We start from the raw sequence: 228,245 nt of genomic DNA, 5'->3' as shown, positions 1-228,245 counted from the left end.
ACCACCTGGGCCTGCGAACGAGCGTGACGTTCACAGGCGTACGCCGTGCACTGCGTGTGATTGTGTGAGCAGAACTGGCTAAAGTCCTTTCACTCGAACGTTTAGGCCAGGGTCCACCCCATGGAAGTACGGCTGTGACCTAGTCGACACCGAAGAATCAAAAAAAACTTTCCAGAAGGGGTTGTATCCGCCGCTGAGGTTTGCGAGTCTCTACGTGGCGATCGAGACGGCCCGCAACACCGGCCTCCACTGATCACCAGAATCCCTCTCCAGATCACAGGACCCACGCCAGGGAACCTGGCAGTCGGCCCTTCACTTGTTGAGGGATTCGTGAAAGCGTTCACATTCACAAGCAAACCCTGCACGTAATACCAAGGAGAGGTAGCAGCCATGGACTGGCGTCACAACGCCGTTTGCCGCGAGGAAGACCCCGAGCTCTTCTTCCCCATCGGCAACACCGGTCCTGCGCTGCTGCAGATCGAGGAAGCCAAGGCCGTCTGCCGTCGCTGCCCGGTAATGGAGCAGTGTCTGCAGTGGGCGCTCGAGTCCGGCCAGGACTCCGGCGTCTGGGGTGGTCTCAGCGAGGACGAGCGCCGTGCCATGAAGCGCCGCGCCGCCCGCAACCGGGCTCGTCAGGCCTCCGCCTGACAACCCACCCCTGCTGACAGCCTGAGCTTGGCGGCGCGTACAGCGAGTACGCATCTCCCGCCCCCGAGCCGCAGCGCGCAGTTCCCCCGATGCGCTTAGCAAAGCAGCAACGAGCATTGAGCCCCGGGCCACCAAGTGGCCCGGGCTCAATGCTGTTCAGGGGCTCTTTCGGCGGAGGGCCACCGGCCGTTTCCTACTTCTGTGACCGCACCGGGATGTCGAGGATCACGCGGGTACCGCGCTCCGGGGCCGGGACCATGTCGAAAGTGCCGCCCAACTCGCCTTCCACCAGGGTCCGTACGATCTGCAGGCCGAGGTTGCCCGCAGTGTGCGGATCGAATCCCTCCGGCAGGCCGACGCCGTCGTCCTGGACGGTGACCAGCAGCCGGGCCTCCTTGGTCGTGCCGCCGCGGATCGCCGACACCTCGACCGTGCCGGTGTCGCCCTCGCGGAAGCCGTGTTCCAGGGCGTTCTGCAGAACCTCGGTCAGCACCATCGACAACGGCGTGGCGACCTCGGCGTCGAGGATGCCGAAGCGACCGGTGCGCCGGCCGGTGACCTTCCCGGGGGAGATTTCCGCGACCATGGCCAGCACACGGTCGGCGATGTCGTCGAACTCGACCCGCTCGTCCAGGTTCTGAGAGAGCGTCTCGTGCACGATCGCAATCGACCCGACGCGTCGCACCGCTTCTTCGAGGGCCTCGCGGCCGCGGTCGGACTCGATGCGCCGGGCCTGGAGACGGAGCAGGGCCGCCACCGTCTGGAGGTTGTTCTTGACCCGGTGGTGGATCTCCCGGATCGTCGCGTCCTTGGTGATCAACTCGCGTTCGCGGCGACGGAGTTCGGTGACGTCGCGGAGCAGCACCAGCGAGCCGATGCGGGTGCCCTTGGGGCTTAGGGGGATCGCGCGGAACTGGATGACCCCGTCGCTGGCCTCGATCTCGAACTCGCGCGGCGCCCAGCCGCTGGCGACCTTGGCGAGTGCCTCGTCCACCGGGCCCCGGGTCGGGGCGAGTTCGGCGGTGGTCCTGCCCAGGTGCTGGCCGACGAGGTCGGAGGCGAGACCGAGACGGTGATAGGCGGAGAGGGCGTTCGGCGAGGCGTACTGGACGAGGGCGTCGGCGTCGAGCCGGATCAGTCCGTCGCCCACGCGGGGCGAGGCGTCCATGTCGAGCTGCTGGTTCGCGAACGGGAAGGAGCCGGCCGCGATCATCTGTGCGAGGTCGGAGGCACTCTGCAGATAGGTGAGTTCCAGGCGGCTCGGGGTACGCACGGTCAGGAGGTTGGTGTTGCGCGCGATGACGCCGAGGACGCGTCCCTCCCGCCGCACTGGGATCGACTCGACCCGGACGGGGACCTCTTCGCGCCACTCGGGGTCGCCCTCGCGCACGATGCGGCCCTCGTCGAGGGCGGCGTCCAGCATGGGGCGACGGCCGCGCGGGACGAGGTGGCCCACCATGTCGTCCTGGTACGAGGTCGGGCCGGTGTTGGGCCGCATCTGGGCGACCGAGACGTACCGGGTGCCGTCACTGGTGGGGACCCACAGGACCAGGTCGGCGAAGGAGAGGTCGGAGAGCAACTGCCACTCCGAGACCAGCAGGTGCAGCCACTCGAGATCGGTGTCGTCGAGTGCGGTGTGCTGGCGTACGAGTTCGTTCATGGAGGGCACGTGTGCGAGCGTACCCGGGGGTTTGCACCTCTGAAATGTTCGGATCCCGTACGGGCCCGGAAACACCCGCGGGCCGCGGCGCCTGAGAGGGACCCTCAACCCTCCCGGCACCGCAGCCCGGAGCAGCATCGGCCGTGGGGTGTGCGGTCCCGGTCGGCCGAAGGATGAGGACCCGGGGCAGTCAGGGCAGAGAGCCTCGGTTCCTCGGTCCGTCCTCCTGTGCGGGGAGGACGGAGGCTTGTACGCGCTGCGCAAGCGCCCTCGTATGCATTGTGGACTAGACCACTAGGGGGTGTCCATGCGTTGAAGGCTGTTCGTTGTTGTGCTGTCTCCCGCGAATCGGACGCAGTGACATCCACCACGCAGCCTAACCCGTGTGGGTTCCTGTGCGGGGCCAGACGGTCATGGCAATTTTCGCGACCGCCTCCAATTCCTCCCGGCTCGCCCCGTCCCGCGCCTGTTGTGACATGCCCTGGACCATCACTCCGACGTGACGGGCCAGGACGGCGGCGTCGGTGTCCGGAGGCAGGACGCCGGCGGCGACATCGGCCCTGATGCGGCACTCGAAGGCGGCGATGTTGGCATTGCGGCGGTCCCGCAGAGACTGCTCGACCTCGGCCTCCGAGCAGTTCGTGGCCGCGTGGACGACGAGACAGCCGTGCGGGTGGCCGGGTTCCGTGTACGCGGTGGCGGCCTCGCGCAGCGTGCGCTCGACGGCGGCCCGGGCGGTGGGTTCCTCGGCGAGGGCGCGGCCGGCGAACGAGCCGTGCCCCGTGCCGTACACGCGGACGGCCTCCTCGAAGAGGGAGCGCTTGTCGCCGAAGGCCGCGTAGAGACTCGGGGCGCCGATGCCCATGACGCGGGTGAGATCGGAGACGGACGTGGCCTCGTAGCCGTGCTCCCAGAAGGCCAGAAGGGCCTTCTCCAGCACGGTCTCACGATCGAAGGAGCGGGGGCGTCCGCGAGGTCTGCCCTTCTTCTGACTCCCCGCCGAGGCCTCCGCCCTCCGGGCGTCCGCGGTTGCGCGCCTCTCGGTCTTCGCTGTCGCGTCGTCGTTCACCATGGGGTGCATTTTATAGCGGGCACTAGAGAAAGGTCGGCGGGCTGTTGTACGGTCATTTCTGTAGCGGCCACTAGGGAAATGCGAAGGGGAGCCGGCATGGGCGTGCTCACGGGCAGGACGGCACTCGTCACGGGGGCGAGCAGGGGCATCGGGCGAGGCATCGCCGAGCGGCTGGGGCGCGACGGCGCGCGGGTCGGAGTGCACTACGGCAGGAGCGAGACGGCGGCGAAGGAGACGGTCTCGGCGATCGAGGCAGCGGGCGGCTCGGCGTTCATGATGGGCGTGGAGCTCGGAGTACCGGGCGACGCCGAGGCACTGTGGGAGGAGTTCGACCGGCACGCGGACGGGCTCGACATCCTGGTGAACAACGCGGGGATCGGGAAGACGCGACCGATCGGGGAACTGGACGAGCGGGAGTACGACCAGGTCTTCGCGGTCAATGTGAAGGCGCCGTTCTTCATTCTCAAGCACGGCATGAATCGACTGCGGGACGGCGGCCGGGTCGTCAACATTTCGTCGGGCCTGGCCCGGACGGCGGCGATGCCGGACCTTGTGGCGTACACGATGACGAAGGGCGCGCTGGACGTCCTCTCACGGGACCTGTCCAAGGTGCTGGGCCCTCGGGGCATCACGGTCAACTCGGTGGCGCCGGGGCTCATCGACACGGACAACACGGCCGAGCTGCTGCACGGAACGGCCGACGGCTGGGCGAAGGCCTCGGCGATATCGGCGCTGGGCGGCGTGGGTGAGCCCGCCGATGTCGCCGACGTGGTGGCGTTCCTGGCCTCGGACGGGGGCCGGTGGGTGACGGGGAGCTGGGTGGATGTGACGGGGGGTTCGCTCACGTAGACGCGGCCGGGATAGCGCGACGGTGGAGGACGGCCGGCGCCGCGAAGAGGCCGGACTCACGCGACGACGGCACCTGCGCCGGGCGGACGCCACGGCGATCAGGCCAAGGTCCCTCGGCACCCCTGAGTCCACCGTGGTTCAGCGCGTCTCGGTCACCTTCGCCAGCGCGCGAGGCGCGTCCGGGTCCTGGCCGCGGGCGATGGTGACCTCGTGGGCGAGAAGCTGGAGGGGGATGATCTCCAGGATCGGCTGGACCTCTTCGGCCACACCGTCCGTCGGCAGGACGAAGCCGGCCGTCGCCTGCTCGACCTGATGCCTGGGGCCGATGACGACCAGGTCGGCGCCGCGGCCGCGCAACCGGTCGAGGACGGGCTGGAGCGCTTCGCCGCCCTTGCCGTCGGTGACCACGGCGATGACCGGGGAGACGTTGTCGACCATCGCGAGCGGCCCGTGCAGCAGATCGGCGCCGGAGTAGGCGAGGGCGGGGATGTAGCTGGTCTCCATCAGCTTGAGGGCGGCCTCCTTGGCCGTGGGGTAGCCGTAGCCGCGCGAGGTGATCACCATGCGCTCGGCGAAGCGGTAGCGGGCGGCGAGGGTGCGCACCTCGTCCTGCCGGGCGAGCAGTTGCCCGGCGAGGTCCGGCAAGGCGTGCGCGGCCGCGCCGTCGCCGCCGCGAAGGCCCTCGACGAACAGGTAGAGCGCGAGGAGGGAGGCAGTGTAGGTCTTGGTCGCGGGGAGCGCCTTCTCCGGTCCGGCCATGATGTCGATGTGGTGCTCGGAGACGTCGGCGAGCGGTGAGTCGGGGTTGTTGGTGACGGCCAGGGTGATCGCGCCGGCCTCGCGGGCGGCCCGGGTCGAGGCCACCAGGTCCGGGGAGCCGCCGGACTGGCTGACGGTGACGACGAGGACGTCCGTGAGATCGGGTCGGGCGCCGTAGGCCGTGGTGGTGGACATCGAGGTGAGTCCGCAGGGCAGGCCGAGGCGGATCTCCAGAAGGTACTTGGCATAGAGGGCGGCGTTGTCGGACGTGCCGCGGGCGGTCAGCAGGACGAAGCGGGGTGCGCGGGCGGCGATCCGCTGAGCCACGTCCCGGACGGCGGGGGCACCGTCGGCCAGGATTCGGCGCAGGACGGCGGGCTGCTCCGCCATCTCCCGGGCCATGGTCCGGCCCGGGAGTGCGCCGAGGGGGTCCGGTGTGGCGGCGAATGTCATGGCGGGCTCCTTCCGTGGCGCGGGCGACTGCAGCTCCCATTCCACTCCCCCGGGCCGGAGAACGCCCTCGCGGGACCGGCACTGTTCACCGGGTCGAGGCCTGGTCGGCACAGTCGTGCCGCCCGCTCGGGAGCAAGGGCGTACACCCTGGGAGCGACGGCCCCGCTCTGTTAGATTGGTCTAAACCACATGACCCCTCAAGGGTCCAGTCCCAGTCGAGCCATTCCTCTCAGATCGGCAGGCCCAGCGTGGAAGTTGTCATCGTTCCGGACGCCAAGGCCGGCGGCGAGCTCATCGCCGAGGCCATGGCCCAGCTGCTCCGGCGCAAGCCCGACGCGCTGCTCGGCGTGGCGACGGGCTCGACGCCGCTGCCCGTGTACGAGGCGCTGGCGGCCAAGGTGCTCTCCGGTGCCGTGGACGTCGCGGGGGCGCGGATCGCGCAGCTCGACGAGTACGTGGGGCTGCCCGCCGACCATCCGGAGTCGTACCGCTCGGTGCTGCGACGTGAGGTGCTGGAGCCGCTCGGGATCGGGATGGGCCGGTTCACAGGCCCGGACGGCACCGCCGAGGACGTGCAGGGCGCGTGCGAGGCGTATGACAAGGCGCTGTCGGACGCCGGGGGTGTCGACCTTCAGCTGCTCGGGATCGGGACCGACGGGCACATAGGGTTCAACGAGCCGTGCTCGTCGCTGGCGTCGCGGACCCGGATCAAGACGCTGACCGAGCAGACCCGGATCGACAACGCGCGGTTCTTCGACGGCGACATCGACCAGGTGCCGCATCACGTGATCACGCAGGGCATCGGCACCATCCTGGAGGCCCGGCACCTGGTGCTGCTCGCCACCGGGGAGGGCAAGGCGGACGCGGTGGCGGCGACAGTGGAGGGGCCGGTGGCCGCGGTGTGCCCCGCGTCCGCGCTCCAGCTCCACCCGCACGCGACCGTCGTCGTGGACGAGGCCGCCGCGTCGAAGCTGAAGCACGCGGACTACTTCCGGCACACGTATGTCAACAAGCCGGAGTGGCAGGGGATATAGAGCCTGGCGTCGGACAGCGCCGCAGACGCGGGAGCCGACGAGTGCCGTCGGTTCCCTGCGGCCCCACCCCCTGCAGCCTGACTCCGCGCAGCCCGACCCCCTGCAGCCTGACTCACTGCCTCCCAGCTCCCTGCGGCCCCGACCCGAACGACAGGCCTATCGGCCGAGGGCCCCGGCCTCCAGTGCGTCGTCCTCGGCCGGCTCGTCCTGGGCGCGCAGGCCGGCCACCCACAGCGGCATCAGCCAGTGGACCACGAGGACGGCGACCAGCAGGGGCGCGGCGTAGGCCTTCGGAGCGTCGCCGGCGACGCCGCCCGTGGTCAGCAGGGCAGTCGCCGCCGCGGCCAGGAGCAGGGTCGTCATGCGGTGGGCGCGGGCCAGGACGCGGCTGCGTTCCGCCGACTGCCTCTCGTCCAGGACGGGTTCGCGCAGCTCCAGCAGGCCCCTGGTGGCACCGTTGATCACGCTGGTAGCGACCATCCAGGGGAGCAGCAGTACGGCCATGACGGCGATGGGCCACAGCGGCTCGCCTTCGGCGAGGAAGAAGTGGGTCATCAGTCCGCCGATGGCCACGGTGAGGGTGATGTGCGTGGCGACGGCCAGACGTCGGCGGGCCGCCGTGGCGTACCAGGCCTGGCCCCGGCGGTCGTTCATCAGCCGCAGCATGCTCCGGTCGTAGTGGGTCAGGCGTGTCGTCGTCATGGCTGGTTCCTCCCGTAGACCTCGTCCGTGAGCGGGCGGAACGGTTCGAGGGAGAACACGGCCTCGACCGGCAGACCGAAGAACTTCGAGATCTTCAGCGCCAGGTCGAGGCTCGGGTTGTACTGCCCTCGCTCGATGTAGCCGATGGTCTGGTAGTGGGCTCCCACCGCCTCGGCCAGGCTCTGGCGCGACACCTTCCGTTCGGCGCGCACCATGGCCAGCCTGTTGTGCACCTGCTCGCTCATGTATAAGAAGTACTACATTCGGAGGCAGTCCCACAACCCAGTGATCTCTACGATCCCGTGATCCCGGCGAGCCCGGTGATCACCTCGGCTGCCGCCCTGCCGCAGACGCGGGCCGCGCCATGGGTGGCGATGTGCAGGGCGCCGCGCGGGGCGGCCCGGGGGACGCCCATCTCGACCACGATGGTGTCGGGGCGGGCCGCCAGCAGGGTGTCGAGGGCCGAGGCCATCCAGGGGTGGCGGTGTTCGTCGCGGACGACGGCGACGATGCGGCGCGCGCCGGCAGCTTGAAGGGCCGCCCGTCCTGCGCTCGCCCCGCCCTTGCCGGCCTGGCCGTCCTTGCCGGTCTTGTCGGCCTCGGCGGAGAAGCTGCCGGTCACGGTGCCCGGCAGGAGGTGGATGAGTTCCGCGGCGACGCCCCACGGGGTCTCGTCGCCGACCGCGATGTTGGCGACGGGGGTGAGAGCGGCGACGTAGGGCGGTTCGGTGAGGGGCTTGAAGCTCTCCGGGCGCTCCAGGCCCGGGGCGACGGTCACCGTGAGGGCGCGGCGGGCGGCCCGCAGGCCGATCTCGTCGCCGGGTGTGATCTCGGGTGAGCAGCCGGCCGTGCCCGCCCAGCGGGCCAGTGCCCTGACCCGGTCGGCGGCGTCGGCGAGGCGTTCCTCCGGGAGTTCGCCCGCGCGTACCGCGGCGACCAGGGCGTCGCGCAGCCGCAGTACGGTCGCGTCGTCGGCCAGGCCGCCGCCCACGCAGATCGCGTCGGCGCCGGCGGCGACGGCGAGGACGCTGCCGCGTTCGATGCCGTACGTGCCGGCGATGGCCCGCATCTCCATGCCGTCGGTGACGATGAGGCCGTCGTAGCCGAGTTCGCCGCGCAGCAGGCCGGTCAGGATGCGCCGGGAGAGCGTGGCCGGGTGGTCGGGGTCCAGGGCCGGGACCAGGATGTGGGCGCTCATCACGGCCCGGGTGCCGGCGGCGATGGCCGCGCGGAACGGGGTCAGTTCGCGGTCGGCGAGCACGTCCGCGGGGACGTCGATGTGCGGGAGGGAGTGGTGCGAGTCGACGGCCGTGTCGCCGTGGCCGGGGAAGTGCTTGGTGCAGGCGGCGACTCCGGCGGACTGCAGGCCCGACACATAGGCCGCGGTGTGCCGTGCGGCCAGGTCGGTGTCGGCGCCGAAGGAGCGGACGCCGATCACCGGGTTGGACGGGTTGGAGTTCACGTCGGCGGAGGGGGCCCAGTTGAGGTTCACGCCACAGGCCGCGAGGCGGCGGCCCAGTTCGTGGGCGACGGCTCGCGTCAGCTCCACGTCGTCGACCGCGCCGAGCGCGTGGTTGCCCGGGAAGGAGGAGCCTGACCGCACTTCCAGGCGGGTCACGTCACCGCCTTCCTCGTCGATCGCGACCAGCACGTCGTCGCGCTCGGCCCGCAGCTGCGCGGTGAGCGCGGCCAGTTGGCCGGGCGAGGCGATGTTGCGGCCGAACAGGCCGACGGAGGCGAGGCCCTCACCGAGCCTGCGCAGCAGCCAGTCGGGGGCGGTGGTGCCGGTGAAGCCGGGCTGGAGAACCGTCAGGGCGTCACGCGTGAGCGTGTCGGCACCGCTGGCGAGTGTCGTCATCGGGTGGGGTCATCCCTTCACGGCGCCCGCGGTCAGGCCCGCGGCCATCTTGCGCTGGACTAGGAGGAAGAGGGCGACGATGGGCACGGCCATCATCGTGGCGCCGGCCATCATCGGGGCGTACTCGGTGCCGTGCTTGGTGGTGAAGTTGCCGAGCCAGACGGTCGCCGTCTGGTTCTTCTGGCTGAGCAGCATCAGGGCGTAGAGGTACTCGTTCCAGGCCTGGATGAAGCCGTAGACCGAGGTGGCGACCATGCCGGGGGCCAGGAGCGGGAAGACGACCCGGAGGAAGGCGCCGGTGCGGGAGCAGCCGTCGACCATGGCCGCCTCCTCCAGTTCCTTCGGGATGTTGACGATGAAGCCGCGCAGCGTCCACACCGTGAACGGGAGGACGAAGGTCAGGTACGTGATGATGAGGCCGGTCAGCCGGTCGTACTGGCCCAGGTCGTTGAGCAGCAGGAACACCGGGATGATCATGGCGACCAGCGGCACCATCTGGACCGCCAGGATGCCCACGATCACGATCTTCCGGCCGCGGAAGGCGAACCGGGAGATGGCGAGCGCGGCCAGCAGCCCGACGGCCATGCCGATGACGACGACCGCCAGCGACACCACCAGGCTGCGGCCCACCGGGCCCCAGAAGTCGGCGATGTCCAGCGCCCGGCCGAAGTTGGCGAAGGTGATGCCGGTGGGCAGCAGGCTCGGGTCCGGGTCGATGGCGTCCTTGGCGGGCTTGAACGCCGTGTTGAGCATCCAGTAGAGGGGGAATCCGGCGACGACGAAGACCAGGAGGCCGAGGAGGTTCCAGCCGAACCGCGACCTACCGCGACCGGCCGGCTTACGACCGGCTGGCTTGCCGCGGCCGGCTGACATCCGGCGGCCGGCTTCGGCGAGCGTGCTCATTCGACCTCTCCGATCTTCAGCATCTGCCGCATGTAGACGGCGACCACGCCGAGCAGCAGCAGGACGGTGATCAGCGCGATGGCCGAGCCCTGCGCGTAGTCGTTGACCACGAAGGCCCGGTCGTAGGAGTAGGTGTTGAGGACCTGGAATTCCGGCTCGGGGTGGCCGTTGCGCATGACGAACACCTGGGGGAAGACGCCCATGTCCCAGATGACCGACAGGGTCGTGAGCATCACGATGATCGGCTTGAGGACGGGCAGGGTGACGTAGCGGAAGACGCCCCAGGAGCCGGCGCCGTCCAGGCGGGCCGCCTCCTCCAGTTCCTTCGGGACCTGGGTGAGTCCGGCGCTGAGCGTGATCACCACGAACGGCACGGCTCCCCAGACCACCAGCAGCATGATCACGGCCAGACCCTGAGGCCCGCTGGCGAACCAGTTGTGGCCGATCATGTCGACGCCGGGCAGCTTGCTGAGCAGCGCGTTGAAGACGCCGTAGTCCGAGTCGAAGAGCCACTTGAAGACCGTGGTCGCCACGATGACGGGCATGCCCCAGCTCGCCACCAGCACGATGTTGATGAGCACCTTCAGCCAGCCGGAGACCCGCTGGAGCAGCAGGGCGAGCGCCATGCCGATCACCATCGTGAGGACGACGGCCCCGGTCGCGAAGACGATGGTGCGCAGGACGACGGCCCAGAACTCGCCGTCACCCAGCACCTTGGCGAAGTTGTCGAACCCGACCGACTCGGCCGGCTGGAAGCCCCACAGCTGGGACTGCCCGAACCTCTGGAAGGACAGGGTGACAAGACGGGCCAGCGGATAGCCCATGACCAGGGCGAGGATCAGCAGGCAGGGCGCGAGCAGCAGCCAGGGGGCCGTGGCCCCGCCCGACGGCCGCTTCGCCCGTGGCAGATCGTCGGCAGGGGGTGGCGGTGCCTGCCGCGGTGGCGGCACCTTGGCGGGGGTGGTGGTGTCTGCGGCACTCATCGCGTGCTCCTCGGCGCTCCCTCAGGTCTGGCGACGGCGGGGCTCCGCCCGGTGAGGGAGCCCCGCCCGTAGGTCACTTGGTGTTGATGACCTTGTCGATCGCGGCGTCCGCGTCCTTGGCGGCGGCCTCGACCGACTTCTTGCCGGTGCCGATGCTCTGCAGCATGGTCTGCAGGATCTGCGCCTTCTCGACCTGGCCCCAGCCGGGGGCCATCGGGACGAACCAGTTGGACTCGGCCGCGGTGGCGGGGACCGCCGTCGCCGGGTCGTTCTTCAGGGTCGCGAGGTCGGTCTTGTTGTTGGGCAGATTGCCCTTGGCCATCAGGCCCTTCTGCCCGGAGGAGCCGGTGTACGCGTTGATCCACTCGGCGGCGAGGTCCTGCGCGTCGGACTTCACCGGCACGGCGAGGTCGCTGCCGCCCAGGAAGACGGGCATGTTCTTGCCGGACGGGCCGGGCATCACGAAGTTCTCGAGGTTGCCCTTGAGCTTGCCGGTCTTGTCGTTCTTGGGGTCCTCGGCGGTCGCGCCCTCCCAGGCGGCGGCGAAGATCATGGCGGACTTGCCCTGGCCGTAGACGATGTAGCGGTCGGACTCGTCCTTGGTCTTGTCGCCGTGCATGTACGAGTCGACGACGTTCTTGAACCCCGTCAGGCCCTTGAGGGATTCGGGCGAGGAGAGAGAGGCCTTCCACTGGCCGCCCGACTCGGTGGCGATGGCGCCGCCGGCGTCGTAGACGTAGGACATGGCCGCGTACCAGTCGCGGGTCGGCTGGTACCAGGCGTTGAACTTGCCGCCCTCCTTCTTCTGGATCTTGTCCAGGGCGGTGGTCAGCTCCTTGTAGGTCTTCGGGGGCGTCTTCACACCGACCGAAGCCGCGATGTCCTTGCGCCAGTTGGCGACACGGCCGCCGGCGTAGTACGGGACGCCGTAGGTCTTGTCCTCATAGGTGACGGAGGCCTTGAGGCCGTCCAGCCAGGCGTCGGAGTTGTCGAACTTCGCCGGGTCCAGGGGGCGAAGGCGCCCTTGACCATGTAGCCGAGCATCTCGGTGTTGCCCATCTCGACCACGTCGGGGGCCTTGTCGGTGGCGAGGACGGCGTCGAGCTTGGCGTTCTTGTCGGGCCAGCCGTAGTACTCGTGGTTGATCTTAAGACCGGGGTGCTTCTTCTGCACCGCGGCGTCGGCGGCCTTCACCAGCTGCGGCCAGTTGTTCTGGGCGTCGACGGTGAGCCAGACGGTCAGCTCCTTGGCGTCCGCGCCGCCCTTGTCCGAACCACCGCCCTCGCCCCCGCACGCCGCGATGGAGACCATCATGCCCGCGATACCGATCGCGGATATCAGCTTGCGCTTCACGCCACCCTCCTCAGCTGGACCATTGGTGTAGACCAGTAGGGAGGAGCTTGACCCGGACCACGAGACCTGTCAAGAGGCCCGATAAGGCTCTGACCAGCCGTTATGCGACCTACATATGCAGGAACCTTTAAGTAATAAGCCAGCGAAATACCGACCGCACACGCCATACTTCAGGTAGACCACTGGACTTGGTGGACTAGACCAAAAGCGGCGCCGACGGTATACAGGTGGGATCGTGTCGGCGGACCGAGCCGGGAAGGCGGAGCATGAGCACCGACGTCAGCAGTGCGGAGAACGAGAACGGGGCGCCCGTCCGTACCGCACGCGTGCCCAAGTACTACCGCCTGAAGAAGCACCTGCTCGACATGACGGACACGCAGGCGCCCGGCACGCCGGTCCCGCCCGAGCGCACGCTGGCGGCGGAGTTCGACACCTCGCGCACCACTGTGCGCCAGGCGCTGCAGGAGCTGGTCGTCGAGGGCCGGCTGGAGCGCATCCAGGGCAAGGGCACGTTCGTCGCCAAGCCGAAGGTCTCCCAGGCGCTGCAACTGACCTCGTACACCGAGGACATGCGCGCGCAGGGCCTGGAACCCACCTCGCAGCTGCTGGACATCGGCTACATCACCGCCGACGACCGCCTCGCCGGCCTGCTCGACATCGCGCCCGGCGGACGCGTGCTGCGCATCGAGCGGCTGCGCATGGCCAACGGCGAGCCGATGGCCATCGAGACCACCCATCTGTCCGCCAAGCGCTTCCCCGCGCTGCGCCGGTCGCTGGTGAAGTACACGTCCCTGTACACCGCGCTCGCCGAGGTCTACGACGTCCATCTCGCGGAGGCCGAGGAGACCATCGAGACCTCGCTGGCCACCCCGCGCGAGGCCGGCCTGCTCGGCACGGACGTCGGCCTGCCGATGCTGATGCTGTCCCGGCACTCGCTGGACCGGGAGGGGCAGCCGGTCGAGTGGGTGCGGTCGGTGTACCGGGGGGACCGGTACAAGTTCGTGGCACGGCTGAAGCGGCCTGTCGAGTAGCGCACGCGGTGGACCGCTGGTGAGCCCCGGTTTCTATTGGGTACCGCATTGCAGACGGGGGTTCCGTTCCCGCCGCACCCTGACCTAGATTGCCTGCGCATTACACAGGTGATCACTGAGGGGACGGAGTCGCTTGATGTCGCAAGCCCCAGAAGCCAGCAGAGGGCCGGTGGTGACGCCGATGCGCGTCGTCATCGGCCTCTGCCTCATAGCGCCCTTCGTGGCCATGCTGTGGGTCGGCTCGTACGCGAAGACCGACCCGGCCTTCATCGGGATCCCGTTCTTCTACTGGTACCAGATGGCGTGGGTGCTCATCTCCACCGCGCTGACGATGACCGCCTACAAGCTGTGGCAGCGTGACCAGCGCGCCCGTAAGGAAGGTGCGCGGTGAAGGACGGCGTGAACGGCGTCGCGCTCGCCGTCTTCATCTTCTTCTTCCTGCTCGTCACGGCCATGGGCTTCCTGGCCTCGCGGTGGCGCAAGGCCGAGAACGAGAACAGCCTCGACGAGTGGGGTCTGGGCGGCCGGTCGTTCGGCACCTGGGTCACCTGGTTCCTGCTCGGCGGCGACCTGTACACGGCGTACACCTTCGTGGCCGTTCCGGCGGCGATCTACGCGGCGGGCGCGGCCGGTTTCTTCGCGGTGCCGTACACGATCCTGGTCTACCCGCTGATCTTCACCTTCCTCCCCCGCCTGTGGTCGGTGTCCCACAAGCACGGGTACGTGACGACGTCCGACTTCGTGCGCGGCCGCTTCGGTTCCAAGGGCCTGTCCCTGGCCGTGGCCGTCACCGGCATCCTCGCGACCATGCCGTACATCGCGCTCCAGCTCGTCGGCATCCAGGCCGTGCTGGACGTGATGGGCGTCGGCGGCGGCGAGGACACCAACTGGTTCATCAAGGACCTGCCGCTGCTGATCGCGTTCGGTGTGCTGGCGGCCTACACGTACTCCTCGGGCCTGCGTGCCCCGGCGCTGATCGCCTTCGTCAAGGACACTCTGATCTACATCGTCATCGCGGTGGCGATCATCTACATCCCGATCAAGCTGGGCGGTTTCGACGAGATCTTCGCCAAGGCGGGCGACGCGTACAGCCAGACCAACCCGGCGACGGGTGCGGCGCGCGGGGCGCTGGTGCCGCCGGAGGCGGGGCAGTGGACGTACGCCACGCTGGCGCTCGGCTCGGCGCTCGCGCTGTTCATGTACCCGCACTCGATCACGGCGACGCTGTCCTCGCGCAGCCGTGAGGTGATCCGCCGCAACACCACGATCCTGCCGTTGTACTCGTTGATGCTGGGCCTGCTCGCGCTGCTCGGCTTCATGGCGATCGCGGCCGGGATCAAGGTGCAGAACGGGCAGCTGGCGATTCCGCAGCTGTTCGAGACGATGTTCCCGGACTGGTTCGCGGGCGTGGCCTTCGCGGCGATCGGCATCGGAGCTCTCGTGCCGGCGGCCATCATGTCCATCGCGGCAGCGAACCTCTTCACCCGCAACATCTACAAGGACTTCATCAAGCCGGACGCCACGCCGGCGCAGGAGACCAAGGTCTCCAAGCTGGTCTCCCTGCTGGTGAAGGTGGGCGCGCTGGCCTTCGTCCTCACCATGGACAAGACCGTCGCCATCAACTTCCAGCTGCTCGGCGGCATCTGGATCCTGCAGACCTTCCCGGCCCTGGTCGGCGGCCTGTTCACCCGCTGGTTCCACCGCTGGGCGCTGCTCGCGGGCTGGGCGGTGGGCATGGTCTACGGCACGGCCGCCGCGTACGGGGTCGCCTCGCCGACGCAGAAGCACTTCGGCGGCTCCTCGAAGGAGATCCCCGGCATCGGTGAGATCGGCTACATCGGTCTCACGGCGTTCGTCCTGAACGTGGTGGTGACGGTGGTCCTCACCTTCGTCCTGAAGGCTCTGAAGGCCCCCGACGGCATCGACGAGACCAAGCCGGAGGACTACACGGCCGACGCGGGCGACCCGGGGGTCCAGGCGGAACTCCCGCCCGCCACCGCGGGCTCCGCCCACTAGAACCGACCGGGCACGTACATCCGCAGCGGGCCGCCGGTGATCAACCACACCGGCGGCCCGCTGTCGTACACACTCACGCCATGGACACCTTGATCCGGCGCGTGAAGCCCACCGAGTACGGCCCCCTCGGCGAGATGACGGCCCACGCCTATCTCGCCGACGGCCTCCTCGACTTCGGCGAGAGCGACGAGTACCTCCACGAACTGCGAGACGTCGCCGGACGGGCAGCCGCAGCCGACGTCCTGGTCGCCGTCGAGAACGACACCCTCCTCGGCGGCGTCACCTTCGTACCGTCCGGCGGCCCCATGGCCGACATAGCCGGCCCGGGAGAGGCCGAGATACGGATGCTCGCGGTCTCGCACGCCGCCCGCGGCCGCGGCACCGGCGAGGCCCTCGTAGGCGCCTGTGTCGACCGCGCACGGGCCACGCCCGGCTGCGTCCGCATCGTGCTGTCGACCCAGCGCACCATGCGCACAGCCCACCGCATCTACGAACGCCTGGGTTTCACCCGCACTCCCGAGCGCGACTGGAACCCGGTCCCGCACCTGGCGGACATCACTCTCCTCACCTACCAGTTGACGCTCTGAAACCAGCGCGACACAACATCTGGGGGTGCCACCGGAACCCGACACAAGATGTATGCTCGTGCTCGCTGTCGCCGCAGGGGAATCCGGTGCGAATCCGGAACTGTCCCGCAACGGTGTACCCATACGTGTTCGTACACGTATGGGCGTCAGTCCGAGGACCTGTCGACAGCGCGCACCGGCCGTCCGGCAGGTGCGCCCTGACGTCCGGGCCTCGTGGAATGGGCCGGTGGACGCGACGCCGTGTGCGCTCGTGTGCTGCCCCCTGCCCTGCGCGAGGCCCCTTGCCGAGCGAGGGAGAGCCCCACGTGACCATCGCGCCAGCCGAACCGGTCTCAGCTTCCGAAGAAGAGCACGACGGCCCCGGTGCCGCGCTGCTGCGGACCCTGACCGAGCTGACCGCCGATCTCCCCGACGCCGACCCCGGCCGGGTCGCCGCCGCCGCGTTGCGCGGCCGGTCCGCGCGGGCGGACGAGACGGAGCTGCGCGAGCTCGCGACGGAGTCGGCCGCCGGCCTCATCTCCGAGGACCCCGCCTACTCCCGGCTGGCCGCGCGGCTGCTGACGATCGGCATCCGCGCCGAGGCCGCCTCGCAGGGTGTCACCTCCTTCACCGAGTCCGTCGCGGTCGGCCACCGGGAGGGCCTGATCGCCGACCGGACCGCCGAGTTCGTGCGCCTGCACGCCGCCCGGCTGGACGCGCTGATCGACCGGGCCGCCGACGACCGCTTCGGCTATTTCGGCCTGCGGACCCTGCACAGCCGCTACCTGCTCCGCCACCCGATCACCCGCAAGGTCGTCGAGACGCCCCAGCACTTCATGCTGCGTGTCGCCGCCGGTCTCGCCGAGAACGACACGGCACAGTCCGTCGACGAGGTCGCCGCGCTCTACGGGCTCATGAGCCGCCTCGACTACCTCCCCTCCTCCCCCACCCTCTTCAACTCCGGCACCCGGCACCCCCAGATGTCGTCCTGCTACCTCCTCGACTCCCCCAAGGACGAGCTGGACTCGATCTACGACCGGTACCACCAGGTGGCGCGGCTGTCGAAGCACGCGGGCGGCATCGGACTGTCGTACTCCCGTATCCGTTCCCGCGGTTCGCTGATCCGGGGCACCAACGGCCACTCCAACGGCATCGTCCCGTTCCTGAAGACCCTCGACGCGTCGGTCGCCGCCGTGAACCAGGGCGGCCGCCGCAAGGGCGCGGCCGCGGTCTACCTGGAGACCTGGCACTCCGACATCGAGGAGTTCCTGGAACTGCGCGACAACACCGGCGAGGACGCCCGCCGTACCCACAACCTGAACCTCGCGCACTGGGTGCCGGACGAGTTCATGCGGCGGGTCAACGCCGACGGACAGTGGTCGCTGTTCTCCCCCTCGGACGTGCCCGAGCTGGTCGACCTGTTCGGCGAGGAGTTCGACGCCGCGTACCGGGCGGCCGAGGCGAAGGGCCTGGCGAAGAAGACCCTGCCGGCCCGTGAGCTGTACGGCCGCATGATGCGCGCCCTCGCGCAGACCGGCAACGGCTGGATGACCTTCAAGGACGCCTCTAACCGCACCGCCAACCAGACGGCCGAGCCGGGCCACGTCGTGCACTCCTCCAACCTCTGCACGGAGATCCTCGAGGTCACCGACGACGGGGAGACGGCGGTCTGCAACCTGGGCTCGGTCAACCTCGGCGCCTTCGTCGACCAGACCCGCGGGGACATCGACTGGGAGCGGCTGGACGAGACCGTCCGTACGGCCGTGACCTTCCTCGACCGGGTCGTGGACATCAACTTCTACCCGACCGAGCAGGCGGGCCGCTCCAACGCCCGCTGGCGTCCGGTCGGCCTCGGGGCCATGGGCCTGCAGGACGTCTTCTTCAAGCTGCGCCTGCCCTTCGACTCGCCCGAGGCCAAGGCGCTCTCCACCCGTATCGCCGAGCGCGTCATGCTCGCCTCGTACGAGGCCTCCGCCGACCTGGCCGAGCGCAACGGCGCGCTGCCGGCCTGGGAGAAGACCCGTACGGCCAGGGGCGTGCTGCACCCCGACCACTACGACGTGGAGCTGACCTGGCCCGAGCGCTGGGCGGCCCTGCGCGAGCGCATCGCCGCGACGGGCATGCGCAACTCCCTGCTCCTCGCCATCGCGCCCACGGCCACGATCGCCTCCATCGCGGGCGTGTACGAGTGCATCGAGCCGCAGGTGTCCAACCTGTTCAAGCGCGAGACGCTGTCCGGTGAGTTCCTCCAGGTCAACTCCTACCTGGTGGACGAGCTGAAGCGGCTCGGCGTGTGGGACGCCCGCAGCCGGGAGGCGCTGCGCGAGGCGAGTGGCTCGGTGCAGGACTTCGCCTGGATCCCCGCGGACGTACGGGCGCTCTACCGCACGGCGTGGGAGGTCCCGCAGCGCGGCCTGATCGACATGGCGGCGGCCAGGACGCCGTTCCTGGACCAGTCCCAGTCCCTGAACCTCTTCATGGAGACGCCGACCATCGGCAAGCTCTCCTCGATGTACGCGTACGCCTGGAAGGCCGGGCTGAAGACGACGTACTACCTGCGCTCGCGCCCGGCGACCCGCATCGCCCGCGCGGCACAGGCCGCCGTCCCCGCGCAGGCCACCACCCCGGACCCCGAAGCGGTCGCCTGCTCCCTGGAAAACCCCGAGTCCTGCGAAGCCTGCCAGTAATTCCCACCCGCCACCTGACCGCCACCCCTGGAGGACGGCGCTTCGCGCCGACTGCTATGACTCAGAATCTCCTCGACCCCGGCTTCGAGCTCACCCTGCGCCCCATGCGCTACCCGGACTTCTACGAGCGCTACCGGGACGCCATCAAGAACACCTGGACCGTGGAGGAGGTCGACCTCCACTCGGACGTCGCCGACCTCGCCAAGCTGACCCCGATGGAGCAGCACCTCATCGGCCGACTGGTGGCGTTCTTCGCGACGGGCGACTCGATCGTCGCGAACAACCTCGTGCTGACGCTGTACAAGCACATCAATTCCCCCGAGGCGCGGCTCTACCTGAGCCGGCAGCTCTTCGAGGAGGCCGTGCACGTCCAGTTCTATCTGACGCTGCTCGACACCTACCTCCCCGACCCGGAGGACCGCGCCGCCGCGTTCGACGCCGTCGAGAACATCCCGTCGATCCGTGAGAAGGCCGAGTTCTGCTTCAAGTGGATCGACTCGGTCGACAAGCTGGACCGTCTGGAGTCCAAGGCCGACCGCCGCAAGTTCCTGCTCAACCTGATCTGCTTCGCGGCGTGCATCGAGGGCCTGTTCTTCTACGGTGCCTTCGCCTACGTGTACTGGTTCCGCAGCCGGGGCCTGCTGCACGGCCTGGCCACGGGCACCAACTGGGTGTTCCGGGACGAGACGATGCACATGTCCTTCGCCTTCGAGGTGGTCGACACCGTCCGCAAGGAGGAGCCGGAGCTCTTCGACGACCAGCTCGAGCAGCAGGTCACGGACATGCTGCGGGAGGCCGTCGAGGCCGAGCTGCAGTTCGCGCGCGACCTGTGCGGTGACGGCCTCCCGGGCATGAACACCGAGTCGATGCGGCAGTACCTGGAGTGCGTCGCCGACCAGCGGCTCGCCCGGCTCGGCTTCGCTCCGGTGTACGGCTCCGAGAACCCCTTCTCCTTCATGGAGCTGCAGGGCGTTCAGGAGCTGACCAACTTCTTCGAGCGGCGCCCCTCGGCGTACCAGGTGGCGGTGGAGGGCACCGTCGACCTGGACGAGGACTTCTGAGCCCGCTCGCTCTCCCGGGCCTCCTGGGCCTCCCTGATCTGACGGTCGACGCGCCTGTCGCGCACGATGCCGATCACTGATGGGAGGACCAGGAGGACCAGCGTCCCCAGTACGAAGATCATTGCGATGAGTGTCTGTACCTGGTTCGTTTCCATGGACACCACTGTCGCGCCGATGACTCCTTACCGTCAGTGGCAGTACTGCCGTAGGCCCTCGAATTACTGCCACGGGCGAGGCACACTGGAGACATGCTCCAGAACGTGGCCGTCGCCCTGCTCGACGGCGTGAATCCCTTCGAACTGGGTGTGGTGTGCGAGGTCTTCGGCACCGACCGGAGCGACGAAGGCCTGCCGGTCTACGACTTCGCCGTCGCCTCGGCCGAGGGCCCGGTGCTGCGCATGAACTCGGGCCTCTCGCTCCAGGCCGAGCACGGCCTGGAGCGGCTGGAGACGGCCGATCTCATCGCCGTGCCGGCCGGGCACACCTACGCGTACCGGGACTTTCCCCCGGAGCTCCTGGACGCCCTGCGTCGCGCGGTCGACCGCGGTGCCCGGGTGCTGAGCGTGTGCTCCGGCGTCTTCGTGTTGGCCGCGGCCGGGCTGCTGGACGGCCGCCGCTGCGCCACGCACTGGAAACACGCGAAGGACCTCGCCCGGCAGTACCCGCGCGTGGTCGTCGAGCCGGACGTCCTCTACGTCGACGAGGACCCGGTGATCACCTCCGCCGGCACAGCCGCCGGCATCGACGCCTGCCTGCACCTGGTGCGCAAGGAGCAGGGCTCCGAGGTCGCCAACAAGATCGCCCGCAGGATGGTGGTACCGCCGCACCGTGACGGCGGCCAGGCCCAGTACATCGAGCGCCCGCTCCCCCACCCCGAGGGCGAGACGATCGGCGACGTACTGGCGTGGATGGAGCGCCATCTCGACGAGGAGGTCACCGTCGAGCAGCTCGCCGCCCACGCCCACATGTCCCCGCGCACCTTCGCCCGCCGCTTCCAGCAGGAGACGGGGACGACTCCCTACCGCTGGGTCCTGCGCCAGCGCGTGCTGCTGGCCCAGCGGCTTCTGGAGGCGACGGACGAGACGATGGACGCGATCGCCGGTCGAACGGGGTTCGGCAACGCGGCCACGCTGCGCCACCACTTCGTCCGGGCGGTCGGGACCACGCCGAACGCCTACCGGCGCACGTTCAGAGGCCCCGAAGCGGCCTGACCCACCTGCCGCTCACCTCGGCACCGGCCGCACCCGCAGGTCGTTCGGCCGGAGCGTGATGCCGACCCGCGTGGCGTCGTCCGAACCGGCCACCTGCTCGAACCGGTACTTCGTGGCCAGCGCCGCCGTGATCAGCGTCAGCTGGGCCATCGAGAAGTGATCGCTCGGGCACTTGCGGTTGCCCGTGCTGAACGGGCTCATGGCGTGCTTCGGGATGTCCTTGACCCGGTCCGGCAGCCACCGGTCGGGGTCGAACTCGAGGTTCCGCTCGTACGACTTCGCGTCGCGCTGGATCGCGTACGGGCTGTAGACGATGTCTGCCCCGGCCGGAATCCGGTATCCACCGAGTTCCGTGTCCCGTACCGCCCGGCGCGTCAGAATCCAGACGGCGGGGCGCAAACGCAGAGCCTCGACGACGACATTGTTGGTGTGCCTGAGCCCCCGGACGTCCTCGAATGCCACCGGCCTCCCACCGGTGACGGCTTCTACTTCGTCACGCACCCGGTCCGCCTGTTCAGGGTGTTCCGCAAGCATATGCAACAGCCACATGATCGTGGAGGCGACGGTTTCGCTGCCGGGAGTGAGGATCGCGACGACCTGATCATGGATCTCCTGTTCCCCGATGGGGTCACCATTCTCGTCCTTCGCCTCCAGCAATGCCGTCAGCAAATCGTCCGGCTTTTGACCGGATGCCCGGCGCTCGACGACGATCTCATCGACCAGAAGATGCAAATCGGCCAATGCCCGGTTGAATTCGCGGTTGGCGGGGAGCGGCAGTTTGTAGAGCGGCCCGAGCGGGACCACCATCCGCCGGTACATCCCGCGGAAGACGGTGGCGAGCGCGACGCACAGCCGCTCCGCCCGCTCGTCCATGGAGGCGCCGCGCAGCAGACAGCGGGCCGCGATGCGCACGGCCACCCGGAAGGACTCGGAGGTGCAGTCGACGGTCTCTCCCGCCGTCCAGCGCTCGGTCAGCGCGTGCGCCTCCTCCTCCATGATCGGCCCGTAACCGGGGATGGCGTCGAGCCGGAAGGCGGGCTGGATGGTGCGCCGCTGGCGCCGGTGCCGCGGCCCGTTCGCCGTGGCCACGCCCTCCTTGCCGAGCAGGCCCTCCAGGGACTCCCAGAGCGGCCCGGCGATGATGAAGTCGTTGCTCAGCGCCAGCGCGCCGGTGAGTTCGGGGGTGGTGACGGCGTACACGGTCTTCGGCCCGAGCTTCAGGCGGACCACGTCGCCGTGGTCGCGCAGCCGGGACATGAACGCCAGTGGGTCGCGCACGAGCTTCCAGCCATGGCCGAGGCCGGGGACACCGCCGCCCGCCCGGGGCGGCTCACGCAGATCCGGAGCCAGGGCTTCGGGTTGCACGGACTCGACGGTCATTTCTCACCTGCCGCTTCGTTGTTGACGTACGGGGGCGTGGACCGGTCGTCCCAGCTGTCGACCGTGTACCGGCCGGACTCGTGGTGGAACCAGTAGACGGAACTGAACCAGTTGCGCATATTGCTCAGGCAGGCCCGCACGGCGGCGCTCAGTTCTTTTCCCCGCACGGTGCCGTCGGCGAGGTCGTCGGCGAACCGCAATGCTTCATGCTCGACTTCGATGAATTCCGTGATGCAATTCTCGACACGGCTCCTGAGGTCCATGACAGCCTCTTCCAGAGTCAGCCCCTCATGGGTGATGAGACTGATTCCGAGATTGTGCACCTCGTCGCCCGCTATTTCCTTGGGAAGGGAGCACAGATCGTTGTACCAGGCCGCGAATTCCTGACTCAGCAGCGCCGCCCGCCGGTATGCCGGGTGTTTCCGGACAGGGTCGGGTATCTCGCACCCCGCGGCCGGCTCCAGTAGGTCCGTCCATATCCAGTGAGCGAAGGTGAGCCGGCGCAACCGGAGATACTCGTCGACCGTGGGCACGATTCCGTGGGTGCGGTTGTGGAACTCCCGGTCGTAGGCGTCGACCACCGCGTGGAAGTGCCGGGCGAACCGGAGGTTCCACGTCCTCGGCAGGAACGCGTACAGCCGCGACACACTGTCCGCGAACCCGGCGACCAGTGGGTCCTCGTGGTGCAGATGCGCCCCGGGGAAGTCGAGGGCCGTGTGGAGCCGGTCCCGCAGCCGCCGCCAGGCGATGGGACGGCCGTGCACGATGTCGCGGTCGTGCCGGTCGTCCCAGACGAAGAACCAGGCGCTGTAGTCGGCGATCGCCTGAAGGACCTCGTCGGAGGCACCGATGTAGTACCCCGCCATGAGGTCGGTGTAGCAAAGGCCGTCGGCATATTCCTCCACCTTGTCCGCGGGCATGAGCCGCTTTTCGAGCAGCCAGGCCCGGGTCTTCTCCTGGCACTTCGGCCAATACGGGTGGAGTTGCCGGGGAAACGCCGCCTCGATCACCGGTAGAGAGAGCGACGGTGGAACTGCGATGGTGGTAGGTGCCGATGTGGTGCCGTCTGGCAAAGCATGCACGAACTAACCCCTCTCAGCCGCCAGTTGGCGCGGGCGCCCCTCCCTTCGTGCCGGGCGTGCGCCGTTGCATACCCCGCTCATCCCATTCAGCACTACAACTGACCGTTCTGGGAACGCATTTGCTTCATTCACTACCCCACAGTGCCGGGATCCTCCCGGTGTGTGACTGGTGACGGATCACCAGGAGAGCAGAAGCGATCGAACGTGCGACGGACAGGCGAACGACACAGGCGAACGGCGTCTGTTCGGGACGGGATTCCCGAACAGACGCCGTTCGCCTGGTGCGTGTGAGGTCTCAGTCGTTCGCGACCACGGGGTAGCGGGGCTCGTTCTCGGCCATCTGCCGCAGCGCGTCCTTGCGCTCCCGCTTGGAGAGCCGGTCGATGTACAGGTAGCCGTAGAGGTGGTCGGTCTCGTGCTGCAAACACCGAGCGAAGTATCCGGTGCCGCGCACCTTGATCGGGTTGCCCTTCTCGTCCTGCCCGGTCACCTCGGCGTAGTCGGGCCGGGCGAGCGGCGCGTACGCGGTGGGCACCGACAGGCAGCCCTCGTTGCTGTCGTCCAGCCGGCGGTTCTCGGCGGGCAGTTCGACGAGCCTGGGGTTGCAGATCACACCGGTGTGGCGGGCACCCTCGTCGTCGGGGCAGTCGTAGATGAAGACCTTCAGGTCGACACCGATCTGGTTGGCGGCCAGGCCCACTCCCTCGGCGGTGCGCTGGCTGGCGAACATGTCCGCGACGAGCTGCTGGAACTCCTCGCCGAACTCGGTGACGTCCTTGCACTCCTTGTGCAGCACCGGGTTCCCGACCACCGTGATCGGCCGCGAGTTCCCCCGCTCCCGCCAGGCCGCCTCGCGCTCCTCGCAGTCCTCCGTGTCGATCACGTACCCCTCGTCATCGACGGGGAGCACGCCGGGCTGCTGATCGGTGTCCTGCTGAGCCATGACGTACGTACGCCTTCCTGCACAAAAAATGGGATGCGGATACAGACTACGCCGGTGTCGCACGCCATTCTTTTGCTTGGGGGCGGGGCTGTATCGATCTGCGGCTCCGCCGCGTGGGCGCGAACAACCACGACGGCGCCGCGGCCGACAAGACGGTCTCAGCAGACCTCTTCCAGATCCCGCCAGTCCCGAGAATCCGGACTGTCAGCCACCCACCCGTCCAGCAACCCTCGAACCAGCGAAGCCGGAGCGGCCAGCCCGCACTCCCGCTCCGGCACCCACAGCTGCCCGTCCGTCCGATGCCCCAGCGGCCCGGGATGCCCCGGCTCACTGTGATCATGCGGGTCGAGGTGCTCCCCGTCACCCTCGTCCGACGGCATCCGGGACTCGGAACACATCCGGCACAGCAACCGCACCGAGGAAGACCAGTCCTCCGCCGCGAACCCGGCGTCACCCGCCAGCTGCTCCAGCGCGTCCCGGTCGGACTCGGTCGCCGCCTCCAGCAGCACCACCCAGGTCGGCACCGGCGACGGCGCCCAGAGCTCGATCTCATCGAACACCGGGTACGTGTGCCCGGCGGCCGTGGTCCGCTCCCCGTGCGGCACCCCGTCGTGCAGGACGACCTCGCCCCAGCGCCGCCCCGACGACGGCAGCGGAATGGACAGCACCTCGATCCGCGCGGGATCCAGCCGCCGCCCCCACACGACCTCGGCCTCCCCCTCCGGGGACAGCCGCACGGCCGCGCTGCCGAGGTCCATGCCGACGGGCTCGCCGGCGGCGATGGCCGAACCCGGCATCCGCAGCCCATAGGCCTGCCAGGCGCGCCGGGCCAGCGGCCAGTCCTGGAGGGCGGTCGCGGCGATGCCGACGTTCCACCAGTCGGGCGCACCGGTGTCCCGGTCGAGCAGGGCCACGGCCCTCAGGCCCGCCGCCCGCGCCTGCTCCCAGTCGTGCCGGAACTTGTGCAGCAGGGCGAGGTTGAACCACGACTCGGACAACCAGGGCTCCAGGTCGGCGGCACGTGTCAACAGTGCGCCCGCGTCCTCGTACCTACCGTCGCCGATAAGTGTGAACGCCCGGTCTGTGGCCTGCCGCCAGGAGGCGGAGGGCCGGTGCCGTCCCTTGCCGAAGATCCTCACGATTCCCGCCTGCCAGTTCCGTGCGGTGGGCTGGCCGTAGCTGTGTTTCGAGCCCCCGGACACCTTCTCCTTCGCATCCAACCACGTACGGCCTCCGAGTCGCTCATTACCCATGGGTTACCCAGCCACGGGCAGAGTCAGACTGCTCCTTGCCAGTACCCGGGCCATTGATTCCACCACCTCCGGCGCGTACTTCCCGGCGGTGGCGAGCCGGAGTTCCTCCAGCGCCGTCAGCGGCCCGCCGGGCCCGCCTTCCCTGGACTTCTCCTCGTACGCGTTCACGGCCCGGACGATTCGCGCGGCGAGCGGCTGCTCGGCGTAGGGGTCGGCCTGCCGCTCCACGACCACGGCGACCGCCTCGTCGACCCCCGTCTGCCGTACGACGGCACCACCGAGCAGCGCGATCCGCCGCTGCTCCGCGGCGGGCAGGTCGGCGGTGGCGCCCGCCGGCACCGGGTCGACGAGGCTCAGCTGGCCGATGTCGTGCATGAGCGCGGCGTACTCCAGCACAGCCAGTTCGGGCTCGGTCAGGCCCAGGTCCCGCCCCACCGCCTGGCCGAGCGCGGCGACGCGCCGGGCGTGCCCGCAGGGGGTGCAGCCGGCGACCTCGGTGGCCCGCGCGAGGGAGGCGATGGTCTGCCCGTAGGTGGCCCGGACGGCGGCGTACCGCCGGAACGACATCTGGGCGAGCAGCAGCGGCACGGAGAAGACGGGCAGCGCCCACAGCCCGACCACGGCGACCGCGAGGGCCATCACCGCACCGGTCGCGATGACGGCGGACCCGATGCCGCACACGGCCCGCAGCTCGTCCCGCAGCACCGGGCCGAAGGGCCAGCCGGTGCGCGAGTGGGCCAGGGCGGCGGCGAGCACCGCGTCGCACAGCGCGGTCAGGCACAGCAGTGCGAGCAGCAGCAGCGCGTAGGCGGGTCCGCCCCAGTCGTCGAACATCCCCCGGTTGTACGGGGGCTGGAAGCACACGGCGACGAATCCGACGGTGAGCATGCGGCGCGCCAGGTGGTCGAGGGTGGGCCCCTGTCCGCGCGCTACGTGCGGCACGCTGCCGAGCAGCGAGGCGGCCAGTACGACGGCGACGACCTGGGAGAGGCCGTGGTGCGTGGCCCGCCCGCCGGCCTCCCCGAGCAGCGCGTACGACAGGGCCGCCGCTGCCCCGAGCGGGGCCGGTTCCCGGATCCGCGCGCCGTTGCGCCGGGTGAGCTCACCGACGGTGACGAGGACCCCGAAGGCGAGGGCGACGCGGCGTTCCTCGAGTCCGTTGTAGAGGGTGGCGGCGAGGGAGCCGGTAGCGAGGAGGGCGGCGCAGGCGTGGACAAGGGTGCGCAGGAGAGGCGCCCCGCACGCGCTCATCGGTGTGCTCCCGGCCGGCTGGAGACGGGTGTGCCGGGCGGGGGCACCCGGGGCGTGTGGGCGTCGTCGGCGGTCACCGCGGGATGCCAGCCCGCCCGCCGTACGGCCTCGACCAGGGCCGTGACCATCACGGGGTCGAAGTGGCTGCCCGCGCACCGCTCCAGTTCCTCCAGTGCCACCGCGACGGGGCGGGCCCTGCTGTAGCTGCGGGTGGAGGTCATGGCGTCGAAGGCGTCGGCGACGGCCACGACCCGTGCGGACTCCGGGATCTGACGGCCCACCAGTCCGTATGGATAGCCGCTGCCGTCCAGCCGTTCATGGTGGTGCAGTACGGCGGCGCGGGCCTCGCCGAGGAAGCCGATTCCGCGCACCATCTCGTGCCCGTACTCGGGGTGCAGTTCGATCACGCGCCGTTCCTCGGGGGTCAGCGGCCCGTTCTTCCTGAGCAGCCGGGTGGGCACGCCCAGCTTGCCGACGTCGTGCAGGATCCCGGCGAAGCGGAGCACCTCGACGCGCTCGTCGTCCATGCCCAGCTCGCGCGCGATCATCATGGAGGCCTGTCCGACGCGCTCGCTGTGCCCGCGCGTGTACCCGTCCTTGATGTCGACGGCCTGGACCAGTGCCCGGATGGTTGCCTGGTGGGCGGCCCGTTCCCGGTGGTACTGGGCGAACGCCCACCACGACACACACATCGGCAGCAGCACGAGCAGCGCGGCCACGGGACCGTACGGGCTGCGCCACAGGACGGCCATCATCAGCCCGGCGAGCCCGTGCACGGCGATCGGCGCGAGCGAGCGCGCCACCAGCCCCCGCCAGGCGCGCCGCACGGGCACCCGCTCGGCCGCAGCGAGGATCCCGCCGTCCAGCAGCGCGAGCACCAGGCAGAACGCCAGCACGGCGGCCCCGGCCGGCCCGAGCGCGTAGGGGACGTCGCCCGTGACGACCGCGTCCCGCCCGCCGAGCGCCCAGTGCACCCGGGCCGCGGCCCACACGCCGAGGACGAGCTGGGCGGCCCGCCAGATCCGCCGCAACGTAAAGGGCCGCTGCCCGACGGGCGCGAGCAGCGCGGCGGGCACGGCGACTAGGGCGGCGGCGGGCGCCGGAAGCAGGAAGGCGCCGGCGAGGAGCACGGGATAGAAGGTCCCGGCCGGGTGCGAGATGCCGACGAACCGGGACCGGGCGACGCGCTCGCACCCGGCGTACAGCGCGGCGAGCAGCGCGACGGCCCACCAGGGCGTACGGACGCCGGGCAGTGGGAGCAGACAGCACAGGGCGGCGACGACGACAGCGGCGACATACATCCGTGCCCGCGCCGAAACCGCTTCCATGAGCCCCTCCCGGCCATGTCCGTCAGGCCCGGAGCCTAGGACGGCAGTGGGGGGCTCCACGGGCCGAAAGCCCGTGGATTAGCACGTTCGAGTGACGCGTTCGAGAGTGACTTGAGGATGACTACCCCTGGAGAGGCGGGGTAGTTGAAAAGCGCAGGAGTGTCAGGATTCCTGCGGCGAGGCCGGCGAGGCCGTGACGTCCTGATCGGGGACCGCCTGGCCGGAACGGATCAGGTCGATCCGTCCCATGACCTTGGCCCGCAGGTCACCCGGCACGTCGTCATGCCCGCAGCAGCGCTTGACGAGCTTCTTCACAGCCTGCTCGAGCCCGTACTTCTCGAGGCAGGGCGAGCATTCCTCGAAGTGGTGCTCGAACTTCACGCAGTCCGAGTCCGGCATCTCACGGTCGAGGAACTCGTAGAGATGATCGAGGATTTCGCTGCAATCCGTCTCGTGCGGCTCTCCGCAGCTCATGACCCCGAGCCTTTCGCTTCGTTCGACTCTCCGGCGCCGGCCGGGACCATCCCACGGTCGCGGGCGTAGTCCTCCAGCATGCCGCGCAGCTGACGGCGGCCCCGGTGCAGCCGGGACATCACCGTACCGATGGGTGTCCCCATGATGTCGGCGATCTCCTTGTAGGCAAAGCCCTCCACGTCCGCGAGATACACGGCGATGCGGAACTCCTCGGGAATCGCCTGGAGTGCTTCCTTCACGTCCGAGTCGGGCAGGTGGTCGAGCGCCTGCGACTCCGCGGAGCGCAAGCCCGTCGACATGTGCGACTCGGCGCGGGCGAGCTGCCAGTCCTCGATCTCCTCGGCCGCGGAGCGCTGAGGTTCGCGCTGCTTCTTGCGGTACGAGTTGATGAAGGTGTTGGTGAGGATCCGGTACAGCCACGCCTTGAGGTTGGTGCCCTCGCGGAACTGGTGGAAGGACGCGTACGCCTTGGCGTACGTCTCCTGCACCAGGTCCTCGGCGTCGGCCGGGTTGCGCGTCATGCGCAGCCCCGCCGAGTACATCTGGTCGAGGAACTCGAGCGCGTCCCGCTCGAAGCGCGCACTGCGCTCCGCGGCCGTCTCCGCGCCCGTGCCGCCCTGGCCCTCGGGCTGCTCCGCCTGGCCGTGTTCGGTCCCTGCGTCGGTCCCAGTGACCGGACCCACCTCCTCGAGTGTTCTCGTGAGACCGAGACCGGTCTCACCCGAATCGGAGGATAGACGACGATCCGGTCCGCCCGCCGCCCGAACAGGGGCGGTCCTGGCCGCGTGCAGCACCGTCCACTCCAGGTCGGCGCGGCTGCTGCGGCTCGGGCAGATGGTCGAACCCATGCGGCGGACTTCCTCTCCTACGGCGTCTGTGCTGGTCTCCAGCACGTACGTCCCGCACAACAGTGCTCGCCGTCCCGGCATTCCCGGAGCTTCACCCGAGTGACCCGGTCCACTCCAGGACCGCGTCCGTGATGAGCTTCACGGCCTCGTCCTGCGAGATCTCCGCACGTTTGGGGACGGCGAAGCCGTGATCGCCGTACGGCACCTCGGCGAGTTCGTACGAGCCCGCGGGGAACTCCTCCGGCTTCCCGAAGGGGTCGTTCCCGCCCTGGACGACCAGGGTGGGCACCCCGGAACCGAGCAGTTCGCCGGCCCTGGACTTCTCCGGCTTCCCCGGTGGATGGAGGGGGAAGCTGAGGGCCAGGACAGCGTGCGCGCCCAGCTCGGTGGCGGTACGGCAGGCGACCCGGGCCCCGGCGCTGCGTCCGCCGGAGATCACCGGCAGGCCCGGCTCGGCCAGGGCGGGCCAGATGCCGCGCCAGCCGACGTCCAGGGTCTTGGGCGCGGGGGCCAGCTTCTTCCCGGCCACCCGCCAGGGCTGCTCCACACGGGCCACGGTCACGCCGTGCGCGGGCAGGACCTCGGCCAGGGCCTTCAGGTCGCGGGCCTCGATGCCGCCGCCCGCGCCGTGGCTGACGGCGAGCACGAGCCGCGCCTTCTTCGCCCGGTGCCAGGTGATGCGGGCGGTTCCGGCGTCGGTCTCGACGGTCTCGGTGGCCGTGCTGGTCGCTCTCGTCACATGCGTCACGTCAGAAGAGTGTGCCCTCTTCGGGTCCTTCCAGCTCCTTCAGCAGCTCCGGCCCGTTGTTGCGGACGTTGCTGACGGCCGTGGTGACCGGGTAGGCGCGCATCAGCCCGGCGGGCGGCGGGGCCAGCAGCTCGCGCAGGCCGTCGGGGTCCGTGCGGGACGGGTCCAGCCAGGCGTCCCAGCGGTCGGGCGTGAGCATCAGCGGCATCCGGGGGTGGATCTCGGCCAGGGCCCGGGGGCCGTCCGCCGGGGACACCGCCAGCGGGCTCGTCTCGGCCTCGGTGGTGATGACGGAGCACGTCACCCACCAGGACTGCGGATGGTCGTCGGGCAGCGTCCGGTCCCGCCAGAACTCGTACAGCCCGGCCATGGCGAAGACCGACCCGTCCGCCGGAGTCACGAAGTACGGCTGTTTGCGGGGCCGCTTCTTCTTCCCCTCGACCTCCAGCTCGCGCTCCTGCGTGCCGGTGACCCACTCGTAGTAGCCGTCGGCGGGCAGGACGCAGCGCCGGGAGGTGAAGGCACGGCGGAAGGACGGCTTCTCGTGGACGGTCTCCGCGCGGGCGTTGATCATCCGGGCGCCGCCCTCGGGGGTCTTCGACCAGGACGGGACGAGTCCCCACTTCAGCTTCCGCAGCTGCCGAACCGGCCGCGGGTCGTCCACGTCTTTCAGAGGGCGGTCGAGGACGGCGTAGACCTCTTTGGTGGGTGCCACGTTGTAGTCCGGCTCGAGGGTCTCCTCGGGCTCCCACTTCTCGATCTCAAAGATTCCTGCGAGATCCTCTGGCCTGCGACTCGCTGAATACCGTCCGCACATACGTGCCACACTGCCAGATTCCATCCGACCACAGGGAGCCAACGCCGCACATGGACAGCACCGCTACCGCCTCGCTCGCCTCCCTCTGGGACGAGGTCTCCGGCACGCAGCCCGACCCCGACCTGTGGGTGGTGATCGCGACTCTGGCCGCCGCGCTCGCCGTGGTGATCCCGCACGGCCTGTGGCGCGTCTCCCGCAACGCCATCACCATCGCCCACGAGGGCGGCCACGGGCTCGTGGCCCTGCTCACCGGCCGCACCCTCACCGGCATACGGCTGCACTCGGACACCAGCGGCCTGACCGTCAGCCGCGGCAAGCCGCACGGCATCGGCATGATCCTCACGGCCGCCGCCGGCTACACCGCACCGCCCCTGCTGGGCCTCGGCGGAGCGGCCCTGCTGGGCGCCGGCCACATCACGCTCCTGCTGTGGCTGGCCACCGCCCTGCTCCTGATCATGCTCGTGATGATCCGCAACGCGTACGGCGCCCTGACCATGATCGTCACCGGTGGCCTGTTCGTCCTGGTGTCCTGGCTGGCCGGCCCTCAGGTGCAGGCCGCGTTCGCGTACGTGGTGGTGTGGTTCCTGTTGCTGGGCGGGGTCCGCCCGGCCTTCGAACTCCAGGCGAAGCGGGCCCGGGGCGGGGCGGGCGACTCGGACGCGGACCAGTTGTCGCGGCTGACGCACGTACCGGCGGGGCTGTGGTTCTTCCTGTTCCACGCGGTGTCGCTGTGCTCGCTGATCGGGGGAGGGCGCTGGCTGCTCGGGCTATGACGTGCCCCGAGGGGGCGCGTTCATGGGGGGGCGCGGGACTGTGTCGATGTGCGGCTCCGCCGCGTGGGCGCGAACGGCCCCAACGGCGCCGCACCCGAACGACGGCCTACTTATAAAGTGGGGCCATGGCCCCGAACACCCAAGACACCGCCCTCTGGCCCGCCCCGCACGCGAGCGGAGCCGTCGACGCGACGGTCCACGTGCCCGGGTCCAAGTCCGTCACCAACCGCGCCCTGGTACTCGCCTCCCTCGCCTCCGAGCCCGGCTGGCTGCGCCGCCCGCTGCGTTCCCGCGACACCCTGCTGATGGCCGGTGCGCTGCGCGCGATGGGTATCGAGATCGAGGAGACGGTGTCGTCGAGCTCCTCCGTCGCGGGGGGCCCCGACGGCATCGGCGAGGCCTGGCGTGTGCTCCCCACGGGCCTGCGCGGACCGGCCACGGTCGACGTCGGCAACGCCGGCACGGTGATGCGGTTCCTGCCCCCGGTCGCCACGCTCGCCGACGGTCCCGTCCGGTTCGACGGCGACCCTCGCTCGTACGAGCGTCCCCTGAACGGAGTCATCGACGCGCTGCGCCAGCTCGGCGCCCGGATCGACGACGACGGCCGCGGCGCGCTGCCGATGACCGTGCACGGCAGCGGTGCCCTGGAGGGCGGCCAGGTCTCGATCGACGCGTCCTCCTCTTCGCAGTTCGTGAGCGCGCTGCTGCTGTCCGGGCCGCGCTTCAACCAGGGCGTCGAGGTCCGCCACACCGGCAGCACACTGCCCTCCATGCCGCACATCCGCATGACCGTCGACATGCTGCGCGCGGTCGGCGCTCAGGTGGACACGCCCGAGTCGGGCGGCGAGCCGAACGTCTGGCGGGTCACGCCGGGCGCCCTGCTCGGCCGGGACCTGGTCATCGAGCCGGACCTGTCCAACGCCCAGCCCTTCCTGGCGGCCGCGCTGGTGACCGGCGGCAAGGTCGTCGTCCCGGCCTGGCCGGCCCGCACCACCCAGCCCGGTGACCGGCTGCGCGAGATCTTCACCGAGATGGGCGGCTCCTGCGAACTGACCGAGTACGGACTCGCGTTCACCGGCACCGGCTCGGTCCATGGCATCGATGTCGACCTGAGCGAGGTCGGCGAGCTGACGCCGGGCATCGCGGCGGTCGCGGCCCTCGCCGACTCCCCCTCGACCCTGCGCGGAGTGGCCCATCTGCGGCTGCACGAGACGGACCGGCTGGCCGCGCTGACGAAGGAGATCAACGAGCTCGGCGGCGACGTGACGGAGACCGCCGACGGCCTGCACATCCGCCCGCGCCGGCTGCACGGCGGGATCTTCCACACGTACGACGACCACCGCATGGCCACGGCCGGCGCGATCATCGGACTCGCGGTCGAGGGAGTTGAGATCGAGAACGTGGCGACGACGGCCAAGACCCTGCCCGACTTCCCCGATCTGTGGACCGGGATGCTCGGGGCGTAGGACGCAGGGATCACGTCATGCGCCGCTACGGCAAGCACACCGACGAGGACGACATCCGCACCCGCCCCGGCCGCCGGAACACCCGGCCCCGGACGAACATCAGGCCCAAGCACGAGGACGCCGCCGAGGGCCTCGTCCTCACCGTCGACCGGGGCCGGCTCACCTGCCTCGTCGAGGACCATGTGGTGATGGCGATGAAGGCCCGCGAGCTGGGCCGCAAGGCCGCCGTGGTCGGCGACCGCGTGGCCCTCGTGGGCGACCTGTCCGGCAAGAAGGACACCCTCGCCCGGATCGTCCGCATCGAGGAGCGCACCTCCGTGCTGCGACGGACCGCGGACGACGACGATCCGTTCGAGCGCGTGGTCGTCGCCAACGCCGACCAGCTGGCCATCGTCACCGCCCTGGCCGACCCGGAGCCCCGCCCGCGCCTGATCGACCGCTGTCTGGTCGCGGCCTACGACGGTGGCCTGGAACCGCTGCTGGTGCTGACCAAGTCGGACCTGGCCCCGCCCGACAAGCTGCTGGAGCTGTACGGCGACCTCGACATCCCCTACGTCGTCACGAGCCGCGGGGAACTGGACAGCGGCGTCGCCGTCGCCCGGGTGCGGGAGCAGCTCGACGGCAAGATCACCGCGTTCGTCGGTCACTCCGGGGTCGGCAAGACGACCCTGGTCAACGCGCTGGTGCCGCAGGAGCGGCGGCGTACGACCGGGCATGTGAACGCGGTGACGGGCCGCGGCCGGCACACCACCACGTCCGCCCTGGCGCTGCCGCTGTCGGACGACGACGGCTGGGTGATCGACACCCCGGGCCTGCGGTCCTTCGGTCTGCACCACGTGGACCCCTCCCGGGTCATCCACGCCTTTCCCGACCTGGAGCCGGGCACCGAGGGCTGCCCGCGCGCGTGCAGCCACGACGAGCAGGACTGCGCGCTGGACGCGTGGGTGGCCGAGGGGCACGCGGACCCGGCGCGGCTGTACTCGCTGCGGCGGCTGCTGGCCACACGGGAGCGGAAGGAAGGCGACTGACCTCAGCGTTGTTTGTCGTGGCGCGTGGACGGTAAGTGCATAATCACTAGTCGCACCAAGCCGAATGCATGCGGTCACTGAACGTGGGACACGGGAGGAACGGCTCATGGCGTGGCTGCTGGTCATCGTGGCCGGGTTGCTGGAGACCGGCTTCGCCGTGTGTCTGAAGCTGTCACACGGCTTCACCCGGCTCTGGCCGACAGTCGCGTTCTGCGTCTTCGCCCTCGGCAGTTTCGGGCTGCTGACCCTGGCTCTGAGGAGACTCGACGTGGGCCCCGCGTACGCGGTGTGGACCGGGATCGGGGCGGCGGGCACGGCGATCTACGGCATGGTGTTCCTGGGCGACCTGGTGTCGACGCTGAAGCTGGTGTCGATCAGTCTCGTCATCGTCGGCGTGATCGGGCTGCAGTTGTCGGGTTCGGCGCACTGACGCCCTGTCACCCGGACTGCCGATGCAGGGCGCTGTGGACCAGGTCCGTGACGCCGCCCTCGCCGGGTGGCGCGGCCACACAGGACAGGGCGAGCCGGACGGCGAGTTCGCAGGAGCGGGCCAGGTCGGCGGTGTCGGACTTGGGCGTACCAGGTGCGGACAGGACGGTGACGGCCCGGTCGCGGATGAGGGTGACCAGGTCGCCGGGTGAGGGCAGCGGACCGTCGGCGCGGCGCTGGGCGGGTGCGGCGGTGGTGGACGGCACGGCCGAGAGGGTCGGCGAGGGCAGCCGTTCGCTCCAGCAGCCGGTGAGCATGGCGCGGACCAGGGCGTTCTCGCGGGCCGCCGACGTGGTCCACTCGGCGGTGGCGGTGAGGCGGTCGCGGAGGTCGCTGTGGCCGGCGAGCGCGCGGTCCACGCCGGCGAGGTACCCGTCGGCCTCTCTCCTCACGAGTGCCCGGGCGAGGCCGTCCTTGCTGCCGAACTCGTTGTACAGCGTCTGCCGCGACACTCCGGCCGCCAGGGCCACGTCCACCATCCGCACGGCGGACCACGACCGGCGCGCCAGCGCCGCGTAGGCGGCGTCCAACAGAGATTCCCGCGCTGCAGGCATCATTGCCTCCCCTTGGGGCCAGCGGCTCTGCGCCCAGGTTTGACGCGCCTGCAACCACTGTCAAGAGTCCACGGGGGCACACGGGGGCGCCTTTGAGCCGACCTGCGCGGGTCGGCTCGCCCCAGCTGCGGGCATCGTGCCGCCAAGGGCGGCACGGGTGGGCGCGGCGGCACCCCGCCGCGCCGGGTCGCGCACCCACCCGCCCCCAGCCCCCACGCCGAACACCCCGATGCCGCCAGGACACACACGCCCCCTGCCCCCACGCCGGGCCCCGCCGCACGCCGGGCGACCACAACGCCCCCACACCCCGGCACAAACCCCCTGTAGCCCCACCCCCACCTCGGCAGATAGGTTCGTTGCATGCCCGACTACCTCGACGATCTGCGTCTCGCCCACGTCCTCGCCGACGCCGCCGACGCCGCGACGACGGACCGGTTCAAGGCCCTCGACCTCAAGGTCGAGACCAAACCGGACATGACGCCGGTGAGCGAAGCGGACAAGGCCGCGGAGGAGCTCATCCGCGGCCAGCTCCAGCGCGCCCGCCCACGGGACGCGATCCTCGGCGAGGAGTACGGCGTCGAGGGCACCGGCCCCCGCCGCTGGGTCATCGACCCGATCGACGGCACCAAGAACTACGTACGCGGCGTCCCCGTCTGGGCCACCCTCATCTCTCTGATGGAGGCCGGCGAGGGCGGTTTCCAGCCCGTCGTCGGCGTCGTCTCCGCCCCTGCCCTGAGCCGCCGCTGGTGGGCCGCGAAGGGCCATGGCGCTTTCACCGGCCGCAGCCTCACCAAGGCCTCCCGCCTGAACGTCTCCCGCGTCAACAAGCTCGCCGACGCCTCCTTCGCGTACTCGTCGCTCAGCGGCTGGGAGGCGCAGGGCCGTCTGGACGGCTTCCTGGACCTCACCCGAGAGGTGTGGCGCACGCGCGCGTACGGCGACTTCTGGCCGTACATGATGGTCGCGGAAGGCGCCGTCGACATGTGCGCCGAGCCGGAGCTGTCGCTGTGGGACATGGCCGCCACCGCGATCATCGTCACGGAGGCCGGCGGCACCTTCACCGGACTCGACGCCCGCCCCGGCCCGCACAGCGGCGACGCGGCCGCGTCGAACGGTCTGCTGCACGACGAGTTGCTCGGATATCTCAACCAGCGCTACTGAGCGCGCCCCGCTGTTACCGAGCGCCCCCTTGTTGACTCTCCCTTTACCTGCCACCCTGAGAGTCCCCCATCTTGTGAACTTGTGAAACGCTGAACAAACGGCGGGTTCACTCCCAGGAGGTGGCTCCACCCATGCTCGTCCGAGACGCCATGACCACCGTCGTCCTCACCATCGGCCCGACCCACACCCTTCGCCAGGCCGCCGCATTGATGTCCGCGCGTCGGGTCGGGGCGGCCGTGGTCCACGACCCCGACGCCGGCGGCATCGGCATCCTCACCGAACGCGACGTCCTCAACTCCGTGGGCCGGGGCCAGGACCCGGACACGGAACTCGCCCACGCCCACACCACCACCGACGTCGTGTTCGCGGCTCCGGCCTGGACCCTGGAGGAGGCGGCACGGGCCATGGCGCACGGCGGTTTCCGCCACCTCATCGTGCTGGACGACGACGAGCCCGCCGGCATCGTCTCGGTCCGCGACATCATCCGCTGCTGGGTACCGGCTCGCCAGCAGGTACCCGCCTGACAGCCTCACAGTAGACAACGTCTAAAACGGGCTAGGTTCTAATTTCACACCTGTTCGGGACCTGGTCCGTTTTGCTGTTAGGCTGGTGGCTATGAGTGACCTTCTGGAACGGCTGCGCGGACGCGGATGGCGGATGACCGCGCAGCGGCGTGTCGTGGCCGAGGTCCTCGACGGCGAACACGTCCATCTGACGGCCGACGAGGTCCACGCCCGGGCCGTCGCCAAGCTGCCCGAGATCTCCCGGGCGACCGTCTACAACACGCTCGGCGAGCTCGTGTCCCTCGGCGAGGTGCTCGAGGTCTCCACCGATCAGCGCGCCAAGCGGTACGACCCGAACGCCCACCAGCCGCACCACCATCTGGTCTGCGCCCAGTGCGGCGCGATCCGGGACGTCCACCCCATCGGCAACCCGCTGGCGGACCTCCCCGACTCGGAGCGCTTCGGCTTCACGGTCTCCGACGTCGAGCTGACGTACCGCGGAGTCTGCCCGAACTGCGCGGCCGCCTAGCCCCGCTCTTCCCGACAAGCCCCGGCATCGATCGATGCCGGGGCTTGTCCGTTCGAGGAGACGATGAGTCGCAGCCCTGAACAAACACCTAGAGCCGCACAAACACCGAGGGCCGGAACCCTTTCGGATTCCGGCCCTCGGCCTTCAGTAGCGGGGACAGGATTTGAACCTGCGACCTCTGGGTTATGAGCCCAGCGAGCTACCGAGCTGCTCCACCCCGCGGCGATGAATGCAACGTTACGCGAACGCAGAGGCCGGATGCAAATCGCTTACGCGGCGGCGTCTCGCAGCCCGGTCCGGCTCTACGCCGACAGCTCCTGCCGCAACGCGTCCCGCAGCCGAGCCGCCCGCTCCGCGACGGACTCAGGCCCGAGAGACACCGCCCGGTCGGCCCATCGCTGCCCCTCCGCCAGCTCTCCCCGACGCGCGTAGACGAGGGCCAGCCGCAACGCCGCCCGCCCGTGCCCCGCATCGGCCGCCCGGGTCCACCACACCGCGGCCTCTGGCTCGCTGCCCTCCCGGGCCAGCAGCAGCCCCAGATTGAACGCGCCGTTGCGGGACCCGGCCTCGGCCGCCTCCCGGTACCACCGAGCCGCCTCGACGACGTCCCCCGGGCCGCGGCGTGCATGCCGACCCGCACCTGCGCCCGCCGGTGCCCCTGCGAGGCCGCCCGCTCGTACCACTCCTCGCACTCGCTCCGCTGGTGCACCGGCTCCCCGAGCTCATGCGCCGGCTCCGGCGGCCGACGCGCGTCGAGCACGGTCGCCAGCCGGTACGCGGCCTCGGCGCTCCCGCCCCCGGCCGCACACCGCAGGTGCCGTTCCGCCTCCTGGCCCTCACCGTCCCGCAGCAGCGCCATGCCGACCTGCAGCGCGGCCTCTGTGTGCCCCGCGGCGGCGGCCCGCTCGTACCAGCGCAGCGCGGCCTGCTCCTCGCCCCGTCCGGCATGGAGGATGCCCAGGTTGAAAGCGGCGTCCACGCTCCCGGCCTCCGCCGCCTTGGAGAACCACGGCTCCGCGCCCGTCTCGTCCCCGGCCCGCAGCAGCAGGATCGCCAGCGCGTTCGCGGCCTCCTGGTGCCCGGCGTAGGCCGCGCGCCGGTACCACTGCTCGGCGTGCGGGGTGCGCCCCTGTTCGACGCAGAGCAAACCGAGGTTGTACGCGCCGTTGACGTCGCCCGCGTCCATCGCGGCCCGGTACCACCGCTCGGCGGTCTGGGTCTCGCCCCGCTCGGCATGCAGCGCGCCCAGCGCGTTCGCCGCATTGCCGTCGCCGTCCTGAGCGGCGCGCAGCCACCACACGGCGGCGTTCTCGGTGTCGCCTGCGTCGCGCAGCAGGAACCCGAGCGCGCAAGCCGCCCGCGCCTCGCCCTCCTTGGCCGACGTCAGGTACCAGCGCCCGGCCTCCTTGAGCTCGCCGCGCTTCTCCAGGATCGTCCCGAGGTGCAGCGCGGCACGCCGGTGCCCGCGCGCGGCGGCCTGCCGGTACCACTGCTCGGCCTCGTCCGGCACGGACGCGCCATCGTCGTCGGCGTCCCGCGCCCCCTTGCGGTCCAGCGCCCGCGCCAGCCGGTACGCCGCCTCCCGATGCCCGCGCTCGGCCGCGGCCCGCATCCAGTGCTCGGCCCCGGCGTCGCCGCGATGCTCCAGCAGGTCGGCGAGGGCGTACGCGCCCAGGGTGTGGCCCTGTTCCGCGGACTGGCGCAGCCAGTACTCGGCGGCGGGTTCGTCGCCGCGCTCGCGGTGGTGCCGCCCAAGGGCGTGCGCGGCTGCCGTGGATCCGGCGACGGCGGCGATCCGCCACCATCCGGCGGCCTCGTCGGCGTATCCCCGCTGGTGGAGCAGGACTCCCAGGTTGTTGGCCGCGGCCCGGTCGCCCGCGGCGGTGGCGGCACGCAGATGAGGTTCGGCGCCGTCGAGATCACCACGGCGCAGCAGCATGGCCCCGAGGACACTCATCGCCTCTACCTCGCCGGTCTCGGCGGCGAGTCGCTGACGCAGCTCCTCGGCCGCCTCATCGGCGATTTCCCCGGTCTCGTCCGGGGTGTCGGTGTCCTCCCGGCTGGAAGGCTGCACAAAACGCCCTGTCTCGAACAGAGTTGCCTTGTCCCCCATAACGTCCATCGTCGCACCACCTGCAACCTGGGTACACCTGGTATACCGCAGCCATTGAGGTCACTACAGCGTTTTGTCGACATGCCCACAGAGAGACAAGTCAAACACAGATTGCCCAACTCCCCCCGGCGGCACGGCCGCAGCCCCCACCAGCACATGCGTTCACACATCACGAAGGCCCGGATTCCTTTGTGGAATCCGGGCCTTCGATGTCGCTCCGTCACTTGGACTTCGCGATTTCAGTAGCGGGGACAGGATTTGAACCTGCGACCTCTGGGTTATGAGCCCAGCGAGCTACCGAGCTGCTCCACCCCGCGCCGTTGTGTTCACAACCGTATCACGGCGCGGGTGGAGCATTTGACCAGGCCGGCGGCCTAACTGCTCGGCTTCGGACTCGGGCTGCCGCTCGGGTCGGCACTGGGGCTGCCGCTGGGCTTGCTCTCGCCGCCCCCGGCACCACCGGCCTTGTCCGCCGCGGCCTGCGCCTCCTCGGCGCGCTGCAGGGCGTCCTCCAGGTCCTTCTGCGCCTTGCCGTACGCCTCCCAGTCGTTGTCCTTCAGGGCGTCCTGGCCCTCGGTGAACGCCTTCTGGGCGTCTTCCAGAGCCTGCTTGACCGTCGGGTCCTCGGACGTGGGGGGTGGCGTCGTATCGCCGTCGGCCGGTGGCTCAGGCGTCGCACCCTCCGCTCCGAAGATCTTGTTCAGGGCCTCGTCGAGCGTGTTCTCGAAGGCCGTCTGGCCTCCGTAGGTGACCAGCACCTTGCGCAGCAGCGGGTACTTCAGTCCCCCGCCGCGTACGTAGACCGGCTCCACGTACAGCAGTCCTCCGTCGAGGGGCACCGTCAGCAGGTTGCCGTACTCGACCTCGGAGTCACCGCCTCTCAGGAGCCTGATGGACTCGGCGATGTCCTCTTGGGAGTTGAACTGGCTCTGGACCTGCTTGGGCCCGTTGACCGTGGTGTTGGTCGGCAGTTTCAGAATTCTGATCTTGCCGTAGTCGCTGGTGCCCGCCTCGGCGTCGACGGCCATGAACGCGCTGAGGTTGTCCCGGCCGTTGGGCGTGAGGGTCGTCGTCAGCGAGAACGCCTGTGCCTTCTGATCGGGCATCTTCATGCTCAGGTAGTACGGCGGCACCGCGCTGCCCGACCGGTTCGTCGGGTCGTCCGGCACCTGCCACACCTCGCTGCCGCTGAGGAACGTCGTCGCGTCCTTCACGTGGTAGCGCGTGAGCAGCTCCCGCTGGACCTTGAACAGGTCCTGGGGATAGCGCAGATGGTCCATCAGCGGCTTGGAGATCTCGCTCTTGGGCTTCACCGTGTCCGGGAATGCCTTCATCCAGGTCTTCAGGACCGGGTCCTTGGTGTCCCACTGGAAGAGCTTGACCTCGCCGGTGTACGCGTCGACGGTCGCCTTCACCGAGTTGCGGATGTAGTTGACCTGGTTCTGCTGGGCCACCACCGCACGGTTGTCGTTGGTGGCGGTCAGCGAGTCGGCGGTGGTGTCACCGAGGGTCGTACGCGAGGAGTACGGGTATCCGTTCGTCGTCGTGTACGCGTCGACGATCCACTGGATACGGCCGTCCACGACCGCCGGGTAGGCGTCGCCGTCGATGGTCAGCCAGGGGGCGACCGCCTCGACGCGCTCCTTGGGCGTGCGGTTGTACAGGACTCGCGAACCCTCGCCGATGGCGCCGGAGTAGAGGATCTGCGGTTCGCCGAACGCCACCGCGTACGCGGCCCGGTTGACCGGGTTGGAGAGATTGACCCCGCTGTCGCCCTTGTAGCTGGTGGTCTTCTCGCCGTTGTCGTCGGAGTAGTCGATCTCCTTCTGGGGACCGCCGACGATCGAGTACGTGGTGGTCTTCTCGCCGTAGTAGACCCGCTGCTCGTACGTACCGAGGTCGCCCTCGGAGGGCAGGTCGGACTCCGTGAAGTTGGGACGGCCCTGGGCGTCTGCGCTGGTGCCCTCGGCGGCGACCACTCCGTACCCGTGCGTGTAACGGAAGTGGTTGTTGATCCAGTTCTTCTTGGGGATGCCCGCGAGGTTCAGCTCACGCAGGCCGATGACCGTGTCCTGGTCCTTGCCGTCCTTGGAGTAACGGTCCACGTCCAGGTTGTTCGGGAACGCGTAGTAGTTCCTGATCTGCTGGAGCTGCTGGAACGTCGGCGAGACGATGTTCGGGTCCATGATCCGGATGCTCGCCGTGGAGTCGACGTCGTCGCGGAGCTTGGTCTTGTCCTCGGTCTTGCTGGTCCCCGTGTAGTCGGTGACCTTGGTGCCGTCGATGCCGTAGGCCTTGCGCGTCGCGTCGAGGTTCTTGTCGACGTACGGCGCTTCCTTGGCCTGCTCGTTCGGCTGGACCTGGAACTTCTGCACGATCGCCGGGTAGAGGCCGCCGATGAGGATCGCGGACAGCACCATCAGGCCGAAGCCGATCACGGGCAGCTGCCAGGTGCGCCGCCACAGGGTGGCGAAGAACAGCAGCGCACAGATGACGGCGATGCAGAACAGGATCGTCTTGGCCGGCAGGTAGGCGTTGGCGTCGACGTACCTCAGGCCCGTCCAGTTGTCGGTCGCCCTGAAGTCGCTGGACTTGACCGCGAGTCCGTACCGGTCGAGCCAGTACGCGACCGCCTTGAGGGCGACGAAGACGCCGATGAGCACCGACAGGTGCCCGGTGGCCGCCGCCGTGGCGCGCGCGCCGGGGCTGGTGACACGCAGCCCGCCGTACAGGTAGTGCGTGAGCGCGGCGGCGATCACGGAAAGGATCGCGGCGGCGAAGCCGAAGCCGAGCAGGAACCGGTACCAGGGCAGGTCGAAAGCGTAGAACGAGACGTCCAGCTTGAACTGCGGGTCCTTCTCACCGAACGGAACGCCGTTGACCCACATCAGCCAGGTCCGCCACTGACCGGACGCGGAGGCGCCGGCGATCAGGCCCACCAGGGCGGTGATCCCGAACAGCAGCCACTTCTTGTAGGGCGCGATGCCCATCCGGTAGCGGTCGAGGTTCTGCTGCTCCATCGACATGGCGCTCAGCGGTGGCCGCAGCCGGTGCGCCAGCCAGATGTTGACGCCGACGGCGACGGCCATGAGCAGGCCGAAGACGAAGAAGAGCCCGATCTTGGTCCACAGGGTCGTGGTGAAGACCGACGAGTAGTTCACCGACCGGTACCAGAGCCAGTCCGTCCAAAAGCCCGCGAACATGGTGAACGCCATGCCGAGAACGGCCAGGACGCCCAGCGTCATGAGCAGGGTGCGGACACGCCGGGACGGGCGGCCCACTCTCATCCGCGGCCCTGTCGGGCCTCCGCCGCGGTCCGGCATCTGGAAAGCCAAGGTGCGCACCTCGAAGTTCGCTGTTGATCCGTCAGGCCCGCGTCTTCACGGACCATGCGTGGCCCCCGGTGATCGTGGGCCCCCACCTATGCAACTTACTCACCGTTTACTCGGTTCCCGATTCCGGCCAGGAACGAGGCAGGATTGTGACCATGTCCAACACTCCCATGGCTGCGAACCCGCTCACCCAGGCCGTTCTCGAAATCGACGAGTACGTCTCGGGCCTCGGCTGGGACCAGCCCGCCCGCCTTTTCGCCCTCGTCGACACCGCACGGCTGCGGGCCGAACAGCCCTCGCTCGCCGACCGGCTCGGTCTCGGGGAGGAGTCGGAGAACTCCGGCCTCACCCCGATCGAGCAGGACGAGGTTCCAACGGGCAAGCCGCTCGACGAGTTCCTCGCCACCATCGCCTGGCCCGACGCGGTCGTCGGCTGTGCCCTCGCCGTGGAGCGTCTGATGCTGCCGCCGTCCGCGGAGGCCCAGGTTCCCAAGGGCCTGGGCGAGGCCGCGCTGACGAAGTGGGTGGCGGACCACCCGGACCGTCAGGAGGTCCGGATGACGGTCGCGGTCCTGCGCGACGGCGCCCGTGAGTCGGCCCTGCGCCTGCGCGAGAAGGACTCCGCCACGGAAGTCCTCACCGGCTCCGAACTGGTCCCGGGCCTGGCGGAGGCGCTGGCGGCGACGTTCGAGGAGGAGTAGAGCGGGAGCACCGCGGCGTGAGGGGGCTCGCCGGTCCCTTGGGGCCCTCGGGCCCCACCGGTCCCGCAGGCCCCCTCAGCCGCGCCGGTCGCCTTGCTCCGACCCGTCCTCGGCCCCGCGGACTCCTACTTGCCGCACTTCGGCAGGTCCGCCGTGTCGCCGCTGCGGAGGTCCTTGAGGGCGCCGAGGGCGTCCTGGATGGTGTCCACCTTGATGAGGGTGAGGCCCTCGGGGGTGTCCTTGACCGCGGCGGCGCAGTTGTCGGCGGGCGTCAGGAAGTACTGCGCGCCCTTGGCCCGGGCACCCACGGTCTTCATCTCGATGCCGCCGATCGGGCCGACCTTGCCGGCGTCGTCGATCGTGCCGGTGCCGGCCACGAACTTGCCGCCGGTCAGATCGCCCGGCGTGAGCTTGTCGTAGATGCCGAGCGCGAACATCAGCCCGGCGCTCGGCCCGCCGACATCGGCCAGCTTGATGTCGACGGTGAACGGGAACGTGTGGTCGGTCCCCGCGGAGATCCCCACGATGGCGCGCTTCTCGGCGGTGTCGTCCGAGGTCGTCGTGGTGATGGTGATGTCCTGCGTCTTCGTCGGCGTCCGCTTCTCCTTCTCCGCGGCGAGCTGCTCCTGGGCCGGCACGATCGTGAAACGGACGTCCTGGCCCGGCTTGTGCCGGGTGACGAGCTTCGCCACGTCGGCCGGCTCCTTGACCGCCGTGCCGTCGACTGCCTTGATCACATCCCCCGCGTGCAGCTTGTCCTCGGCCGGGGACCCCTTGACGACCGTCGAGACGATCACCCACGACTTCACCGGAACGTCGAGTTCCTTCAGGGCTGCGACCTTGGCGCTCTCCTGGGACTGGCTGAACTCCTCGGCGTTCTCCTGGGTCGACTGCTCCTCGGTCTTGCCGTCCGGGTAGAGCGTCTCGCGCGGCACGACCTTGTTGTCGTGGGCGAGCCAGCCGTAGACGGCTTCGACCAGGTTCATCCGGTAGTCGGCGCTCGTGACCCGGACCGTGGTCATGTTCAGGTGGCCACCGGCCGCGTACGTCTTGCGCCCGGAGATCTGCAGCACCGGCTCGCCGTCATGATCGCCGAGCGTGTTCACCGTCGGCCCCGGGGACATCTCCGCGTAAGGAACGGGGATGAACACTCCCGCGCACAGGAGCGCGATCAGCATCAGGGTGGAGGCGAGCATCGTCGCGGTGCGGCGTGGCATGACTCGACAGTACGGGACGGGCCTGTCAGCGCACCGTCAGGGCCGCCCGTCCGGGGCGGCCCTGTGCGCTATACCGTCTGTGACCTGCTGTTTCCTTGGCTTCAGCTACCCGGCCCGGGCTTCTCCATGGCCTCGCGAAAGCGGGCGTATCCGGTGAGCTCCGGGCCGTCGCCGCGCGACCTTCGAGTCCGGTTGGCCCAACTGCCCCAGAGCCCCGCGCCGATGGCAGCCACAAGCGGAATCAGCAACCAGGCGAGAGCCGCCATGCCGACCTCCAACCCCATTGAGCGTCCGCAACTGACTGATCAGCAGATTAACCATCCGCAGTGACAACGCTCACGCCAGGGGTGCGGTTACGCAACCGGAGGCGGTTCCGGGATCAGCAGGCACCGACCCACTCCTCGGTGCCGTCGGAGAACCTCTGGTGCTTCCAGATGGGCACTTCGTGCTTCAGGTCGTCGATCAGCTTCCGGCAGGCTTCGAAGGCCTCCCCCCGATGCGGACAGGAGACGGCGACGACCACCGCGAGGTCCCCGACCCGGAGACCCCCCACCCGGTGCACAGCCGCCAGCGCCCGCACGGGGAAGTCGGCGGCGACCTTCTCGGCGATCCGCCGCATCTCGGCCTCGGCACTGGGGTGGCAGGAGTATCCCAGCTCCGCGACATCGGCACCCCCGTCGTGGTTGCGCACAGTCCCCACGAAGAGCGCGGTGCCACCGGCCGCGTCGTCCCCGACCGCCCGGAACACCTCGTCCACGGAGAGGGCCCTGTCCCGAATCCCGATCAGCTTGATCGGGTCCTGCGCGGCCTGCTCACCGGGGTGATCGCTCGTGGATGCCATGCCTCCATCGTGCCGCACACGGCTGACAACACGGAATAGAGCCATCGACCGGCACGCGCGCGTACGCGTTGGAGTCTCCTACAGGGGCGTCTCTCAGATCCGCCGCCGGGCCTTCCGGGCCCGGCGAACCACCGCCGCCGCGCCCAGCAGCGCAACCGTCGCGCCCGCGGCGCCCGCGGCCGTCGCGTCCTTGCGGCCGAGGCGCCGCCCGGCCACCGTGTGCCGGCCGGAGACCTCCTCCAGGAGCTCCGCCAGCACCTCCTCATTGGTGTACTGCGGACGCCACCCGGAGTCGTGCAGCCGGCTCCCGCTCACCACCCAGGGGTACATCGTGTACGCCAGGTCCCCGGCCGGAGACGGCGTGAGCCCGATCCGGTGCAATCGGGCAGCCGCGCCCAGCGCGACCGCCGACGGCAGCTCCATCCGCCGGATGCCGCTGAGCTCCTCGACCTCTTCCTGTTCAAGCCACCCGTCGCAGCCGACGGCCAGTTCCCCTTCGACCTTCTCCAGGACGGCGTACTCGAGTGCGCTGCACAGGTCCTCGACATGGCAGAACTGCCAGGCGGGCCTGGACCCGGCGACGACGAGCAGTCGAGGAGACTCGAAGTACCTGGTCAGCGCGGTGTCCGTGCCTCCCACCAGTACGGCGGGCCGGACCACGGTGACATTGAGCCCCGGGTGCGCCCGAGGGGCCCGCCGCGCCAGCCGCTCGATCTCCAGCAGGTCGCCGACGCCCGTCGCCTCGGCCGTGGCCCGCAGCTCGGCGTCCTCGGACAACGGCAGCTCGTTGTCCGGCAGCGCCCCGTAGACCATCGCCGAGGTGCACAGCACGACCCGGTGCACACCGGCCGCGGCCGCCGCCGTCAGGACGGTCTGCGTCCCCCGTACGTTGTAGGCCGTCCGGGCGGCCGCGTCGGTCTCCAGATCGAGATCCAGCGCCAGGTGCACCACGACGTCGGCGCCGCGCAGCTTGTCCGCGATGGCCGGATCCCGTACGTCCAGGATGTGCCACTGCGCCGCCGCGCACTCGCCACGCCGCTCGTCGATGGCGACGACCTGCTTGACCTCGTCGGACGCGGCGAGCTGCTCGGTGAGCAGCGCTCCGATGCCGTACGCGGCACCGGTGACCGCGACGACGGGCCCGCGCGCCGCGGGACTCGCGGAACTGGTTGACTGGTTTCGCGCTGCGCGAACCTGCGGATCTGGGGAACTCACCGGGCGTCTCCAGCGGTTGTCTTCAGTACGAGCACGAGTGAAGCGTGCGTACCAGGTGGCATCCATCCTGCCGCAGGCCGTCACTCGGCGAAGCACCGAGGCCCGATCCGCCCCGAGGTGTCTACGCTGGGTGGTGATGTCGGGCAGCCGTGCCGCCGGAAAGAACCGGCGGCCCTACAAGCCGAGGAATCCCGTGAGTGACACCCCATTCGGATTCGGCCTTCCGCCGGAGGAGCCGGACGACGGCGACGAGGGCAAGAAGAAGGACCAGCAGAGCGGTGGTGGTCAGGGACCGGCCAATCCGTTCGGTTTCGGCGGCCTGCCAGGAGCCGGAGGCTTTGGCGGCGGCCCTGGTGACCCCGGTGCGGACAATCCGTTCGCTGCCATGTTCGGTTCCCTGAACCCCAACGACCTGGGCGCCGCGTTCCAGCAGCTGGGCCAGATGCTCTCCTACGAGGGCGGCCCGGTGAACTGGGACATGGCCAAGCAGATCGCCCGCCAGACGGTCTCCCAGGGCAGCCCTGACGGCACCAAGGACGCGAGCGTCGGCCCCGCCGACCACAAGGGCGTCGAGGAGGCCGTCCGCCTGGCCGACCTCTGGCTCGACGACGCCACGTCCCTGCCGTCCGGCGCCGCCTCCGCGGTGGCCTGGAGCCGCGCGGAGTGGGTCGAGGCGACCCTGCCCGCCTGGAAGGAGCTCGTCGACCCGGTCGCCGAGCGCGTGGGCACCGCCATGGGCGACGTCCTGCCGGAGGAGATGCAGGCCATGGCCGGCCCGCTGATCGGCATGATGCGCTCGATGGGCGGGGCCATGTTCGGCACGCAGATCGGGCAGGCCGTCGGCGTGCTCGCGGGCGAGGTCGTCGGCTCGTCCGACATCGGCCTGCCGCTCGGCCCGGCCGGCAAGGCCGCGCTGCTGCCGGTGAACGTCGAGACGTTCGGCAAGGACTTGAGCGTCCCTCAGGAGGAGGTGCGGCTGTATCTCGCCCTGCGCGAGGCCGCCCACCAGCGCCTCTTCGCGCACGTGCCGTGGCTGCGCTCGCATCTGTTCGGCGCGGTCGACGGCTACGCCCGCGGGATCAAGGTCGACACGGCCAAGCTGGAGGATGTGGTCGGCCAGTTCGACCCGCAGAACCCGGAGCAGCTGCAGGAGGCTCTCCAGCAGGGCATGTTCCAGCCGGAGGACACGCCGGAGCAGAAGGCCGCCCTGGCGCGTCTGGAGACGGCTCTGGCGCTCGTGGAGGGCTGGGTGGACGCGGTGGTCCATGCCGCCGCGAAGCCCCGTCTGTCGTCCGCCGACGCCCTGCGCGAGACGCTGCGCCGTCGCCGCGCCTCGGGCGGCCCGGCCGAGCAGACGTTCGCCACGCTGATCGGTCTGGAGCTGCGCCCGCGCCGCCTGCGCGACGCCTCCCGCCTGTGGGCCTCGCTCACGGACGCGCGCGGTGTCGACGGCCGGGACGGCCTGTGGGCCCACCCGGACATGCTGCCGACGGCGAGCGACCTGGACGACCCGGACGGCTTCGTGCACCGCGAGCAGATCGACTTCTCCGAGCTGGACAAGATGCTCGGCGAAGCGGCGGACAAGCCCGATCTGAAGAAGCCCGATCTCAAGAAGGACGAGTCCGAGGGCGAGGACAAGAACAAGGGCGACGACGCCGAGTGAGCCTGTACGACGACGCGGTCCTCGTGCTGAAGGAGTACGAGGACCAGCCGGATCTGCGCCAGGCCTACCTGGACCACTTGGCAGAGCATCCGGACGGCCTGTGGAAGCCGTGCCGGGCGGGTCACATCACGGCGAGCGCGCTGGTGATCGACCCTGAAGGCGGCCGGGTGCTGCTGACCCTGCACAGGAAGCTGCAGATGTGGCTCCAGATGGGCGGTCACTGCGAACCGAGCGACTCCTCCCTGGCGGGCACGGCCCTGCGGGAGGCGACGGAGGAGTCCGGCGTCTCGGGGCTGTCGCTGCTGCCCGGCGGCCCGGTCCGCCTCGACCGGCACCCGATCCCGCCACCGTGCCACTGCCACTTCGACGTCCAGTACGCGGTCGTGGCACCACCGGATGCCGCGCACGAGGTCAGCGACGAGTCCCTCGACGTGCGCTGGTTCGGGTACGACGAGGTCGCGGAGGTGGCCGACGAGTCGGTCGTACGCCTGCTGGAGGCCACGCGCGCGAGGCTCGCGGCCTGAGCGTGTGCAAGGGGCGACCGCTGTGGCGGCCGCCCCTTGCATTCGGTCCCGACGCGGGCTGGGCTCCCTCAAGGGGGCGCGGGGCTCGATCGATATGCGGCTCCGCCGCGTGGGCACGACCAGCCACACACGGCCTGCAGCCAAGAACCGGCCCGCAGCCCCCTGGAGCCCGCCGGCCGAACCCGCGGAGCGCTCAGCTCCAGACGTTGCCCTGGTTCTGCCCGCGTGCTCCCTGCTGGCCCATGCCGTACTGCGCGGACAGGCCCGAGCCGACCTGGGCGTTCTGCGGCGGCAGCAGCTCGCTGGGCTGGACGAGGGCGTAGCCGGTGCCCATGAAGCTCAGCTCCCAGCCCTCGCCGGTGTTACCGCGGCGCCGCCACACCCCGGAGGAGTGCGTCTGGGCCTGCATCTGCACACGCAGGCTCGTCGACCAGGCGACGATCGCGTCGGCGTCGCAGTTGACGTACTTGTCGGGGGTCACCTGCATCAGCAGCGGCATGCCCGAGGTCATCAGGGCGATCTTGCCCCGGCCAGTGATGTTGAGCTGGTACTTCCCGGAGCCGGAGATGCCGTAGAGGCTGTCGACGGCGATGACCTCGTGGTGCAGGGAGGAGTCCATCGCCAGCACATAGCTGCTGTCGACGGTGAGGCCGTCCTGCTCCACCTCCATGACGTGGACGTGCTGCTTGAGGTTGGCGAGGTAGACCGTGCCCTGCCCGTGGCAGCGCATCAGGTCGAGTCCCTCACCGGTGTGCGCACGCGCGCGTGACTGGTCGTTGCTCTGGTACTCGGCGTCGAACTCGACGAGGCCCTGGTAGGCGACCATGGTGCCCTTGCGGGCCAGGATGTCGTCGTGGCCCTCCAGGCCGACGCGCAGCATCTGCTTGTTCTGCAGACTCCAGCGGTCCTGGGTCTGCTGCTCGTTGTAGGCGAAAATCGGGCTCTGCATGACGTGTTGCTCCCCCTCAGCCCCGGACCCGGAGACGGTCGGTGCTGTCCTCGCTGGGCTGTACTACGACGATGCCCTGACCGGAGAAGGCCATCTGGTAGGCCTCGCCGCTGCCGCGGCCGATCAGCGACTGTGCCCTGAAGCTGCGCTTGCCCTTGACCTTGAGGTTCGGGGACCAGGCGACGAGCGCGTCGGGGTCGACGTACGTCTCGTCCTCGCCGCCTCCGCAGTCGACGACGATCGGCTTGCCCCGGGAGGTCAGCGCGACCCAGCCCTGCCCGGAGATCTTGGTGTTCCACAGGCCCTGCCCGGCGAACTTCGCCAGGCCCTTGACCCGCTCGACGCCCCAGGTGAGGTGGGCGTCGAAGGCGAGCAGGTTGGTGGCGTTGACGGAGATGCCGTCGCCGTTGAGGTTGATGACGACGACGTTGGCCCCGTAGTCGGAGAGGTAGAGCAGGCCGTCGCCGGAGCACTTCATCAGGGGCGCGCCCTCACCGGTCATCCAGTCCTTGGCGATCTGGCGCACGGCCGGCGGGTTGGGCTCGTACTGCACGAACCCTTCGTAGGCGGCCATCGACCCCACGCGCGCGAAGAGGTCGTTCCCGGTCTGCATGGCGACCTTCAGCATGTGGTTGCCGTGGTTCTCCATGCGGGCGGTGACGGGTGCGGGGGCGTGGCCCGCGAGCTGCTGTGTCATGACGGGCTCCCTCAGACCTCGTACGGCTGGACGACGATGAAGTTGCCGGGCGCTCCCCGGAACTGGAGGTTCACGCTCTCGCCGGTGTCACCGGGGTAGGCGTTGCGGCGCATCCGCACCTGGCTGGAGACGACGACCTGGGCGGCGGCGGACCAGGCGACCACGGCGTTGCAGTCGGCGAACGTGGTGGGCGTGACGGGCAGCACCACGGGCGTGCCGTGCGTCTTCACGACGATGGTGCCGCTCCCCTGGAACTGCATCGTGAACAGCGCGCCTCCGGGGATGCCGTGCCCCTCGATGCGGCGCACCTCGTAGGTGAGGCTCTCGTCGAACGCGAGGACGTTCTCGGCGGAGACGCACACGGCGTCGCCCTGGAGCTCGATGGGATGCAGCATGGTCGAGTTCTCGGCGAGGAACACCTGCCCCTGGCCGGTACAGCGCATCAGCTGCATCTCCTGGCCGGTCGCGTTGCCCACGATCCGGCCGGCGAAGCCGGCGCCCTTGTAGCTGAAGTCGACCTTGCCCTGGTAGAGCACCATGCTGCCCTGCCGGGCCAGCACGGGCTGTCCGCCGATGCCGAGGTCCACGCGGACGAGCTTCTTGTTCTGCTGCGTCCAGCGCTGTCCGGTGAGGGTCTCCTTGAACTGCTGGAGCGCGGCGGAGACACCGGCGCCCTGGGGAGCGGCGGCCTGCGGGGCAGCGCCCTGCTGCGGGGCACCGTAGGGGGCCTGTCCGAACGGCGGCTGCTGGCCGTAACCCGGGGGCGGGGTGGGCTGGCCGTAGCCGGGGGGCGGGGCCGGTGCCTGGGGTGCCTGGGGCTGGCCGTAGCCGGGAGGCAGCGGGGCCGTCTGGCCGGGTGCCTGGCCGTACGGCGGCGGCTGCTGGCCCGGCGGGCCGTAGGGCGCGGGCGCCGGGCCGGGGGTGGCACCGGGGCGCCGTCCGGTTGGGTGTTCATGGGCGCTGCGATGGTGGGGGCGCCGTGCACTGCGGGCGCCGGCCCGGGCGCCGGAGGCGGCGCGAAACCCTGCGCGGCGGGCTGGGGTGCGGGTGGCGGCGCGGGAGCGGGGGCGGGAGGCGCTGCCGGTGCCGGGGCAGGAGCCGGGGTCGAGGCCGGTTCCGGAGTGCTGGGGGCGCCGAACGCGGGCGGTGCGAAGCCCGGGACGGCGCCGGCCTGCGGCTGCTGCGGGGCGGGCTCGGGCGCTTCCTCCTCGGCCACCTCGCCGCCGAAGTTCTTCAGCAGCGCGTCGAGACCACCGTCGAAGCCCTGCCCGACTGCGGCGAACCGCCAGACGTCCTTGAGGTAGAAGTCGCCCAGCATCACGGCTCGTTCGGTGGAGAACTCCGAGCCGTTGAAGGAGTACCGGGCCACCTCCTCGCCGCCCGCGACGATACGGATGTACCCGGGGGCGATCTGCGACATCTGCCCGGCGCCGTCGATCGTCGCCGTGAAGGACAGCTTCTGGATCTGCGGCGGGATGCGGTCGAGCGTCACCCGGAAGGACTCCGTGTCGCCCGCCTGGGCGCCCAGGAGCTGAAGGGATTCCTCGGGGGACTTCGGCTGGTTGAAGAAGACGAAGTAACGGTCGTCCGAGAGCCGTTCGTCGGCGTCGAGGCCGAAGCAGCTGATGTCGAAGCTCAGTCCGGGGCCGGAGATCTGTACGCCTACGTACAGATCCGTGCCCGCGGTGAGGTCACTGATCCTGGCCTTGTGGCCGCGTTGGAATTCCCTGGCCATGCGTAACGACCGTCCCCCATCCAGAACGTGATTGCGTCGCGCCAGGCTAACGGCAAACTCTGACACCGGACGAAGTCGGTACAGACCCGGTACACAACCCGCGCGGGGCCGTATCGGCTGCTCGCTCGCGCAAAGCGGGCACTCACCCCGTGGTGCCTTCACCCCGCGCACCGGGCACATGCGGCAACCGCTCGGCGGCGACCACGCCTTCGAGGTAGCCCCGGGCCCGCTCCGTCCGCGGATAGGACTCCAGCAGCTCCCAGAAGCGGGGTCCGTGTCCGGGGACGAGGAGATGGGCGAGTTCGTGGACGAGTACGTAGTCGACCACGTACTCGGGCATGCCCTGCAGACGGTGCGACAGGCGGATGCTGCCCTCGGACGGGGTGCAGGATCCCCAGCGCGTGTTCTGGTTGGTCACCCAGCGCACCGAAGCGGGCCGGGCCCGCCCGCCGAAGTACTGGTCCGAAAGGCGCCGGGCCCGCTCGGCCAGCTCGGTGTCGCCGAGGGTCCGCTTGCTCTCCTGGGCGGCCAGCTTGTCGAGCATGACCGTCACCCAGCGCTGCTCCTCCGCCTCGGACATCCGGGCGGGGATGAGCACCACGGTGCGATCGCCCTCGCGGTACGCGGAGACCGTTCGGCGTCGGCGGGTGCTCCTGCGGACCTCGATCGCGCTCGCCCTCGAGCCGCTCGACGGCTGGCTCGTCGTGCTGCGCTGTGGCTTTCCGGCGCGGTGCAGTGGGTCGGCGGGCACGCCCCGACGTTACCCGCTGCACACGGGGAAGTCCCGGCTCCGGGACGGTTCGGTGCCGATGCCCCCACCGCCCGCCGGATTTGTACGACGAATACCCGCGCCTGTGGACAACTTTCGGCAGCCTGCGGCGGGTTTGGGCATGCTGGCTCTTGCCGGCGAAGCGATCGGCGGGTTCGGCCCAGGACGACCAGGGCCGGGACTGCGGCCAGTCTCGGGCTGCTCCCGCATTCGACCGGCTCACGGGGACGTTTTATGACATACGGGGGCCTGTCATGCATCCGATGGTGAAACCCGCGCTCAGGCGCGGCTGGCACGACCGCAACACGGTGCAGTTCGGGATGACGCCGGCGCATGCGATGACACTCGGCCCGATGGACCAGGCGACGGGCAGCTTCCTCGACCTGTTGAACGGCACACGGGGGCTGGAGCTGCTGCGCGAGGAGGGCCGCCGTATGGATCTGCCCGACGGTCATGTGGACGGGCTGGTGCGGCGGCTCGCGCGGGCCGGGCTGCTGGACGACGCGCGGGGCGGCGGACCGGCCGCCGACGCCCTGCGCCGGAAGAAGGAAGTCCTCGACCGGCTGCGCCCCGACCTGGCCGCTCTGTCTCTGACCACCTCCGCTCCCGGCGACGCGATCGGGCAGCTGGCCGCCCGGCGCGCGCAACGCGTCCAGGTGCGGGGTGCGGGCCGGGTCGGCGCCGTGCTGGCCTCGCTGCTGGCGGGAGCCGGAGTCGGCGAGGTCGACGTGCGCGATCTCGGACGGGTGGAGCCGTGGGACGTCGCGCCGGGCGGGCTGCCCGCCGATGCCGTCGGCGACCGCCGCGACGAGGCGGCCCGACGCGCCGCGCGCCGGGCGGCCCCGGACCGACCGCCACGCCCCTCGACAGCGCAGGCGCGTCCGGCGGAAGGCGATCCCGGTTTCTCGCTGGTGATCGTCGCCCCGCGGGACGATGTGGCCATGTACGCGCCGGACCCGTCCGCCGCCGAATCGCTGATGTCCGCCGGGACACCTCATCTGTACGCCGGTGTCGTGGAGGGGACCGGCATGGTCGGCCCTCTCGTCCTGCCCGGGGAGACCAGCTGCGCGGGTTGCCTGCACCACAGCCGCGCCGACCGGGATCCGACCTGGCCTCGCCTGGTCGCCCAGTGGCGCTCCGGCAGGCAGCGGCAGGTGCGGCCCTGCGATCTGGCCCTCGCCACGACCGTGGCCGGACTGGCGGCCGCCCACGCGCTCGCCTTCCTGGACGGCCGGGTTCCGTCGAGTGCGGGGGCACGCTGGGAAGTGTCCGTCCCCGGTCTCCACTGGCATGCTCGGCCGATCTGGACGCATCCGGCATGCCCGTGCGCTGCGGCGGAGAGAGGAAAGGGGGAGCGCCTCTCGGAGGAAGGGCAGTCACACGAGACAATGGCGGTGCAACGGCCGTCGGAGCAGTGCCGTGAGGCAGAGGCGGAGCGGCCGGCTGGGACTTGGAGGGCGCATGTCTGATCTTCCCCGGAAGGCGGTCACCCGGACCGCCAAGCTCGCCGCACTCCCGCTCGGCATCGCCGGGCGGGCGACCTGGGGATTCGGCAAGCGGATCGTCGGCGAGTCCGCGGAGCTAGTCGGCCGCGAGCTCCAACAGCGCACGGCGGAGCAGCTTTTCAAGGTGCTCGGCGAGCTCAAGGGCGGCGCGATGAAGTTCGGCCAGGCCCTGTCCGTCTTCGAGTCGGCCCTGCCCGAGGAGGTGGCCGGCCCGTACCGGGCGGCGCTGACGAAGCTCCAGGAGGCGGCGCCCCCGATGCCGACGCGCACCGTGCACGCGGTGCTCGAGGAGCGGCTCGGCGCGGGCTGGCAGGAGCTGTTCCTGGAGTTCGAGGACAAGCCCGCCGCGGCGGCCTCGATCGGCCAGGTGCACCGGGCGGTGTGGCACGACGGCCGTGAGGTGGCGGTCAAGGTGCAGTACCCGGGTGCCGGCGAGGCCCTGCTGTCCGATCTGAACCAGCTGAGCCGCTTCTCCCGCCTGCTTGGTCCGTTGATCCCCGGGATGGACATCAAGCCGCTGATCGCGGAGTTGAAGGACCGCGTCTCGGAGGAGCTGGACTACGACCTGGAGGCCCAGGCGCAGCAGGCCCACGCGGAGGAGTTCACGGACGACCCGGACGTCGTCGTACCGCAGGTGGTGCACCAGTCCGACCAGGTCCTGGTCACCGAGTGGATCGACGGCGTCCCGCTGTCGGAGATCATCTCGGACGGCACCCAGGAGCAGCGTGACCGTGCCGGTCAGCTCCTGGCCCGTTTCCTGTTCTCCGGCCCCGCCCGCACCGGCCTGCTGCACGCGGATCCTCACCCGGGCAACTTCCGGCTGCTGCCCGGCGGGCCGGAGGGCGAGGACGACTGGCGCCTGGGAGTCCTGGACTTCGGCACGGTCGACCGTCTTCCGGGTGGTCTGCCGGCCACCATCGGCGAGTCCCTGCGGATGACCCTCGACGGGGAGGCCGAGGCGGTCTACGAGTTGCTGTGCGCGGAGGGGTTCGTCAAGGAGACGATAGAGCTCGATCCCGAGGCGGTCCTTGACTATCTGCTTCCGATCATCGAGCCGGCTCAGGTCGAGGAGTTCACCTTCACCCGCGGCTGGATGCGCAGTCAGGCGGCCCGCGTCGCCGACCCCCGCTCCCCCGCCTACCAGCTCGGCAAGCAGCTCAACCTGCCCCCGGCCTACCTGCTGATCCACCGGGTGACCCTGAGCACGATCGGGGTGCTGTGCCAGCTGGGGGCGGCGGTGCGTCTGCGCGAGGAGTTGGAGGAGTGGCTGCCGGGGTTCGTCCCGGAGGACCCGGCGGACGGTGACGAGTCGGCAGCGGAGGCGTGAGCAACGGCCGGGTGCCACGGGTGATCCGTTGCCCGGGCACTACCACCAGTCCGAGTCGAGCCGCCCTTCGATCGACCTGAGGTTCTCCCGGGAGCAGGTCTCGCAGAAGTCCAGGCGAGCGCCGTGCTCCACGGAGAAGGTCCAGGTGAGTCGCGGGGCTTCGGCCGAGGTGCCGCAGCGGGCGCACACGAGGCGTTCCGGCTCCGCGGCGGAGCGGTCGTCGTCGTTTCCTCCGGGAGGACTGGTCACGCGCCGACGATATCTCCGTGCCCGGCGGCTTCGCGGACACAACGCACCGCGGGGGCCGGTCCGTTCGGCACGGACCGGCCCCCGCGGGGTGAGCTCGGCCTCCCGGTCCGGGAGGCCACCACTTCAGATGGAGCGTTTCAGCTGGGGTCGGTTACTGCATGACCGCCATGGCGAGCGCCCGGCGGGCACGCCGTGAGGCGCGCTCCGCCTTGCGCTGCATCCGGCGGGCGGCCACCACGCGCGCGGCCCGGCGGTCTCGCTCCGCCTCCTGCAGTCGCTCGTGCATATGTGCACGAGCCATGGCTTCTGGGATGAGTTGCATCTCTCGGGTCCTGTTCTGACGCGAGTCCTTCGCGCCACGTGGGGTGGAGTCTTGAGTCGCGGAGCCGGCGGGCTCTGGGGTGGACGGCTTCATCGGGGCCTGCTTCTGGGGGTCGTGCGTGAGAGGACGGTCGATCGTTCCTGGGGTGTTCATGCCGTGACCGGGTTCTTGCGCGGGCGGCCACGCGGCCGCTTCCGGGCGACGACGACACCCTGCACGAACAGCTCGCCACCCCAGACGCCCCAGGGCTCACGCCGCTCCTTCGCGCCGGCGAGGCAGGCCTCGACCAGCGGGCAGGTACGGCAGAGGGACTTGGCGTACTCGACGTCCGCGGGCGACTCGGCGAAGAAGACCTCCGGGTCGTAGGAGCGGCACGGGACGGGTACGCCGAGGTTCTCGATGGCGTCGTCGAGCGCGGTGAGCGCGGTGAGCGGGGTGAGCGGGGTGAGCGGGGTCAAGGCGGAGTCCTCCGTGGGGCCGGGCTCGGGGATCGTGTCGGAAGGCGGTACGGACGGGGCGTGCGCTTCGAGTTGCACGGTTCGTCTTCCTCGTCTGGTCGTTCCGGCCTGTTTGGCCGGGGGCGGCTGGTACCCGGTTCTTTTCTTGTCCCGAGGCTCCTTCGGTCCGTCGTCCCTGGTCAGGGACAAACAGAAGGGCCGCGGATCCCGGATGGGGTTCCGCGGCCCTGAAGGCGCCGGCCTGATCGAATCAGGCTGGATCACTCCAGGGTTCTGGCCCACGGAAGGCCCACATCTGGTGGTGCTGCGTCGTCTGCTTCCGGAATCCGGCACCGGTCGCCGCAAAGGCATAGGCACGCGCCTGCGCCTTTACTGCTGCTTCCAGCGCCTTGGTCGGTCGCTCATTGCGCTCACGGACGGGAAGGCCCGCGGGAGCAAGGAAGGAGGACGCCGGACGGACGGCACTAATGCCGGACAGACCGGTGCCCAGGTTCGAAACGCCGAGCATGCACGTGGAGACGGCCGAGCGATCGGTCATTTTCACGGTGCTGATGGAGCTGGTGTTGATGCTGATCACTGGACTCGCCTCCTCTCGGCGTCTCGGGGGACTGGGTGAACCAGTCCGCGGATATGCAAGTACAACACGGAATCAGGGCCTTCGAGAAGGCCGCTGCTCTCGTGCCTAAGAACCTATGGGGATTGCTGGGGCATGCGCAAACTATTTTTTCGACGAGTTGGTGTCAGTCCTGATCTGTGTCCCCTGCGGGGTACTGGCCTGCGCAGATGGCCAGGACATCGGCTCCGTAGCGGGTGAGCTTGCGCATCCCGACGCCCGGGATGCGCGCCAGCTCGTGCTCGTCGTCGGGCGCGGTCTCGGCGATCGCTACCAGTGTCCTGTCGGTGAAGACGCAGAAGGCGGGCTGACCACTGCTTCGTGCCTGTTCGGCGCGCCATTCGCGGAGCTGCTCGTAGAGGCCCTCGTTCATGTCGGAGGGGCAGTCGTCGCAGCGCATCAGCTTCATCTCGCCCGCGTCGGTCAGTGTGCGGCCGCAGACGCGGCAGCGGGCGGGGGTTCGCTGCGCTCTTCTCGGGGCGGAGCCCCTGGTTCCGGGGATTCCGCGCTCGATGCCGCCCGCTCCGCCGCCGGCTGCACGGCCCTTGGTGGCCGTGGAGCCGGGGCGCAGCCCGTCGAGGAAACGGCTGGGGCGGCGGTTGGGGCGGCCGCCGGGTGAGCGGGAGAGGGACCAGGAGACATGGAGGTGCTCCCGCGCGCGGGTGACGCCGACGTACAGCAGACGGCGCTCCTCCTCGATCTGTTCGTCGGTCTTCGCGTAGGTGATCGGCATCATGCCCTCGGCGACGCCGACCAGGAAGACGACGTCCCACTCCAGGCCCTTGGCCGAGTGCAGGGAGGCGAGGGTGACGCCCTGCACGGTCGGGGCGTGCTGGGCGTTCGCCCGTTCGTCGAGCTCGGCGACGAGGTCCGCCAGGGTGGCTCCGGGTTTGGCGGCGGTGAAGTCCTGGGCGAGGTTCACCAGGGCGGCCAGGGACTCCCAGCGCTCTCTCACGGCCCCGGAGCCGGCCGGTGGCTGCGGTGTCCAGCCTTCGCCCGACAGCACGGCGCGCACTTGCGAGGGCAGGTCGACGACGTCGTCCAGGAGGGAGTCGTTGCCGCCGAAGCGGGCCGCGCCGCGCAGGGCGACGCCCGCCTTACGCACCTCGGGGCGGTCGAAGAACCGCTCCGCGCCGCGCAGCTGGTAGGGCACCCCGGCGTCGGCGAGGGCCTGTTCGTAGGTCTCGGACTGCGCGTTCGTCCGGAACAGGATGGCGATCTCGGCGGCCGGGACCCCCGCGTCGACGAGCTCACGGATGCGGCGGGCCGCGCCCTCCGCCTCGGCGGGCTCGTCGGTGTACTCCGTGTAGGCAGGCTCGGGCCCCGGCGCACGTTGCGAGACGAGCTCCAGCCGGTGGTCGGCCGCCCGGCCCTTGGCCTGGGACAGCAGGCCGTTGGCGAGGTGGACGACCTGCGGCGTGGAGCGGTAGTCGCGGACCAGCTTCACGACGGTGGCGCCGGGGTGGCGGGTACGGAAATCGAGCAGATGGTCCGGGGTCGCCCCCGTGAACGAGTAAATCGTCTGGCTGGCGTCTCCGACCACACACAGGCTGTCCCGCTCACCGAGCCACAGTTCCAGCAGGCGCTGCTGGAGGGGGCTGACGTCCTGGTACTCGTCGACCACGAAGTGCTGGTACTGGGAGCGGACCTGTTCGGCGATGTCGTGCCGGTCCTGGAGGACGGCCACGGTCAGCAGCAGCACGTCCTCGAAGTCGATGACGGAGCGCTCGCGCTTGACGTCCTCGTAGGCGGCGTAGAGCTGGGCGATCTCCGCGGGATCGCGGGGGGCCTCCCGGCCGGACTTGGCGACGGTGGGCGCGTAGTCCGCGGGGACGGTCTGGGTGACCTTGGACCATTCGATCTCGGCGGTGACGTCCCGCAGCTCGCCCCGGTCGAGCCGGATGCGGCAAGCCGCGGCCGCGTCGGCGACGAGCTGGATCTTGCGGTCGACGAGCCGGGGCATGGAGCCGCCGATCGCTTTCGGCCAGAAGTACTGGAGCTGACGCAGGGCCGCCGAGTGGAAGGTGCGCGCCTGGACGCCTGCGGCACCGAGCTGGCGCAGCCGGCCGCGCATCTCTCCGGCGGCGCGGTTGGTGAAGGTGACGGCGAGCACGCTGGAGGGGTGGAGGACGCCTGCGCGCACCCCGTAGGCGATGCGGTGGGTGATCGCCCGGGTCTTGCCCGTGCCCGCGCCCGCCAGGACGCACACCGGACCGTGCAGGGCGGTGGCCACCTCGCGCTGCTCGGGGTCGAGCCCGTCGAGCACCGCGTCGGCCGAGTCCGGTACCTGCGGGAACAGGGTGGAGTGCGTTGCTGCTGTCACACAGCCATGCTGCCAGGTCGCGGGAGACGGCCGTGCCGGTTGTCCACAGGCGGGCCCCGATAGTCGTACTAATGCGGCAGGTGTCACGTCCGGAACGGTCCGGGCCCCGGGAATGGCGGCCCCCTCACGTACGTTCCACCTCTGCGACCACCCGCCCCGAGCCACCGAAGGAGCACAAGAGACATGCTGGGCACTGTGACGATGTACAGCACCACGTGGTGCGGCTACTGCCGCCGGCTGAAGAGCCAGATGGACCGCGAGGGCATCGCGTACACCGAGATCAACATCGAGCAGGACCCGGAATCCGCCGCGTTCGTGGAGAAGGCGAATGGCGGAAACCAGACGGTGCCCACCGTTCTGTTCCCGGACGGCTCCACCCTCACCAACCCGTCGCTGGCTCAGGTGAAGCAGAAGGTCGGCGCGTAGGCGCAGCCCGGTTGTGCGGGGAAGGCGGTTCCTGAGGCGGCTCGGGAACCGCCTTCTCCGTCTCTGCGGCCGGGGCGTGCACGCGGCTCACACGGGCGTCAGGCCACGCTCCTCATCGGCAGCGGCTTGCCGTACCAGAGCTCGATCAGGCGGGCCGCGATCGAGATGCCGTACGGCGGGAGCACCTCGCCGGACTCGAAGGCGGCGCGCAGGTCGTCGCGGGAGAACCAGCGGGCCTCGTGGATCTCGTCACCGTCGACCTCGATCTCGGTCGAGGTGGCGCGGGCCATGAAGCCCAGCATGAGGCTGGACGGGAAGGGCCAGGGCTGGCTGGCGACGTACTCGACCGGGCCGACGGTGATGCCGGCCTCCTCGTGGACCTCGCGGCGCACCGACTGCTCGATGGACTCGCCGGGCTCGACGAAGCCGGCGAGCGTCGAGAAGCGGCCCTCGGGCCAGTGGACCTGGCGGCCGAGCAGGATGCGGTCGTCCTCGTCGGTCACGGCCATGATCACGGCGGGGTCCGTGCGTGGGTAGTGCTCGGCGCCGCAGGCCTGGCAGCGGCGGATGTGGCCGGCCGCGGCGATGACGGTGCGCTCGCCGCAGCGCGAGCAGAATCGGTGCGTGCGCTGCCAGTTCTCCAGACCCACCGCGTGCACCATCAGGCCCACGTCACGGGCTGACAGGAGCAGGCCCGCCTCGCGCAGGCCCGCCGGGCGCGCGGACTGATCCATGCGCCCGGGCAGGGAGTCCTTCTGGAGGGCGAAGTAGCTGACGCCGTCCTCGTCGATGCCGAGGAAGTACCGGTGTGCCTCGGTGAGGGGGGCCTCGAAGGAGGGGGTCATGACGAGTTCGGTGTGCCCGTCCGCCGTCTCGTCGATGAGTACCTGGCCGCCGGAGACCACGAAACAGCGCGTCGAGGGGTGGCTCCACGCCGCCGCGAGCCAGGCCTCGTCGAGCCGGTGGTGCGCGGCCCTGTCGATGCCGCCCGGGGCGGTGAGCGAGATGGGTCGGTCGGCGTTCTGGTCGGTCCAGGTGGTCACTGGTGCTTCCAACTCCCCGGTGGAACGGTCGGGTTCGGCGGGCTGATCAGCGGGACGTGCGGTGGGGGGCGGCCGGGTCCGGCGGGGCTCGGGCGGTGCGGGGCGGCTCCTCCAGTGTGCCCCTCGCACGCGGCCGGTCCGGGCGGCCCGGGACGCTCAGGGCGCATCGCGCCAGTTCTCGGCGAGGTCGCCCCACAGGTACGCGGTGGTCTCGACGCCCTTGAGGAGCAGGTCGAGTTCGACTTTCTCGTTCGGGGCGTGCCAGCCGTCGGAGGGGACGGAGATGCCGAGGAACAGCACCGGAGCACCGAGGACGTCCTGGAGGTCCGCCGCCGGTCCGGAGCCTCCCTCGCGGGTGAAGCGGACGGGCTTCTCGAAGGCCCGGCCCATCGCGCGGGCGACCGACTGGAGGGCCGGGTGGTCCAGCGGGGTCAGGCACGGGCGCGTGGCCCCGCTGAACGTGATCTCGCAGCGGATACCTGCGGGCACCTGCTGTTCGGCCCAGGCGCGGACGGCCTTCTCCACGCGGTCGGGTTCCTGGCCCGCGACCAGCCGGAAGGACAGCTTCACCAGGGCGGAGGACGGGACGATCGTCTTGCTGCCGGGGCCCTGGTAGCCGCTGCCGATGCCGTTGACCTCCGCCGTGGGGCGGGCCCAGACGCGCTCCAGGGTGGTGTACCCGGCCTCCCCCTGGGTGGCGTGCGACTTGGCCGAGCGCAGCCACTGCGACTCGTCGAAGGGCAGTTCGGCGAGGAGTTCGCGCTCGCGGTCGGTGAGCTCGACCACGCCGTCGTAGAAGCCCGGGACCGCCACGCGCGCGTGCTCGTCGTGCAGGGCGGCGACCAGGCGGGCGGCGGCGGTCGCCGGGTTGGGCACCGCGCCGCCGAAGGAGCCTGAGTGGATGTCCTGGTCGGGGCCGTGCAGCCGTATCTCGCACTCGGCGAGGCCGCGCATGCCGGTGCAGACCGTGGGGGTGTCCTCGGACCACATGCCGGTGTCGGAGACGATCACGGCGTCGGCGGCGAGCCGCCCGGCGTGCTCCTCTACGAGGGCCCGGAAGTGGGGCGAGCCGGACTCCTCCTCGCCCTCGATCAGCAGCTTCAGATGCACGGCCGGGGTGGTGCGGCCGGTGGCGGCGAGGTGGGCGCGGACACCGAGGGTGTGGAAGAACACCTGGCCCTTGTCGTCGGCCGCCCCGCGCGCGTAGAGACGGTTCTCGCGGACGACGGGCTCGAAGGGGTCGCTGTCCCAGCCGTCCTCCCGGGCGGCGGGCTGCACGTCGTGGTGGCCGTAGACCAGCACCGTGGGTGCCTGCGGGTCGTCGGAGGGCCACTCGGCGAAGACGGCGGGGCGCCGGGGGTCTGCCAGACCTCGGCCGACGGGAACCCGGTCTCCTTCAGCTCGGCGGCGAGCCAGTCGGCGCTGCGTCGTACGTCGGGCGCGTGGTCCGGCTGGGCGGACACCGACGGGATGCGCAGCCACTCGGCGAGGTCGCCGAGGAAGGCGTCGCGATGCTGCTGGATGTACGTACGGACGACGCTGTCCGGGGTCTGGCTCATGGTCACGAGCCTATCGGCCCCCATTGGCGTCCTCGGAGTGCGGTTCCTCACCGGGGGGCTCCTCGCTCAGCAGCCGCTCCAGCGCCGCGCGGTCCGGCAGGTCGTCGGGACGGACGACCTCGCCGGTGCGTACGTACAGGAACGCGGCCGTGACGGATTCCGGGGGTACGCCCTGCTGCTCGGCCCAGGCGAGGCGGTAGACGGCGAGCTGGAGGGGGTCCGCGGTGCGTGAACGGTTGGTCTTCCAGTCGACGATCTCGTACGTCGCGCCCTCACCGTCGCCCTCCTTGTAGACGGCGTCGATGCGGCCCCGTACGACGCGGCCGGCGAGCGTGAGCTGGAAGGGGGTCTCCACCCGGTAGGGCGTGCGGTGCGCGTACTCGGTCTGCTGGAAGGCGTCCTTGAGGGCCTCCAGGTCCCGCTCGTCGGCGATCTCCGCTTCGCCACCGGGCAGCTCCTCCGGCTCCAGCAGGGGCAGCGTCAGCTCTTCGAAGCGGGCTTCGACCCAGGCGTGGAAGCGGGTGCCGCGACGGGCGGCGGGCTGGGGCGGGCGGGGCATGGGGCGGGCCAGCTCCTGGGCGAGGCCGTCCGGGTCGGCGGCCAGGAGCAGCAGCTGGGTGGCTGTGAGGGAGGTGGGCAGGGGGACCTCAGTGACGCTGTCGCGGGCGCGCAGGAGCTCGCCGGTGAGGGCGTCGAGGTCGCGGTCCCAGGAGGCGATGGTGCGGGCTTCCTCCGGGGTGAGGTGTGGGTGTGGGTGTGGGTGTGGGTGTGGGTGTGGGTCCTGAGGTTCCGGTGGCCCTGCCTGGTGGGGGACCGTGGGGCCGCCCGCCGGCCGGGGGGCTCCGTCCGCTGTCGCCCCTTCTGCTTCTGCTTCTGCTTCTGGTTCTGCTTCTGCTTCTGCGAAGGGGTCTTCGGCGAAGTCGAAGGGGTCCGGCCCGTCGTACGGGGGCTCGTCGTACGGAGGCTCGTCGTCCTCGGGGGGCGGGGGCCACTCCGGGTCGTCGAACGCGTCCGGGTCGTGCACGGCCGCGGGGTGCCCGTCCTCGTGGGACGCGAGGTCCTCCAGGTGGGCCAGGACCGTATCGGCGGCGGCGCGGCGGCGGGCCAGGGCCGCCTCGTCCAGGGGCAGGGGCCACACCTGGTCGGCGGTGGCCTCGTGCAGGGCCGGGTTCTCCTCGTCCTCGGCGGGCTCGTCCGCCCAGGCCTCGATCTCGCCGTACCCGGCCACGCAGTGCTCGTAGAGGTCCTTGAGGAACGCGGAGGGTCCGCGGCGCTTCTTCTGAGTGGGTCCCCACCAGTGGCCGGAGCCCAGGAGGAGGGAGCGGGGGCGGGTGAAGGTGACGTAGCCGAGGCGGAGTTCCTCGGTGTGCTGGTGGTCCTTCATGGCCTCGTGGAAGGCCTTGAGGCCCTTGGCGTCCCAGGAGGTGATGCCGGGAAGGGTGTCGGCGTCGCCCCGCAGTTCGTGGGGCAGGACCTTGCCCTGGGAGGTCCACTTCTCGCGGCCCTGGCTGCTGGGGAAGGTGCCGGTGACCAGGCCGGGGACGACCACGACGTCCCATTCCAGGCCCTTGGACTTGTGGGCGGTGAGCACCTTGACGGTGTTCTCGCCGCCGGGGAGGGCGTTGTCGAGGCCTTTCTCGTACTGGGCGGCGGTGCGCAGGAAGCCCAGGAAGGCGAGCAGGGTCGCCTCGTTGTCACCGGCTGCGAAGGAGGCGGCGACGTCCAGGAAGTTGGAGAGTGTCTCGCGGCGGCGCGCCGCCAGGGCGTGCGGGGACGCCGACAGCTCCACCTCCAGGCCGGTGACGGCGAGGACGCGGTGCAGGACGTCCATCAGCGGGTCGGACAGGGAGCGGCGCAGGTCGCGCAGTTCGGTGGCCAGGCGGGCGAAGCGCACGCGCGCGTCGGGCGAGAAGGGCAGCCGGTCGTCCTCGTCGCCGTCCAGCGGCGTCTCCAGGAAGGTGTCGAGGGCGTCCGCGAGGGAGATCACCTCGGCCGGGTCGACCCCTTCGACGGCCTCGGCGAGGCGGCGATCCGGGTCGTCGTCGCCCTCCACGCGCGCGTGGGTCACGAGGAGCCGGGCCCGCCGCCCCAGCAGGGCGAGGTCGCGCGGGCCGATGCGCCAGCGCGGGCCGGTCAGCAGGCGGACCAGGGAGGCGTTGGCGCCGGGGTCCTGGAGGACCTCGCACACGGCGACGAGGTCGGCGATCTCGGGCAGGTGCAGCAGCCCGGACAGGCCGACGACCTCGACCGGGATGTCCCGGGCCACCAGTGCGCCCTGGATCTCGGAGAAATCGGTCGCCGTGCGGCACAGGACCGCGATCTCGCCGGGTGCCGTCCCGGTCCGCACGAGATGGGCGACGGAGTCGGCGGCCCAGTCGATCTCCTCGGCGTGCGTGCGCAACAGGGCGCACCGCACGATGCCGTCGCGTTCGGCCCCGGGGGCGGGGCGGAGTGCCTCCACGCCCGCGTGCAGGGCACGCAGGGGCTCCGCGAGGCCGTTGGCGAGGTCGAGGAGGCGGCCGCCGCTGCGGCGGTTCTCGCTGAGCGCCTGGCGGGTCGCGGGGCGGCCGTCGGAGCGGGCGAAGTGCTCGGGGAAGTCGTCGAGGTTGGCGACGGAGGCGCCTCGCCAGCCGTAGATCGCCTGGCAGGGGTCGCCGACGGCGGTGACCGGGTGGCCGGTGCCCTCACCGAACAGGCCGGCCAGGAGGACACGTTGGGCGACCGACGTGTCCTGGTACTCGTCGAGCAGGACCACCCGGAACTCGTCGCGCAGGAGGCGGCCCACCTCGGGGATCCCGGCGAGCCGGGCCGACAGGGCGATCTGGTCGCCGAAGTCGAGCAGGTCCCGCTCGCGCTTGGCGGCCCGGTAGCGGTTCACCAGCTCGGCCAGTGCACGGCGCGCGGCAGCGGCTTCGGGGACCTTGCGCAGATCGGCGTTGCCGAGCTTGACGCCGCGCAGGGTCAGCAGCAGTTCGGCGTCGTACGCGCGCAGCGCCTCCGGGCGTACGAGGTGCTCGGCGAGTTCGGCGTCGAGGGCGAGGAGGTCACCGACCAGGTCCGGGAAGGAACGGGTCAGCGCCGGATAGGAGCCCGGGGCCTCGCGCAGGACGCGCGCGGCGAGCTGGAAGCGGGTGGCGTCGGCGAGCAGCCGGGAGGTCGGCTCAAGACCGATACGCAAGCCGTGGTCGGTCAGCAAACGCCCCGCGAAGGAGTGGTACGTGGAGATCACCGGCTCGCCCGGCGGGTTGTCCGGGTCGATGGCGTCGGGGTCGGTGACACCGGCCTTGACCAGTGCCTTGCGGACGCGCTCGGCGAGTTCGGCGGCGGCCTTGTTGGTGAAGGTGAGGCCGAGCACCTGCTCGGGGGCGACCTGGCCGGTGCCGACCAGCCACACCACGCGGGCGGCCATCACGGTCGTCTTGCCCGAGCCGGCACCGGCCACGATCACCTGCGGGGCGGGCGGCGCGGTGATGCAGGCCGTCTGCTCCGGGGTGAACGCGATGCCGAGGAGCTCTTTGAGCTGTTCGGGATCGGTGATACGCGCGGGCACAACGAAAGAGGCTAGTGGTGACCACTGACAGCGGCGGTCGGATCGGTCTCCGGGGAGGGCCCGGGGAGGCCCCGGGGAGGAGGAAGCCCAGGTCAGCACATGCGGTGCGATAGCTCACTCGACGACATGGCGGCCCTCTTGGCGCGCGCTGCACGAGGCCCGGAACGCGCAGTGCGTGCAGTGCTGCCCCGCGGTCGGAGTGAACCGCTCGTCGAGGACCTTCCCGGCGGCGGTGGCCAGCAGATCGCCGAGCCACTCCCCCTCCAGCGGTTCCTGGGCCTGCACCTTGGGCAGGGTCTCGCCGCCGTCGCGGCGGGCCGCGCCCTGCCGGAGATGGACGAGTTCGGCACCGCCCGGCTCGGGACGCACTCCGTCGAAGGCGTCGTCGACGGCGCCCTCGCGGACGGCCAGCTGGTAGACGGCGAGCTGCGGGTGGCGCTCCACCTCCTTGCCGGTGGGCGCCTGCTTGCCGGTCTTGAAGTCGACCACGTAGGCGCGGCCGTCACCGTCCGCCTCGACGCGGTCCATCTGGCCCCGGATGCGCACCTCGTAGTCGCCCGCTTCGAGGGTGACGTCGAAGTCGTGCTCGCTGGCGACCGGGGTACGCCCGGTGCGGTCCATGACGTGCCACCGCAGGAACCGTTCGAGCGCCACGCGCGCGTTGTCCTTCTCCTGGTCCGACTTCCAGGGCGCGTCGAAGGCGAGGGCGTTCCACACGGAGTCGAGGCGCTCCATGAGGACGGAGAGGTCGGCCGGGGTGTGCCCGGAGGCGACCTCGTCGGCGAGGACGTGCACGACGTTGCCGAAGCCCTGTGCGGCGGTCGCGGGCGCGTCGGCCTTCACCTCGCGGCCCAGGAACCACTGCAGGGCGCAGGTGTTGGCCAGCTGGTCGAGGGCGCTGCCGGAGAGCACGACGGGCTGGTCGCGATTGCGCAGCGGCACCTTGGACTCGGTCGGTTCGAACATGCCCCACCAGCGGTAGGGGTGTGCGGACGGCACCAGGGGGCGGCCGTCCTCGTCGGCGAGGGCTGCGAGCCGGGCCAGCCGGCGTGCGGCGGCTTCTCGGAGGGCATCGGAGACGCGCGGGTCGACAGTGGTGGCGCGCAGTTCGGCGACGAGTGCCGCCACGGACAGCGGGCGGCGCGGGCGTCCGGTGACGTCCTTGGGTTCGACGCCGAGTTCGGTGAGGAAGCGGGAGGGCTGGTCGCCGTCGTCCGCCGGGGCCTTGACCGCGGTGACGACCAGTCGTTCACGCGCGCGTGTGGCGGCCACATAGAACAGGCGGCGTTCCTCGGCGAGCAGCGCGCCGGGGGTGAGGGGTTCGGCGAGTCCGTCGCGCCCGATGCGGTCGGCCTCCAGGAGGGAGCCGCGGCGGCGCAGGTCGGGCCAGAGCCCCTCCTGGACGCCCGCGACGACCACGAGGCGCCACTGCAGGCCCTTGGAACGGTGCGCGGTCATCAGGCGGACGGCTTCGGGGCGTACGGCACGCCGCGTGAGGCTGTCGGCGGCGATGTCCTCGGCCTCGATCTCCTCCAGGAAGTTCAGCGTGCCCCGGCCGCCGGTGCGCTCCTCGGCTCGGGCAGCCGTCGCGAACAGCGCGCAGACCGCGTCCAGGTCGCGGTCCGCGTTGCGCCCGGCCGCGCCGCCCCGGCGGGCGGCCCGCTCCAGCCGCGCGGGCCACGGTGTGCCGTTCCACAGGTCCCACAGCGCCTCCTCGGCCGTACCGCCGCCCGCCAGGCGCTCGCGGGCCTTGCGGAGCAGCGCACCGAGGCGCTGGGCACCACGCGCGTACGCGGGGTCGTGCACGGCCAGCCGCTCCGGCTCGGCGAGCGCCCGCGCCAGAAGCACGTCGGAGGGCGGCGGCAGCGGGTTGCCCGCGGCCCGCTCCTCGTCCCGCAGGGCCCGGCCGAGGCGGCGCAGGTCGGCGGCGTCCATGCTCGCGAGCGGGGAGGTGAGCAGGGTGAGAGCGGTTTCGGTGTCCAGCCAGGAGGTGTCCGGCTCGGCGGACGGGCCGTCCTTGGAAGAGGCCTCCCCCTCGGGAGCCCCCGAGGCCTCCGCCACGGCGACCGCCCTGAGCGCCGTCAGCAGCGGCGCCACCGCCGGTTCGTGGCGCAGGGGTACGTCGTCGCCGTCGACGTCCACCGGGACGCCGGCCGCTGTGAGGGCACGGCGGACCATGGGGACGGTGCGGGAGCCGGCGCGCACCAGTACGGCCATCTCGCTCCACGGGACGCCGTCCTCCAGGTGGGCCCTGCGGAGGATGTCGGCGATGTTGTCCAGCTCCGTCCCGGAGGTGGGGTACGTGTACGCCTCGACCCGGCCGCCGTCCCTCGCGGGTGCGAGTTCGCGGTGGGCGCGCACCTTCTCGGCGGGCAGGCGGGTCAGCGGCATGCGCTGGGTCAGCAGCCGGGTGGCGGCCAGCAGACCGGCGCCGGAGCGGCGGGACGTGCGCAGCACCGCGACGGGGGCCGGTCGGCCGTCCGCGCGGGGGAACGCGTGCGGGAAGTCCAGGATGCCGTTCACGTCCGCCCCGCGGAACGTGTAGATCGACTGGTCGGGGTCACCGAAGGCGACAAGGGTCCGCCCACCGCCGGCCAGGGCGTGCAGAAGTCGTACCTGAGAGGGATCCGTGTCCTGGTACTCGTCGACGTAGACGGCGTCGTACCGGGCGGCGAGCCACGCGGCGACCTCGGGCCTGCGGGCGAGGAGCACCGCCCGATGGACGAGCTCCGCGTAGTCGATCACGCCCTGGAGGTCGAGCACGTCGAGGTACTCGGCGAGGAAGGCGGCCGCCGCGCGCCAGTCGGGGCGTCCCGTACCGCGGGCGAAGGCGTCCAGGGCGTCGGGACCGAGGCCCAGTTCACGGCTGCGGGCGAGGACGGCGCGGACCTCGTCGGCGAAACCGCGCGTGGTCAGGCAGGCGCGCAGCTCGTCCGGCCAGCGCACGTGCGCGAGGCCGCGCCGCTCCAGGTCCACCTGGCCCGCGAGCAACTCCCGCACGGAGACGTCCTGCTCGGGGCCGGACAGCAGCCGCATCGGCTCCACGAACAGGTCGCTGTCCTGGTGGGCACGGACCAGGGCGTAGCAGAACGAGTGGAAGGTGGTCGCCCGGGGAGCGCGGGCCGCCCCGGCCCTGGTGGCCATGCGGTCGCGCAGTTCGACGGCCGCCTTGCGGCTGAACGTGAGGACGAGGACGCGCTCGGGGTCCCCGCCCCGGGCGATGCGCTCGGTCACGGACTCGACGAGCGTGGTGGTCTTGCCGGTGCCCGGACCTGCGAGGACGAGCAGCGGGCCGGCCGCGTGGTCAACCACGGAGCGCTGCGCGGCGTCCAGAAGAGGGGGGTCCACCCGGGCAGGGGGGGTACGCACCAGTCGGTAAGCGCCACGGCTCCCCCGCCGCACCCGGGGGTGCGACAGGCCGCTGGTGGAGGAAGAGGAGCTCACGTGGTTCGCCGGTCCTGGTGGAAGTACTGGTGGGCGGGCCACCGCGCGTGGCGGGCGGTGACCGCGGGGTGACGGGGACACGCGCAGCCGACGCTACGCCGACAGGTGAGGCGGAAGCAGCGCTTCCTCTTCTTCCCGCCGGCCACTTGCGGCGCTCGCGCCACTCATGCCCCTCGCCTCACGAACGTACGTCATGGCACCGACGTGCCCCGATTCCCCCGTCCGGATCACGGGCCACACGGGAGGCCGCCCGATGGCGGAAGCTGTCAGGTGTGACCCTCCGCGCGTTCGCCGCCGTCCCACCGCGCCCGTCGCATGTCGATCCGCGGCAGGTGGCCCTCGGCGGCCCGGCTCGCCTCCTTCAGGGGCGTGCCCTCCGCGCGGTAGTGACCGAGCGCCCGCTGCTCGTGCCCCGGGAGCAGGACACCGTCCGCGCGAACGACCCGCCACCACGGCACGGCTCCCCCGTAGAGAGCCATCACACGGCCGACCTGCCGCGGGCCGCCCTCCTCGAGCCACTCGGCGACGTCCCCGTATGTCATGACACGGCCCGGCGGGATCAGTTCGGCGACGTCGAGAACCCGCTCGGCATACGCGGGCAGGGCTTCCCCGGGTTCCGCACGGGCGCCGTCGTCCCCCGTGCGGGTGTCCTGCGCGCCGTCGTCCTGCGGAAGGCTCTCCTCGCTCATCCGCCCCATCCTGCCCCACCCCACCGACAACGGGACCCGCGTACCCACGAGCGTTTCCCTCGCCCGGCGGGTCCGCGTCGGGCAGACTGTCCGCCCCCGCATGTGCACCCTGATGCCCCCGCGTATCGGTGCGGCATGCCACCATCGTGCGGGCGGTGACCGGTGATACGAGACCAAGAAGAGACGATGAAGCAGCAGGGTGCGCATTCGGAGGACACAGGGGGCACCCCTGACGCTTCGTCGCGCCCTGGCACTGCGGACGACCGCCCGAAGACGGCCGGCGAGAACGGCCCCGACGAGGTCGGCCCGAAAAAGGTCGGCCCGAAGGAGGTCGGCCCGAAGGAACGGCCGGTCGCCGAGGAGCCCGACATCGCGCACGTCGACGAGGTGGAGGGCGACGAACCGCTGCTCCCCGCGCGCGTGCACCGCCCGTCCGATCTGATGCGACTCCTGGTGGGCGTGCTCGCCGTGGCGGTGCTGATCGGCATCGCCGCGTTCGCGCACGGCACCACCTCGGGCCTCGAACAGGACATCAACAAGGGCACCGGGCAGGCACCCGATCTGCTCATCAAGATCGCGGGGCTGGCCTCCAGCATCGCGATCCTGCTGGTGCCGGTCGCCTTCGCCATCGAGCGGCTGATCAAACGGGACGGCCTCCGAATCGCCGACGGCGTGCTCGCCGCGGTCCTCGCGCACGGTGTGACACTCGCCACCGACCTCTGGGTCGCCCGGGCCGCCCCCGACTCGATCCAGGAGGCGCTCACCCAGCCCTCCCCGGGGACATCCACGCGCTGACCGATCCCGTGCACGGTTATCTGGCGCCGGTCATCGCCTACATGACCGCCGTCGGCATGTCACGCAGACCCAGGTGGCGCACGGTGCTGTGGGTCGTGCTGCTCCTCGACGCCTTCTCGATGCTCGTCACCGGGTACACGACCCCGTTCTCGATCATCCTGACCGTGCTGATCGGCTGGACCGTGGCGTACGGCACGCTCTACGCGGTCGGTTCGCCCAACGTCCGGCCCACCGGGCAGACCCTGATGGCCGGCCTGCGGACCGTCGGCTTCCGCCCGGTCAGCGCGTCACGCGAGGACACCTCGGACAACCCGGACACCGGCGACCGGGGTCGGCGCTACTTCGTCACGCTCGAGGACGGTCCGCCGCTGGACGTCACGGTGGTCGACCGGGAGCAGCAGGCCCAGGGATTCTTCTACCGTGCGTGGCGCAATCTGACCCTGCGCGGCTTCGCCACCCGCAGCAGCCTCCAGTCGCTGCGCCAGGCCCTGGAGCAGGAAGCGCTGCTGGCGTACGCGGCCATCGCGGCCGGCGCCAACGCGCCCAAGCTGATCGCCACCTCCGAGCTCGGCCCCGACGCGGTGATGCTCGTCTACGAGCACAGCGGCGCACACACCCTCGACTCGCTGCCGGACGAGGAGATCACCGACAATCTGCTGCGCGACACCTGGCACCAGGTGAAGGCCCTGCAGTCCCGGCGTATCGCGCACCGCAGGCTGGTGGGCGACGCGATCCTGGTGGATCGTTCCGGCACGGTGATCCTCACCGACCTGCGCGGCGGCGAGATCGCGGCCGGCGACCTGCTGCTGCGCATGGACATCTCCCAGCTGCTGGTGACCCTGGGCCTCCGGGTGGGCGCCGAGCGGGCGGTGGCCTCGGCGGTGGGCGTGCTCGGCCCGGACGCGGTGGCGGACTGTCTGCCGATGCTCCAGCCCATCGCGCTCAGCCGCTCCACGCGCGCGACGCTGCGCAGACTGGCCAGGGAGCGGGCACAGCGCGAGCGCGACGCGGTGCTGGAGGCGTCCCGGCTGGCCAAGCAGGCGCGCCTCGATGAGTCCTCGGACGAGGCCGCGCCGGTTCCCGAGAAGGCCGACAAGAAGACCGTACGGGCGGAGCAGCGGGCCGAGAAGCGGGCCATCGACGAGGCCGTGGAGGAGGCACGCGAGGAGGACCTGCTCACTCAGATCCGCCACGAGGTGCTGCTGATCAGGCCGCAGGCACCGGTCGAGCCGGCCCGGCTGGAGCGGGTACGGCCGCGCACGCTGATCAGTTTCATGGCCGGAGCGATCGGCGCGTACTTCCTGCTGACGCAGCTCACGCACATCGAGTTCGGGCCGCTCATCGCGAACGCCGAGTGGGGCTGGGTCGCCGCGGCGGTGCTGTTCTCGATGTGCAGTTACCTCGCGGCGGCGATGGCTCTGCTGGGGTTCGTGCCCGAGCGGGTGCCGTTTTTGCGGACCGTGGCGGCACAGGTCGCCGGCTCGTTCGTGAAGATCGTCGCCCCGGCGGCGGTGGGCGGGGTCGCCCTGAACACGCGCTTCCTGCAGCGCGCGGGAGTGCGGCCGGGGCTCGCGGTGGCGAGTGTGGGCGCGTCGCAGTTGTTCGGGCTCGGCTGCCACATCCTGATGCTGCTGGCCTTCGGCTATCTGACCGGGACCGAGAAGACGCCGTCGCTGTCGCCGTCCCGGACGGTCATCGCCGGTCTGCTGACGGTGGCGGTGCTCGTGCTCGTGGTGACCTCGGTGCCGTTCCTGCGGAAGTTCATCTCCACGCGCGTGCGGTCGCTGTTCGCGGGTGTCGTGCCGCGCATGCTGGACGTGTTGCAGCGGCCGCAGAAGCTGGTCACCGGCATCGGCGGCATGCTGCTGCTGACCGCCTGCTTCGTGATGTGCCTGGACGCGTCGATCCGCGCGTTCGGCGACGAGTCCACCTCGATCAGCCTCGCCAGCGTCGCCGTCGTCTTCCTCGCGGGCAACGCCCTGGGGTCCGCGGCTCCGACGCCGGGCGGTGTGGGCGCGGTCGAGGCGACCCTGACGGTCGGTCTGATCGCCGTCGGCCTCCCGAAGGAGGTCGCGGCACCGGCCGTGCTGCTGTTCCGCCTGCTGACGCTGTGGCTGCCCGTGCTGCCGGGCTGGCTGGCCTTCAACCACCTCACCCGCAAGCAGGCCCTCTGACGCCAGTGGCCGGCGGGCAGGGATCTCGGCACACGCATCGGCAACACCAGCCCCTCCTACCTCGTACGACACGCGTCCCGCGCGTGGGCGCCCGTGCCGCCGCAGGATGGAACCATGCCTTCGCTCCTCCGGCTGCGCGCCGTCGTCCTGACCGCCACCGCCGTGCTGCTGTCCACCGTGCTGGCGGGCTGCGGTGACGACGGCGCCAAGGGCGAGGACCTCACGCGGCAGGAGCTGAGCTGGAAGGCCTGCCCGGCGCCGGACGAGGCCCAGGGCGGAGGCACTCCGCCCTCTCCCCTGCCGGAAGACGGCGAGTGGCAGTGCGCCACCATGAAGGCGCCTCTCGACTGGGACGATCCCAAGGGCGACACGATCGGCATCGAGTTGATCCGCGTCCGGACCAGCGGCTCCGCGAGTGAACGCATCGGCTCGCTCATCTTCAACTTCGGCGGGCCCGGCGGCTCGGGCGTCACCGCGCTGCCCGGCTTCGCCGAGGACTACGAGACCCTGCGCACCCGCTATGACCTGGTCAGCTTCGACCCGCGCGGAGTCGGCCGCAGCGACCCCGTGATCTGCGAGAACGACCAGCAGCTCGACGCGTACTTCCAGCAGGACGGCACGCCCGACGACCCGGCCGAACGCACCGGGCTCCTGGACAGCACCAAGGAGTTCAACGACGCCTGCGAGGAGAACTCCGAGAAGGTCCTGCCACACGTGCGCACCACCGACGCGGCCCGCGACCTCGATCTGATGCGCCAGGTCCTCGGCGACGACAAGCTGCACTACTTCGGCATCTCCTACGGCACCGAACTCGGCGGCGTCTACGCGCACCTGTTCCCCGAACGGGTCGGTCGAGCCGTGTTCGACGCCGTCGTCGATCCCACGCAGAACCCCGAGCAGGGCTCGCTCGGACAGGCCAAGGGCTTCCAGCTCGCGCTCGACAACTTCGCCGAAGACTGCGTGTCCAAGACCGAGGAGTGCCCCATCGGCGACAGTGCCCAGGATGTGAAGGACCGTATCGCCACCCTGCTGGAGGACCTCGACCGCAAACCGATCAAGGGCGTCTTCCCCCGCGAGCTGACCCAGACCGCGGCGACCAGCGGCATCCTGCAGGCGCTGTACTCGCAGGACTTCTGGGAGTACCTCACGGAGGGCCTCCAGCAGGCGTACGACGGCGACGGCAGCATCCTGCTGCTGCTGTCCGACTCGAGCAACGGGCGCAGCGAGAACGGCGAGTACGACAACTCGTCCGCCGCCCACACCGCCATCAGCTGCTCGGACTCCAAGCCGCGCTACGACACCGCCTACGTGGAACGGAAGCTGCCCGAGTTCCGTGCCGCGTCCGCCCTGTTCGGCGACTCCATGGCGTGGGGCATGATCGGCTGCACCGACTGGGCCGTGGCGGGCGCCGCCGACCACCCGGACGTGAGCGCGCCGGGCTCGGCACCGATCCTGGTCGTCGGCAACACCGGCGACCCGGCCACCCCCTACGAAGGGGCCCGGAAGATGGTGGACGCGCTGGGCAAGGGCGTCGGCGTCGAGCTCACGTACCGGGGACAGGGGCACGGCGCCTACAACAGCAAGAACAAGTGTGTGCAGAGCACGGTGAACGGATATCTGCTGGACGGAAAGGTGCCGCAAGCGGGGACCGTCTGCGGCTGAGAACCTGAGAACAGCCACAGCCTCAGCAAAGCCGCAGGTCAGAAGGTTATCCACAGGCCGGAGCGGCTGGCGCGAGATCTGCCTACCATGGCCTGACCGCCATCCGCAGCACGGTGCGGACGGCCTGCGAGGGGGGACTGGGCGCATGTCGCGCTTCGTACGGTGGACCGCTGTGGCGGTCGCCTCGGCACTGCTCGCGGCGGGCTGCAGCGGCAGCTCGTCCGGCGACGACAAGGGCGGCGGGCTCTCCTGGGGCCGTTGCAAGCCCACCGCCGACGCCCCCGCACCGAGCAGCGACTGGCAGTGCGCGACGTTGAAGGTGCCGCTGGACTGGTCGAAGCCGGACGGCGAGACGATCGGACTGGCACTGATCCGCGCCAAGGCCCGCGGCGGCGACCGCGTCGGCTCGCTCCTGTTCAACTTCGGCGGCCCCGGCGCCTCGGGCCTGTCCATGATGCCGTCGTACGCCCCGACCGTCTCCAAGCTCCGCGAGCGGTACGACCTGGTGAGCTGGGACCCGCGCGGGGTGGGCGCCAGCGAGGGGGTGCGCTGCCGCGGCGACAAGGAGATCCAGGCCGCCGAGTCGGTGGACGTCACCCCCGACACACCGGCCGAGGAAAAGGCGTACTTCCAGGACGCCGCCGACTTCGGCAAGGGCTGCCGGAAGGACGCCGGAAAGCTCATGGCGCATGTCTCGACCGCCGACTCGGCCCGCGACATGGACCGCATCCGGGACGTCCTCGGCGACGACAGGATGCACTACTTCGGCATCTCGTACGGCACCGAACTGGGCGGCACCTATGCCCACTTGTTCCCGAAGAAGGTGGGGCGGATGACGCTGGACGCGGTCGTCGACCCCGGCGCCGACACCGTGGGCCACGCCCAGAACCAGGCCAGGGGCTTCCAACGCGCGTTGAACGGCTATCTCGAGTCCACGGGCCAGGACCCGCAAGAGGGCACGCGGAAGATCGCGGCCCTGCTGCGACGGATCGACGCCCGGCCCCTGCCGACGGCCACGCCCGGGCGGAAGCTCACGCAGACGCTCGCGGTCACCGGCCTCACCCTGCCGCTGTACAACAAGGAGAGCTGGCCGACCCTGACCAGCGCCCTCGACGCGGCCGAGCGAGGCGACGGCTCGGAGCTGCTCACCCTCGCCGACGGCTACAACGACCGCGCCCCTTCGGGGAACTACGGCACGACGACCCATTCACAACGGGTCATATCGTGCCTGGACGACAGGCAGCGGCCGACGGCGGCCCGGACGAAGGAGCTGCTGCCGCAGTTCGAGAAGATCTCCCCGGTCTTCGGCGCCTTCCTGGGCTGGGACACGGCCGGCTGGTGCCACGACTGGCCGGTGCCCGGACAGCACGACACCCCGGAGGTGAGCGCCCCAGGCGCGGCGCCGGTCCTGGTGGTCGGCAACACCGGCGACCCGGCAACCCCCTACGAGGGCGCCCGGAGGATGGCCGACGAGCTGGGCGAGGACGTCGGCGTGGTGCTCACCTGGCGGGGCCAGGGGCATGGCGCGTACGGCAGCGGGAGCGACTGTGTCGACTCGACGGTGAACGCGTATCTGCTGGACGGGTCGGTCCCGAAGGACGGCAAGACCTGCTCATGACGGCGGGGGCTTCGCGCACTCGTGGTGCCCGAAGCCCCCGCCGCTCGGAAAGGGAGGCCGGATACGGCTCAGTACACCGGCTTGTCCGGCTCGATCTGGTTGACCCAGCCGATCACGCCGCCGCCGACGTGGACCGCGTCCGAGAAGCCCGCGGACTTCAGGACCGCGAGGACTTCCGCACTGCGGACACCCGTCTTGCAGTGCAGGACGATCTTCTTGTCCTGCGGGAGGCTCTCCAGGGCGGTGCCCATGAGGAACTCGTTCTTCGGGATCAGCCGGGCGCCCGGGATGGAGACGATCTCGTACTCGTTCGGCTCGCGGACGTCGATGATGTCGATGCCCTCGCCGTCGTCGATCCACTCCTTGAGCTGCTTGGGAGTGATCGTGGAGTCGGCGGCCGCCGCCTGGGCCTCCTCGGAGACGACGCCGCAGAAGGCCTCGTAGTCGATGAGCTCGGTGACGGTCGGGTTCTCGCCGCAGACCGCGCAGTCCGGGTCCTTGCGGACCTTGACCTGGCGGTACTGCATCTCCAGGGCGTCGTAGATCATCAGCCGGCCGACCAGCGGGTCGCCGATACCGGCGAGCAGCTTGATGGCCTCGTTGACCTGGATGGAGCCGATGGACGCGCACAGCACGCCCAGGACGCCGCCCTCGGCGCAGGAGGGGACCATGCCGGGGGCGGGGGCTCCGGGTAGAGGCAGCGGTAGCAGGGGCCGTGCTCGGACCAGAAGACGGAGGCCTGGCCGTCGAAGCGGTAGATCGAACCCCAGACGTACGGCTTGTTCAGCAGCACGCAGGCGTCGTTGACCAGGTAGCGGGTCGCGAAGTTGTCCGTGCCGTCGACGATCAGGTCGTACTGGCTGAAGATGTCCATCACGTTGTCGGCCTCGAGCCGCTCCTCGTGAAGGATCACGTTCACGTACGGGTTGATACCGAGGACGGAGTCACGGGCGGACTCGGCCTTGGGGCGGCCGATGTCGGCCTGGCTGTGGATGATCTGGCGCTGCAGATTCGACTCGTCGACCTCGTCGAACTCCACGATGCCGAGGGTGCCGACGCCCGCGGCGGCCAGGTACATCAGCGCCGGCGAGCCCAGGCCGCCGGCGCCCACACACAGCACCTTGGCGTTCTTCAGCCGCTTCTGCCCGTCCATCCCGACGTCGGGGATGATCAGGTGGCGGGAGTACCTGCGGACCTCGTCTACGGTGAGCTCGGAAGCCGGCTCGACCAGGGGTGGCAGCGACACGGGGACTCCGTTGGTCGGTCAATCACTACGGTTGTTCTCCCCGTAACAGTGCCATGTGCTTTTTCATTCCGAGACACCTGTTCCGACACGCGAGACGATTTCGTCCCAGTAGCCGGGCATGGTCTCCCAGGGGTCGGCGTGTCCGCCGCAGTCCGTGCGGTCCGTGCGGTCGGTGAAGTAGATCGTCGCGGCGCCCTGCCAGCGCGCGATGCCCAGCGCCTCCCCCAGATGAGGGCGGGGCACTCCGTGGACGAAGTGACAGAAGCGCTCGGGCGAATGGTCGGCGGTCCACTCGGCCACCTGAGACCAGCGGTAGTCGCTCCACGGGCCGGAGAAGGTGACCAGCTGGTCGGCGAGTTCGGCGTACCCCGGGTGCGGGTGGATGCCGTGGCCGAGGACGATGTGGGCCGCGTCACGGATCACGCGGAGGGTGGCGACCGTGCGCCGCACCTCGGGCAGCCCGACGTGGTCCGCCGGGCAGCGCTCCAGGAGGAAGCCGTCGACCTGGTACCAGTCGACGAACCGGTGGGCGTCCGAGATCAGCTCTCCGAAGTTCCGGGTGCCGTACCGGGTGTCGAGGTGACCGAGGACCCGGATGCCCGCGTTGCGCAGCCGGCCGGCCGCCTCCAGGCAGTGCGGGTCGGGGCGGGCGCCGGGGCCGTCGGCGACGTTGAGGACGACCCAGTGCAGTGGGGTGCCGGGGCGGGTGAGTTCGCCCCACTCGGTGGGGGCGAGGAGGGGGTGCGCGTAGCCGGGGACGCCGACGCCGGGGCGGAGTTCCGTGCCGGAGGTGCGGGGCTGTGTGCTGGTCAGATGCGACATGCCGCCTCCATCCAGATGTCCGCGAGGGACTCCTCGAGGCCGATCCGGGGGCGCCAGCCGAGCCGGTCGCGTGCGGTGCGCACGTCGGCCTGCTGCCAACTACCGCAGCCGTCCGGGTACGGGTACGCGGCCTGGGGGGCGTGGTCCGAGTCCGGGCGGGGGTGGCCGATGGCCGTGCGCAGGGCGCCGGGCGGACCGTCGAGTTCGTGGAGGGCGCCGCCATATCCGGCCACGCGGGCGAGGACGGCGGCGGCGTCGCGCAGGCGCACGGCGCGGCCGGAGCCGATGTTGATGACCCCCTGCGCGGCGGAGAGCGAGGCGGCGTGGACGGCGCGGGCGACGTCCCGGACGTCGACGAAGTCGCGCTGCGCGCCCAGGCCGCCGAGTTTCAGCTCGCCGTCGCCGGACTGCATGGCGCGGCGCATGGCCTCTGCGAGACGCCCGAGCGGGGAGCCGGCGGGGGTGCCGGGTCCGGCCGGGGAGAAGACACGCAGGACGACGGCGTCCAGGCCGGAACCGAGGACCAGTTCGGTGGCGGCGAGTTTGCTGACACCGTACGGACCGCCGGGCCGGGGGACGGCGTCCTCGGCCGTGGAGGAGCCGGGCTGGCTGGGACCGTACTCCGCGCTGCACCCGATCTGCACCAGACGGGCGCCGCAGCCGCTGCGGCGCAGGGCCTCGCAGACGGTGGCCACGGCGACGGTGTTGTGGCGGGTGAGTTCGCGGGCACCGCCCCTGGTGGCGCCGGCGCAGTTGACGACGACGCCCGGGTGGACCGCGTCGAGGAAGCGGGTGAGGGCACCGGGGCTGCCGGAGGCGAGGTCGAAGCGGACGTCGGCGTCGTCGCCGCGACCGAGTGCGGTGAGCTGCACGGCGGGGTCGGCGAGCAGGCGGTCGGCGACGAAGCGCCCGATGTAGCCGTTGGCTCCGATCAGCAGGACTCTCATCGCGCGGCTCCTGGGGCGGCTGGGACTCCTGGGTGGGTGGTCATCGGGGTTCTCCTTGAAGGCGGGGCGGGGCGGGGCGGGGCGGGGCCGGGCGGACGGGACGGGGGCGGGTGCCTCCGGCGGTGGGCCGGTGTCTGTGGCGACGGGGTGACGGGGCATCCGGGGGCGAGGGCTCTTTCGGGAGTCGCTCTCCGACGGCTCTCGCTCCCGCAGCGGTCACCGTGTGGGGGACGGCGGTGCGTGGGCCGAGGCCCTGGTCAGCTTGCGCGTCGCGTGGACGAGGAGGGCCAGGGCCCCCGCTCCGCAGGCGAGGGTGGGGACGCTGCCGGCGCCCCAGAGGGTGACGAGGGTCTCCACGGGGATGCCCAGGAAGCCGAGACCGGGGAGGCGGGCGGTGAAGACCGTGGCGAGGGCGGCCGCCTGGACCGTGGCCGTCGCGGTGAGCACCACGGCCGGGGCGTAGGGGAAGCCGTGGGTGGCGAGGAGGCGGGCGATGAAGAGGAGGGCGCCCAGAGCGAGGACCTCCGCGTAGCCCGCGGGCTCGCCGAGGGCTGCCGCGCAGAGGGCGAGCAGGCCCGCCAGGGCGCCCAGGAAGAGGACGACAGTGCCGAGCAGCAGCGGTCGTACGGCGGCGGCGAAGTCCTCGAGGCCTCGGCTTGCCGCGAGCCTGCGGCGGCCACGTGCGGTGAAGAGGTGGGCGGTCCAGGCCGCGGGCGCGCACGCCAGGGCGAGGGCCAGGACAGGGGCGGCGGTGAGGGGCCAGGGGCCGTCGGCCGTGCCGGTGGGCGGACCGTCGGGGCCGCCGGCGACGGCACTGTGGAGCAGGCCGTCGCCCAGGACGGAGTAGGCGACGAGCCAGGAGATCCAGAGGGCGCTTCCACGGGGGGCGGTGTGGTCGGTCCGGTTCAGGGGGCCTCGGCGGAGGGCCGCGCGGAGGGCCAGGCCCACGGCGAGGATGCCCGCTGCCACGGCGATCAGGCGCGTCCGGCCGTGGGTGAGGTGCGCTGCGGTCACGGCGCCGGCGCACAGCGCGCCCGGCAGGAGGGTCAGGAGGACCCAGTCGGCACGCGCCCGGGGGGCCGTGGGCGCCGGGGACACGGGCGCGTCCCCGTCCCGGGTGACTCGTGCGTACATCTCCTCGGCGAGCGAGAAGACGTCCCGGTGCCGGAAGCGGGCCGCGGTCCGCTCGGTGATGCCGTGCGCTTCCAGTCCCGCCGCGATCTCGAGGGGGTCCACCGCGCGTTCGCAGAGTTCCCGGTGACGGTGCATCAGCGCCTTCACGGGGTCGGCACCGCGGCGCGGGGAGGCCGACTCGCGGTCGGCGGCCGACCCTTGTGCGACGGACGGGCCGCAGCCGGCGGCCGGCCCCTGCGTCACAGACGGACCGCAGCCGGCGGCCGGTTCCCGCTTCCCGGACGGCCGGAGGTCGGCGGCCGGTTCCGGGGTCGGTGAGGCCGTGGCCGCGGGGCCGGGTGCCTTCTCCGAGGGGGCCTCCGACGCTCCCTGGCCGGCCGGGGTGCCGGGTCCGGCCGGTGTTCCAGGACGGTCCAGTTCGCCCAAGTCGTTCATCGCGCTCTCTCCGGGGCGGGGACGGGAGTGGTGGCTCGTACGGGGCTGCCTCCGGCCCAGCCGGGGACGCCGCGGGCGGCGAGGCCGGGTGTCGGGGCGGCCCAGCGGACCGGGACGCGGGCCTCGGCGGGCACCGCGAAGGGCAGCGGCTCCCCCGCCGCGTCGAGGACGACACGACGCACGGGAGCGCGCGAGACGATCTCCAGGTAAATGCTGTGAAATGCCTCGATGTTCTGCTCGGCCGTGAACAGTTCGAGGGCGCGGGCCCGAGCGGCTGCGCCCAGGCGCTCACGGCGCTCCGGGTCGCGCAGCAGCGCGACGCACGCTTCGGCGAGCGCGCGCGGGTTGCGCGGGGGCACGACCAGGCCGGTGCCACCGATGACCTCCAGGACCGCGCCCACGTCCGTCGACACCGTCGCGCGCCCGCAGAGCATGGCCTCGACCAGGCCGGTCGGGAAGCCCTCGACGACGCTGGACAGGACGGTCACGGCACCCGAGGCGTAGGCGTCGGCGAGGGCCGGGAGTTCCGGCCCGCCGACCTCCTCGAACGACACCGGGTTGTGGCCTGAGGTGTGCGGGCCCTCGGCCTCGTCGGGGAAGAGATGGGAGGCCAGCGCCCTGCAGTGGTCGAGATAGGCCGCGCCCTCGGTCCCGGCGGGGGCTCCGACGATGCGCAGGCGCGTCCCCGGCTCCTGCTTGCGGATCTCGGCGAAGGCGTGCAGCAGCGAGACCAGGTCCTTGGCGGGTTCGACGCGGCCGACCCAGACGAGCGCTCGCGGGTCGGCGCACTCCATGGACTCGCCCACCTCCGTGAAGGGCCGGGCGTCCATGCCGGGGTAGACCGTGCGGAGCTTCTCACGGTCGGCGCCGCAGCGCTCCTGCCAGCGGCGGGCGTGCGTGTTGCCGGCGATGACGACCTCGGCCTGTCCGTAGGCCTCGGCGGCGAGTCGGCCGTGGAAGGCCGCCAGCAGGGACCGTACGGCGGGCGGGGCGTCGGGCGTGGTGAGGTAGTGCGTCCGCAGGCGCACGCCGTACTCGGTCACCAGCAGGGGGAGACCGGTGAAGTGGCGGGCCAGCAGGCCCGGCAGGGCGGCCGGGCCGCCGGACGCGGCGTGGCAGAGGTCGACCGCGCCGAGTCCGTCGTCCTCGTACCAGTCGAGGGAGAGGGGGCGCAGCGCCCGTTCGAGGTGCGCGGCCACGGCGAGCAGATCCGGGACCCGGGCCTCACGCGCGGCGCGGTGGGCGCCCGGCGCACGACAGGCGCGTTCCAGCGCGCGTACGGCGGCCTCGGAGCGGAGAGCTCCGGCGAGGCCGCCCTCCTCTCGGGCGAGTTCGGCGAGCCCGTACAGAGCGTTGGCGAAACGGTCCGCCTCGGGGGTCGAGGCGCCCTCGGACGACGCCCCACACAGCACGGCGGCCAGTTCCCCGAAGCACTCGGTGAACCGCCGGCGCGCGCGGCGGCCCAGGACCACTCCGTCGTCCTCGGTCATCCACAGCGACGCGGTGCGCACCCTGCGGACGTTCGGCGGCAGCGGGGTCCAGCCCTCGTCCTCCTGGCGTTCACTGCGGCTGAGCGCGTAGACGTCGAACTCGTGCTGTGCGAGCCCGCGCACCAGCCGGTCGCACCAGAGCCTGGCGTCACCGCTCACATACGGATAGCCACCTTCCGTAAGCAGTCCGATGCGCACGTGTGCACCCCCGATCTCCCGTATGGGGAGCCGCCGTTGCCCGGCGGCTCGCAGCGGGACGAACGTATGCGGTCAAGGCGGTGGTGCGACGGACGGTTGTCCGTCGCACCACCAAAAGGGGTGAACGGTCGTAACTTTCTCGTGCGGGTCGCGTTCTGTCGCGCTAGGAGATCAAGCGGACACGGATCGTCATGCTGCGGCCAACTCCCGCCGCTCCGCCCGGCGTCGCGCGGCGGCCTCCGGGTCGAGCGCCGGTACGGCGGCCAGCAGCTGCCTGGTGTACGGCTCCTGCCGCGACCCGTACACCTCGGCGACGGGCCCTTCCTCGACGACGGCGCCCTCGCGCATCACCGCGACTCGGTCGCTGACCTGGCGTACGACGGCCAGGTCGTGCGCGATGAAGACCAGCGCGAGCCCGAGTTCGCGCTGCAACTCCCCCAGCAGCCCGACCACATGCGCCTGGGTGGTGACGTCGAGCGCCGAGACCGGCTCGTCGCAGACGATGACGCGCGGGTCGGCCGCGAGCGCCCGCGCGATCCCGATGCGCTGGCGCTGGCCGCCGCTGAACTCGTGCGGGTAGCGGTCGTGGTGCGCCGCTTCGAGCCCCACGCGCTCCAGCAGTTCCGCCACGCGCTCCCGAATGCGCCCCTTCTCGGACTCGCCGCGCGCCCGGAGCGGGTCGGCGATGGACTCGCCCACGCTGCGGCGGGGGTTGAGGGAGGAGACGGGGTCCTGGAAGACCATCTGCACCGCCGGGTTCACCCCGGTGTGCGCGCGGCCCTCGAACCTCAGCGATCCTGCCGTCGGCTCCAGCAGCCCGACGAGCATGCGCCCCAGGGTCGTCTTCCCGCTGCCGCTCTCGCCCACGACTCCGAGCGTCTCACCGCGCCGCAGGGTCAGCGACACCTCGTCCACGGCCGTGAACGCCCGCTTCCCGCGCCCGACCACGCGCTTCAGCCCGGTCGCCTCCAGCACGACCTCCTCGGGTGCCGGCGAGGCCTTTCGGGGCGCGTCCAGCCGTGGCACCGCGGCCAGCAGTTCCCGGGTGTACGGCTGGGCCGGCGTGCCCAGCACACCCGACACCGGGCCGTGCTCGACCGCCCGCCGTGCCGCATCACCAGGACCTCGTCGACGCTCTCGGCGGCGACGCCCACGTCGTGGGTGACGAGCAGCAGGCCCATGCCGGTCTCCTCGCGCAGCGTGTGCAGCAGGTCCAGGACCTGGGCCTGGACGGTGACATCGAGGGCGGTCGTCGGCTCGTCCGCGATCAGCAGGCGGGGCTCGCACGCGAGCGCCATGGCGATCAGGGCGCGCTGGCGCATGCCGCCGCTGAACTCGTGAGGCCGGGAACGGGACCGCCGGGCCGCGTCCGCGATGCCCACCCGGTCGAGGACCTCGACGGCACGCGCGCGTGCCGCCCGCCGGGACACGCGCGCGTGGGCGCGGTACACCTCGGCGATCTGGTCGCCGATCGCGTAGTACGGGTCGAGGGAGGACAGCGGATCCTGGAACACCATGGCGGCCTGGCCGCCGCGCAGCCGCCGCAGCTCCTCGTCGGAGGCCCGCCGCACGTCGGTGCCGGCCACCTCGACCGAGCCCCCGACCCGCGCTCCCGTGCCGCGGTGCAGGCCGAGCAGGGCGGACGCCACGGTCGGCTTGCCGGAGCCGGACTCGCCGACCAGGGCCAGGGCGGCGCCCTGTTCCAGGCGGAAGGAGAGTCCGTCGACGGCGCGCAGCTCGCCGAAGTCCACGCTCAGGTCGGTCACGTCGACCAGGCTCATGTCAGAACCACCCGTCGGTCGGCCACCGCGTACAGCACGTCGGCGACGGCGTTGGCGAGGACCACGAAGAAACCGATGACCAGGACCATGCCGACCACGACCGGCAGGTCGACGACCTTGACGGCATGGACGAGTTCCTGTCCGATGCCGGGCAGGCCGAAGAGCGTCTCGGTGAGCACCGCGCCGCCGATCGCCGACCCGACGTTGTTGGCGTTCAGCGCGATGACCGGCGCGAACGCGCCGCGCAATGCGTGCCGTCCGACGATCGACCGTTCGCCGACGCCGTACGCGCGGAAGGTGCGGATGTGGTCCTCGGCCAGCGTCTCCAGCATCGACGCCCGGGTCAGCCGGGCGAACGCGGCAGCCTCGATAAGGGCCAGTGACAGCCAGGGGAGCACCAGGTTCCACGCCCACTGTTCGGGGTCGTCGCCGAGGGCGACGTACTGCGGGAAGGGCAGCAACCGCAGCTCCCCGCAGACGACGATCATCAGGACCAGGCCGATGACGAAGACCGGGGTGGCCGTGCCGGCGAGGGTGATGCCGGTCAGCACCCGCTCGGAGAACCGGCCGCGCCGCCAGGCGGAGAGCACGCCGGTGCCGACACCGAGGAGCAGCCAGAGCACCATCGCGCCGGACACCAGGGACAGACTGACCGGAAGCTTTGCCCAGATCAGCTGCGTGACCTGCTGGTCGCTCTGGTACGACAGGCCGAGGCAGGGCGCGGAGCAGTGCTGCACGGACGTACCCGTCGAGTAGTCCTGGCCGGCGACGAGCCCTTGGAGGAAGTGCCAGTACCGCGCGTACAACGGGTCGTCCAGGTTCAGCTGCCGGGCGACCTGGTCCACCTGTTCCGGTGAGCAGCGCGGGCCGCAGGTGATCTGGGCGACGTTGCCGGGGGTGACTAGAAGACGACGTAGACGATCACCGAGACGGCGAGCAGGGTGACCGCGGCGCCGACGGCCCGGCGCAGGACGAAGCCGGTGAGACCGTTCATGCCGCACCTCCCCCGGCCGCCTGCGCGTCACACCCACGCTCCTCGGCCGCATGCGCGTCACACCCACGCTCCTCGGCCGCCTTCGACTCCCGCTTCCGCCCCGTCCCGATGCGCAGCCGTGAGGCCGCGCGCGGGTCGAGCGCGGTGCGGACCGGCCCCTGTGATGCCCGTCAATTCCCGGGGTAGGCCCAGGGGTTGGCACGGCATCGAATGCCGTCGTGGTTGAGGAACTTGGTCTGCTGCTGCATGACCGGGGCGAGGTCGCCGTCCTTGTCGCAGGTGACGTGGTTGTAGCCGAGTCGGTGCCCGACCTCGTGGTTGATCAGCATCTGCCGGTAGGCGTGGATCTTGTCGCCGTACGTCGGCGAACCCTGCGCCCACCGGTAGGCGTTGATCATCACGCGCTCGGTCGCGGCCGAGTCGCAGGAGACGTTGTCCACCGTGGTGTCCAGGCCGGACTTGGCGCACCAGTCGGCAGTCGTGCCGGGGCTGGCGAGAGTGATCACGAAGTCGGGGGTGCCGGAGTAGACGCGCTCGAAGGTGTGCGCGCCGTTGTGGGCCCAGCTGCGCTGGTCGTTGAGCGTCTTCTGCACGGCCTCGGCGAAGAGCTCGCCGTCCAGCCCGAGTCCCTGCTCCACGTCCACGCGGTAGGTGTGCTTCTGCCCCGTACCGGGCGCCTTCGCGATGCCGGGGACGGCGTCGAACTTCCCCGTGCCCTTGAGCTCGGCACCGAGCGGGTACGTCCTGGCCATCTTCTCGGCGTACGTGAGCGGCTTCGCGTCGGAGTCCGGGGCGGGGGCCTGCCCGCCACTGTGGGGCGCGGAGTCCCGGAGGTCGCGGGCCTGGTCGGTGGCGGACTGCGACTGCACGTCGGCACCGCCCTGGTCGTCGGCGACCTGGCCGGCGACGACCACGGCCAGCACGGTGGTGACGGCGGCGGCCGCGATGCCGGTGAAGGTGCGGCCCTTGCCGCCCTTGACCGGCGCGGGCGCGCCGGTGGGCTCCGCGTCGTCGCGGTCGTAGTCACGGTCATCGCCGTCGTCGCGGTCGCGGCCGTAGTCGCCGAAGGGGGTGTCGGCCGGAGTGCCCGCGCTCCAGTCCGTGACGGAGGCGTAGGCGTCCGCCGCGTGCGCGGAGGCGGCCGTACGGGGCGCGAAGGCGTCGGTCCCTTCGCCGAAGGCTTCGAGGTACTCCTGCCGCGGCCCGGGCACGGACGCACGCCGCTGCCGCGGTATGGGAGAGGTGCCCCGGCCGTTCTCCCTCAACTCACCCCAGCCGCCCCCGGCTTCCCGCTGCTCGGGATGGCCTCCACGGGCATAGGGGAAGCCGTGCGCCGGGGTGCCGTCGGGCAGCCGTGGCACACCGCGCCCCGGGGTGCCGTCCGGACGCCAACCGTCCGGCAGGTGCGGCATCCCGTACGGCGGCGTACCGGAACCCGGTGCGGGCCCGGAACCCGGTGCTGGCCGCGGCCCCGGTGTGCGGCGAGGGCCGGCGCCCTGCGGCGGCCGGCCGGCCTGCCCGGCACCGGGCGGTGCCGGGTAGCCTCCCCGGCCCGGGTCCGGCGCCTGGCTCTGCCCTGGTCTCTCTCCCTGCGTCGACCCGGCCCGGTCGTCCCGTACTGCGGTCACGTCCGCGGTGTCGCCCTTGGCGACCGCCCCGCGGCGGCTGTGGCGTCCCACTTCGCGCCTCAGCCCCCCATGCTCTCGTCGGTGCTTTCTCTGTCGACGGCGCCGCCCTGGGCCCGCCGTGCTCGCCGCGTCCCCAACTCCCCGGACCCTTCGAGAAGTTCACGAAACGCCAGGGCCACCGTCTCCGGGTACTCCATCATGGCCACGTGCCCGGCGTCCGGCAACGTCACCAGCCGCGAGTCACGAAAGGTCCGGGCCGCCTTCTGCGCCATGCGGAAGCCGACCAGTTGGTCACGGCCACCGTAGACGAGGAGGGTCGGCGCGAGAACGCGCTCGGCCTGGCGCCACAGCCCCTGCTGGCCGCCCAGCGTGTACGCGTTGACTATCCCGCGCGCGGACCGCGCCATCGCGTCCCAGAAGTACGGCAGCCGCAGCCGCCGCTCCATTTCCTGCACGGCGTTGCGGAAACCTTCCGGCGTCACCATGCCCGGATCCCCGTAACAGAGCGCCATCACGCCGCGGACCCGCTGCTCCGCCGTCCAGGCGCGGGTGAGCCGGGTGAAGAGCAGGGCGACACCGGGCACCGCCAGCAGCCCCGTGGGCACGGCGGAGCGCTGCACGCGGATTTCCGGCAGGGCAGGCGACACGAGCGTGAGCGTACGGACCAGATCGGGCCGTACCGCCGCGACACGGGTGGTGATGGCGCCACCGAGCGAGTTCCCGAACAGGTGCACGGGACCGCGCGCGGAGGCGTCGAGGTAGCGGATGACCGCGCGCGCGTGCCCCGTGACGGAGTAGTCGCCGTCGTCCGGTGGCGGGGAGTCGCCGAAACCCGGCAGGTCGACGGCCTCGCTGTCGACGACCCCCTCCAGCAGCGGCATCAGCGCCGACCAGTTCTGCGAGGAACCGCCGAGCCCGTGCACGTAGAGCGCGGGAGGCAGCCCTTCGCGCGCGGGCGGTCGCGAACGCACCGTCAGGGTGACCCCGGACAGCTCGACCGACCGCAGCCGCTCGCCCTCCGCGACCCTGACGCCCCCCACCTTCGGCAGCACATTGGCGGGCGGCACGAACGGCAGCTCGGTCGAAGACATGCGGCAATGTTACGAGACGATCACGCAGTGGCTCATGTGTTCGCCTGTGTTCGCCGTCACAAGAATCGGACAGGAGCAGTTCAGGGGGTGCGCACTGCGTCACACCCCGGACGCGGATCGCATAGCGTCCGGATCGGGTGTCTCCTAGGCTCGTACAGAGGGCACCCGCATGTGGCCCCTGCATCCTCAGGGACATTCGTAGGAAGGGAGCCCAGCATGGCCGTAGACCCCACCGACCCCGAGACATTCGAGGCCGAGGACGCGCCTCAGGCGCAGGAGTACGACGTCGAAGCCCCCGAGGTCGACGCGGCCGAGCAGCAGGCGGACCTCACACCGGACCGCGACGACCCGCTGACCGGCGTCGACCCGGACCGGGCCAACGAGGCCGACCTGGTGGAGCAGGCCCGGGTCGTCTCCCTCGACGAGGACGACTACCGGTGACGCTCCCCGCCGGGGGCGGCAAGCAGCGCTGTTGAACAGGAAAGAGGCTGCATTTTGCCCGCTCTGCCCCTGTTTGAAACCTTCGCAACCGCTTTCGCGACCGTCCGGTCCGTGAAATTCTGCGCTCTCACCGCGCACAGCACGGTTACCGAAAAGTACGATGGCGACGCGGCCAGATCCGCACGTGGACGACTATGGGAGGCGGCGTGACAGCCATCGAGCAGACAGAGGCGGTTCGCCCGCGGGGTACACGCCTGCCACGCCGTGCCCGACGGAACCAGCTCCTGGGAGCCGCCCAGGAGGTCTTCGTGGCCCAGGGCTATCACGCGGCGGCGATGGACGACATCGCCGAGCGCGCGGGCGTCAGCAAGCCGGTGCTCTACCAGCACTTCCCGGGCAAGCTCGACCTCTATCTCGCACTGCTCGACCAGCACTGCGAGTCGCTCATCCAGGCCGTGCGCCACGCGCTCGCCTCGACGACGGACAACAAGCAGCGCGTCCGGGCGACGATGGACGCCTACTTCGCGTACATCGAGGACGACGGCGGCGCCTTCCGCCTGGTCTTCGAGTCGGACCTGACGAACGAGCCCGCCGTGCGCGAGCGCGTCGACAAGGTCACCAACGAGTGCGCGGAAGCGATCTGCGACGTCATCGCCGAGGACACCGGCCTGTCGCGCGCGGAGTCGATGCTGCTCGCCTCGGGCCTGGGCGGCCTCGCCCAGGTCGTGGCGCGGTCCTGGCTGCACAGCGACCGCAGCGTGCCGCGCGACCAGGCGGTGCAGCTGCTGACCTCGCTGGCGTGGCGCGGCATCGCCGGCTTCCCGCTGCACGGGACCGACCACCACTGAGGACGCTTTGTTCCCGCCCGGTGTTCGCTCGTGGCGTTCTCGGGCGGGGACTGCGGGGTCCCCTCGCCGGGCTAATGTGTGCTGCGTACGGCGCGGAAGGTCGCGCACATCACTGACCGTCGGAGGGACATAGCCGTGGAGGTCAAGATCGGCGTGCAGCACGCACCCCGCGAGATCGTTCTGGAGAGCGGTCAGAGCCCCGAGGAGGTCGAGCGCGTCGTGGCCGAGGCACTGGCCGGAAAGTCGCAGCTGCTGAGCCTCGTGGACGAACACGGCCGCAAGATCCTGGTCCCGGCCGACCGTCTCGCATACGTCGAGATCGGCGAGCCGGCCCCGCGCAAGGTGGGCTTCGGCGCGCTGTAGGCGCGTGAGCGGGGCGGGACGGCCGATGGCCGTCCCGCCCCGCTCGCGTTCTCCGGGTCCCCGTGGGGCACCTGGGTTCCTCCACGGATGGAGCACAGAGCACGCACAGAATGGGATTGGATTCCGCAGGTCAGGGGTAAGACGGGCTACGACCGATTTGGGCAGGCCGGCCATGTGGGAGGGACCCCGACATGCTCCTGGAAGCGTTGAGCTCCGCGATCCTCGGCCTGGCTCTGGCCTGGGCGGCCACGCAACGCCTGTCGCACAGGCTCCCGGCTCGCCCCCTGGTCCTGTCGACCGGTGTCGCCGGAGCCCTCTTCGGAGCCTTCGTCATGCACAGCGCGCTGGAGGCCGGGCACCTGCTGCTGGTCCTGCTCGGCGCGGTGATCGTCTCAGTGGCCTCGCTGTCGCTGCTGCTGCGGCCGGCGGGGCGCCGCCTGCGCCGACGATCAGCCACGGCGTAGCCGGAGCCGTCAGGGGCGGCGGCCAACGCCCCTGAAAGGGGCGCGGGGAACCGCGCGACCAGCCACCGGCGGCCCGCAGCGTCCCCACAGCCCGCGGAAGCGCACACCGCGCTCATTCCGACAACCGCGATGCGGCCGCCCCCTGGCAGGAGCGCTACGCGGCCAGCCCCAGCGCGGCCATCCGCTTGGTGTGGGCCTCGGTGATCCGGGAGAACATCTTGCCGACCTCGGCCAGGTCGAAGCCGTCCGCGACGCCGCCCACCAGCATGGTCGACAACGCGTCCCGGTCGGCGACCACCCGCTGGGACTGCGACAGGGCCTCGCCCATCAGCCGCCGCGCCCACAGCGCGAGCCGCCCGCCCACCCGCGGATCGGCGTCGATGGCGGCACGCACCTTCTCCACGGCGAAGCCGCCGTGGCCGGTGTCGTCGAGCACGGCCAGCACCAGGTCACGGGAGTCGGAGTCCAGGCGGGCGGCCACCTCCCGGTAGAAGTCGCTGGCGATGGAGTCGCCGACGTACGCCTTGACGAGCCCCTCCAGCCAGTCCGAGGGGGCCGTCTGCTTGTGGAAGCCGTCGTAGGCGCCGACGAACGGCTCCATCGCCCGCGTCGGCTCCTCCCCGATCTCGGCGAGCCGGTCGCGCAGCCTCTCGAAGTGGTGGAACTCGGCCGACGCCATCTTCGCCAGCTCCGCCTTGTCCGCCAGCGTCGGCGCCAGCTTGGCGTCCTCCGCGAGCCTCTCGAACGCCGCCAGCTCCCCGTAGGCGAGCGCGCCGAGCAGGTCCACGACAGCGGCGCGGTACTGCGGGTCGGCAGCGGCCGTCGCCCAGTCCCGGGCGGCGACTCCGGTGTGTTCGGCCGGGGTGGCGGTGGTGTCCGAGGCGTTCTCAGGCTTGTCAGAGCTCGTCATGAAGCGCACAATAGCCCGCCCGTCGAGAGGCGTAAGGCCCTGGTCAATCACTGTGACAACGGCTACGTGACCAAATCGGCCATCGCATGTGCGGGATTCCGGGGTATGGTGGTAATGCGCCTGCTGGTACTTCGACGTACCTCGACGGGCCGCACGTATGAGGATGCCCGGTCGGTGGCCCGATCGGCTCCGACCCGACAGACCTCCGCGTCCGTATGGCACTGTGCGTACGGAGCCCGGAGGGACACCCTCAGCGGTACGAGCGCTAGAGCGTCGACAGTGGTCCCGTGCCCAACGGCACCGCCGCAAGGCCGCCGACGTCCCCGGCACGGTCCGTACACGACCCCCGCGCTCGCCTCGCACCGCCCCACACAGAAGAGGCAGCACCCTGACTACGACGTTCCGAGAGCTCGGAATCCTCCCCGAGACCGCCGAGGCCCTTGAGGCCGTCGGCATCACCACCCCCTTCCCCATCCAGGAGCTGACGCTGCCCGTGGCCCTCACGGGCACGGACGTCATCGGCCAGGCCAAGACCGGCACCGGCAAGACGCTGGGCTTCGGCCTCCCGCTCCTCGAGCGCGTCACCGTCCCCGCCGATGTCGAGGCCGGACGCGCCAAGCCCGAGGACCTCACCGACACCCCGCAGGCGCTCGTCGTCGTCCCCACGCGCGAGCTGTGCCAGCAGGTGACCAACGACCTCCTGACGGCCGGCAAGGCCCGTAACGTGCGCGTGACGGCGATCTACGGCGGCCGGGCCTACGAACCCCAGGTCGAGGCCCTGAAGAAGGGCGTCGATGTGGTCATCGGCACCCCGGGCCGGCTGCTCGACCTCGCCGGGCAGAAGAAGCTGAACCTGAAGCACGTCAAGTGCCTGGTCCTCGACGAGGCCGACGAGATGCTCGACCTGGGCTTCCTGCCCGACGTCGAGAAGATCATCAACATGCTGCCGGTCCGGCGCCAGACGATGCTGTTCTCGGCCACCATGCCGGGCGCGGTCATCGGCCTGGCCCGCCGCTACATGTCGCAGCCCACGCACATCCGCGCCACGGCGCCGGACGACGCGGGCGCGACGGTCGCGAACACGAAGCAGTACATCTACCGCGCGCACAACATGGACAAGCCCGAGATGGTCTCGCGCATCCTGCAGGCCGACGGCCGCGGGCTGGTGATGGTCTTCTGCCGGACGAAGCGGACGGCGGCGGATCTCGCCGACCAGCTCAAGCAGCGCGGCTTCGCCTCCGGTGCGGTCCACGGCGACCTCGGCCAGGGCGCCCGCGAGCAGGCCCTGCGCGCCTTCCGCAACGGCAAGGTGGACGTCCTCGTCTGCACCGACGTCGCCGCCCGCGGCATCGACGTCGAGGGCGTGACCCATGTCATCAACTACCAGTCTCCGGAAGAGGAGAAGACGTACCTGCACCGCATCGGCCGTACGGGCCGCGCGGGCGCGAAGGGTACGGCGATCACGCTCGTCGACTGGGACGACATCCCGCGCTGGCAGCTGATCAACAAGGCGCTGGATCTGGGCTTCAACGACCCGCCGGAGACGTACTCCACGTCCCCGCACCTCTTCTCCGACCTCGGCATCCCCGAGGGCACGAAGGGCGTCCTGCCGCGCTCGGAGCGCACGCGCGCCGGGCTGGACGCCGAGGAGCTGGAGGACCTGGGCGAGCCGGGCGGCCGGGCGCCGCGCGGCCGGGGTGGCCGGGGTGTCCGCGGCGGCCGGGACGAGTCCCGGCCGGCCGAGCGCGAGCGTTCCGAGCGCGAGCGTTCCGAGCGCACCCCGCGACGCCGCCGCCGTACGCGCGGCGGAGCGGCGCTGGGCTCGTCGCCGGAGTCCGCCGGCACCACCGCACCGGACACCACCGCCACGGGCGGCACCGCCGAGGCGGACGCCGTCACGGCTCCGCGCACCCCGCGCCGTCGCCGCCGCACCCGCGGTGGCAGCCCGGCCGAATCGGCGCCGGTCACGGCCGTCGAGTCCGCCCCGTCCGAGCGGGCGGCGAACGCCGTGGCGACGGCGGAGGGCACGAACACGGAGACGCCCGAGGCGGCGAAGCCGCGCCGGCGCCGTACGCGCCGGTCGGAGACGCCGGTGGTGGAGACCGAGGCCGCGGTGACGCCGTCGGCCACGGAGTCCGCAGCCGTCGTAGCCGATGCCCCGGTGACCGCGGAGCCGGAGACTTCCGGCACCAAGACGCGTCGGCGCACCCGTCAGAGCACGGCGACGTCCGCGGCCGAGGCTGCGGTCGACACGGCCGAGGGGACCGCCGAGTCCGTCGCGGAGCCGGTGGCGACGAAGCCGCGCCGCACGCGCAAGACCGCCGCCGCGGCTCCGGAGGGCGAAGCCGCCGAGGCCAAGCCGCGCCGCACCCGCAAGGCCGCCGCAGCGGCCGAAGCCGCCGTCGACACAGCCGAGGCCACCGAGGCCAAGCCGAGGCGTACGCGCAAGGCGACGGCAGCGGCGGAAGGTTCCGTCGACACGGCCGAGGCGACCGAGGCGAAGCCGCGCCGCACGCGCAAGACCGCCGCCGCGGCTCCGGAGGGCGAAGCCACCGAGGCCAAGCCGCGCCGCACCCGCAAGGCCGCCGCAGCGGCCGAAGCCGCCGTCGACACAGCCGAGGCCACCGAGGCCAAGCCGAGGCGTACGCGCAAGGCGACGGCAGTGGCGGAAGGTTCCGTCGACACGGCCGAGGCGACCGAGGCGAAGCCGCGCCGCACGCGGAAGGCCGCCGCAGCGGCCGAAGCCGCCGCCGACACAGCCGAGGGCACGGAGGCCAAGCCGCGCCGCCGCACCCGCAAGGCAGCCGCCGAAGCGGTCGAGGCAGCCGAAACCGTCACCGCCGGGATCCCGGCCCAGACGGCCCAGGAGCCCGACGCCGTCGAGGCCGTCGCGACCAAGCCGCGCCGTACCCGCAAGGCGGCGCCCAAGGCCGAGGCGGGCGTCGACACGGCCGAGGCGACCGAGGCGAAGCCGCGCCGGACCCGGAAGACGGCCGCCGTGGCTCCGGAGGGCGAAGCCGCCGAGGCCAAGCCGCGCCGGACCCGGAAGACCGCCGCAGCGGCCGAAGCCGCCGCCGACACAGCCGAGGGCACGGAGGCCAAGCCGCGCCGCCGCACCCGCAAGGCAGCCGCCGAAGCGGTCGAGGCAGCCGAGACCGTCACCGCCGGGATCCCGGCCCAGACGGCCCAGGAGCCCGACGCCGCCGAAGCCAAGCCGCGCCGGACCCGGAAGACGGCCGCCACGGCCTCCGCCGAGGGCGCGGCCGAGGCGAAGCCCAAGGCCCGCCGCACCCGTAAGGCCACGGCCACCGCGGAGCCCACGGAGGGCTGACACCTTCCGCCCGACGGCCCGGTCCCACCCAGGTGGGGCCGGGCCGTCGGCGTTCACGGGTCGCAAGCCTCCCACCGGAGAGCGCACCCCACCCGCTACCCTCACCCCGTGAGCAGGCAAGCCACCTTCACCCCGCCCCCGGGCGCCCGCGCCTACCCCCTGCGCACGGCCCGCGGTGAGTTCGCCGTCGTCGACTCGTCGCCGAAGGCGGGTGCGCGGATCAGGGGAGTTGTCCTGATGCTGCCCGGATTCACCGGGAGCAAGGAGGACTTCAGCCTGCTGCACGAGCCGCTCGGAGAGCGCGGCTACCGGCTCGTCGCCGTGGACGGACGAGGGCAGCACGAGTCGGACGGGCCGGTCGCCGACGAGTCCGCCTACACCCAGCGGGAACTGGCCCGGGACGTGCTCGCGCAGGCCGAGGCGGCCGGCGTTCCCGTGCACCTCGTCGGGCACTCGTTCGGCGGGCAGATCGCCCGTGCGGCCGTGCTGCTCGACCACACCCCCTTCCTCTCCCTCACCCTGGTCTCGTCCGGTCCGGCGGAGATCTCCGTCTCCCAGCAGCAGCGCGTGAAGCTGCTGCGGGACGCGCTCGCCGTCATGTCGATGGAGGAGGTGTGGGAGGCCATCCAGGCCATGGGGCCGCCGGAGGAGGTCGGCGGGCCCGCGCGCGGCATCGGTGACCAGGAGCAGTTGCGCCGACGCTGGCTGGGCAACAAGCCCGCGCAACTGCGCGCGACCGGACACCAGTTGTGCACCGAGCCGGACCGCATCAGCGAACTCGCCGCCGTGCCACTGCCGTTCCACGTCCTGTCGGGCGCGCACGACGACACCTGGCCGGTGGCGATCCTCGACGACATGGCCCTGCGGCTGAACGCGCACCGCACGGTCATCACGGGAGCCGAGCACTCCCCCAACGTCGACCGGCCCCTGCCGATGGCCGTCGCCCTCGCCGACTTCTGGGACGGCACCGAGCGGAACAGCGACCGGGGGGCTAGTACTGCGCCCGCAGATGCTCCCAGAACCCGTCCCGCAGGGCGCGACGCAGGTCGGCCTGCCCGCGCAGCGAGTACTGCAACAGGCCCTCCGCCTCCACGAGCAGGTCCTGGTCGACCGAGCCGGGCAGATAGGGGTGGCCGTGCAGCAGTTCCCCCAGCGTGTCCCGGCCGCGTGCCGCCAGCCATTTCGCCGCGATCTGGGCCCCCACGAAGCGGACGTCCTCGCGGGTCGGCCGGCCCGTGGTCGCCTCGTAGGCGGCGGCCGTGCGGCGGGAGACGTACGGCTTGAAGAAGTCGAGGTCGAGCGTGCGCTGGCTGTCGACCTCCCACAGCAGGGGCTCCGCCTGGTTGCGGCCCTCCGGTGCCTCGATGCCCCACAGGTGCACGCGGGCGCCGTAGCCCTGCGCCGCCTCCACCGCCGACACCAGGTCCTCGTCGCCGCCGAGCAGTGCCGCGTCGCTGATGGCGCGGTGCCGGGCGAGTGATTCCAGGTCGGAGCGGATGAGCGAGTCGACGCCCTTCTGCTGGTTGTTGGCGTTCAGGTTACCGAGGCGCACCTTCACGTCCGGCAGCTCCGCGATGGTCTGCTGCTCCGCCGTGTGGATGCGGCGGCGGGCACCGTCGTACCAGTAGACCCGCAGCAGCCTGCTGTCCGCGAAGATCGTCCGGGCCTTGTCGATGAGCGCGTCGATCAGGCCCTCGGCGTCCAGGTCGAAGGCGCGGCGGTCCTCCGTGCCGGCGACGAGCCGTCCCGCGGCGGCGTAGAGGTACCCGGCATCGACGAAGATCGCATGGGTCGAGGGTGTCTTCGCCACCTCGGCGAGCATGCGCTGGAGCAGCTCGTTGGTGCGGTCGATGCGGGCGCTCAGCTCCGCGAGGTCGTCGTTCATCACTTCCATTGTCCTGGCGGTCACGCTGCGAACACAACTGATCCCGGTCGGTCCTGTAACGACACTCTTACGGCTCAGTAATTAGCCGTTCGAAAAATTTCCTTAGCGTAGGGAATGTTTGAACCATGCAGTCCTGTTGACTCATACGGAACACCGGGCACCGAAGCCTCGTGGGCCGCCACACCGAGTAGTTCTCCTCAGGAGGATGACCAGACGAAGGGAGAAGCCCTTGCGCTTCGAAATCATGCACCTCGACGATGTCGACGGCACGCCCGTGGACACGACTGTCGTGGACGCCGCCTCCGTCAACCGGATCGTTCAGCAGGCCGCCGCCACCGGGCAGCGCCTCTGGATCCGCCCGGCCGGGACCTCGGCCTCATAACGCGCGCAGCTCTCCCCCACTTCGAAAGCCCCCGCCCGGCATTGGCCGCGCGGGGGCTTTCGCTGTTGCGGACCGCCGCGGACCGGGGCGTACTGGCCGAAGGGGCCCAGCGAGAGCGAACAGGACGGTGGGACACATGTCCGTGACGGGCCGGACCAACGGGGAGCTGCACAAACAGGCCACGGATGAGGCCGCGCGGCGGTACGAGGACTCCGCCGCGGAGCGTGAGCGGGTCGAGGGCCGGCTGGCGGCCGGCGTGCGGTTCCCGGACACCCCGGACGCGCTCGCCGTCCGCGCCGACCGGATCCTCGAGCGGGGCGGTCTGTCGCCCTCGGCGGTCGTGGCGGACATCCACGGCGAGGCCATGGACCTGCCCGACGCCAACGAGCGCATCATCGACCTGTCCAACGAGCTCCAGGCCTGGAGCTTTCTGCCCCGAGGGGTCAGGGCCGGGGCCTCGGTCGCCCGGATCACCCTGCGCCGCGACGGCCGTGAGCTTCCGCACGGCACCGGCTTCCTGGTGTCGCCGCGGCTGATGATGACCAACCACCACGTGCTGCCCGACGAGGGCTTCGCCCGCCGGTGCTTCGCCGAGTTCAACGCCCAGGTCACGGTCGACAACGTCCCCGACACCTCTGTCCGCATGGAGCTCGACCCCGGGGCCTTCTTCGCCGCGGACAGACGCCTGGACTTCGCCCTGGTCGCGGTCACCCCCGCCCAGGACGGCCGGGCGCCGGGCGAGATCTTCGGCTGGAACCGGCTCAGCGTGCAGCTCGGCAAGCTGGTGCTGGGCGAGAAGGTGAACATCATCGGCCACCCGGACGGGCGCCTCAAGGAGATCGTTCTGCGCGACAACGCGGTACTGGTACGGCTCGACGACTTCGTCCACTACCGAACCGACACGCGCCCCGGCAACTCCGGCTCCCCCGTCTTCAACGACCAGTGGGAGGTCGTGGCCCTGCACCACAGCGGCGTGCCGAAGAAGGACGACCAGGGCCGCGTCCTGCGCAAGGACGGGCAGCCCTGGCGCGAGGGAGACGGCGACGACGCGATCGAGTGGGTCGCCAACGAGGGCGTCCGCATCAGCTCGGTCCTCAAGCACCTGGCCCGGCTGGACCTCGCCCCCGGGCCCCGCGCCCTGCTGACCGAGATGGGCCCGGACTCGGGCCTGGGCCAGAGCACGGCCCCGCTCCCTTCGCCGGCGGTGCCCGGCGTCACGCCCCCGCCGGCCTCCCTCACTCCGGCAGCGGAGAGCGGGACGGATGCCCACCGGCCCAAGGCCGGGCGCCCGGCCCGGAGCACCGCCTTCGGCGGCCGCCGCCACCTGGTCTTCCTGCACGGCAGGGACCAGCACGGCAAGGATCCCCACGACCTGCGCGTGGTGTGGACAGCGGGCCTGAACCGGGGACTCACCCTCGCGTCCCTGCCTCCGGTCGACCCCGAGGACGTGTGGTTCCCGTTCTACGGCACGAGACTCCACAACCTCGTGAGCGGCAGGGAGAGCACGGCCGGGGCCATCGGCCTGGACGAGGTGAGCGCCGCCGCTGCCGCCGAGGTCTTCGCCGCGGAATCGCCCACCGGCTCCTACGAGCGACTGCTCTACGAGGCGGCCGCCCGGGCCGGCATGCCCCAGGACGGCCCCGCGGCCACGGAGGGCTTCGGAGCGGGCCTGGTCGGGGCACTGCACCGGCCGCTCAGCTGGCTGGCCGCACGGTCCGACCTGGACGAGTGGACCATCGCCACATTCCTGCGGGACGTCGACCGGTACCTCGGCGACGGCGCCGTACGCCGGTCCGTGCTGGACAGCGTCATGGAGACCATGCCCACCACCGGCGAACTGGTGCTGGTCACACACAGCCTGGGCACGGTCGTCGGCCTGGACCTGCTGACCCGGCTCCCGGACGGCCTCGACCCGGTCCTGCTCATCACGGCGGGCAGCCCGCTCGGCCTGGACGGCGTCAACGAACGGCTCCTCGCCCACGGCCCGCACCGGCCGCCCCGGGTGCGTGACTGGGTCAACGTCTGGTGCCCCACGGACGGGGTGGCGATCGGCTGTCCCCTGGAGGACGAACGCTGGGGCAAGCTCACCCAGCTCGCCGTCTCCAACGGCCGCGACCGTGCGCACAACATCGACGAGTACCTCGCCCACGCGGGAGCGGCGGGCGCGATCGGCTCGGTGCTCGGCCGGAGCTGACGCGCCCCGTCAGCTCCGCTCGGTGCTCGGCCAGAGCTGACGCACCCCGTCAGCTCCCCTGGATCACCTGTGTGACGCCGTTGATGATCTGCTGTACGGCGATCGCGGAGAGCATCATGCCCGCGAGCCGTGTCACCAGGACCACACCGCCGTCCTTGATGATCCGGATGATCACCAGCGAGTAACGCATCACCAGCCACAGCACGACATGGATGGCGAGGATCGCCGCCCACACGGAAACCTGCGCGGCGACGCCGTGCGCCTTCTGCACGGCGAGGATGACCGACACGATCGCTCCCGGCCCGGCCAGCAGCGGCATGCCCAGCGGCACGAGGGCGACGTTGACGTCCTTGGTCTGCTTCGGCTCGTCGGTCTTCCCGGTGAGCAGATCGAGCGCGATGAGCAGAAGCAGCAGCCCGCCCGCGATCATCAACGCGGGCACGGAGACATGCAGGTAGTCGAGGATCTGGTGCCCGAGCAGCCCGAACACCGTGATCACACCGCCGGCGACACAGACGGCCTGAAAAGCCATCCGCTTCTGCACCTTGGCGGGCCGGCCGGCGGTGAGCGCGAGGAAGATCGGGGTGATCCCCGGGGGATCCATGATGACGAAGAGGGTCAGGAAGAGGGAGCCGAAAACGGCGAGTTCGAACATGGGTGTGATGGCCTTGCGGGGTTGAGGGAACGCGGCACCACCGGCAGCGCAGGGTGCCCGAAAAGGATCTGGAGGACGGAAACCTCAGACGGCTCCGCCGGCCCCCGGCACGGGAAACGCCCCGAAGGCCCGCCGGGTGATCTCCCCGTACACCTCGGGATCCGTCGTGTACTCCCCGAGCACACATGTCTTCCGGCTGCCGTGATAGTCCGAGGACCCGGTCACCAGGAGCCCCAGCTCCTTCGCCAGCCCCCGCAGTCGCGCCCGCGTATCCGCGTCATGCTCCATGTGATCGACCTCGACGCCGTCCAGCCCGGCCGCGGCCATCTCGGCGATCGCGGACTCCGGCACCGTACGCCCCGCTTGCTCGCCCCGGGATGCGCGAACACCGCGACCCCGCCCGCGCCCTTGACCAGCCGGATCGCCTCGAAGGGATCGGTCTCGTGCTTCTCGACGTAGGCCCGGCCGCCATCGGCCAGCCAGTCCGGGCTGAAGGCGTCGTTCACGGTCGGCACGACACCCAGCTCGACGAGCGCGGTCGCCACATGCGGACGCCCGACGGACCCGTCCCCGGCGATCCGCGCCACCTGCTCCCAGGTCACGGGCACGCCCAGCGCCTGCAGCTTGGCGATCATGCCCTGGGCCCGGGGCACCCGGTCGTCCCGGACCAGCTCACGCTCGGCGAGCAGCGCCGGCTCCTCGGCGTCGAAGAGGTAGGCGAGCATGTGCATGCTGACGCCGTCGAGCCGGCAGGAGAGCTCGGCCCCGGTGACCAGCGTCAGCCCCTCGGGCAGCGCGGCGATCGCCTCGGCGTGCCCGCGGGTGGTGTCGTGATCGGTGAGCGCGACGACGTCCAGCCCGGCCGCGGCAGCCTTCCGCACCAGCTCGGCCGGCGTGTCCGTGCCATCGGAAGCGGTGGAGTGGGTGTGCAGATCGATACGCACGACACGAACTCCAGACACTGACGGGACGAACAGGGCTGCTCAAGGATAACCGGATTTTCGACGTCCGATGTCACACCCGAACCGGGTCAGCGCCCTTTACAAGCGGGACGGCCCTACGGCTGGAGCAAGCGCGGGGACAACGCCCCGCACGGCACCAACTCCACCTCCGCCCCCGCATCCCGCACATCCGCCAGCACCAGCTCGTCGTACATCAACAACCCCGACTGCTCAGGCCAGACCACCGCCCACAACCACATCCCGAGCGCCTCACCGGCGAAAACGGCCCGGTCGCCCGGCGCTCCGGAGACATGCCACAGCGGCGTCGGCCGCCCCGCGGCGAGCACCTTCGCGTGAGCCGGCTTGCCGACATCCATGGACGGCCCCGGGTCCGGACCGTCGATGCCCGCGTACCGCGCACCGAGGCCGACGCCCAACTCCTCGGCCACCAGGATCAGCTCGCCCATCCCGCCGAGCGGCCCGGGCCCCGTACAGGCCACGGCCGTGGCGCGGCCACCCGTGCGGTCGTCCCCCGCGCAGGCCACACCCGTGAACAGCCAGCCGACCGGCAGCGGCCAGGGCATCCACACCGGCACCTGGGTCCGGTGCACCACGACGTTGAGGGCGTCGACGCTCGGCGGTATCACGGGCTGCACCGGATGGACGGTGCCGTGCACATCGCACTGCCAGGAGTCGGAGAAGAGGCCGGGAGCCCTGACCCGGCCACCGCACTTCGGGCAACTGGGTTCGCCCCTCATAGGGCCCCACGGTCCTACCCCCGCCCCGCCGCGTCAAGGACGATCACCCAACCGGACGGAACCCTTCACCCCCACACTAGATGCAGCTTGCATTATTTAGCATGGCTAACTTAGTGTGTGTATATACCAACTACCTCGACTCGGGACAGGGAGCAAGCAATGGACCCCTTCGACGCCGGAGCGGACGCAGGAACGGGCGGCCTCCTCAAGCAGCCCAAGTCCGTATGGGCGACCGCCGGAGCGTCGGTCGTCGCCTTCATGGGCATCGGACTCGTCGACCCGATCCTGCCGTCCATCGCCTCAGGCCTGAACGCCTCCGCCAGCCAGGTCTCCCTGCTGTTCACCTCGTACTTCCTCATCACCGCGATCGCGATGCTGGTCACCGGCTTCGTCTCCAGCCGCATCGGCGGCAAGAAGACCCTGCTGCTCGGCCTCGCCCTGGTCGTGGTCTTCGCGGGACTGTCGGGCACCTCCGGATCCGTCGGCGAACTGGTCGGATTCCGGGCCGGCTGGGGACTCGGCAACGCGTTGTTCGTCTCGACGGCCCTCGCGGTCATCGTCGGAGCGGCGGCGGGCGGCAGCGCGGCGGCGATCCTGCTGTACGAGTCGGCCCTCGGCCTCGGCATGGCCTGCGGCCCGCTGCTGGGCGCCCTGCTCGGTGATGCCAGCTGGCGCTACCCGTTCTTCGGTACGGCCTTCCTGATGGCCGTCGGCTTCCTGTGCATCGCGGTGTTCCTGCGGGAGCAGCCGAAGCCGGCCCGCAAGACCTCGCTCCTGGACCCCATCAAGGCCCTCGGCCACGGCGGCCTCGCCTCCGCCGCGGTCTCGGCGTTCTTCTACAACTACACGTTCTTCACCGTGCTGGCCTTCACCCCGTTCGTGCTGGACATGAGCCCGTACCGCTCGGGTGCGGTGTTCTTCGCCTGGGGTGTGCTGCTCGCCGTGTTCTCGGTGATCGTGGCACCGCGCCTGCAGAAGCGGTTCGGTTCGCTGAAGGTGCTCGGCGGTTCACTGGTGCTGCTCGCGGCCGACGTACTCGTGCTCGGCTACGGCGACCACACCACGGCCGTCGTCTGCACGATCCTGTCCGGTGCCTTCATCGGCGTGAACAACACCGTCTACACCGAGCTGGCACTCGGCGTCTCGGACGCGCCCCGGCCGGTGGCGAGCGCGGGCTACAACTTCGTGCGCTGGTTCGCGGCGGCAGCCGCCCCGTTCTTCGCACCGAAGATCGAGGAGTGGACCGATCTCCACATCCCCTTCGTGGTCGCGGCGGTCACCGCGGTCCTGGGCGCAATCGTGGTCGTCGTACGCCGCGAGGCCCTCACCCACGAGGCCGAGGAGCTGGAGCCGAAGCACGCGACCGAGGACAGCGTCACCGTCTTCGCCGGCTGAGCCAACTGACGCTTTCCGGCCAAGGGTTGGTGAGGTTCCTCACTCAGCCTCACTCCAGCGGGACGGACTTCCGGGACGGATCCCGGAGGTCCGTCCCCTGGTTCAGCCACCGCTCCTGGAGTGCCTGCGCGCCGTGCACCCGCTTCCAGGCGGCCTCGTTCGGGGTCATCGGCAGCAGCGGCAGGAACCGTACGGGGTCGAGGGGTTCGTCGAGCTCCAGGTCCTCGACCAGGCCGCCCGGTTCGGCGACCAGGACCGAGGTGAAGGGGGCGCCGGGCCACAGCGGTTCGCCGACGTCCAGGGAGGCGCCGGGGGCCACGATCAGGCCCTCCACCTGCGGAGACGCGGCGAGGATGGCGAGCGGACGGAGCACCTTGTCCGTCTCGGCGAGCCCCGCGCGGACCGACAGGACCAGCTCCGCGCGCGGCCCCTTGACCGGGTCGGCGAGCGCCGCCGTGGGATCCGTCATGGGCTGCGCGGACATGCCGAGCGTGGCGTAGCGGGCGATGTCGCCCTCCTGGAAGCGCAGCACCTCGATGCGGTCCGTGCCGAGGAACGTCACTGCCGCGCGCGCGTCCGGTTCGCCCAGTGCGGTACGCAACCGGGCCTCGACCAGAGGAAGAACATCAGCCATGAGGCGAGCATAGAACTCGTCAGTAGCGGGCAAAGGAGCACCTTGACAGTTTCGTCGGCTGCTACTCTTGCCCGGTGGTTCGGGGCAACACGCAGATGGGTCCCCCAGGCTCTTAAAGCACTGAGGGAGTCGCGTTCAAGCCCCGACGCCGATGGAACTCCCTTACGAGGGACCGGCCGGAGGAGGTGGGGCTGCAATGGATCGAAGTCGACCGTGCAGTAGCACCACGCTCTCCCGCCGCTGATGTAGCTGCTCTGTCTCTCTGGCCGGCTGCCACCTCTCGCACTCGCTTCACCGCGGAAGAGCGCTTCGTTTCGTTTTTCCTGATCTGCCTCAGTAGCTGAATCAGTGACGAAGCTCGCCACCGCGACGGTGCGGTGCTCCCCGCTTTGTGGACGTGCCAAACATCAGCAGTCACTACGTCCTCATTCCGGGTAGTTCCACCCGTCGCCGCCGGCGCCTTTCGTTGCCCTCCCGCGAAGGAGCCCGCCATGTCGATGATTCGCGACCTGCGCGCCGTGGTCCGTCCGTCCCGCGTCTCGCTGCGCAAGGACAGTGGCACGTACGACGCCACCCGCAGCCCGGCGACGGCCACCGCCGTCGTCGACTGCGCCATCTACCGGGACGGCCGCCGCATCGAGACCGGGACCCCGCTGACCCCGCACGAGGCGGTGCGCCTGGTGCGCCGCGACGGGGGCTTCGTGTGGATCGGCCTGCACGAGCCGACCGAGGCCGAATTCTCCGGCATCGCCAGTGAGTTCGGGCTTCACCCGCTGGCCGTGGAGGACGCCGTCCAGGCCCACCAGCGGCCCAAGCTGGAGCGCTACGACGACTCGCTCTTCACGGTCTTCAAGACCATCCACTACGTCGAGCACGACCAGCTCGACGCCAACAGCGAGGTCGTGGAGTCCGGCGAGGTCATGTGCTTCACCGGACGGGACTTCTTCATCACCGTCCGGCACGGCGGCCAGGGCTCCCTGCGGGCCCTGAGGCACCGCCTCCAGGACGACCCCGAGCTGCTGGCCAAGGGCCCCTCCGCGGTGCTGCACGCCATCGCCGACCACGTCGTCGACGGCTACATCGCGGTCGCCGACGCGGTACAGGACGACATCGACGAGGTGGAGACCGAGGTGTTCTCCCCGGGGCGCAAGGGCTCGCCGCGCGGTTCGGACGCCGGCCGGATCTACCAACTCAAGCGCGAGGTGCTGGAGTTCAAGCGTGCCGTGTCGCCGCTGCTGCGGCCCATGCAGCTGCTGAGCGAGCGGCCGATGCGGCTGATCGACCCGGACATCCAGAAGTACTTCCGGGACGTCGCCGACCACCTGGCACGGGTCCAGGAGCAGGTCCTCGGCTTCGACGAGCTGCTCAACTCCATCCTCCAGGCCAACCTCGCGCAGGCGTCCGTGGCGCAGAACGAGGACATGCGGAAGATCACCTCGTGGGCCGCGATCGTGGCCGTGCCGACGATGGTGTGCGGGGTGTACGGCATGAACTTCGACTACATGCCGGAGACGCACTGGAAGTACGGCTACCCGGTGATCATGAGCATCACCGTGACCATCTGCCTGGGCATCCACCGCACCCTGAAGCGGAACGGGTGGTTGTGAGCGGCCTGGATAGGCTGGGACCCATGACAAGCGAGCTGCTCGGCCAGGCCCTCGTCGAGGAGGCCACCAAGAAGTCCGGCCTCGTCTGGGTCCAGGGCCCCGACGGCCCGGCGCGTGCGCTCTGGCACGTGTGGCACGAGGGTGCCGCGTGCCTGATCGGCGACGGGCCGGGCGAGCAGCCGCTGCCGGGGCTCGCCGACGGCGCCGAGGCCCGGGTGACGGTCCGCAGCAAGGACAAGGGAGGCCGGCTGGTCTCCTGGACGGCGCGGGTCACCGAGCTCGCGCCGGGCTCCGAGGCGTGGGACGCGACGGTCGCCGAGCTCAAGGGCAAGCGGCTGAACGCGCCCGACGGCGAGGCCATGACGGGCCGCTGGGCCCGCGAGTGCCGGGTGCTGCGCCTGGTACCGACCGGGGCGACGGCGCCGCTGCCCGAGGGCTCCCTGTCCGAGCCGCCCCTGCCGTCACCGGCGATCACCCGCCGGCCGGTTCCGGCGGGCCTGCCCCGCCTGCTGCTGAAGAAGCGCAAACGTTCCTAACGGCCGGACGCGCGCAGCCGCGCCGTCGCTACGACGTCGGCAGCTGCCGGCCGTAGTCCACCGTCTCGTTCCTCTCCGGCTCCCTGAGGGAGAAGTCCTCTCCCCAGGCGGAGAACGTGAGGGTGCCCGCGCCGCCGGCCCGCTCCAGGCGCAGCGGATACGGCGTGCCCTCGAGGGAGACCTCCAGGGCGCCGCCGGAGCCCTTGTCGCCGGTGATGCGGATGGTGCGGACGCCCGCCTGCTCCTCGTGGCCGTCCGTCGCGAGTGTGCCGTGCAGGGTCAGCAGACCGTCGAGGAGGACACCCTTGTCCGTGAAACCGCTGAACTTCTTGTACGCCGGGTCGCCCTGCGGCACCTTCACGAACTTGCCGCCGAGCTTGGACGCAGCGGCCGCGTCCCCCTCGCCCTTCCCGCCCTGGCCGTCGCCGTGACTCCAGAACTCGGCGTCGGCCTTGACGAAGAGCTGCTCGCCGACGCGCAGCACCTGGAAGGTCGTCCCCTCGGTGGTGACCGATCCCTCGCCGCCGTCGTCCTTCAGCCGCATGTCGAGCGCGTACGTCTTCTCGCCGCTGACGACACTGCCGTGCACCCGGACCGCCCCGGCGGACTCGGCGGCCGTACGGGTCTTGGTCTGGATCTTCCCGGCGGGCAGTCTGCCGACCCCGTTGGTGCCCTCGTCGGGATCCTCCGCGCAGCCGGTGAGCACCGTCCCCGTCACGAGCAGCGCGCACATCGCGCTCGCGAGTACGGCACTACGGCTTCGGCCGTGGCGAATCGGAGTCACAGGTGGAGCTGCCTCTCTGCGGGGAGACCTGAACGGCGTACCGCAGGGTACCGGGCACGTGCGGGCAGGTCGGAGCCAGTCCGTCCGGACCGCCCGCCGACGCACCGCCGATCGGGACGGGCTAGCCTGAAGCCCACCCGAGCGGGCAATTCGGAACAGACGGATACACAGGCAGGCACAGCGACAGGCACCAGGAAACACCCCGCACGAAAAGGAGCCGCGGCCATGGCAGCGGGCGCCCCCCGGATCTTCGTATCGCACCTCTCCGGTGTCGCCGTCTTCGACCCCGCAGGTGACCAGGTGGGGCGGGTACGCGATCTGGTCGTCATGCTGCGGATGGGGCAGCGGCCGCCGAGGCTGCTGGGCCTCGTCGTCGAACTCGCCACCCGCCGCCGCATCTTCCTGCCCATGACCCGGGTCACCGCCATCCAGTCGGGCCAGGTCATCACCACCGGAGTGCTCAACGTCCGGCGCTTCGAGCAGCGTCCCACCGAGCGGCTGGTCTTCGGGGAGCTGCTGGACCGGCGCGTGACGCTCACCGAGACCGGCGAGGACGTCACCGTCCTCGATCTGTCGGTACATCAGCTGCCGGCCCGCCGGGAGTGGGAGATCGACCGGGTCTTCGTCCGCAAGGGCAGAAAGGGCAGCGCCTTCCGGCGGGCCAAGGGCGAGGCGCTCACCGTCGAGTGGACCGCCGTCACCGGCTTCTCCCTGGAGGAGCAGGGGCAGGGCGCGGAGAACCTCCTCGCCACGTTCGAGCAGCTGCGCGCCGCCGACCTGGCCAACGTCCTGCACCACCTCTCCCCCAAGCGCCGGGCCGAGGTCGCCGCCGCCCTCGACGACGACCGGCTCGCCGACGTGCTGGAGGAGCTCCCGGAGGACGACCAGATCGAGATCCTCGGCAAGCTGAAGGAGGAGCGCGCCGCCGACGTCCTGGAGGCCATGGACCCGGACGACGCGGCCGACCTGCTGGGCGAGCTGCCGACGGACGAGCAGGAGCGGCTGCTGAGCCTGATGCAGCCCGGCGACGCGGCCGACATGCGGCGCCTGATGTCGTACGAGGAGCGCACGGCGGGCGGTCTGATGACCACCGAGCCGATCGTGCTGCGCCCGGACGCCTCCGTCGCCGACGCCCTCGCCCGCATCCGCGAGCCCGACCTCTCCCCCGCCCTCGCCGCCCAGGTCTACGTCTGCCGGCCCCCGGACGAGACACCGACCGGCAAGTACCTGGGCACGGTCCATTTCCAGCGCCTGCTGCGCGAGCCACCGCCCTCGCTGGTCAGCTCGATCCTGGACAGCGACCTGCAACCGCTCGACCCCGAGGCGGACCTGCCCGCCATCGCCGGGTTCTTCGCCACGTACGACATGGTCGCGGCGCCCGTGGTCGACGAGGCGGGGGCGCTGCTGGGCGCGGTGACCGTGGACGACGTCCTCGACCACATGCTGCCCGAGGACTGGCGGGAGACGGAGTTCCATCTGGACGAGGAGGTGCCGACCGATGGTTCCTGAGCGCGAGACCCCGCGCGAGCGCACGCCGGCCGGCGCCACGGCAGCGAGCCGGCCGCGCGCGACCCGGCTCGACCAGCCCGGCGTGCCCAAGCACCGGTTCCTGCCCGAATACGACCCCGAGGCCTTCGGGCGGATGTCGGAACGCATCGCGCGCTTCCTCGGCACGGGGCGGTTCCTGGTCTGGATGACGGCCGCCATCGTCCTGTGGGTGGCCTGGAACAGCCTCGCCCCGCGCGACCTGCGCTTCGACGAGTACCCGTTCATCTTCCTGACCCTGATGCTGTCGCTCCAGGCCTCCTACGCCGCTCCGCTGATCCTGCTCGCGCAGAACCGGCAGGACGACCGCGACCGGGTCAATCTGGAGCAGGACCGCAAGCAGAACGAGCGGTCGATCGCGGACACCGAGTACCTGACCCGCGAGATCGCCGCCCTGCGGATCGGCCTGGGCGAGGTCGCCACCCGCGACTGGATCCGCTCGGAGTTCCAGGACACGATCAAGGAGATGGAGGAACGGCAGAACGGCCACCGTCACGACCCCGTCGTGTTCCAGGCGGAACGGCCACGGGGACGTGACGCAGACGACCGCTGACAGGCTTTCCTACGCACCGGTACAGCGCCGTACCATCGTCCTATGGCTACGGAAGACGCGGTGCGCGAGGCACTGGCGACGGTGAACGACCCCGAGATCCACAAGCCCATCACCGAACTCGGGATGGTCAAGTCGGTCGAGATCGGCGCGGACGGGGCGGTCGCGGTCACCGTGTACCTCACGGTCTCGGGCTGTCCGATGCGGGAGACGATCACGCAGCGCGTGACTGACGCGGTCTCCGGCGTCGAGGGCGTCACCCGCGTCGACGTCACGCTCGACGTGATGAGCGACGAGCAGCGCAAGGAGCTGGCGAACGCCCTGCGCGGCGGCCAGACCGAGCGTGAGGTGCCCTTCGCCAAGCCCGGCAGCCTCACCCGCGTCTACGCGGTCGCCTCCGGCAAGGGCGGCGTGGGCAAGTCTTCGGTGACGGTGAACCTGGCGGCGGCCATGGCGGCCGACGGCCTCAAGGTCGGTGTCGTGGACGCCGACATCTACGGCCACTCCGTGCCGCGCATGCTGGGCGCCGACGGCCGTCCCACCCAGGTCGAGAACATGATCATGCCGCCGTCGGCGAACGGCGTGAAGGTCATCTCCATCGGCATGTTCACCCCGGGCAACGCCCCGGTCGTCTGGCGCGGCCCGATGCTGCACCGCGCGCTGCAGCAGTTTCTCGCGGACGTCTACTGGGGCGACCTGGACGTCCTCCTCCTGGACCTGCCGCCCGGCACCGGCGACATCGCGATCTCCGTCGCCCAGCTCGTCCCGAACGCCGAGATCCTGGTCGTCACGACCCCGCAGCAGGCGGCGGCCGAGGTCGCAGAGCGCGCGGGCTCCATCGCCGTACAGACCCACCAGAAGATCGTCGGCGTCGTCGAGAACATGTCCGGCCTGCCTTGCCCGCACTGCGACGAGATGGTCGACGTCTTCGGCACGGGCGGCGGCCAGGTGGTGGCCGACGGCCTGACCCGCACGACCGGCGCCAACGTCCCGGTCCTCGGCAACATCCCCATCGACGTCCGCCTCCGCGAGGGCGGCGACGACGGCAGGCCGGTCGTCCTGACGGACCCGGACTCCCCGGCGGGGTCCGCGCTGCGGGCCATCGCAGGGAAGCTGGGCGGCCGGCAGCGGGGCCTGTCGGGCCTGTCCCTGGGGATCACTCCGAGGAACAAGTTCTAGATCGAGACGCCACCGGGGACGGCGCCCTGAAGGGGCGCGGGGAACTGCGCGCGCAACCACATCGCACCCGCAGCCGCCACGAGACCTGAGGCCCCACGACGAGGGGGCGCCGAAACAACCGGCGCCCCTTTGATCAGGCGTAAGCGGCGATGTCCTTGACCACGGCGAAGCCGAGCCCATACGCACTCATGCCTCTGCCGTACGCCCCGACATGCACCCCGACCGAGGTGGACCCGGCCAGCACCCACCCGAACTCCGACTCCCGGTAATGGAACGTCGTCGGCACACCGTCGACCGGCAACGACAACGTCGACCAGTCGGCCCCGTCGAGGTCGTCCGCCAGCACCCACGCCGTCTCCGTCTGCTGCTCCAGCCAGTCGTCCCGCAGGGAGTGGTCCATCTGTCCGGGCCACGTGGAGGACAGCAGCCCCACACCCGCGAGCCACGCCGCGGAGGAGACCGACGTGGCCTCCAGCAGCCCCGTACCGTCCGCGGTGCGCCGCGAGGGATGCGCCGCGACGGTGACCACGACCGCGAACTTCTCCTTGGCCTCCTGATCACCCCCGGCCACGAACTCGTTGCGCACCTTGGGCTCGTCTCCGTGCCCGACCGACCCGTGTTCCACGGCCCCGTCGGCCGTCGTACCGACCTGCATCAGCCAGCGCGGCCCAGTGAAGGCCTCGTCGAGGCCGTACCACGGGAAGGGCGCGCGCAGGTAGCCGTCGACGTTACGCCGGGCGGAGGGGACCTGTTGTCCGTCCTCCGCGGCCGGCGCCTGCGCGACTCCTGGACTCGTCGTCTCCATGTGCCCGGACGCCTCCTCGCTCTAGTCGGACCGGAACGGCCCGCCCCCCTTCGGGCGTACTCTTCCGGTCCGCACAACAACTCGGCAGCATAGCCACACCGCTGCGAGCAGCAGGGAAAGCGCCCGGCGCATGGGCCGCACGGGGGCCTTGTTCAGGCCGTACTCAGCCCGACCGGAGTATGAAACGCGTCACGCGAGCCGGGAGCGTACGCCCCCGGTGTGTCGCTCGGGCGCGTCGCTCAGGTGGCGTCCGCGTCGAAGGGCGGACGGTCGTCCCGGTCGGGCGTCTCGGGCTTCTTCGTCATGTCGATACGGCCACCGGCCGAGCCGGAGGACGACGAGGACGACGTGTCGGAGTCACGGCTGTGGACGGCGTCGGTGACCTCGGCCATCTCCTTCTTCAGGTCGAAGCCGTTGCGGATCTCCTTGAGCCCCAGGTCCTCGTTGTCCAGCTGCTTGCGGATGAACGCCTTGGGGTTGAGATCCTCGAACTCGAAGTCCTTGAACTCCGGGCCGAGTTCCTCCCGGATGTCGTGCTTGGCGCTCTCCGAGAACTCGCGGATCTTCCGGATCGTGCGGGTCACGTCCTGGATGACCTTGGGGAGCTTGTCCGGACCGAAGACGAGCACGGCGAGGACGATGAGCGTCACCAGCTCGAGTGGTCCTATGTCATTGAACACCTGAAGCTCCTAGCGATGTCCTCGGTCCTCGGCCCTCGGTGGTCGGCCCTCGGTGGTCGGTGCGGGTCCTGCCGTGGTCCGGGCCGGATCCACGGTACCCGGCGATCCTGTCCGACCGGTACTGTCCCGAGACCTCCGAGTGCGGGGAGTGGGAGCGCTTTCCGAATTGTTTGCCTTGTTGGTCCCTGTGCGTCCCGGACATCACGTCTCAGCTGCCGCCGGAGGAGCCGAGGACGAGTGAGACCGTCCGTTCCTTGCCACCGCGCTCCAGCGTCAGCTCCAGCCGGTCGCCGGGACGGTGGGCCCTGGTCTTGACGATCAGTTCCTCGCCCGAGTGGACCCGCTGACCGTCGACCGTGGTGATGACGTCGCCCGCCTTGATCCCGGCCTTGGCACCCGGTCCGCCCGCGGTGACCGGCGGGCCGCCCTCGCTGCCCTCGGCGGCAACCCGGGCGCCGTCACCCGTGTAGTCCATGTCCAGGGTGATGCCGATCACCGGGTGGGTCGCCTTCCCGGTGTTGATCAGCTCCTCGGCCACGCGTTTTCCCTGGTTGACGGGTATGGCGAAGCCGAGGCCTATGGAGCCGGACTGTCCGCCGTCCGGTTCGGAGCCGCTGTCCGCCGAGCGGATGGCCGAGTTGATGCCGATGACCCGGCCCCGGGAGTCGAGCAGGGGCCCACCGGAGTTGCCGGGGTTGATGGGCGCGTCGGTCTGGAGCGCGTCGACGTACGACACGTCGCTGCCGTCGCCCTTCTCGCCGCCCGCCGTGATGGGCCGCTGCTTGGCGCTGATGATGCCGGAGGTGACGGTGCCGGCCAGGTCGAAGGGCGCGCCGATGGCCACGACCGGGTCGCCGACCTGCATGTTGTCCGAGTTGCCGAGGGGCAGCGGGGTGAGGCCACGTACGCCCTTCACCCGCACCACGGCGAGGTCATAGCCGCTGTCCCGGCCGACGAGCTCGGCCTGGGCGGTCTCCCCGCTGTTGAAGGTCACGGTGATCTCGCCGCTGGATCCGGCAGGCCGCACGACGTGGTTGTTGGTGAGGATGTGCCCGCGGGCGTCGATCACGAAGCCGGTGCCCGTGCCCTGTTCGCCGGAGCCCTTCACATGCAGGGTGACCACGCTGGGCAGGGCCCGCTGGGCGATCCCGGCCACGCTGTCGGAGTCCCGCCCTGCGGACTCCTTCCCGGCCTGCGGCAGCTCGACGGACCCGATGCCCCCGTTCCGCTCCAGATACGTCCCTACGACGCCGCCGATCCCCCGGACACCAGCGCCAGCACCACGGCGGCACCCGCCAGCACCTTCTTGCCCCGCCTGCGCCGTTGTTCCGTACTGGGCACACCGGCCCCGGTCTGCTGGAGAGGCCCGGCGGCCGCGGGAGCCGCCCAGGGGTCGTAACGCTGCCAGGGGTCGGGAGCAGGCGCCGGTGCCGGTGCAGGCACCGGTGCTTGTCCTTGCGCCGGTGCCGGGATGCTGGGGGTGGCTGCCGTCTCCGCCGGCGGGACGGGTGCGCCAGGTATGGACGGCTGGGGCGTCCGGCTCGGTATCGCCGTGCCGTGCGTCGGCGTCGCCACCGGGTGCTGCACGGGCGGCGCGGGCGCCCAGGGGCCCGGTTCGCCGTAGGGCGGGGTGCTGTACGGGTCGGGATCGTGCAGCGGCTTGGGCGCACCGCCGACCGGTACGGCGGGCTCCACGCCGGTGCCGGCGGGCTCCTCGGGACGCCTCAACTCGTAGTCACGCGCGTCCCCGTCCTGCCGCACGGCGGGCCGCGCCAGCTCGAAGTCACCGTCGGTGGCGGTGGCGGTGGCGGTGGCGGTGGCGGTGGCGGTGGCGGTGGCGGTGGCGGTGGCGACAGAATCCGCCGGGGCCGCCCCCTGCCCCTCCGGCCCCTCCAGCTCCTCCGGCTCCCCCGGCGCGTCCTGCGGCCGTGGACGGCTCCACCACTTCGCCTTCGTGGGCTTCCCCTCGTTCATGCTCTCCCCACAGCCGCGGCACGGCTCGACGCGGTGGCCGCGGTTCGTCGAATCGGCGCCCGGCCACACCTCGGCAGCGGGCGACAACCCCCGGATTCAATCAGGTTCGCCGCCCGGTGCGCAGTGGCCGGTCAGCGGTCCGTCCGCGAGGAGGCGGGAGGCGAGGGGGACGAGGCCGGATCCGGGAGGGGCACGGCGAGCAGGGGCGCCGCGGCCTCGGGGACCGCGGACCACGAGGTCAGGGCGGCCGGCGCGGCCGCCGCGAGCGGATGTATCCACGGGGACATGGCCACTGCACCGGCCACCACGGGGGCGGTCAGCGCGTGCACGGCGTGATGCCCTCCGGCAGGCGGCATTCCGGGCAGCAGCGGTGCGGACACCTCGGTCGGGGCGACCGGGGTCCGGCCGAGCATGCTCTGGCCGTGCCCCTGTCCGAGCAGGGGCGCCGCGCCCCGGCGCCGCTGGGATTCGGGCGTGGTCGTCGCGCCCGCCCCCTGCGTGCGCGTCGGTGTCACATTGCTTCCCGTGCCGGAGCCGCTGCGGGCTTCCGTGTCGCCAGGGGTGGCGGTGGTGACGCCGCCCAGGGCGATCGCGGCCAGGGACACTGCCCCGGCGGCCGCGAAAGCGAACCGCAGCCGCGAGGAGGATTTTTCGGTCTCGGGCCGGCCGACGTCATGGATCCGGAAACCCCGGCTTCCCGAAGGAAAACCTCGGTCATCGGTAAGGCCTCGGTTGTCGGAAGGCAGCACGGGGATGTGCGGCCGGGACGGGGCGTACCCGAACTCGAACCGCTCGCCGCGCTTCGCACCGAAGGCCCCGGACGATCCGAACCGTCCGGACATTCCCCCGGGCAGCCCGCCGCCACCCGGGCGCATACCGTCACCGTCCGGGTCGCCCCCCGCGGGTAGTCCCTGCAGGCGGGCCAGGAAACTCTCCGAGGGAGGCGGTGGTGCCACCTCCGCGAAGACGTTCTTCAGCCGGCGCTGCGCGTCCACCTCTGCCTTGCATCTCGGGCAGGTGGCCACATGCGCCAGTACGCGCTCCCGCGCGTCATGACCGAGCTCTCCGTCCACCAGGGCGGAGAGTCGGTCTCCCAGGTGCTGCTCTGCGAGGTGTCCCTCGGAAGACTCAGGACGTGATCCGCTCACGCGCTCGCGCCCCCTCCTCCCAGTGCGGGAACACGGGGCACAAAGGAACGGCGCTCGGCACGGGCCTGAGGGGAGCGGTGCGCGAGGGCCTTGCGCAGCTGGGAGCGGCCACGGTGGATCCGCGAGCGGACCGTGCCGAGCTTGACGCCCAGGGTCGCGGCGATCTCCTCGTAGGACAGTCCTTCGATGTCGCACAGGACGACCGCGGCGCGGAACTCGGGGGCCAGGGTGTCGAGGGCCTGCTGGACGTCCGCGTCGAAGTGGGCGTCGTTGAAGACCTGCTGCGGCGTGGGCTCCTTGCTGGGCAGCCGCTCGGCCGCGTCCTCGCCGAGCGCGTCGAAGCGGATGCGCTGCTTGCGGCGGACCATGTCCAGGAACAGGTTCGTCGTGATGCGGTGCAGCCAGCCCTCGAAGGTGCCCGGCGTGTAGGTCGACAGGGAGCGGAAGACGCGCACGAAGACCTCCTGTGTGAGGTCCTCGGCGTCGTGCTGGTTGCCGGTGAGGCGGTAGGCGAGCCGGTAGACCCGGCCGCTGTGCGTGCTGACGATCTCCTCCCAGGTGGGCGGAGTCCACGCCTGCCCGTCCGCGTCGGTGGAGAAGGTCGCGGTCTGGGCGAAGTCAGCGGCGTGGCTGTGGTCAGCAGTGTCGTTCACGGATGTCGGCCTGCCCGCTGATCCGAGGAAGCGCCGGAACACTCCTCCGCGATCCACAGGCGCAGCCGCACCTCCCCTGTCAGCTCTGGTGGTGTCCAGTGGAGCCCCTACCATAGCCACCTCGCCCGTTAGGACCGGATAAGCGGTTTTACGAGAATTTGATCTGGGCTGATACGCCTCGTACTGCTGCGACGGCACTTGCTCGGCGTCCTCGTCCACTGCCCGCCCCCCGTCCCGGCCCGCGCCGCTCGCTCATCCCTTTAAACGACCGGTCCCATCTGCGGGTTCCCGCACCCAACGGATACAGTCACGCCGAGGCATTCACGGGGACAGGAGAGGGTCATTACCGGCAACCGGCAGACGAGCTGGGCGTTCGCCGACGCCTATGTCGCCGAGGACGACGCGCTGCGCTGGGCCCGGGACCGGGCCCGTGACGCGGGGCTGCGCTCGGTGACGCCCGGCACGGGCTCCGCGCTGGGGCTGCTGGCCGCCTCCGTCGACGCGAAGGCCGTCGCTGAGATCGGGACCGGCTGCGGTGTCTCCGGGATCCACCTCCTGCACGGTATGCGGCCCGACGGTGTGCTGACGACCGTGGATCCCGAGCCGGAGCACCAGCAGTTCGCCCGCCAGGCCTTCCGCGCCTCCGGCTTCGCCAGCAACCGGGCCCGCTTCATCCCGGGCCGCGCCCTGGACGTGCTGCCCCGCCTCGCCGACTCCGGCTACGACCTCGTCTTCTGCGACGGCGACCGCCTCGAGGTCATGGACTACCTCGCTGAATCGTTGCGGCTGCTGCGCCCCGGTGGGCTCGTCGTCTTCGAGGGCGCCTTCGCCAACGGCCGGACGGTGGACTCCGGACCGCAGCCCACGGAGGTGCTGCGGCTGCGGGAGCTGCTGCGCACGGTGCGCGAGAGCCAGGAGCTGGTGCCGTCACTGCTGCCGGTGGGCGACGGACTGCTGTGCGCGGTGAAACGCTAGCCGGATCGCACGTTAGCGCAGCGGAAGCCGGGGCAGGCGAAAGTCATTGATGAGAAAACAACCGCCCCGGCACCACAAATGATGCCGGGGCAGCTGAAAGGGTTTGGTCGCTTGCGCGTCAGCCGACGACCTTCTTGAGGGCGTCGCCCAGCGCGTCGGCCTCGTCCGGGGTCAGCTCGACGACGAGCCGACCGCCGCCTTCGAGCGGAACGCGCATGACGATGCCCCGCCCCTCCTTGGTCACCTCGAGCGGGCCATCGCCCGTCCGCGGCTTCATGGCCGCCATGCTCGTTCCCCTTCCTGAAACCCAGCTCATCGTCAAAGCCGTCGGCCCCGAGAAGGGCACACGTGCGGCCCTGAGCAGGACTCGCGACACCGGCATCGAACACATTGCTTCCAAGCCATTATCCCGCATCTCAGGACCCGATGACCAACATCAGTAGGCATCGCTTGGGCAACGCACGCGAGCAAAACCACTCAATTCGGCGAAGTGACTGCGATACTCCGCCACCGCACACACATCCGCCGAACGAAAACGGGCGAGAATTCTTTGACGCAGGTCACACGTCCGGTGCGGTCACCTGTCGGCGATCTCCGTCATGCTGTCCTGCAGAACCGGGACCTACCGGCCGGTAGGTACCCGAGCGGCGACACGGAGGGGATACGCCATGGCCGACACCGTGCTCTACGAGGTGAGCGACGGGCTCGCGACGATCACGCTGAACCGCCCCGAGGCGATGAACGCGCTGAACGTGGAGGCCAAGGTCGCCCTGCGAGAGGCGGCCAGGTCCGCGGCGGACGACACCGCCGTGCGGGCGGTGCTGCTGACCGCCGCCGGTGACCGGGCGTTCTGCGTCGGGCAGGACCTCAAGGAACACATCGGGCTGCTGGTCGAGGACCGGGAGACCGGTTCGCGGCAGACCATGAACACGGTGCGGGAGCACTACAACCCGATCGTGCGGACGCTGGCCGAGACTGCGAAGCCGGTCGTCGCCGCCGTGAACGGGGTGGCGGCAGGGGCGGGCTTCGGCTTCGCGCTGGCGGCGGACTACCGGATCGTCGCGGACACGGCCGCGTTCAACACCTCGTTCGCCGGGGTGGCACTGACCGCAGACTCGGGCATCTCGTGGACACTGCCGCGGGTGATCGGTCCCGGGCGTGCTGCCGACCTGCTGCTCTTCCCGAGGAGCATCAGCGCGCAGGAGGCGTACGAGCTCGGCATCGCCAATCGCCTGGTGCCCGCCGGTGAGCTGCGCGCGGAGGCCGAGAAGGTGGCACGGGCACTGGCCGAGGGCCCGACGGTGGCGTACGCGGCGCTCAAGGAGGCGGTGGCCTACGGGCTGACGCACTCCCTGGCGGAGACCCTCGAGAAGGAGGACGAGCTGCAGACGCGGGCGGGGTCCTCCGAGGACCACGCGATCGCGGTGCAGGCCTTCGTCAACAAGGAGAAGCCGAAGTACCTGGGCCGCTGACCTGCGGCCAGGGCGTCAGGACCGACGAGCGACGCAGGTCTGCAGATGGTCGTCGACCAGTCCGCAGGCCTGCATCAGCGCATACGCCGTCGTCGGGCCGACGAAGCGCAGGCCCCGCTTCTTCAGCGCCTTGGACAGGGCCGTCGACTCAGGAGTGACGGCCGGGACGTCGGAGAGCGTCTCCGGGACCGGGCGGGTGCCCGGCTCGGGGGCGTGGGACCAGATCAGCTCGTCCAGGTCGCCCGGGGCCCACTCGGTCAGCACGCGCGCGTTGGCGAGCGTCGCGTCGATCTTGGCGCGGTTGCGGATGATGCCGGCGTCGGCCAGCAGGCGCTCGCGGTCCTCGTCGGTGAAGCCGGCCACCGAGGCGATCTTGAAGTCCGCGAAGGCGGCACGGAAGCCGGGGCGGCGGCGCAGGATCGTGATCCAGGACAGTCCGGACTGGAAGGCCTCCAGGCTGAGACGTTCGTAGAGGGCGTCGTCGCCGTGGACCGGGCGGCCCCACTCCTCGTCGTGGTAGGTCACGTACTCCGGGGCGGACAGGGCCCACGGGCAGCGCGGCGCGCCGTCCGGGCCGGGGAGGGCGGCACCGTCGCTCACGGCCGGTCCTCCTGTCGCGGACCGGGCTTGTCCATGGACACGTGGTTCTCCGCGGACGCGTGGTGCTCCGGGGACACCGGGCCGTGGGGGCGGCGGCCCGGGCGCCCGCCAGGGCCGATTCCAGGTCCGCGATACGGGCGTCGCGCTCGGCGAGCTCGGCGCCGAGGCGGCTGAGGGCGTCGTCCACGTCCCCCATGCGGTAGCCGCGGGCGGCGAGCGGGAAGCGGAGGCTCTCCACGTCCGCGCGGTCGACCGGGCGGTCCGGGGGCAGCGGGTCGCGGAGCTGCTCGGGGGCGGCCTCGGGCAGCGGGGCGTGCTCGCCGCCGCCCAGCACGGCCAGGGTCACCGCGCCGACCACGAGGACCAGTGCGACGACCAGGAACAGGAACATAACCATCGCGGGGCCCCCACGGTCAGGTGTCTCGGAGTCTTCGGAGACGGATGTTGTCAGGCTCCGATCGTGCCATGCGAGTCTGACAGTTAGGGTCGCAGGCGGCGGAAGACGGCGACGTACCAGGGAAGGTCACAGGGGATGCTCAGGCTGGGCAGGCGGGAATTCGAGCCGCGTGAGCCGGTGATCATGGCGATCGTGAACCGGACCCCGGACTCCTTCTACGACCGGGGCGCGACCTTCCTCGACGAGCCGGCCCTCGCGCGCGTGGAGCAGGCGGTGGCCGAGGGAGCCGCGATCATCGACATCGGCGGAGTCAAGGCCGGGCCGGGCGAGGAGGTCACGGCCGAGGAGGAGGCCCGGCGGACGGTCGGGTTCGTCGCCGAGGTGCGGCGGCGGTTCCCGGACGTGATCATCAGCGTGGACACCTGGCGGGCCGAGGTGGGCCAGGCCGTGTGCGAGGCCGGGGCCGACCTGCTGAACGACGCGTGGGGCGGGGTCGATCCGGGGCTCGCCGAGGTCGCCGCGCGGTACGGGGTGGGGTTGGTGTGCACGCACGCGGGCCGTGCGGAACCGCGGACGCGGCCGCACCGGATCGAGTACGACGATGTCGTGGCCGACATTCTGGACGTGACCGTCGGATTGGCGGAGCGGGCCGTGGCGCTGGGGGTGCCGAGGGAGTCGGTGCTGATCGATCCCGGGCACGACTTCGGGAAGAACACGCGGCACAGTCTGGAGGCGACTCGGCGGCTGGACGAGATGGTCGCCACGGGGTGGCCGGTGCTGGTGTCGCTGTCCAACAAGGACTTCGTGGGAGAGACGTTGGACCGGCCCGTGAAGGAGCGGGTCGTGGGGACGCTGGCGACGACGGCGGTGTCCGCGTGGCTGGGGGCGCAGGTGTACCGGGTGCACGAGGTCGCCGAGACGCGGCAGGTGGTGGACATGGTGGCGTCCATCGCCGGGCACCGGGCACCTGCCGTTGCCCGGCGTGGGCTGGCCTAGGACGTCGACCCGAGGTACCAGGGGCTTCGCCCCTGGACCCCCGGCCTACGCCTACCCGCCGAGCCGGACAAGAAGCCCAGCTCACCTGCCCGGAACCGGTCGGGCAGTAGGCCCGGCCCCGGCCCCGCGCTAGCGGCCCGCTTCCTTCGACACCAGGGCCACCGCCTCTTCCACGTCGTCCGTGACGTGGAAGAGGAGGAGGTCCTTGTCCGCGGCCTTGCCCTGGGCGATGACCGTCTTGCGGAGCCAGTCGACCAGGCCGCCCCAGTACTCGCTGCCGAAGAGGACGATCGGGAAACGGGTGACCTTCTGGGTCTGGACGAGGGTGAGGGCCTCGAAGAGTTCGTCGAGGGTGCCGAGGCCGCCGGGCAGGACCACGAAGCCCTGGGCGTACTTGACGAACATCATCTTCCGGACGAAGAAGTAGCGGAAGTTGAGGCCGATGTCGACGTAGGGGTTGAGCCCCTGCTCGAAGGGCAGTTCGATGCCCAGGCCGACCGAGATGCCCTTGGCCTCCAGGGCGCCCTTGTTGGCCGCCTCCATCGCGCCCGGGCCGCCGCCGGTGATGACTGCGAAGCCCGCGTCCACCAGGCCCCGGCCCAGCTGGACGCCCGCGTCGTACTCGGGGGAATCCGCCGGTGTCCGGGCCGATCCGAACACACTGATCGCGGGCGGGAGTTCGGCGAGCGTGCCGAAGCCCTCGATGAACTCCGACTGGATGCGCAGCACGCGCCAGGGGTCGGTGTGGACCCAGTCGGAGGGGGCTCGCTCGTCCAGCAGCCGCTGGTCGGTGGTGCTGGCCTGCACCTGGTCCCGCCGCTGGAGGACCGGGCCCAGGCGCTTCTCGTCCGGCGGCTGCTTCTTCCCCTCGGGGTTGCCGGTCGCCATGTGCGCTCCCTCCGTCGTGCCTGTCGTTCCACCTCAGCGTAGATCTACGCGGGTTACGAACGAGGGACGTGAGCATGTCCGCGATAAAGCGCCGTAAACACGAGGGCGCCCCGGACGGGATCAGGCCGTCAGCCAGCTTCGCAGGCGCTCCTCGCCCGCGAGGATCTTCGCGGTCTCCACGCGCTCGTCCCGCTTGTGGGCCAGGTGGGGGTTGCCCGGGCCGTAGTTGACCGCCGGGACGCCGAGCGCCGAGAAGCGGGAGACGTCCGTCCAGCCGTACTTCGGCATCGGGGTGCCGCCCACCGCCTCGATGAACGCCTTCGCCGCCGGGTGGGACAGGCCCGGCATCGCCGCGCCGCTGTGGTCGACGACCTTGAACTCCGCCACACCACAGTCCGCGAAGACCTCCCGGACGTGGGCGATCGCCTCCTCGGGCGTGCGGTCGGGCGCGTACCGGAAGTTGACGGTGACGACGCACTCGTCGGGGATCACGTTGCCGGCCACTCCCCCGCTGACCCCCACCGCGTTCAGGCCCTCGCGGTACTCCAGGCCGTCGATGACCGGCCAACGGGGTTCGTAGGAGGCCAGGCGGGCGAGAATCGGGGCGGCCGCGTGGATCGCGTTGGAGCCCATCCAGCCGCGCGCCGAGTGGGCCCGCTCGCCCGTGGTCTTCAGCGACACCCGCAGGGTGCCCTGGCAGCCGCCCTCGACCTGGCCGTCCGACGGCTCCAGGAGGACCGCGAAGTCGCCCTCCAGCCACTCGGGGTGCGTCTCGGAGACGTGCTTGAGGCCGTTCAGCTCCGCGGCGACCTCCTCGTTGTCGTAGAAGACGAAGGTCAGGTCGCGGTTGGGGGCCGGGACCGTCGCCGCGATGCGCAGCTGCACCGCGACACCGGACTTCATGTCGCAGGTGCCGCAGCCCCACAGGACGCCGTCCTCGTCGAGCCGGGAGGGGACGTTGTCCGCGATCGGGACGGTGTCGATGTGACCGGCCAGGATCACCCGCTCCGGGCGGCCCAGGTTCGTACGGGCCACGACGTTGTTGCCGTACCGGTCGACCGTCAGGTGGGGCAGCGCGCGCAGCGCGGTCTCGATCGCGTCCGCGAGCGGCTTCTCGGTGCCGCTCTCGGAGCGGAAGTCGACGAGCCGGGCGGTGAGCTCCGCGGCGTCCAGCGTGAGGTCAAGCGAGGTGTCGGCCATGCCGTCGACCCTAACGCGCCAGCCCCTGCACCCAGTCTCCCCACCGGGCACATGCGCATCCATACTCTCCAGTACCTTGTACCGCGTGCCAGAGCCGTCCTCCCCCAAGCGTCGTGGCCGCCTCTTCCGATGCGGATCCGCCTTCGTGACCCTCCTCGCGGTCGCCGGTTACCTCGTCGTGCAGTACATCACCGGAGGCACGGGCGAACCGGGCTGCAAAGTCGTCTCGGGCAAGGGCGACGGGGCGTCGTACGCGTTCTCGCCCGAGCAGGCCGTGAACGCGGCGACGATCACCGCCGTGGGTACCGGGCGCGGACTGCCGGAGCGCGCGGTGACCATCGCGCTCGCGACCGCGCTGCAGGAGTCGAGCCTGCGCAACATCAATCACGGCGACCGGGACTCGCTCGGCCTGTTCCAGCAGCGGCCCTCGCAGGGCTGGGGCACCCGGGAGGAGATCCTGGACCCGACGTACTCGGCCGGTGAGTTCTACGACCACCTGGTCAAGGTGCCCGGCTACACCCGGCTGCCCCTCACCGTCGCCGCGCAGCGCGTGCAGCGCAGCGGCTTCCCGCAGGCCTACGCCAAGCACGAGCCGGACGCCGCGCTGCTCGCCGCCGCCCTCACCGGCCAGTCCGCGGCCACGCTGACCTGCGAGGGCCGCCCGGGCGCGACCCGGGCGACGGGCCCGGACGGGGTGCGTACCGCGCTCGTGAGGGACTTCGGACGCGATGTGCTGGAGTCGGCCGGTGCCCAGGTGGGCGGCTCGTCGGCGGCCACCCCGACGCCGTCCCCGAGCGGCGCTACGGACGAGTCCGGCGGGCGGACGGTGACACTGCCGGTGACCGCCGACGCGGGTTCCGCGACCGGGCGGAGTCCGGAGCAGCACGGCTGGCAGCTCGCGCACTGGGCCGTGGCCAACGCCTCCGAGCTGCACATCGCGCGCGTGACGTACGCCGGGCGCGAGTGGGTCGCCGGGAACACCGCGAGCGAGTGGCGCGCTCCGGCGGCGAAGGGCACCGCAGGCGCGCAGCGGGACGTGGACGACGTCCGTATTGTCACGATGCGCTAGGTCGCGCACAGATCGCTCAGGGGTACGGGAACTCACCCCTGGGGATTACCCGCGCGACTCGGCCGCGACGGTGTGCGCAGGTTTTCGTGCCCTCACCCGGGAATCCGTGAAAACCCTTGGGCGTACAGGGCTGGAAGGATTCGGCGGAGTTTCCGGCGTGGGCCTTTTTGCCCGTTTGTCCGCAGCCGATTATGCGACGCATTACCAACTCTTTACGTTGCGACGCCGCAACCTTCCAGGGCTTCGAGCGGTAGTCACTGCGTCCGAGCCGGGGGCGGTCAACAGCCAGTCGATCAACTCCCGGAGCCGGTCGGACACTTCACGAACCTCACTGTTCTCTCCGTCGAAGGAGCACCATGTCCCTCCCCCTGACCCGCCGGATCGCCCGTGCCGCGCTCATTGTCGCTGCGGGAGCGGCTGCCGGGGTCGGTGCGGCCGGCTCCGCCAGTGCGGCCCCCGAGCTGCCGGCCAACCCGAACCTCGGCGGACTGACCGCCCTGGACGGGGCGAACGTCGGCAACACCGTCGACGGCGCGGCGACGGACGTCAGCAAGTCCGCCGGTGACACCGGCGGCAAGGCCGTCAAGAAGGCGGTGCCGGCCGCGGGCAAGCTCGGCGGCAAGACGGTCAAGAAGGCCACGCCCGTCGCGCAGAAGGCGGCCGGCGAAGCGGCGGGCTCCGCCGGGCAGCTCGTCGGCGAAGCCGCCGGTTCGGCGCAGGGCGGCCTGCCGACCGACTCCCTGACGAAGGGCGGCGTGCCGTCCGCGAAGACGCTGCCGGCGAAGGGCCTGCCGATCGGCTGACGCCGGGCACGGAACGTGGCGAAGGGGCCCAGGGAATTCCCTGGGCCCCTTCGCCACGTTCCGTTTCGCCGTGGTCCCCGCCTGCCGGACGCCGGCGGCCGTGGACGGCCCGCTGGGGCCTACAGACGCCGCACGGCCGCCGCGATCCGCTCGTCCGTCGCCGTCAGGGCCACGCGGACGAACTCCGCGCCGGCCGTGCCGTAGAAGTCGCCCGGGGCCACGAGGATGCCTCGTTCCGCGAGATGGGCGACCGTGTCCCAGCAGGATTCGCCCCGGGTGGCCCACAGGTAGAGGCTGGCCTCGCTGTGCTCGATGCGGAAGCCGTGGGACAGGAGGGCCTCGCGCAGGAGGGCTCGGCGGGACGCGTAGCGCTCGCGCTGGACGCGGACGTGGTCGTCGTCGCTCAGGGCCGCCACGACCGCCGCCTGCGTCGGCGCGGACGTCATCATGCCGCCGTGCTTGCGGATCTCCAGGAGGGGGCTCAGGACGGCCGGGTCGCCGGCCAGGAAGGCCGCGCGGTAACCCGCGAGGTTCGAGCGCTTGGAGAGGGAGTGGACGGACACGATGCCGTCGTACGAGCCGCCGTTGACGTCGGGGTGCAGCACCGAGACCGGCTCGGCCTCCCAGCCCAGCTCCAGGTAGCACTCGTCGGAGAAGAGCAGGATGCCGTGCTCACGGGCCCACGCCACGATCCGGGTGAGGTCCGCCTTCGACAGGACCTTGCCCGTGGGGTTCGACGGGGAGTTCAGCCAGAGGAGCTTCAGACCCTCGGGGTCCAGCTCCGTCGGGTCGTCGTAGACCTCGTACTCGGCGCGGGCCAGGCGGGCGCCCACCTCGTACGTCGGGTAGGCCAGGCGCGGGTAGGCCACCCGGTCGCCGGGGCCGAGACCCAGCTGGGTCGGGAGCCAGGCGACGAGTTCCTTGGAGCCGACGATCGGCAGGACGTGGCGGTGGGTGACCTCGCGGGCGCCGAGGCGGCGCTCGACCCAGCCGGTGATCGCGTCGCGCAGCTCGGGCGTGCCCCAGACGGTCGGGTAGCCCGGCGAGTCCGCCGCGTCGACCAGCGCCTTCTGGATCAGCTCGGGGACCGGGTCGACCGGGGTGCCGACGGACAGGTCCACGATGCCGTCCGGGTGGGCGGCGGCCGTGGCCTTGAACGGCGTCAGCTTGTCCCAGGGAAAAGCGGGGAGACGGTCGGAGACTGCGGACACGGTTTCTGGCTCACTTTCTGGTACGTACGAGCCGTCGTAGGGCAAACGCCTCGGCCCCGTACGGCGATCAGGGCGTGATCAGGCCGTACGGGACCGAGGCGGCGCGGTGTGCGGGCCGCTTGCGGTGGCTAGGCCTGCGGCGGCAGCGCGGCGATGAAGGGGTGGTCGCGCTCGATCAGCCCCAGCTTGCTGGCGCCGCCGGGCGAGCCGAGCTCGTCGAAGAACTCGACGTTCGCCTTGTAGTAGTCCTTCCACTCCTCCGGGGTGTCGTCCTCGTAGAAGATCGCCTCGACCGGGCAGACCGGCTCACAGGCACCACAGTCGACGCATTCGTCCGGGTGGATGTACAAGGACCGGGAGCCCTCGTAGATGCAGTCGACCGGGCACTCCTCGATGCACGCCTTGTCCTTGACGTCGACACAAGGCTGCGCGATGACGTAGGTCACGCTGTCGTTCCTCCTCGATAGGGCGCTGGCGGGCCTCCTCAGGCTCCGCCGCCTGGCGCGCGGGAGCGCGGCGTCGTCGATGCCCGCCCCTAGTATCTCCGTTCTTGGGCATGATCCGAACAGGAGGGGTGTACGGACCTGTGGAAATCTCAGCCGCCGGGCGTCTCGATGTGGCCATCACCGCTGCTGACGTGGGCAAACGGGTCTCCGTGCGGAGCTTGATCGAACACGCGGCACCGGGTGAGAAGTTCACCGACACGGTCGGCGTTCTCACATCATGGGACGAGGGTGTGTTGCTGATCACACGCAGGAGCGGCGAGAGCGTCCGCATCGCGGAATCCGCGCTGGTCGCGGGGAAGGTGGTGCCCGCCGCTCCGGCGCGCCGCCGTGGTCCGGCCGCCTCGTACGAGGAGCTGGCCCGGGTCGCCGCGCGGGCCTGGCGGCCCGTGGAGAGCGAGCGGCTCGGGGACTGGGAGCTGCGGGCCGCGTCCGGGTTCACGCGGCGGGCCAATTCGGTGCTGCCGCTCGGCGAGCCGGGCATGCCGCTCGACGAGGCACTCGGCGCCGCCCGGCGGTGGTACGGCGAGCGCGGGCTGCCCGCCTACGTCCAGACCGCGACCGGCGCCGAGGGCACACAGGAGCTGCTCTGTGCCGAGCTGGAGGCGCGGGGCTGGGTGCGGGAGGTGACCGCCGAGCTGTGGATCGGGCCGCTGGCGCCGGTGGCCGACCGTGCCGATCCGTCGGGCGTCCTGCTGTCCCGGGAGGCGGACGAGGCCTGGCTGGCCCGGTACCAGCGCAAGGGCGTGAGCGAGGTGGCGCTGCGAGTGCTGGGATCGGGGCCTTCGGTGTGGTTCGCGACCGTGCCGGGTGCCCCGGAGGGTGCCGCTCCAGCCGCCATCGGGCGGGGTGTGGTCGACGGGCGGTGGGCCGGGTTCGCCGCCGTCGAGGTCGATCCGGCGCTGCGGCGGCAGGGGCTGGGCACGGAAGTGATGGCGGCGCTGGCCCGGCAGGCCCTCGACGAGGGTGCGTCGGCCGCGTGGCTCCAGGTCGAGGCCGAGAACACGGGAGCGCGGGAGCTGTACGCCGGTATGGGCTTCTCGGCGCACCATGCCTACCACCACTACCGGGCGCCGGATTCCGGCGGCACCGGCCGGTAACCGATCGTCGTGAGAGGGCACGAGCCAGCTATGAGTCCCCCCTGTCCCCCGTCCCCGGAGCGCTCCGCCGAGCTGCGGCGGCGGTTCGCCGAAGAGGCCCGGTCCGAGCGGCCCGATCTGTCGACGCTGTGCCTGCTGGTGGGCGCGGAGGCGGACCGGGAGCTGGACGATGCCGGCCTGGACAGCGCGCAGGTCGAGCTGGACCGGCTGGCCGGACTGCTGCCGTACCGGCCCGGCGGGCCGCGGGCCTGGGCGGTCGCCCTGCGGGAGCTGCTCGGTGAGCGGATGGGTTTCGGCGGCAGCCCGGCCGACTACCAGCGGCTGGAGTCCTCACTGCTGCACGAGGTGCTGGTGCGGCGCAGGGGGCTGCCGATTCTGCTGTCCGTGGTGTGGATGGAGGTGGCCCGGCGGGCCGGGGCGCCGGTGTACGGGGTGGCTCTGCCGGGGCATTTCGTGGTCGGTTTCGGGCCTGACGAGGGGCAGGTGCTGGCCGATCCGTTCGACGGGGGGCGGGTGCTGACGGGGGCGGACGCGGAGGTGCTGGTCGCCGGGGCGACGGGGGCGGGTCTCGATCCGGCGATGTTGCGGCCGGCGGATCCGCTGGATGTGGTGCTGCGGATTCTGAACAACGTGCGGGCGTGGGCGGCGACTCGGCCGGAGCGGTCGGATGTCGCGCTGTGGGCGGTCGAGCTGTCGCTGCTGTTGCCTTCGCATCCGGCTCGGTTGCGCTACGAGCGGGCGCAGTTGCTGGTGCAGCGGGGGGAGTTCCTGGGCGGGGCCTCGGAGCTGGAGGCCTACGCGGAGGTGGTGGAGGCCGTGGACGAGGGGGCCGCCGAGCGGGTGCGGGGGGAGGCTTTCGCGGCTCGGGCGATGCTCAACTGACGCCTTCTCGCCGTGGGGCTTCGCGTTGATGCGGGTGCGGGTGCGGGTGCGTCGTGGCTGGTCGCGCCCACGCGGCGGAGCCGCATATCGATACAGCCCCGCACCCCTGAGCGGGCGATCTACAACCAGCCTTTTTCTCGTGCTGTTCGGACCGCTTCTGCTCGGTTTCTCACCGCGAGCTTCTGGATGGCTGTGCTGAGGTAGTTGCGGACCGTGCCCTGGGAGAGGTGCAGGGTGGCTGCCAGTTCGGCGTTGGTGGAGCCGTCCGCCGCTGCTCTGAGGACCTCTCGCTCCCGGTCCGTGAGGGGGTTGGCGCCGTCCGCCAGGGCCGCTGCCGCGAGGGTCGGGTCGATGACGCGTTCGCCGGTGAGGACCCTGCGGATCGCTTCGGCGAGCTGGGCGGCCGGGGCGTCCTTGACCAGGAAGGCGTCGGCGCCGGACTCCATGGCGCTGCGGAGGTAGCCGGGGCGGCCGAAGGTGGTGAGGATGACCAGCTTCACCGCCGGAAGCTCCTCGTGGAGGCGGGCCGCGGCCTCTATGCCCGTCGCGCCGGGCATCTCGATGTCCAGGAGGGCCACGTCGACGGCGTGTTCGCGGGCCGCTTCCAGGACCTCGTCGCCGCGGGCCACCTGGGCGACGACCTCGATGTCCGCCTCCAGGCCGAGCAGGGCGGCCAGGGCCTCGCGGACCATCGACTGGTCCTCGGCGAGGAGGACCTTGATCGTGCGGCTCATGCCGGGGATCCTACGTCCGCCGGGTCGGCCGTCGGCACGCGGGCGACCAGGCGGAAGCCGTGCTTGAGCGGGCCCGCCTCCAGGGTGCCGCCCGCCTTGGAGAGGCGTTCGGTCAGGCCCGTGATGCCGTTGCCGTGGACCGTGCCCGGGCCGCCGGAGCCGTTGTCCTCGACGGTGAGTTCGAGCACCGGGCCGTCTAGGGTCTGGCGGCGCAGCAGTTCGACCGTGCAGCGGCGGGCACCGCTGTGCCGTACGACGTTGGTGACCGCCTCGCGCAGGGCCCAGGCGAGGGCGGACTCGCTCTCCTCGGGGACGCCGGCGAGGCCGGGCGGCTCGGCGGGCAGGTCGGTGGTGACGCCGGCCGCGGTCAGGGCGACCCGGGCACCGGCGAGTTCGGCGCTCAGGCGGGGGCGTCGGTAGCCGGTGACGGCCTCGCGTACGTCCACGAGGGCCTGGCGGCTGACCTGCTCGATGTCGGCGACCTGCTGGGCCGCCTCGTCGGGCCGGCCGGGGAGCATCCGGCCGGCCAGCTCGCTCTTGAGGGTGATCAGGGAGAGGGAGTGGCCGAGCAGGTCGTGCAGGTCCCGGGCCAGGCGCAGGCGTTCCTCGTTGGCGGCGAGCTGGGCGACGGTGGCGCGGGCCTCGCGCAGGGCGACGGTCGTGCGGACGAGTTCGCGTACGCCGGTCATGGCGAAGCCGCCGAGCAGGGCCGGGATGAGGAGCCCGGCCAGGTAGGCCAGACCGTCGTGCGTCGCGAGTGCCACGGCGGTCAGCAGGGCGCACGTGGCCGGGATCGTCCAGCGGGCCATGCGCAGGGGCAGGGCCGCCCCGGACGCGATCGAGACGTACACGAACAGCACCAGCCACTCGCGGCCCAGGGTGAGGGCGAGGAGCGTGGACTGGGCCGCGAGGACCCCGAGCGAGCCGAGCACCAGGGCGTTGCGCTCGCCGCGGCCGGTGCGGAAGACCAGCAGCATGTACCAGGTGACGAACGCGGCCAGGCCGATCCAGCCGAGGATCGTCACGCCTGTGCTGTGGCCGCCGTGCAGCAGGTCGGTGACGGGCGCGCTCAGGTAGACCAGCCAGATGGCGGTCCACAGCGACTTCACCGCCCGCTGCCGGCGGTTCACCGGGCGCTGCCCGATACCGAACCCGACGCCGCTCACGCCTTCAGGGTGTCCTTCCGGTACAGCCAGGCCGCGCCGCCCGCGAACAGGGCGAACGACACCACGAGGACGACGAGGTCCTGGACGTGCGGGGCACGGCTCTGCTCGATGGCCTGCCCCAGGGCAGCGTACGCGTGCGTGGGCAGCCACTTCGCGATGTCCTGCAGCCAGTCCGGGAACGTCGTGGTCGGCATCCACAGGCCGCCCAGCATCGAGAGGCCGAAGTAGGTGATCATCGTGATCGGGCGGACCGCGTCCCCGGTGGCCAGATAGCCGATGGCGACGCCGAGCGCGGCGAAGACGAGGCTGCCGGCCCAGATCGCGCCTGTCAGGGCGAGCCACTGCCAGGCGTCCAGTCGTACGTCCTTCACGGCCGCAGCGATGACGAAGACGATGACGATGGACGGCAGGCTCACCACGGCGGCGCTCGCGGTCTTGGCGAGGACGTAGCCGCGGCCCGGCAGCGTGGTCAGGCGCAGTTGCCGCACCCAGCCGCCCTCGCGCTCCTTGGCGATGCGCTCGCTGTTGCCCATGAGGACGGCCGTGAGAGCGCCGAAGGAGGCCATGGAGACCATCATGTAGGTCGGGAGGGTCAGGCCGGTGCCGGGGACCTTGGTGGTGCTGTCGGCGTTGCCCGCGATGATCAGGAACAGCACCGACGGGTAGATCACGGAGAAGAACAGGAACTTGCGATTGCGCAGGGCGCGGGTGAGTTCCAGCTTGATCAGGCTGTTCACTTCGACTTCGCCTCCTCGGCGGCGGTGATCGCGACGAAGGCCTGCTCCAGGCCGAGCCCGGCGACTTCGAGATTGCGGGGGTAGACGCCGAGGCCGTACAGGGCGTGGACGGTCGCGTCGGCGTCGGTGGACTGGATGCGGACGGTCCGGCCGGAGACGGCCAGGGAGGTCAGGAACGGCAGGCCCCGCAGGGCTGCCTCGTCGACGGTGTCCGCCAGGTCGAAGGAGACGCGGCGGGCGCCCGCCCTGGCCTTGATCTCGGCGGCCGTGCCGTCGGCGAGGAGCCGGCCGCGGTGCAGCACCAGGACCCGGTCGGCGATGGCGTCGGCCTCTTCGAGGTAGTGGGTGGCGAAGAGGACGGTCCGGCCCTGGTCGGCCTGTTCGCGCATGGTGGCCCAGAAGGCCTGGCGGGTGGTGACGTCCATGCCGGTGGTGGGCTCGTCCAGGACGATGAGGTCGCTGTCGCCGGCGGTGGCGAGGGCGAAGCGGACGCGCTGGGCCTGGCCGCCGGAGAGCTTGTTGACCTTGCGGCCGACGATCTGCGCGATGCCCGCGCCGGACAGGACCTCGGAGGGCTCATACGGCTTCGGGTGCAGATCGCAGGCGAGCCGCACCAGTTCGGCGACCGTGACCTCGTCCATCAGCCCGCCGCTCTGCAGCATGGCGCCCACCCGCCCGGCGACGATGGCCTCCCGGGCGCCGGCGCCGAAGAGGCGGACCGTGCCGCTGTCGGGCTTCTTGAGGCCGAGGAGCAGATCGAGGGTGGTGGACTTGCCGGCGCCGTTGGGGCCGAGCAGCGCCACGGTCTCCCCCGGGCGCAGGTCCAGAGTCAGTCCGTCCACGGCCCGGACGGTGTCGTATGCCTTGCTCACCTGGTCGAACGCGACCACCGAGGCTGTCGTTGTCATACGGCCATGGTGGCTTCGGGGAGGTCGGCGGGGGCAGTGTCGGGCGTCCGGAGTGCCGGATGACAGATGTCATGCCGCGCGGGTGACGACGCCGAGCAGCCCCTGCCCGGTGAGGCAGGGGCTGCTCGTCAGTCCGGACCGTACGAGGTCAGTTCGGCTTGGTCTCGATGACTCCGACCCGCTCCGCCGGTGTCTTGCCCCTCAGGGCCTTGCGCAGGGCGGAGACGACGTCCTGCGGCAGAACGTCGCGCTTGCCGCTCGCGCCCTCGATCTGCACGCCCTCGAAGGTCGTGCCGTACGCCGCCTGGAGCGCCTTGAGGTTGTACGAGTCCACGAGCTTGCCGTCGACGGCCTTGAAGCTGAGGATCTTCGGCAGGGACACGGGGCCGAAGTCGATGCTGTGGGCCGCGTCGGTGCGAACGGTGGCGAGGTCGGACATCGCGGGCTGCGCGAATTCCTTCAGCATCCGGTCGACCTCGGCGTTCGAGACGGTCGGCTGCCGGGTCGTGGTCGGCAGGTTCACCGCGCCCGCCGCGCCGGTCTCCACCTGGGTGCGGTAGGCCTCCTCGATCGCCGCGGTCGACTTGGCGACGTCGATGCCCTTGCCCGTCTTGCCGTACACGGCGACGGCCTTGCCGCCCTGGAACTTGATGGTGCCGTCGGACGACGCGCCGGAGCCGCCCGCGGCGGTCTCCAGGGACGCGTGCAGTTTCTCCTCGTCGATCGGCATGACGGGAGTGACGACGCGGTGGTTGCCGAAGAGCGAGCCGATCACGGAGACCGGGTTGTAGTCGCTCTTCGCCGCCGCGTCGGCCGTGGCGTCCATGTCGAACTGGAGGCCCGCGTTGTCCGGGTCGAGGGACACGGCCTTGCCGCCCACCGACAGCTTCAGCGGCTTGCCCGCGTTGGCGTCGAAGGCCTCGTCGAGCTTCTTGACCGCGCCGTCGCGGGTGGTGCCGCCGATGTCGACGCCGAGGACGCTGGTGCCCTTCGGGACATCGGTGCGGTTCATCAGCAGACCGGCGCCGTAGAGGCCACCGGCGGCGACGACCACGCCGACCGCGAGCAGCACGAGCTTGTTGCGGCCCTTCTTCTTCGGCGCCTTCGAGGAGCTCGCCGGGAGCGGGGAGACCGGCTCGGGCAGCTTCGGGGCCCCGTGCGGCACCGGGCCCTCGCCGGGCGCGCCCGGGCCGAACGGGGAGGCAGCGCCGGACGACGGTACGACCGGGATGCCGCTGGTGACGGTGTGCCCGGAGACGTTGTCGTGGCGGGGGCCGAAGCCCTGGCCGTCCGGTTCGGGGGCCGGCTTCTGCGGGGTGAGGATGGCGGTGTCGTCGCTCATGCCGCCGCCCGGGGCGCCGCCCAGGGGGCCGGGACCGCCGGCAACCGCGGGGCCGTCGGGGTTGGCCGTACCCGGGCCGCCGGGGCCGCCGGGCCCGCCAGGCACTCCAGGGCCGCTCTTGCCGGCCGGGCCGCCGGGTGCGCCCGGACGACCGGGTCCGCCTATGGCTCCGGGGCCGGCGGGGGCGCCCGGTCGGCCGGGGTCGTTGAAAGCGCTGGGGGCGCCGGGGCCACTGGGGCGACCGGGCTCGTCGAAGGCGCCGGGGCCACCAGGACCACCGGGCCTACCCGGCTCGTCGAAGGCGCCGGGGCCACCAGGACCACCGGGCCTACCCGGCTCGCTGAAGGCGCCGGGGCCACCAGGACCGCCGGGGCCACCCGGTCGGCCCGGGGCGCTCCGTCCACCCGGTCCACCGGCGAAGGAGTCCGGACCGCTGCCGGGGGCGCCGGCCGGCGGCACCATCGGGCCGTCGCCGGTGACCGGACCGCCCGTAGGGCCGGCCGGGCCCTGGGAGCCGGGGCCGCCCTGGCCGCCGCGGTCGTTCTCCGCGAAGAACGGCAGATCGTCGCGGCGCGGTTCGCCACCACCACTGCCGCTGCCCGGCGCGGGACGCGAACCGTTGCCCAGCGGGCCCGCCGCCAGTGCCTCGGTGACGTCGAAGGAGCCGGTGCCGCCGCCGTGCCCGGGCGCGACGGGTCCGCCGGTCGCGCCGCCGGGGAGCCCGGCACCGTTCGTACCGCCGGACCGGGAGCCGCCCGGCGCACCCATGGAGCCGACCACGCCTCCGGGCCGCCCGGTACCCGGCCGGGTCCCACCGGACGCGCCGGCACCGGGAGCGCCCGCGCCGGGCCCGCCTGCCGCCGGATTCGAACCGCCCGGCAGACCGGCCCCGTTGGTGGAGCCGCTGCCCTGACCGCCCGGGCCCGTGCCGGACTTGCGGGGCGCGAACCAGTCGCTGGCCGGCTTGTCGTCAGCGGGCTGCGCGGGCTCGGCGGGAGGCTCGACCGTGCCGGTGCCCCGGGAGGTGCTGCCCCCGGAGCGGTGGCCTCGCTGCCCGGGCCCGCAGAGGTCCCGGTGTCGCCCGAGCCCTCCGAATCCCCGACGGGCTTGCGCACCACCACGGGCGGAATGGGCCGTGACCCGGGGATGTTGATCCGGATCCGGGTCGTCAGCGTGGTCTCGGTCTTGCGTTCCTCCGGCCGGGCGGCCGAACGGCCCGCGTCCGTACCGGCGTCGGAGACCTTCGGGGTCCCGTACGGCGGCGTACCCGACGGGTAGGCGGCTCCACCGCGCCCGTTGGGCCCGGAGGACGGAGTGTCAGTTTCACGACTCAAGGCAGGTTCTCCCGGTTGGCTCCGCCGCCCGACACAACCTCACGCGGGCAGCTCGGCGGCGCGCACCACCATACTGGCCACTTCTGGCCCGTATCCCACGACCGCCGGGAATCCCACACCGGACCCCCACGGCCACGTCCTGGCGAAGTGGTACGTCACTTGGCAAGTCGGACGGGACCGCCGTCCGGTTGCCGCCCCGGGGCAAGGGTGGCGCACATCACAGCCACACCGATGCCCCCGAGCAGATAGAGGTAGGAGCCGCTCCCCGCGGCGAAGAGGAAGTCGCCCTCGGGGCGGCTGGCCGTGAGCAGGATGACGGCGAGCATCCAGCCGGCGGCGGCCGCGACGCCCCCGATCCGGCCGCGGGTGACGCGCGCCGCACCCAGGACGGCTCCGGCCTCTCCGGCGAGGGCGAGCAGCAGCCCGCCCGGGAACCACGCGGGCTGCACCAGCGCGCCGGCCACGCCGACCACGGCACCGAGCAGGAAGAACCCCAGACAGGCGGTGACCCGTGCGGCGGACGGCGGCCGCATCGGCTGGGCGAGCATCGGGCTCCGGTCACTCATGAGGCCTCCTCGACACCGGCGAACAGGTCCGTCTCCCGCTCAACGGAACTCCGCTCGCCCCGCACCAGCTCGTAGTACTCGGTCGTGAGGATCGGCTGGGCGAGTTCGTTGGACAGCACGAAGTACGGCTCGGCCACGGTGATCTGGGTGGCGTGGGCGCGCATCGCGGCGGCCTTGGCGGCGGCGTGGGCGGTTCCGTCGACCACCGCGGTGATCCGCTCCTCGGCGACCACACCGGGTACGTCGTCGACCGCGGCCGCCTTGGTGAAGGGGAGGCCGGGCAGGTCGTCACGGAGCCGGGCGAAGGACTCCTCCACAACGGGCCGGGGGACCCGGTTCCAGTAGACCTTCGGGACCGGCGTGCCGGCCTCGGCGGACAACTCGGCGGCGCGCATGGCGACGCGGTGGGCCTGGATGTGGTCGGGGTGCCCGTAGCCGCCGTCGTCGTCGTAGGTGACGAGGACCTGGGGGCGTACCTCGCGGATCACCTCGACGAGGTGTGCGGCGGCCTCGTCGACGTCGGCCTGCCAGAAGCAGCCGGGGTCGTCGTTGTCGGGCAGGCCCATCATCCCGGAGTCGCTGTAGCGTCCGGCACCGCCGAGCAGGCGGACGTCCCGGACGCCGAGCTCGGCCATGGCGGCGGTGAGCTCTCGGCGGCGGTGCTGGCCCAGGGCGGCGCCGGTCAGGTGCGCGAGCTCGGGCGGGATGACCTCGCCGCGTTCGCCGAGGGTGCAGGTGACCAGGGTGACGTGGGCTCCCTCGGCCGCGTACCTGGCCATGGTGGCGCCGTTGTTGATCGACTCGTCGTCCGGGTGCGCGTGCACCAGCAGCAGACGCCGGTCGGGCAGTTCCGTCATGGACCCACCCTACGAGGTCCCGCGACCCCGGTTCACGAGGCCGTACGCGGGACCCGGCCGGTCAGAACTTGATGCTGCCGATCATGCCCGCGATGTTCGTCGTCAGCTCGTTGATCGTGGGAGCGACGGTTGAGGAGGCGAGGTAGAAGCCGAGCAGCATGCACACCACCGCATGCCCCGCCTTCAGTCCTGACTTCTTGACGAGCAAGAAGACGACGATCGCCAGCAGCACCACCGCCGAAATCGAGAGTGCCACGGCGGCTCACCTCCAAAGATCCACAAGGGAGCGGGGGGTCGGACTATGGGGGCATTAAATCCGTACAGCAGCCAGCAGGTTCATACCCACTATGCGACATTGATCATAACTATCCGTCGCTGCGCATCGATCGGCGCACGGCCGCACAAGGGGGCGCATGGCCAATATGGTCAGGGCATGACGACCGAGCCTGACTCCTTCCCCCGTCGGCACGCCCGCACCCAGCGCTTCACGCTCGGCGCGCCGCGTTCGTTCAGTGTGGCGCCCGACGGCTCACGTGTTGTTTTCCTGCGCTCCGGTTCCGGTACGGACCGGGCGAGTTCGCTGTGGGTCCTCGACACGGCGGAGGGCACGGAGCGCGTCGCCGCCGACCCGCGCGCGCTGCTGGGCGGCGCCTCGGAGGATCTGTCGCCCGAAGAGCGGGCACGGCGTGAGCGCAGCCGCGAAGGCGGGGCCGGCATCGTCGGGTATGCCACCGACTCGGCCGTAGAGTTGGCCTCTTTCGCCTTGTCAGGGCGGCTTTTCGCGGCCGAGCTGCGGGCCGGGACGGCGCGTGGACTGGCCACGCCCGGGCCGGTGATCGACCCGCGTCCGTCGCCCGACGGGCGGCACATCGCCTACGTCGCGCAGGGCGCCCTGCGCGTGGTGGACGCCGAGGGGACGGCGACCGGGCGCTCGCCGAGCCGGAGTCGGAAAATGTCTCATTCGGGCTCGCCGAGTTCATCGCGGCCGAGGAGATGGGGCGTTCGCGCGGTTTCTGGTGGGCTCCGGAGTCGGACCGGCTGCTGGTGGCGCGGGTGGACGACACACCGGTGGACCGGTGGTGGATCTCCGATCCCGCGCATCCGGGGCGCGAGCCGCAGCGGGTGGCGTACCCGGCGGCGGGCACCCCCAACGCGGACGTGCGGCTGTTCGTGATCGGTCTGGACGGGGTGCGCACGGAGGTCGCCTGGGACCGGGCGCGGTATCCGTATCTGGCGCATGTCCACTGGTCAGCGGCGGGCGCGCCGTTGCTGCTCGTACAGGCGCGCGACCAGCGCAGCCAGCTGATCCTGGCCGTGGATCCGGAGTCGGGCGCGACGCGGATGGTGCACGCCGACGAAGATCGAACATGGCTTGATCTTTTCCCCGGGGTGCCGTGCTGGAGCCCGTCCGGACAGCTGGTCCGGATCGCGGACGAGGGCGGTGCGCGGGTGCTGGCGGTCGGGGAACGGCCGCTCACGGGAGCGCAGTTGCACGTGCGTGCCGTGCTGGACGTCTCCGACGACGACGTGCTGGTCTCGGCGTCGGCGGGCGAGGAGGCAGTCGAGGCGGAGACGGGCCAGACGCATGTGTACCGGGTGAACGAGCTGGGCTGGGAGCGGGTGTCGCAGGAGCCGGGCGTGCACTCGGCGGTGCGGGCCGGGGACGTCACCGTTCTGGTCTCGGCGACACTGAATCGGCCAGGTGTGCGGGTGCAGGTGCTGCGCGACGGAAAAGCGACGGCGACTGTCCCGTCTTACGCCGAAGACCCTGGTATGTCCCCCGCGTGACGCTCACCGAGGGGGGCGCACGCCGCATCCCGTGCGCCGTGCTTATGCCTCGGGACTACGCCGGTGACACCCCCCTGCCGGTGCTCATGGACCCCTATGGCGGGCCGCACGGGCAACGGGTGGTCGCCGCGCACAACCCGCACCTCACCTCGCAGTGGTTCGCGGACCAGGGCTTCGCGGTGGTGGTCGCCGACGGGCGGGGCACACCGGGCCGCTCCCCCGCCTGGGAGAAGGCGATCCACCACGACTTCACACTGTCCCTGGACGACCAGGTGGAGGCCCTGAAGGACCTCGCGACCCGCCATCCCCTGGATCTCTCCCGGGTGGCGATCCGCGGCTGGTCCTTCGGCGGCTACCTGGCGGGCCTGGCGGTCCTGCGGCGCCCGGACGTCTTCCACGCGGGCATCGCGGGCGCGCCCGTGACGGACTGGAGCCTGTACGACACCCACTACACCGAGCGCTACCTGGGCACCCCGGCGGAGCAGCCGGAGTCGTATGCCGGGAGCTCTCTCGTCACCGCCGACGGGCTGTCCTCCCCCGCCGAGCCGCACCGCCCCCTGATGGTCGTGCACGGCCTCGCCGACGACAACGTGGTCGTGGCCCACGCCCTGCGCCTGTCCTCGGCCCTCCTGGCCGCCGGCCGCCCGCACGAGGTCCTTCCGCTGTCCGGGGTCACGCACATCACCCCGCAGGAACAGGTCGCGGAGAACCTGCTCCTCCTCCAGGTGGACTTCCTGAAGCGCTCCCTGGGCATCACCGCCGCCTGAGCCAACCCTGAGCACACGGCAACGGGCCGGGACGACATGGCGCGCCCCGGCCCGCTTACGGCACCCGCACGGCCGTACGCCGTTCAGCCTGACGCGTCCGTATATCGGGACCGGGTCGGCGAAGTTGCTTGCTTGTTAACGCAGTTGGCGGGGGTTTGTCGGTACTTGGGCTGCCGGAAACGCCGGTTCCCGGCACCTTCAGTGGAAGGCGCCGGGAACCGTGAGGGACGTCATGCGTGGCCGTCAGGCCGCGTGGACCACGTCCTTCTCCTCCGCGAAGTGGCAGGCCGACTCGTGGGCCGCCGGGGTGTCCTCGCCCTTGAAGCGCTCGGGGACCGCGAGGAGCGGGATCTCCTGGGCGCACTTGTCCTGGGCCTTCCAGCAGCGCGTGCGGAAGCGGCAGCCCGAGGGCGGGTTGGCCGGGGACGGGACGTCGCCGGTGAGGATGATGCGCTCGCGCCCCTCGCGGGACTCCGGGTCGGGGACCGGGACGGCCGAGAGCAGCGCCTGGGTGTACGGGTGGGTCGGGTGGTCGTAGATCTCCGTGTCCGAGCCGATCTCGGCCATCTTGCCGAGGTACATCACACCCACCCGGTCCGAGATGTGCCGGACGATCGACAGGTCGTGCGCGATGAAGAGGTAGGAGAGGTTGAACTCGTCCTGGAGCTTCTCCATCAGGTTGATGACCTGCGCCTGGACGGACACGTCCAGTGCGGAGACCGGCTCGTCGCAGATGATGATCTCGGGGTTGAGCGCGAGGCCTCGGGCGATGCCGATGCGCTGGCGCTGACCGCCCGAGAACTGGTGCGGATAGCGGTTGATGTACTCGGGGTTGAGACCCACGACGTCCAGCAGGTCCTGGACCTTGCGCCGCCGGTCGCCCTTCGGAGCCACCTCGGGGTGGATCTCGAAGGTCTCGCCGATGATGTCGCCCACCGTCATACGGGGGTTGAGCGAGGTGTACGGGTCCTGGAACACCATCTGGATGTTCCGGCGGACCGCCTTCAGCGCACGCCCGGACAGCTTGGTGATGTCCTGGCCCTTGTAGAAGATCTCGCCCGCGGTCGCCTTCTCCAGCATCATCAGGAGCTTGGCGACGGTGGACTTGCCACAGCCGGACTCGCCCACGATGCCGAGCGTCTCGCCCTGGTAGAGGTCGAAGGAGACCCCGTCCACGGCTTTGACCGCGCCGATCTGGCGTTTGAACAGGATGCCCTGGGTCAGCGGGAAGTGCTTGACCAGGTTGCGGACCTGCAGGATCGGCTCACCGCGCTCGACCGGTGCTTCGATGGCGGCCACGGCCTCCGCGTCGGTGGCGGCCTCGACCGTCTCGACCTCGGTGACGTTGGGGGTGGCGTCCATGGTCTCGTCCTTCTTGTCCGGCTCAGCCATGGATCGTCTCCTTCCAGAAGTGGCACGCGCTGCCGCGGCCGGCCAGCTCGCCGCCGTCCCGCTCGGTGACCGGGTGCAGCAGCGGGACATCCGTACGGCAGATGTCCTGCGCCTGCGGGCACCGCGGGTTGAAGGCACAACCGGACGGGATGCGCGTCAGGTTGGGCGGCAGGCCCTTGATCGCGTACAGGTCCTGGCCCTTCTGGTCCAGGCGCGGGATCGACTCGAGCAGACCCTTGGTGTAGGGGTGCGCGGGCCGCTTGTACAGCTCGTGCACCGGGGCGGTCTCCACGATCCGGCCCGCGTACATCACCGCGATCTTGTCCGCGACGTCGGCGACGACGCCGAGGTCGTGGGTGATCAGGATGAGGCCCATGTTGTACTCGCGCTGCAGCTCCGCGAGCAGGTCCATGACCTGGGCCTGGACCGTCACGTCGAGGGCCGTGGTCGGCTCGTCGGCGATGATCAGGTCCGGCTCCAGGGCGAGCGCCATCGCGATCATGATGCGCTGGCGCATACCGCCGGAGAACTGGTGCGGATAGTCGCCGACGCGCTCCTTGGCGGCCGGGATCTTCACGCGGTCCATCAGCTCGATGGCCCTGGCCTTGGCGTCCTTCTTGCTCAGGCCCTGGTGGACGCGGAACATCTCGCCGAGCTGGTAGCCGACGGACAGCACCGGGTTCAGCGCGGAGAGCGCGTCCTGGAAGATCATCGCGATCTTGCGGCCCCGGATCTTGCGCCGGGCGTCACCGGACATGGTGAGCATGTCCTCGCCCCGGTACAGGATCTGGCCCTGGGGGATCCGCCCGGGCGGCATGTCGAGGATGCCCATGATCGCCTGCGCGGTCACGGACTTGCCGGAGCCGGACTCGCCGAGCACGGCGAGGGTCTCGCCGGACGACACGGTGTAGTTGACGCCGTTGACGGCCTTGGCCACACCGTCACGGGTGTGGAACTCGACGTGCAGATCGCGCACTTCGAGCAGGGGAACGTCACCCTCGGCCGCGCCTCGCGGCTCGGGCACGTTCCTGGTTTTGTCGATGGTGGTCACGTACGCCCTCCTCAGCGCAGCTTCGGGTCAAGGGCGTCGCGCACCGCGTCGCCGAGCATGATGAACGCGAAGACCGTGAGGCTGAGCATGCCCGCCGGGAACAGCAGGGAGTGCGGGTTGTCCCGGACCACCTTGCTGCCCTCGGAGATGTCGATGCCCCACGAGATCGTCGGGTCGCTGAGGCCGAGGCCGAGGAACGACAGCGTCGCCTCCGCCGAGATGTACCCGCCGAGGGCGATCGTGGCCACGACGATGGTCGGGGCGATGGCGTTCGGCATCACGTGACGGAACAGGATCCGCGTGGTGCCGGCGCCGAGCGCCCGGGCCGCCGTCACATAGTCGGCCTGCTTCGCCGTGATGACGGAGCTGCGCGTGACGCGGGCGATCGAGGTCCAGCCCAGGCAGGCCAGGGCCAGGATGACGACGTACACCTTGCGCTCGGCGAAGGCGTTCAGGACGACCATCGTGCCGAGCAGGAACGGCAGACCGAAGAAGATGTCGACGATCCGGGAGATCATCGAGTCGATCCAGCCGCCGAAATAGCCCGCCAGCATGCCCAGCAGACCGCCGAGCAGTGTGACCGCGGCGGTCACACAGACGCCTACGAGGATCGAGGCGCGGGTGCCGTGGATGACGCGCGAGTAGATGGAGCGGCCCTGCTGGTCGTAGCCGAACCAGTCGGGCTGGAAGAAGTGCCCCAGCTCGGGCTTGCCCAGGTAGTGGTTGACGAGGTCGCCGTCACGCGGGTCGGCGCTGGTGAACCAGCCGGGGAAGACGGCGATCAGCACCAGCAGCACCAGCAGCACCGAGGAGACCCAGAACATGGGGCGGTGCCTGAGGTCGTACCAGGCGTCGCCCCAAAGGGAACGGGTCTTCTCGCTCTTCTTGCCGCTGTCCTTGCCGGCCGCGTCGACGGCCGGCGGGGCCACGGCGTCCACCCGGGCGGAGTCGGTGGTCTCGGCCTTGGTCACGTCAGGCATACCGGATCCTCGGGTCCAGGACCGCGTACAGCAGGTCGATGAGCAGGTTGATCAGGAGGATGACGAGGACGAGCACCGTCACCACACCCGTGACCGTCGAGCCCTCGCTCGTCTGGATCGCCCTGTAGAGGAGGTTGCCGACACCCTGGATGTTGAAGATGCCCTCGGTGATGACCGCGCCGCCGATGAAGCCGCCGACGTCGGTGCCGATGAAGGTGACCACCGGGATCAGCGAGTTGCGCAGCAGGTGGACACCGATGATGCGGCGCCGCGGCAGGCCCTTGGCGAGCGCGGTGCGCATGTAGTCGGCCCGCAGGTTCTCCGCGAAGGTCGTCCGGGTCAGCCGGGCCACGTACGCCATCGACAGCATGGCGAGGACGAAGGCCGGCAGGAACAACTGCGAGAAGTCCGTGGAGTCCTGGACGTTGGGCGGTAGCCAGCCGAGTTCGTCCGCGAAGATGAACCGGGCGATGAAGCCGAGGACGAAGACCGGGATGGAGATCACGGTCAGCGTGAAGACCAGGACACCGGTGTCGGCGGCCTTGCCGGCCCTGAGGCCGGCCCACGCGCCGAGGCCCACACCGATGATGATCTCGATGGTGATGGCCAGCAGCGTCAGCCGCAGTGTCACCGGGAAGGCCTCGGACATGAGCTCGGTGACCGGACGGCCGGCGAGGTTCTTGCCGAAGTCTCCCTGGATGAGGTTCCACATGTAGTGGACGTACTGTTCGAGGACGGGCTTGTCGAAGCCGTACTCGCGCTTGATCTGCGCGATCTGTGCGGGATCGGGAGCCTTGTCCCCGTAGATGGCCCGGACCGGGTCGCCCGGCAGAATGTGGACCATCAGGAAGATCAACAGAGTTGTCCCGATGAAGATCGGGATCATCTGGAGCAGTCGCCTGGCGGCGTAGCGCCCCATCTTGCGCCTCCATGCCGTGAGGGGTCGGCGAGGGCCTGCGCACTCATCTCTACCGCAGGTTAGGGGGTGAGGTGGAGGCCTTTGCCTACGGACCGGCGCCGCCGCTCCCCTGACGGGAGAGGCGGCACCGGCCTGCGGTCGTCTTCTTACTTCTGCTTGACCTGAACCTCGTCGAAGATCGGGTCACCGTCCTGGCCGTAAGGGATCTTGCCCAGGATCTTGGTCGACTGACCGCTGTTGACCTTGTAGAACCAGAGCGGGATCGCCGGCATGTCCTTGGCGAGGAGCTGCTCCGCCTGCTGGTACTTCGCCACGGTCTCGTCGATCGAGCTCGCCTTGTCGGCCTCGGAGCTCAGCTTGTCGAACTCCTTGTTGGAGTAACCGCTGGTGTTACCGGCCGACGTGGTGCCGTACAGGTCGCGCATGAAGTTCGAGTTGACCGGGTAGTCGAGCACCCAGCCACCGCGGTACATGGACTTGACCGCGTCCTTGTCACGGGCGTCGAGGTCGGCCTGGAAGGTCGGCTTCGGGTCGCCGGTGCACTCCACGCCGGTGGACTTGCGGATCGAGTTGCAGACCGCGTCGACCCACGGCTTGTGATCCTGGTCGGCGTTGTACTGGATCTGGATCTTGTTGCCCGGGACGCCGCCGTTGTCCTTGATGAGCTTCTTGGCCTGGGCCGGGTCGAACTTGACGATGTCGCCGAGCGCGCCCTTCTTGTAGCCGAGGACGCCGGGAGCGACGTAGGAGTCGGCCGGGGTGCGGGTGCTCTGCAGGACGGTCTTGGTGATCGTCTGGCGGTCGATCGCCATGGACAGACCCTGGATGACCTTGGGGTCGATGTCCTTGAACTGCTTGGTGTAGAACGCCGGGACGATCGACTGGACGGCCGAGTACGGCTGGTCGATGGCGCGGTCGCCGAGGTCCGACTTGTAGTTCGTCAGCGCGGTGGTCGGGACCTGCTCGATCCAGTCCACGTTGTCGGAGCGCAGGTCCGAGTACGCGGCGTCGGCGGTCGTGTAGTTCTTGAAGTCGATGCCGCCGTTCTTGGCCTTGTTCGGGCCCTGGTAGTCCGCGAACTTGCGGACCTTGATGAGCTTGTTGTGCTCCCAGGAGACGAACTTGTACGGGCCGTTGCCGACCGGCTTCTGACCGAAGCCCTTCGGGTCCTTGAAGAAGGCCTCGGGCAGCGGAGCCCACACGTCGTAGCCCAGCTTGTACGCGAAGTACGACACCGACTGCGTCAGCTTGATGGTGAAGGTGTTGTCGTCGACGACCTTCAGGCCCGACATCTTGTCGGACTTCGGGTCACCCTTCTCCGGGTGCACCTGGTCGAAGCCCACGATGTCGGCGAACCAGCTGGAGTTGGTCTGGTTGTTCTTGATGTTGGCCGACCAGTTCCACGAGTCCACGTAGGACTTGGCGGTGACCGGGGTGCCGTCGTGGAACTTCCAGCCCGGCTTGAGCTTGACGGTCCACTCGGACGAGTCGTCGTTCGGCGTGACCGACTCGGCGTTGATGTACTCGAGCTTGCCGGTGCCGGGCTCGTAGTCGACCAGGTTCGCGAAGATCGTGCGCAGGACACGGCTGCCCTGGCTCTCCTTGGCGTTGGCCGGCTGCAGCGGGTTCTGAGGCTCGCTCAGCTGCGCAGTGACGATGCCGTTCGGGTCGGCCTTGCCCTTGTTCATGTCGTCGCCGGCACTGTCGTCGCCGCCGCCACAGGCGGTAGCGGCCAGGGCGACGACTATCGCCCCCGCGACCCACTTGGCGCTCTTGGCACCGCGCATGGGTTCCTCCTAGGAAGTCATTGGTTCACCGCAAAGAGAGCACAGGACAGATCACGGCGCCCGCCCGTCGCCGGTGCCGGAAATTGTCGAGTGCCCCCGCGCTCGTGAGTCGGCGCCGATGCCGGCGAGTGACCCGTTCATCCGAGCTCTACGCGCCTAACTATCTGCCATGCGCCCAGACCGAACCACACTCTCGAGGTCTCGGTTCGATCACAGCTCAGGCCTACATCTTCCAAAATCCGGACAAAGGGTTTGGTGAAAGATCCCTGCGAAACGGACTTGTTACACATCTATCGGTGGCAGGTGTCCGCATTCCGGACGCGAGAATGAGATAAACGGGTTGCGACTCCCGTGACTGCCGTGCAGGGTGCCCCGGGCAGCTGTCGCCCTCTCAAAAGGCCTCTGCCACAGGGCCGTTGTACGGCGCCGAATCAGGGCAGGGTGAAGCACTTTCGCGACAGGCTAGTGGGAGCGGGGCGTTCCGGACGGCCTTCCCCGCCAAATCGAGGGTTTTCCCTCACCCTTCCCTTTGCGTCACCTTCTCTTCACGACGACGCCGGGCACCCCGCGATGCGGGGTGCCCGGCGTCGTCGTTCGGTGGGAGGCGTCAGCCGTGCTTGGCGCGGCTCGCGGCGCGGGCGCGCTCGCGGGCGTCCAGGTTCACCTTGCGGATGCGCACGGCCTCCGGGGTGACCTCCACGCACTCGTCGTCACGGCAGAACTCCAGGGACTGCTCCAGGGAGAGCTTGCGGGGCGGCACGATCGCCTCGAACGAGTCGGCCGAGGAGGACCGCATGTTCGTGAGCTTCTTCTCCTTGGTGATGTTGACGTCCATGTCGTCGGCGCGGGAGTTCTCGCCGACGATCATGCCCTCGTACACCTCGGTGCCCGGCTCGGTGAAGAGCACGCCGCGCTCCTGGAGGTTGGTCATCGCGAACGCGGTGACCGCACCGGAGCGGTCGGCGACCAGCGAGCCGTTGTTTCGGGTCTGGAGCGCGCCGAACCAGGGCTCGAAGCCCTCGTGGATGGAGTGGCCGATGCCCGTGCCGCGGGTCTGGGTCAGGAACTCCGTACGGAAACCGATCAGACCGCGGGAGGGGACGACGAACTCCATGCGGACCCAGCCGGAGCCGTGGTTGGACATGTTGTCCATGCGGCCCTTGCGCACGCCCATGAGCTGCGTGACCGCGCCCATGTGCTCCTCGGGCACGTCGATCGTCATGCGCTCGACGGGCTCGTGCGTCTTGCCGTCGACCTCCTTGGTGACGACCTGCGGCTTGCCGATGGTCAGCTCGAAGCCTTCCCGGCGCATGGTCTCGACGAGGATCGCGAGGGCCAGCTCACCACGGCCCTGGACCTCCCAGGCGTCGGGGCGCTCGGTGTCCAGCACGCGGAGGCTGACGTTACCGATCAGCTCGCGGTCGAGGCGGTCCTTGACCTGGCGGGCGGTGACCTTGCGGTCCTTGACCGCGCCCTTGTTGTCGGCGCCCTTGCCGGTGGCGCCACGGCCGACCAGCGGGGAGGTGTTGGTGCCGATGACCATGGAGATCGCGGGCTGGTCGACCGTGATCAGCGGCAGTGCGACCGGGTTCTCCGGGTCGGCCAGGGTCTCGCCGATCATGATGTCCGGGATACCGGCGACCGCGCAGATGTCACCGGGGCCGGCCATCTCGGCCGGCTTGCGGGTGAGCGCCTCGGTCATCATCAGCTCGGTGATGCGGACGTTGCTGACGGACCCGTCGCGCTTCATCCACGCGACCGTCTGGCCCTTGCGCAGCTCGCCCTGCTCGACGCGGAGCAGCGCGATACGGCCGAGGAAGTTGTCGGCGTCCAGGTTGGTGACGTGGGCCTGGAGCGGGGCGGCCTCGTCGTACGTCGGCGCCGGGATGTGCTCCAGGATCGTGGAGAAGAACGGCTCCAGGCTGGTGGAGTCGGCGGGGACCGTGCCGTTGTCCGGCTTGGTCAGCGAGGCGATGCCGTCGCGGCCGCAGGCGTAGACGATCGGGAACTCGATCTGCTCCTCGTCGGCGTCCAGGTCGAGGAAGAGGTCGTACGTCTCGTTGACGACCTCGTCGATCCGGGAGTCCGGGCGGTCCGTCTTGTTGATGCACAGGATGACGGGCAGCCGCTGCTGCAGCGCCTTGCGCAGCACGAAGCGGGTCTGCGGCAGCGGGCCCTCGGAGGCGTCGACGAGCAGGACGACACCGTCGACCATCGACAGACCGCGCTCGACCTCACCGCCGAAGTCGGCGTGACCGGGGGTGTCGATGATGTTGATGGTGATGACGTCCCCCCCAGCCTTCGGGTGGTACTTCACCGCCGTGTTCTTGGCCAGGATCGTGATGCCCTTCTCACGCTCCAGGTCGTTCGAGTCCATCATGCGGTCGTCGACGCCCTCGAGCTGGTGGGCGGCGAAGGCACCGGCCTGCTTCAGCATGCCGTCGACGATGGTCGTCTTGCCGTGGTCGACGTGGGCGACGATGGCGACGTTGCGGATGTCGTGGCGCGTGGCCATAAGAAGGCGTACTCCCGGAGTGTGAGGAATGCCCTGCGCGGACGTCTGCGGTGCGCGGGCCCTGCCGGGCTGAACATGCCACGGCCACCTCCCATGGTACGGGTGCGCGGCCGCTGGGCTTAGCCGGGATACATCGGTGCAGGTCAGGCGTCCTCCGCGGCCTCCGATCCGGCCGGACAGGTCCGCTCGGCGGCGAGGAGGCCGGCCTCTTCGTCCGAGGGCATGGAGCAGGGCAGGAAGCCGGCGCCGGTGCCTTCCCAGGTCCGCACCTGCCCCTTGGCCGGCTCGCTGTCCCCGCAGGTGTAGGTGAAGTCCGCTTCGACCAGGTCGATCGCCGCCCACGCGTAGGAGGCGCCCTTGTGGTCGCCGGTCGCCGACTCGAAGTAGTGGTCCTCCTCGGGCCGCTCCGTGTCGGACGGACCCGCGAGCGGCTCCTCGACCTTCAGGTGCCTGCCCAGGGCCTCGATCACACCGGCCGCGCCGGCGCCCTCGGGCGTACCGGTCACCGACGGCCGGTACACCGTGTCGCCGACGGCCTCGAGGCGGGACCTGTAAGTGCCGGTCTTCTTCTTGAACCTGATCGGGTCGGACAGCGCGGTCAGCCGCTGCTCCCTCCGGACGCCGGACCACGCGTACGTACCGCCCGCACAGGCCTCGGCCTTGTCCTCCCCGGCGCCCCCCGAGTCGCCCGTGCACGCCGTCAGCCCTGCCATCAGCGCCCCGATGAGCAGCCCAGCCGTGCAGGTCAGCCGTACCGTGCCGTGCATGCGCCGGCTCCCGTCCCCCGTGTGCGGACGCCCCCGCGCCCGCACCATGATCACTGCCGGCCTCATGATGTGGACGCGGGGCGCGGGACGGCAAGGCGTTTGAGCGTTCCCAGAGCTACGGCGCCGCCGAACCCTTCGCCGACGGGCCCCCCGCCGGCTTCGCGCCCTTCTTCAGGAAGCCCATGTCCTCGTAGACCGGCGCGCCGAGGCCGAAGGCGCCGGTGTTGACCAGGTTCTTGCGGGCTGCGATGAGCTGGGGGCGCTGGAAGAGGGGGATCGAGCCGGCCGCGGCCCAGATGCGGGAGTCCGCCTTGCGGATCAGGGCGAGGGACTCGCCCTCGTCGAGGGTGGCCACGGCCTGGTCGAAGAGCTGGTCGACCTGGTCGGTGCCGACGCGGGTGTAGTTCTGCTCGACGTTCAGCGAACCGTCGGCGGCCGGGACGGGCTTGGCGTAGACGGGCCGGGCGTCGGTGGCGGGGAAGGCGGAGGCGGGCCAGGAGTACAGGGCGAGGTCGTACTGGCCTGACGCGATGTGGTCCTTGAAGTAGGACTCGTCGGAGACCTTGGAGATCTCCGTGCCGATGCCGACGCCCTCCAGCATGCGGGCGATGCGGTCGGCCACCGTGCGCAGCGTCTGGGAACCGGGCCCGGAGGGGAGCACGAAGCGGAGGGTGAGCGGCTTGCCGTTCTTGGCGAGCGGGGCGGCCTCGCGGCCGGCCGGGGCGGCGGTGCCCATGGGGGCGTACGCGCCGGGGGCGCCGCCCTGGTGCGGCTGCTTGTACTGCTTGCCGTCCTGGGCGAGGTGGTTCGGGTCCTCGTCGCGGAGCGCCTTGCCGTCCTGCTGGTCCTTGTCGCCCTGCTTGTCCTTGTCGTCCGCGCCGACGATGTACTCGCCGTCGTCGTCGCGGGACCCGTCCTCGGAGGACCCGGCCTTCTCGCCCTCGGCTCCGGCCGCCTTCTCCCCCTTCTTCTTCTCTTCCTTGATCGGGCCGCCCCGCACCCATCCGGCGTCCGCGAGCAGCGCCTGGGCCTCCTTGGTGTCCTGGCCGCCGAGGGCGCCGCTGTTGTCGGCGTAGGCGGCCTGGCCGGACAGGGCGAGGTGGCTGCCGACCGGTACGGCGGGCAGTCCGAGGGGCTTCAGCACGGCCTCGGCCAGTTCCTCGCGGTCCAGGGCGCGGGCGACGGCCCTGCGGACGCGCTCGTCGGCGAGCGGCCCCTCGGCCCCGTTCAGGGCGAGCTGGGTGAAGGCCGGCTCCAGGGACTTGCGCACCTCGAAGCCGCGCAGGGCCTGCTGCTGCCGGGCGTGCTTGGCGGCCGTCTTGCGCGGCTTCCGGTCCGCCTCGGGGCCCATGACCGGGCTGCTGGATCCCCGGGGGCGTGCGGCGACGGTGATGCGGCGGGCCTCGGAGGGAGCGATCTCGGCCAGGTCGAGGGTGCCGGCGGCCAGCTCCTTGGCCCGCTTGTCGCGCGGCACCGTGCGCAGCACGATCTCGGAGAGCTTGGCCGGCCGGCCCCACCAGCGCGGATTGCGGGTGAGGGTGATCTCCTCGTTCTTGCGGCTGAGCTTCTTCAGCACGAAGGGGCCGGCGGTGACCTTGAGCTTCTTGCGTGCCCCGTCGTTGAAGGAGTCCGGGGTGCCCATGACGTCCTTGGGGTACAGCGGCGAGAACAGGGAGCGCCAGTCGGCGTAGGGGCGGCTGAAGGTGACCCGGACCTCCAGGGCGTTGTCCCCGCGCTCGATCTTCTGGATGCGGTCGTAGCCGGCGTTGCGGGCGGTCCAGTAGGCGGTGTCCTTGCCGGACAGGGCGCGCCACTGGGCGGCGAAGTCGGCTGCGCCGATCTCCCGGCCGTCGCTCCAGACGGCCTGCTGGTCGAGCTTGTAGAGGACGACCTGCTTGGGCTCCGTCTCGACGACCTTGGCGGACTCCAGGTAGGCGGGGTTGCGCTCCGGGCGGCCTTCGGCGTTCATCCGGAACATCGAGGGCAGGACGGCCTGGGCCACGCGGGTGGTGGTGGCGTCGGCGTCCGACTGGAAGGTGTTCAGGGTGTCGGGCACGGAGTCCACGGCCCAGCGCAGGGTGCCGCCGTCGGTGATCCGGTCGCGGGCGGCGGGCTGGATGTCCTGCCCGGCGAGTGGCTTGCCGGCCGGGTCCTCGGAGCCGCATCCGGCGAGCGCGGGCACCGCGAGCACTCCCGCGGTGAGGAGGAAGGCGACCGAGCGCGAGACCGCACGCGGGCCGACGGCGTGCTGGGACATCTGTGCTACCTCCGGAAAGCCGCGGGCGTTATGATCACTTTTGGCGGTATTTGGATTTCATCTGATGTATGCGGCCCACTGAAGAGGAAAGGGTTCAGCAACACAGGGCGACACGGCGGTCACGGTCGGAGAGTCACCCGTGTGGAGCAATACACGGCAAAGCGCACCCATGCGCCTCGGCCAATCGATGCACATCCCTTCACAGCACAAGGTGTGACGCGCAACACTCGCAGGCGCATGAACGTTGCCGCCTTGGGCCTCGAAGGACCCGCGGAAGTGAGGGCAAGTCATGTCCGTTCACGACGAACTGACGTCAGTCCAGCGCAGCCTCGACGACCTGCTCCGGTCGGTGGGACGCCTGGAGAAGCAGCTCGGCACCGGCGGCCTGGAGATGCGCCGCGTCCGTGCCGACGCCAACCATCTGCGCGAGAGCGTCGCCCTGCTGCGCGACGCCGCCGCCTCGCCGGCCGCACCGAAGCGCCCCGATCTCGTCACCATCTCGGACGCGCCGTACGACTCCGCCCTGTGGCGCGACTCGGACGACGAGGGGCTCGGCGCCCGGGACCGGCGCGCTCCCTGACCGGGCAGGAGTCGTACGACCGGCACCTCCCCCGAACCCGACCGGAGTCGTCACGTGACCACTGGTACGGAACCTCCCGCCACCGAACCCCAACCCAGAAGCGGCGGCGTACGGGCGGGTACGCGCGCCGCGATCAGCGCCCCGCACCTGCGCACCGACCGCTGGTGGCTGGCCCCGGCCGGCACGGCCGCCGGCTTGCTGGCCTTCATCGTCTACTCGACCTGGCGGGCCTTCGCCGACGCCCACTACTACGCGGCGCCGTACGTCTCGCCCTTCTACTCGCCGTGCCTGGCGGAGCGATGCGAGCCGATGAAGGCCGGCCCGAACTGGGAGATCTTCGGCAGCTGGTGGGGCATCTCGCCCGCCATCATCATCCTGATCTTCCCGCTCGGCTTCCGGCTGACCTGCTACTACTACCGCAAGGCCTACTACCGGGGCTTCTGGGCGTCCCCGCCGGCCTGCGCGGTGGCCGAGCCGCACAAGAAGTACACCGGTGAGACCCGCTTCCCCCTGGTCCTGCAGAACATCCACCGGTACTTCTTCTACGCCGCGATCGCCGTCGCCGGGATCCTCACGTACGACACCGTGCTCGCCTTCCGCGACGAGAACTACGCGTGGGGCCACATGGGCCTCGGCACGGTGGTGTTCCTGGTCAACATCGTGCTGATCTGGGCGTACACGATCTCCTGCCACTCGTGCCGGCACATCGTCGGCGGCAAGCTCAAGCACTTCTCCAGGCATCCCGTGCGCTACCGGATGTGGCAGTGGGCCGGGAAGCTCAACGCCCGGCACATGCAGCTCGCCTGGGCGTCGCTGGTGAGCGTGGCGCTCGCCGACTTCTACGTCTATCTGGTCGCGTCCGGCGCCTTCGACGATCCGCGGTTCTTCTGATGAGGGGTGCGTACTGATGTCCGTGGTCGACCGGCAGGAGTGGGACGTCGTCGTGGTGGGCGCGGGCGGTGCCGGGCTGCGCGCCGCCATCGAGGCCCGTGAGCGGGGCGCCCGTACGGCCGTGATCTGCAAGTCGCTGTTCGGCAAGGCGCACACCGTGATGGCCGAGGGCGGGATCGCCGCGGCGATGGCCAACGTCAACACCGGCGACAACTGGCAGGTCCACTTCCGCGACACCATGCGCGGCGGCAAGTTCCTCAACCAGTGGCGGATGGCCGAGCTGCACGCGCGGGAGGCGCCGCAGCGGGTGTGGGAGCTGGAGACCTGGGGCGCGCTGTTCGACCGCACCAAGGACGGCCGGATCTCCCAGCGCAACTTCGGCGGCCACGAGTACCCGCGCCTCGCGCACGTCGGCGACCGCACGGGCCTGGAGCTGATCCGGACCCTCCAGCAGAAGATCGTCGCGCTGCAGCAGGAGGACTTCAAGGAGACCGGCGACTACGAGTCGCGGCTGAAGGTCTTCCAGGAGTGCACGGTCACGCGGGTGCTGAAGACTGTGTCCGACAGCGGCTCCGCCGCGGGCGGCCAGGTCTCGGGCGTCTTCGCCTACGAGCGCGAGTCGGGCCGCTTCTTCGTCCTCGAAGCACCCTCCGTCGTGATCGCCACGGGCGGCATCGGCAAGTCCTTCAAGGTGACGTCGAACTCGTGGGAGTACACGGGCGACGGTCACGCGCTGGCGCTCCTCGCGGGCGCTCCCCTGCTGAACATGGAGTTCGTGCAGTTCCACCCGACCGGCATGGTCTGGCCGCCGTCGGTGAAGGGCATCCTCGTCACCGAGTCGGTGCGCGGCGACGGCGGCGTGCTGCGCAACTCCGACGGCAAGCGGTTCATGTTCGACTACATCCCCGACGTCTTCAAGGACAAGTACGCCGAGTCGGAGGCCGAGGGCGACCGCTGGTACGACGACCCGGACAACAACCGGCGTCCCCCCGAGCTGCTCCCCCGCGACGAGGTCGCGCGGGCGATCAACGCCGAGGTGAAGGAGGGGCGCGGCTCGCCGCACGGGGGCGTGTTCCTCGACGTGTCGACGCGCATGCCCGCCGAGGTCATCAAGCGCCGGCTGCCGTCGATGTACCACCAGTTCAAGGAGCTGGCGGACGTCGACATCACGGCGGAGGCGATGGAGGTCGGGCCCACCTGTCACTACGTGATGGGCGGGGTCGCGGTCGAGTCCGACACGGCGGCGGCCCGCGGGGTGCCCGGGCTGTTCGCGGCCGGTGAGGTGGCCGGCGGTATGCACGGCTCCAACCGGCTCGGCGGCAACTCGCTGTCCGACCTGCTGGTGTTCGGCCGCCGGGCGGGCTGGCACGCGGCCGAGTACGCGGCGGGCCTGGCCGGGGCGCGCCCGCCGGTGGACGACGTCCAGATCGACTCCGCCGCCGCGGAGGCCCTGCGCCCGTTCTCGGCCGAGGCGGAGACCGAGGAGCCCTCGGACGGCCCGCCGGAGAACCCGTACACCCTGCACCAGGAACTCCAGCAGACGATGAACGACCTGGTCGGCATCATCCGCCGCGAGCCGGAGATGAAGCAGGCCCTGGAGAAGCTGGCCGAGCTGCGGGTACGGGCGCGCCGGGCCGGGGTCGAGGGACACCGGCAGTTCAACCCGGGCTGGCACCTCGCCCTGGACCTCAGGAACATGCTGCTGGTCAGCGAGTGCGTGGCGCGGGCCGCTCTGGAGCGCACCGAGTCGCGCGGCGGGCACACGCGGGAGGACCATCCGGCGATGGACCGCAAATGGCGCCGTATCAACCTGCTGTGCGCGCTCACCGACCCGACCGGTGGGCTGGCCGCGGACCCGGTCCGCAGCCAGACCACCCTCAGCAGCGAGACCACCGAACCCGTCCGTGCGGACCTGCTCGCCCTGTTCGACAAGGAGGAGCTGGTGAAGTACCTGGCCGAAGAGGAGCTGTACGAGTGAGCGGCTACGAGGCCCGGTTCAAGGTGTGGCGTGGCGATACCGGGGGCGGCGGCCTGGAGGACTTCAAGGTCGAGGTGAACGAGGGCGAGGTGGTCCTCGACATCATCCACCGCATCCAGGCCACGCGGGCTCCCGATCTCGCCGTGCGCTGGAACTGCAAGGCGGGCAAGTGCGGTTCCTGCTCGGCGGAGATCAACGGACGGCCGCGGTTGCTGTGCATGACCCGCATGTCGGTGTTCGACCAGGAGGAGACGATCACGGTGACGCCGCTGCGGGCGTTCCCGGTCGTCCGCGACCTGGTCACCGACGTCGGCTTCAACTACACCAAGGCCAGGGAGGTCCCGGCCTTCGTACCGCCGGCCGGGGTCGCGCCCGGCGAGTACCGCATGATGCAGGAGGACGTCGACCGCTCGCAGGAGTTCCGCAAGTGCATCGAGTGCTTCCTGTGCCAGGACACCTGCCATGTCGTCCGCGACCACGAGGAGAACAAGCAGGCGTTCGCGGGCCCCCGCTTCCTCATGCGGGTGGCGGAACTCGACATGCATCCCCTCGACGCGGCCTCGGAATCCGGCCTGGACCGCAAGACCACCGCCCAGGACCAACACGGCCTGGGCTACTGCAACATCACCAAGTGCTGCACGGAGGTCTGCCCCGAGGGCATCAAGATCACGGACAACGCGCTGATCCCACTGAAGGAACGCGCCGTCGACCGCAAGTACGACCCGCTGGTGTGGCTGGGCTCGAAGATCAGGAGGCGCTCTTCAGCAGGCTGAGGGCCTGGTGGAGGTTGTGTTCCGCGATCTCCCGCATCCGGCCCGGGTGCGGGAAGTCCCCCTCGATGAGGGTCAGCGGGCCCGAGACGAGCCCGATGTGCATCGACAGGCGGTACAGGCGCAGGCGGGCCTCGTCCAGGCCGGGGGCCCGCAGGGCGTCGTAGTGGGGCCCGAAGCGGAGCCGGAGGAAGACGTGCTCGTGCTCCAGGTCGAAGTACATCAGGCCCTCGATGTCGATGAGTGCCGGCTGTCCGTCGGACGTGAGCAGGACGTGGTCCGGCCCGAGTTCGCCGTGGATGAGGGTGTGGTGGTCACGGGGCCGCACCTCGGCGGCCAGAGCCCGGACGGTCTCCTCCAGTTCCCGGCGTACGGCGGCGGCGCGGGGCTCGCGCCGGGCCGCTTCGGCGATGCAGCGCAAGGCGCCCTCGGTGACGCGCTGTTCGCAGGAGGCGGGGTGGGAGGAGCCGCCGTGGTCGACGAGGGCGACCTTGCCGAGGCAGGGGCCGGTGTGGGCGTGCAGGGTGGCGAGAAGCTCCGCCGTCCGCTCCATGGCCCGCGGTGCCTGCTCCGGGTCACGGGCCAGGGCGTCCTCCAGGCTGCCGCCGGTCAGGTCCTCCACGACGGCCGCGTCCGCCGGGAGGTGGGTGTGCGTGGCGTCGGCGTACCGGAGGCGGGGCGTGCGGACACCGGCGGCGGCGAGCCGGTCGTGGGCCGCCGTGAACAGGTCGAGGCCCGTGCCGTGGGAGAACGGGTCGCGGGGATCCGAGGGGCCGGCGTCCCAGAAGTCCTCGTCGGCGGACCAGACATAGGCGATGGCGGTGGAGTCGTCGTCGAGGGTCAGACGGTAGACGCCCTTCTTGGTGCCTCCGCGCAGGCGTTCCACGCCGGTGAGGTGATGGGCCGGCCCCAGGGCGGCGCGGGCCAGAGGGGCGAGGTCGGTGGCGGTGAGGGGTCGCCGGGCCGTGGTCACCGCACCCAGTCTTCCCTGTACGCCCGCCAGTCCGCCTCGGTCGCGGCGAAGTCGATGTACAGCGCGACACCGAAGCGGGCCCGGTCCGCGTCCGTACGCGACAGGCCGAGCCGGACGCCTCGCACGGCGGCGGGGACCGTCTCGGCGTGGCCCCAGTGGTCGAAATTGCTCTCCCAGTAGAAGGGCAGGCCCATCAGCAGATCGGTGGAAGCCGGGGTGACCTCCAGCGCGAGGGACGTCTGCTGAGCGACGTAGCCGCCGTAGGTGCCCTCAAGCGGCTGGGCGGTGTCGTACGACATCACGGCGATCTGGTCGACGCGGCGGGCGACCCGGCCGAAGAACTCCTGCGACCACCACTTGGGGTGGTCTGTGAAGAAGCCGAACACGGTATGGAGGGCCGGAAGCGGGTCGATCTGGTGGGCGGCGACGGAGAGTCGCGCGTCCCTGGAACGGGTCTCGCGGCGAAGTGAGTCGAGGAGGGTGAGGTAGTCGCGGTCGCCGGACGGCATGGGCTCCAGGTCGAGGTGGATGCCCTCGTACCCGGTTTCCAGGACCTGGCGGGCGGAGCGGACGACGGCGGCGCGGGTGTCCGAGTCGTCCAGGCGCATGCCGTCGGGGCCCTCGGTGGCCAGGACGTCTCCGAGGAAGGCCTGGACGCGAATGCCGGGGAGCTTGTCGTGGACGGCGTCGATGAACCATCGGGCCCTCGGGTAGGCCGACTCGGGGAGGGTGCCGTCGTGTTCCAGCGGGCCCGAGTGGACGTACAGGTCGCGGATGCCGGTGCCTCGCAGACGGCGGGCCAGGGCGGTGACGTCGGCGTCCTTCTTGCGGCCGTCGACCCAGGCGTGGCCGAGCCAGAGGGCGTCGCGGTTCCTGGTGCGGGTGCCGTCCGCGGGGTCGCCCGTGTAGTTGATGCGGAGGGCCGTCAGAACGGACAGGAGCGGGAGCAGGAGGACCACGGGCAGGAACAGCGCCGTGCGCCGGACCCAGCGCCGACGCCCCCGGCGTCTTCTTGCCCTGTCGGATTCGGGAGCCCCCGGTGGGATGTCCTCGCCCTCGGCGGCCACGGCTTCGTTCGCGGTCGTGCCCTCCTTGTGTCCCATGCCGTCGTCCCCCGGTGGTGTGGTTGGTGTTGCCGGGGATGACGATTGGCACGGACGTTCGGTTGCGATCAGCTGGACCCTTCGGCCAAGTGCCGTACGTACACATGGCCCTCCCTGGGAAACGCGGGCGGCTTCGGAGGAAGGACGGTAGCGGCTCTTGTCCGCCACACGACAGGAGGCCGTGTTGTCCGCCTGATGCAGGAGTCCGAGGCGAGTCAGGCCGGTGGGGGCGAAGGTGGTGAAGGCCCAGTCGGTCAGGGCGTGCAGGGCGCGGGGGCGATGCCCCGGCCGCGCGCGTGTGCCGCTGTCCAGTATCCGACCTCGGCGGACGCGGCGCCAGGGGTGACGTCCTTGAGGACGACGTGGCCCGCCGGTGGTCCGGGCGGGCCGGAGGAGAGGTCTCGCTCCTCGACGGCGAAGGCGTAGCGGCTGCCCTGCTCCCAGCCCTGCCGCTGCTCGCGCAGCCACCGCGCGGCGCTCGCCTCGTCGTCGACGGCGAAGGACATCCAGCGCCGCAGGGCCCCGTCCGGGCCAAGCGCGGCCAGCGCCGCGGCGTCCCCGGGGGTCCAGGGGCGCAGGACCAGGGCGGGGGCTGTCGCTGTCGCGGCCGCTCCGAGGCGGGTCGAGGTGTCGGGCATGGGGCGATCGTACGGTGGCCGCCGACCGCTTCCTCTGCTCTCAATTCCCCTCGCCGGCGCCCCTCGTAGGGATTCTGTGACGGCTCCCAGCCGACCCTCACCTCGTTTATGTGATGATCCAACTCGCCAGGGCCTAGGGATGACCTGCCCAGCACAACCTTCCGCACGGGCCGTCGGAGACCAAGTTCAACCCCTCGCACCTCGACCCCGACACCGCTCCCGCACACAGCCTTCCGCACCTCGACGAGGCGGCGCGCAACCGCAGACTGTCCGTGGATCTGCTGAACGCCGAGCGGGCCTTCGAGGACACCCCGTCGGCCGCGAACACGGACACCCTGGACAAGGCGCAGAAGGCCTACGACGAACACCTCGAAGACATCCCGAACAACAGCAAGCACTCCGAGAAGCTGGGCGAGGCGGCAGCCCGCCACCACGTCATCCCGAACGAGTTCCCGACCGCCGAGCCCGTCGTACGGCCGAAGACGCCCAACGGCGCCAACTTGTTCGACGACGTGTACAAACTGAGCGACGACGGTGACTACCTCATCGTGGAGGAGAAGGCCCCGTCGGGCGACCTCGACTGGCGCAAGGGCAAGGCCGACCCGGATCCGTCGGACCCGGCCCTCCACGACGGAGGGGGCCAGGGCATGCGGGTCAAACAGGGAACCAGGCCCTATATCCGCACGATCCTGGCAGAGATGACGAGTCGTGGTGGTAAGGACGCCGAGATCGCTGCCGACCTACGCGCCGCGCTGCGGGAAGGGAAGGTGCAGTACGTTTTGGTGAAGGCGGTTGACAACGTTGGTCACTCCTATGCCGGTGCCGTCATCGAGCATCTGAAGATCTAGTCCGAGTAGAGCAAGTGGTCACCCGCGTTCCCCGCCATGAGTTCCGCACGGACAACGCGGGCGAGCTCATGGCGCCCATCGTCAAGAGCACCAAGGACGTACGTGTCCACGTCGAGACCGCGGAAGACGCTCGGTACGAGGCCCTGTCGGGGAGCCCACCCTCGCGAAGTGGCGTTGTCCGACGGATCCGACAGCAGGTGGGACCTCGCGGGTGCCGTAGGTCCGCACGCAGGAGCCCGGGTCGGCCAGGACCGCGATCTCTGGGCTGCAGCCGGTGATGCCGTCCCGGCGTGGGAGGCGTGGGTCACCGGCGCCCCGGCACAGGCCCGGTCAGAACAGGCTCAGCAGCGCCTCCGCCGGATCCGTCAGGCGCGTCTCGCCGCCGGGCAGGGGGAGTTCGAACCACACCGTCTTGCCCCGGGGCGTGCGCCGGGAGCCCCACGCGGCGCTGAGCAGGCCGACGAGCTGCAGGCCGCGGCCGCCCTCGTCGGTGTCGCGGGCCCGGCGGCGGCGGGGCTGGACCAGGCCGGAGTCCCAGACCTCACAGACCAGGGTGCGGTCGAGCAGCAGCCGGAGGCGGATCTCGCCCTCGCCGTAGCGCAGGGCGTTGGTGACCAGCTCGCTGACCAGGAGCTCCGTGGTGTCGACGAGAGCTTCCATGTCCCAGCTGATCAGCTGGGCACGCGCGTACTCACGGGCCCGGCCCACACTGCGCGGCTCGCGCGGCAGGGTCCAGTCGCCCACGGACTCGTTCGGCAGGCCCTGTACACGTGCCATCAGCAACGCGATGTCGTCCTCGCCGTGGTGGGTGTCGAGGGTGTTGAGGACGTGGTCGCAGACGTCCTCCAGCGGCTGGGCCGGGTCGGAGAGGGCGCTGACGAAGGCCTGCAGGCCCTCGTCCAGGGGGTGGTCGCGGCTTTCGACAAGTCCATCCGTGTAGAGCGCGAGCAGCGCGCCCTCGGGCAGGTCGACCTCGACCTCCTCGAAGGGCTCCCCTCCGACACCGAGCGGCAAGCCCGGCGGCACGTCCAGCATCAGGGCGGACTCGCCCGGTTCGACCAGGACGGGCGGCAGATGGCCCGCGTTGGCGAAGGTGCAGCGCCGGGTGACGGAGTCGTAGACGGCGTAGACGCAGGTGGCGAGGTACACCTCCGAGAGGTCCGCCTCACGCGGGCGGCGGGCCGCCCTGGTCGCCTGCTGGACGCCCCCGGGGCGCCGAGGCCGCGGGCGATCTCGTCCAACTGGGACAGCACCTCGGCCGGTTCGAGATCGAGCTGCGCCAGGGTCCGGACGGCCGTACGGAGTTCGCCCATGGCGACGGCGGCGCGCAGGCCGCGGCCCATGACGTCGCCGACGACGAGCGCCGTGCGGTGCCCGGGGAGTTCGATGACGTCGAACCAGTCGCCCCCGACCTCGCTGGGCCGGCCGGTGTTGGCGTTGCCGGGCAGATAGCGGCAGGCGATGTCGAGGCCGGAGGCCTCCGGGTCGCCGGGCGGGAGCAGGGACCGTTGCAGTATCAACGCGCGCTCGTGCTCGCGCCGGTACAGGCGGGCGTTGTCGATGCAGACCGCCGCGCGCGCCGCCAGTTCCACCGCGAGGTCGCGGTCCCGGTCGCCGAACGGTTCGCTGCCCTTCGTACGGGCGAACTGCACGAGCCCGACGACGGTGTCATGGGCGACCATCGGCACGGCGAGCGTGGACTGCACGAGCCCCCCGTCCTCACCGGGGACCCTCTGCGGGCGTGCCGTGCGCAGGGCGTCCGCGCAGGGCGAGTTGAACGGGTAGTGGTGGACGGCGCCGACCGAGACGGGCACGCCGGTGCCGGCGAAGGGCTCGTCGGAGACGGCGCTGGCGAACGCGACCCGGCGCAGCTCGGCGCTGCCGTCGGCGAGCCCGGGCGGGGTCTCGTCGCCGGCCAGCAGGCCCTGGTAGAGGTCGACGGTGGCCAGGTCGCAGAAGCCGGGCACCACGACGTCGAGGAGTTGCCTGGCCGTGGTCTCCAGGTCGAGGGAGTTGCCGATGCGGGCGCCGGCCTCGTTCAGCAGAGCCAGGTTGCGCCGGGCGGCGGCGGCCTCGCGGGCGGCGGCGCGGCGCGAGGTGATGTCCGTACCGAGCCAGGCGATCCCGATGGGCCGGCCCGAACCGCTGTGCACGCGGTAGAGGTTGACGGACCAGTGGCGGCGCTCGTCGGAGCCCGGCACGAAGCCCGTGACGTGCATGTCCGTGATGGAGTTGCCGCTCTCCAGCACGCGCCGCAGCGTGGCGGCGACCCGCTCGGCCTCGCCGCGCTGGAGGTAGTCGTGGACGCCTTTGCCGCGGTGGTCGTCGGGTTCGCCGCCGAAGACGGACGCGAACCGGTGGTTGGCGCGGCGGACCCGAAGGTCGGCGTCGATCAGCAGGAAACCGAACGGGGATTGACCGAAAATGGCCTGCGAGGCGGCGAGGTCGGTCTCGATGCTGCGCAGCGTGCGGACGTCGACGACGATGCAGACGGCGGCCTTCTCGCCCTCCTCGGTGCGCGTCGGCATGACGTACACCTCGGCGAGCCCCTCGCGTCCGCACTCCCCCTCGGCGCCCTTCGGCATCCGGAAGGGCACCACGCCGGTCCACTCGCGGCCGTCGAGGATCTCCGCCATCTTGCGCATGCCCCGCTCGTGATGGCGCGGGTCGATGAAGGCCTCGATGGGGTCCATGCCGACGGCGCGGTCGGCGGAGATGCCGAAGAGGTGCTCGGCGCGCAGACTCCACTGGTCCACCAGCCCGTCGGGGCCGATGGAGAAGGACGCGACCTTGATGTAGTCGTAGATGGATCCGGGGGGACTGCTTTGCCACATGGCGTCCCCGGACCGCACCCCGTCGGCCGCGAGCGCACCTCCCACCGCGGAAGCCAGGCCGTCCGCGGCCCTGGCCCTAGCGCCATCCGACGGGTCCTCGGACTCCGTGGCCTTCGCTGGTATCTCGCTCACGCGAACCGTCCCCTCCAGCTCACCGCGTCCGGCACCGGTCACCGGGGGCGGCTGCCCGCAGTATCCAGCACTACGGTGCCGCACAACACGGTGTTCACGATCACAGCACGGTCCCGATGGTTTTCGGTCCGGACCGTGAGAACACTTCCAGTCTTCTAACCAGCGGACACGGCGTCGAATCACGTCTGTCGACAACCGCCACTGGCCTGAACCAATCGCTCGACAGTGACGGGGCGTACGTACACCGATTTTTCACCCCGGCAGGGCGAGTTCGAACCACACCGTCTTGCCGGCGACGCCGGGCCGGGTGCCCCAGCGGCGGCAGGACGAGGCGACCAGTTGCAGTCCGCGGCCGCTCTCGTCATCGAGCCGGGCGGCGCGCTCGCGGGGCGGGTCCGGGAGCGGGTCGGAGACCTCGCACCTCAGGACGCCGTCCAGGCCGGACGGGCGGAGCAGGCGGACCCCGATGGGTCCGGTGGCGTGCCGCAGAGCGTTGGTGACCAACTCACTGACCAGCAACGCCGCGAGGTCGGACAGGCTGTCGAGGTCCCAGCAGCGGAGTTGGCCGCGGACGACCTGGCGGGCGGTGCGCACGGCACCCGGTTCGGCGGCAAAGGTCCACTCGGCGCAGTCACCTTCGGTGTCGATCACGCCGATCACTTCCCAGGCAGGAGGCCCGCCCATGTCCGGTTTCATGGGTTTAATGGGCACATACCCGATATCCGGGGCGGAGTACCGTGCGGGGCGGCGCACAGTGGCACGAAAAGCACAGGGGGCGCCCGTACGGCAATTGCCCGGCATCGCACGCCCCCGGTTGGCCTCAGGCGCCTGGCACTTCCTCCGCACCGGGACTGGATGAGCCGGGGTCGGAAGCCGTGGAGCCGGAAACGGTGGAGCCGGAAAAGGTGGAGCCGGAAGCGGTGGGGCCTTCCGCGGCTCCGAGGTGTGCGAGGGTCTGCCGTACGGCCGGGACGTCCTGATCGAGCCAGTGCACATCCCAGATCTCGCCCGGGCCGAGCCAGCGCAGTTCGTCGTGGTCCTCGAGAGGCTCGGGGGCGGCGGAGCCGGGCCGCAGCCGTGCGGTCCACACGTGCAGGACGTAGGGCGACTTCAGGGGCCACTCCCCCGGGACGCGCCCGCCGGCCTCGGCGTCGACGCCGAGTTCCTCGCGCAGTTCCCGTTCCAGCGCGGCATCCGCCGTCTCCCCGGGCTCGACCTTGCCACCGGGCAACTCCCAGCGCCCGGCCAGCTCCACGGGCGCGCTGCGCCGGGCCGCCAACAGCCGCCCGTCGTCGACCAGCGCGGCACCCACGACGACGATCCGCTCACTCATGCGGGGAGCCTACGGGAGCGCGGCCGGACAGGGACGTCGGCTCCGGCTCCTCGCGCAGGCACCGGGTGACTCAGTCGTGCGTCACGCGCCCGCCCCGTTCTGCCCCAGCCGCTCGACCCAGTACAGCTGCTTGTGACCGCGGCCGTCGAGGCTGTCCACGATCTTCTGAGCCTCGGACCGGGTCGCGTACCGGCCCACCCGGTAGCGGTTGCCGTTGTCGTCCTCTCGTATCACGAGCCAGGGAAGAGTGATCGTGCTGTCGTTCATCGCGCCCCTCCACTTCCCACCCGCGGCCTGTGCCGTGCCCCACTCGCTAAGGAAACCGCAATGCGCATATGCCCGAGCCTACGCCTAACCTTCACGGAGCGAATACGGGTTTTCACAAAGAGGTACGCAACCAGCCAGAACGCAGGGGGCGCGCGCCGATGAACGCGCCGTCCGAGTGCCTCATCGCACCCAGACGCGGGCATACCGCATATACCGCTGTCGACCTGCGTACACCGCGGTCGACCTGCGAAGACGGCGACCGGTCAGGGAATGCGGACCGCCCCGTTCGACGACGGCCGCCTCTGTGATCCTGTGAGCGGGGCGCGCAGGGAGCGCGCCCCGGGACGGATGTGAGCGTTCGCTACTTGACCGGAAGGTGGTAGGCGACCCGGTACCGATCGGCCGGAATCACCACGTCGGCCGTCTCGACCGGGCGGCCCGAGGCGTAGAACGTGCGGTGGACGACCACGACCACATGGCCGGGGACGCCGCCCAGGACGAGCAGTTCCTCGGCGAGCCCCGGACGGGCGCCGACCTCCTCGGCGACGTTGTCCACGATCACCTCGATCGCGCGCATGCGCTCGACGACGCCCATGCCGCCGAGCGGACCCTCCTCCGGCAGCATCACGGGCGTCCGGCCCGTCACGGCGAGCGGCTCCCAGGACGTGGAGAGCATCATCGCCTCGCCGCCCTCGCGGAAGAGGTACTTCGTGCACATCACCCGGTCGCCCGGCTCGATGTCCAGCCGCTCGGCGACCGCGACACTCGCCTCGGACTGTTCGCTGCTCGACTCCCAGGTGCCGCGCCCCTCACCGTCCGCCTGCTCCTGGCGGAACGGCGTGGCCCCGCCGGGCGGGCGGTAGCCGGAGCGGGAGACGCGCCGGGGGACGGGCCGCTCGCGCACATACGTCCCCGAGCCGGATCGGCCCTCGACCAGCCCCTCCGCCATGAGCACCTTGCGGGCCTCCAGAGCGACGGTGTCCGAGACTCCGTACTCCTGGCGGATTCTGGCCTGGGAGGGGAGCCGGGTGTGCGGTGGCAGCTGACCGTCGACGATCTTCTGGCGGAGATCACCCGCGACGCGCAGGTACGCCGGCTGCTCACCGAATGTCACTGGCCGCTCCCATCAGGTTGTACAGACAGCAACAGCGTGGCAACCGTAGGTTGTGCGATGCAAGCAAAGGCCAGAGAATCACTCGATGTGATGACACAGGGGGCCTGGGGGCTTTACGCAGGCACTTTCTCCCCGCTATAGCCGCCGTCACACCTCGATTTCGGAGTTCCCGCTCTCACTGTCGTCGAACGACGGCGGGGTGGTGGCCAGTCCGAGGGCCTTGCGCGCGGTGACGGTCACCGGGCCGTCGACGTACGCACAGGCCTTCTCGTAGTGCGTGAAGTAGGTGTCCACGTCACCGGCCTCGCTCGCCTTCGACCACTCCTCACGGGCGTCCTCCATCTCCTCGATCAGGTCGGCGACGGGCTTCCGGGCAGCCGACGGCCAGGAGTGACCGCGCAGTGCCTCGATCTGTTCGCCGAGCACGTCGTGCACTTGCGCGGCCCAGGCCCGGGTTCCGGCGAGATCGTCCTCGGGGGACTTCTCCGGCTCCTCGTACAGCGCCGTGTCGACGGCGTTGGCCGTGGACAGGAAGACGACCTGGTCGGTGTCGAGCGTGGTGGGGTCGTCGCGCAGGGAGCCGGTCAGCTCGGCCTTCGCGTCGGTGCCGCCGAAGACGCAGATGATCGCGCGGTCGCCGTAGCGCCAGGTCTCCCGGGACGGCATGAGGTAGTACACGTCGACCTCGGTCGGCATCGCCCAGGAGTCCATGGCGTACTGGTTCTGGAGCCCGTAGCACCTCTCGTCGGCGATGTCGGTGACCTTGCCGCCGCCCGGGAAGGCGCCGCCCGGCAGCGTGACGACGCCGAACACCTCACCGTCGTGCCCGACTTCGCAGGAGACCGGGTCGACGTCGTAGGTGTCGCCCTCAAGACCGTCGGGCGCGTCGAAGCAGTCACCCGTGCGCAGCGACAGGCTCTCGTTGCCCTGCGCGCCGTTCTCGAACCTCGCCCAGACCTCGGACGCGGCACCCGTGGCCAGCACCACCCCCCACAGCACGGCTCCGACGGACGACAGCACCATCCCGGCGATCGCCATGCCCCGCCCGCTCTGCCCGGACCGCCGGATCTGCCACAGCGCGACCAGCCCCAGGACGAGCCCCGCCGCCGGCAGGAAGCAGAGCACACCCAGCACGAGAGCGGCCACGGCGAGCGCGTTGACGGAGACCGGGGTGCCGTACGGACGGTGCGCCTGAGGCCAGTCGGCAGGAGGCCGGCCGTACGGGTCCTGGGGCTGCGGGTTCCCACCGGGCGGGGGTATCGACACGGGTACGGTGCTCCTGGCTGAGGCGGTGGGCGGGGGCTGACGTACGGCTGCGCGCATCGTAGGCGGGTGCGGCAGGGAGGCTGACGGCTGGTCAGCAGGTCGTCGGACCGGCCTGCACCGATCCTGTCAGTGGCCCGGGCCTCGCGGGACCGTCGGGCGTCGCCCATCCCACGGGAAACACCGCCCGTACGGTGAAGCCGCCGTCCCCGGTCGGGCCCGCGTGGAACTCGCCGGACAGCAGGTGCGCGCGTTCTCGCAGGCCCGCCAGGCCGTGTCCGCCATCGGGAAGAGCCGGGTCGGGGGTGATTCGCGCCGGGGGCCTGTTGTGCAGCTCGACGTGCAGTCCGGCCGCGAAGCGGACGCGGACGCGCGCACGGGCGCACGGGCGCACGGAGCGTGCTTGCGGATGTTGGCCAGGGCCGCCTGGACCGTGCGGTACGCGGCGCGTTCGACCGCTTCGGGCACCGCGGCGGGGCATGTCGGTACGTCGAGGTCGACCGGGAGGCCGCTGTCGCGGACCAGGTCCGGGATGCCGGCCAGTCCGGCCCGGGGGACGGCATGCGCGTCCGCGTCTCCCGCCGTGCGCAACACCCCCGCCAGGTGTCGCAGTTCGGTGAGGGTCTGCGCGGACAGTTCGTGGATCGACCGGGCGGTCGTCCGTACGTCCGCGTACCCATGCCGGCCGGGCCGGCGACGCCCTGCCGGCCGAAGCGCTGGAGCGGACCCGCTCGGCGGGCTGACGAGCCGGCCGAGTGGGGACGAGGGCCCTGTCCGTGCAGGGCCCTTGTGCAATTCCTGTGGAGGCCTCAATCTTTCGGCTGACGCACAGGAGTCACCCTTTGGCTGACATGGCCATGACTCCGGGCTTCCGGGTGGCTCCGACGGGCGTGCACCACACCCCACAGCGCACCACCGATGAGGAGGACCCCTCAGATGGCAGTGATGCGTACTCCCCGCACCCCTCACGGATCCACCCGGCGAAGACTGGCCGCGCTCGGCGCGACGGCCACCGCGGCGCTCGTCGCGAGCCTCGTCTCCGCCCTCCCCGCCGGCGCGGCCCCGGTCGCCGCCGAGGGACGCGTCCAGTACGAGGGCGCCGCGAACGCCGTCGCCGGCAGCTACATCGTCACCCTGAAGACCGAGAAGGCCGGTTCGGCCGAGGGCCGCGCCCTGGCGCACAAGTACGGCGCCGAGATCGAACGGACGTACACCAAGGCCCTGAACGGCTACGCCGTCGAGGCGTCCGAGTCCGAGGCGAAACGTCTCGCCGCCGACCCGGCCATCGCCTCCGTCGTCCAGGACAGGACCTACAGCGTCACCGGGACGCAGCCCAGCCCGCCCTCCTGGGGCCTGGACCGCATCGACCAGAAGAACCTGCCGCTGAACAGCTCCTACACCTACCCGGACTCGGCCGGCCAGGGCGTCACGGCGTACGTCATCGACACCGGCGTCCGCATCACCCACAGCGACTTCGGCGGACGCGCCTCCTACGGCTACGACGCCGTCGACAACGACAACACCGCCCAGGACGGCCACGGTCACGGTACGCACGTCGCCGGCACCGTCGCCGGGAGCGCCTACGGCGTCGCCAAGCAGGCCAAGGTCGTCGGTGTCCGCGTGCTGAACAACTCCGGCCAGGGCACGACCGCCCAGGTCGTCGCGGGCATCGACTGGGTCGCGGGGAACGCGGCTCGGCCGGCCGTCGCCAACATGTCCCTCGGTGGCCCCGCCGACACGGCCATCGACACCGCCGTACGCAACGCCGTCACCTCCGGCGTCACGTTCGTGGTCGCGGCCGGCAACGAGTCCACCAATGCCTCCACCCGGTCCCCGGCCCGTGTCACCGAGGCCGTCACGGTCGGCGCCACGACGTCGGGCGACGCGAAGGCGAGCTACTCCAACTACGGGACGGTTCTCGACCTGTTCGCGCCCGGCTCGTCCATCACCTCGGCCTGGAACTCCGGCGACTCGGCGACCAACACCATCTCCGGTACGTCGATGGCGAGCCCGCACGTCGCCGGAGCCGCCGCCCTCCACCTGGCCGACAACCCCACGGCCACTCCCGCACAGGTCTCCGCCGCGCTGACGGCCGCCGCCACCACCGGCGTCGTCACCAGCCCCGGCAGCGGCTCCCCCAACCGGCTCCTGAACGTGGGCGGCGGTACGACCACCCCGCCCGGCCCGCGCTTCGAGAACGCCGCCGACCAGGCCATCGCCGACAACGCCACCGCCGAGTCCCCGGTGACGGTCTCCGGCGTCTCCGGCAACGCGCCCTCGGCCCTGGCCGTCGAGGTCCACATCGTCCACACGTACATCGGCGATCTCCAGGTCCAGCTGATCGCCCCCGACGGCACGGCGTACACCCTGAAGTCGTACGGCACCGGCGGCAGTGCGGACAACATCGACACCACGTACTCCGTGAACGCCTCGGCCGAGACCGCGAACGGCACGTGGACCCTCCGGGTGAGCGACAACGCCCGTCTGGACACCGGGCGCATCGATGCCTGGGCGCTCCAGTTCTGAGCCCTGTGTGTGAAGGCCCGTCAGTTCGTTGACCTGTCCGGGACGCCGAGTTCGGTGAGCAGACCGCGCACGCGCTGCTCGATGGCGTCCCGGACCGGCCGGCGGGCGTCTACGCCCTGCCCCGGCGGAGATGTCGGCACCCGAGACGGCAACGTCATCCGCGTCTGCGCCAGCGGGAGCATGTCATGCCGTGTGCCCGCTACACGTTGAAGCGGAACTCCACGACATCCCCGTCCCGCATCACATACTCCTTGCCCTCCATGCGCGCCTTGCCCTTCGCGCGGGCCTCCGCCACCGAGCCCGTCTCCACCAGGTCGTCGAAGGAGATGACCTCCGCCTTGATGAAGCCCTTCTGGAAGTCGGTGTGGATGACGCCGGCCGCCTCCGGGGCCGTGGCGCCCTTCTTGATGGTCCAGGCGCGGGATTCCTTGGGGCCGGCCGTGAGGTAGGTCTGGAGGCCGAGGGTGTTGAAGCCGACGTGGGCGAGGGTGGCGAGGCCGGGCTCCGCCTGGCCGACGGACTGGAGGAGTTCGAGGGCCTCGTCCTCGTCGAGCTCGGCGAGGTCCGCCTCCAGCTTGGCGTTGAGGAAGATCGCCTCGGCGGGGGCGACCAGGGCGCGCTGCTCGTTCTTGAAGTCCTCGTCGACCAGTTCGTCCTCGTCGACGTTGAAGACGTAGAGGAACGGCTTGGTGGTGAGCAGGTGCAGGTCGTGCAGGAGCTCGTTGCGCTCACCGCCCTGGACGATCCCGTGGGCGAAGAGGGTGTCGCCCTTCTCCAGGATCTCCTTGGCCTCCTCGACGGCCTTGACCTTCGCGGCGATGTCCTTCTTGATGCGCGACTCCTTCTGGAGGCGCGGGAGGACCTTCTCGATCGTCTGGAGGTCCGCCAGGATCAGCTCGGTGTTGATCGTCTCGATGTCGTTCTTGGGCGAGACCTTGCCGTCCACGTGCACGACGTTCTCGTCCGCGAAAGCACGGATGACCTGGCAGATCGCGTCCGACTCACGGATGTTCGCCAGGAACTTGTTGCCCAGGCCCTCACCCTCGGACGCGCCGCGGACGATGCCCGCGATGTCGACGAAGTCGACCGTGGCCGGGAGGACCTTCTCCGACTTGAAGATCTCGGCCAGCTTGCCGAGCCGCGGGTCGGGGACGCCGACGACGCCCACGTTCGGCTCGATGGTGGCGAACGGGTAGTTGGCCGCCAGCACGTCGTTCTTGGTCAGGGCGTTGAACAGGGTCGACTTGCCGACATTCGGCAGACCGACGATTCCGATCGTGAGCGACACGTTGCGACTTCCCGTGAGTGGAGAGGGCCAGGGGGCCAGGGGACCGGCCGATCCACCAGTCTACGGCGTACCCGCAAGCGGCCCGGCGACCTGTCGAACGCTTGGCCTTGCCTCGGCCCACGGCGTGTCTGATGGGCGATTCGGCACATTAAACGACCTACGTTGGTGCAGTGGAGCAATACAGGACGCGACCTGCCCGGTACGGACCGCGACGCGACCGGCCGAGATCGTCACTGCCGCCCCAGGCGAAACGAGGAGCGGGAGAAGCCGGGAGCGAGGCGGCGGTACGGCGGACCCCGACCGCGTCGGCAGCGTCCGCGTCCACCGCGGGACGGCTGCCGAACCCCCGGCTGACCGGGCTGGGCAGCGGGTTGTTCTGCGGAGTGGTGATGTTCCTGCTCGGCGGGTTGTGCGCGGTGCTGTTCGGGGCGTCGCTGACGGCGTACGGCGTGCTGTTCCTGCCGGTGTGTGTGCTGACGGCCGTCTGGGTGCGCCGGGGGGATCTGATGATCGCGCCCGTCGTCGTGCCGATCGCCTTCGCCGTGGGGCTGCTGCCGATGGCCGGCGGCGACGGAGGCACCGGCGGCAGGCTGATGGGGCTGGTGACGGCACTCGCCACGCAGGCCGGATGGCTGTACGGGGGGACGCTCGTCGCCGGCCTCATCGTCATCGTCCGGCGGATCCGGCTGGTGCACCGGCGGCGGACGGCGACAGCGGCCGGGCCCCGTCCACCGGTATGACACCTGCCGGGGTGGCGCCTGCCGGGGCCTGCCGGGCTGGCACCTGCCGGGACCCTGTCGGGGTGGCGTCTGCCGAGGTCCTGTCGGGGTGGCGCCACCGGTGGGACGACCACCGCCGGACCCGGCGGCGCACCGGCGACGGACGGCGGCCGCAGCCGGGCCCGTCCACCGGCGTGACACCAGCGGGGTGACACCCACCGGCGTGACACCCGCCGGTGTGGCGCCCGCCGGCAAGTCAACCGCCCGTGCGACACCCGCCGGGCCGACACGCCTAGGCCGTTTCTGACGGCTCTTGGACGGTGTCTCGAAGCCAGATGACGATCGCGGTGACGGTGAGGGTGCCGTTGAAGATGTAGTCGCGTTTGTCGTACCGGGTGGCCACCGCGCGGAACTGTTTCCACTTGTTGATGCACCGCTCGACTGCGTTGCGGCTGCGGTACTGAGTTTTGTCGAAGGCTGGGGCCCGGCCACCAAAGCGTCCGCGGCGCTTCCGGTGGGCCCGCTGGTCATCGGGCTGCGCGATGGTGGCCTTGATCCCGCGCCGCCGCAGGTAGGCGCGGTTGTCGCGGCTGGAGTACGCCTTGTCGCCGCGCACCCGGTCCGGCCGGCTGCGCGGGCGGCCCATACCGCGCCGCTGGATGCGCAGGCCGTCCAGCACCGGGGCGAACATCGGGCTGTCACCCCGCTGACCGGGCGAGGTCAGCCAGTGCAGCGGGCGGGCCCGGTCGTCGGAGAGCAGATGGACCTTGCTGGTCAGCCCGCCCCGTGAGCGTCCCAACGCCTCCCGCCCATCTGCCTCCTCACGCGCCCCGCCCCCTTTTGCGGGTAGTCGGCCGGGGGCTTGCGCGGTGCCCCGGCTGCGTGCTGATGCGCCCGGCAGGAAGTCGAGTCGATGTTCACCGCCCACTCTTGTCGGGCAAGCGCCCCGTCCGGGTCGCCGGCATCCGCCTCGATCTGTAACTCGCGCAGGATCGCCCTCCAGGTGCCGTCGGCCGACCAGCGGCGATGACGCTCGTAGACGGTTTGCCAGGGACCGTACCGTTCCGGCAGGTCCGGCCAGGGCACCCCCGTCCGGGCCCGGAACAGCACCCCATTGATCACCCTGCGGTGATCCGCCCACTGCCCACCCGGCCTGCCGTTACCGGGCAGGAGAGCTTCGATCTTCCGCCACTGCGCGTCCGTGAGCTCGTGTCGCCGCACCATACGAGCGTCCTGCCCGGCTGACCACGAGATCCACCCAGCCAACAAGAGCCATCAGAAACGGCCTAGTGCCCGGCCGCCCGCATCGCCGCCCCCACGATCCCCGCGTTGTTCTGCAACTGCGCCGGGACGATCTCCGCCTTGATGCCCTCGATGTGGGGCAGGAACTTGTGGGACTTGCGGCTGACGCCGCCGCCGATGATGAACAGCTCCGGCGAGAAGAGCATCTCGACATGGGCGAGGTACTTGCTCACACGGTGCGACGCCCAGTGCTCCCACGTCATGTCGTGGTCCTCACGGGCCTTGCTGGAGGCCCGCTTCTCCGCGTCGTGCCCGTCCAGCTCCAGATGGCCCAGCTCGGTGTTGGGACGAGGGCGCCGTCGATGAAGAGTGCGCTGCCGATGCCCGTGCCGAGCGTGAGCACGATCACCGTGCCGTGGCGGCCGCGGCCGGCGCCGAAGTTCATCTCGGCGACGCCCGCCGCGTCCGCGTCGTTCACCACCGTCACCGGCAGGCCGCCCAGCCGTTCGCCGAGCAGCGCGCGGGCGTCGGCGTCGATCCAGCTGTCGTCGACGTTGGCCGCCGTACGGATCACGGCTCCGTCGGTGACCACGCCCGGGAAGGTGACCCCGATCGGGCCTGTCCAGCCGAAGTGGTCGACGACCTGCTTGACACCGTCGGCCACCCCGTCGGGCGTGGCCGGGTGCGGGGTGAGGATCTTGTGGCGCTCCTGCGCCAGATCACCCTTGTCCAGGTCCACCGGGGCGCCCTTGATCCCGGAACCGCCGATGTCCACACCGAAGATCTGCATGGCCCTACGCTACGACGAACGACTGACAGTCACAGGCCGGACGGCGGTCGCTGCCCAGCCCGTTCGCGATCACTCCCCGGATTTTTCACCGGCCCCGGTGCCGGCGCCGGCACCGGTCCCCGCCCCGCCGCGCTCGGCGGCCAGCGTCGCCGCCTCCTCGCGCAGGTCGCGGCGCAGCTCCTTCGGCAGGGAGAACGTGATGGACTCCTCGGCCGCCTTGACGAGCTCGACGTCCTCGAAGCCGCGCTGCGAGAGCCACTCCAGGACCTGCTCGACCAGGACCTCCGGGACGGAGGCACCCGAGGTGACACCGACCGTGGAGACACCCTCCAGCCAGGACTCGTCGATCTCGTCGGCGAAGTCCACGAGGTACGCCTCGCGCGCACCCGCGTTCTTGGCGACCTCCACGAGCCGCACGGAGTTGGAGGAGTTGCGGGAGCCGACCACGATCACCAGCTCCGACTCGGCCCCCATCTGCTTCACGGCCAGCTGTCGGTTCTGCGTGGCGTAGCAGATGTCGTCGCTGGGCGGGGAGATGAGCTGCGGGAACTTGTCCTGCAGCGCGTCGACGGTCTCCATGGTCTCGTCGACGGACAGCGTGGTCTGGGAGAGCCAGACGACCTTGGACGGGTCGCGGACCTCGACCTTCGCGACATCGCCCGGCCCGTCGACCAGCTGGATGTGCTCGGGGGCCTCGCCGGAGGTGCCGATGACCTCCTCGTGGCCCTCGTGGCCGATCAGGAGGATGTCGTAGTCCTCGTTGGCGAAGCGGACGGCTTCCTTGTGGACCTTGGTGACCAGGGGGCAGGTGGCGTCGATGGTGGCGAGGCGGCCGCGCTCGGCCTCCTCGTGGACGACAGGGGCAACGCCGTGTGCGGAGAACATGACGATGTTCCCCGGGGGCACTTCCTCCGTCTGCTCGACGAAGATCGCGCCCTTCTTCTCCAGGGTCTGCACGACGTACTTGTTGTGGACGATCTCATGCCGGACGTAGACCGGAGCCCCGTACTGCTCCAGCGCTTTCTCGACGGCGATGACGGCGCGGTCCACACCCGCGCAGTAGCCACGGGGGGCGGCGAGCAGGACACGGCGGCCAGGCGAAGCAGACATGCGTCCCATCGTAAGGCCGCGTTCGGCGGGTCAAAGATCGCGTCGGTGTGGAGTCCCCGGGAAGACTGACGGGACGCGACGTGAGTGACGCCGGCGGAGGGGGACACGGAGGGGACATCATGCCGGAGACCGGGACGGCGGCGGCTCCCCCTGCCGACGGCGAACACGCGCTGCGGCGCAGTCTCGGCTTCCGGGACCTGGTCGTCTACGGGCTGCTGTTCATCGCGCCGATGGCCCCGGTCGGTGTGTTCGGCACGCTGGACGCCAAGTCGCACGGCGCGGTCGCGCTGGTCTACGTCGTCGCCACGGTCGCGATGGCGTTCACGGCCTTCAGCTACGCCCAGATGGTGCGGGTGGTCCCCCAGGCGGGCTCGGTGTTCGCCTACGCACGCGTGGGGCTCGGCGATGGTGCCGGGTTCGTGGCCGGCTGGATGGCGATGCTGGACTACGTCCTGATCCCCGCGGTGGCGTACCTGCTCTCCGGGATCGCGATGAACGCGCTGGTCCCGGAGGTGTCGCGGTGGGTGTGGACGGCGCTCGCGGTCGTCGTGACGACGCTGCTCAACCTGTGGGGCGTACGGGCCGCCGCCCGGGTCGGTTTCCTGGTGCTGGCGATGGAGGTCGTGGTCCTGGCCGTCTTCGTCGTCTCGGCGGTCGTGGTCCTGGCGCGGGACGGTGGCGAGCGGGGCTGGCTCTCGCCGCTGTCGGGGACGGTACGCAAGGGGCGTTCGCGGTGTCGGCGGTGCTCGGGGCGGTGTCGGTCGCGGTGCTGTCCTATCTGGGGTTCGACGCGATCGCGAGCTTCGCGGAGGAGGTCACCGGCGGTTCGGGGAAGGTGGCGCGGGCGCTGCTGTTCTGCCTGGCGCTGGCGGGTGTGCTGTTCATGGCGCAGACGTACCTGGTGGCGCTGCTGGAGCCGCTGTCGTCGGCGCGGCTGGCGGCGGAGCCGGGGCGGCAGGGGTCGGCGTTCTACGACGCCGTGGCCGCCTCCGTCGGCACCTGGCTGCACGACCTGGTCGCGGTGAGCAAGGCGATCGGTGCCGCGTTCGCCGCGCTGGCCGGGCAGGCGGCGGCGGGCCGGCTGCTGTTCGCGATGGGCCGCGACCGGCGGCTGCCGCGCGTCCTGTCGCGGACGGACGCCGGGGTGCCCCGGGTGGCCCTGCTGTGCGCGGCCGTCGTCACGCTGCTGGCGGCGGTGTGGGCGGCACGGCGGGACGACGGCATGGATCACCTCGTGTCGGTGGTCGCTGTCGGCGCACTGACCGCGTTCACACTGCTGCATGCGAGCGTGGTGGGCTGGTTCGCGGTACGGCGCCGGGGAGGGCCCGTGAGCTGGTGGCGGCACGTCCTGGTGCCGGTGGCAGGAGCGGCGATCACGATCGCCGTGATCGCGGAGGCATCGGGAACCGCCCGACTGGTGGGGGCGGTGTGGCTGGCACTCGGGCTGGTGGTGCTGACGGCGCAGGGCGGTCGGCGGGACGCGCCGCCCCCCGCCGGGAGCGTGAAGACCTCACCGAGCGGGTGAGCCGTGATGTCAGGGGCGCCCACTACCCTCGCGGGCATGGCTGTGAACACGTCCGCGGAATCCCCGCTCCCCGTCGGTGAGGTGTCGCGGCTCATCGGGGGATGGATCGACCGGCTCGGGGCGGTGTGGGTCGAGGGGCAGATCACGCAGTTGTCGCGGCGGCCGGGTGCCGGTGTGGTGTTTCTGACGCTGCGGGATCCATCGCACGACATCTCCGTGGGCGTCACCTGCTACCGGCAGGTGTTCGACGCCGTCGCGGACGTGGTGAGCGAGGGCGCCCGGGTCGTCGTCCTCGCGAAGCCGGAGTGGTACGCCCCGCGGGGTCAGCTGTCGCTGCGGGCCGCCGAGATAAGGCCCGTCGGTGTCGGGGAGCTGCTGGCGCGTCTGGAGCAGCTGAAGAAGACCCTCGGGCGGGAGGGGCTGTTCGCGCCGGAGCGGAAGAAGCCGCTGCCGTTCCTGCCGCAGCTCGTGGGGCTGGTCTGCGGACGGGCCTCGGCCGCCGAGCGCGACGTCCTGGAGAACGCCCGGCACCGCTGGCCCGCCGTCCGCTTCGAGGTGCGCAACGTCGCCGTGCAGGGCGTGCACGCCGTGCCGCAGGTCGTGCAGGCCGTGAAGGAGCTCGACGCGATCGAGGACGTCGACGTGATCATCGTCGCGCGGGGCGGCGGCAGTGTGGAGGACCTGCTGCCGTTCTCCGACGAGCAGCTGATCCGGACGGTCTCCCAGTGCCGTACGCCCGTGGTGTCCGCGATCGGGCACGAGCCCGACAACCCGCTCCTCGACCACGTCGCCGACCTGCGCGCCTCCACCCCGACCGACGCCGCCAAGAAGGTCGTACCGGACGTCGGCGAGGAGTACGAGCGCGTGCGGCTGCTGCGGGACCGGGCGCGGCGGTGCGCGGCGGCGCTGGTCGAGCGCGAGGAGCGCGGGCTGGCCCATGCCCTCGCACGGCCGTCCATAGAGGACCCGCACCGGATGATCGACGAGCGCGCCGACCACGTGGCGGACCTGCTCGACCGGGGCCGCCGCTGTCTGCGGCACCAGCTCGACCGGGCCGACTCGGAGCTGACGCACACCCACGCGCGCGTGGTGGCCCTCTCCCCCGCCGCGACCCTGAAGCGCGGGTACGCCGTGCTGCAGAAGGCGGACGGGCACGCCGTCCGCGATCCCGGCGAGGTGGAGGCCGGCGAGGCGCTGCGCGCCCGGGTCTCCGAGGGTGAGTTCTCCGTACGAGTGGACACATAGGGTGGGTGGATGACCAGCGAGGTTGATGAGGCGCCGGGCACGACCGAGGCGCTCGGGTACGAGCAGGCGCGGGACGAGCTGATCGAAGTCGTCCGGCGCCTGGAGGCGGGCGGTACGACGCTGGAGGAGTCCCTCGCGCTCTGGGAGCGCGGCGAGGAGCTGGCCAAGGTCTGCCGGCGCTGGCTGGACGGGGCACGGGCGCGGCTGGACGCGGCGCTGGCCGAGGAGGCCGCGGAGGACGAGGACACCGAGTAGACCGGGCCGGTGGGTGCGGGGTGAGACACGACACCCTCGCGTTAGTTGAACGTTGAACTTCACTCGCGTACGGTCGAAGACGTCAGCCGATCTTCCGGACCGACCGTCGCGAGAAAGTGCACTCATGTCCCTCGTTCTTGACCCCGCCGCCCAGGACCTGCTGTTCCGCGAGGCCCGTAGCGCCAACACCTTCACCGACGAGCCGGTGACCGACGAGCAGGTGCAGGCGATCTACGACCTGGTCAAGTACGGCCCGACGGCCTTCAACCAGACCCCGCTGCGCATCACCCTGGTCCGCTCCCCCGAGGCCCGCGAGCGCCTGGTGGCGCACATGGCCGAGGGCAACCGTCCCAAGACGGCGAGCGCCCCGCTGGTCGCGATCCTCTCCGCGGACAACGAGTTCCACGAGGAGCTGCCGCACCTGTTCCCCGCCGCGCCGCAGATCAAGGACGTCTTCTTCACCGAGCGCCCGGTCCGTGAGAACGCCGCCGGGCTGAACGCCGCCCTCCAGGCCGCGTACTTCATCGTCGGCGTCCGCGCCGCCGGTCTCGCCGCCGGCCCGATGACCGGCTTCGACTTCGAGGGCGTGCGCAAGGAGTTCCTGGACGACGACCACACCCCGCTGATGATCGTCAACATCGGCCGTCCGGGCCCGGACGCCTGGTACCCGCGCTCCCCGCGCCTGGAGTTCGACCAGGTCGTCACCACGGTCTGAGCCCTCCCGAACACGAACAAGGCCCCCGGCACTCCGCCGGGGGCCTTCGCCGTGCCTACGCGGGTTCGCGGCTCACTTGGTCTGCAGCGACTCAGCCATCTTCGACAGCTGTGCGAACGACGCGGTGCCCGTCACGACCGTCGTCGAGCCCTTGGCGCCTTCGAGGACCAGCGCGTCGTACCGGCCGCCCTCGTAGCGAGCCCACGTCCGGCCGGCGATCTTCTCGGTCTGCCCGGTCTCCCGCGCGCCCTGGGTCGCCTCGTCGAGGAAGACGGGGCGCCGCTGAGTGGACTGCTCGACCGCCACGTACTCCCCCTCGGGATCGTGGAAGCCGAGATGCCAGGTGTCGAAGTCCTCGCCCCGGTAGCGGACGGAGGTGGCCTTCCATGCGTCGGTCAGGCCCTCGGGCGCGGCCACGGGGTACGGGGCGGCGCGGCGTGCCGTGAGCAGTTCGACCCGGTAGTCGACCACCTTGGTGTCGGGCGGGGTGTCGTCGTGCGGGATGAAGAGGTACACGAAGCCCGCCACGAGGACGATGACGCCCATGGAGAGGATCATGTCCCGCGCCGTTTTCTGCTTGCCGTTCGTGCCTGCCACGCCCCCTATCGTCGCAGGTCTCCCGAGCGCTCATCCGTGGGGGCCCCTGCTCATTTTGTGAACTCGGAGATAGAGTCGGGCGACAAAGCCCTCATCCGGCCGTCGTCGTACAGAAAGGTGCGCTCCGATGACCGAGCATCATCACTTGCCGTCCGAACTCGATGTGCCCTCCGAGGCCCCCGACCGCAACCTCGCCCTGGAACTGGTCCGGGTGACCGAGGCGGCGGCGATGGCCGCGGGCCGTTGGGTGGGGCGCGGAGACAAGAACGGCGCCGACGGTGCCGCGGTGCGCGCCATGCGGACCCTCGTCTCCACCGTCTCGATGAACGGCGTCGTCGTCATCGGCGAGGGCGAGAAGGACGAAGCCCCCATGCTGTTCAACGGGGAGCGCGTCGGGGACGGGACCGGGCCCGAGTGCGACATCGCCGTGGACCCGATCGACGGCACCACCCTGACCGCGAAGGGCATGACGAACGCGATCGCGGTGCTGGCCGCGGCCGAGCGCGGCTCCATGTTCGACCCGTCGGCGGTCTTCTACATGGACAAGCTCGTCACCGGCCCCGAGGCCGCCGACTTCGTCGACATCAACGCGCCGGTGTCGGTGAACATCCGCCGGGTCGCCAAGGCCAAGCGGTCCGCGCCCGAGGACGTGACCGTGGTGATCCTGGACCGGCCGCGGCACGAGGGCATCATCAAGGAGATCCGGGAGGCCGGTGCGCGGATCAGGCTGATCTCCGACGGTGACGTGGCCGGCTCGATCCTGGCGCTGCGCGAGGGCACGGGCGTCGACCTGCTGCTCGGCATCGGCGGTACGCCGGAGGGCATCATCTCGGCCTGTGCGGTGAAGTGCCTGGGCGGCACGATCCAGGGCAAGCTGTGGCCCAAGGACGACGAGGAGCGGCAGCGGGCGATCGACGCCGGGCACGATCTGGACCGGGTGCTGACCACGGAGGATCTGGTCACCGGCGAGAACGTGTTCTTCGTGGCGACCGGGATCACGGACGGGGAGCTGCTGCGCGGGGTTCGCTACCGCGCGGAGACCGCCACGACCGACTCGATCGTGATGCGGTCGCGGTCGGGCACGGTCCGCAGAATCGATTCCGAGCACCGCCTGAGCAAGCTGCGGGCGTACAGCGCCATCGACTTCGACAAGGGCAAGTAGCCCCACGCCCCAAGAGCCGACGGTCGAAGAGCCGCTGAAAGAGGGCGCCCCCGGTGCGGTGGGGGCGCCCTCCTCCTCTGTCGCTCAGCCTGCCGCGGCTATGCGGTCCGACGAGTTGGCCGACTTCTTCAGCTCCAGGTCGCGACGGCGGCGCCGGGCGAGGACCACGCGGCGTTCCGCTGCGGTGAGACCGCCCCAGACGCCGTACGGTTCGGGCTGGAGCAGGGCGTGTTCGCGGCATTCGACCATCACCGGACAGCGGGCGCAGACCCGCTTCGCCGCCTCCTCGCGGGAGAGCCGGGCCGCGGTGGGCTCCTTGGAGGGAGCGAAGAACAGGCCCGCTTCATCCCGCCGGCACACCGCCTCGGTGTGCCACGGGGCGTCTTGATCCCTGTCTCGCGCTGGCACCCGCGGGGCCGGAACGGCAGCTACCTGCAGGGACGAATGCGGCGGTTGCAGCACGGTCTACTCCTGACGACGGCTTCGCGAGCGAGAGACGATGCAGCAAGGCCTACCCGCTGTACCCGCGCCTATGCACTGAGTTCCGAACCGCTGGTTCGGCCCGTTCGCAGGGTCCGTGGGGCCGTGTCACCGGTGCACCGATTCGCTCCGGGCCCGGAGCGGATTCGCGACCGTCAATGATCCAGGTGCTTGCGCAGACTCCTGTCGACCTTGCGCTGCACCCGGTCCAGGATGTCCGCGACGAACTTGCCGCGCTTGGGCCGCGCCTCGACGCTGCCCAGGACGGCCCAGCCGTCGACGTAGACCACCGGGGCCTCCGGTTCGCCCGAGTCGAGGGTGTCCACCTCGAAGCTGCCGAGCACGCCACCGCCCATGCCGCGCAGCGACACGTTCTCCGGGACGCGGATGTCGACGGTGCCGAAGACCGCGAACGACTTGATCACGAGCTGCTGGTGGTCGAAGAGGGCCTCGCTGAGATCTATCTCGACACTGCCGAAGACCGCGTACGCGTGGATACGACGACCCGCTCGCCGGCGGCCCTTGCGGACGGCGGCGCCGAAGATCGCGACCACGTTGTCGTCCGGGTCCATCGGAATGGCGCCCGCGGTCGGGCGGTACGGGGCCGGGGCGGGGGACGGGGCCGGGCCCGGCCGTGGGCGGCGGGCAGGTCCCGTATGAACACCTCCAGCTCGCCGACCGTCTTGGCGCGCAGCACCCCGTCGACCCGCTCGGCGTGCTCGTCCGCGGTGAGACGGCCCTCGGCGAGGGCGTCGTGCAGGATGTCGGCGATGCGGTCACGCTCGGCGTCGGAGGCGCGGAACTCGGAGCCGGCGGGCGCCCCCTGCGTCTGAAGGTCCTGCTTCTGAAGGTCCACGACAGCAGCGTAGCGAAACACGATAGATCGCGACAGCCCTCGCCCCTGTCCTTTGCGAGCCCCTGACCACGACCCGATCGTGACGAACTGAGCCTTACCTCACAAGCTCGCCGCCGGAGCCAGGTTCTACGCTGGTGGGCGCTCGCCAAAGGAGGCGGGTCGCGTCTGTCGAGTGAGGAATGGGCGAGATGCCTGAGTTCGCGTACACCGATCTGCTCCCCCAGGGAGAGGACACCACCCCGTACCGGCTGGTGACCTCCGAGGGTGTCTCCACGGTCGAGGGGCCGGACGGGCGGACCTTCCTCAAGGTGGAGCCTCAGGCGCTGCGCAAGCTCGCCGAAGAGGCCATCCACGACATCCAGCACTACCTGCGCCCGGCCCACCTCACGCAGCTGCGCCGCATCATCGACGACCCCGAGGCGTCCGGCAACGACAAGTTCGTGGCGCTGGACCTGCTGAAGAACGCGAACATCGCGGCGGCCGGCGTCCTCCCCATGTGCCAGGACACCGGCACGGCGATCGTCATGGGCAAGCGCGGGCAGAACGTGCTCACGGAGGGCGGCGACGAGGCGGCCCTCTCGCGCGGCATCTACGACGCGTACCAGAACCTGAACCTGCGCTACTCACAGATGGCCCCGCTGACCATGTGGGACGAGAAGAACACGGGCTCCAACCTCCCGGCGCAGATCGAGCTGTACGCGACCGACGGCGGCGCCTACAAGTTCCTCTTCATGGCCAAGGGCGGCGGCTCGGCCAACAAGTCGTTCCTCTACCAGGAGACGAAGGCCGTCCTGAACGAGGCCTCCATGATGAAGTTCCTGGAGGAGAAGATCCGTTCGCTGGGTACGGCCGCCTGCCCGCCCTACCACCTGGCGATCGTGGTCGGCGGTACGTCCGCCGAGTACGCGCTGAAGACGGCGAAGTACGCCTCCGCGCACTACCTGGACGAGATCCCGGCGGAGGGCTCGGAGCTCGGGCACGGCTTCCGGGACGAGGACCTGGAGCAGAAGGTCTTCGAGCTGACGCAGAAGATCGGGATCGGCGCGCAGTTCGGCGGCAAGTACTTCTGCCACGACGTGCGCGTGGTGCGGCTCCCGCGGCACGGGGCGTCCTGCCCGGTCGCCATCGCGGTGTCCTGCTCCGCCGACCGCCAGGCCGTCGCGAAGATCACGGCCGAGGGTGTCTTCCTGGAGCAGCTGGAGAAGGACCCGGCGCGGTTCCTGCCGGAGACGACGGACGACCAGCTGGAGTCCGAGGGTGACGTCGTCAAGATCGACCTGAACCAGCCGATGGACGAGATCCTGGCCGAGCTCACGAAGTACCCGGTGAAGACGCGGCTGTCGCTGACCGGGCCCCTGGTCGTGGCGCGTGACATCGCGCACGCCAAGATCAAGGAGCGGCTGGACGCGGGCGAGGAGATGCCGCAGTACCTGAAGGACCACCCGGTGTACTACGCGGGTCCCGCGAAGACGCCGGAGGGTTACGCGTCCGGCTCCTTCGGCCCGACGACGGCGGGCCGTATGGACTCCTACGTGGAGCAGTTCCAGGCGGCCGGCGGTTCCAAGGTGATGCTGGCCAAGGGCAACCGCAGCAAGCAGGTCACGGACGCCTGCGACAGCCACGGCGGCTTCTACCTCGGCTCCATCGGCGGCCCGGCCGCCCGCCTCGCCCAGGACTGCATCAAGAAGGTCGAGGTCGTCGAGTACGAGGAGCTCGGCATGGAGGCCGTCTGGAAGATCGAGGTCGAGGACTTCCCGGCGTTCATCGTCGTCGACGACAAGGGCAACGACTTCTTCCAGGATCCCGCGCCCGCGCCGACGTTCACCTCCATTCCCGTGCGGGGCCCCGGGCTGGCGTAGGTCCTCGGGTGCGGCGGGGACACTTCTCGCCCCCGCCGCCCCTGCCCGTCCCATCCCCAGGGGCTGCCGCCCCTCCGACCCCGCCCCCGGGGGCTGCGCCCCCCAGACACCGATCGGCCCTGAAGGGGCCTTGTCCTCGAACGCCGGACGGGCTGGATGGTGCCGCCGGACGAACAAGGGCAACGACTTCTTCCGGTGCGCCGCACCGGCCCCGTCCGGCCCGGAGGGCCTTGTCCTCGAACGCCGGACGGGCTGCCGCAGTGGTCCCTCTCCGGCGCCGGCGTTCACCGCCATTGCGGTACGGGGTCCCGGACTCGCCCGAGAACAGGGGTGACGGTTCGCCTCCACGGGGAACAGTGGTCGGGTCCCGGACGCTGTGCCACGTGGAGGTGATCGTCGATGACCGACGAGCAGGACAGGACCGAGTACCGCATCGAGCACGACTCCATGGGAGAGGTGCGGGTGCCCGCCCACGCCAAGTGGCGGGCCCAGACCCAGCGGGCCGTGGAGAACTTCCCCGTCTCCGGGCAGCGCATCGAGCGGGCGCACATCGAGGCGCTGGCGCGGATCAAGGGGGCGGCGGCCAGGGTCAACGCCGAGCTGGGGGTCCTGGACAAGGAGATCGCCGACGCGATCCAGTCGGCCGCTGCCGAGGTCGCCGAGGGGAAGTGGGACGAGCACTTCCCGGTCGATGTGTTCCAGACCGGGTCCGGGACCTCGTCCAACATGAACACCAACGAGGTCATCGCCACCCTGGCCACCGAGCGGCTGGGCCGGAGCGTGCATCCCAACGACCACGTCAATGCCTCCCAGTCGTCGAACGACGTCTTCCCCTCGTCGATCCATATCGCCGCCACCGCCGCCGTCATCCGCGACCTCGTCCCGGCCCTGGAGCATCTTTCGGCCGCCCTCGGGCGCAAGGCCGATGAGTTCGCCGACGTCGTGAAGTCGGGGCGGACCCATCTGATGGACGCCACCCCCGTGACGCTGGGGCAGGAGTTCGGCGGGTACGCCGCCCAGGTGCGCTACGGCGTCGAGCGGCTCGAGGCCTCTCTCCCCCGGCTCGCCGAACTGCCCCTCGGCGGCACGGCCGTCGGCACCGGCATCAACACCCCGCCCGGTTTCTCCGCCGCCGTGATCGAGGAGGTCGCCCGGACGACCGGGCTGCCCCTCACCGAGGCCCGTGACCACTTCGAGGCGCAGGGCGCCCGGGACGGCATCGTCGAGACCAGCGGGCAGCTGCGGACCATCGCGGTCGGGCTGACGAAGATCGCCAACGACCTGCGGTGGATGTCCTCGGGACCGCGCACCGGCCTCGCCGAGATCGCCCTGCCCGACCTCCAGCCCGGCTCCTCGATCATGCCGGGCAAGGTGAATCCGGTCATTCCGGAGGCGGTGCTGATGGTGTCGGCCCAGGTCATCGGGAACGACGCGACCGTGGCCACGGCGGGCGCCGCCGGCAACTTCGAGCTCAACGTCATGCTGCCGGTCATCGCGAAGAACGTGCTGGAGTCGATCCGGCTGCTCACCAACGTCTCGCGGCTGCTCGCCGACCGGACGGTCGACGGCGTCACGGCCGACCGCGAGCGGGCGCGGGAGTACGCCGAGTCCTCCCCCTCCGTCGTCACACCGCTCAACAAGTACCTCGGGTACGAGGAGGCCGCGAAGGTGGCCAAGAAGGCGCTGGCCGAGCGGAAGACCATCCGTCAGGTCGTCCTGGACGGCGGGTACGTGGAGCGCGGCGATCTGACCGGGGAGCAGCTCGACGAGGCGCTGGATGTCCTGCGGATGACGCACCCGTGACGATGAGTGGCGCGAGTACGCCCGGCGCGTGAACCACGACACGCGCCGCAGCGTCGTATGCCTATGGCACCTAATATCTGTGCATGGCAGAGGGTGGAGCGGTGAGACGCGTGGAAACGGGTGGTGCGGCAGGCTTCTGGGCGCCCGGGAGCCGGATCCTGTGGCGGTACCGGGAGAACGGCGGCGCGCATCTGCACATCGCCCGTCCCGTCACCGTGGTACGGGACGACGCGGATCTGCTCGCCGTATGGCTGGCGCCCGGCACCGAATGTGTGAAGCCCGTGCTCGCCGACGGCACCCCCGTGCACCTGGAGCCGCTGGAGTCGCGCTACACCAAGCCGCGCGCCGTGCAGCGCGGCCGGTGGTTCGGTACGGGTGTCCTGAAGCTGGCCCGGCCCGGCGAGCCCTGGTCGGTGTGGCTGTTCTGGGATCCGGGCTGGCAGTTCAAGAACTGGTACGTGAACCTGGAGGAGCCACTGACCCGTTGGGAGGGCGGTGTGGACTCCGTGGACCACTTCCTGGACATCTCCGTCCATCCGGACCGCAGTTGGCACTGGCGGGACGAGGACGAGTTCGCCCAGGCCCGGCGGGACGGGTTGATGGACGACCAACAGGTGGAAAAGGTACGAGCGGCGGGGCAGGCCGCGGTGGAGGTGATCCGCGCGTGGGGGCCGCCGTTCTCGGAAGGCTGGCAGCACTGGCGCCCGGATCCGTCCTGGGCGGTACCGTCACTGCCGGAGGACTGGGATCGTACGCCCGCGCATGTGTCCTCATGAGACCCTTGATGCGCCCCCGGGCAAGAAACGTAGGATCGTCCTCCGCAAGGGCGCGCGGCGGGTCGCACACCGCAACTACCGGAGCACGCGCTGGGCTTGACCGATCGTCACCGAGGGGCGGCAGGACGTGAGCGAGGGGTACGAGGGCAACACCGGCAGGGCCTGCTCCACGGGCCCTGGGGGCCATCAGCAGGCCCCTGAGGACCGCAGACGGTCCGCCGGTGGCACAGAAACAACCTCTGACCACGCGGGGATTCCGTTCCTGGGGCACGTATTCCGGGTATCGGAGTTTCGGCGGGACCACCTGCACCTCTGGCGTGCAGCCCCGGACGGACGGATTCGACACGCGTGACGGAGCAGCCGACCTCCTTCGAACGCCCGCAGACGGGCATCGACCCCGCGGATCCCCGCGGGGCGCTCGCGCATACCTCGACACCGGCGCGCACGCCCGGCTCGGGCGCCTTACCGGTACAGGGCCGCTCAGGCGGCGACGTCACCGTTCCGGTCACGACGGCGCACACCACGCCGGGCACCTCGGAGCCGGGCACCTCCACGCCGTTCGGCAAGGGCAAGGACACCGTGAGCGACCCCGCCTCCGAGCACTCCCAGCCGGGTGCCGAGCAGACCGCCGAGCGCGAGACCCCGCGGCCGCGCCCCGCCCCGGACGGCATTCCGGTCCAGCCGGCCGACGAACAGGACCGGCCGGTACCGAACGCCGAGGGGCCCGAGCGCCGCAGCGGCCAGAGCCTGCCACCCGGCAAGCCCACGCCGATGCGGCGGGACGGCGACCGGCTCCGGTTCGTCGGCGCCGCCACCCGGCGGATCGCCCGCGGCATCGATCTCGACGAGATCGTGATGGGGCTGTGCCGGGCCACCGTGCCCACCTTCTCCGACGCGATCCTGGTCTATCTGCGCGACCCGCTGCCCGTGGGCGACGAGCGGCCCACCGGCCCGCTGGTGCTGCGACTGCGCCGCACCGACCGGATACCGGCGGAGCGCGACACCGAGAACGGCTTCCAGCCGGCCGGCCAGCCCGAGCCGGACGAGTTGGACGCGGTCGGCGCCGAGCTGTGCGAGGTGCGGCCCGGCAGCGCGCTGGCCGAGGTCCTGCGGGGCGTGCGCCCGGTTTTCACCGACGCTCCCGCGGCCCGCGCGGCGCTGCCCGAGCTGCTCGGTGAGGGCGGCGAGTTCGCCGTGCCGGACGGACAGCGGGCGATCCTCGCCCCGCTGCGCGGCCGGCGCCGTGTCATCGGCGCCGCTCTCTTCCTGCGCCGCCCGGAACGCGTCGCCTTCGAGCCGGACGACCTGCTGGTGGCCGCCCAGCTGGCCACGCACAGTGCCCTGGGCATCGACAAGGCCGTGCTGTACGGACGCGAGGCGTACATCGCGGACGAGCTGCAGCGCACGATGCTGCCCGAGACGCTGCCCCGCCCGACGGGTGTGCGGCTCGCCTCCCGCTATCTGCCGGCGGCGGAGACGGCACGCGTCGGTGGCGACTGGTACGACGCGATCCCGCTGCCCGGCAGCCGGGTCGCCCTGGTCGTCGGCGACGTCATGGGCCACTCCATGACCTCGGCCGCGATCATGGGCCAGCTGCGCACCACCGCCCAGACCCTCGCGGGCCTCGACCTGCCGCCGCAGGAGGTGCTGCACCACCTCGACGAACAGGCCCAGCGTCTCGGCGTGGACCGCATGGCGACCTGCCTGTACGCCGTCTACGACCCGGTATCGCACCGCATCACCATCGCCAACGCCGGTCACCCGCCGCCCGTCCTGCTCCACCTGGGCGGCCGCGCCGAGGTGCTGCGCGTGCCGGCCGGTGCCCCCATCGGGGTCGGCGGCGTCGACTTCGAGGCGGTGGAGCTGGACGCGCCCGCCGGCGCGACCCTGCTGCTGTACACCGACGGCCTGGTGGAGTCGCGCCTCAGGGACGTCTGGACCGGCATCGAGCAGCTGCGCGAGAAGCTCGCCGCGACCGCGCAGCTCACCGGTCCCGACCATCCGCCGCCGCTGGAGGCGCTCTGCGACGAGGTGCTCGACATGCTCGGCCCGGGCGACCGGGACGATGACATCGCGCTGCTCGCCGCCCGCTTCGACGGGATCGCGCCCAGCGATGTGGCGTACTGGTTCCTGGAGCCGGAGGACGCGGCTCCCGGCCGGGCCCGCCGGCTGGCCCGGCGCGCGCTGCAGCGCTGGGGCCTGGAGGAACTCAGCGACTCCGTCGAGCTGCTGGTCAGCGAGGTCGTCACCAACGCCGTGCGGTACGCGACCCGGCCGGTCACCGTGCGCCTGCTGCGGACGGACGTCATCCGCTGCGAAGTGGGCGACGACGTCCCGCAGCTGCCGCGCCTGCGGCAGGCCCGCGCCACCGACGAGGGCGGACGCGGCCTGTACCTGGTGAACCGGCTGGCCCGGCGCTGGGGCGCGACACGGCTCAGCACGGGCAAGGTCGTCTGGTTCGAGCTCAACCGCGGCTGACGCACGGAACAACACGGCGAAAGGGCGCCCGGCATGATGCCGGGCGCCCTTTCGCGTCCGCTACTCCTCGTCGTCGCCCGGATTGACCGGGTCGAACGGGTCGCCGTCGGTCGGCGGTGACGCCGTCCCCGGGGCCGTCGGCGGCGTGAAGGTCGGCGGTGACGTCGACGGGGTCGGCGGCGCCGAGGTGCTCGGCTCCTCCGTCGTCGGCGGCGGGGACGACGACGGTTCCTCGGTCGTCGGCTCCTGCGTGGGCTCCTCGGTCTCCGACTGCGTGGGCGTCGGCGTCCATGTCGGCTGGACGGCCGCGCCCTGCTGGGTGTCCAGGTCGAACTTGCTGACGTCGCCCATGACGCCGAAGGTGTAGGCCGCCCAGATCCGGGCCGGGAAGTCGCCGCCGTCGAGGCGGGGCTTGCCGGCCGCCTTGTACATCGCGACCTGGGCGTGGGTCTTGGCGTCCTCGCCGAACAGGCCCACCGAGGTGACCAGGTTCGGCGTGTAGCCGGTGAACCAGGCCGACTTGTTGTTGTCGGACGTACCCGTCTTGCCCGCCACCTGCTGGCCGTCGCGCTCGGGGTTGTTCCGTACGGAGGACTGCGCGGTGCCGTCGTCGACCACTCCGGTCAGCACCGAGGTCACCGAGTCGGCGGCTTCGAGACTGATGACCTGCTCACCGATCGGGTCGGGCATGCTGACCGTCTGATTCAGGTGGTCCGCCGACTTCACGAGGGACGGGTTGACCTTCTTGCCGTGGTTGTCGAGGGTCGCGTAGACGCCGGCCATCTGCAGGGGGCTCGCGCCCATGCTGCCCAGGGTCTGGGCGGGCACGGCCTGCATGTTCTCGGTGTCCATGCCGAGCTTGCCGGCGACCTTCACCACCTCGGACATGCCGACGTCGACGCCCATCTGCGCGAAGACGGAGTTGACGGACTTGTTCATCGCCGTCTGGACGCTGATGGGCCCGTAGTTCCGGTCGTCCTCGTTCTCGGGGGCGAAGCCGACCTTGCTGCCGTCCTCCACGACCTGGCGCTTGCTCGTGCCGTCGTAGACCGTGTTCGCGGCGATCGGCTTGCCGTCCTGCGTCTTCGCCTGTTCCTCCAGGGCCGCGGCCAGGATGACCGGCTTGAAGGTGGAGGCCGGCTGGTAGTCGGCGCGGGTGGCGTTGTTCATGTAGTGCTTGAAGTAGTCCGTGCCGCCGTACATCGCGACCACGGCGCCCGTCTTCGGGTTCACGGACGCGGCGCCGGCCTGGATGTCCCCGTCGACCTTGCGCTTGTCGGGGTCGAGCTTGCTGTTCAGTTGCCGCTGGACGGACTTCTCCAGCGCGGCCTGCTTCTTCTTGTCGATGTTCAGCGTGATGGTCCAGCCGCCGGCGTTGACCATCGCCTCGGCTTCCTTGCGGCTGCTCGCGGTTCCCTCGGCGACGAGCTGCTTCTCCAGGGTCGCGTTGGCCGAGTTGACCAGATAGCCCTTCTGGCCCTCCATGCCGGGGGCGGGCCTGGGATCCTTCGGCACCGGGAACTTCATGCCGTCACGCTCGGACTGGCTCAGCCAGCCCTCATCGACCATGTTGTTCAGGACGTAGTTCCAGCGGGCCTTGACCAGCTTCTTACCGCCCTCGGAGGCGACCGCCCAGTCGTACTGGCTCGGCGCCTGGAGGAGCGCGGCGAGGTAGGCGCCCTGCGCGACGGAGAGGTCCTCGGCGTCTGTGCGGTAGTAGGCCTGGGCGGCGGCCTGGATGCCGTAGGCGTTGCGGCCGTAGTAACTGGTGTTGATGTAGCCGGCGAGGATGTAGTCCTTGGACTTCTCCCGGTCCAGCTTCAGCGAGATGACCAGTTCCTTGAGCTTGCGCGAGACGGTCTGTTCCTGCGTCAGGTAGTAGTTCTTGACGTACTGCTGAGTGATCGTCGAACCGCCCTGCGAGCCGCGGCCGGCGAGCGTGTTGAACACGCCGCGGGCGGTGCCCTTGAGGTCGACACCGGCGTCCTTGTAGAAGGTCTTGTTCTCGGCCGCGACGAAGGTCTTCCGGACCTCTTTGGGGACCCTGGACAGGTCGACGACCTCGCGGTTGACCTTGCCGTCGCGGGCCATGATCGAACCGTCGCCGTACTTGTAGATGTTGCTCTGGCGCTTGGCGTCGGCGTTCCCCTCGGGGATGTCGATCACCATGTACAGCACGATGAAGGCCCCCATGCCGAGCAGGCACAGACCGAAGAAGGTGCCGAGGATCTTCTTCCAGGTGAAGAGCCTGCGTATGCCGCTCTTCCCGGCCACGCCCGACGAACGGTGGCTCTTGGGTGCCGCCCGGCGCCCACCGCGCTGTCGGGCGCGTCTCTCTTCCGCTCGTCCCATGGGTCCGATCCGCTCCGCTTCGTTCATGTGTGCTCGTGTGTCACACAGGTTCGCCGCTCAGGTCAGCTCAGAAAGCTAACACCGGGAGATAAGAGATAGGGCTGCCGATCCAGCCCTTTGCGGACGTGACAATCAGCACCCATCCCAACGGAACCGACGTTCGAGACACCCGAAGGGTTGCCAGGACGCGATAAAGTGATATCACTTAGATAGACGGACGCTATGCAGGATGGCTCCGCGGAATGAACGGGGGATCACCCATGTCCACACCTGACGCGCAGATCACCGCCGACGTACCCGAGATGCCGGCCCCACGCGTACGGGAGTTCACCGCGCACAGCATCGGCGGCGGGCTCGCCCTGCTCCTCGGCCTGCTCGGACTGCTGGCCGGTGCCGGGCTGGTCGCGGCCGCCACGGCGGTGGACGGGACCGGCGCGAAGGCCGGTCTGATCGTCGGCGGCATCCTGGTCGCGCTCGCGGCGTTCCTGGCCATGTGCGGGCTGAACATGGTGGCGCCCGGCGAGGCCCGTGTCGTCCAGCTCTTCGGCCGCTACCGGGGGACGATCCGCCAGGACGGCCTGCGCTGGGTGAACCCGCTCACCTCGCGCACGAAGATCTCGACCCGGGTCCGCAACCACGAGACAGCCGTCCTGAAGGTCAACGACGCCTACGGCAACCCGATCGAGCTCGCCGCGGTCGTGGTGTGGCGGGTCGAGGACACCGCCCAGGCCACCTTCGAGGTGGACGACTACGTCGAATTCGTCTCCACCCAGACCGAGGCGGCCGTGCGGCACATCGCCATCGAGTACCCCTACGACGCGCACGAGGAGGACGGCCTCTCGCTGCGCGGCAACGCCGAGGAGATCACCGAGAAGCTCGCCGTAGAACTGCACGCGCGCGTGGAGGCGGCCGGGGTGCAGATCATCGAGTCACGCTTCACCCACCTCGCGTACGCCCCCGAGATCGCCTCGGCGATGCTCCAGCGGCAGCAGGCGGGCGCGGTCGTCGCGGCCCGGCGGCAGATCGTGGACGGAGCGGTCGGCATGGTGGAGGCCGCGATCGCCCGGATCACCGAGCGGGACATCGTGGAGCTGGACTCCGAGCGGAAGGCGGCGATGGTCTCCAACCTCATGGTGGTGCTGTGCGGGGACCGCGCCGCGCAGCCGGTCCTCAACACGGGGTCCCTCTACCAGTGACTGCACCTTCCGAGGGTCCGGGCCCTCAGCGCCGGCCGCAGCAGCAGCGCAAGCAGGTGCTGCTGCGGCTGGACCCGGCGGTGTACGAGGCGCTGGCGCGGTGGGCCGGGGACGAGCTGCGGTCGGCGAACGCCCAGATCGAGTTCCTGTTGCGGAAGGCGCTGGCCGAGACGGGGCGCCTGCCTCGCGAGACCGGTCCCATCCCCCGGCGCGGGCGGCCGCCCGGGGGCTCCTCTCCCGAACCCCCGCCTGGCCCGCCACCGGCCTGAGCCTGTTGCGGAACCGTGACAACAGCCCCCGACCTGCGCGACCGCACCGCCCGCCATGGACTGCACACCCCGCGTATACATACTGCGTATACACGATATGTAGAGTGCTCACATGTCCATCGGTCACACTCTCCTGGGGCTCCTTGAGTCCGGCCCGCGGCACGGTTACGACCTGAAGCGGGCCTTCGACGAGAAGTTCGGTCACGACCGGCCGCTCCACTACGGCCAGGTCTACTCGACGATGTCCCGTCTGCTGAAGAACGGGCTCGTCGAGGTCGACGGCATCGAGGCGGGCGGCGGGCCCGAGCGCAAGCGGTACGCGATCACCGAGGCCGGCATCTCCGACGTCGAGCGCTGGCTCGCGACGCCGGAGAAGCCGGAGCCGTACCTCCAGTCGACCCTCTACACCAAGGTCGTCCTCGCGCTGCTCACCCACCGCGACGCCGCCGACATCCTCGACACCCAGCGCTCCGAGCACCTGCGCAGCATGCGGATCCTCACCGACCGCAAGCGCAAGGGCGACCTGGCCGACCAGCTCATCTGTGACCACGCCCTGTTCCACCTGGAGGCCGACCTGCGCTGGCTGGAACTGACCGCGGCCCGTCTGGACAAGCTCCGTGAGGCGGTGGCCCGATGACCATTCCCGCTGGTTCGCTCCTCACCGCGCAGGACCTGCGCAAGGCGTACGGCCCGACCACCGCGCTCGACGGCGCCGAGTTCTCCATCCACCCGGGCGAGGTCGTCGCCGTGATGGGCCCGTCCGGCTCGGGCAAGTCGACGCTGCTGCACTGCCTCGCCGGGATCGTGATGCCCGACTCCGGCTCGATCACGTACAACGGGCGTGAGGTGACCTCGATGAGCGACGCCGAGCGCAGTGCGCTGCGACGCTCCGAGTTCGGGTTCGTGTTCCAGTTCGGCCAGCTCGTGCCGGAACTCACCTGCGTGGAGAACGTCGCGCTCCCGCTGCGGCTGAGCGGGACGTCCCGCAAGGAGGCCGAACGGACCGCGCTGGCGTGGATGGAGCGTCTCGAAGTCGACGACCTGCGCAAGAAACGGCCCGGCGAGGTCTCCGGCGGTCAGGGGCAACGGGTCGCCGTCGCCCGCTCGCTGGTGACGAAGCCGCGGGTGGTCTTCGCCGACGAACCGACCGGCGCACTCGACTCGCTCAACGGCGAGCGTGTGATGGAACTGCTCACCGAGGCCGCCCGGTCCACCAACGCGGCCGTGGTGCTCGTCACGCACGAGGCACGGGTCGCCGCCTACTCCGACCGCGAGATCGTCGTACGGGACGGGAAGTCCCGGGACATGGAGCGCGTCGTATGAGCGTCAGGCAGTGGATCCGGGACCTCGCCATGGGGACCCGGTTCGCCCTCGCCGGCGGACGCGAGGGCTGGACCCGGGCGCTGCTCACGGCCGTCGGCGTCGGGCTCGGGGTGGCCCTGCTGTTGCTCACCACCGCCATCCCGAACGCGCTCGCGGAGCGGGACCGGCGCGAGGAGGCGCGCAGCGACCACACCTTCAGCCAGCAGAAGATACCGAAGGCCGGCAACACGCTGGTCATCCTGGACGCGGACACCACCTTCCGCGATCTGGACGTCCGCGGGCGTCTGATGGAGCCGGAGGGCCCGAAGGCCCCGCTGCCGCCGGGCGTTTCGGAGTTTCCCGCGGCGGGCGAGATGGTCGTCTCCCCCGCGCTGAAGGAGCTGCTCGCCTCCGACGAGGGCAAGCTGCTGCGGGAGCGGCTGGACTACCGCATCTCGGGCACCATCGGCGAGCAGGGGCTCGTCGGCTCCCAGGAACTCGCCTACTTCGCGGGCGGCAAGGGGCTCATCAAGCAGCTGGACGGCCTCGCCAGCGGGGCCCGGATCGACAGCTTCGGCAACGACGATCTGCGGTCGTCCGACCGCTGGGACCCGGTGCTGCTCCTGCTGGTCCTGGTCGTGTTCGTGGTGCTGCTGATGCCCGTCGCCGTGTTCATCGCCGCTGCCGTGCGGTTCGGCGGCGAGCGGCGTGACCGCAGGCTGGCGGCGCTACGGCTGGTCGGCTCCGACAGCCGGACGACCCGGCGGATCGCCGCCGGCGAGGCACTCGCCGGGTCCGTGCTGGGGCTCGTCCTCGGCACCGGGTTCTTCCTGCTCGGACGCGAGCTGGCGGCCTCCCTGGAGGTGTTCCACGTCAGCGTGTTCCCGAGCTATCTGAACCCCTCCCCCTGCTGGCCGTCCTGGTCGCGCTCGCGGTGCCGGCGGCCGCGGTCCTGGTGACGATCCTGGCCCTGCGCGGGGTGGTCATCGAGCCTCTTGGCGTGGTGCGCACGGCCAAGCCGGCGCGGCGCCGGCTGTGGTGGCGGCTGCTGCTGCCACTGGGCGGGCTCGCGCTGCTCTACCCGATGATCGGGCAGGGCGACGACGGCGGGAACTTCAACCAGTACCTCGTCGTCGGCGGCGTGATGCTCCTGCTCGTCGGCGTCACGGCGCTGCTCCCCTGGGTGGTGGAGAGGGTCGTGGCCCGGCTCGGCTCGGGCGGGATCGCCTGGCAGCTGGCCGTGCGCAGGCTCCAGTTGAGCAGTGGCACGGCGGCCCGGATGGTCAACGGCATCGCGGTGGCGGTGGCCGGGGCGATCGCCCTGCAGATGCTGTTCGCCGGGGTGGAGGGCAACTACACCAGGGCATCGCAGTACGACGTCTCCCGGGCCCAGATGAGCGTCAACGTGCCGGACGACGCCGACACCGCGGCCATCGCCGGGAAGTACCGCGACACCGAGACTGTACGCAAGGTCACCACACTGTCCGATGTCTATCTCGGCGACCGGCGCGGCGAGGCGGAGTCCACCGTCCAGGTCACCATGGCCGACTGCGCGTCGCTGCGCGAGGTGGCCACGCTCCCGTCCTGCCGCGACGGTGACGTCTTCGCGGTCAAGGGCTCGGAGTACGACAGCGAGAGCGGCCACCTGTCCAAGCCCGGCACGACCCTGTGGCCAGAACTGGACGGCGACGCCGCCCGCTCCGACGACGGCCGGATCTCCTGGACCGTGCCCGAGGGCATCCGGCGGGCCCAGCCCCGCGAGGACCCCACCGGGTTCGAGCGCAGCGGCATCCTGGTCACCCCCGGCGCGCTGCCCGAGAAGCTCGGAGCGTTGACCTCCACGGAGCTCTTCCTGAACCTGGACCTCTCCGCGCCGGACGCCTACGACCACGTGCGCAACACGGCCGCGCGGCTCGACCCGGCGGTCCAGCCCATGACCTGGCAGAGCACCGAGAGCAACGAACGCTACGACACCATCCGCACCGGCCTGTCCGTCGGCGCCGCCGGCGTGCTCGCGCTGATCGGGGCGAGCCTGCTGGTCTCGCAGCTGGAGCAGCTGCGCGAACGCCGCAAGCTGCTGTCGTCGATGGTCGCCGTCGGTACCCGGCGCCGCACCCTCAGCCTGTCGGTGCTGTGGCAGACGGCGATCCCGATCGGTCTCGGCCTGCTGCTCGCCGCGACGGTGGGCATCGCCCTGGGCGCGGTCCTGCTGCGGATGACCAACACGTCGGTCCGGGTGGACTGGCCGAGTGTGCTGTCGATGACCGGCATCGGCGCGGGCGTCGTCCTCGTGGTGACGCTGCTGAGCCTGCCGCCGCTGCTGAGGCTGATGCGGCCGGACGGGCTGCGCACCGAGTAGCGGCCCCGTCCCGGCCCGGTCGCCGCGGTCGTCAGGCGTCCTGCTCCAGCACCCGTACGGACAACGGCCGCAGTGCCTGCCGCAGGGCGGCCGCCAGTTCCTCGTACTCGGCGCCGCGCGCCGCCCCCGTGCGCATCGCCAGGGCGATCCGGCGGGTGGGGGCCGGGTCGGCGAAGTACCCGGTGAGGAGCTGGTCGCTGCGGGAGGTCTCGACCGTGAGGGCGGTGCGCGGCAGCAGCGTGACTCCGAGCCCGCCGGCGACGAGCTGCACCAGCGTGGACAGCCCCGCGGCGGTCGTGGTGACCGGCACGTCGTCGCGGCCTGCCTCCCGGCAGATGTCGAGGGCCTGGTCGCGCAGGCAGTGCCCCTCGTCCAGCAGCAGCAGGTTCAGCTCGCGCAGCGCCTGGCGCGGAATGCCCTCGCGCCCGCCGAGCCAGTGGTCGAGCGGGGTGACGAGCACGAAGTCCTCGTCGAAGAGCGGCAGTTCGGTCACGCCCGGGACGCCGAGCGGCACCGCGAGCAGCAGCAGGTCGAGCCGCCCGCTGGTGAGACCGTCGAGTAGGCTGGTGGTCTGCTCCTCGTGCACCTGGAGGTCGAGTTGCGGATACCGCTCGTGGACGAGCCGCAGGACGGTGGGCAGCAGATAGGGCGCCACCGTCGGAATCACCCCGAGCCGCAGCACCCCGGTGAACGGGGCCCGCACCGCCTCGGCCTCCTCCAGCAGAGCGCCCACCTCGCCCAGCACCGCCTTGGCCCGTACGGCGATCCGCTCGCCCTCGGGTGAGAGCAGCACCTTGCGCGTCGTACGCTCCAGGAGCGTCACTCCGAGTGTCTCCTCCAGCGCCGAGACGGCACCCGAGAGCGCGGGCTGGCTCATGCCGATCGCCCCGGCGGCGTCCCGGAAGTGCAGATGCTCGGCCACGGCCGCGAAGGCACGAAGCTGCGCGAGGCTGGGCTGCCTGCGCTTATTACCCACAGTCACTAATAACTACCTCCGATCAACCCGACCGAGTGTAGCTATTTCCGTAATCAATCGAGGCTGTGCCAACATCAACACAGTCCAACCCATGGGAAACACCCGCAATCCGGGTGTTTCTTCGCTGCAAGGAGAGTGTGTGCTCACCGTCGGTGACAAGTTCCCCGAGTTCGACCTGACCGCCTGTGTCTCGCTGGAGAAGGGCGCGGAGTTCGAGCAGATCAACCACAAGACCTACGAGGGTCAGTGGAAGGTCGTCTTCGCCTGGCCCAAGGACTTCACCTTCGTGTGCCCGACCGAGATCGCCGCCTTCGGCAAGCTGAACGAGGAGTTCGCCGACCGCGACGCGCAGGTCCTCGGCTTCTCCGGTGACTCCGAGTTCGTCCACCACGCCTGGCGCAAGGACCACGACGACCTGCGTGACCTGCCCTTCCCGATGATGGCCGACTCCAAGCACGAGCTCATGCGCGACCTCGGCATCGAGGGCGAGGACGGCTTCGCCAAGCGCGCGGTGTTCATCGTGGACCAGAACAACGAGATCCAGTTCTCGATGGTGACCGCGGGTTCGGTCGGCCGTAACCCGAAGGAGGTCCTGCGGGTCCTCGACGCCCTGCAGACCGACGAGCTCTGCCCCTGCAACTGGAGCAAGGGCGACGAGACGCTCGACCCCGTCGCGCTGCTCTCCGGGGAGTGATCTGAGATGTCCCTCGACAACCTCAAGTCCGCGATACCGGACTACGCCAAGGACCTGAAGCTCAACCTGGGCTCGGTCATCGGCAACTCCGACCTGCCGGCCCAGCAGCTGTGGGGCACGGTGCTGGCCACGGCCATCGCCTCGCGCTCCCCGATCGTGCTGCGCGAGCTGGAGCCGGAGGCGAAGGCGAACCTGTCGCCGGAGGCCTATACGGCGGCGAAGGCCGCGGCCGCGGTGATGGCGATGAACAACGTCTTCTACCGCACGCGCCACCTGCTCTCGGACCACGAGTACGGCACCCTGCGCGCGGGCCTGCGGATGAACGTCATCGGCAACCCGGGCGTCGACAAGGCCGACTTCGAGCTCTGGTCCTTCGCGGTCTCCGCCATCAACGGCTGCGGCATGTGCCTCGACTCCCACGAGCAGGTCCTGCGCAAGGCCGGCATCGACCGCGATGTCATCCAGGAGTCCTTCAAGATCGCGTCCGTGATCCAGGCGGTCGGCGTGACGCTGGACGCCGAGGCGGTCCTGGCGGAGTAGCTCCCGGCCGCGGGCGACGCCCCGCGGTCAATGAACCGCAGGGCCCCGTCCCCTGGGCATGGTGGACGGGGCCCTGTTTCATGCCCTCCTTGATGTCCTGGCCGGATCAGCCGGGCTGCTCCGCGGGCGGGTCCGGGGCAGGCGGCTCGGCGCTCACCGCCGTGGCGCCCCGCGGCCGCACCGAATGCCGCAGCGCCGACTCCCGTGAATACGCCCGCAGATAGCCGGCCACCGTGTTCGTCACCGCGACCAGCGGCACGGCGACCACAGCACCGCCGATCCCGGCCACCATCCCCCGCACGCGACGGACAGCACCACCGCCAGCGGATGCACCCGCACCGCCCGCCCCAGGATGAACGGCTGCAGGATGTGGCCCTCGATCTGCTGCACCGCGAGCACCACCACCAGCGTCATGACGGCCGTGAACACCCCCTGGGTGACCAGCGCGACCACCACGGCCAGCGCCCCGGACACCACCGCGCCCACCAGCGGGATGAACGCGAACAGGAAGATGAACACCGCCAGCGGCACGGCCATCGGCACATCGAGGAAGTAGATCCCCAGCCCGATGAAGATCGCGTCGATCAGCGCGACGATCACGGTGCCCCGCACATACGCCGTCAGCGTCCGCCACGCCGCCGGCCCGGCCCCGGCCACTCCCGGTCGCGCCGCCGCCGGAACCAGCTTCAGCGTCCACTCCCAGATCCGCTTGCCGTCGTAGAGCAGGAACAGGGTGGAGAAGACCGCCAGCAGGATCCCGGTCAGCGCCTCGACGACGACCGTCACGCCTTCCAGGCCCGCCGAGGTGATCGCGTCGGTGTTGGCACCGACCGCCTCACGCAGGTTCGCGGCGATCTCGTTGATCTGCTTGTCCGTGACGTGGAAGGGGCTGTTCAGCAGCCAGTTCCGCAACTCGTCGATGCCGTCCTGGATCTGGCCCGAGAGGTCGTCGATGTTCTCCATGACCTGCCAGGTCACGAACCAGCCGATCAGCCCCATGATGACGAAGCCGAGGATCGCGGTCAGCGCGGTGGCCGGCCCGCGCGGCACCCCGAGCCGCCGCAGCCTCCCCACGGTCGGCTGGAGCAGCGCGGTGATCAGCAACGCGCTCACGAACGCGAGCACCACCAACTGGACGGCGCTGATGACCCGCATCAGCACCCACAGGGAGGCCGCGAGGATGAGCAGCCGCCAGGCGGCCTCCGCCGCGACCCGCACCCCCCAGGGCACGGCCAGCGCGGGATCGGGCCGGGCGGGAACGTCGGGCGCGTAGTCCGGGGGCGGTGGCACGTGCTCCTCGGACCGCGTCCGGGACTCGGCTTCGCCGCGCTCGCGTTCGGCCTCGGCGCGGCGCTCGTTCCACTGCTCGCTCATCTCGGTCAGTCCGGCGCCGAGCCGGCCGAGCCACCCTGGCACTCGCGACATGATCCGACCGTACATCGCGCGAGCCCCACACCGTACGACGGTGTGGGGCTCGCGCGAAGGATGACTGCGGCCGAAGGCCGGGTGGCTCAGTACCAGTTGTTGGCCTGCCAGAACGACCAGGCGTCACACGGGCTGCCGTAGCGGTCGTTCATGTAGCCGAGGCCCCACTTGATCTGGGTGGCCGGGTTGGTCCGCCAGTCGGCGCCGGCGGACGACATCTTGGTGCCGGGCAGAGCCTGGAACATGCCGTAGGCCCCGGAGGAGGGGTTGACGGCCTTGTAGTTCCAGTCGGACTCGTGGTCCACGATGTTGCTGAAGCACTGGAACTGACCGGAGGGCACGATCTGCCGCGCCATGGCCTGGATCTGCGCGATCGAGTAGGAGCTCGCGACAGGGATGTCGGAGATGTCCTTGGAACGGCTGGCGGCGGCCTCCTTGGCCTCCGCGCGCTCCTTGGCCTCCTTCGCCGCCTTCTCGGCGGCCTCCTTCTTCGCGATCGCCGTGTCGGCTGCGGCCTTGCGGGCGGCCTCCTCGGCGTCCTTCTTCGCGCTCACGTCGGCGGCGATGGCCTGCACGTCGGCCTGCTGCGTCAGCGACGCGGTCTGCACCTGGGCCTGCTGACCCGAGGGGATGTCCGCGAGCAACGTGGTGCCGTTTGCCGTCGCTTCGGCGTCGTTGTTCTGCGCGGTGCTGCCCGAGGCAACACCGACGACGCTTCCGACAGCGGTGACCGCCGTGGCCGAAGCCACTGCGAATCCCCGGACCGAGATCCGGCTCACACGGTTTCCTTCCAGCATCGCCCGCTTCGGTGACCCTCGCGGACGCAATCGTGCCCCTGACACTGGCCTCCCCAACTGCGGGTCACGGGAGGCACGGGCCCGGTGGGCAACTCCCTCGCGAGGGAGTGCCGCGTGGTGCGCGGGCGGCATACGACATCGCTATGCAGTTGGTGCTGTTGCTTTGTGGTGCCATACCGCTGGGGGTACAGGTGTGTCGTATGCGGGGCCTGACAGGAGTGAGACTCTGCCGTAACGCGACGGGGCAAGGCAATTCTGTGATGGGTGTGAAAGCTCACATCCCGTTTGGCCCAGGAGATTAACGGAAACTGTCACGCGCGAAGGCGCCGCCCGGCTAGGCTCTTCGCCTTTCCGGACGGCGCCAACTACTGCGTAACCATCACCGCTTGGGGCGGGACGGTCAGATCTGCCCGTCTTCGAGCATTTCGGTCACAAGGGCAGCGATCTGGGACCTCTCGGAGCGATTCAGGGTCACGTGCGCGAAGAGCGGATGGCCCTTCAGCTTCTCGACGACGGCGACGACACCGTCGTACCGGCCGACCCTGAGGTTGTCCCGCTGGGCCACGTCATGAGTGAGCACCACCCGTGAATTGGCCCCGATCCGGGACAGAACGGTGAGAAGCACATTCCTTTCCAGCGACTGCGCCTCATCCACGATCACGAACGCGTCGTGCAGCGAGCGCCCCCGGATGTGCGTGAGCGGGAGCACCTCCAGCATCCCGCGCGCGGTGACCTCCTCGATGACCTCCCGGCTGGTGACCGCCGACAGCGTGTCGAACACCGCCTGCGCCCAGGGGCTCATCTTCTCCGCCTCGGAGCCGGGCAGATAGCCGAGCTCCTGCCCGCCCACCGCGTACAGCGGACGGAAGACCATCACCTTCTGGTGCTGACGGCGCTCCAGCACCGCCTCCAGCCCCGCGCACAGCGCCAGCGCCGACTTGCCGGTGCCGGCCCGGCCGCCCATGGAGACGATCCCGACGTCCGGATCGAGCAGCAGATCGAGCGCGATGCGCTGCTCGGCGCTGCGGCCCTTGATGCCGAACGCCTCACGATCCCCGCGCACGACACGGATATTGCCCTCGGGCGTGACCCGGCCGAGCGCCTTGCCGCGCTCCGACTGGATGGTCAGACCCGTGTGCACCGGGAGTTCGGCGGCCTCGGGGACGTAGACGTGCCCCTCCTCGAAGAGGATGTCCACCTGCTCGCCGGGCAGGGTCAGTTCGGACATTCCGGTCCAGCCGGAGGAGTCCGTGATGGCGAGTTCCGCGCGGTACTCCTCGGCGAGGAGGCCTACGGACGACGCCTTGATCCTGAGTGGGAGGTCCTTCGACACGACGGTGACGTCGAACCCCTCGGCCTGCAGATTTCGGGCGACCGCGAGGATGCGGGAGTCGTTGTCCCCCAGGCGGTAGCCGCTGGGCAGCACGCTGGGGTCCGAGTGGTTGAGCTCGACACGGACGGTTCCGCCGAGATCCCCGGTCGGAATCGGGGAATCCAGACGGCCATGACGAATCCGGTAGTCGTCGAGCAGACGCAGGGCCTGCCGCGCGAAGTAGCCGAGTTCGGGATGGTGCCTCTTGGCCTCCAGTTCCGTCACCACGACGATGGGGAGCACGACCTCGTGCTCGTCGAAGCGGCTCAGGGCATTGGGGTCGGCCAGCAGAACGCTGGTGTCGAGGACATAGGTGCGCCGGTCTGGCTTGTGGCGCTTTGTGCTGGTCACCACGGAAGGACGTACCCCCTCGGATGAGGTCGGGGAGCGACGGAGTGGAAGCTGGACCGGGAGGGGTGGGAAAAATCCCGACCGGTCGTCGGCCGCCCTGCGCGGGCCGAGAACCGGCCCTCCCGCCTCTTCATCCGTGCTGTGACCGCACGATCGGGCTGGTGCAAAGGGCCTCCCGGGCGGACGGCCCCGTGCCGTCCGCTGAGGATCCGACCCCCGTGGTTCGGGCGTCGGCCTGTCTCACTTATGCCCTCGAACGAGCGTCGCCATGCCACGGCATATGACGGCGAGCCGGTGAACTCCGTGTTACGTGCGTCTTCGGAGGGGTACCGGGAAGCGTTTCGACGTGCGGTGACCACGGTGCCCAGCCGGCTGCCGGGCGCCGCACGGCTCCCTCGGAAATGTTCAGCGTTGTACGGCTCAGCCGCCGAAGCGCCGGTGGCGGGCGGCGTAGTCGCGCATGGCGCGCAGGAAGTCGACCTTGCGGAAGGCCGGCCAGAACACGTCGCAGAAGTAGTACTCGGAGTGCGCGGTCTGCCAGAGCATGAATCCGGACAGCCGCTGCTCGCCGCTGGTGCGGATCACCAGGTCGGGGTCGGGCTGGTCGCTCGTGTAGAGGTGACGCCCGATCATGTCGGTGTCGACGGCCTCGGCGAGCTCCTCCATCGAGGTGCCCTTCTCCTGGGCGTCGAGCAGCATCGACCGCACGGCGTAAGCGATCTCCTGGCGGCCGCCGTAGCCGATGGCGACGTTGACCACTATCCCGTCGACGTGCGCGGTGGTCTCCTCGGCCTCCTTGAGGACCGTCTGCATCCCGGAGGGCAGCAGGTCGGGGGTGCCCACGTGGTGCACACGCCAGCGGCCGTCGGCGGCCAGGGTGCGGACGACGTCCTCGATGATGCCGAGCAGCGGGCCGAGTTCCTCCTGCGGCCGGTCGAAGTTGTCCGTGGACAGCAGCCAGAGGGTCACGACCTCGACGTCGGTCTCACTGCACCAGCCGAGGAACTCCTCGATCTTCCCGGCACCGGCCCGGTGGCCGTCGACGGTGCTGGAACCGGCGGCCTTCGCCCAGCGCCGGTTGCCGTCCATGATGACGCCGATGTGCTTGGGCACCTGAGCGTGGTCCAGGTGACCTTCCACCCGGCGTGCGTACAGCCTGACCAGCAGGCCACGCAGCTTGTCGCGCAGGTTCACGTGATTGTCAGCCCCTCCGTAAGGATCGGACAGGCCGCGATGTGCGGCCCGGTCGTGGCCGCGGGCGGTCCCTGCCCGTGCGGCAGTCCCCGGAGGCGAAGCCTACCCCCGTCGGGTCCGCGGGCCGCCCATGGGTGCGGAACGAAGAATTCCGGCCGGTGTTCCGGCCCGCCCCCGCACAGAAAAAAATCGGGCCGGTCCGTGGGGGGAGACGGACCGGCCCGAGGGGGGGTTCCACCATAACCCTTCGTAAGTGATGCTGCGTGCATCGGCGTGCCACAACTACTCTCCGGAGCCGCCCGACGACGGGGCGACGCCCGCGGAAGCCCTGGTTCGTGGCTTGTTCTTGACCGAAACACAGCCGATACGCAGCGAAATCGGGCACCACCGGGCGGCATCCGGGGGATTTGAGCCACCTTGGGGTCCGCTCGGCGAGTTGTCCCCGGCGTCCCCCCGACGGGTGACCCGGCTGCGAACGCCGACTTGACCCCGGAGCGGCTTCGCTGCCGCCTCAACAGGGAGGCCCTGGCACCGCGCAGCCCCCTCCTCTGCGCGGTACCGCCCGCGCAGCTTTGCTGACGCGAATTACCTTGGTCTGAACTTACGCGAGCGGCGGTACCGAACGCGAGCCGTCGGTGGTAACGATGTGAAAAACATCGACGGAAGTTGCGCAAGTGGAGTGAGTGAAAGGAGTGACCCACCCGCGAGAGCACAAGCGGACAGGTTCTGTCCTCGTTCGCACCTAACGTCGCCCCATGACGACGACCGTAAGGATCACATGGGACTCCGCGAGCGCGCGGCGAGCGGAGCGGCAGTTCCTGGCCAGGCCGGCCGGGAGCGGCACGCCGGTCTCCGAGGTGGTCGGCGCGATGGCGGGCGCGCACGCGCAAGTGCTGTCGGCGGCCGAAGTCTCGGTGGGGGTGCGGACGGCCGGCCTGACGCGGGCGGACGTACGGACGGCGCTCTGGGACGACCGGTCCCTGATCAAGACGTACGGTCCGCGCGGCACGGTCCATCTGCTCCCGGCGCGTGAACTCCCCCTCTGGTCGGCCGCCCTGACGGCGGTTCCGGCCGGGCCGAGCCCCTTCCCGCCCGACGTACGGCTCGGCGAGGAGCAGGCCGGACAGGTCGTGACGGCGATCGGTGACGCACTCGACGGCAGGTACCTGACCCTCGACGAGCTGACCGAGGAGATCGTCGCCCGCACGGGCCCCTGGGCCGGTGACAAGGTGATGCCGGCGTTCCAGGACCTGTGGCCGCGCTGGCGGCAGGTGATGCACCGGGCGGGCTGGGCGGGCACGCTGTGCTTCGGCCCGAACCGCGGTCGCAAGGCGACGTACACGCGGCCGCCGCGCGCGGAGTCGGCGGACTCGGCGGACTCGGCGGACTCGGCGGCCGATGGGCTGGGCACCTTCGTACGCCGCTATCTGCACGCCTACGGACCGGCGACCCCGCAGCACTTCGCCAAGTGGCTCGCGGCACCGCCCGGCTGGGCCACGACCCTGTTCGGTGAGCTGGCCGCCTCGGGCCGTATCGAGGAGGTCGACTTCGAGGGGACACCGGCGTGGGTGGCGGCGGGTGACACCGACTTCCCGGACGGGCCCGCACGGGGTGTGCGGCTGCTCCCCTACTTCGACGCGTACGTCATCGCCGGGCAGCCCCGCGAGCGGCTGTTCCCCGGGGAGGCGTACCGGCGCGCCCTCGCGGGCGGCCAGGCGGGCAACTATCCGGTGCTGCTCGTCGACGGTGTGGCGGCAGGGGTGTGGCACCAGCGGCGCCGGGGCCGGTATACGACCGTCACGGTCGAGCCGCTCGTCCGGCTGACGGCCCGGCAGGAACGGGAGCTTGGCGAGCAGGCGGAGCGGGTGGGTGAGGTGCTGGAGGCGACGGCCGAGTTGGTGGTGGGGAAGGTGACGGTGGGGCCGCACGCGTGATCAGGGGTGGCGGGCAGAGGGTGAGTCCGGCTTTCGGGCGTCGAAGAGGTGGCGCGTGCTGTGGGCGACGAAGGGGCCCTCTGCGCGGATCCGCTCGTGCAGCGCGCGGAGCTGCGGCCCGTACGCCTCGACGGTGAAGCCGGGCACCATCCAGACGACCTTGCGCAGGAAGTGCACGACCGCGGCGATGTCGTGGAACTCCATCCGCAGCCGCTCCGCCCGCAGATCGACGACATCGAGCCCGGCGGCCTCGGCGTCGGCCCGCTCGCGCTCGGGACAGCGCCCGCCGCGTACGTCGTCCGGCTGGGGCCCGAGGAAGTGCTCGACGAGTTCGAAGACGCTGGCCGGTCCGACGTGCTGGGCGAAATAGGTCCCTCCGGGCTGGAGGACCCGGGCGATCTCGCCCCAGTGCGCGCGGACGGGATGCCGGCTCACGACCAGGTCGAAGGCAGCGTCGGCGAAAGGCAGCGGGGCGTCCTCGGGGGCGGCGACGACCGCGACTCCGCGCGGCCGGAGCAGGGCGGTCGCCCTGGCGACGTTGGGCGGCCAGCCCTCGGTGGCGACGGCGAGCCGGGGCGGGGACGGCGCCATATGAGAAAGGGCGAAGTCGAGGACTTCCCCTCCCCCGGTCTGAACGTCGAGCACGGCACTCGCCCGCCCCAGCCGCGCGGCCATCGACGTCGCGTACCCCCAGGACGGCCGCGCCTCGGTGGCCCGCCCCTCGAACCAGGAGAAGTCCCATCCTTCCGTGGGCACGGAGGCCCCTTCGGCGACGAGGTCCTCGAAGGTGCGGTGCGGTCTCATGAGAGGACGAGCACGACATGCTCGTCGTCTCCGTGCCGGACGACGCCGTCGCGTCGGAAGCCCTGCTTCTCCAGGAGACGAATGGAGCCGGCGTTCCCGCTGAAGGGGTCGGCGTACAGCGGCCGGTTCCGCTCCCGCTCCAGGAAGAGGGCCAGGGCCCGGCTGCCGATGCCGCGTCCCCAGTACGGGCGTCCGAGCCAGTACCCGAGGAAGCGGCGGTCCCCGTCCCACCAGGCGACGACGCTGCCGGCGACGTCTCCGTCCACGATCACGGTCCGCACGAAGACGGTGTCGTCCCCGAGGACGTTGGCCTTCCAGTGCCGCATGAACGCGTCGCGCGGCCGGGGCGTGAACCTGGACCGCCGGACGGCTTCCGGATCATGCTCGTATGCCAGGAAGAACTCCAGATCGGCCTCCACCACAGCTCGCAGCCGCACGTCCACGTCGTCGTCGCTCATGCCCGGAGTGTGGCAGCTGCCACTGACACAGCCATCAGGGAATCCATCCGGCCTCAGGGAACGAGCGGACGCACTTCCTCCGCGACGAACCGGACGAACCCCTCCGGGTCGGGCTCGTCCCCGGTCGGTTGGAGCACCACGGTGTCGGCCCCGGCCTCGGCCAGCCGCCCGACGGCCTTCGCGACGGCACCGGCGTCCCCGGCGACTCCGAGATCCGGAACGTCCTCGAGCTTCTCGTCGGCCAGCTCGGCACGGAGCCGGTCGGCGGCGCCGGACCCGGTGGCGGTGAGCAGATAGACGACAACGGGGTGCGGCCCGCTCCCACGCCCGGCTGCCTCCCGCCCCTCGTCGATGAGCTGCCGGGCCTTCCGCACGCCCTCGGCATTGGTGGCGGCGGTGAGAATGGTCCCGTCGGCGGCCTCCCCGGTGAGCCGCAGCGAACGGGGCCCGGTGGCACCGGCCAGCACCCCGACCGGGTTTCCTGTCGGCGGCCAGTCGAGTGCGACGTCGTCAAGCTTGACGTACCGCCCTTCCGTGGTCACACGCTCCCCGCGCAGCAGGGCCCGGAGCGCGACAAGATGCTCCCGCAACAACGTCACCGGCGACTCGGCCCGCGCCCCCACCTGCCCCATCCAGTCCTGCACGCCGTGTCCCACGCTGATGATCGCCCGGTCCGGGAACATCCGGTGCAGCGAGGCCGCCTCCATCGCGGTGATGGCGACGTTCCGCAGCGGCACGGGCAGGAGCCCGACGCCGATCCGTACGTTCTCGGTCCAGGCGAGGGCCGCGGCGGCGGTGGAGATACCGCCTTCGCGGAAGCAGTCTTCCCAGAGCCAGAGTTGTTCCAGGCCTGTGTCGTCGGCCATGCGGGCGACGGATCGAAGCCGCTCGGGGGCGAGTTGCGGACGGAACACTGCGCCGAGTTCGGTCATGTGCTCTTCCTATCCAGCGCGGATCAGCTCCACAAGTCCGTTAGTCCTGCTCATCGATGTTCCTTGTTCGTCCCTGCGTCAGCGGGGTTGACGAAGCTGACCGTCCCGGCGATCTGGCGGAGGATCTCGCGGTACTCCTCGCGGCGAGACAGAGCCGTGGTGCTGACTGTGAGAACGGCCAAGCGCCTGCAGTCAGGGTGCGGAAGATGGGCGTGAATCTGCATCAGCGGCTCCTGCGGAAGGCAACTGTCAGCCGACGCCGTCAGTATGGTCTCGCTGAAAGCGGCCGGACCGCAGGGGAGTTCCAGAAATTCGATGTGGGCATGATTTCCAGTGGCTGTGACCGCACGGGCAGCTGTAACACCGCGCGGGGCAACTTTGGTGTCACGCCAGGAGATGGTGAAGAGGGAGAGCAACGGCGGGCCGATGTCAGCCCCTCTGTCCTCCACATCGTCACGGTGCAGGCCGATTGAACAGTGGACCGTACCGAAATCGCAAAGCGTCGCCAGTAATCGCTGGCCGGAGGCGAATTGTGCGATGAACCGCTGGCGGACGATCTCGTCGGGCAGCGAATCGAGGAATGGAGCGACTGATGTACGCAGCTTGTCTGCATCCGGAGAGTCGGGCCTGGGGAGCAGAGCGTCGACGGGCAGAGCTGTGTAGCCAGCGGGTTCGCCGAACCAAAGTTCCGCGTGAGGGTCTCTGAAAGATTCGTGGAACGAAATCGTTGGGGTGTCCACAGGAAGTGTCCATTCACGGGATCAGGAATTGGCCGGATAGACGCCCACACGTCTACCGCGCTCGATGTCCTCTGCCGTCACACCCCAGTCCGACAAACACTGATCATTCCGTGATTCTGCCCACTGTTCAAGTACGTGCATGTGACGAGGCCCGGTTCCTCCGCGACCGCCCACAGCGATGAGGCCGATGAAGCGCGGGTCTCCGGCGAACCAGATACTCTCGATCTGCTCCTTCAACTGTGGCTTCGCACGGGGAGCCATCCTGCGATGCCACCACTCCGTCCGGAGATGCTGTGCATAGACGAGCGCGAGCTGCTGTTCGGGATAAGCAGGGTTGGGGAATTCGAACCATCCGTAATGCTTTTGGGATACATCTGGATGACTTGCCAGCCCATGCGGAACACATTGGAGAACCTGCCACGGATACGTTCCCATGATGCGTCGCATGCGAAGCGCAGGTGGAAAGTACCGCAACTGCACCACTGCTCGATACGTGCAATAGATGAGCGGCAGCACAAAAAGGAAGCCAAACCCGGGAGACAGAAAGACTACCGAGACATACAGCAGGCCGATCCAGGCCGCTATCCACCCGAAAATCCCGAAGACGTTCATGAACATGTGTGCCGTCCAGGACCGCCGAGTCGGTGGATGGTCCCAGGCGACGGAGTAGTCTGCCGGGTTCACAGGCTTCCTCTTTCCGTGCAGAAAAAAATCAGCGGACGAACTGGATGAGGTCGAGGATGCCACCGTTGTCAAGGATCAGACGTGAACCGTCGATTCCCGCGACGGTACCGTCCTTGATCCCGTCATCGTCTGCGTCCACCAGCTTGCTGTAGAGGCCGAAGCCACCGGTGCCCGCTCCGACCAGACCCGATGTGACGGCGACTGTCTTCGCAGCAGCATCCGGGTTGCTGAGTCCGCGAACGGCACGCATCACCAGAGGGTTGTCCAGCCTGGCGATACCCTGCATGCTGTCCGTGGTCTTCGTGCCGAACAGCGCAGCCTTTTGCGCGAGGGAGAGCGTTTCGCTCCCGGTCCTCAGAGCACTCACCGTCCCCTTGACGCCGGCGACAGTGGCTCCAAGGCCCGGGACAGCCCCCATGGCATCTGCCCCTACCGACACCAGGTTGCTCCAGAAGTCCGCGTCGAACTCGCCCTTCAGGAAGCCGTCCTTCAAGGACTCCAGGGTCTCAGGGTTGGCGAAAAGCCTCAGGCCCAGTGCGGTCGCACTCAGCGCGGACGCCGTGAGCATCAGTGCCGCCACCATCGCAATCCCCAGGGGGCCGGCAAAGATGATCGCCACAAGGCCGATGATCCCTGCGACGAAACTGAGAATGTCCGGCAGGTTGTCGCCGAGCCAGTCGAGCGCCTCGTCGAACCACCCCGGCTCATGTGGAGCAAGCTTCTTCGTCGCGTCGCGGATCTTGTCGGCTCGGTACTTGGCCTTCTCCTCATGCTCCTCGGCAAGCCGCTTGGCCTTGCCGATTACCTTGTCGAGTTCAGCCTGAGCTTCGCCCACGGCAGAGTTGGCGTGCGTCAGCGCCTTCTGCGCCTCTTCTCGGCGAGCGCCCTTCTTCTCCATGTCAGGGTCGTCCTCGGCTTTACTCGCGCGGCCCTTCGCGGTGTCCAAGGCGTCTTGGGCGTCTTTGGCATCCTGCTCGAGACGCTTGGCTCGACGCTGGAAATCGTCGAGTTCTCCCTCCCAACGGCCGAGCTGCCTCGCGGCCTTGCGGATGGAGTGCGCCGCGTTCTTCAGGTTCAGCGGCAGTGGGCCCCCATCGAGTTGCTCACGGAAGGCGACGGCAGCATCCCCCTTCCAGTAGCTGCCGTCGAGCAGCCTGGTGACCAAGTCGTGGGCGTCTTCGAGGACCTTCGCACAGCCAGTCAGCTTCTTGTGCAGCGCTCGAACTGTTTCCGTATCGCCCGGCACCGGATTGAATCCCAGGTGTGGACAGTCCGGGTTGGGGATAGAAGGCGCCGACTTCAGGCCCTGAGGCTTGTCGTAATCCGCCCGCGACTGAGGGTCCAACGCCGCGCCTGTGCGGTCGGTTCCCGGGATGGCGGTCACTTGTTGCTCCCGCTCTTGCCTTCCCTGGCCTTCTTCAAAGCTTCTTCAAGCGCCTTGTCAACTTCGAAGTAGCTGTCCTTGCTCTTCCCGATGATGTCGGCGAGATCCTCTGTCTGTTTACCGATCTCTTCAGTCCCGTATCGCCACTCATCCTGGAAGTGCTCGCATGCGGAGTCCAGGTCGTCCGTGCCGAGCCCGGTGACGTTCGTTTCCAGCAGCGCCTTGCGCACACCCTCCAATGAACTCGTGGATTTCCTCAGCGTCTTCATAAAGTGCGCAAGCTCGTCACCGTCAACGGCTAACCGTTCCGCCATGGGACTGTTTTCCTCTCCCCCGAACCTGGCGCTTCCACGAGTAGTGACTCTATCCGTCCCGCTCAGGAGACTGCCGGGCCGACCACTCGAAGCGGGCGCGAGCAGGCCTGCGGCCGGGTCAGCGATTGACAGCCTGGATCTCCTGGACGACGACGTTCTGCTCCCCGCCGAACGAGCCGTCCGGGAGGCGCTGTTCGCCGGCCACGCCGGTACCGGTCCAGTGGATCTCCCAGGTGACCGTCGCCTTGAGCTGGTACGAACCATCGCCCGACGACCGTAGGTACTTCACTCCGCAGGACGGGGTCTCGTTGGCCTTGCCCTTGGCGTACGGCTCACCGATTCGGCCGTTCTGGATCCGGCACACGCCTGAGGCCGGGTAGGTCTCGGCGTCGGTGGTGCCCGGCTCGATCTTCACCGATACCGGTTCGGCCGTTGTGGTCGCCTGGATACCCAGGAGTGGAACGGAAGCCGTAACGGATACAGGCTTGAACTCCGCCGCATCCAGCCACGCCCAAGTAGGGAGATTCACCTTTGTGTTCGTCTGTGGGGCGAGATCCATCTTCGTGGACGGGACGCGCACTTCGGCGTACGCGAGCTGTGCGAGGACCTCGGGGGTGATCGCCTGTGGGATGTCGACCGGCGGGTCGTCGTTCTCGTCCACCCAGAAGATGGGTTTGCCGCAGTCCAGCGCCCCCGGGTCCCCTTCCCGGCCGGGTGTGACGTAGAAGTCCCACCAGTAGCCCTTTCCGGCCTTGTCCTTGTTGAAGTCCTTGTAGGGGTGGCCGTTGACATAGCGATCGCGTTGCTCGGCGTCCCACTCGTAGCCTGTCGAGCCGGCCTCCCAAGTGGGCTCCAGGTACTTCTGCAGTTGCTCGGGCGTGTACTTCGGAGCGTAGTAACAAGCTGGCGGCGTCCAGGTCGTCGAAGACGTCACCGGGCCTGCCGCCCGGCCTGAGCCGTTGTCGGAACGATCGAAGACGACGACTCCTGCGGTGGAAGACAGAGTTCCGCCACCGTCTGAGTCGCCGTGAACGTCCTTCTTCGGAGGTGGCGTCTGGGACCCACCACCAATGACGTTGTCCGCCTGCGCAGGGGCACCGCACAACAGCAGCGATCCGATGGCAACGGGCACCATCAGAGCCCGGGAAGCTGAACTCAAGGCTGGCACCTGTCGCTCCCCCTCTGGGAAAGGATCTTCTCGATGACCCACACGCCCTTGTCGTTCTTCTGCAGCAGGGTGTTGTAAAGCACGTAGCTGTTCTTGGACGTCGGGGTTTTGTTGACCTTCTTGTTCTTCAGGTACATGTCGTAGGCCTTGCTCTGGTCTTCGCAGTACACGAGCGACCCGCTGCCCTTGCTCCTGACGTTGACGACGGGGTCGTAGAAGCGGTACGCGCCCGTGACACGTGCTTTGGCCTTGACGTACGCCTGGATGAACGTCTGTGTCCCTGCGGCGGCCTCGCCCTCGTAGTAGTAGAGGTACGCCTTGTCGAGCGCGTTCTGGTTGACGATCGCAAGGTCCACAGCCTTGATGGACTGCTCGCTGTCGGCCAGGATCGCGTCCTTCTCCTTGTCTCCGGTCTTGGGCCAGTCGAAGGTGTAGGAGAGGTCGGACGGCAACTCGGTCTTCGGCCGGTCGACCGAGTCCGCAGCACTCGGTGAGGGTGAGGCGGATGCCTTGTCCCCCGTGTCGGCTCCCGCGATCTTGTCGTTGTCCTTGTTCTTGGGGCTGTCATCGCTCCCGCACGCGGACAGCGTCAGAGCCGCGGCGGCGGTCAGCGTGAGCGCTGCGAGGAGGGTGGGGCGGCGGTTCACGGTCGGCTCCCGGTCAGAGGCGAGGCTTCTCTTGAGCGAACCAAAGCTATACAGCAGGGTGGGGCCGCACCAGGGTGAAGGTTGTCAACTGGCGCGGAGTATGAGGAGAAAGCGGCGATTCGCTGACCGGCATGGGTCATAACGGTTGCATAACGCGGTTTCAGTCATGAACCAGCAAAGGGCCGGGGAATGAGCAACAGGTAGCAGACAGCACGGTGGAGGGGGCCTGTATGGGACGGCGTTGGCGGGACGGGCACGGGGAGTTGGTCGTGAGTGGGGGTGGTGGGGGGCCGTCTGTCCGTGTGCCGTTGGAGATCGCGACCTCGTACCGGGCTCGTACGAAAGGGCTGTTGGGGCGGGACTTCATCGACGGGGCGATTCTGCTGTCCCCCGCCGGCAGCGTGCACACCTTTCGTATGCGCATGCCGATCGATGTCGCCTATCTCGATCGGCACCTTCGCGTCATCGCCGTGCGGACCATGTCGCCGGGGCGGCTGGGGATGCCTCGGCTGCGGGCGCGGCATGTGGTGGAGGCGGGGGCCGGCGTGATGAGCGAGTGGGGGGTGCGGGAGGGTGCCCGGGTGGAGGTCGCCGTGAGTGGGAGCTAGTGCTCTCGAAAACGGATTGCCTTGGCGACGGTGCTCCCGTTGGCTGGGCAGCATGGCTGAACTGCGTACCGATCGCCTCGTGCTCCGTCGATGGCAAGATTCCGACCTTGAACCGTGGGCGGCGATGAACGCTGATCCCGAGGTCCGGGAGCACTTGGGCGACCTGCTCACCCGTGAACAGAGCGATGCCTCCGTGGCGCAGTTCCAGGCCGAGTTCGACCAGCGAGGCTACGGATGGTGGGCGGTTCAAGTGCAGGCCACGGGCGAGTTCATCGGCTTCGCGGGCTTGGACCGGGTGGACGAGGGCATGCCGTTCACGGGGGTGGAGATCGGTTGGAGGCTCGCTCGCTCGGCCTGGGGCAAGGGTTATGCCACCGAGGCCGCCTTGGCCGGCTTGGCCTTCGGCTTCGAGACCCTTGAACTCCCCGAGATTCTTGCAGTGACGACTGCCACCAACCTCCGGTCCCAAGCAGTGATGCGCCGGATCGGCATGACCCGAGACCCGGCTGACGATTTCGACGACCCCACCGCGCCCGAAGGGCCACTGCGTCCGAACGTGCTGTACCGCATCGCGCGTGGTGTGAGGGCCTGACGCTCTCGGCTGGTTCGGCTCGGTCAGGCCGCGGCGGGGAGCGGGCGTCCGCCCCAGCCAACGCCCTTCTCGATGCTGATCAGGTAGGCCCTGCTCTCCCGAAGCCACAGCGAAGTGACGAGTAACTCTCTGTGCTGCGGGACGTAGTCGCCCTCCGGATCGCGCCACCGTGTGCCTGCGGATCCCACCGGGAGGGGAGGCAGAGGGTTGGGGCCCTACTTACCAGGGCCTGCGGCGTGGGATGCGGTTTCGCCACCGGGGGTCCGCGCCGGTGGAGTCGTCGGTGTGGTCGGTGAATGTCTGGTCCAGTTGGGTCAGCGCAGCCCTCAGGGCATCCGCGTATGCGTTGCCCAGTTCCGCGATGAGTTGTTCGAGTGCCGCCCTGGCCTCCAAGTCGCGGTGATACAGGTCCGCTCGGTAGTGACCCGTAGGGGCCCAGTCGGACTGGAGTCGGCGGGTCAGTCTTTCCCACACGCGGAGGTGGTGGTGCACCTGGCCTTCGATGGTTGCTGCCGTGCCTGGGGGGAGTGTGGCGAGAAGGGTGTCGGAGACGGGGGTGGGGATGGGCTCTCTGTCGAGGATCTCCGGGAGGATCTCGATGGTTGCCCGGGGCAGGTCGGGGACCTCCTCCTCGATCGCGTCGATCACGTGCACGGGTGGTTCGTCGTCCGAGGACAGCAGACGGGCGCGCACGGACTGTCCCGAAGAGGTCGCCAGCCAGTAGGCCGACGGCGGAAGGTCCTCCTCGGCTGGGTACAGGACGCGAACACCCAGCGCCGTCGCCAGGCGTCGCGCGAGTTCGGGCTCGGGTGGTGCCTCGTTGACCAAGGCGTCCTCTACGTAGACATCCAGGGCCAACGACAGGTCGCCGCGCAGTCTGGTGTAGCCGCACAGGACAGGTGCGGTCCAGTCGCGTCGGCTCTGGTCGCTGTCCCGGTCGGCCACGTCCACGTCCGCGCCTTCCGTCCGTACCGCCTCCGCGAGGGCCTCGGCGAGCGAGGCGGGCGAGACCGGCGCGCCGACCAGGAGCAGGTCATAGATCATCACGAAGTCCCGTCCGTACGCTGTCCCGGCCTTGGCCCTCCGAGTCAGAGGCTCGTTCCTTCACTGCCCCAGTCGAAGAGCGTGCTCTCTGCCGCTTCCGCGTTCTCCCAGCTTGCCGGGCCGCCCGGCTTCACCGACAGGCGCTCCAGTGCTGCCCTGGCCTCCGGGCCGCGCATCGCGCCGAGCAGTTCGATGGCCGAGTCGGCACCGATGCCCTCGGTCACGCAGCGCTCGGCCAGGCCTACCGCCCAGGCGGCGAAGCGGCCCGGGCCGGGATCGAGTGCCAGCCAGCGGAACACCGAGTCGGCGATGTCGTCCCGCAGCGACGGGATCATGGCCAGCATCGCCGCTTCGACGTGCCGCACGACGTGTAGCTGCAGCGGATACAACCGCGGTCGATCCCGCCACGCGCGGACTACTTCGTCCACACCGGACCATGTCACCTGACTCGTGTGGGGCATGCTCTTTCCAACGGCCTGGTGAAACTCCTCCCACGCGTGCCACAGCGAACCGGGCGACGGCGGCTGCGGCACATGCGGAGCCAGTTCCGGGTCGTCCAGGAGCACGGTCACCACTCGCTGGGCTTGCGTCAATCGCTCGTCGGTACGAGGCAGTTCCGCGATCCGATTCCAGTCGCACTCGTCCCAGGGCTCCGGCAAGGACCGCAGAGCGTGCGGCAGGACGTAGTCACCCTCCGGATCGCTCCACCGCGCAACCTGCGGATCCCACATCTCCTCGGCATTCGGCTCCGTGCCCGACTCACTCATGCCTGCCTCTCAGCAACGTGTCGTCCCCGTCGTCATCTCATTCGATGCCCAGGTACGCCTTGGCGCTCTGCGGGTCCTTCATCTTCGACCAGTCCATCGTGCCGTTCGCGGTCCGTTCGTCGACGGCACGCTGCATTCTGCCGAGCTGGTCGGCTGACAAGCCCTGGCCCGCCACCTTGACGTCCACGTCGTTCTTCGCCATCTCACCGGCCGCCGTCCGGGTGTCCTTCGCCGGCTTGCCGTTCCGGGCGGGCTTGAATTCGCTGAAGATCGACGTCCAACGATCCGTCGTCTCGATCTCCACGGTGGCCTTGCGGCCAGGCTCTTTGGTCGCCCACTTCTGGAGCCGCTCCACCTGGCTGGCGAAATCCGCCTTGCGCGTGGCCGACCCGGCGTTTTTGACCTCGTTGACATGGACGGTGCCGCTCCTGTCCTTGTAGACGACGTCGGCGTCAGGGATCTCGTCGAGATTCACCTTCTCCCCGTTGCCCAGGTCGGCCTCTTTCCGGTTCATCTTGCCTCCGACGCCGGCGTCCACCTGAGTGCCAGGTGCCACGTCATCGGCGGCGCGTCGCACGGCGTTCACCTCCGCTCGCGCTTCCGCCAGCTTGTTGGCGTCGGAAGCGTTCGCGACCTTGCCCTGCAGCGCCGCGGCGGCGTCGCCGTTGACGTTGTCGCGGCGCGCCAGGTCGGTGATCTCGTCAAGGGCGTCGGCCGCGTCTTTCTTGCTGATCTCGGCCTTGCTCGAATCCGGGTTGTCCTTGGCCCGGTCGACGAGCCCGTCGATCTGGTCGTCGGGCACGGAGGAGCCCTGCTCCCGCAGAGCGGCCTTCGCCGCCTCGGCCCGGGCCTCGAGCCCCTGCTGCTCTGCTTCGTCCGCCTTCTTCCGAGCCTCCGCGGCCTGCTGCTTGGCCTCCTCGTCGCAGCCGTCCTCGGCGAGCACGACGTATGCCGTGTCCTCGGCGCGTACGACGTAGGCGGCTGACGCGCCGGCGGCCAGGACCGTGGTGCCCGTGCCGGAGGAGCCGGTGAGTGGCGCCGGATCATGCGGCGTGTTGCCGTACGGCGTCCTGCGGACCGGGCCGGCGATGGTGCAACCGGATTCGCGGGCCTTCTTCTCGGCCGCGTCCGCCGCCTCGTCGGCCTCCTTCGCGGCCTTCTCAGCGCCTTGGACGTCGCCTGCCTTGGCGGCCTTCCTGGCATCCTCAGCCGCGTCGACGGCCTTGTCGGTGAGTTTGCCCAGGTCGCCAAGTTTTCCCAGCTTGCCCAGTTTGCCGAGCTTTCCGACGAGCTTCGCCTCGCCGTAGCCGGGGATGAAGAGGGAGCCGACGTTCCATACGACCGCGGTGACGGCGCGGGTCTTGTTGCCGCTGTTCCACTGGTCGCGGACCTCCTCCCCGATGAACGTGTCGTCGAGGATCTTCCCGCCCGAGTTCAGGGTCGCGCCGCCCCAGTCGGTGAGTGCGTCGAGGTAGTCGCCCTTCGACCATTTGTCGCCGGCGTCCTTGGCGTCCTGCGACCACTGGTCGGCGATGACCTCGCCGTAGTCCTTGAGGCCGTCCAGGGTGTCGAGCGGGTTGGTGACCGTGTCCCAGATGCCCTTGAGTTCGCCGCCGATGCCGTCCACGAAGAGGCCTTCGCCGACTTGTTTGAGCTGGTCGCCCGTGCAGCCGAAGAAGGCGCCGAATCCGGAGAAGCAGCCGTCGTCGCCCTTGTTCCCGTCGTTGCCGCCCTTGTTCCCGTCGTTGTCGCCCTTGTCGCCCTTGTCGCCCTTGCCGTCCTCGGGCTCGCTTTGCGGGGTGTGCCGGCTTTCGGACTCGGATTCGGACTCGGACTGGTCGGCGTTGCCGCCGGTGTCCGTCCCTGTGCCCTCTTGGTTCTCCGTGTCGCGTCCGGAGGTGACGCCCGTGCCATCGCCGTCGGATGTCGGGGGCGGGCAGGCCGTGCCCGTGACCTTGCAGACCGCCGACTGGAGGCCGCCGTAGATCTGGGTGCCCAGGCCGCTGACGACGAGCGCCGTGATGATCGCGGCGACTACCGCGATGAGACCGGCGTACTCCACTGCCGTCTGGCCCTCGTCGCCGCGCCAGCGGATCATGCGGGGCAGGGAGAACGGGCGGCGTTCGGCACGGCCGCGGGCGGGGAGGCGGTACCAGTCCGCGCTGTCCTTGCGGGTGAGGAAGTAGAGGGTCAGGGCAGGGAGGAAGAGTTGGGTGTAACCGCGGGGTGAGCCGTCGGTGATGTTCGCTGTCGCGCCGAGGATCAGCCACGCCTGTACGGCTATCAGGGCTGCCCGGGTTCTGGTTCCGCCCTGCCAGGTGCGGCGGGCGAGCCACCAGCCGAGGGTGCCGGGGGCGGCCGCGTAGGCGGTCAGGGCCAGGACGCCGCCGTCCACGGCGTCGTACGAGGCCGCGGTGAGCAGGACGCCCAGGCCGCCGAGCACCGTGATCGCGAAGAGGGTGTGGGTGAGGGCCAGGGCCGCCGCGAGCGAGCCGGGCATGGTTCGGCGGCTGTCCGGTCCCGACGGCCATGCGGACTCGGATCCCGGCGCTCCCCCGAACACAGCCATGTCCCCCGCCCCTTCGCTCTACGACACGGCCCGAGGGTAGGAAGTGAGGCACGGGGCGGGATGGGCCTCTGGCCCCAAATCGGGGCCCAAAAGGCAGCCGTGGCTGTGCCATCTCATGACATTGGTGCGCGCGGTCAGACTTGGCAGGCGTAGGACGCAAGCCGATCGGCGAGCGCGGTGACGAGGTCGCGCAGTTCATCGGGGCGCTCGATGACGAACGGCCGGTCGAGTGAGGCGAGTACCGGAGGCAACCAGTCGAGCCGCTCCGCCCGCAGCTCGACGCGCAGCCAGCGCTCGGTCGCCGGGTCCTGGCCTGCCGCGGGCTCGGGCTCGTGTTCCTCCAGGCTCGCGATGCCGACGGGAAGGTGGGCGCGGATCTGCTCGACTGTCCCGTGGATCCGCAAGGTCACCTCATCCCGGTACCCGGCCGTGGCGAACCCTGACAACACGCGCTGTGCCGGACCTGGACCCACGGGCGCTTCGAATGAGCCGGGCTGGGTCCGCGCGTCCGCGATGCGATCGAGCCGGAAGGTTCGGTCCTCGCCGACCTGGGCGTCCTCGCCCGTGACGTACCACCGGCCCGCATGGGCGACGATCCCGTACGCGTGCAGGGTGCGTTCGCTGCGCCGTCCGTCGCGGTCGGCGTAGCGGATCGCGACCGGTCGGCGGTGGCGCACCGCATCGGCGATGGTGAGCAGGAGCCCGGCGTCCGCGGCGTCGCACTCGCCGGGCTGGTCGGTGAAGGCGAGAGCTTCCAGGAGTGTGTCGAGCCGGCGGGCGATGTGCTTGGGCAGTACCCGCCGGATCTTCGCCGGTGCCGTCTCGTTTGCCGTGTGCTGCGTCGTCGTCAGCCCTGCTCGGCGGCCGGCGACCAGGCCGAGCAGCACGGCCAGCGCCTCGTCATCGCTGAGCATGAGCGGAGGCAAGCGACGTGGACCGCGTTCACCAGAACCTGACCGGCTTCGTCACCGACTTCGTCACCAAGCCCACCACGATGCCCTGGGGCAACCGTTCGCTGCTGTTCCGTGACCCCGACGGCAACCTCGTCAACTTCTTCACCCCCATCACCGCAGCGGCCATCGAGAAGTTCGCACGCTGACGCCACGCACAGCCGCTCACCTTCGAGGACTTCGCACAACCAGGGCGCCGAGACACCACACCTAGCGCTCCATTACGCCGACGTCACACAGGTAGGCGCGGGTTCCTTGGTGTGGCAGTACCGCCCACATGCGCGTACCGCCGCCTGGTTCACGCGCGTCGCCGAAGCCCCAGTCGCCACCGCATGCCCTGACCACGCAGGCGAGCACACGCAGGGCCGCGCGGCGGTGGGTGTCGCAGGCGGCTGCGAGACGGGGGTTGGTGTGGCGCGGGTGGCCGTCGTAGAGGATCACGCGCAGGGCGGAGTCCCGGTAGCGCAGGGATACGTAGACCTCTGCGGTGGGGGTGAAACGGCAGGCGCAGGACGCCAGTTCGCTCACAACCTGTACTGCCGCGTCGGTCAGGTCTCCAAGGTCGTGGGCTCCCAGGATCGTCCGGGTCGCTGCGCGGGCGATGGCCGGGCTCTGGAGCGCGGCCGGGAGCGTGAGGCTGTAGGCGAGAGTTTCGGGGTCGGGGGTGTGGGGGCGGAGGTGAGGGCGTGGGCCGGGGACGAGCAGGTGGTCGCGGGTGCGGGCATGGCAACTCCCTTGGTTGTCGGGGTGGATCGGGCTCCGCCGGGTGGCTCGTCTCCCTGACGCGGGCCGCCCCTCCCAGGGCAGGAGTGAGTGGGTGGCTCGCGTGATGCGCTTCCGGTTTTGACGGAGGGTTGTGTAGTCGATCCGTCACCGACGGTAGAGGCGACAGGGTCACAGTGTCCACTCAGTTGGAGATAATTACCCCTATCGTTGATGGACCTGATGGCCGCGCACCGGCAGACTGGTACCTCCACAGGGCTGGAAGGGGTGGCATGGCCACGAGAAGTACGCCGACGGAGCGGCAGAAGCGCTTGGGGGCCGAGTTGCGGAGGATGCGGCTCGCGGCCGGCGCGACCACCGAGTACGCCGCCGGGCTGCTGGGCATCGACCGGACCCGGTTGTCCAACATGGAATCCGGGATCCGCCCGTTCTCGGCCGAGCGCATCCGCACGCTCGCCTGCAACTACGCCTGTGCGGACGAGGCTTACGTGCTGGCGCTGGTCTCCATGGCCGAGGGCAAGGAGCGGGGCTGGTGGGAGCGCCACCGCGGCACTCTGCCCGCCGGGCTGCTGGACATCGCCGAGTTGGAGTGGCATGCGACGCGGGTGCGAACCGCGCAGGTCATGCACGTACCGGGACTGCTGCAGACCGAGGAGTACGCCCGGGCCGTCTTCGCAGCCGTGCTTCCCGCTCTGAGTCGGCTGGAGGTGGAACTGCGTGTGGCTCACCGCATTGAGCGTCAGAGCGTCTTCGACCGGCCCGAGCCGCTGCCGTATGTCGCGTACGTCCACGAAGCGGCCCTGCGTATGCCGTACGGCGGCTCGGAGGTGACGCGGCTGCAACTGGAGCACTTGGCCGAACGGTCCGAGCACGACACCATCGACGTACGGGTTGTTCCAACGAGCGTCGGCGGCTTCCCCGGAGCGGGGCACGCATTGCTGTACGCCGACGGAGCTGTGCCTCGGCTCGACACCGTGCAGTTGGACTCCGCACACGGGCCGGTATTCACCGGCGCGGAAGCTCAGCTCACCAAGTACCGTGCTCATCTGGACTGGATGGACGACGCGGCACTGCCGGCGGCGGACTCGCGTGACCTCATTCGCGGCGTCGTCCGCGAACTCTGACCGTAAGGAAGCCACCGTGACCGGCATCAACTGGGAAGACCCGTACTGCGGCGAAGGCAACAACTGCTTCCGCATAGGCACCGACCCCGAAGGTAACGCCTACATCGCCGTGGCCGGGCAGGAGGAACACCACCTCACCGACAGCCGGGATGCCCTGCGCGCGCTGATTCTCGAGATCAAGGCGGGGAAGGCCGATCATCTTCTCTGAGCTGCTTCTGGCCGCGATGCCGATCGACAAGGTGCCGAGGTCATGACCGATCACTGCTGCGAGACGATGACCAGTCAGGTGGATTCCGCCTGCCCTGACGGGCTGATCGACTTCAGCGCCAAGCTCCAGGAGTACGGGCTGATCATTCATGACGGCGGCACGTCGAGCATCACCATCAACTTCTGCCCCTGGTGCGGACGACGCCTCCCCGAGTCGCAGCGGGACCGATGGTTCGACGAACTGGAGCGCCTTGGGATCGACCCCTGGGAGGACGACGTGCCTGCCGAGTTCCAGGACGACCGCTGGCTCGCCTCCGGGCACCAGGAGTAGCGAACCAGCAGCCCCCTAGCTTTCCGACCTGGGGAAGGAAACCTCGACTCGGCGGTTCTTCTTGCGGCCGGGTTCCGAGGAGTTGTCCGCGATGGGGTACTGCTCGCCGTAGCCGCGTACCTCGTACGTGACGTCCGAGTCGGTCAGTTCCTGGTCCAGGATGTTCTGTACGGCGTCGGCCCTCTTCCGGGACAGGACGTCGCCGTGGGCGGAGGAGCCCAGGTTGTCCGTGAAGCCGAAGACGCGGATCTTTGTCGCGTTCTGTGTCTTGATCTCCTCGGCGATCGCGGAGATACGGGACTTCGCCTCCGCGCTGAGCTTCGCGCTGTCCTTGCCGAAGAGGACCTCGGCCTGGAGGGCGAACTTGACGTCGGCGTTGGTGTCTTCTCGGCGTTCGTCGCCGCTTTGGTCTTCTACGACCTGCTTGATGTCCAGGACTTTGGCGGAGGCCAGGGTGGCGCCCTCGGGGAGTTTGAGGTCGGGGTCGTTGGGGTCGACCTCGACGGGGGCGGAGGGGGAGGCCTCGGTGCCAGGGGGGACGCCGGGGGTTTCGTCGGCGTGGGCCGAGACGGCGCCGTAGATGTTCGTGGCGACCATGAGGGTGGCGGCGGTGAGGACCAGGGCGAGGCGTGGGGGCGCCGGTCGGGTGCGGGTGGGGTCATGGCCGGCCTCATCCGGAGATCTTGATGGGGGCGCTGGCGAAGGTCGGCAGTTGCACCGCGACGTCAGTCGTGTCGGCCGGCGGGGCAGGGAACTGCATGAATACAGGGAGCTTCTGCCCGGCCTCGAGGGTTGTGAGACCCGTCGTCGTCAACGGGCGCCCGTCGGTGTCACGAAGGACGTAGTAGCGCTTCTTGCCCTTGGAGTCCACGAGAGTGGCACCGCCCAGAGACTGCCCGTGTTTGATGACCTCGGTCTCGTCGCCACTCGTCTGAGCGGGGATGGCCACCGACTCCCCTCCATCGTTCTTCAGGCTGCCGCTCACCGTGACGAAGCCGCCAGCGTCCCTCTGGGCGGAAGTAATCTGCAGGAGCAGTCCGTCCGTGCCCTTGAGTTCGGCGAGAGGCGTCTTCGCCTGTCCCTCCTGAGCACTCGGCTTGGATCCACTGTCCTTGGATGCGGGCGCCGACGGACTCGACTTGTCATCGTTGTCACCACCGCCGCCGCAACCGGCCACGCCGAGAGCAAGTCCGGCCGCAACGGTCAGCGCGACCATCCCCCTGCGGGCCTTCGCAGTGAACCGAATGCTCATCTCTCTGCTTCCTTCATCACTCGTCGTTCGCTTGTGGTTCGGCCAGGTGGACGTCGAAGAGGTCCTCGGGTTTCGGCAGAACATCGAGATCATCCGGATCCAGCTCCCACTTCTCGTCGTCCTCGCACAAGAGCTGCGGCAGTACGTCGGGACCGGCTCCCCCGCTTGGGGGATCGACGTCGCAGCGGGGCTCGATCACGGCAGTCGCGTGCGCGTCGGACTTCTGCTCCGCCGTGCCCGGGACAACGGAGTCACCGACGGACTTGTTGGTCTCGACCTCGACCCTGAAGCTGAGAGGATCCTGCGGATCACACTGATTCACCCGGGCGTCGTTCTGCGCGGCGAGCTGGTACGCGCGCCAGCACGAAGGGCTGACCCCTTCGGCCGCCCCAGCGAAGATGCTCTCCCATTTGCTCGGGTCGAGTACGTCGTTCACCCACGCGCCCGCGAGTTGGTCTCGTTTGTCCTGAGCCGCCGCGAGAGCCGCCGCGTCGGCGGCTGTCTGGGCGCCGTTCCTGTTCGCCGCGGCCTGGCCGACCGCGAAGTAAGCGAACGCGAGAAAGAGCAGGCCCCCCACCACCGTGATGTAGATGGGGAAGGCCTGCCCTGCGTCGCCGTACCGGCGAGGTCGTCGCATCAAGGAGCGACCTTGGCGATCTGCGCCTGGATCTTGGTGAGGATCGTCTGCCCGATGTTCGTGCCCGTAATAGCCAGCACGATCGCCACCACCACCGCGATGATGCCCAGGTACTCGACCGCCGTCTGTCCCTTGTCCCCGGACCGGCGCCGCATCGCCTCGGTCGTCGTGTTCTTCCAGCCGTTCACTCGGACCTTGGTCGCGACGGCGGTCTTCAGCATCAGGTCGCTCATGGTGTTCCCCTCCGGGTTCGGCTGTGTCGCCTTCGACAGGAGGAACGTACGGCCGGACATGCCGCCCGCGGGAGGGCCCCAGGGCCCAATTCCGGGCCCAATCGCGGGGGATCGACCAGCTCTTCGTCCGTTCCGTCATCAAAGGTCACCCCAGCCCTCGGGATGAGTCCGGTGCCGTGCCGAGCCATTTCGCGGCGGCCTCGGAGCGGCTGGTGCTGTGGAGTTTGGCGAAGATGCGGTTGATGTGGTTCTTGACGGTCTTCTCGCTGATGAAGCACGTGGCGGCGATCTGCTGGTTGTTCATGCCGCACGCGATGAGGTCCATGATCTCCGCCTCCCTCGTGCTCAGTTGGAACCGCGACCTGTCGGGCCACCCGGATGAAGACTGTCCCACACTTGATTGCACCTGCGAAAGGTTTTGTGAAGAAATGGGTGAGGGCGGGGCGGCAGGGAAGGGTGAATCCCCTGTTCGAAGCTGTTCTGGGGAATAGGTATGCGAGTTTGCGGAGTGGGTAATTCCGTATGCAGTCGCATTTGATGACTGGTCCTGGCGGAGTTGGGTCAGCAGGGCCTGCGCCGCCGTGGGGGTGAAGTGGGCCCTGCCCTCCTTGATGTCCCGTACGGCCTCGACCAACTGGTCGGCCGTGAACTCGCCGTGGACCAGGTAACCGCCCGCTCCTCGGCGCAGGGCCTCCTGGACGATCTCCGACTCCCTGCTGTACGTCAGCATCACGACCGGGGCGATTCCCACCAGGTACGGGAGGGCCGAGATGCCGTCCACACCGGGCATGCGGACGTCCAGGAGGACTACGTCCGGGCGGTGCTGGTGGGCGGCCTCGTAGGCCTGACGGCCGTCGGCCGCCTCCGCAACGACCGTGATGTCCGCGCGGCCGGAGAGCAGCGCGGTGAGGCCCGCTCGGACCACGGGGTTGTCGTCCGCCACGACGACCCGGAGGGTGCGGCTCGGCCGCTGTGCGGGCTGAGCGAGGTCCGAGAAGGGGTAGCGCGGCGGCTGCGGTGCGGCGCCGGGAGGCGGGAGCGGTTGGTCCGGCATCAATAGCCTCCTTCGTGTCCTGCCATGTCATGTCATGTTGTGTCGTGGAGTCAGGTGGTGGGGGCGGTCAGGGCCGCCAAGGGCAGTTCCAGGCGTACTTCCGTGCCCTGCGGGTGGCCGCCGCGGCCGATGCGGATGCGGGCGCCCACCGAGGCGGCGCGTTCGACCATGCCGACCAGGCCGAAGTGGCCCGTACGGCGGAGTCGTTCGAGTGTCGTGCCGGGTGGAAGGCCGTTCCCGTCGTCGTAGACGCTGATACGGAGCAGGTCGCCATGGACGCCCGCGCTGACGTCGACGCGACTGGGATGCGCGTGGCGGTGGGCGTTTTCCATGGCCTCCGAGGCGATGGTGAGGAGCTGGCGGGCCACCGCGGGTGGGACGGGGGGTACGGAGTGCTCGCCGGTGGGGCGGTAGACGGCGGGGAGGCCGGTGCGGGCGCTGAAGTCGCGTGTGTGGGAAGCCAGTTCGACAAGGACGTCCGTGGCCTGGGACGGGTCGGATTCGCGGCGCAGGTCCGCCAGGAGTTCGCGGGATTCGGCGGCTGCCCGGCGGGCCGAGCGGGCGACGAGGGCCGCCTGTTGTCTGATCACGGTCGGGTTCATCCGGTCGGCGCCGGTGGAGGCTTCGAGGCCGTCGGCGGCCAGGGCCACGCCGTGCAGGGTCTTGGCGACCGAGTCGTGCATCTCGCGGGCCAGACGGGCGCGTTCGGCGCTGACCGCTTCCGTCACGGCGAGCCGGGCCTGGACGGTGGTGAGGGCCTGGGTGGCCGCGCCGAAGCGGAGCATGAGGTTGCGGAGGCTGGATCCGACGGCGCCGGCGATGACGCAGAGGCCGGGCAGAAGGGTCGCCTCGGCGAGGCCGGGGGGTGGGTTCTCTTGCGCCGCGTGGATGAGGAGGAGGAGCAGGGCCTGGAGGCTGGCGAAGACGGCCGCGCCTCGCCAGCCGTAGACGAGGCCGGCCAGGAGGGGGGTGCAGACGCTGACGTAGGCCAGGGTGCTGTCGGGGCCCGCGGAGATGAGGAGGAGGGCGGCGAAGAGGGTGTCCGCGGCCAGGAGGGTGGGGTGGCGGAGAAGGAGGGGGCCGAAGCGTTCCCAGTCTCTGAAGAGGGCGTAGGAGGTCATGAAGGTGACGACCACGGCTGCGCCGACCAGGCGGGTGGGGACTCCCTCGTTGGCGTTGAGGAGGGCGGTGGGGGTGGCAAGGGCGATCATGGCCAGGCGGAAGCCGAAGACTTGGCGGCACATCGCCTGCAGGGCGTTGATCTGGATGGGGATTGCCGGGCTCGTGGGGGTGTCCCGGCCTTCGGCCGGGAGGGGGTTTTCACCCACGCCACCCGTGCGGCTTTCGTGGTCGCGTGCGGGTGGCCTCTGTGGGGCGGACCACCATCGGCGGCTGACCGGCCGCGCGCACGCCTATCCGGCTCCCCGTTCGCCTGCCCTTCCGACCCGCCGTCCGCATGCCCCTGAACTCCACCCCCCTCCGCCGCCTCCCACCCCGGCGGCAACGCCGGTGTCGCCGACGTCACCGGGATGTCCGGCGCGCCCGTGCGGGCATGGGACGGGAGGACCGTGCCCGCCGGGGGCGTGGTGATCTCCGGTGTGATGGGACGGCGGCGGCGCAGCAGCCCGGCGCGTTCCCCTGTCATCGGCATGCTGTCGCCCACCCCCTACTTGCCCGTCACCGAGCCGAAGTCCGTGCCCGAGCCGAGGATGAGGCCGGCGCCGAGGAGGAGCATCGTGGCCGGGACCATGAAGGTCGTGATCATCATCGTGGCCTTGGGCACGGCCCGGGCGGCCTTGCGACGGGCGTTCTGCGCGTCCGTGCGTCGCATGTCCTTGGCGAGTGACACCAGCGTGTCGACGATCGGCGCACCCAGTTCCTCGCCCTGCTGCAGCGCCGTGACGAACATGGCGACCTGCTCGGAGTCGTTCCTGCGCCGCAGTTCCGCGAAGGCCTCGCGGCGGCTCATGCCGAGGTCCATCTGGCGCAGGGTGATGCGCAGTTCGTCCGCCCAGGGGCCCTCGTACTTGGAGGCGACCCGGTCCAGGGCCTGGCGGAAGCCGAGGCCGGCGCTGACCACGACCGCGAGGACGTCCAGGAAGTCCGGCAGGGTCCGTTCGATGACGTCCTTGCGGATGCGGATCGCCGACCAGATGCCGACCTCCGTCCAGAACGCGCCGAAGGCCAGCAACAGCAGGGCCACCAGGAGCTGGCCGCGCATGAGGAAGACCAGAAGGCCGACCCCGCCCAGCGCCCCGTAGACCGCCCGGCGGGCCGCGTAGCGGTCGATCGTCAGGCCGCCCGGGTTGCCCGCCAGGTCGATCTTGCGGCGGTACTTGGCCACCTGCTTGGGGCCCATCAGGCGCAGGACGGCGGGGGCGTAGCGCATGCCCATGCGGTCGATGAGCGAGTCGACCGCTCCGGTGCGGGTGGAGCCGACCTCCAAGGCCAACGCGAGGTCCCCCGGCAGTTTGGCCTCGGCGCGGTACATGCGGATGCCGGCGAAGATGCCCCAGACGCTGAGGCCCATCAGCAGGGCGAGGAGAAGTCCCATGGGTTGCGTTCCCTCCTGGCTTCTCAGACGTCGATGCGGGACAGGCGGCGGATGAGGACGAAGCCGACGGCGTAGAGCGCGAAGGCGATGATGACCGCCCCCTGGCCGAAGGGGGAGCCGGTCATGCGGTCCAGGGCGCCGTCCTTCACTCCGTTCATCAGGAAGAGCGAGCCGACGCCCAGGACCGGAACGGCGTACGACGTCATGCTGACCTGGGAGAGCTGGGTGCGAACCTCACGTCGGGTCTCCTTGCGCTCCTCCAGGGTCTCCGTCAGGTTCCGCAGGGCGCTCACGACCTGGCCGCCGGCCCGGTTGGACAGGACGAGGGTGGTGACGAGGACGACCAGTTCCCGGGACGGGAGACGGTCCGCCATTTCGTCGAGGGCGTCGTCCAGCGACGCGCCCACCGCGAGCTGCGCGGAGACCTTGCCCAGTTCCTCGCCCGCCGGGGCCTCCATCTCCTCCGCCGCCATGCCGATGGCCGTGCGGAGAGCCAGTCCCGCCTGGGTCGCGTTGGCGAGGATCCGGGCCATCTCGGGGAGCTGGTTGATGAACTTCTCGATGCGTTTCTGGCGTTGCCAGTTCAGGAACTGCACGGCGACCCCGATGCCGAGCAGTCCCGCCAGCGGGCCGAAGAACGGGGCCAGGGCCGCCTGGCCGATCAGCCACAGTCCGGCGACCGTGGCGAGCATGTAGACGAAGAACTCACCCGGGGTGATGTCCAGGCCCGTCGCCGCCAGGCGGAGTTCCAGCTTCCTGCCGAGTTTGGTGCGCCGCAGGCGGCGGTCCAGGTTCCGGAAGTGCCGGCGCCGGCCGCCGAGCGGGACCTGGCCGGTGGCGGAGAGGCGGTCGACGAGCGCCTGGCGCTGTGCCTTGCCCGTGGCGTAGGAGTGCAGGCCGACGACCGCGAGGACGCACGTCAGCAGGGTGACGCCGGTGGTGAGCGTGATGAGCGTTTGCAGATCCATCGGTCGGTCCTACCTGGCTTCTCGGGTGGCTAGCTGGTCCGCGGACCGGGCGATGCCGAAGGCCTGCGGGAGGGGCTGGCTCGCCATGTAGAGGCGGTCGGCGGTGCGGCGTGGGACGGGGAAGTACTCGAAGGCGCCGTGGATACGCCCGTCGGAGCTCATGGGCCGCGCGTTGAAACGGGCGACCGTAACCAGCCGGTACGGGTCGCTGCCGTGGCTGTCCATCAGGGCGATCTCGGTGATGCGGCGGGCGCCGTCCGCGAACCGGGTCAGCTGCACGATGACGTCCACCGCGCTGTTGATCTGGTCGTGCAGCGCCACGAAGGGGATCTCCACGTCCGACATGGAGGCGAGGGTCTGCAGCCGCATCAGCGCGTCCTCCGCGCTGTTGGCGTGGACGGTGGCGAGCGAGCCGTCGTGGCCCGTCGACATCGCCTGGAGCATGTCCAGGGACTCGCCGCCCCGGACCTCACCGACGACGATGCGGTCGGGGCGCATGCGCAGGGAGTTGCGGACCAGGTCGCGGATCGAGATCTGGCCCTTGCCCTCGACGTTCGGTGGGCGGGACTCCAGGCGGATCACATGGGCCTGCTGGAGCTGGAGTTCGGCCGAGTCCTCGATGGTGATGATGCGTTCGCCCCGGGGATCAGCCCGGAGAGCGCGTTCAGCAGGGTCGTCTTGCCGGTGCCGGTCGCGCCCGAGACGATGACGTTGAACTTCGCCTGCACCAGGCCCGCCAGCAGGTACAGCATGTGCTCGTCGAGCGAGCCGAGGCCGATCAGCTCCTGGAGCGTGAAGGAGCGCGGGAAGCGGCGGATCGTGAGGGTGGCGCCCGTCAGGGACAGCGGCGGGATGATGACATTGACGCGCTCGCCGGACGGGAGGCGGGCGTCGACCATCGGGTTCGACTCGTCGACGCGGCGGTTGACCGTCGAGACGATCCGCTCGATCGTCTGCATGAGCTGGTCGTTGGAGGCGAAGCGCAGGGGCAGTTGCTCCACCCGGCCGCCGCGCTCCACGAAGATCGCGTCCGGTCCGTTCACCATGATCTCCGTGATGGAGGCGTCCTCCAGGAGCGGCTCCAGGATGCCCAGGCCCAGCGCCTCGTCGACCACCCTGCGGATCAGCTGCGCGCGTTCCACGGTCGACAGGACCGGGCCCTCGCGGCTGATGATGTGCCCGAGCACCCGCTCCAGCCGCGCCCTGCGCTCGGCGGTGGCCAGCGAGCTCATCTCCGCGAGGTCGATCTCCTCCAGGAGCTTGGCCCGGTAGGAGGCGACCATATGGCCGTCCTCGCCCCGGTTGCCGTTCTCCTCGGGGGTGTTGATACGTGCTCGCAGGCTCATGGGGGCGGTGCTCCTCGTTCGCCGATGGTCAGTGGTCGCGCGGCATCGTGGCGGTCTTGACCGCCGGGTCGAAGTCCCAGCCGGGCACGAGGGACGGGATCTGCACGGTGACCGTGACCGTGACCTCGTCGGCGCCGGGTGACGCACCGCAGTCGGTCCCGTCCGCCAGCCAGCTGCTCACCGCCGCCTGGCAGTCGGCCACGTACGGCCCGTCCAGCGACGCACTGCGCGCCCCCGTCCGGGCCGCCGTCCCCGCCTGCTGGGCCGTGTAGGCGATCAGGCCGAGCTGCAGGGCCGCCAGGGCGACGAGGATCAGGATCGGCAGGAAGCCGATGAACTCGATCGCGACCTGGCCCCGGTCACGGCCCTTGCCGGAACGCGCCATCTCAGTCCGCCTCCTCGACCGCACCGGCGTGACCACGGACCGGGAACGGGACGGAGAGCGTGCCCGGGAAGAGGATGGGGACTTCGAGCTTGACGTCGGCCGTGACATAGCCAGTGCCGCCGCAGGTCACCTCGGCGCCGGAGCTCCACGCCTCCGAGAGGTGCTTGAGCCCGGCGGCCTGGCAGGCACCGTCGCGCGCTCCGCGCTCCGCCGCGGTCGCCGCCCGTACCGCCTCGTCCGCCGCGTTCCCCGCGAGGATGTAGGTGTAGCCGACCAGGACGACCTGCCACAGCGCCACCAGCGTCACGATGATCGTCGGTGTCATCCCGAGGAACTCGATGGTCACCTGGCCCCGGTCCCGCTCCGGCTTCCGCTCCCTTGAAGGCATGTTCATCCCTCCCTCCGCCGTCGAAAGCTCATCGAACCCCGGTCGCCACCCCGGAACCCCCGGCCCCTTTCTGGTCCCCGTCCGGGACCTTGACCAAGCCAAGCTCCCCCGCGAGCCCCCACAGGGCCTGTTTCACCGCGCTCTTGTTCTCCAGTTCGTGGATGCGGCCCGCGTCCACGACGCTCTGCAGTTCCTTGAAGTTGGCGGGGACGACGGTCGCGGCGACCGCCGTGCCGGTGATCTTCTGGATCAGGGGCGGCTGGATCTCCGTGGCGCGGCTGTGGCGGTTGACGACGACGGTCGTCTCCTCGGCCTTGCGGATCTGCAGCCGGTCCCACATCCGGACCGCCCGCTTGGCGCCCCGTACGGCGACCACGTCCGGCGTGGTGATCAGCAGGGCCCGGTCCGCCATCTCCACGGCCGCCGCGCCCGCGCCGCTCAGCTGGGCGCCGCAGTCGATGACGACGATCTCGTAGCGGGAGCGCAGGGCGCTGACGATCTGGCGGGCGGCGCGGTCGGTGACGTCCTCGCCGCGTTCCCCTTCGGCCGGGGCGAGCAGCAGGGCCAGGCCGGTGTCGTGGCGGAAGACCGCGTCGGCCAGGACGCGCGGGGAGATGTCCGTGATGGCGGCCAGGTCGACGACGGAGCGGCGGAACTGGACGTCCAGGTAGGAGGCGATGTCGCCGGTCTGGAGGTCCATGTCGACCAGGGCGGTGCTGCGGCCGGAGGCCTGGGCGGCCAGGGCCAGCTGGATGGCGGTCAAGGTGGCCCCGGTGCCGCCCTTGGCGCCGCTGACGGTGACGACGGTGCCTCCGACGCCGGTGAAGACGTCGCCGCCGGCGCCCAGGTGCCGCCGTACGCCGACGGACCACTGGGCGACCGCCTGGACGCGGCTGGCCAGTTCCTCGTAGCTCAGGGGCAGGGCGACGAGGCCGCGGGCGCCGTAGTCCATGGCGGCCTGGAAGAGGCCGGGGCTCGGGTCCGAGGTGACGAGGATGACGCCGACGGACGGGAAGCGCAGGGCCACTTCGCGGATCAGCTCCAGCGCGGGGACCGGGCCGATCCGCTCGTGCACGACCACGACCTCGGGCAGT

General features: G+C 70.5%; 184 protein-coding genes, 2 tRNA genes, 27 pseudogenes and 1 riboswitch (2 of these 214 running past the window's edge). Of the genes and pseudogenes, 79 read left to right on the top strand and 134 right to left on the bottom strand.

Features of this window, described 5'->3' with window-relative positions:
• Positions 1-68: the final stretch of a diacylglycerol/lipid kinase family protein gene (locus ACQEV8_RS29580; RefSeq protein WP_432966300.1), read on the top strand. 901 nt of this gene lie to the left of the window's left edge; the window shows 68 of its 969 coding nt (coding positions 902-969); its start codon lies beyond the left edge, outside the window; it ends in the stop codon at positions 66-68.
• A 322-nt stretch (positions 69-390) separates the two neighbouring features.
• Positions 391-648, top strand: a complete 258-nt coding sequence (locus ACQEV8_RS29575) for a WhiB family transcriptional regulator (RefSeq protein ID WP_016639615.1) — start codon at positions 391-393, stop codon at positions 646-648.
• Between the two features lie 193 nt (positions 649-841).
• Here the strand turns inward: ACQEV8_RS29575 and ACQEV8_RS29570 are convergent, their stop codons facing one another.
• Positions 842-2,308, bottom strand: coding sequence for a sensor histidine kinase (locus tag ACQEV8_RS29570; protein ID WP_432973087.1), 1,467 nt, complete (start codon positions 2,306-2,308; stop codon positions 842-844).
• Between the two features lie 376 nt (positions 2,309-2,684).
• A complete protein-coding gene (locus tag ACQEV8_RS29565) occupies positions 2,685-3,380 on the bottom strand; it encodes a TetR/AcrR family transcriptional regulator (RefSeq protein ID WP_432966297.1) in 696 nt (231 codons plus the stop codon).
• Between the two features lie 96 nt (positions 3,381-3,476).
• On the opposite strand from ACQEV8_RS29565, the gene ACQEV8_RS29560 reads away from it, so the two are divergent.
• Positions 3,477-4,229: an SDR family oxidoreductase gene (locus ACQEV8_RS29560; protein ID WP_432966294.1), complete on the top strand. Its 753-nt coding sequence runs from the start codon at positions 3,477-3,479 to the stop codon at positions 4,227-4,229.
• Positions 4,230-4,367: 138 nt separating this feature from the next.
• Here the strand turns inward: ACQEV8_RS29560 and ACQEV8_RS29555 are convergent, their stop codons facing one another.
• Positions 4,368-5,441: an SIS domain-containing protein gene (locus tag ACQEV8_RS29555; protein WP_432966291.1), complete on the bottom strand. Its 1,074-nt coding sequence runs from the start codon at positions 5,439-5,441 to the stop codon at positions 4,368-4,370.
• A gap of 248 nt (positions 5,442-5,689) precedes the next feature.
• Here ACQEV8_RS29555 and nagB point away from each other — a divergent pair, with 248 nt between their 5' ends.
• Positions 5,690-6,475, top strand: coding sequence for a glucosamine-6-phosphate deaminase (gene nagB, locus ACQEV8_RS29550; RefSeq protein WP_432966288.1), 786 nt, complete (start codon positions 5,690-5,692; stop codon positions 6,473-6,475).
• A gap of 156 nt (positions 6,476-6,631) precedes the next feature.
• On the opposite strand, the gene ACQEV8_RS29545 is transcribed toward nagB, so the two are convergent.
• From ACQEV8_RS29545 to ACQEV8_RS29520, 6 genes and pseudogenes are all read right to left on the bottom strand, one after another.
• Entirely contained in the window at positions 6,632-7,177 is a 546-nt protein-coding gene (locus ACQEV8_RS29545; RefSeq protein WP_432966285.1) for a hypothetical protein, read from the bottom strand.
• The gene (locus ACQEV8_RS29540; RefSeq protein WP_184590604.1) at positions 7,174-7,422 is read right to left on the bottom strand and encodes a helix-turn-helix transcriptional regulator; all 249 of its coding nucleotides are present in this window, start codon (positions 7,420-7,422) and stop codon (positions 7,174-7,176) included. Before ACQEV8_RS29540 ends, ACQEV8_RS29545 begins: the two co-directional genes overlap by 4 nt.
• A gap of 47 nt (positions 7,423-7,469) precedes the next feature.
• Positions 7,470-9,035, bottom strand: a complete 1,566-nt coding sequence (locus ACQEV8_RS29535; RefSeq protein WP_432966280.1) for a glycoside hydrolase family 3 protein — start codon at positions 9,033-9,035, stop codon at positions 7,470-7,472.
• Between the two features lie 9 nt (positions 9,036-9,044).
• Positions 9,045-9,908 (bottom strand): carbohydrate ABC transporter permease, encoded by an 864-nt coding sequence (locus ACQEV8_RS29530; protein WP_432973084.1) that lies wholly within the window; start codon positions 9,906-9,908, stop codon positions 9,045-9,047.
• A gap of 26 nt (positions 9,909-9,934) precedes the next feature.
• Positions 9,935-10,921 (bottom strand): carbohydrate ABC transporter permease, encoded by a 987-nt coding sequence (locus tag ACQEV8_RS29525; RefSeq protein ID WP_432966277.1) that lies wholly within the window; start codon positions 10,919-10,921, stop codon positions 9,935-9,937.
• A gap of 73 nt (positions 10,922-10,994) precedes the next feature.
• A pseudogene (locus ACQEV8_RS29520) lies at positions 10,995-12,274 on the bottom strand (extracellular solute-binding protein).
• Positions 12,275-12,540: 266 nt separating this feature from the next.
• On the opposite strand from ACQEV8_RS29520, the gene ACQEV8_RS29515 reads away from it, so the two are divergent.
• The 7 genes from ACQEV8_RS29515 (at position 12,541) to ACQEV8_RS29485 (ending at position 20,846) form a co-directional block, all read left to right on the top strand.
• Complete coding sequence (locus ACQEV8_RS29515; protein ID WP_215118602.1) at positions 12,541-13,305, top strand: GntR family transcriptional regulator; 765 nt, start codon at positions 12,541-12,543, stop codon at positions 13,303-13,305.
• Between the two features lie 136 nt (positions 13,306-13,441).
• Positions 13,442-13,696 carry a DUF3311 domain-containing protein gene (locus ACQEV8_RS29510; RefSeq protein WP_432966273.1) on the top strand — a complete coding sequence of 85 codons (255 nt, stop codon included), beginning with the start codon at positions 13,442-13,444 and terminating at the stop codon, positions 13,694-13,696.
• Positions 13,693-15,321 (top strand): monocarboxylate uptake permease MctP, encoded by a 1,629-nt coding sequence (gene mctP, locus ACQEV8_RS29505; RefSeq protein ID WP_432966270.1) that lies wholly within the window; start codon positions 13,693-13,695, stop codon positions 15,319-15,321. The genes ACQEV8_RS29510 and mctP overlap by 4 nt, the downstream gene beginning before the upstream one ends.
• A gap of 80 nt (positions 15,322-15,401) precedes the next feature.
• Entirely contained in the window at positions 15,402-15,908 is a 507-nt protein-coding gene (locus tag ACQEV8_RS29500; RefSeq protein WP_432966267.1) for a GNAT family N-acetyltransferase, read from the top strand.
• A gap of 52 nt (positions 15,909-15,960) precedes the next feature.
• Positions 15,961-16,089, top strand: a riboswitch (cobalamin riboswitch).
• A gap of 124 nt (positions 16,090-16,213) precedes the next feature.
• Positions 16,214-18,574 (top strand): ribonucleoside-diphosphate reductase subunit alpha, encoded by a 2,361-nt coding sequence (locus tag ACQEV8_RS29495; protein WP_432966264.1) that lies wholly within the window; start codon positions 16,214-16,216, stop codon positions 18,572-18,574.
• 56 nt (positions 18,575-18,630) lie between these two features.
• Positions 18,631-19,635, top strand: a complete 1,005-nt coding sequence (locus ACQEV8_RS29490) for a ribonucleotide-diphosphate reductase subunit beta (protein WP_432966261.1) — start codon at positions 18,631-18,633, stop codon at positions 19,633-19,635.
• 248 nt (positions 19,636-19,883) lie between these two features.
• Positions 19,884-20,846: a GlxA family transcriptional regulator gene (locus ACQEV8_RS29485; RefSeq protein WP_432966258.1), complete on the top strand. Its 963-nt coding sequence runs from the start codon at positions 19,884-19,886 to the stop codon at positions 20,844-20,846.
• Positions 20,847-20,858: 12 nt separating this feature from the next.
• On the opposite strand, the gene ACQEV8_RS29480 is transcribed toward ACQEV8_RS29485, so the two are convergent.
• The 10 genes from ACQEV8_RS29480 to ACQEV8_RS29435 all read right to left on the bottom strand — a co-directional run bounded on the left by ACQEV8_RS29480 (position 20,859) and on the right by ACQEV8_RS29435 (position 30,970).
• Positions 20,859-22,226: a cytochrome P450 gene (locus ACQEV8_RS29480; protein WP_432966255.1), complete on the bottom strand. Its 1,368-nt coding sequence runs from the start codon at positions 22,224-22,226 to the stop codon at positions 20,859-20,861.
• Entirely contained in the window at positions 22,223-23,308 is a 1,086-nt protein-coding gene (gene cyc1 / locus ACQEV8_RS29475; protein WP_432966252.1) for an epi-isozizaene synthase, read from the bottom strand. Before cyc1 ends, ACQEV8_RS29480 begins: the two co-directional genes overlap by 4 nt.
• Positions 23,309-23,603: 295 nt before the next feature.
• Positions 23,604-24,251 (bottom strand): peptide deformylase, encoded by a 648-nt coding sequence (gene def / locus ACQEV8_RS29470; protein ID WP_432966249.1) that lies wholly within the window; start codon positions 24,249-24,251, stop codon positions 23,604-23,606.
• A 158-nt stretch (positions 24,252-24,409) separates the two neighbouring features.
• Positions 24,410-25,390, bottom strand: a complete 981-nt coding sequence (locus ACQEV8_RS29465; protein ID WP_432973081.1) for a tetratricopeptide repeat protein — start codon at positions 25,388-25,390, stop codon at positions 24,410-24,412.
• A 117-nt stretch (positions 25,391-25,507) separates the two neighbouring features.
• On the bottom strand, positions 25,508-26,755 hold the full coding sequence (locus tag ACQEV8_RS29460) for an HD domain-containing protein (protein WP_432966246.1): 1,248 nt from the start codon (positions 26,753-26,755) through the stop codon (positions 25,508-25,510).
• Positions 26,752-28,083: an HD-GYP domain-containing protein gene (locus ACQEV8_RS29455; protein ID WP_432966243.1), complete on the bottom strand. Its 1,332-nt coding sequence runs from the start codon at positions 28,081-28,083 to the stop codon at positions 26,752-26,754. Before ACQEV8_RS29455 ends, ACQEV8_RS29460 begins: the two co-directional genes overlap by 4 nt.
• A gap of 162 nt (positions 28,084-28,245) precedes the next feature.
• Positions 28,246-28,557 (bottom strand): mycothiol system anti-sigma-R factor, encoded by a 312-nt coding sequence (gene rsrA, locus ACQEV8_RS29450; RefSeq protein WP_432966240.1) that lies wholly within the window; start codon positions 28,555-28,557, stop codon positions 28,246-28,248.
• On the bottom strand, positions 28,554-29,240 hold the full coding sequence (gene sigR / locus ACQEV8_RS29445; RefSeq protein ID WP_432966237.1) for an RNA polymerase sigma factor SigR: 687 nt from the start codon (positions 29,238-29,240) through the stop codon (positions 28,554-28,556). Before sigR ends, rsrA begins: the two co-directional genes overlap by 4 nt.
• A 256-nt stretch (positions 29,241-29,496) precedes the next feature.
• Positions 29,497-30,144, bottom strand: coding sequence for an alpha/beta hydrolase family protein (locus ACQEV8_RS29440; protein ID WP_432973078.1), 648 nt, complete (start codon positions 30,142-30,144; stop codon positions 29,497-29,499).
• Positions 30,145-30,154: 10 nt separating this feature from the next.
• Positions 30,155-30,970, bottom strand: coding sequence for an SOS response-associated peptidase (locus ACQEV8_RS29435; protein WP_432966234.1), 816 nt, complete (start codon positions 30,968-30,970; stop codon positions 30,155-30,157).
• A gap of 50 nt (positions 30,971-31,020) precedes the next feature.
• Between ACQEV8_RS29435 and ACQEV8_RS29430 the strand changes: the two genes are divergently transcribed.
• From ACQEV8_RS29430 to ACQEV8_RS29415, 4 genes are all read left to right on the top strand, one after another.
• A complete protein-coding gene (locus ACQEV8_RS29430) occupies positions 31,021-31,743 on the top strand; it encodes a M50 family metallopeptidase (protein WP_432966231.1) in 723 nt (240 codons plus the stop codon).
• A gap of 125 nt (positions 31,744-31,868) precedes the next feature.
• Positions 31,869-33,209, top strand: a complete 1,341-nt coding sequence (gene aroA / locus ACQEV8_RS29425) for a 3-phosphoshikimate 1-carboxyvinyltransferase (RefSeq protein ID WP_432966228.1) — start codon at positions 31,869-31,871, stop codon at positions 33,207-33,209.
• A 17-nt stretch (positions 33,210-33,226) separates the two neighbouring features.
• Complete coding sequence (rsgA, locus tag ACQEV8_RS29420) at positions 33,227-34,237, top strand: ribosome small subunit-dependent GTPase A (protein WP_432966225.1); 1,011 nt, start codon at positions 33,227-33,229, stop codon at positions 34,235-34,237.
• 106 nt (positions 34,238-34,343) lie between these two features.
• Complete coding sequence (locus ACQEV8_RS29415; protein ID WP_193481056.1) at positions 34,344-34,667, top strand: DMT family transporter; 324 nt, start codon at positions 34,344-34,346, stop codon at positions 34,665-34,667.
• A gap of 7 nt (positions 34,668-34,674) precedes the next feature.
• Here ACQEV8_RS29415 and ACQEV8_RS29410 read toward each other — a convergent pair whose 3' ends face one another.
• Complete coding sequence (locus tag ACQEV8_RS29410) at positions 34,675-35,283, bottom strand: TetR/AcrR family transcriptional regulator (protein WP_432966221.1); 609 nt, start codon at positions 35,281-35,283, stop codon at positions 34,675-34,677.
• A 357-nt stretch (positions 35,284-35,640) separates the two neighbouring features.
• On the opposite strand from ACQEV8_RS29410, the gene hisN reads away from it, so the two are divergent.
• The 3 genes from hisN (at position 35,641) to ACQEV8_RS29395 (ending at position 37,473) form a co-directional block, all read left to right on the top strand.
• Positions 35,641-36,441 (top strand): histidinol-phosphatase, encoded by an 801-nt coding sequence (gene hisN / locus ACQEV8_RS29405; RefSeq protein ID WP_432966218.1) that lies wholly within the window; start codon positions 35,641-35,643, stop codon positions 36,439-36,441.
• A 131-nt stretch (positions 36,442-36,572) separates the two neighbouring features.
• Positions 36,573-36,965 carry a CBS domain-containing protein gene (locus ACQEV8_RS29400; protein WP_432966215.1) on the top strand — a complete coding sequence of 131 codons (393 nt, stop codon included), beginning with the start codon at positions 36,573-36,575 and terminating at the stop codon, positions 36,963-36,965.
• 91 nt (positions 36,966-37,056) lie between these two features.
• On the top strand, positions 37,057-37,473 hold the full coding sequence (locus ACQEV8_RS29395; protein ID WP_432966212.1) for a Fur family transcriptional regulator: 417 nt from the start codon (positions 37,057-37,059) through the stop codon (positions 37,471-37,473).
• Positions 37,474-37,621: 148 nt separating this feature from the next.
• Here the strand turns inward: ACQEV8_RS29395 and ACQEV8_RS29390 are convergent.
• The 4 genes and pseudogenes from ACQEV8_RS29390 to ACQEV8_RS29375 form a co-directional block, all read right to left on the bottom strand.
• Positions 37,622-37,695 (bottom strand) — tRNA-Met (locus ACQEV8_RS29390).
• Between the two features lie 80 nt (positions 37,696-37,775).
• Positions 37,776-39,595, bottom strand: a pseudogene (locus ACQEV8_RS29385) (tetratricopeptide repeat protein).
• A gap of 234 nt (positions 39,596-39,829) precedes the next feature.
• Positions 39,830-39,903 (bottom strand) — tRNA-Met (locus tag ACQEV8_RS29380).
• Between the two features lie 57 nt (positions 39,904-39,960).
• Complete coding sequence (locus ACQEV8_RS29375; protein ID WP_432973075.1) at positions 39,961-42,909, bottom strand: UPF0182 family membrane protein; 2,949 nt, start codon at positions 42,907-42,909, stop codon at positions 39,961-39,963.
• Between the two features lie 164 nt (positions 42,910-43,073).
• Here ACQEV8_RS29375 and ACQEV8_RS29370 point away from each other — a divergent pair, with 164 nt between their 5' ends.
• Complete coding sequence (locus tag ACQEV8_RS29370) at positions 43,074-43,619, top strand: PPA1309 family protein (protein WP_432966209.1); 546 nt, start codon at positions 43,074-43,076, stop codon at positions 43,617-43,619.
• Positions 43,620-43,744: 125 nt separating this feature from the next.
• Here the strand turns inward: ACQEV8_RS29370 and ACQEV8_RS29365 are convergent, their stop codons facing one another.
• The 3 genes from ACQEV8_RS29365 to ACQEV8_RS29355 all read right to left on the bottom strand — a co-directional run bounded on the left by ACQEV8_RS29365 (position 43,745) and on the right by ACQEV8_RS29355 (position 46,892).
• Positions 43,745-44,836: a YlbL family protein gene (locus tag ACQEV8_RS29365; RefSeq protein WP_432966206.1), complete on the bottom strand. Its 1,092-nt coding sequence runs from the start codon at positions 44,834-44,836 to the stop codon at positions 43,745-43,747.
• A gap of 379 nt (positions 44,837-45,215) precedes the next feature.
• Positions 45,216-45,677 carry a molybdenum cofactor biosynthesis protein MoaE gene (locus ACQEV8_RS29360; RefSeq protein ID WP_432966203.1) on the bottom strand — a complete coding sequence of 154 codons (462 nt, stop codon included), beginning with the start codon at positions 45,675-45,677 and terminating at the stop codon, positions 45,216-45,218.
• Between the two features lie 93 nt (positions 45,678-45,770).
• Positions 45,771-46,892, bottom strand: coding sequence for an SDR family oxidoreductase (locus ACQEV8_RS29355; RefSeq protein WP_432966200.1), 1,122 nt, complete (start codon positions 46,890-46,892; stop codon positions 45,771-45,773).
• A gap of 193 nt (positions 46,893-47,085) precedes the next feature.
• Here ACQEV8_RS29355 and ACQEV8_RS29350 point away from each other — a divergent pair, with 193 nt between their 5' ends.
• Positions 47,086-48,555: a zinc-dependent metalloprotease gene (locus ACQEV8_RS29350; protein ID WP_432966197.1), complete on the top strand. Its 1,470-nt coding sequence runs from the start codon at positions 47,086-47,088 to the stop codon at positions 48,553-48,555.
• On the top strand, positions 48,552-49,079 hold the full coding sequence (locus ACQEV8_RS29345; RefSeq protein WP_432966194.1) for an NUDIX hydrolase: 528 nt from the start codon (positions 48,552-48,554) through the stop codon (positions 49,077-49,079). Before ACQEV8_RS29350 ends, ACQEV8_RS29345 begins: the two co-directional genes overlap by 4 nt.
• Before the next feature lie 193 nt (positions 49,080-49,272).
• Here ACQEV8_RS29345 and ACQEV8_RS29340 read toward each other — a convergent pair whose 3' ends face one another.
• The 4 genes and pseudogenes from ACQEV8_RS29340 to ACQEV8_RS29325 all read right to left on the bottom strand — a co-directional run bounded on the left by ACQEV8_RS29340 (position 49,273) and on the right by ACQEV8_RS29325 (position 53,211).
• Complete coding sequence (locus ACQEV8_RS29340; protein ID WP_432966191.1) at positions 49,273-50,028, bottom strand: AIM24 family protein; 756 nt, start codon at positions 50,026-50,028, stop codon at positions 49,273-49,275.
• 16 nt (positions 50,029-50,044) lie between these two features.
• On the bottom strand, positions 50,045-50,725 hold the full coding sequence (locus ACQEV8_RS29335; protein WP_215118632.1) for an AIM24 family protein: 681 nt from the start codon (positions 50,723-50,725) through the stop codon (positions 50,045-50,047).
• Positions 50,726-50,736: 11 nt separating this feature from the next.
• Positions 50,737-52,460: pseudogene (locus tag ACQEV8_RS29330) on the bottom strand (TerD family protein).
• Between the two features lie 142 nt (positions 52,461-52,602).
• Positions 52,603-53,211 (bottom strand): M48 metallopeptidase family protein, encoded by a 609-nt coding sequence (locus tag ACQEV8_RS29325; protein WP_432966188.1) that lies wholly within the window; start codon positions 53,209-53,211, stop codon positions 52,603-52,605.
• Positions 53,212-53,483: 272 nt separating this feature from the next.
• On the opposite strand from ACQEV8_RS29325, the gene ACQEV8_RS29320 reads away from it, so the two are divergent.
• Both ACQEV8_RS29320 and ACQEV8_RS29315 read left to right on the top strand, forming a co-directional pair.
• Complete coding sequence (locus ACQEV8_RS29320) at positions 53,484-54,698, top strand: ThiF family adenylyltransferase (protein WP_432966185.1); 1,215 nt, start codon at positions 53,484-53,486, stop codon at positions 54,696-54,698.
• Positions 54,691-56,061, top strand: a complete 1,371-nt coding sequence (locus tag ACQEV8_RS29315; RefSeq protein ID WP_432966181.1) for an ABC1 kinase family protein — start codon at positions 54,691-54,693, stop codon at positions 56,059-56,061. The genes ACQEV8_RS29320 and ACQEV8_RS29315 overlap by 8 nt, the downstream gene beginning before the upstream one ends.
• Before the next feature lie 39 nt (positions 56,062-56,100).
• Here the strand turns inward: ACQEV8_RS29315 and ACQEV8_RS29310 are convergent, their stop codons facing one another.
• From ACQEV8_RS29310 to ACQEV8_RS29290, 5 genes are all read right to left on the bottom strand, one after another.
• On the bottom strand, positions 56,101-56,310 hold the full coding sequence (locus ACQEV8_RS29310) for a hypothetical protein (protein ID WP_432966178.1): 210 nt from the start codon (positions 56,308-56,310) through the stop codon (positions 56,101-56,103).
• A 151-nt stretch (positions 56,311-56,461) separates the two neighbouring features.
• Positions 56,462-56,785, bottom strand: coding sequence for a hypothetical protein (locus tag ACQEV8_RS29305; RefSeq protein WP_432966175.1), 324 nt, complete (start codon positions 56,783-56,785; stop codon positions 56,462-56,464).
• Positions 56,782-57,168 carry a WhiB family transcriptional regulator gene (locus ACQEV8_RS29300; RefSeq protein ID WP_432966172.1) on the bottom strand — a complete coding sequence of 129 codons (387 nt, stop codon included), beginning with the start codon at positions 57,166-57,168 and terminating at the stop codon, positions 56,782-56,784. Before ACQEV8_RS29300 ends, ACQEV8_RS29305 begins: the two co-directional genes overlap by 4 nt.
• A 172-nt stretch (positions 57,169-57,340) precedes the next feature.
• A complete protein-coding gene (locus ACQEV8_RS29295) occupies positions 57,341-57,667 on the bottom strand; it encodes a hypothetical protein (RefSeq protein WP_432966169.1) in 327 nt (108 codons plus the stop codon).
• A 163-nt stretch (positions 57,668-57,830) separates the two neighbouring features.
• Positions 57,831-60,026 (bottom strand): ATP-dependent DNA helicase UvrD2, encoded by a 2,196-nt coding sequence (locus tag ACQEV8_RS29290; protein ID WP_432966166.1) that lies wholly within the window; start codon positions 60,024-60,026, stop codon positions 57,831-57,833.
• Between the two features lie 183 nt (positions 60,027-60,209).
• Between ACQEV8_RS29290 and ACQEV8_RS29285 the strand changes: the two genes are divergently transcribed.
• On the top strand, positions 60,210-60,452 hold the full coding sequence (locus ACQEV8_RS29285; RefSeq protein ID WP_031132359.1) for a mycoredoxin: 243 nt from the start codon (positions 60,210-60,212) through the stop codon (positions 60,450-60,452).
• Between the two features lie 98 nt (positions 60,453-60,550).
• On the opposite strand, the gene nudC is transcribed toward ACQEV8_RS29285, so the two are convergent.
• The 5 genes and pseudogenes from nudC to ACQEV8_RS29260 all read right to left on the bottom strand — a co-directional run bounded on the left by nudC (position 60,551) and on the right by ACQEV8_RS29260 (position 70,737).
• Positions 60,551-61,495: an NAD(+) diphosphatase gene (gene nudC / locus ACQEV8_RS29280; protein ID WP_432966162.1), complete on the bottom strand. Its 945-nt coding sequence runs from the start codon at positions 61,493-61,495 to the stop codon at positions 60,551-60,553.
• Positions 61,496-61,651: 156 nt separating this feature from the next.
• A pseudogene (locus ACQEV8_RS29275) lies at positions 61,652-63,054 on the bottom strand (dipeptidase).
• Between the two features lie 10 nt (positions 63,055-63,064).
• Positions 63,065-66,604: a UvrD-helicase domain-containing protein gene (locus ACQEV8_RS29270; protein WP_432966159.1), complete on the bottom strand. Its 3,540-nt coding sequence runs from the start codon at positions 66,602-66,604 to the stop codon at positions 63,065-63,067.
• 114 nt (positions 66,605-66,718) lie between these two features.
• On the bottom strand, positions 66,719-70,048 hold the full coding sequence (locus tag ACQEV8_RS29265; protein WP_432966156.1) for an ATP-dependent helicase: 3,330 nt from the start codon (positions 70,046-70,048) through the stop codon (positions 66,719-66,721).
• A 266-nt stretch (positions 70,049-70,314) separates the two neighbouring features.
• Positions 70,315-70,737 carry an MGMT family protein gene (locus tag ACQEV8_RS29260; protein WP_432966153.1) on the bottom strand — a complete coding sequence of 141 codons (423 nt, stop codon included), beginning with the start codon at positions 70,735-70,737 and terminating at the stop codon, positions 70,315-70,317.
• Positions 70,738-70,923: 186 nt separating this feature from the next.
• Here ACQEV8_RS29260 and ACQEV8_RS29255 point away from each other — a divergent pair.
• From ACQEV8_RS29255 to ACQEV8_RS29245, 3 genes and pseudogenes are all read left to right on the top strand, one after another.
• A pseudogene (locus tag ACQEV8_RS29255) lies at positions 70,924-73,706 on the top strand (lysylphosphatidylglycerol synthase domain-containing protein).
• A gap of 114 nt (positions 73,707-73,820) precedes the next feature.
• Positions 73,821-75,368 carry an alpha/beta hydrolase gene (locus ACQEV8_RS29250; protein ID WP_432966150.1) on the top strand — a complete coding sequence of 516 codons (1,548 nt, stop codon included), beginning with the start codon at positions 73,821-73,823 and terminating at the stop codon, positions 75,366-75,368.
• Between the two features lie 145 nt (positions 75,369-75,513).
• The gene (locus tag ACQEV8_RS29245) at positions 75,514-76,986 is read left to right on the top strand and encodes an alpha/beta hydrolase (protein ID WP_432966147.1); all 1,473 of its coding nucleotides are present in this window, start codon (positions 75,514-75,516) and stop codon (positions 76,984-76,986) included.
• A gap of 68 nt (positions 76,987-77,054) precedes the next feature.
• Here ACQEV8_RS29245 and moeZ read toward each other — a convergent pair.
• From moeZ to ACQEV8_RS29195, 10 genes and pseudogenes are all read right to left on the bottom strand, one after another.
• Positions 77,055-78,232, bottom strand: a pseudogene (moeZ, locus tag ACQEV8_RS29240) (adenylyltransferase/sulfurtransferase MoeZ).
• A gap of 63 nt (positions 78,233-78,295) precedes the next feature.
• On the bottom strand, positions 78,296-79,054 hold the full coding sequence (locus ACQEV8_RS29235; RefSeq protein WP_432966144.1) for a spherulation-specific family 4 protein: 759 nt from the start codon (positions 79,052-79,054) through the stop codon (positions 78,296-78,298).
• Positions 79,042-80,001: an NAD-dependent epimerase/dehydratase family protein gene (locus ACQEV8_RS29230; protein ID WP_432966141.1), complete on the bottom strand. Its 960-nt coding sequence runs from the start codon at positions 79,999-80,001 to the stop codon at positions 79,042-79,044. Before ACQEV8_RS29230 ends, ACQEV8_RS29235 begins: the two co-directional genes overlap by 13 nt.
• Positions 80,002-80,217: 216 nt before the next feature.
• Positions 80,218-81,570 carry a hypothetical protein gene (locus ACQEV8_RS29225; RefSeq protein WP_432966138.1) on the bottom strand — a complete coding sequence of 451 codons (1,353 nt, stop codon included), beginning with the start codon at positions 81,568-81,570 and terminating at the stop codon, positions 80,218-80,220.
• The gene (pelF, locus tag ACQEV8_RS29220) at positions 81,567-83,258 is read right to left on the bottom strand and encodes a GT4 family glycosyltransferase PelF (protein ID WP_432966135.1); all 1,692 of its coding nucleotides are present in this window, start codon (positions 83,256-83,258) and stop codon (positions 81,567-81,569) included. Before pelF ends, ACQEV8_RS29225 begins: the two co-directional genes overlap by 4 nt.
• Positions 83,259-83,447: 189 nt before the next feature.
• A pseudogene (locus ACQEV8_RS29215) lies at positions 83,448-85,039 on the bottom strand (dipeptide ABC transporter ATP-binding protein).
• Positions 85,036-86,033 (bottom strand): annotated as a pseudogene (locus ACQEV8_RS29210) (ABC transporter permease). Before ACQEV8_RS29210 ends, ACQEV8_RS29215 begins: the two co-directional pseudogenes overlap by 4 nt.
• Positions 86,030-86,185, bottom strand: a pseudogene (locus ACQEV8_RS29205) (ABC transporter permease); the annotation flags it as partial. The pseudogenes ACQEV8_RS29205 and ACQEV8_RS29210, both read right to left, overlap by 4 nt.
• An 18-nt stretch (positions 86,186-86,203) precedes the next feature.
• Positions 86,204-87,712: a DUF3152 domain-containing protein gene (locus tag ACQEV8_RS29200; protein ID WP_432966132.1), complete on the bottom strand. Its 1,509-nt coding sequence runs from the start codon at positions 87,710-87,712 to the stop codon at positions 86,204-86,206.
• A gap of 8 nt (positions 87,713-87,720) precedes the next feature.
• The gene (locus ACQEV8_RS29195) at positions 87,721-88,752 is read right to left on the bottom strand and encodes an alpha/beta fold hydrolase (protein WP_432966129.1); all 1,032 of its coding nucleotides are present in this window, start codon (positions 88,750-88,752) and stop codon (positions 87,721-87,723) included.
• A 216-nt stretch (positions 88,753-88,968) separates the two neighbouring features.
• Here ACQEV8_RS29195 and ACQEV8_RS29190 point away from each other — a divergent pair, with 216 nt between their 5' ends.
• The 4 genes from ACQEV8_RS29190 (at position 88,969) to ACQEV8_RS29175 (ending at position 90,868) form a co-directional block, all read left to right on the top strand.
• Positions 88,969-89,193: a hypothetical protein gene (locus ACQEV8_RS29190; protein WP_432966126.1), complete on the top strand. Its 225-nt coding sequence runs from the start codon at positions 88,969-88,971 to the stop codon at positions 89,191-89,193.
• A 206-nt stretch (positions 89,194-89,399) separates the two neighbouring features.
• Entirely contained in the window at positions 89,400-90,041 is a 642-nt protein-coding gene (locus ACQEV8_RS29185) for a TetR/AcrR family transcriptional regulator (protein ID WP_432966123.1), read from the top strand.
• 135 nt (positions 90,042-90,176) lie between these two features.
• Complete coding sequence (locus ACQEV8_RS29180; RefSeq protein WP_189723087.1) at positions 90,177-90,404, top strand: DUF3107 domain-containing protein; 228 nt, start codon at positions 90,177-90,179, stop codon at positions 90,402-90,404.
• 191 nt (positions 90,405-90,595) lie between these two features.
• Positions 90,596-90,868, top strand: a complete 273-nt coding sequence (locus tag ACQEV8_RS29175) for a hypothetical protein (protein ID WP_432966119.1) — start codon at positions 90,596-90,598, stop codon at positions 90,866-90,868.
• Between the two features lie 154 nt (positions 90,869-91,022).
• Here ACQEV8_RS29175 and ACQEV8_RS29170 read toward each other — a convergent pair whose 3' ends face one another.
• Positions 91,023-91,778: a ferritin-like domain-containing protein gene (locus ACQEV8_RS29170; RefSeq protein ID WP_432966116.1), complete on the bottom strand. Its 756-nt coding sequence runs from the start codon at positions 91,776-91,778 to the stop codon at positions 91,023-91,025.
• A 481-nt stretch (positions 91,779-92,259) separates the two neighbouring features.
• Between ACQEV8_RS29170 and ACQEV8_RS29165 the strand changes: the two genes are divergently transcribed.
• A complete protein-coding gene (locus tag ACQEV8_RS29165; protein ID WP_432973072.1) occupies positions 92,260-95,109 on the top strand; it encodes a DEAD/DEAH box helicase in 2,850 nt (949 codons plus the stop codon).
• Positions 95,110-95,217: 108 nt separating this feature from the next.
• A pseudogene (locus tag ACQEV8_RS29160) lies at positions 95,218-96,072 on the top strand (alpha/beta fold hydrolase); the annotation flags it as partial.
• Positions 96,073-96,100: 28 nt separating this feature from the next.
• Here the strand turns inward: ACQEV8_RS29160 and ACQEV8_RS29155 are convergent.
• Positions 96,101-96,994 carry an NYN domain-containing protein gene (locus tag ACQEV8_RS29155; RefSeq protein WP_432966113.1) on the bottom strand — a complete coding sequence of 298 codons (894 nt, stop codon included), beginning with the start codon at positions 96,992-96,994 and terminating at the stop codon, positions 96,101-96,103.
• Positions 96,995-97,223: 229 nt separating this feature from the next.
• On the opposite strand from ACQEV8_RS29155, the gene ACQEV8_RS29150 reads away from it, so the two are divergent.
• Positions 97,224-97,376, top strand: coding sequence for a hypothetical protein (locus ACQEV8_RS29150; RefSeq protein WP_432966110.1), 153 nt, complete (start codon positions 97,224-97,226; stop codon positions 97,374-97,376).
• A 136-nt stretch (positions 97,377-97,512) separates the two neighbouring features.
• Complete coding sequence (locus tag ACQEV8_RS29145) at positions 97,513-99,570, top strand: trypsin-like serine peptidase (protein ID WP_432966107.1); 2,058 nt, start codon at positions 97,513-97,515, stop codon at positions 99,568-99,570.
• A gap of 49 nt (positions 99,571-99,619) precedes the next feature.
• Here ACQEV8_RS29145 and ACQEV8_RS29140 read toward each other — a convergent pair whose 3' ends face one another.
• From ACQEV8_RS29140 to ACQEV8_RS29130, 3 genes and pseudogenes are all read right to left on the bottom strand, one after another.
• Entirely contained in the window at positions 99,620-100,225 is a 606-nt protein-coding gene (locus tag ACQEV8_RS29140) for a MarC family protein (protein ID WP_432966104.1), read from the bottom strand.
• A gap of 84 nt (positions 100,226-100,309) precedes the next feature.
• A pseudogene (locus tag ACQEV8_RS29135) lies at positions 100,310-101,169 on the bottom strand (PHP domain-containing protein).
• Between the two features lie 113 nt (positions 101,170-101,282).
• Entirely contained in the window at positions 101,283-101,924 is a 642-nt protein-coding gene (locus ACQEV8_RS29130; RefSeq protein ID WP_391099830.1) for a DUF6758 family protein, read from the bottom strand.
• Between the two features lie 159 nt (positions 101,925-102,083).
• On the opposite strand from ACQEV8_RS29130, the gene ACQEV8_RS29125 reads away from it, so the two are divergent.
• A complete protein-coding gene (locus tag ACQEV8_RS29125; RefSeq protein WP_432966101.1) occupies positions 102,084-103,319 on the top strand; it encodes an MFS transporter in 1,236 nt (411 codons plus the stop codon).
• Positions 103,320-103,368: 49 nt separating this feature from the next.
• Here ACQEV8_RS29125 and ACQEV8_RS29120 read toward each other — a convergent pair whose 3' ends face one another.
• Positions 103,369-103,953, bottom strand: a complete 585-nt coding sequence (locus tag ACQEV8_RS29120; RefSeq protein WP_432966098.1) for a suppressor of fused domain protein — start codon at positions 103,951-103,953, stop codon at positions 103,369-103,371.
• A 491-nt stretch (positions 103,954-104,444) separates the two neighbouring features.
• Here ACQEV8_RS29120 and ACQEV8_RS29115 point away from each other — a divergent pair, with 491 nt between their 5' ends.
• Complete coding sequence (locus tag ACQEV8_RS29115) at positions 104,445-105,560, top strand: magnesium and cobalt transport protein CorA (protein WP_432966095.1); 1,116 nt, start codon at positions 104,445-104,447, stop codon at positions 105,558-105,560.
• Between the two features lie 23 nt (positions 105,561-105,583).
• The gene (locus ACQEV8_RS29110; RefSeq protein WP_432966092.1) at positions 105,584-106,096 is read left to right on the top strand and encodes a hypothetical protein; all 513 of its coding nucleotides are present in this window, start codon (positions 105,584-105,586) and stop codon (positions 106,094-106,096) included.
• A gap of 28 nt (positions 106,097-106,124) precedes the next feature.
• Here ACQEV8_RS29110 and ACQEV8_RS29105 read toward each other — a convergent pair whose 3' ends face one another.
• Positions 106,125-106,880, bottom strand: a complete 756-nt coding sequence (locus ACQEV8_RS29105; protein ID WP_432966089.1) for a hypothetical protein — start codon at positions 106,878-106,880, stop codon at positions 106,125-106,127.
• A gap of 225 nt (positions 106,881-107,105) precedes the next feature.
• Here ACQEV8_RS29105 and ACQEV8_RS29100 point away from each other — a divergent pair, with 225 nt between their 5' ends.
• From ACQEV8_RS29100 to ACQEV8_RS29090, 3 genes are read left to right on the top strand one after another with little or no spacing between them, the layout of a single operon-like run.
• Positions 107,106-108,389 (top strand): magnesium transporter MgtE N-terminal domain-containing protein, encoded by a 1,284-nt coding sequence (locus tag ACQEV8_RS29100; protein WP_432966086.1) that lies wholly within the window; start codon positions 107,106-107,108, stop codon positions 108,387-108,389.
• Positions 108,379-108,978: a DUF1003 domain-containing protein gene (locus ACQEV8_RS29095; RefSeq protein WP_432966083.1), complete on the top strand. Its 600-nt coding sequence runs from the start codon at positions 108,379-108,381 to the stop codon at positions 108,976-108,978. Before ACQEV8_RS29100 ends, ACQEV8_RS29095 begins: the two co-directional genes overlap by 11 nt.
• Positions 108,979-109,020: 42 nt before the next feature.
• Positions 109,021-110,154, top strand: coding sequence for an Mrp/NBP35 family ATP-binding protein (locus ACQEV8_RS29090; RefSeq protein ID WP_184590765.1), 1,134 nt, complete (start codon positions 109,021-109,023; stop codon positions 110,152-110,154).
• A 133-nt stretch (positions 110,155-110,287) separates the two neighbouring features.
• On the opposite strand, the gene ACQEV8_RS29085 is transcribed toward ACQEV8_RS29090, so the two are convergent.
• The 5 genes and pseudogenes from ACQEV8_RS29085 to sigE all read right to left on the bottom strand — a co-directional run bounded on the left by ACQEV8_RS29085 (position 110,288) and on the right by sigE (position 115,528).
• Positions 110,288-110,959 carry a hypothetical protein gene (locus tag ACQEV8_RS29085; RefSeq protein ID WP_432966079.1) on the bottom strand — a complete coding sequence of 224 codons (672 nt, stop codon included), beginning with the start codon at positions 110,957-110,959 and terminating at the stop codon, positions 110,288-110,290.
• A gap of 239 nt (positions 110,960-111,198) precedes the next feature.
• Positions 111,199-111,639: a sec-independent translocase gene (locus ACQEV8_RS29080; protein ID WP_432966076.1), complete on the bottom strand. Its 441-nt coding sequence runs from the start codon at positions 111,637-111,639 to the stop codon at positions 111,199-111,201.
• Between the two features lie 208 nt (positions 111,640-111,847).
• Positions 111,848-113,613 (bottom strand): annotated as a pseudogene (locus ACQEV8_RS29075) (trypsin-like peptidase domain-containing protein).
• 131 nt (positions 113,614-113,744) lie between these two features.
• Positions 113,745-114,686 carry an anti-sigma factor family protein gene (locus ACQEV8_RS29070; protein ID WP_432966073.1) on the bottom strand — a complete coding sequence of 314 codons (942 nt, stop codon included), beginning with the start codon at positions 114,684-114,686 and terminating at the stop codon, positions 113,745-113,747.
• Between the two features lie 71 nt (positions 114,687-114,757).
• On the bottom strand, positions 114,758-115,528 hold the full coding sequence (gene sigE, locus ACQEV8_RS29065) for an RNA polymerase sigma factor SigE (protein ID WP_221298717.1): 771 nt from the start codon (positions 115,526-115,528) through the stop codon (positions 114,758-114,760).
• Positions 115,529-115,690: 162 nt separating this feature from the next.
• Between sigE and ACQEV8_RS29060 the strand changes: the two genes are divergently transcribed.
• Positions 115,691-116,389, top strand: coding sequence for an O-methyltransferase (locus ACQEV8_RS29060; protein ID WP_391099892.1), 699 nt, complete (start codon positions 115,691-115,693; stop codon positions 116,387-116,389).
• Positions 116,390-116,507: 118 nt separating this feature from the next.
• On the opposite strand, the gene ACQEV8_RS29055 is transcribed toward ACQEV8_RS29060, so the two are convergent.
• A complete protein-coding gene (locus tag ACQEV8_RS29055; protein ID WP_003966491.1) occupies positions 116,508-116,675 on the bottom strand; it encodes a DUF3117 domain-containing protein in 168 nt (55 codons plus the stop codon).
• A 382-nt stretch (positions 116,676-117,057) separates the two neighbouring features.
• Here ACQEV8_RS29055 and ACQEV8_RS29050 point away from each other — a divergent pair, with 382 nt between their 5' ends.
• Entirely contained in the window at positions 117,058-117,861 is an 804-nt protein-coding gene (locus tag ACQEV8_RS29050; RefSeq protein ID WP_432966069.1) for an enoyl-CoA hydratase/isomerase family protein, read from the top strand.
• Between the two features lie 15 nt (positions 117,862-117,876).
• On the opposite strand, the gene ACQEV8_RS29045 is transcribed toward ACQEV8_RS29050, so the two are convergent.
• Both ACQEV8_RS29045 and ACQEV8_RS29040 read right to left on the bottom strand, forming a co-directional pair.
• Positions 117,877-118,461 carry a DNA-3-methyladenine glycosylase I gene (locus ACQEV8_RS29045; RefSeq protein WP_432966066.1) on the bottom strand — a complete coding sequence of 195 codons (585 nt, stop codon included), beginning with the start codon at positions 118,459-118,461 and terminating at the stop codon, positions 117,877-117,879.
• A gap of 79 nt (positions 118,462-118,540) precedes the next feature.
• Positions 118,541-118,858 (bottom strand): annotated as a pseudogene (locus ACQEV8_RS29040) (DivIVA domain-containing protein); the annotation flags it as partial.
• A 135-nt stretch (positions 118,859-118,993) separates the two neighbouring features.
• Between ACQEV8_RS29040 and folP the strand changes: the two are divergent.
• On the top strand, positions 118,994-119,854 hold the full coding sequence (folP, locus tag ACQEV8_RS29035; RefSeq protein WP_432966063.1) for a dihydropteroate synthase: 861 nt from the start codon (positions 118,994-118,996) through the stop codon (positions 119,852-119,854).
• Between the two features lie 129 nt (positions 119,855-119,983).
• On the opposite strand, the gene ACQEV8_RS29030 is transcribed toward folP, so the two are convergent.
• Both ACQEV8_RS29030 and dapE read right to left on the bottom strand, forming a co-directional pair.
• On the bottom strand, positions 119,984-120,742 hold the full coding sequence (locus ACQEV8_RS29030; protein ID WP_432966060.1) for a TIGR00730 family Rossman fold protein: 759 nt from the start codon (positions 120,740-120,742) through the stop codon (positions 119,984-119,986).
• Positions 120,743-120,862: 120 nt separating this feature from the next.
• Positions 120,863-121,942 (bottom strand): succinyl-diaminopimelate desuccinylase, encoded by a 1,080-nt coding sequence (dapE, locus tag ACQEV8_RS29025; RefSeq protein ID WP_432966057.1) that lies wholly within the window; start codon positions 121,940-121,942, stop codon positions 120,863-120,865.
• 85 nt (positions 121,943-122,027) lie between these two features.
• Here dapE and ACQEV8_RS29020 point away from each other — a divergent pair, with 85 nt between their 5' ends.
• Positions 122,028-123,011: a heavy metal transporter gene (locus tag ACQEV8_RS29020; protein ID WP_432966054.1), complete on the top strand. Its 984-nt coding sequence runs from the start codon at positions 122,028-122,030 to the stop codon at positions 123,009-123,011.
• Positions 123,012-123,367: 356 nt separating this feature from the next.
• The gene (locus tag ACQEV8_RS29015; RefSeq protein WP_215118730.1) at positions 123,368-123,814 is read left to right on the top strand and encodes an ATP-binding protein; all 447 of its coding nucleotides are present in this window, start codon (positions 123,368-123,370) and stop codon (positions 123,812-123,814) included.
• Between the two features lie 119 nt (positions 123,815-123,933).
• Here ACQEV8_RS29015 and ACQEV8_RS29010 read toward each other — a convergent pair whose 3' ends face one another.
• Positions 123,934-125,025, bottom strand: coding sequence for a bifunctional succinyldiaminopimelate transaminase/glutamate-prephenate aminotransferase (locus tag ACQEV8_RS29010; RefSeq protein ID WP_432966051.1), 1,092 nt, complete (start codon positions 125,023-125,025; stop codon positions 123,934-123,936).
• A gap of 128 nt (positions 125,026-125,153) precedes the next feature.
• The gene (gene fdxA, locus ACQEV8_RS29005) at positions 125,154-125,471 is read right to left on the bottom strand and encodes a ferredoxin (protein ID WP_010047804.1); all 318 of its coding nucleotides are present in this window, start codon (positions 125,469-125,471) and stop codon (positions 125,154-125,156) included.
• A 140-nt stretch (positions 125,472-125,611) separates the two neighbouring features.
• On the opposite strand from fdxA, the gene ACQEV8_RS29000 reads away from it, so the two are divergent.
• Together ACQEV8_RS29000 and ACQEV8_RS28995 are read left to right on the top strand one after the other, a co-directional pair.
• Positions 125,612-126,628 (top strand): GNAT family N-acetyltransferase, encoded by a 1,017-nt coding sequence (locus ACQEV8_RS29000; RefSeq protein ID WP_432966047.1) that lies wholly within the window; start codon positions 125,612-125,614, stop codon positions 126,626-126,628.
• 30 nt (positions 126,629-126,658) lie between these two features.
• Positions 126,659-127,510 carry a tetratricopeptide repeat protein gene (locus ACQEV8_RS28995; protein ID WP_432966044.1) on the top strand — a complete coding sequence of 284 codons (852 nt, stop codon included), beginning with the start codon at positions 126,659-126,661 and terminating at the stop codon, positions 127,508-127,510.
• A 119-nt stretch (positions 127,511-127,629) separates the two neighbouring features.
• Here the strand turns inward: ACQEV8_RS28995 and ACQEV8_RS28990 are convergent, their stop codons facing one another.
• The 8 genes and pseudogenes from ACQEV8_RS28990 to ACQEV8_RS28955 form a co-directional block, all read right to left on the bottom strand.
• Positions 127,630-128,244, bottom strand: a complete 615-nt coding sequence (locus ACQEV8_RS28990) for a response regulator (protein ID WP_432966041.1) — start codon at positions 128,242-128,244, stop codon at positions 127,630-127,632.
• Entirely contained in the window at positions 128,241-129,410 is a 1,170-nt protein-coding gene (locus ACQEV8_RS28985) for a sensor histidine kinase (RefSeq protein WP_432966038.1), read from the bottom strand. Before ACQEV8_RS28985 ends, ACQEV8_RS28990 begins: the two co-directional genes overlap by 4 nt.
• A complete protein-coding gene (locus tag ACQEV8_RS28980; protein WP_432966035.1) occupies positions 129,407-130,147 on the bottom strand; it encodes an ABC transporter permease in 741 nt (246 codons plus the stop codon). The genes ACQEV8_RS28985 and ACQEV8_RS28980 overlap by 4 nt, the downstream gene beginning before the upstream one ends.
• Positions 130,144-130,992, bottom strand: a pseudogene (locus ACQEV8_RS28975) (ABC transporter ATP-binding protein); the annotation flags it as partial. The gene ACQEV8_RS28980 and the pseudogene ACQEV8_RS28975, both read right to left, overlap by 4 nt.
• Before the next feature lie 211 nt (positions 130,993-131,203).
• Positions 131,204-133,731, bottom strand: a pseudogene (locus ACQEV8_RS28970) (hypothetical protein).
• A gap of 155 nt (positions 133,732-133,886) precedes the next feature.
• Positions 133,887-134,297, bottom strand: a complete 411-nt coding sequence (locus tag ACQEV8_RS28965; RefSeq protein WP_432966032.1) for a DUF6113 family protein — start codon at positions 134,295-134,297, stop codon at positions 133,887-133,889.
• Complete coding sequence (gene mshB / locus ACQEV8_RS28960) at positions 134,294-135,154, bottom strand: N-acetyl-1-D-myo-inositol-2-amino-2-deoxy-alpha-D-glucopyranoside deacetylase (RefSeq protein ID WP_432966029.1); 861 nt, start codon at positions 135,152-135,154, stop codon at positions 134,294-134,296. Before mshB ends, ACQEV8_RS28965 begins: the two co-directional genes overlap by 4 nt.
• A 61-nt stretch (positions 135,155-135,215) precedes the next feature.
• Complete coding sequence (locus ACQEV8_RS28955; RefSeq protein ID WP_432966026.1) at positions 135,216-135,410, bottom strand: hypothetical protein; 195 nt, start codon at positions 135,408-135,410, stop codon at positions 135,216-135,218.
• A 177-nt stretch (positions 135,411-135,587) separates the two neighbouring features.
• On the opposite strand from ACQEV8_RS28955, the pseudogene ACQEV8_RS28950 reads away from it, so the two are divergent.
• Positions 135,588-137,709: pseudogene (locus tag ACQEV8_RS28950) on the top strand (prolyl oligopeptidase family serine peptidase).
• Between the two features lie 243 nt (positions 137,710-137,952).
• On the opposite strand, the gene ACQEV8_RS28945 reads toward ACQEV8_RS28950, so the two are convergent.
• From ACQEV8_RS28945 to ACQEV8_RS28910, 8 genes are all read right to left on the bottom strand, one after another.
• Positions 137,953-139,101, bottom strand: a complete 1,149-nt coding sequence (locus ACQEV8_RS28945) for an ABC transporter ATP-binding protein (protein ID WP_432966023.1) — start codon at positions 139,099-139,101, stop codon at positions 137,953-137,955.
• Positions 139,094-140,152: an ABC transporter ATP-binding protein gene (locus tag ACQEV8_RS28940; protein ID WP_432966020.1), complete on the bottom strand. Its 1,059-nt coding sequence runs from the start codon at positions 140,150-140,152 to the stop codon at positions 139,094-139,096. The genes ACQEV8_RS28945 and ACQEV8_RS28940 overlap by 8 nt, the downstream gene beginning before the upstream one ends.
• 11 nt (positions 140,153-140,163) lie before the next feature.
• The gene (locus tag ACQEV8_RS28935) at positions 140,164-141,132 is read right to left on the bottom strand and encodes an ABC transporter permease (protein ID WP_432966017.1); all 969 of its coding nucleotides are present in this window, start codon (positions 141,130-141,132) and stop codon (positions 140,164-140,166) included.
• Positions 141,125-142,051, bottom strand: coding sequence for an ABC transporter permease (locus tag ACQEV8_RS28930; protein WP_382589473.1), 927 nt, complete (start codon positions 142,049-142,051; stop codon positions 141,125-141,127). Before ACQEV8_RS28930 ends, ACQEV8_RS28935 begins: the two co-directional genes overlap by 8 nt.
• Positions 142,052-142,197: 146 nt before the next feature.
• Positions 142,198-143,838 carry a peptide ABC transporter substrate-binding protein gene (locus tag ACQEV8_RS28925; RefSeq protein WP_432966013.1) on the bottom strand — a complete coding sequence of 547 codons (1,641 nt, stop codon included), beginning with the start codon at positions 143,836-143,838 and terminating at the stop codon, positions 142,198-142,200.
• A gap of 607 nt (positions 143,839-144,445) precedes the next feature.
• The gene (gene typA / locus ACQEV8_RS28920) at positions 144,446-146,353 is read right to left on the bottom strand and encodes a translational GTPase TypA (protein ID WP_432966010.1); all 1,908 of its coding nucleotides are present in this window, start codon (positions 146,351-146,353) and stop codon (positions 144,446-144,448) included.
• Between the two features lie 143 nt (positions 146,354-146,496).
• A complete protein-coding gene (locus ACQEV8_RS28915) occupies positions 146,497-147,120 on the bottom strand; it encodes a hypothetical protein (protein ID WP_432966007.1) in 624 nt (207 codons plus the stop codon).
• Positions 147,121-147,235: 115 nt separating this feature from the next.
• Positions 147,236-149,377 (bottom strand): ABC transporter family substrate-binding protein, encoded by a 2,142-nt coding sequence (locus tag ACQEV8_RS28910; RefSeq protein ID WP_432966004.1) that lies wholly within the window; start codon positions 149,375-149,377, stop codon positions 147,236-147,238.
• 289 nt (positions 149,378-149,666) lie between these two features.
• On the opposite strand from ACQEV8_RS28910, the gene ACQEV8_RS28905 reads away from it, so the two are divergent.
• From ACQEV8_RS28905 to ACQEV8_RS28890, 4 genes are read left to right on the top strand one after another with little or no spacing between them, the layout of a single operon-like run.
• A complete protein-coding gene (locus tag ACQEV8_RS28905; RefSeq protein WP_432966002.1) occupies positions 149,667-149,957 on the top strand; it encodes a hypothetical protein in 291 nt (96 codons plus the stop codon).
• Between the two features lie 54 nt (positions 149,958-150,011).
• The gene (locus tag ACQEV8_RS28900) at positions 150,012-150,848 is read left to right on the top strand and encodes a hypothetical protein (protein ID WP_432965999.1); all 837 of its coding nucleotides are present in this window, start codon (positions 150,012-150,014) and stop codon (positions 150,846-150,848) included.
• Between the two features lie 16 nt (positions 150,849-150,864).
• Positions 150,865-152,826: a fumarate reductase/succinate dehydrogenase flavoprotein subunit gene (locus ACQEV8_RS28895; RefSeq protein ID WP_432965996.1), complete on the top strand. Its 1,962-nt coding sequence runs from the start codon at positions 150,865-150,867 to the stop codon at positions 152,824-152,826.
• Entirely contained in the window at positions 152,823-153,599 is a 777-nt protein-coding gene (locus ACQEV8_RS28890) for a succinate dehydrogenase/fumarate reductase iron-sulfur subunit (RefSeq protein ID WP_432965993.1), read from the top strand. The genes ACQEV8_RS28895 and ACQEV8_RS28890 overlap by 4 nt, the downstream gene beginning before the upstream one ends.
• Here the strand turns inward: ACQEV8_RS28890 and ACQEV8_RS28885 are convergent.
• From ACQEV8_RS28885 to ACQEV8_RS28875, 3 genes and pseudogenes are all read right to left on the bottom strand, one after another.
• Positions 153,574-154,569: a phosphotransferase family protein gene (locus ACQEV8_RS28885; protein WP_432965990.1), complete on the bottom strand. Its 996-nt coding sequence runs from the start codon at positions 154,567-154,569 to the stop codon at positions 153,574-153,576. The genes ACQEV8_RS28890 and ACQEV8_RS28885 overlap by 26 nt on opposite strands.
• Positions 154,566-155,672 carry a hypothetical protein gene (locus ACQEV8_RS28880; protein WP_432965987.1) on the bottom strand — a complete coding sequence of 369 codons (1,107 nt, stop codon included), beginning with the start codon at positions 155,670-155,672 and terminating at the stop codon, positions 154,566-154,568. The genes ACQEV8_RS28885 and ACQEV8_RS28880 overlap by 4 nt, the downstream gene beginning before the upstream one ends.
• A gap of 68 nt (positions 155,673-155,740) precedes the next feature.
• A pseudogene (locus tag ACQEV8_RS28875) lies at positions 155,741-156,310 on the bottom strand (GNAT family N-acetyltransferase).
• 272 nt (positions 156,311-156,582) lie between these two features.
• Between ACQEV8_RS28875 and ACQEV8_RS28870 the strand changes: the two are divergent.
• Positions 156,583-157,158, top strand: a complete 576-nt coding sequence (locus tag ACQEV8_RS28870; protein WP_432965984.1) for a hypothetical protein — start codon at positions 156,583-156,585, stop codon at positions 157,156-157,158.
• Positions 157,159-157,488: 330 nt separating this feature from the next.
• Here the strand turns inward: ACQEV8_RS28870 and ACQEV8_RS28865 are convergent.
• From ACQEV8_RS28865 to ACQEV8_RS28840, 6 genes and pseudogenes are all read right to left on the bottom strand, one after another.
• Positions 157,489-160,124, bottom strand: a pseudogene (locus ACQEV8_RS28865) (SpoIIE family protein phosphatase).
• Positions 160,125-160,376: 252 nt separating this feature from the next.
• Positions 160,377-160,820, bottom strand: a complete 444-nt coding sequence (locus ACQEV8_RS28860; RefSeq protein WP_432965981.1) for an ATP-binding protein — start codon at positions 160,818-160,820, stop codon at positions 160,377-160,379.
• Between the two features lie 124 nt (positions 160,821-160,944).
• Positions 160,945-161,457: a (deoxy)nucleoside triphosphate pyrophosphohydrolase gene (locus ACQEV8_RS28855; RefSeq protein ID WP_432965978.1), complete on the bottom strand. Its 513-nt coding sequence runs from the start codon at positions 161,455-161,457 to the stop codon at positions 160,945-160,947.
• 81 nt (positions 161,458-161,538) lie between these two features.
• Entirely contained in the window at positions 161,539-161,724 is a 186-nt protein-coding gene (locus tag ACQEV8_RS28850) for an SPOR domain-containing protein (protein WP_432965975.1), read from the bottom strand.
• A 361-nt stretch (positions 161,725-162,085) separates the two neighbouring features.
• The gene (locus ACQEV8_RS28845; RefSeq protein WP_432965972.1) at positions 162,086-162,838 is read right to left on the bottom strand and encodes a GntR family transcriptional regulator; all 753 of its coding nucleotides are present in this window, start codon (positions 162,836-162,838) and stop codon (positions 162,086-162,088) included.
• 147 nt (positions 162,839-162,985) lie between these two features.
• Positions 162,986-164,104, bottom strand: a complete 1,119-nt coding sequence (locus ACQEV8_RS28840) for a septum formation family protein (RefSeq protein ID WP_432965969.1) — start codon at positions 164,102-164,104, stop codon at positions 162,986-162,988.
• A 933-nt stretch (positions 164,105-165,037) separates the two neighbouring features.
• Between ACQEV8_RS28840 and ACQEV8_RS28835 the strand changes: the two genes are divergently transcribed.
• Positions 165,038-166,627 carry a S8 family peptidase gene (locus ACQEV8_RS28835; RefSeq protein ID WP_432965966.1) on the top strand — a complete coding sequence of 530 codons (1,590 nt, stop codon included), beginning with the start codon at positions 165,038-165,040 and terminating at the stop codon, positions 166,625-166,627.
• 199 nt (positions 166,628-166,826) lie between these two features.
• On the opposite strand, the gene ychF is transcribed toward ACQEV8_RS28835, so the two are convergent.
• Entirely contained in the window at positions 166,827-167,915 is a 1,089-nt protein-coding gene (ychF, locus tag ACQEV8_RS28830; RefSeq protein ID WP_432965963.1) for a redox-regulated ATPase YchF, read from the bottom strand.
• Between the two features lie 170 nt (positions 167,916-168,085).
• Between ychF and ACQEV8_RS28825 the strand changes: the two genes are divergently transcribed.
• Positions 168,086-168,655 (top strand): DUF6542 domain-containing protein, encoded by a 570-nt coding sequence (locus ACQEV8_RS28825; protein WP_432965960.1) that lies wholly within the window; start codon positions 168,086-168,088, stop codon positions 168,653-168,655.
• Between the two features lie 271 nt (positions 168,656-168,926).
• On the opposite strand, the gene ACQEV8_RS28820 is transcribed toward ACQEV8_RS28825, so the two are convergent.
• The 3 genes and pseudogenes from ACQEV8_RS28820 to ACQEV8_RS28810 all read right to left on the bottom strand — a co-directional run bounded on the left by ACQEV8_RS28820 (position 168,927) and on the right by ACQEV8_RS28810 (position 171,785).
• Positions 168,927-169,858 (bottom strand): IS5 family transposase gene (locus ACQEV8_RS28820; protein WP_432959410.1). Its coding sequence is split into 2 segments (ribosomal slippage): positions 168,927-169,451 and positions 169,454-169,858, totalling 930 coding nucleotides; the frame shifts between segments, so codons are not numbered across the junction.
• Positions 169,859-169,920: 62 nt separating this feature from the next.
• Positions 169,921-170,666, bottom strand: a pseudogene (gene ppgK, locus ACQEV8_RS28815) (polyphosphate--glucose phosphotransferase).
• A gap of 69 nt (positions 170,667-170,735) precedes the next feature.
• On the bottom strand, positions 170,736-171,785 hold the full coding sequence (locus ACQEV8_RS28810) for a 4-hydroxy-3-methylbut-2-enyl diphosphate reductase (RefSeq protein ID WP_432965957.1): 1,050 nt from the start codon (positions 171,783-171,785) through the stop codon (positions 170,736-170,738).
• Between the two features lie 110 nt (positions 171,786-171,895).
• Between ACQEV8_RS28810 and ACQEV8_RS28805 the strand changes: the two are divergent.
• From ACQEV8_RS28805 to ACQEV8_RS28790, 4 genes and pseudogenes are all read left to right on the top strand, one after another.
• Positions 171,896-173,301: pseudogene (locus ACQEV8_RS28805) on the top strand (APC family permease).
• A 36-nt stretch (positions 173,302-173,337) separates the two neighbouring features.
• Complete coding sequence (gene xseA, locus ACQEV8_RS28800) at positions 173,338-174,546, top strand: exodeoxyribonuclease VII large subunit (protein WP_432965954.1); 1,209 nt, start codon at positions 173,338-173,340, stop codon at positions 174,544-174,546.
• A gap of 9 nt (positions 174,547-174,555) precedes the next feature.
• Entirely contained in the window at positions 174,556-174,801 is a 246-nt protein-coding gene (locus ACQEV8_RS28795; protein ID WP_391099656.1) for an exodeoxyribonuclease VII small subunit, read from the top strand.
• Positions 174,802-174,925: 124 nt separating this feature from the next.
• Positions 174,926-175,516: a malonic semialdehyde reductase gene (locus ACQEV8_RS28790; RefSeq protein WP_432965949.1), complete on the top strand. Its 591-nt coding sequence runs from the start codon at positions 174,926-174,928 to the stop codon at positions 175,514-175,516.
• A gap of 72 nt (positions 175,517-175,588) precedes the next feature.
• Here the strand turns inward: ACQEV8_RS28790 and ACQEV8_RS28785 are convergent, their stop codons facing one another.
• Positions 175,589-176,113 carry a DUF4245 domain-containing protein gene (locus tag ACQEV8_RS28785; RefSeq protein WP_432965946.1) on the bottom strand — a complete coding sequence of 175 codons (525 nt, stop codon included), beginning with the start codon at positions 176,111-176,113 and terminating at the stop codon, positions 175,589-175,591.
• 127 nt (positions 176,114-176,240) lie between these two features.
• Here ACQEV8_RS28785 and glpX point away from each other — a divergent pair, with 127 nt between their 5' ends.
• On the top strand, positions 176,241-177,275 hold the full coding sequence (gene glpX, locus ACQEV8_RS28780) for a class II fructose-bisphosphatase (RefSeq protein WP_215118822.1): 1,035 nt from the start codon (positions 176,241-176,243) through the stop codon (positions 177,273-177,275).
• An 84-nt stretch (positions 177,276-177,359) separates the two neighbouring features.
• Here glpX and ACQEV8_RS28775 read toward each other — a convergent pair whose 3' ends face one another.
• Together ACQEV8_RS28775 and ACQEV8_RS28770 are read right to left on the bottom strand one after the other, a co-directional pair.
• Positions 177,360-177,737, bottom strand: a complete 378-nt coding sequence (locus ACQEV8_RS28775; protein ID WP_432965942.1) for a WhiB family transcriptional regulator — start codon at positions 177,735-177,737, stop codon at positions 177,360-177,362.
• 173 nt (positions 177,738-177,910) lie between these two features.
• Positions 177,911-178,611: pseudogene (locus tag ACQEV8_RS28770) on the bottom strand (DUF1707 SHOCT-like domain-containing protein).
• A 188-nt stretch (positions 178,612-178,799) separates the two neighbouring features.
• Here ACQEV8_RS28770 and ACQEV8_RS28765 point away from each other — a divergent pair.
• From ACQEV8_RS28765 to ACQEV8_RS28750, 4 genes are all read left to right on the top strand, one after another.
• Complete coding sequence (locus ACQEV8_RS28765) at positions 178,800-180,470, top strand: fumarate hydratase (RefSeq protein ID WP_432965939.1); 1,671 nt, start codon at positions 178,800-178,802, stop codon at positions 180,468-180,470.
• 399 nt (positions 180,471-180,869) lie between these two features.
• Complete coding sequence (locus ACQEV8_RS28760) at positions 180,870-182,273, top strand: class II fumarate hydratase (RefSeq protein ID WP_432965936.1); 1,404 nt, start codon at positions 180,870-180,872, stop codon at positions 182,271-182,273.
• 83 nt (positions 182,274-182,356) lie between these two features.
• On the top strand, positions 182,357-183,049 hold the full coding sequence (gene fomD, locus ACQEV8_RS28755; RefSeq protein WP_432965934.1) for a cytidylyl-2-hydroxypropylphosphonate hydrolase: 693 nt from the start codon (positions 182,357-182,359) through the stop codon (positions 183,047-183,049).
• A 348-nt stretch (positions 183,050-183,397) separates the two neighbouring features.
• Positions 183,398-185,527 carry a SpoIIE family protein phosphatase gene (locus ACQEV8_RS28750; protein ID WP_432965931.1) on the top strand — a complete coding sequence of 710 codons (2,130 nt, stop codon included), beginning with the start codon at positions 183,398-183,400 and terminating at the stop codon, positions 185,525-185,527.
• Positions 185,528-185,587: 60 nt separating this feature from the next.
• Here the strand turns inward: ACQEV8_RS28750 and ACQEV8_RS28745 are convergent, their stop codons facing one another.
• A complete protein-coding gene (locus ACQEV8_RS28745; protein ID WP_432965928.1) occupies positions 185,588-187,879 on the bottom strand; it encodes a transglycosylase domain-containing protein in 2,292 nt (763 codons plus the stop codon).
• Positions 187,880-188,139: 260 nt separating this feature from the next.
• Here ACQEV8_RS28745 and ACQEV8_RS28740 point away from each other — a divergent pair, with 260 nt between their 5' ends.
• The 5 genes and pseudogenes from ACQEV8_RS28740 to ACQEV8_RS28720 all read left to right on the top strand — a co-directional run bounded on the left by ACQEV8_RS28740 (position 188,140) and on the right by ACQEV8_RS28720 (position 193,005).
• Positions 188,140-189,075: an SPFH domain-containing protein gene (locus ACQEV8_RS28740; RefSeq protein WP_432965925.1), complete on the top strand. Its 936-nt coding sequence runs from the start codon at positions 188,140-188,142 to the stop codon at positions 189,073-189,075.
• Positions 189,072-189,344 (top strand): hypothetical protein, encoded by a 273-nt coding sequence (locus tag ACQEV8_RS28735; RefSeq protein ID WP_432965922.1) that lies wholly within the window; start codon positions 189,072-189,074, stop codon positions 189,342-189,344. The genes ACQEV8_RS28740 and ACQEV8_RS28735 overlap by 4 nt, the downstream gene beginning before the upstream one ends.
• 112 nt (positions 189,345-189,456) lie before the next feature.
• Positions 189,457-189,981: a PadR family transcriptional regulator gene (locus ACQEV8_RS28730; RefSeq protein ID WP_432965919.1), complete on the top strand. Its 525-nt coding sequence runs from the start codon at positions 189,457-189,459 to the stop codon at positions 189,979-189,981.
• The gene (locus tag ACQEV8_RS28725) at positions 189,978-190,667 is read left to right on the top strand and encodes an ABC transporter ATP-binding protein (RefSeq protein WP_432965916.1); all 690 of its coding nucleotides are present in this window, start codon (positions 189,978-189,980) and stop codon (positions 190,665-190,667) included. The genes ACQEV8_RS28730 and ACQEV8_RS28725 overlap by 4 nt, the downstream gene beginning before the upstream one ends.
• Positions 190,664-193,005: pseudogene (locus ACQEV8_RS28720) on the top strand (ABC transporter permease). The gene ACQEV8_RS28725 and the pseudogene ACQEV8_RS28720 overlap by 4 nt, the downstream one beginning before the upstream one ends.
• Before the next feature lie 31 nt (positions 193,006-193,036).
• Here the strand turns inward: ACQEV8_RS28720 and ACQEV8_RS28715 are convergent.
• On the bottom strand, positions 193,037-193,987 hold the full coding sequence (locus ACQEV8_RS28715; RefSeq protein ID WP_432965913.1) for a LysR substrate-binding domain-containing protein: 951 nt from the start codon (positions 193,985-193,987) through the stop codon (positions 193,037-193,039).
• A 133-nt stretch (positions 193,988-194,120) separates the two neighbouring features.
• Between ACQEV8_RS28715 and ACQEV8_RS28710 the strand changes: the two genes are divergently transcribed.
• Complete coding sequence (locus ACQEV8_RS28710) at positions 194,121-194,675, top strand: peroxiredoxin (RefSeq protein WP_189722998.1); 555 nt, start codon at positions 194,121-194,123, stop codon at positions 194,673-194,675.
• Between the two features lie 6 nt (positions 194,676-194,681).
• On the top strand, positions 194,682-195,215 hold the full coding sequence (locus tag ACQEV8_RS28705; protein ID WP_382590113.1) for an alkyl hydroperoxide reductase: 534 nt from the start codon (positions 194,682-194,684) through the stop codon (positions 195,213-195,215).
• A gap of 106 nt (positions 195,216-195,321) precedes the next feature.
• On the opposite strand, the pseudogene ACQEV8_RS28700 reads toward ACQEV8_RS28705, so the two are convergent.
• The 4 genes and pseudogenes from ACQEV8_RS28700 to ACQEV8_RS28685 form a co-directional block, all read right to left on the bottom strand.
• Positions 195,322-196,640 (bottom strand): annotated as a pseudogene (locus tag ACQEV8_RS28700) (AI-2E family transporter).
• Between the two features lie 86 nt (positions 196,641-196,726).
• Positions 196,727-197,419 (bottom strand): transglycosylase SLT domain-containing protein, encoded by a 693-nt coding sequence (locus ACQEV8_RS28695; RefSeq protein WP_432965908.1) that lies wholly within the window; start codon positions 197,417-197,419, stop codon positions 196,727-196,729.
• Between the two features lie 418 nt (positions 197,420-197,837).
• Complete coding sequence (locus ACQEV8_RS28690) at positions 197,838-199,163, bottom strand: PhoH family protein (protein ID WP_189722994.1); 1,326 nt, start codon at positions 199,161-199,163, stop codon at positions 197,838-197,840.
• Between the two features lie 417 nt (positions 199,164-199,580).
• Positions 199,581-200,354, bottom strand: coding sequence for an isoprenyl transferase (locus ACQEV8_RS28685; protein WP_432965904.1), 774 nt, complete (start codon positions 200,352-200,354; stop codon positions 199,581-199,583).
• Positions 200,355-201,109: 755 nt separating this feature from the next.
• Between ACQEV8_RS28685 and ACQEV8_RS28680 the strand changes: the two genes are divergently transcribed.
• On the top strand, positions 201,110-202,288 hold the full coding sequence (locus tag ACQEV8_RS28680) for a winged helix DNA-binding domain-containing protein (protein ID WP_432965901.1): 1,179 nt from the start codon (positions 201,110-201,112) through the stop codon (positions 202,286-202,288).
• Here the strand turns inward: ACQEV8_RS28680 and ACQEV8_RS28675 are convergent, their stop codons facing one another.
• The 9 genes from ACQEV8_RS28675 to ACQEV8_RS28635 all read right to left on the bottom strand — a co-directional run bounded on the left by ACQEV8_RS28675 (position 202,289) and on the right by ACQEV8_RS28635 (position 209,419).
• A complete protein-coding gene (locus ACQEV8_RS28675) occupies positions 202,289-203,092 on the bottom strand; it encodes a class I SAM-dependent methyltransferase (protein WP_432965898.1) in 804 nt (267 codons plus the stop codon).
• A complete protein-coding gene (locus ACQEV8_RS28670) occupies positions 203,089-203,550 on the bottom strand; it encodes a GNAT family N-acetyltransferase (protein WP_432965895.1) in 462 nt (153 codons plus the stop codon). The genes ACQEV8_RS28675 and ACQEV8_RS28670 overlap by 4 nt, the downstream gene beginning before the upstream one ends.
• Positions 203,551-203,603: 53 nt before the next feature.
• Positions 203,604-204,482: an LLM class flavin-dependent oxidoreductase gene (locus ACQEV8_RS28665; protein ID WP_432965892.1), complete on the bottom strand. Its 879-nt coding sequence runs from the start codon at positions 204,480-204,482 to the stop codon at positions 203,604-203,606.
• 50 nt (positions 204,483-204,532) lie between these two features.
• Positions 204,533-205,222 (bottom strand): hypothetical protein, encoded by a 690-nt coding sequence (locus ACQEV8_RS28660; RefSeq protein WP_432965889.1) that lies wholly within the window; start codon positions 205,220-205,222, stop codon positions 204,533-204,535.
• A 21-nt stretch (positions 205,223-205,243) separates the two neighbouring features.
• Positions 205,244-205,840, bottom strand: coding sequence for a hypothetical protein (locus tag ACQEV8_RS28655; RefSeq protein ID WP_432965886.1), 597 nt, complete (start codon positions 205,838-205,840; stop codon positions 205,244-205,246).
• Positions 205,841-205,934: 94 nt separating this feature from the next.
• The gene (locus tag ACQEV8_RS28650) at positions 205,935-207,290 is read right to left on the bottom strand and encodes a hypothetical protein (RefSeq protein ID WP_432965883.1); all 1,356 of its coding nucleotides are present in this window, start codon (positions 207,288-207,290) and stop codon (positions 205,935-205,937) included.
• Positions 207,287-207,604 (bottom strand): hypothetical protein, encoded by a 318-nt coding sequence (locus tag ACQEV8_RS28645; protein ID WP_432965880.1) that lies wholly within the window; start codon positions 207,602-207,604, stop codon positions 207,287-207,289. The genes ACQEV8_RS28650 and ACQEV8_RS28645 overlap by 4 nt, the downstream gene beginning before the upstream one ends.
• 118 nt (positions 207,605-207,722) lie before the next feature.
• Complete coding sequence (locus ACQEV8_RS28640) at positions 207,723-208,739, bottom strand: hypothetical protein (protein ID WP_432973068.1); 1,017 nt, start codon at positions 208,737-208,739, stop codon at positions 207,723-207,725.
• A 20-nt stretch (positions 208,740-208,759) separates the two neighbouring features.
• Entirely contained in the window at positions 208,760-209,419 is a 660-nt protein-coding gene (locus ACQEV8_RS28635) for a hypothetical protein (protein WP_432965877.1), read from the bottom strand.
• A 230-nt stretch (positions 209,420-209,649) separates the two neighbouring features.
• Between ACQEV8_RS28635 and ACQEV8_RS28630 the strand changes: the two genes are divergently transcribed.
• Positions 209,650-210,027 carry a DUF192 domain-containing protein gene (locus ACQEV8_RS28630; RefSeq protein ID WP_432965874.1) on the top strand — a complete coding sequence of 126 codons (378 nt, stop codon included), beginning with the start codon at positions 209,650-209,652 and terminating at the stop codon, positions 210,025-210,027.
• A 52-nt stretch (positions 210,028-210,079) separates the two neighbouring features.
• On the top strand, positions 210,080-210,619 hold the full coding sequence (locus tag ACQEV8_RS28625; RefSeq protein WP_432965871.1) for a GNAT family N-acetyltransferase: 540 nt from the start codon (positions 210,080-210,082) through the stop codon (positions 210,617-210,619).
• Positions 210,620-210,838: 219 nt separating this feature from the next.
• Here the strand turns inward: ACQEV8_RS28625 and ACQEV8_RS28620 are convergent, their stop codons facing one another.
• The 4 genes and pseudogenes from ACQEV8_RS28620 to ACQEV8_RS28605 all read right to left on the bottom strand — a co-directional run.
• Positions 210,839-211,663 carry a hypothetical protein gene (locus tag ACQEV8_RS28620; RefSeq protein WP_432973065.1) on the bottom strand — a complete coding sequence of 275 codons (825 nt, stop codon included), beginning with the start codon at positions 211,661-211,663 and terminating at the stop codon, positions 210,839-210,841.
• A gap of 44 nt (positions 211,664-211,707) precedes the next feature.
• Positions 211,708-212,430, bottom strand: a complete 723-nt coding sequence (locus tag ACQEV8_RS28615) for a hypothetical protein (RefSeq protein ID WP_432965868.1) — start codon at positions 212,428-212,430, stop codon at positions 211,708-211,710.
• A gap of 37 nt (positions 212,431-212,467) precedes the next feature.
• Positions 212,468-214,999: a hypothetical protein gene (locus ACQEV8_RS28610; protein ID WP_432965865.1), complete on the bottom strand. Its 2,532-nt coding sequence runs from the start codon at positions 214,997-214,999 to the stop codon at positions 212,468-212,470.
• 134 nt (positions 215,000-215,133) lie between these two features.
• Positions 215,134-215,934, bottom strand: a pseudogene (locus ACQEV8_RS28605) (helix-turn-helix transcriptional regulator); the annotation flags it as partial.
• Between ACQEV8_RS28605 and ACQEV8_RS28600 the strand changes: the two are divergent.
• Positions 215,928-216,098 (top strand): annotated as a pseudogene (locus ACQEV8_RS28600) (VOC family protein); the annotation flags it as partial. The pseudogenes ACQEV8_RS28605 and ACQEV8_RS28600 sit on opposite strands and share 7 nt — an antisense overlap.
• A gap of 61 nt (positions 216,099-216,159) precedes the next feature.
• Here the strand turns inward: ACQEV8_RS28600 and ACQEV8_RS28595 are convergent.
• A complete protein-coding gene (locus ACQEV8_RS28595) occupies positions 216,160-216,477 on the bottom strand; it encodes a hypothetical protein (protein ID WP_432965862.1) in 318 nt (105 codons plus the stop codon).
• Positions 216,478-216,944: 467 nt separating this feature from the next.
• On the opposite strand from ACQEV8_RS28595, the gene ACQEV8_RS28590 reads away from it, so the two are divergent.
• From ACQEV8_RS28590 to ACQEV8_RS28580, 3 genes are read left to right on the top strand one after another with little or no spacing between them, the layout of a single operon-like run.
• On the top strand, positions 216,945-217,796 hold the full coding sequence (locus ACQEV8_RS28590) for a helix-turn-helix domain-containing protein (protein WP_432965859.1): 852 nt from the start codon (positions 216,945-216,947) through the stop codon (positions 217,794-217,796).
• 16 nt (positions 217,797-217,812) lie between these two features.
• Positions 217,813-218,004, top strand: coding sequence for a hypothetical protein (locus ACQEV8_RS28585; protein WP_432965856.1), 192 nt, complete (start codon positions 217,813-217,815; stop codon positions 218,002-218,004).
• A gap of 42 nt (positions 218,005-218,046) precedes the next feature.
• Positions 218,047-218,334 (top strand): DUF6980 family protein, encoded by a 288-nt coding sequence (locus tag ACQEV8_RS28580; protein WP_432965853.1) that lies wholly within the window; start codon positions 218,047-218,049, stop codon positions 218,332-218,334.
• Positions 218,335-218,349: 15 nt separating this feature from the next.
• Here the strand turns inward: ACQEV8_RS28580 and ACQEV8_RS28575 are convergent, their stop codons facing one another.
• The 12 genes and pseudogenes from ACQEV8_RS28575 to ACQEV8_RS28520 all read right to left on the bottom strand — a co-directional run.
• The gene (locus ACQEV8_RS28575; protein WP_432965850.1) at positions 218,350-218,931 is read right to left on the bottom strand and encodes an OmpA family protein; all 582 of its coding nucleotides are present in this window, start codon (positions 218,929-218,931) and stop codon (positions 218,350-218,352) included.
• A 73-nt stretch (positions 218,932-219,004) separates the two neighbouring features.
• Entirely contained in the window at positions 219,005-219,586 is a 582-nt protein-coding gene (locus ACQEV8_RS28570) for a hypothetical protein (protein ID WP_432965847.1), read from the bottom strand.
• 16 nt (positions 219,587-219,602) lie between these two features.
• A complete protein-coding gene (locus tag ACQEV8_RS28565) occupies positions 219,603-220,223 on the bottom strand; it encodes a pilus assembly protein TadG-related protein (RefSeq protein ID WP_432965844.1) in 621 nt (206 codons plus the stop codon).
• Complete coding sequence (locus tag ACQEV8_RS28560; protein ID WP_432965841.1) at positions 220,223-220,456, bottom strand: hypothetical protein; 234 nt, start codon at positions 220,454-220,456, stop codon at positions 220,223-220,225. Before ACQEV8_RS28560 ends, ACQEV8_RS28565 begins: the two co-directional genes overlap by 1 nt.
• 145 nt (positions 220,457-220,601) lie before the next feature.
• Positions 220,602-221,510, bottom strand: a complete 909-nt coding sequence (locus ACQEV8_RS28555; RefSeq protein WP_432965838.1) for a response regulator — start codon at positions 221,508-221,510, stop codon at positions 220,602-220,604.
• A gap of 50 nt (positions 221,511-221,560) precedes the next feature.
• A complete protein-coding gene (locus ACQEV8_RS28550) occupies positions 221,561-222,838 on the bottom strand; it encodes a sensor histidine kinase (protein ID WP_432965835.1) in 1,278 nt (425 codons plus the stop codon).
• A 338-nt stretch (positions 222,839-223,176) separates the two neighbouring features.
• On the bottom strand, positions 223,177-224,064 hold the full coding sequence (locus ACQEV8_RS28545; RefSeq protein WP_432965832.1) for a DUF5936 domain-containing protein: 888 nt from the start codon (positions 224,062-224,064) through the stop codon (positions 223,177-223,179).
• 23 nt (positions 224,065-224,087) lie between these two features.
• Entirely contained in the window at positions 224,088-225,032 is a 945-nt protein-coding gene (locus ACQEV8_RS28540) for a type II secretion system F family protein (protein WP_432965829.1), read from the bottom strand.
• A gap of 9 nt (positions 225,033-225,041) precedes the next feature.
• Positions 225,042-226,378: pseudogene (locus ACQEV8_RS28535) on the bottom strand (CpaF family protein).
• 28 nt (positions 226,379-226,406) lie between these two features.
• The gene (locus ACQEV8_RS28530) at positions 226,407-226,763 is read right to left on the bottom strand and encodes a TadE/TadG family type IV pilus assembly protein (protein WP_432965826.1); all 357 of its coding nucleotides are present in this window, start codon (positions 226,761-226,763) and stop codon (positions 226,407-226,409) included.
• A gap of 1 nt (position 226,764) precedes the next feature.
• On the bottom strand, positions 226,765-227,151 hold the full coding sequence (locus tag ACQEV8_RS28525; protein ID WP_432965823.1) for a TadE family protein: 387 nt from the start codon (positions 227,149-227,151) through the stop codon (positions 226,765-226,767).
• 2 nt (positions 227,152-227,153) lie between these two features.
• A pseudogene (locus tag ACQEV8_RS28520) lies at positions 227,154-228,245 on the bottom strand (AAA family ATPase); it runs 161 nt beyond the window's last position.

The sequence above is a fragment of the Streptomyces sp. CA-179760 genome (assembly GCF_050937045.1).
In the GTDB taxonomy this organism is placed as follows: Bacteria; Actinomycetota; Actinomycetes; order Streptomycetales; family Streptomycetaceae; genus Streptomyces.
Note: the sequence above shows the minus strand (reverse complement) of the source record. Positions and strands in the feature narration are given on the sequence as shown.

What these genes read in the sequence shown, in the direction of transcription:
- ACQEV8_RS29285 (WP_031132359.1), top strand. Translation starts at nt 60,210, where the DNA reads ATGCTGGGCACTGTGACGATGTACAGCACCACGTGGTGCGGCTACTGC.
- ACQEV8_RS29155 (WP_432966113.1), bottom strand. Translation starts at nt 96,994, where the DNA reads ATGAACGACGACCTCGCGGAGCTGAGCGCCCGCATCGACCGCACCAAC.
- ACQEV8_RS29175 (WP_432966119.1), top strand. Translation starts at nt 90,596, where the DNA reads ATGCTCCTGGAAGCGTTGAGCTCCGCGATCCTCGGCCTGGCTCTGGCC.
- ACQEV8_RS28675 (WP_432965898.1), bottom strand. Translation starts at nt 203,092, where the DNA reads ATGAGACCGCACCGCACCTTCGAGGACCTCGTCGCCGAAGGGGCCTCC.
- ACQEV8_RS28665 (WP_432965892.1), bottom strand. Translation starts at nt 204,482, where the DNA reads ATGACCGAACTCGGCGCAGTGTTCCGTCCGCAACTCGCCCCCGAGCGG.
- ACQEV8_RS29120 (WP_432966098.1), bottom strand. Translation starts at nt 103,953, where the DNA reads ATGGCTGATGTTCTTCCTCTGGTCGAGGCCCGGTTGCGTACCGCACTG.
- ACQEV8_RS29360 (WP_432966203.1), bottom strand. Translation starts at nt 45,677, where the DNA reads ATGGCATCCACGAGCGATCACCCCGGTGAGCAGGCCGCGCAGGACCCG.
- ACQEV8_RS28570 (WP_432965847.1), bottom strand. Translation starts at nt 219,586, where the DNA reads ATGAGCATTCGGTTCACTGCGAAGGCCCGCAGGGGGATGGTCGCGCTG.
- ACQEV8_RS29530 (WP_432973084.1), bottom strand. Translation starts at nt 9,908, where the DNA reads ATGTCAGCCGGCCGCGGCAAGCCAGCCGGTCGTAAGCCGGCCGGTCGC.
- ACQEV8_RS28855 (WP_432965978.1), bottom strand. Translation starts at nt 161,457, where the DNA reads ATGAGTGAGCGGATCGTCGTCGTGGGTGCCGCGCTGGTCGACGACGGG.
- ACQEV8_RS29095 (WP_432966083.1), top strand. Translation starts at nt 108,379, where the DNA reads ATGGTTCCTGAGCGCGAGACCCCGCGCGAGCGCACGCCGGCCGGCGCC.
- ACQEV8_RS28740 (WP_432965925.1), top strand. Translation starts at nt 188,140, where the DNA reads ATGTCCACACCTGACGCGCAGATCACCGCCGACGTACCCGAGATGCCG.
- ACQEV8_RS29145 (WP_432966107.1), top strand. Translation starts at nt 97,513, where the DNA reads ATGTCCGTGACGGGCCGGACCAACGGGGAGCTGCACAAACAGGCCACG.
- folP (WP_432966063.1), top strand. Translation starts at nt 118,994, where the DNA reads ATGCTCAGGCTGGGCAGGCGGGAATTCGAGCCGCGTGAGCCGGTGATC.
- ACQEV8_RS29110 (WP_432966092.1), top strand. Translation starts at nt 105,584, where the DNA reads ATGACAAGCGAGCTGCTCGGCCAGGCCCTCGTCGAGGAGGCCACCAAG.
- ACQEV8_RS28625 (WP_432965871.1), top strand. Translation starts at nt 210,080, where the DNA reads ATGGCTGAACTGCGTACCGATCGCCTCGTGCTCCGTCGATGGCAAGAT.
- ACQEV8_RS28525 (WP_432965823.1), bottom strand. Translation starts at nt 227,151, where the DNA reads ATGCCTTCAAGGGAGCGGAAGCCGGAGCGGGACCGGGGCCAGGTGACC.
- ACQEV8_RS28645 (WP_432965880.1), bottom strand. Translation starts at nt 207,604, where the DNA reads ATGGCGGAACGGTTAGCCGTTGACGGTGACGAGCTTGCGCACTTTATG.
- ACQEV8_RS28965 (WP_432966032.1), bottom strand. Translation starts at nt 134,297, where the DNA reads ATGAGTGACCGGAGCCCGATGCTCGCCCAGCCGATGCGGCCGCCGTCC.
- ACQEV8_RS28575 (WP_432965850.1), bottom strand. Translation starts at nt 218,931, where the DNA reads ATGGTCGCCACGAACATCTACGGCGCCGTCTCGGCCCACGCCGACGAA.
- ACQEV8_RS28930 (WP_382589473.1), bottom strand. Translation starts at nt 142,051, where the DNA reads ATGGGGCGCTACGCCGCCAGGCGACTGCTCCAGATGATCCCGATCTTC.
- ACQEV8_RS29545 (WP_432966285.1), bottom strand. Translation starts at nt 7,177, where the DNA reads ATGACGACGACACGCCTGACCCACTACGACCGGAGCATGCTGCGGCTG.
- ACQEV8_RS28545 (WP_432965832.1), bottom strand. Translation starts at nt 224,064, where the DNA reads ATGGGACTTCTCCTCGCCCTGCTGATGGGCCTCAGCGTCTGGGGCATC.
- ACQEV8_RS29085 (WP_432966079.1), bottom strand. Translation starts at nt 110,959, where the DNA reads ATGGAGACGACGAGTCCAGGAGTCGCGCAGGCGCCGGCCGCGGAGGAC.
- ACQEV8_RS28580 (WP_432965853.1), top strand. Translation starts at nt 218,047, where the DNA reads ATGACCGATCACTGCTGCGAGACGATGACCAGTCAGGTGGATTCCGCC.
- ACQEV8_RS29375 (WP_432973075.1), bottom strand. Translation starts at nt 42,909, where the DNA reads ATGCCGGACCGCGGCGGAGGCCCGACAGGGCCGCGGATGAGAGTGGGC.
- ACQEV8_RS28565 (WP_432965844.1), bottom strand. Translation starts at nt 220,223, where the DNA reads ATGCGACGACCTCGCCGGTACGGCGACGCAGGGCAGGCCTTCCCCATC.
- ACQEV8_RS29480 (WP_432966255.1), bottom strand. Translation starts at nt 22,226, where the DNA reads ATGACCGTCGAGTCCGTGCAACCCGAAGCCCTGGCTCCGGATCTGCGT.
- ACQEV8_RS28760 (WP_432965936.1), top strand. Translation starts at nt 180,870, where the DNA reads ATGACCGACGAGCAGGACAGGACCGAGTACCGCATCGAGCACGACTCC.
- ACQEV8_RS29395 (WP_432966212.1), top strand. Translation starts at nt 37,057, where the DNA reads ATGAGTGACCTTCTGGAACGGCTGCGCGGACGCGGATGGCGGATGACC.
- ACQEV8_RS29525 (WP_432966277.1), bottom strand. Translation starts at nt 10,921, where the DNA reads ATGAGTGCCGCAGACACCACCACCCCCGCCAAGGTGCCGCCACCGCGG.
- ACQEV8_RS28860 (WP_432965981.1), bottom strand. Translation starts at nt 160,820, where the DNA reads ATGAAACCGGACATGGGCGGGCCTCCTGCCTGGGAAGTGATCGGCGTG.
- ACQEV8_RS29170 (WP_432966116.1), bottom strand. Translation starts at nt 91,778, where the DNA reads ATGACGAGCTCTGACAAGCCTGAGAACGCCTCGGACACCACCGCCACC.
- ACQEV8_RS28540 (WP_432965829.1), bottom strand. Translation starts at nt 225,032, where the DNA reads ATGGATCTGCAAACGCTCATCACGCTCACCACCGGCGTCACCCTGCTG.
- ACQEV8_RS28655 (WP_432965886.1), bottom strand. Translation starts at nt 205,840, where the DNA reads ATGTTCATGAACGTCTTCGGGATTTTCGGGTGGATAGCGGCCTGGATC.
- glpX (WP_215118822.1), top strand. Translation starts at nt 176,241, where the DNA reads ATGACCGAGCATCATCACTTGCCGTCCGAACTCGATGTGCCCTCCGAG.
- ACQEV8_RS28610 (WP_432965865.1), bottom strand. Translation starts at nt 214,999, where the DNA reads ATGGCTGTGTTCGGGGGAGCGCCGGGATCCGAGTCCGCATGGCCGTCG.
- ACQEV8_RS29570 (WP_432973087.1), bottom strand. Translation starts at nt 2,308, where the DNA reads ATGAACGAACTCGTACGCCAGCACACCGCACTCGACGACACCGATCTC.
- aroA (WP_432966228.1), top strand. Translation starts at nt 31,869, where the DNA reads ATGGCCCCGAACACCCAAGACACCGCCCTCTGGCCCGCCCCGCACGCG.
- ACQEV8_RS28925 (WP_432966013.1), bottom strand. Translation starts at nt 143,838, where the DNA reads ATGCGCGGTGCCAAGAGCGCCAAGTGGGTCGCGGGGGCGATAGTCGTC.
- ACQEV8_RS29260 (WP_432966153.1), bottom strand. Translation starts at nt 70,737, where the DNA reads ATGAGCGAGGAGAGCCTTCCGCAGGACGACGGCGCGCAGGACACCCGC.
- mshB (WP_432966029.1), bottom strand. Translation starts at nt 135,154, where the DNA reads ATGACGGAACTGCCCGACCGGCGTCTGCTGCTGGTGCACGCGCACCCG.
- ACQEV8_RS28945 (WP_432966023.1), bottom strand. Translation starts at nt 139,101, where the DNA reads ATGGCTGAGCCGGACAAGAAGGACGAGACCATGGACGCCACCCCCAAC.
- ACQEV8_RS29195 (WP_432966129.1), bottom strand. Translation starts at nt 88,752, where the DNA reads ATGTCTTCGACCGAGCTGCCGTTCGTGCCGCCCGCCAATGTGCTGCCG.
- ACQEV8_RS28795 (WP_391099656.1), top strand. Translation starts at nt 174,556, where the DNA reads ATGACCAGCGAGGTTGATGAGGCGCCGGGCACGACCGAGGCGCTCGGG.
- ACQEV8_RS28880 (WP_432965987.1), bottom strand. Translation starts at nt 155,672, where the DNA reads ATGGGACACAAGGAGGGCACGACCGCGAACGAAGCCGTGGCCGCCGAG.
- ACQEV8_RS28560 (WP_432965841.1), bottom strand. Translation starts at nt 220,456, where the DNA reads ATGAGCGACCTGATGCTGAAGACCGCCGTCGCGACCAAGGTCCGAGTG.
- ACQEV8_RS29235 (WP_432966144.1), bottom strand. Translation starts at nt 79,054, where the DNA reads ATGTCGCATCTGACCAGCACACAGCCCCGCACCTCCGGCACGGAACTC.
- ACQEV8_RS29015 (WP_215118730.1), top strand. Translation starts at nt 123,368, where the DNA reads ATGTCCCTCCCCCTGACCCGCCGGATCGCCCGTGCCGCGCTCATTGTC.
- ACQEV8_RS28995 (WP_432966044.1), top strand. Translation starts at nt 126,659, where the DNA reads ATGAGTCCCCCCTGTCCCCCGTCCCCGGAGCGCTCCGCCGAGCTGCGG.
- ACQEV8_RS29250 (WP_432966150.1), top strand. Translation starts at nt 73,821, where the DNA reads ATGCCTTCGCTCCTCCGGCTGCGCGCCGTCGTCCTGACCGCCACCGCC.
- ACQEV8_RS29490 (WP_432966261.1), top strand. Translation starts at nt 18,631, where the DNA reads ATGACTCAGAATCTCCTCGACCCCGGCTTCGAGCTCACCCTGCGCCCC.
- ACQEV8_RS28620 (WP_432973065.1), bottom strand. Translation starts at nt 211,663, where the DNA reads ATGATCTATGACCTGCTCCTGGTCGGCGCGCCGGTCTCGCCCGCCTCG.
- ACQEV8_RS28745 (WP_432965928.1), bottom strand. Translation starts at nt 187,879, where the DNA reads ATGGGACGAGCGGAAGAGAGACGCGCCCGACAGCGCGGTGGGCGCCGG.
- ACQEV8_RS29560 (WP_432966294.1), top strand. Translation starts at nt 3,477, where the DNA reads ATGGGCGTGCTCACGGGCAGGACGGCACTCGTCACGGGGGCGAGCAGG.
- ACQEV8_RS28835 (WP_432965966.1), top strand. Translation starts at nt 165,038, where the DNA reads ATGGCAGTGATGCGTACTCCCCGCACCCCTCACGGATCCACCCGGCGA.
- ACQEV8_RS29115 (WP_432966095.1), top strand. Translation starts at nt 104,445, where the DNA reads ATGTCGATGATTCGCGACCTGCGCGCCGTGGTCCGTCCGTCCCGCGTC.
- ACQEV8_RS29225 (WP_432966138.1), bottom strand. Translation starts at nt 81,570, where the DNA reads ATGAACGACTTGGGCGAACTGGACCGTCCTGGAACACCGGCCGGACCC.
- ACQEV8_RS29335 (WP_215118632.1), bottom strand. Translation starts at nt 50,725, where the DNA reads ATGACACAGCAGCTCGCGGGCCACGCCCCCGCACCCGTCACCGCCCGC.
- sigE (WP_221298717.1), bottom strand. Translation starts at nt 115,528, where the DNA reads ATGGTAGGGGCTCCACTGGACACCACCAGAGCTGACAGGGGAGGTGCG.
- ACQEV8_RS29090 (WP_184590765.1), top strand. Translation starts at nt 109,021, where the DNA reads ATGGCTACGGAAGACGCGGTGCGCGAGGCACTGGCGACGGTGAACGAC.
- ACQEV8_RS28915 (WP_432966007.1), bottom strand. Translation starts at nt 147,120, where the DNA reads ATGCACGGCACGGTACGGCTGACCTGCACGGCTGGGCTGCTCATCGGG.
- ACQEV8_RS29455 (WP_432966243.1), bottom strand. Translation starts at nt 28,083, where the DNA reads ATGGAAGCGGTTTCGGCGCGGGCACGGATGTATGTCGCCGCTGTCGTC.
- ACQEV8_RS29485 (WP_432966258.1), top strand. Translation starts at nt 19,884, where the DNA reads ATGCTCCAGAACGTGGCCGTCGCCCTGCTCGACGGCGTGAATCCCTTC.
- ACQEV8_RS29555 (WP_432966291.1), bottom strand. Translation starts at nt 5,441, where the DNA reads ATGACATTCGCCGCCACACCGGACCCCCTCGGCGCACTCCCGGGCCGG.
- ACQEV8_RS28910 (WP_432966004.1), bottom strand. Translation starts at nt 149,377, where the DNA reads ATGTCCCAGCACGCCGTCGGCCCGCGTGCGGTCTCGCGCTCGGTCGCC.
- ACQEV8_RS29435 (WP_432966234.1), bottom strand. Translation starts at nt 30,970, where the DNA reads ATGTGCGGACGGTATTCAGCGAGTCGCAGGCCAGAGGATCTCGCAGGA.
- ACQEV8_RS29245 (WP_432966147.1), top strand. Translation starts at nt 75,514, where the DNA reads ATGTCGCGCTTCGTACGGTGGACCGCTGTGGCGGTCGCCTCGGCACTG.
- ACQEV8_RS29430 (WP_432966231.1), top strand. Translation starts at nt 31,021, where the DNA reads ATGGACAGCACCGCTACCGCCTCGCTCGCCTCCCTCTGGGACGAGGTC.
- ACQEV8_RS29055 (WP_003966491.1), bottom strand. Translation starts at nt 116,675, where the DNA reads ATGGCGGCCATGAAGCCGCGGACGGGCGATGGCCCGCTCGAGGTGACC.
- ACQEV8_RS29050 (WP_432966069.1), top strand. Translation starts at nt 117,058, where the DNA reads ATGGCCGACACCGTGCTCTACGAGGTGAGCGACGGGCTCGCGACGATC.
- ACQEV8_RS29410 (WP_432966221.1), bottom strand. Translation starts at nt 35,283, where the DNA reads ATGATGCCTGCAGCGCGGGAATCTCTGTTGGACGCCGCCTACGCGGCG.
- ACQEV8_RS29575 (WP_016639615.1), top strand. Translation starts at nt 391, where the DNA reads ATGGACTGGCGTCACAACGCCGTTTGCCGCGAGGAAGACCCCGAGCTC.
- ACQEV8_RS29320 (WP_432966185.1), top strand. Translation starts at nt 53,484, where the DNA reads ATGCATCCGATGGTGAAACCCGCGCTCAGGCGCGGCTGGCACGACCGC.
- ACQEV8_RS28730 (WP_432965919.1), top strand. Translation starts at nt 189,457, where the DNA reads ATGTCCATCGGTCACACTCTCCTGGGGCTCCTTGAGTCCGGCCCGCGG.
- ACQEV8_RS29340 (WP_432966191.1), bottom strand. Translation starts at nt 50,028, where the DNA reads ATGCAGAGCCCGATTTTCGCCTACAACGAGCAGCAGACCCAGGACCGC.
- ACQEV8_RS29510 (WP_432966273.1), top strand. Translation starts at nt 13,442, where the DNA reads ATGTCGCAAGCCCCAGAAGCCAGCAGAGGGCCGGTGGTGACGCCGATG.
- ACQEV8_RS29100 (WP_432966086.1), top strand. Translation starts at nt 107,106, where the DNA reads ATGGCAGCGGGCGCCCCCCGGATCTTCGTATCGCACCTCTCCGGTGTC.
- fomD (WP_432965934.1), top strand. Translation starts at nt 182,357, where the DNA reads ATGGCAGAGGGTGGAGCGGTGAGACGCGTGGAAACGGGTGGTGCGGCA.
- ACQEV8_RS29415 (WP_193481056.1), top strand. Translation starts at nt 34,344, where the DNA reads ATGGCGTGGCTGCTGGTCATCGTGGCCGGGTTGCTGGAGACCGGCTTC.
- ACQEV8_RS28905 (WP_432966002.1), top strand. Translation starts at nt 149,667, where the DNA reads ATGTCCGTTCACGACGAACTGACGTCAGTCCAGCGCAGCCTCGACGAC.
- rsrA (WP_432966240.1), bottom strand. Translation starts at nt 28,557, where the DNA reads ATGAGCTGCGGAGAGCCGCACGAGACGGATTGCAGCGAAATCCTCGAT.
- ACQEV8_RS28850 (WP_432965975.1), bottom strand. Translation starts at nt 161,724, where the DNA reads ATGAACGACAGCACGATCACTCTTCCCTGGCTCGTGATACGAGAGGAC.
- ACQEV8_RS29125 (WP_432966101.1), top strand. Translation starts at nt 102,084, where the DNA reads ATGGACCCCTTCGACGCCGGAGCGGACGCAGGAACGGGCGGCCTCCTC.
- xseA (WP_432965954.1), top strand. Translation starts at nt 173,338, where the DNA reads ATGGCTGTGAACACGTCCGCGGAATCCCCGCTCCCCGTCGGTGAGGTG.
- ACQEV8_RS28615 (WP_432965868.1), bottom strand. Translation starts at nt 212,430, where the DNA reads ATGAGTGAGTCGGGCACGGAGCCGAATGCCGAGGAGATGTGGGATCCG.
- ACQEV8_RS28530 (WP_432965826.1), bottom strand. Translation starts at nt 226,763, where the DNA reads ATGGCGCGTTCCGGCAAGGGCCGTGACCGGGGCCAGGTCGCGATCGAG.
- ACQEV8_RS29540 (WP_184590604.1), bottom strand. Translation starts at nt 7,422, where the DNA reads ATGAGCGAGCAGGTGCACAACAGGCTGGCCATGGTGCGCGCCGAACGG.
- ACQEV8_RS28990 (WP_432966041.1), bottom strand. Translation starts at nt 128,244, where the DNA reads ATGAGCCGCACGATCAAGGTCCTCCTCGCCGAGGACCAGTCGATGGTC.
- ACQEV8_RS28680 (WP_432965901.1), top strand. Translation starts at nt 201,110, where the DNA reads ATGACGACGACCGTAAGGATCACATGGGACTCCGCGAGCGCGCGGCGA.
- ACQEV8_RS29565 (WP_432966297.1), bottom strand. Translation starts at nt 3,380, where the DNA reads ATGGTGAACGACGACGCGACAGCGAAGACCGAGAGGCGCGCAACCGCG.
- rsgA (WP_432966225.1), top strand. Translation starts at nt 33,227, where the DNA reads ATGCGCCGCTACGGCAAGCACACCGACGAGGACGACATCCGCACCCGC.
- ACQEV8_RS28630 (WP_432965874.1), top strand. Translation starts at nt 209,650, where the DNA reads ATGGGACGGCGTTGGCGGGACGGGCACGGGGAGTTGGTCGTGAGTGGG.
- ACQEV8_RS29230 (WP_432966141.1), bottom strand. Translation starts at nt 80,001, where the DNA reads ATGAGAGTCCTGCTGATCGGAGCCAACGGCTACATCGGGCGCTTCGTC.
- ACQEV8_RS29190 (WP_432966126.1), top strand. Translation starts at nt 88,969, where the DNA reads ATGGCCGTAGACCCCACCGACCCCGAGACATTCGAGGCCGAGGACGCG.
- ACQEV8_RS29140 (WP_432966104.1), bottom strand. Translation starts at nt 100,225, where the DNA reads ATGTTCGAACTCGCCGTTTTCGGCTCCCTCTTCCTGACCCTCTTCGTC.
- ACQEV8_RS29460 (WP_432966246.1), bottom strand. Translation starts at nt 26,755, where the DNA reads ATGAGCGCGTGCGGGGCGCCTCTCCTGCGCACCCTTGTCCACGCCTGC.
- ACQEV8_RS29400 (WP_432966215.1), top strand. Translation starts at nt 36,573, where the DNA reads ATGCTCGTCCGAGACGCCATGACCACCGTCGTCCTCACCATCGGCCCG.
- ACQEV8_RS28705 (WP_382590113.1), top strand. Translation starts at nt 194,682, where the DNA reads ATGTCCCTCGACAACCTCAAGTCCGCGATACCGGACTACGCCAAGGAC.
- ACQEV8_RS28590 (WP_432965859.1), top strand. Translation starts at nt 216,945, where the DNA reads ATGGCCACGAGAAGTACGCCGACGGAGCGGCAGAAGCGCTTGGGGGCC.
- ACQEV8_RS29370 (WP_432966209.1), top strand. Translation starts at nt 43,074, where the DNA reads ATGTCCAACACTCCCATGGCTGCGAACCCGCTCACCCAGGCCGTTCTC.
- ACQEV8_RS28555 (WP_432965838.1), bottom strand. Translation starts at nt 221,510, where the DNA reads ATGCCGGACCAACCGCTCCCGCCTCCCGGCGCCGCACCGCAGCCGCCG.
- ACQEV8_RS28725 (WP_432965916.1), top strand. Translation starts at nt 189,978, where the DNA reads ATGACCATTCCCGCTGGTTCGCTCCTCACCGCGCAGGACCTGCGCAAG.
- ACQEV8_RS28895 (WP_432965996.1), top strand. Translation starts at nt 150,865, where the DNA reads ATGTCCGTGGTCGACCGGCAGGAGTGGGACGTCGTCGTGGTGGGCGCG.
- ACQEV8_RS28640 (WP_432973068.1), bottom strand. Translation starts at nt 208,739, where the DNA reads ATGGTGCCCGTTGCCATCGGATCGCTGCTGTTGTGCGGTGCCCCTGCG.
- ACQEV8_RS29365 (WP_432966206.1), bottom strand. Translation starts at nt 44,836, where the DNA reads ATGCCACGCCGCACCGCGACGATGCTCGCCTCCACCCTGATGCTGATC.
- ACQEV8_RS29515 (WP_215118602.1), top strand. Translation starts at nt 12,541, where the DNA reads ATGAGCACCGACGTCAGCAGTGCGGAGAACGAGAACGGGGCGCCCGTC.
- ACQEV8_RS28935 (WP_432966017.1), bottom strand. Translation starts at nt 141,132, where the DNA reads ATGCCTGACGTGACCAAGGCCGAGACCACCGACTCCGCCCGGGTGGAC.
- ACQEV8_RS29500 (WP_432966267.1), top strand. Translation starts at nt 15,402, where the DNA reads ATGGACACCTTGATCCGGCGCGTGAAGCCCACCGAGTACGGCCCCCTC.
- ACQEV8_RS28670 (WP_432965895.1), bottom strand. Translation starts at nt 203,550, where the DNA reads ATGAGCGACGACGACGTGGACGTGCGGCTGCGAGCTGTGGTGGAGGCC.
- ACQEV8_RS29315 (WP_432966181.1), top strand. Translation starts at nt 54,691, where the DNA reads ATGTCTGATCTTCCCCGGAAGGCGGTCACCCGGACCGCCAAGCTCGCC.
- ACQEV8_RS29030 (WP_432966060.1), bottom strand. Translation starts at nt 120,742, where the DNA reads ATGGCGACCGGCAACCCCGAGGGGAAGAAGCAGCCGCCGGACGAGAAG.
- ACQEV8_RS29305 (WP_432966175.1), bottom strand. Translation starts at nt 56,785, where the DNA reads ATGAACACCCCAGGAACGATCGACCGTCCTCTCACGCACGACCCCCAG.
- ACQEV8_RS28790 (WP_432965949.1), top strand. Translation starts at nt 174,926, where the DNA reads ATGTCCCTCGTTCTTGACCCCGCCGCCCAGGACCTGCTGTTCCGCGAG.
- typA (WP_432966010.1), bottom strand. Translation starts at nt 146,353, where the DNA reads ATGGCCACGCGCCACGACATCCGCAACGTCGCCATCGTCGCCCACGTC.
- ACQEV8_RS29130 (WP_391099830.1), bottom strand. Translation starts at nt 101,924, where the DNA reads ATGAGGGGCGAACCCAGTTGCCCGAAGTGCGGTGGCCGGGTCAGGGCT.
- ACQEV8_RS28765 (WP_432965939.1), top strand. Translation starts at nt 178,800, where the DNA reads ATGCCTGAGTTCGCGTACACCGATCTGCTCCCCCAGGGAGAGGACACC.
- ACQEV8_RS28810 (WP_432965957.1), bottom strand. Translation starts at nt 171,785, where the DNA reads ATGGGACGCATGTCTGCTTCGCCTGGCCGCCGTGTCCTGCTCGCCGCC.
- ACQEV8_RS29535 (WP_432966280.1), bottom strand. Translation starts at nt 9,035, where the DNA reads ATGACGACACTCGCCAGCGGTGCCGACACGCTCACGCGTGACGCCCTG.
- hisN (WP_432966218.1), top strand. Translation starts at nt 35,641, where the DNA reads ATGCCCGACTACCTCGACGATCTGCGTCTCGCCCACGTCCTCGCCGAC.
- dapE (WP_432966057.1), bottom strand. Translation starts at nt 121,942, where the DNA reads ATGGCCGACACCTCGCTTGACCTCACGCTGGACGCCGCGGAGCTCACC.
- def (WP_432966249.1), bottom strand. Translation starts at nt 24,251, where the DNA reads ATGGCTCAGCAGGACACCGATCAGCAGCCCGGCGTGCTCCCCGTCGAT.